Origin of the sequence: Ottowia sp., from assembly GCF_047601385.1 — a bacterium.
Taxonomy (GTDB): domain Bacteria; phylum Pseudomonadota; class Gammaproteobacteria; order Burkholderiales; family Burkholderiaceae_C; genus Ottowia.
The window spans coordinates 113822-335799 of sequence record NZ_JASGJP010000001.1; the positions used below are offsets into that span (position 1 = coordinate 113822).

Consider the following 221978-nt stretch of genomic DNA (forward strand, 5'->3'; position numbering starts at 1 on the left):
CAGGCCTCGCGCATGCCCGCGATGCCGGCTTCGTCCTTGATGGTGATGCTCATGGGGGCGGATTATCCCTCCCGCTCAGGCGGCTTGCAGGGCGCGGGCGGCGCTCGCCGGGATCGGCTATTTTTTCGGCGGGGCGGGCGCTGTCAGACGATGGGTCAACTGGCTCACGATGCCCAGCACCATGTCCCTGTCGGCGGGCGCCAGCCCGGCCAGCTGCTGCGTGATGACGGCGGCCTGATCCGTGCCCCGGTCGCTCGCGTCGAGCAGGAACTCATCCACGCGGCAGCCCAGCACTTCGCCCAGTTCATACAGCCGCGTGATGGGCGGCAGCACGGCGCCCCGCTCGATGCGGGAAATCGCCTGGTTGCCCATGTCGAGCTGTTCTGCGACCTGCTCCTGCGTCAGCCCCTGTGAAGTCCGTAGTTCCGCGATGCGTGCCCCCAAGGCTGCGGCGATGCGGCGTTGCCTGCTTTCGTCCATGCATTCTCCTGAACCTGCATGGTTGTGTTTGGACTTGTTGACGTAAAGTCCTTACAAGGTTTAACATGTACTTTCAAAGTGCAATATCTACCCTTCGCTGCATGTCGAAGGATTGCCAGCAGCGGAAGTCCACGGGGTGATGAAGTCTGGAGCACGGGATTGATGGCCGGGAGGCCGTCATTTGTGAGTAGTTCAGTCAAACAACGAGGGAAAACGTATGAAAAGCACAAAGAATCTGGCCGTCCTTGCTGCGCTATGCGCGTTGGTCGCTTGCGGTGGCGGGGGAGATGGCGACAACGAAGGGGCAAACCCTGCGCCTGCACCTTCCACCGGCCAGTGTCAGTCCTCGGAGGACGCCAACACCATCAACCAATGCGTCGGCCGGGACATGATCGCCCTCCAAGCCGGAGGCTTCATCAATTTCGCAGGCAGCGTGAGCAGCTACGCCAACGTCAGTACGGGAGAAACCGCTCTCCAGGGGCCGACCGCAAACCTCTGTGCGGTTTCAAAAGACCAGGGGCAATGGCATCTCAACACGCCCTTTGGCAATTTCAGCGTCCCCGCGCAGGAAGAAATGGTGACTACGTTCAAGCCCGCGTTTTTGCCAGACGACGTGGCGGCCATGCAATTGCTCCACCCCATGGGCGGATCGACCGACACGCAGTTCAACTACACGATCAGCACGGGCCGCGACGGCAGCGTGACGCGGATGGCCTGGGTGACCCGCGGTACCGAGTCCTTCTGGTGCGAATCGACGGAGGGCGCTGCTGCGCCTCCGCCGTCTCTGGCCCCGACTCCCCGCACATGCACGGAAAACAATGGGCCGGGTATGAATGGGCGAACAATGTCTGGCGCGTCGTCCTACACCATCAGGGACGGGGTTGCATCCATCACGCCAGGCACGATTGCCTTCAGCAACTCGTCGTATACGCCGGATTCCACCACTGGCTCCCTGCGCATGCGTCTGTTCGCCATCGAGGGGGATTACTTCGGCGGCCAGATCCAAGGCTACGTGATCGGCACGTTCCCGCTGAGATTCACCGATGGCTCCAACCAGTTGCGCAACGGGCAGTCTTCGCAACTCAATACCCAGACGGTCAGCATTTCCAGCTATCCGCCCAGTGGACGTTCCTACTGCATGGTGACTGTGTTCGAGGAGTACGACAGCAGGAATTGCAGCACCGCCGACAAGTACTGCGTCGTCGATTGGACGGAGTTCAAGAACCCGGCGTCCTTCTAAGCCCATATCCCCATGAATAGGAGAAACACTATGAACAATGCGATTTCCACTCTCGTCGGCCTTGCCTGCCTGATCGTTTTTACGCACTCGGCAATGGCGTCGGACTACGAAGGAGCCGAATCCAGAAAGGGAGCGACGCGCGGCGAGGCGTGCGAAAAGGCGAAGCGCAGCGCTTCTTCGGCTGCCAGAGCCGCCGGCATTTACGTCAACACCATCGACACCGGACCTTGCGAATGCGAGAAGGTCAGTGATTCCAACATGTATGGATGGGAATGCACGGTGTCCTGGGAGGCCACCGCAAAAAAGCGCGACCGATGAGCCAACCCGGGAGTGCGGCGTTCAACCCCGGGCATTGAGAAACGGGTTCTCCACCCGCAGCCCCTCGATCTGCTGCCCGTGCTGCATGTCCTCGCTGAGCAGACGCGAGCAGCCGCCCTCCAGCGCGGCGGCGACGATCAGGCTGTCGTAGAAGCTGAGGCTGTAGCGCTCCTGGATGCCGAGGCCGCGCGCGTAGAGCGCGGCGCTGGGGTGGATGCGCCAGAGCGGCACGAGGATGTGGTCGAGAATCTTGCGCGCGTCGGAGGCGTTCATCTTGGGCGTGAGCTTGCGCACCAGCACGTTCAGCGTCTCCTGCACGACCTGCGCGCTGATGACGGCGCTCTGCTCGCGCTGCGCGCGCGCCAGCAAGTCCTGAGCGACGGCGGCGCGGCGCGGGTCGCGGGTATCGAAGGCGCAGACCAGCACGTTGCTGTCGAAGAAATCAGCGGCGCTCATTCATCTCGTCCCGCGTCAGCTTGGGGCCGGTCATGTGGTACTGGCTGCGGATGCGCTGGAGGGTTTCCATCGCCTTGTCGGCCTGCCGCTTGCGCGCATAGCTCTCCAGCCACAGGCGGAACTGCTCGTTGAGCGTGGTGTTCTCGCTGCGGGCGGCTTCGCGGGCGGCTTCGATCAGGGCTTCGTCGGCGCTGAAGGTGATGTTGCGGGCCATGGTCATCTCCGTGTGTGCTATGTGCACTATTTTATCTGCACGAGGTATTTATCGTGTTGACGGAACACGAGGCGCTGCCGCGAATGGCACCAAGATGCCCTGGGTAAAATCGCTCCCATGTCCGCCAGCCCCAGTCAGCGGCCGGCGGACGGCATCCACGGCGCCGCGCGCCATTTCACCCTCAGGCCACCGCCGTGACCCAGCACCTCCAGTTCTTCGACGGCGGCAACGCCCTCAGCGATTTCCGCATCCGCCAGCTCCTGCCGCGCTTGCAGGCCACCTGCCCGGCGGTGGAGTCGATCGCCGCGCGCTTCGTGCACGTGGCTGGTTTCGACGCGCCGCCCGACGCTGCGGTGCTGGAGCGGCTGGCCGCGCTGCTGACGTACGGCGAGCCCTACGCCGGGCCGCAGGAGGGCGCGCCGATCATCGTCGCGCCGCGCCTGGGCACGGTGTCGCCCTGGGCCAGCAAGGCCACCGACATCGCCCGCAACTGCGGCATCGCGCTGCACCGGGTGGAGCGGCTGGTTGAATACAGAATCGGCCTCAAGCGCAAGCTGGTCGGGCGCCACCAGCTATCGAAAGATGAGCTTGCGCAGATCGCCGCGCTGCTGCACGACCGCATGACCGAGAGCGTGCTGGCGCACCGCGACGAGGCCGGCGCGCTGTTCACCGCGCTCACGCCCGAGCCGCTGGCGCACGTGGACGTGCTGGCCGGCGGCCAGGCCGCGCTGGAAAAGGCCAACGTCGAATGGGGCCTGGCGCTGGCGCCCGACGAGATCGACTACCTGCGGGACGCCTTCACCCGCCTGGGCCGCAACCCCACCGACGTCGAGCTGATGATGTTCGCGCAGGCCAACAGCGAGCACTGCCGGCACAAGATCTTCAACGCCGACTGGCGCATCGACGGCGCGCCGCAGGACCAGAGCCTGTTCGGCATGATCCGCCACACGCACCAGCGGAGCCCCGCGCACACCGTCGTCGCCTACAGTGACAACGCGGCGGTGATGGAAGGCCACACGGTCCAAGCGTTTCAAGCCAAATCGGCCTCCAGCGCAGGCGGGGTGGGCGCTGGCAGCTATCAACAGAATAGCGAGCTGCGCCATGTGCTGATGAAGGTGGAGACGCACAACCACCCCACCGCCATCAGCCCCTTCCCCGGCGCCAGCACCGGCGCGGGCGGCGAGATCCGCGACGAAGGCGCCACCGGCCGCGGCGCGCGGCCCAAGGCGGGGCTGACGGGCTTCACGGTGTCGAAGCTGTGGGACAGCCCGCACGGCAAGCCCGAGCACATGGCCAGCCCCTTGCAGATCATGACCGAGGGGCCGCTGGGCGGCGCCGCGTTCAACAACGAGTTCGGCCGGCCCAACCTGCTGGGCTACTTCCGCGAATACGAGTTGCTGGTCGGTGAAGAGGGTGGCGAGGGCGCCGATGCCGTCCTGCGCGGCTACCACAAGCCCATCATGATCGCGGGCGGCGTCGGCAGCATCGACGCGCGGCTCACGCACAAGATCGAGTTCCCGGCCGGCAGCCTGCTGGTGCAGCTGGGCGGGCCGGGCATGCGCATCGGCATGGGCGGCGGCGCGGCGAGTTCGCTCGCCAGCGGCGCCAACGCCGCGCACCTGGACTTCGACTCGGTGCAGCGCGGCAACCCCGAGATCCAGCGCCGCGCGCAGGAAGTCATCACCCAGTGCCAGGCGCTGGGCGAGGGCAACCCCATCCTGGCGGTGCACGACGTGGGCGCGGGCGGCCTGTCCAACGCCTTCCCGGAGCTGACCCACGACGCTGGCCGCGGCGCGCGCTTCGACCTGCGCGCCGTGCCGCTGGAGGAATCCGGCCTGGCGCCCAAGGAGATCTGGTGCAACGAGAGCCAGGAACGCTACGTGCTGGCCATCGCGCCCGAGTCGCTGCCGCTGTTCGAGGCGCTGTGCGCGCGAGAGCGCTGCCCGTTCGCCGTGGTGGGCCAGGCCACCGAGGCGCGGCAGCTGGTGGTGGCCGACGAAGGGCAGGAGAGCCCTGTGGACATGCCGATGGACGTGCTGCTCGGCAAGCCGCCCAGGATGCTGCGCGACGTGCGCACCGTGCAGCGCCGCTTCAAGCCGCTGGACCTGGACGGCGTCAGCCTGCAAGACGCCGCGATCAAGGTGCTGAGCCACCCCACCGTGGCCAGCAAGCGCTTCCTCGTCACCATCGGCGACCGCACCGTCGGCGGCCTCACGCACCGCGACCAGATGGTCGGCCCCTGGCAGGTGCCGGTGGCCGACTGCGCCGTCACCCTGGGTGACTTCAGCGGCTTCGCTGGCGAGGCCATGAGCATGGGCGAGCGCACGCCGCTGGCCGCGCTCGACGCGCCCGCGTCGGGCCGCATGGCCGTGGCCGAGGCCATCACCAACCTGCTGGCCGCGCCCATCGAGCTGCCGCGCGTCAAGCTCAGCGCCAACTGGATGGCCGCCTGCGGCGAGCCGGGCGAGGACGCCGCGCTGTACGCCACCGTCAAAGCCGTCGGCATGGAACTGTGCCCGGCGCTGGGCGTCGCCGTCCCGGTCGGCAAGGACAGCCTGTCGATGCGCACGCAGTGGCAGGCGGAAGGCGACCAGGCGCGCAAGGTGGTCTCGCCCGTCAGCCTGATCGTCAGCGCCTTCGCGTCCATCGACGACGTGCGGCCCACGCTCACGCCGCAGCTCGACGCCGCCCTCGAAGACACCACGCTGGTGCTGGTCGACCTGGGCAAGGGCCGCCACCGCCTGGCCGGCAGCGTGCTGGCGCAGGCGCTGGGCCAGAGCGGCTGCCCCGTGAAGGACGGCGTGCCCGACCTCGACGACCCGCAGGACTTGAAGGCCCTGGTCGCCGCCGTCAACCAGCTGCGCGCCGCAGGCCAGCTGCTCGCCTACCACGACCGCAGCGACGGCGGCCTGCTGGCCTGCGTGGCCGAGATGGCCTTCGCTGGCCACGTGGGCGTGGCGCTGAACATCGACCTGCTCGTTACCGAAGGCGACGGCATCAGCGACAGCCGCATGGAGACCGGCGACGCCAAGAACTGGGCGCAGCAGATCAGCGCCCGCCGCGAGGAGCTGACGCTGCGCGCCCTGTTCGCCGAGGAGCTGGGCGTGGTGCTGCAAGTGCGCACCGCCGAGCGCAACCAGGTGATGCAGACGCTGCGCGCGCACGGCTTGGCCAAACACAGCCACTTCATCGGCAAGACGCGGCCCGCGTCGTCGGCCATGGACGCGGGCAAGGGGCGCCTGGCCGTCTGGCGCGACACCAGAGAAGTGTTCGGCGCCAGCCTGCACGACTTGCAGCAGGTGTGGGACAGCATCAGCTGGAAGATCGCCCGCGAGCGCGACAACCCCGCCTGCGCCGACGCCGAGCACGCGGCGGCCGGCCTGCCCGACGACCCGGGCCTGAGCGTCACCCTGTCAGCGGATTTGCAGTCGAATATGGCCGCAGCGCTTGCTGGACAAGCGCCGGCAGCACCTAAAAACATAGCAATCGGCGGTGCACGCCCCAAGGTCGCCATCCTGCGCGAGCAGGGGGTGAACTCGCACGTCGAGATGGCCTGCGCCTTCACGGCGGCCGGCTTCGAGGCCTTCGACGTGCACATGACCGACTTGCAGACCGGCCGCGCGCAACTGGCCGACTTCGCCGGCCTGGTGGCCTGCGGCGGCTTCAGCTACGGCGACACGCTGGGCGCCGGCATCGGCTGGGCGCGCTCGATCACTTTCAACGCGCGGCTGGCCGAGCAGTTCAAGGCTTTCTTCGCGCGCGGCGACACTTTCGGCCTGGGCGTGTGCAACGGCTGCCAGATGTTCGCCGAGCTGGCCGAGATCATCCCCGGCGCCGAGGCGTGGCCGCGCTTCACCACCAACCAGAGCGAGCGCTTCGAGGCGCGCCTGTCGATGGTCGAGGTGCTCGATTCGCCCAGCCTGTTCTTCCAGGGCATGGCCGGCAGCCGCCTGCCCATCGCGGTGGCGCACGGCGAGGGCTTCGCCCACTTCGGCCAGCGCGGCGACGCGGCCCGCGCCATCGCGGCGATGCGCTTCGTCGACCACCACGGCCAGCCGACCGAGCAGTACCCCTTCAACCCCAACGGCAGCCCCGGCGGCCTCACCGGCGTGACCACCGCCGACGGCCGCTTCACCGCCCTCATGCCGCACCCCGAGCGCGTGTTCCGCAACGCGCAGTTCAGCTGGACGGACCAGGACAAGAGCGCGTTCAGCCCCTGGATGCAGATCTGGCGCAACGCGCGCCGGTGGGTGGGCTGATCAGGCTTCGTCCGCCGGCGGCTTGACCAGCAGCACCGGCACCGGCGCGTCGTCGATCAGCCGGCGCGACACCGAGGCGCCCTCGATCAGCCGGCGCCACGGCCCCAGCGCGCGCGAGCCCAGCAGCACCATGTCGCAGCGGTGGATCTCGATCAGCTCCAGCATGCCGTGCGCCGGGTCGCCCGCGACCACGGCGGTCTCGAACGGCACGCCGGCCTCGCGCAGCAGTTGGGCAGAGGGGGCGATCAAGTCCTCGGCGGCCTCCAGCGCGGCGTCCTCGATCAGCGCCGGGTCCTGCGCGGTGACGATCTCGTAGAAGCTGGCCGGCGCCTGCACGTTGGCCAGCACGAAGCTGGCCTTCAGGCCGCCCCGCACCAGCTGCAGGGCGAAGCGGGTTTCGTGCAGCGACAGCTCGCTGCCGTCGACGGGGAGGAGGATCTTCATGGCGTTACTCGGGTTTGCTTCTGTATCGATAGCTGCTGGCGCTTGTCTGGCGGGCGCTGACGGCTTATTCGATTCATGAAACGGGGAGGGCGATCAAGCCCATTATCCCAGCCGCTAACATCGCCTCCCATGCCGCCCGCCACCCGTCACGACCACGTCGATGCCCTGCGCGGGCTGGCCATGCTGTGGATGACGGCCTACCACTTCTGCTTCGACCTCAACCACTTCGGCTACCTCCGGCAGAACTTCTACGACGACCCGGTCTGGACCTGGCAGCGCACCGGCATCGTCGGCCTGTTCCTGCTGTGCGCGGGCGCCGGGCAAGCGCTTGCGGTGCGGCAGGGGCAGGGCTGGCCGCGCTTCTGGCGCCGCTGGGCGCAGGTGGCGGGCTGCGCGCTGCTGGTGTCGGCCGGCTCCTGGTGGATGTTCCCGCGCGGCTGGATCAGCTTCGGCGTGCTGCACGGCATGGCGGCGATGCTGATCGTGGTGCGCTGGGCGCTGGTGCGCGGCTGGCTGCGCGGCGCCGTGCCCTGGGTGGCCGGCGCGCTGCTGGTGCTGGCCGCGCCGTGGCTGGGCGAGCTGCTGCGCACGCAGGCGCCGCCCGCCATGCAGGCGGCGCTCGACAGCCGCTGGCTGAACTGGCTGGGCGTGGTCACGCGCAAGCCCCCCACCGAGGACTACGTGCCCCTGCTGCCCTGGCTGGGCGTGATGCTGTGGGGCGCGGCCCTGGCGCAGCGCCTGCCCGCATGGCCGCGCCTGCCGGGCGCCGCGGGGCTGGCGGTGCTGGCGGTGCTGGGGCGCTGGAGCCTCAGCTACTACATGCTGCACCAGCCCGTGCTGATCGGGCTGCTGCTGCTCTACAAGGGTTTTTGACCTCCAGCGCCCGCCAGGCAAGCGCTGGAAGCTACATTATCAATAGCTAACGGGCAAAAAAAAGCCGCCTCGGCGGGCGGCTGGGTGCGGCGCGGCGGGGGGCTTACTCGATCTTGGCCTTGGCGCGCAGCTCTTCCTGAAACTTGGACAGCTTCTGCTGCTGCATCTGCTGCATGATCTGCGGCTTGACGGCGTCGAAGCTGGGCAGCTCGGGCGCCTTGGCGTCGCGGATGTCGTCCACGCGGATCACGTGCCAGCCGAACTGCGACTTGACCGGCGCGTCGCTGGTCTGGCCCTTGTTCAGCTTGGTCAGCGCACCGGCGAACTCGGGCACGTAGCCGGACGGGTTGGCCCAGCCCAGGTCGCCGCCCTGCGCGCCGGAGCCCGGATCCTTGGACTGCTTCTTGGCGATGTCGTCGAACTTGGCGCCCTTCTTGAGCTGGGCGATGATGGCCTTGGCCTCGTCTTCCTTCTCGACCAGGATGTGGCGTGCCTTGTACTCCTTGGCGCCGGCGGCCGGCGCCTGGCTGCCGACCACGCGGTCGTACTCGGCCTTGGCCTCAGCGTCGGTGACTTTGTTTTTCTCCTGGTAGTCGGCGAACAGCTCGTTGATGAGCACGCTCTGGCGCGCCAGTTCCATCTTGGCGCGGAAGTCGGGCGAGGCTTCCAGGCCGCGGCGTTCGGCCTCCTGCATGAAGATCTCGCGGGCGATGATTTCCTCGCGCAGCTGGTTCTGCACCTCGGGCGGCACGGGCTGGCCGGTGCGGGCGGCCTGGGCCTTGACCTGCGCCTCCAGCGCCTCCATGCGCGCCTTGGGCACGGGCTTGCCGTTGACGATGGCGATGTTCTGGGCGGCGGCGGGCAGGGCCAGCGCGGCGGCGAGCAGGGCCGCGGCGGCCAGGGTGGGGTGTTTCATGGTGTTGCGGGGGAGAGGTGGACCGGAAGAAGCCGGCGGACTGCGCTTGGATGCCGGCGCGGCCGGCAGAGTTTCAGCGGGTTTCGATGGCGATGGCGTGCACGCCCTGGTCGATGAAATTTTGCAGCGCATCATACACAAGCCGGTGCTGCGCCACGCGGGGTTGGCCGGCGAACAGCGGCGAGGCGATGCGCACCCTGAAATGGGTGCCCGAGCCGGTGCCGTTGGCGCCTGTGTGGCCGGCGTGCTGCCAGCTTTCGTCCAGCACCTCCAGCGCAGTGGGCGCCAAGTGCTGGCGCAGGCGCGTGGCCATCTGGTCGGCGAGGCTCATGCTCATGCGGAACCTTCCGAGTCCTGCAAATGCCGCGCCACGTAGATGCCCTGGCCGATGATGAAGGCCACCGGGAACACGTAGCCCCACAGCTTGAAGTCGGCCCAGGCGTCGGTGGACCAGTAGGCCGCCACGTAGCCGTTGAGGGCGGCCATGAACAGGCAGTACAGCACCCAGGCCACGGTCAGCCGGTGCCACACGGCGTCGGGCAGGGCGAGCTGGCTGCCGAGCATGATGCGCAGGAAGTTCTTGCGCCAGCCCCACAGCGCCACCGCCAGCGCCAGCGCCATGGCGGCGTAGAGCACGGTGGGCTTCCACTTGATGAAGCGCTCATCCTGCAAGGTCAGCGTGAGCGTGCCGAAGATCAGGATCAAGGCCAGCGTGGCCTTGTGCATGGTCGTCAGTTTCTTGTCGATGGCGTAGACGATGGCCATCTGCACGCAGGTGGCCGCCATCAGCACCCCCGTGGCGGCGTAGATGCCCTGCAGCTTGTAGGCGACGAAGAACAGCAGGATGGGCAGGAAGTCGAGCAACAGTTTCATGGGGCTTGCAGGGGTTCGAAGTCGAGCGAGGCGGAGTTCATGCAGTAGCGCAGGCCGGTGGGCTCGGGGCCGTCGGGGAAGACGTGGCCCAGGTGCGCGCCGCAGCGGGCGCACAGGGTTTCGACGCGCACCATGCCGTGGCTCGTGTCGCGCCGCTCCTCGATGGCGCCGGGTTCGGCGCGGAAGAAGCTGGGCCAGCCGCAGCCGGCGTCGAACTTGGCGTCGGACTCGAACAGCTTGGCGCCGCAGCAGATGCAGCGGTACAGGCCGCCGGCCCAGTGCTGCTCGTACTTGCCGGTGAAGGGGCGCTCGGTGGCGGCGTGGCGGGTGACCTGCCAGGCCACGGGCTCGGCGCCCTTGTCGGCCAGCAGGGCGCGCCATTCGGCGTCGGTCTTGTGAACGGGGTGGGTCATGAGGAGCAGCTGATCTGGATGTGGGCCGCCCAGTCGGGCGGGAAGCCTGACCAGTCGGCGTGGGCGGGGTGGTCGTCGTACGGATTTTCCAGCACGCGGAGCAGCTCTTCGACCATTCCGAAGTCCTTGAGTTTCGCTTGCGCGATGGCCTGCTCGGCCAGGTGGTTGCGCAGCACGATGGTGGGATTGTTTTTAAGCATCAAATCGGGCTCCAGCGCCCGTCCATCAAGCGCCGGAAGCTCCTTGAAGGATAGCAAAAGCGCGTCGATGGCGGCCTGGTCCAGGAACAGCTCGCGCACCGTCTCGGCCGGCGCGCCGGCGGCGTGGCGGGCCAGGCGGCGCCAGAAGATGGTGTAGTCGGTGCGCTCGCGCGCCATCAGCGCCAGCGCCTCGCGCACCCAGCGGGCGGTGTGCTCGCTCGCCCGCGCGAAGCCCAGCTTGGCGGCCATGCGGCGGTCGTACTCGGCGGGGAAGATCGTTTTGTAGGGCTCCAGCGCGGCCATGGCCGCGTCGGGCTCGCCGATCAGCGGCAGCAGCGCCTGGCCCAGGGCGAACAGGTTCCAGTGCGCGACGGCCGGCTGGCGCTGGTAGGCGTAGCGCCCGCCGCTGTCGGAGTGGTTGCAGATGTGGTTGGGGTCGAAGCCGTCCATGAACTGGTAGGGGCCGTAGTCGATGGTCAGGCCCAGGATGCTCATGTTGTCGGTGTTCATCACGCCGTGCATGAAGCCCACCGCCTGCCACTGCGCCACCAGCGCGGCGGTGTGGCGGGTGACGGCGGCCAGCAGGGCGGCGTAGGGCTGCGCGTCGCCGCGGCAGTCGGGGTAGAAGTGCTCGATCACGAAGTCGGCCAGGCGGCGCAGCTCGTCCAGCTGGTTGCGGGCGCTGAAGTGCTCGAAGTGCCCGAAGCGGATGAAGCTGGGCGCCACGCGGGTGACGACGGCGGCGGTCTCGATCTCCTCGCGCCGCACCGGCTGGTCGGAGCCGGTCACGCACAGCGCGCGGGTGGTGGGGATGCCCAGCGCATGCATCGCCTCGCTGGCCAGGAACTCGCGGATCGACGAGCGCAGCACGGCGCGGCCGTCGCCCATGCGGGAGTAGGGCGTGAGGCCGCTGCCCTTGAGTTGCAGCTCCAGCGCCTGGCCGTCCGCCGCGCGCACCTCGCCCAGCAGGATGGCGCGGCCGTCGCCCAACTGGCCGGCCCAGTGGCCGAACTGGTGGCCGCTGTAGACGCTGGCCAGCGGCGCGCTGCCCGCCAGCGGCCGGTTGCCGGTGAACGCCTCCAGCGCCTCGGGGGTGCCCCACCAGTCCTCCGGCAGCCCCAGCTCGCGCGCCATCGACGCGCTGCGCGCCACCCAGTAGGGCGCGCGCAGCGGCACCGGCGCCAGGCGGGTGTAGAAGGCATCGCCCAGCGCGGCGAAGCGGTTGCGCCAGGCCCAGCCGGCGTCGTGGCGCTGCGCGGGCGCGGTTTCAGTGTCCTGCATGCCGCGATTGTCGCGCCGGCGCGCAGCCATGGCTTACCATTGCCGCCGATTCCAGTCTCAACCACTTAAAAATGAGGAGATTCCCATGCTGGGTTTGATGCAGAACCATCCACTGCTGATTTCGAGCCTGATCGAGCACGCCGCCCGCCACCATGGCGACGGCCAGATCGTTTCGCGCCGGGTGGAGGGCGACATCCACCGCTGTACCTGGGCCGATTCGGCCCGGCGCTCCAAGCAGGTGGCCAACGCGCTGGACGCGCTGGGCATCGCCGCCGGCAGCCGCGTGGGCACGCTGGCCTGGAACGGCTACCGCCACCAGGAGCTGTATTTCGGCGTCAGCGGCTCCGGCCGGGTGCTGCACACCATCAACCCGCGCCTGCTGCCCGAGCAGATCGCATGGATCGCCAACCACGCGGAAGACGAAGCCATCTGCTTCGACCTGACCTTCCTGCCCATCGTGAAGGGCATTCACGGCCACTGCAAGACCGTCAAGCACTGGATCGCCCTGTGCGACGCCGACAAGCTGCCGGCGGACAGCGGTGTTCCCGGCCTGCTGAGTTACGAGAGCTGGATCGGCGCCCAGCCCACCGAATACGCCTGGCCCCGGCTTGACGAGAATGCCGCCTCCAGCATGTGCTACACCAGCGGCACCACGGGCAACCCCAAGGCCGCGCTGTACAGCCACCGCTCGTCGGTGCTGCACGCCTTCGCCGGCTCGCTGCCCGACGCCATGAACCTGTCGGCCTCCTCGGTCATCCTGCCCGTGGTGCCCATGTTCCACGTCAACGCCTGGGGCATTCCCTACGCGGCGGCGCTCACCGGCTGCAAGCTGGTCTACCCCGGCGCCGCGATGGACGGCAAGTCCATCCACGAACTGATGGAGAGCGAGGGCGTGACCATGGCCGCCGGCGTGCCGACGGTGTGGCAGATGCTGCTCAACCACCTGTCGCAGAACAAGCTGAAGTTTTCCACGCTCAAGAGCACCATCATCGGCGGCGCCGCCTGCCCGCCGGCGATGCTGAACACCTTCGAGAACGACTACGGCGTGGAAGTGCGCCACGCCTGGGGCATGACCGAGATGAGCCCGCTGGGCACGGTGTGCACGCTGAAGGAAAAGCACCGCTCGATGCCCGAAGCCGACAAGAACAAGGTGCGCCTGAAGCAGGGCCGCGCGGTGTTCGGCGTGGACATGAAGATCGTCGACGACCAGGGCCAGGAACGCCCCTGGGACGGCAAGTCCTACGGCGACCTGCTGGTGCGCGGCCCCTGGATCATCGACCACTACTTCAAGATCGACGCCAGCCCGCTGCAGGACGGCTGGTTTCCCACGGGCGACGTGGCCACCATCGATCCCGACGGCTACATGCAGATCACCGACCGCAGCAAGGACGTGGTGAAGTCCGGCGGCGAGTGGATCAGCTCCATCGACATCGAGAACGTGGCCATGGCGCACCCCGCGGTGGCGATGGCCGCGTGCATCGGCATGCCGCACCCCAAGTGGGACGAGCGCCCCATCGTGGTGGTGGCGCTCAAGCCCGGCGCCCAGGTCGGCCGCGACGAGCTGCTGGCCTTCTACCAGGGCAAGGTGGCCAAGTGGCAGACGCCGGACGACGTGGTGTTCGTCGAGTCGATCCCTCTCGGCGCCACAGGCAAGATGCTCAAGACCAAGCTGCGAGAGCAGCTCAAGGACTACAAGCTGCCGACCTGACCTGAAAAGGCTGCGGGATGCGGGCAAACCCGCTGCCTTTTCGGCCTGCGAAGACTTACGCTCCGGGCTGCTTTAACCCGAGGAGAAAACCGTGAAATTTGCAGCGAAACTGGTGGTGGGCGGCATCATGGCCGTGATGGCGGGATGGGCATCCGCCCAGAAGGGCGAGGTGGTCAAGGTCGTCCGCATCGACCCGCTGACGGGCCTGCTCGGCCCGGTGGGCGTGAACCAGGACAAGAGCTACAAATACTTCGCCGAGAAGTTCAGCGGCGCCGGCAACCCGGCGGGCGTGAAGTTCGAGTTCGAGACCATCGACAACAAGCTCAGCCCGGCCGAAAGCCTGAACGCGCTGAAGGCGGCCATCGACAAGGGCGTGCGCTACGTCGCCCAGGGCAACGGCTCGTCGGTGGCGCTGGCGCTGGTCGACGCCATCAACAAGCACAACGAGCGCAACCCCGGCAAGGAGGTGCTGTACCTCAATGATTCGGCGGTGGATCCCGACCTCACCAACAGCAAGTGCAGCTTCTGGCACTTCCGCTTCGACGCCGACACCTCGATGAAGATCGAGGCCATGTCCAGCTACATCAAGGACAGCCTGCCGGACGTAAAGAAGGTGTTCCTGCTGAACCAGAACTACTCGCACGGTCACCAGGTCGCCAAGTACGCGAAGGAGGCCCTCAAGCGCAAGCGCCCGGACATCGAGATCGTGGGCGAGGATCTGCATCCGCTGGCCCAGGTGCGCGACTTCGCGCCCTACATCGCCAAGATCAAGGCCTCGGGCGCCGACATGGTGATCACGGGCAACTGGGGGTCCGATCTGGCGCTGCTCGTCAAGGCCGCCAACGAAGGGGGCTACAACGGCAAGTTCTTTACCTACTACACCGGCGTCACCGGCACGCCTACCGCGCTGGGCAAGAGCGGCGAGGGGCGCGTCTATCAGGTGGCCTACGGCCACTACAACATGGGCGGCCAGGCGCAGAAGTGGCTCGACGAATTCAAGGCCAAGTACAACGACGACATGTACACCCTGGCGATCCCGCGCATCTTCGAGATGCTGGGGGCGGCCATGGCCAAGGCCAAGTCCACCGATCCGGTGAAGGTGGCCAAGGCCATGGAGGGCCTGAAGGTGAACACCTTCAACGGCGAGATCGAGATGCGCAAGGCCGACCACCAGCTCCAGCAGCCGCTGTACATCACGGTCTGGCAGAAGGCGGACGCCAAGAACCCCTACAGCCCGGAGAACACCGGCATGACGCTGGTCGCGGTCAAGGAGTACCCGAACTACGTTTCGAGCACGCCCACCAGCTGCCAGATGAAGCGGCCGGGTTGACGCGTGCTGCCGAGTCCGAACGGGTCAACCGTTCCGGACTCTTTTTTTGGCCAACCATAGGCGGACCATGGAGTTTTTCATCATCTCGATGCTGAACGGCATGAGCTACGGGCTGCTGCTGTTCATGCTCAGTTCGGGGCTGACGCTGATCTTCAGCATGATGGGCGTGCTGAACTTCGCGCACGCCAGCTTCTACATGCTGGGGGCCTATTTCGGCTACACCGTGTCGAAGACCATCGGCTTCTGGCCGGCGCTCATCGTGGCGCCCGTGGCCGTCGGTCTGCTGGGCGCGCTGTTCGAGCGGCTGTGCCTGCGCAAGGTGCACAAGTATGGGCACGTGCCCGAGCTGCTGATCACCTTCGGCCTGTCCTACGTCATCCTCGAGTTGGTGCAGTTGGTCTGGGGTCGGCTGGCGGTCGATTTCCGTCCGCCGGAGGTGTTGCAGGGGCCGGCTTTCACGCTCATCAAGCATTCGGTGGACGGCCTCGGCTTCGTCTGGGGCAGCGCCCCCGAGCAGATGTGCCGCGCCGCCGACGAAGCGGTGCGGGTGGTCTGCACGCCGTTCCCGGCCACCCGGGCCTTCATGATGCTGGCGGCGGTCGTCATGCTGGTGAGCCTGTGGCTGCTGCTGACGCGCACCCGCGTCGGCCTGGTGATCCAGGCGGCGCTGACGCATCCCGACACCGTGGAGACGCTGGGCCACAACGTGCCGGCGGTCTTCATGCTGGTGTTCGGCGCCGGCTCGGCGCTGGCGGGGCTGGCCGGCGTGGTCGGCGGCAGCACCTACCTGACGGAGCCGGCCATGGCGGCCACGGTGGGCTCGATCATCTTCGTGGTGGTGGTGGTGGGCGGCATGGGTTCGCTGGCGGGGGCTTTCCTGGCCTCGCTGCTGATCGGCGTGGTGCAGACCTTCGCCGTGGCTTTCGACTGGTCGGTCGGCTCGCTGGCGGCGCAGCTGGGCATCGGGCTCAGTGCGGCCGCGCAGGACAACTCGCTGGTCAAGCTGACCGTGTCGCAGGTGGCGCCGATCCTGCCGTACCTGCTGCTGGTGCTGATGCTGATCTTCCGGCCCAAGGGCCTGCTGGGTTCCCGCGAGAGCTGATGCGATGACCGCTGCTTCCATCCATTCGTCCGATCCGCGCACACGCTGGATCATCTGGTCGGCCTTCGCCCTGTTGCTGCTGGTGGCGCCGCTGGTGTTCCCCGGCGATCTGGGGCTGTCCATGCTGTGCCAGATCGGCATCGCGATCATCGCCTGCCTGTCCTACAACGTCCTGCTGGGGCAGGGCGGCATGCTGAGCTTCGGCCACGCCGTCTACACCGGCCTGGGGGCGTTCGTCGCCATGCATGCCCTGAACGCCTTCTCCGACGGCAAACCCTCGGCCGTGGCGGTCATGCTGCTGCCGCTGGTCGGCGGCCTGGCGGGGCTGTTCTTCGCCGCCCTGCTGGGCTACGTGACGACCAAGAAGTCGGGCACCACCTTCGCCATGATCACGCTGGGCATCGGTGAACTCGTGTTCGCCATGTCGCTGATGATTCCCGAGTTCTTCGGCGGCGAGGGCGGCGTGTCCGGCAATCGCATGACCGAGCCGCTGCTGGGCATCACCTTCGGCCCGCAGCGGCAGGTGTACTACCTGATCGCGGTCTACACCTTCCTGTCGGTGGCGGCGATGTACGCCTTCACGCTCACGCCGCTGGGGCGCATGCTGAACGCGGTGCGCGACAACCCGGAGCGGGTGGAATTCGTCGGCTACAACGCGCAGCGCGTCAGGTACCGGGCGTTCCTGGTGGCGGGCTTCTTCGCCGGCATCTCGGGGGGCCTGGCGGCGCTCAACTTCGAGATCGTGACCGCCGAGGTGGTGGGCGCGGCGCGCTCGGGCGGCTACCTGCTGTTCACCTTCCTGGGCGGGGCGACCTTCTTCTTCGGCCCCATCATCGGCGCGGTGCTCATGGTGCTGGCGGCGGTGCTGTTCTCCGAGATCACCAAGGCCTGGCTGCTGTACCTGGGCCTGATCTTCATGTTCATGGTGATGTACGCGCCTGGCGGCATTGCCAGCCTGATCATGATGAACGTGCGCATCGCTGCCTTCGGGCGCCTGCGCGAGCTGCTGCCGCACTACCTGTCGATGACCCTGGCCGCCGTGGTCGCGCTGCTCGGGTTCTCGGCGCTGATCGAGATGATCTACCATCGCCAGCTCGAAGGCGCGTCCGGCGGGGCCCTGGGCTTCCTGGGCATGACGCTCGACACCGGCAACGCGCTGCACTGGCTGTCTGCGGCCGTCGTGGCTGCCATCGGGGTCGGCCTGTTCGAATGGGCGCGGCGGCGCTTCCAGGTGCGCTGGAACGCGGTGCACGAGGCGATCGAGCAGGCGACGAAGCAACGGCAGGAGGCCAGCGCATGAGCAGTTTTGCCCTCGAACTGAAGGACGTGCGCAAGAGCTTCGGCAAGACCGAGATCATCCGCGGCGTCAACCTGGCCGTACAGCCGGGCGAGCGGGTGGCGGTGATCGGGCCCAACGGTGCCGGGAAGTCCACGCTGTTCAACCTGATCAGCGGGCGCTTCGCGCCCTCCAGCGGTGAAATCTGGCTGGGCGCGCACCGCATCGACGGCAAGCAGCCATACGAGATCAACCGGCTCGGGCTGTCGCGCAGTTTCCAGATCACCAACATCTTTCCCAAGCTCAGCGTGTTCGAGAACCTGCGCTGCGGCGTGCTGTGGAGCCTGGGCTACCGCTACACCTTCTTCAAGTTCCTGGCCAACCTCCATGATGCCAACCAGCGCGCCGAGGAACTGCTGCGCATGATCCACCTGGAGCGCAAGCACGACGTGCTGGCCATGAACCTGACCTATGCCGAGCAGCGCGCGCTGGAGATCGGCGTGACCATCGCCGGCGGCGCCAGCGTGGTTCTGCTGGACGAGCCGACCGCCGGCATGAGCCGCAGCGAGACGCAGCACTTCATCGAACTGATCCGCGAGGTGACGGTGGGCAAGACGCTGCTGACGGTGGAGCACGACATGGGCGTGGTGTTCGGCCTGGCGGACAAGATCGCCGTCGTCGTCTACGGCGAAGTGCTGGCGTTCGATACGCCCGAGGCGGTGCGCGCCAACGCGCGCGTGCAGGAGGCTTACTTGGGTTCGCACGTGGCGGAAAGCCAGGCGGCCGGTCACTGAACGGGGCGAGCGATGCTGACTGTGGACAACCTGCACGCCTACTACGGCAAGAGCCACGTGCTGCACGGGGTGAGTTTCAAGGTGCAGCCGGGCGAAATCGTCGCGCTGCTGGGGCGCAACGGCTCCGGCCGCTCCACCACTGCCAAGGCCGTCATGGGCATGGTGCAGGCCGAGGGGCGGGTGGACTGGAAGGGCCAGCGCCTGCTTGGCCGCAAGCCGTTCGAGGTCGCGCACCTGGGCCTGGGCTACGTGCCCGAGAGCCGCGACATCTTTCCCAGGCTCACCGTGTACCAGAACCTGCTGCTGGGCCAGAAGGGCTCGGGCAAGGGCAGCCGCTGGAGCTTCGACGACATGTACGCCATGTTCCCGCGCCTGAAGGAGCGCGAGCACACCGAGGCCGGCGTGCTCTCCGGCGGCGAGCAGCAGATGCTGACGCTGTGCCGCACGCTGATGGGCGACCCGGAGCTGATCATCATCGACGAACCCACCGAGGGCCTGGCGCCCAAGATCGTGGAACTGGTGGGCGAGTACCTGCTCAAGCTGCGCGAGCGCGGCATCGCCGTGCTGCTGATCGAGCAGAAGCTCACCATCGCCATGCACATCTCCGACCGCGCGCTGGTGATGGGCCACGGCAGCATCGTGTTCGACGGCACGCCCGACGCACTGCGCGCCGACGCCGCGACCCGCAAGGAATGGCTGGAGGTGTAGCCGCCCCATCCTTGGGGCGCCGCCGGCCTTTGCGCAGGCGTTAAGCTACGGGGCTGGCCTGCGGTGGGCTGATCGCCGTGTTTGTCCCAGCCGTGACAAACCGGGTTTGCAGCCACCCCATGCATCTTTGACAATGCGGCGGCCGATCCCGGCCCGCTGCGCCTTTCCCCGCTAGACCCAAGGAACCAAGCTCCATGACCGCTGAATACAAAGTCCACGGAGACGTCGCCGTCATCACCCTGAACAACCCGCCCGTCAACGGCCTCGGCTACGAGACCCGGATCGGCATCACCAGCGCGCTGGAAAAAGCCAATGGCGACCCGGCCGTCAAGGCGGTGGTGCTGACGGGTGGCGGCAAAGCCTTCTCGGGCGGCGCCGACATTCGAGAGTTCGGCTCGCCCAAGGCATCGCAGGATCCCAACCTTCTGGGTGTCATCAGCGCCATCGAATATTCCACCAAGCCCGTGGTGGCGGCCGTGCACAGCGTGGCCATGGGCGGCGGCCTGGAACTGGCGCTGGGCTGCCACTACCGCATCGCCGCGCCTGGCGCCAAGATCGCGCTGCCCGAGGTCAAGCTGGGCCTGATCCCCGGCGCCGGCGGCACCGTGCGGCTGCCGCGCGTGCTCGGCGTGGAGGCGGCGCTGAACATGATCGTCAGCGGCGAGCCCGTCAACAGCGAGATGCTGGCCATGCTGCCCGGCCAGAAGCTGTTCGACCAGCTCAGCGCTTCGCCCGAATCGCTGGCCGAGGAGGCCATGGCCCTGGCCCGCAAGGTGGCCGCGCAGCACGCCGACGGCTCGCCGCTGCCGCTGGTGCGCGACCTGCCGTGCAAGCACAAGGACGGCGACGCCTACTTCCAGTTCGCGCGCAACATGGTCAAGGGCATGGCCAAGAACTTCCCGGCGCCCCCCAAGTGCGTGGACGCGGTGGAGAACGCCACCAAGTACAAGTTCGACGACGCGCTGGCCAAGGAGCGCGAGATCTTCACCAGCCTGATGCTCACGCCCGAATGCAAGGCGCTGCGCCACATCTTCATGGCCGACCGCGCGGCGTCCAAGATTCCCGACGTCGGTGACGACGTGAAGCCGCGCGCCGTGGCCAAGGTGGGCATCGTCGGCGCCGGCACCATGGGCGGCGGCATCGCCATGAACTTCCTCAACGCTGGCATCCCGGTCACCATCCTGGAGACCAAGCAGGACGCGCTGGACCGGGGCCTGGCCACCGTTCGCAAGAACTACGAGGGCCAGGTCAAGAAGGGCAAGCTGAAGGCGGACAAGTACGAGCAGCGCATGGCCCTGCTCACGCCCACCCTGAGCTACGACGACCTGAAGGACGCCGACCTGGTGATCGAGGCCGTGTTCGAGGATCTGGGCGTCAAGGAAGCCGTGTTCACCAAGCTCGACGAGGTGGCCAAGCCCGGCGCCATCCTGGCCTCCAATACCTCCACGCTCGACGTCAACAAGATCGCCGCCTTCACCAAGCGTCCGCAGGACGTGGTCGGCACGCACTTCTTCAGCCCGGCCAACGTGATGAAGCTGCTGGAGGTGGTGCGCGGCGCCAGGACCGCCAAGGACGTGCTGGCCACCGTGATGGCCGTGGCCAAGAAGATCAAGAAGACCGCCGTGGTGGTGGGTGTGTGCGACGGCTTCGTCGGCAACCGCATGATCGAGGAATACTCGCGCCAGGCTGGCTTCCTGCTGGACGAGGGCGCCTCGCCGCAGCAGATCGACAAGGCCATCGAGAAGTTCGGCTTCGCCATGGGCCCGTTCCGCATGGGCGACCTGGCGGGCAACGACATCGGCTGGGCGATCCGCAAGCGCCGCTACGTCGAGCGCCCGGACATGAAGTACAGCGCCAGCGCCGACCGGCTGTGCGAGCTGGGCCGCTTCGGCCAGAAGACCGGCGCCGGCTGGTACGACTACCAGCCCGGCCAGCGCGACGCGCTTCCCAGCCCCGTGGTGGACAAGCTGATCGACGAGCACCGCAAGGCGCTGGGCATCACCCCGCGCAAGATCGGCGACCAGGAGATCGTCGAGCGCCTGGTGTATGCGCTGGTCAACGAAGGCGCGCGCATCCTCGAGGAAGGCATCGCCAGCAAGGCCAGCGACATCGACATGGTGTACCTCACGGGCTACGGCTTCCCGCTCTGGCGCGGCGGTCCCATGCTGTACGCCGACCAGGTGGGCCTGTACAACGTGGCGGAAGCCATGAAGCGCTTCGCGCGCAACCCGCACGACGACGCCAAGTTCTGGGAGCCGGCCCCGCTGCTGAAGAAGCTCGTCGCCGAGGGCAAGAATTTCAATTGATTTCGGCCGCCAACGCCCGTCAGGCAAGCGCCAACAGCTATCGAATCAGGAGTATCCAATGACCAAGGCCGTCATCGTTTCCACCGCCCGCACGCCGCTCGCCAAGAGCTGGAAGGGGGGCTTCAACATGACCCATGGCGCCACGCTCGGCGGCCATGCGGTACAGCACGCCATCCAGCGCGCCGGCATCGACGCCGCCGAGGTGGACGACGTGATCCTGGGCTGCGCCAACCCCGAGGGCGCCACCGGCATGAACATCGCGCGCCAGGCCGCGCTGATGGCCGGCTGCCCCGTCACCACCTCGGGCATGACGGTGAACCGCTTCTGCTCCTCCGGCCTCCAGACCATCGCGCTGGCCGCGCAGCGCATCATCGCCGGCGAGGCCGACGTGTTCGTGGCCGGCGGCGTGGAGAGCATCTCCTGCGTGCAGCAGGAGATGAACATGCACATGCTCCAGGACCTGGCGCTGGCCAAGAAGAAGCCCGAGATCTACTGGAGCATGCTGCAAACCGCAGAGCAGGTCGCCAAGCGCTACGGCATCGGCCGCGAGGTCATGGACGAATACGGCGCCGCCAGCCAGCAGAAGGCCGCCGCCGCGCGCGCCGCTGGCAAGTTCGACGCCGAGATCGCGCCCATCACCGTCACCGCCGGCGTGGCCGACAAGACGCTGGGCCTGATCACCAGGCAGGTCACCGTCAGCCAGGACGAGGGCATCCGCGAAGGCACCACCGCCGAAGGCATCAGCGGCATCAAGCCCGCGCTGCCGGGTGGCCTGATCTCGGCCGGCAATGCCAGCCAGTTCTCCGACGGCGCCGGCGCCTGCGTGGTGGTGGGCGAGGACTACGCCAGCAAGAAGGGCCTCAAGCCCCTGGGCCGCTTCCTCGGCTTCGCCGTGGCCGGCTGCGAGCCGGACGAAATGGGCATCGGCCCCGTCTTCGCCGTGCCCAAGGTGCTGGCCAAGCTGGGCCTGAAGGTCAGCGACATCGACCTGTGGGAACTGAACGAAGCCTTCGCCGTGCAGGTGATCTACTGCCGCGACAAGCTGGGCATTCCCAACGACCGCCTGAACGTCAACGGCGGCGCCATCGCCCTCGGCCACCCCTACGGCGTGAGCGGCCAGCGCCTGACGGGCCACGCGCTCATCGAAGGCAAGCGCCGCGGCGCCAAGCGCGTGTGCGTGACCATGTGCATCGGTGGCGGCATGGGGGCCGCCGGCGTGTTCGAAGTGCTGTGACGCAGCTCCTGTAATAATAGCTGCCAGCGCTTGCTGGGTGGGCGCAGCAGCCATTTTTGATGTATAGAAAATGACGCTGCGTTCCACGCTCGACTTCCTCCTGTACGACTGGCTGAACGCGGAGGCGCTCACCGCGCGCCCGCGCTTTGCAGAACACTCGCGCGAAACCTTCGACGCGGTGATGGACACCTGCGAGCGCATCGCGCGCGAGAAGTACGCGCCCTTCAACCGTCTGGTCGATACGCAAGAGCCGCGCACTGAACAGAACCCCGACGGCAGCCTGCGCGTGGTGCTGCCCCAGGCCACGCACGACGCGCGCCAAGCCTACGCCGACTCCGGCATGCTGGCCGCCGCGCAGGACCATGAGCATGGCGGCATGCAGCTGCCCTACCTGGTCGAGGCGGCGGCGGGCGCCTTCTTCGGCAAGGCGTCGATCAGCATCGGCGCCAACCTGCTCACCGTGGGCAACGCCAACCTGCTGATGGCGCACGGCACCGAGGTGCAGAAGCAGGTCTTCGCCGCCAACGAGTTCAACGGCCGCTGGGCCGGCACCATGTGCCTGAGCGAGCCGCAGGCCGGCTCCTCCCTGAGCGACGTCGCCACCCGCGCCGTGCTGGAGGACGCCCACGACCCGCTGGGCCCGCGCTACCGCCTCAAGGGCAACAAGATGTGGATCTCGGCCGGCGAGCACGAGATGACGGAGAACATCGTCCACCTCGTGCTGGCCAAGATCCCCGGCCCCGACGGCAGGCTGCCGCCGGGCGTCAAGGGCATCTCGCTCTTCATCGTGCCCAAGAAGCTGGTCGATACCGAGGGCAACCTGACCGGCGTGCGCAACGACGTGGCGCTGGCCGGCCTCAACCACAAGCTGGGCTGGCGCGGCACCACCAACACGCTGCTCAATTTCGGCGAGGGGCAGTTCAAGGTCGGCGGCCAGCCCGGTGCCGTCGGCTACCTGGTCGGCCAGCCCGGCGAGGGCCTGCGCTGCATGTTCCACATGATGAACGAGGCGCGCATCGCCATCGGCTTGGCCGCCACCATGCTGGGGCTGGCGGGCTACGAGGCCTCGCTCGACTACGCGAAGACGCGCACGCAGGGACGCCCGCTGGGTGCGGGCGGCAAGGACGCCAGCCAGCCGCCGGTGCGCCTGATCGAGCACGCCGACATCCGCCGCATGCTGCTGATCCAGAAGTCGTATTGCGAAGGCGCCCTGGCCCTGCTGCTGTACTGCGCCCGCCTGGTGGACGAGCAGCACACCGGCACGCCCGAGTCCGCCGACGAGGCGCGCCTGCTGCTGGAGGTGCTCACCCCCATCGCCAAGAGCTGGCCGAGCGAGAACTGCCTGGAGGCCAACAGCCTGGCCATCCAGATCCACGGCGGCTACGGCTACACGCGCGACTTCCCGGTGGAGCAGTACTGGCGCGACAACCGCCTGAACATGATCCACGAGGGCACGCACGGCATCCAGGCGATGGACCTGCTGGGCCGCAAGGTGCTGATGGAAGGCGGCCGCGGCCTCGCGCTGCTGGCCGGGCGCATCAACGCCACCATCGAGCGCGCGTTGCCGCAGCCGCCGCTGGCCGAACAGGCCAACGCCCTGGCCGCCGCGCTGGCGCGCGTGGGCAAGGCCACCAAGGCCGCCTGGGCCAGCGGCAACCCCACCGAGGCGCTGGCCAACGCCGTGCCCTACATGCAGGCGTTCGGCCACGTCGTCATCGCCTGGATCTGGCTGGACCTGGCGGCTTCCGCCGATGCTTCAAAATCAGGAGCTGCCAGCGCAGGCGTGGCGGGCTCTGCGGCCTATTTCTATCGATACGAACTGCCCAAGATCGACGCCTGGCTGCGCGTGGTGGAAAGCCGCGACATGACCTGCGCCGAGCTGCCCGAAAACGCTTTCTGAAGGAGATCACCACATGCCCCGCACCGTCCAGCAGCTGTTCGACCTCAAGGGCAAGACCGCCCTCGTCACCGGCGGCTCGCGCGGCCTGGGCCTGCAGATGGCCCATGCGCTGGGCGAGGCCGGCGCGCGCATCATGCTCAGCGCGCGCAAGGCGGCCGACCTGGAGCAGGCCGCGGCCGAGCTGCAAGCGGCCGGCATCGACGCGCGCTGGATCGCCGCCGACTGCGCCAAGGAGGAAGACACCCGGCGCCTCGCCGACGAGACGCTGGAGCGCATGGGCGCCGTCGACATCCTCGTCAACAACGCCGGCGCGAGCTGGGGCGCCCCGGCCGAAGACCACCCGGTCGAGGCCTGGGACAAGGTGATGAACCTCAACGTGCGCGGCTACTTCATCCTCAGCCAGCAAGTCGCCCGGGGCTACATGATCCCGAAGAAGACGGGTGCGATCATCAACGTCGCCTCCATCGCCGGCCTCAACGGCAACCCGGTGGACATGAAGACCCTGGCCTACAACACCTCCAAGACGGCGGTGATCGGCTTCACCCGCACGCTGGCGGCCGAGTGGGGGCGCTTCGGCATCCGCGTCAACGCCATCTGCCCGGGCTTCTTCCGCACCAAGATGGCCTCCGGCCTGATCGACATGCTGGGCGAGGACAAGATGAAGGCCGGCGCGCCCCTAGGCCGCCTGGGCGACGAAGAAGACCTGAAGGGCCTGACCCTGCTGTACGCCAGCGATGCCGGCAAGCACATCACCGGCCAGTGGCTGGCGGTGGACGGCGGTACCAGCGTGGTGCTCGGCGCTGCCTGAACATGGCCCCCACGCTCCCCCGCTTCGCGTGGTGCGCTGCCCCCCGAGGGGGCTCCGGCCGCCTTGGGAGCGGCCCGGCGGCGGCCGGGGCGGGTCTCCTGCTCTCCCACTAAGCTTCGGCCATGAGCCTCGACTTCGGCATCCCCGTCCCGTTCGTCCAGCACCTGGGCTTCACGCTGGAGAAGTTCGCGGACGGCGAGTCGGAGCTGCGCTTCGCGCCGCGCCCCGAGCACTGCAATTCCTTCGGCGTGACGCACGGCGGCGCGGTGATGACCTTTCTCGACGTGGTCATGGCCGTCGCGGCGCGCAGCGTGCAGCCGGATTCGGGCGTGGTCACCATCGAGATGAAGACCAGCTTCATGCGCCCGGCGCCGGCCGCCGCCGGCACGGCGCTGGTGGGGCGCGGCCGGCTGCTGCACCGCACGCGCAGCATGGCCTTCGTCGAAGGCTCGGTATTCGATGGTGAAGACCGCTTGTGCGCGCAAGCCACCGGCACCTTCAAGTACGTGCCGCGCGCCGCCGGACAGGGGCCGCTGCCCACCGATTGAATTTTTTAATCAAAACAGCCTCCAGCGCCCGCCAGACAAGCGCTGGCAGCTATCAACCCAGGAGCAAACTTCCATGCCGACCAACCGCCAGATCCTTCTCGACAACCGCCCCGAGGGCGAAGCCACGGCCAGCAACTTCAAGCTGGTCAGCACCGAAACCCCTGCGCTGCAAGACGGCCAGGTGCTGGTGCGCCACCACTACCTCAGCCTCGACCCGTACATGCGCGGCCGCATGAACGACAGCAAGAGCTACGCCGCCAGCCAGCCCGTGGGCGAGGTGTTCCAGGGCGGCACCGTGGGCGAGGTGGTGGAAAGCCGCCACCCCAAATACGCCGTGGGCGACAAGGTGGTCGGCTTCGGCGGCTGGCAGGAGTGGAGCGTGGTCGATGCCGCCAAACCCGGCATGCTGAAGAAGGTGGACACCAGCCGCGTGCCGCTGTCGCACTACCTGGGCGCCGTCGGCATGCCCGGCGTGACGGCCTGGTACGGGCTGGTGAAGATCATCGCGCCCAAGGCGGGCGAGACGGTGGTCATCTCCGCCGCCTCGGGCGCCGTGGGCAGCGCCTTCGGCGCGCTGGCCAAGGCGCGCGGCTGCCGCGTGGTGGGCATCGCCGGCGGGCCGGACAAATGCAAGTACGTGACGGACGAACTGGGCTTCGACGCCTGCATCGACCACCGCGTGCACGGCGACCTGAAGGCCATGTCCAAGGCGCTGAAGGAAGCCTGCCCGAACGGCATCGACGGCTACTTCGAGAACGTCGGCGGCTACATCCTCGACGCCGTGCTGCTGCGCACCAACGCCTTCGCCCGCATCGCCCTGTGCGGCATGATCGCCGGCTACGACGGCCAGCCGCTGCCCTTGCAGAACCCGGCGCTGCTGCTGGTCAACCGAATCAAGCTGGAAGGCTTCATCGTCAGCGAGCACATGGAGGTCTGGCCCGAGGCCCTGGCCGAGCTGGGTGAGCTGGTGGGCAGCGGCAAGCTGCGCCCGCGCGAGAGCATCGCGCAGGGCATCGAGAACGCGCCCGAGGCTTTCCTCGGCCTGCTCAAGGGCAAGAACTTCGGCAAGCAATTGGTGAAACTCATCTGACCTGAGAGGAGGTGTGTCATGCCCGCGACCCACGAGGTGTTCAATCAGGTTCAGCCGCTCACCGGCGTCAACCTGTTCGAGGGCAACCGCGCGCTGCAAGACGCACTGAAGTTCAACGCGCCCGGGCTGGACGCCGCGCCGCTCGCTGAACTCGGCCGCCTGGCCTGCAGCGCCGAGATGCAGCAGCACGCGCGCCTGGCCAACGCGCACACGCCCGAGCTGCACACGCACGACCGCTTCGGCCACCGCATCGACGAGGTGGAGTTCCACCCCAGCTACCACGCGCTGATGGGCGCCGCCACCCAGGCCGGCCTGCACGGCACGCCCTACGCGGCGGCGGAGCAGGCCAGCGGCCACGCGCACGTCAAGCGCGGCGCGGCCTTCATGCTGTTCACCGAGCTGGAGCCGGCCATCCTGTGCCCCATCTCGATGACCTACGCCGTCACGCCCGCGCTGCGCGACAACCCGGCCATCCACCGCGACTGGGCGCCCAAACTGACGAGCCGCGCCTACGCGCCCGGCGTCCAATCGTGGCGCGACAAGCCCGGCGTGACGATGGGCATGGGCATGACCGAGAAGCAGGGCGGCTCCGACGTGCGCGCCAACACCACGCAAGCGGTGCTCGATGGCGAGGACGGCTGGGGCCGGCGCTACCGCCTGACGGGCCACAAGTGGTTCTTCTCCGCGCCCATGTGCGACGCCTTCCTGGTGCTGGCGCAGAGCGCGGGCGGGCTCTCATGCTTCTTCTTGCCGCGCGTCTTGCCCGACGGCACGCGCAACGTGCTGCGCATCCAGCGCCTGAAGGACAAGCTGGGCAACAAGGCCAACGCCAGCGCCGAGGTCGAGTTCGACGGCACCACCGCCTGGCTGGTGGGCGAGGAGGGCCGCGGCGTGCCGCAGATCCTGGCCATGGGCACCATGACGCGGCTGGACTGCGCCCTGGGCACCAGCGGCCTGATGCGCCAGGCCGTCAGCCAGGCGCTGCACCACACGGCACAGCGCAGCGCCTTCGGCAAGCTGCTGATCGAGCAGCCACTGATGAAGAACGTGCTGGCCGACCTGGCGCTGGAGAGCGAGGCCGCCACCGCCCTGGCCCTGCGCCTGGCGCGCGCCTTCGACCGCGCCGCCGACGAGCACGAGCGCCTGCTGGCCCGCGTGCTCACGCCCATCGCCAAGTTCTGGATCTGCAAGCGCGGCGCCGCGCTGGCGCAGGAGGCGATGGAATGTCTGGGCGGCAACGGCTACGTGGAGGAGGGCGGCGAAGGCGTGCTGGCCCGCATCTACCGCGAGATGCCCGTCAACAGCATCTGGGAAGGCGCCGGCAACATCATGGCGCTGGACCTGCTGCGCGCCCTGCGCAAGGGCGACGTGGCCGCCGCGCTGGCGCGGGAGCTGGCCCCCGCGCGCGGCCAGCACGCCGCGCTCGACCGCCTGGTCGATACGCTGCCCACCCGCGTGGACGGCGGCACCGGCGAGGCCGGCGCCCGCACCCTGGCGCGCGACGTGGCGCTGGCCGTGCAGGCCGCGCTGCTGGCGCAGACCGCGCCGGCCGCCGTGGTGGGGGCTTTCTGCGAGTCGCGCCTGAGGCAGCCGCACGACGTGTTCGGCACTTTGCCGAGCACCACTGATTTCGACACCATCATCCGCCGCGCCATGCCGTGACATGGACCACCCCCAGGCTCCACGCGCTGCGCGCTGTTGCGCCACCCCCCCTTCAAGGGGGCGCAGCCACTGGCCGGGGGAACCCCGGCCACAGCTGCCGCTGGCATGGCCTGCTCCGCGGCCTTTCGCCTCTTGGGTTGACCAAGGCCGCAGGGCATAACTGACTCTCTCTCAACATCAAAGGACTTTCACATGATCCAGGACTTCCAAGGCAAGACCGCCGTGCTCACCGGCGCCGGCTCCGGCTTCGGCCTCGAATGCGCGCGCATCGGCGCCGCGCGCGGCATGAACCTGGTGCTGGTCGATGTGCAGCAGGACGCGCTCGACAAGGTCGAAGCAGAAATGAAGGCCGCCGGCGCGCAGGTCATGTCGCGCAAGGTCGATGTATCCGACGCCGCGCAGATGGAGGCGCTGGCCGCCGCCGTCAAGGAGCGCTTCGGCGCGCCGCACTTCGTCTTCAACAACGCCGGCGTCGGCCACGGTGGCCTGGTGTGGGAGAACACCGTCGCCGACTGGGAATGGGTGCTGGGCGTGGACCTGTGGGGCGTGATCCACGGCGTGCGCCTGTTCGTGCCCATGATGCTGGAGGCCGCCGCCAAGGACCCGTCTTACCGCGGCCACGTCACCAACACCGCCAGCATGGCCGGCCTGCTGACGCCGCCCAACATGGGCATCTACAACGCCGCCAAGGCCGCCGTGGTGAGCCTGACCGAGACCATGTACCAGGACCTGCGCCTGGTCACCGACCAGGTCGGCGCCAGCCTGCTGTGCCCGTACTTCGTGCCCACCGGCATCACGCAGAGTGGCCGCAACCGCCCTCAAGGGGTGGCAGAAGGCAAGCCCACCAAGAGCCAACTCATCGGCCAGGCCATGATCGAGAAAGCCGTCACCAGCGGCAAGGTCACCGCCGCCGAGGTGGCGCACAAGGTGTTCGAGGCCATCAGCGCCGACCAATTCTACGTCTTCAGCCACGAAGGTCCCAAGGCACTGGCCAACGTGACCAGCCGCATGGAGAACATCGTCGCCATCAGGAACCCGGCCGACCCGTTCCTGGCCACGCCCGAGATCGGCGCCAAGCTGCGCGAGGCGCTGCGCGCGGCCTGATTTGCTATTTATATAGCAGCTGCCGGCGCTTTCTGGATAAGCCCTGGAGGCTGATTCCTTATGAATTCGGCGCCAAGACCGTATCGGGGTCATGGCGCAGTTTGCTCTGGTGCCGGTTGGACGTCAGCAGATGGAGCTATCAACCACATGGCAGTCCCGCATGCAACCCTGCTCATGCGGGCTGGCTAGCGACTGACCATGGTCAGCTGGCGGCGCCAGAAGGGCGGCATGAGGTCGTACAGCGGCGTAGGTTCACGATGCATCATGTGCACGGTGCTGACGGCGATGCCGACGGTGGGGATGCTGGTCCGGGCGTCCACATAGGCGAGCTGCTGCATCCAGCCCGGATTGATGCCGCCCCCGGTGGCCGGGCGCGAGTTGATCAGCGCCAGCATGCGCTTTGCCTCGACGCTGCCCTTGGCATCGGCAAGCCGATAGAACCTGATGGCCTCGGCGAAATTGGCCGGCACCCCTTCGCCGCGGTGGTATTTGCGCGCACGCGTCAGCGCTTCGGCCGCATCCTGCGGCGCTGGCGACGAACCGGCCTCGGCGCCAGGGCGCGCGTTGCGGCTGGCCAACTCATGAAGATTGGCGTGGGCGGCCAGCGAATTGGGCCCGGCGCGGCGGAAGTACACCTCGGCTTCTTCCACGCGGTCGTGGGCGGCGGCATCGATGCCCAGCTCGATGTTGGCGTGCATGTCGCCCATGGCTGAGGCTTTTTCCAACAGCCGGCGATTCGCGAGTTGCAGCGTCTGGCTTTCGACCAGGCCGGGCGAAGCCACCTGCAAGGGCGTCTGGCGCGTGGCCAGCACCCATTCCAGATACTGCGCCCGGGCTGGCTGGCGTGCTCGAAGCTGAGCAATCGCGCGCGCCGCCGCACCCGCATCCGGTGGGCCGACGCAACCGTCGATGTGGCACCACGCCAGCCCCGCGAAGGCCCAGGGCTCGCGATTGAAGCGCGCCGCCTGCTCGAACCAGCGCTGCGCCAGCGCGGCGTCCCGGCGCATGCCGGCGCCGTGCAGATAGATCAGGCCAAGCTGCCACGCGGCCTGCGCGGACGCCGCCGTGCCGCCGATGTTGCGCGGTGCTCCGGCGGTCTGCATCAGCTGCTTCAATGCCTTGTCCACCGTCGAAGCCGTGGCATCCGGCTCCACCAGCGACTGGACGGAGACGGGCGGCGGCAGGATGCGGGGCTGGTCGTCGCGCGGTCTGGGCTGGATGACGGCCTGGGCGGCCGGCGCCGATTCGATGGTCACGGTGCCGGAGGGGGCGCTCTCTATGCGCGGCTGCGCCTGTGGCACGACCACCAACTGGGCAACCAGCGCAGGGCGTGCACGCGCGTCGGCCGCCTGGGGCAAGGCCATCGCCAGCGCCACCCCTGCTGCCACGGCCCAATACCCTGCCGGGCCCATCGGCCTGCCGCGCAGGCCGCAGCGCGCTGGCGCCGTGGCTGCCTTCAAGTCTGGATATCGGCAATTCATGTGGCGATCCTGTCTCGATCGTCGGTTCGCGCCTCGACCGGTCGGCCGTACGCGAAAGGCTACTACTTCTTGTCAGCCGCCCCGTTGGCCGCCGGTTGAGGCCGGCGCGGCTGCACGCTCCACTGAATGGTGCGGCTGACCTGGCCGTCGGCGCCCAGCGCTGCCGCGAATCGCTCCTGGATACCCTGCACGCCGCGCACGCCTTTGAGCGCCGTCAATGCCGGGGCCTGGGTTTCCTCTTGCAGTCTGGGTGACGCATCCTCGGTGGTTGCGACGCAGATCACACTTTCCGTGCCAGGCTTGCCCGCATCAAGTATGAATCCAGGATTGGGAGCCATCCAGTCGGGAATCCGGATGGCCTGATCGGCCGACACGAGCGAGCTCGGTTGCAGGGCGTTGGGCAGCAGCCGCATGACGGACCCTGTGGCATCCGAGAAATAGCAATACAGGTGCGATGCGCGGGAAACCCGTGCCGACAGGAAGATCTGCTCGCCCTCCGTGAACGCCGGACGCTCGCCTACCGGTTGCGGGTTCTCGATCTGCAGATCGACCATCCACGGCGCTGGCGACGTGAGGCCGATCACCGGCGCGCTCGGGCCATCCGAGACGGCGACGTGCTGCACGCCGCTGCCGGTCCAGCCGATCCTGGTCAGATTGCCGTCCGCGTTCAGCGCCACGAAATTGCGCAGCGCCGCATCGTAGGTGGCGAAATCGATTTCGCCGGAGACCACCAGGTTGCGATCGGCCTGGAAGCGGGACAGCGCGCCGCGCAGCGCGGGGCTGTCGAGCATCAGCTTGTCAGACCCAGCCGGCAGATAGCCACGCGCGATCAGCGAGGAGCGCACCAGCTGAAGTCTGCCCCCCGGCTCGCTGGCATTGAACCAGTCGTGCATCTGGCGCTGGAAATTGGGGTTGGTCTGCTCCAGCATCAGGCACTGCCAGTAAGGCACGCGCGCCCACTTGCCCACCAACTCGATCATGGCCAGGTCCACCAGCGTGCGCAAGGCGCCGCCAGTGCCCGCCGCGTAGTCGCGGCCGACGTTGAAGCGCACGCCGTACGAGCCGATTCTGCCCGCCAGGTCGAGCCCTTCCCCGGCGCCGCCGATCACCACCTCGTTGGCCGAATCCAGTCCCGGGATGATGGTGCGGGTACGAAAGTCTCCCATGTGCGCCTCTAGCGCCACCACGGTGGCTGACTTGCTGCGGCTGTAGCCGGTATCCAGGCGGCTGGCCGAGGTGCCGGCCGACAGCCGGTCGGTCAGCACGTTCTGGTCCACGAAGGCGATCGCGCCCGATACGTAGAGCGCCGGACGCTGCAACTGCATCTGGTTGTTGTTGAGCAGGATCGTGGTCAGGTTCTGCACGGTGTCCTGGCGGGCGATGTCCACCTCGAAGTCCACGAACCGGAACGCATTGCTGACGTGCGACATCTGAGACAGCGCGGTCACGACCATTTCCTTGGTGGCAACCGGCACGCGGCCCGAGAAGTCGGGGAACTGCTTGCTCGTGATGAGCGTGGTCGGTATCTCCGCCGCGCGCAGCATGTGGTCCATGCAGGTCAGCGACTCGGAGAAATTGGAGATCGATCGCACGGGCCGCACCACCGGCCGGTCGGCGACGGCAGCCTCGGCGTGGTATTCCACGTCGCGCCGCGGGTCGAAGCTGCCGCACCCCGCCAGAGAGGCCAGCGTCAGCGCCGCCAAGCTCCAGGCCCGGGTCCTGGAGAAGGAACCAGTGGCGGATATGCCATTGAGTTTTTTAGCGTGGTTCATGACATTCCCCAAGTCCAATCGTCGTTCCGCCATGCCGTGTCCGGTTCGAGCCACCGCGGAAAAAGGCGTGCCAATGCGCGAAGCGACGGCACGCCTAATGTTCAATTGCAGATGTTGATGAGGTCGCCCCGCAGCACGACGATCTGCTCGTTGCTGGCCAGCGAAGCGCCGCCGCCGTTGGCGCTGCTGGGCGCGCCGATGCTGCCGACCGACTGGTAGCAGGTGGTTTGCAGACCATTGGTCTTGACGGACTGAACCACGTCGCGCTCGGTCTTGATGTTGCCCACGTCGCCGCTGAACGCCTTCGCGGTGTAGCGGGAAACCTTCGCGGCCGTATCGTCCGGCATGTCGCGGCGGTACTGAATGGAACTCGACCGGGCCGCCACCGAGGTGGGCATCTGGAGGTAGTTCACCTTGTTGGTGATGGTCACGGTGTCCTCGCCAGGTGCCGCATATGCCCCCGTCGCCAGCAGCATCAGAGCTGCCGCTCCACAGATGCGCAGATGCAGAAGTCTTGACATGACGTTTTCTCCCATGGCTGGTTTTTCGGATAGTCAAGCCGCGCGACGCGGCTTGACTTCTTGCGGGCTGGACTCGCGTCCATCCCACGCGCGCGGAGGCCGCGTTACCTGGAGGCGTAGGGCCCGCAAGCCGGGCCGACGCAGACGGGCGGCGGCGGATCGCAGGAGTCGTTCGACGCCAGATTCTGGTAAGCGTGCGCGGAGCGGCCCAGGGCGAAGTTGCCCACGAATGCATTGGCGGCCACCCATGTGGTCTGGGTCGAGCTGCCGCTGATGGTCACGTCGCCATAGTTCGACGACAGGTTCTGCACCGCCACGGTCTGCGGGCCGTCCGCGAGATTCTTGACGGTCGAGTTGCCGCTGACGCCGGTGGTTTGCTTGCTCGTTCCCGTGATGGAGATGGTGCCCATGTTGCTGGACAGGTTCTGATAGGCCAGCGCCGCGTCCTTGCAATCGAAGCCGCGGCAGCCCGAATCGCCGTCGGCGATGTTGATCACGTTGCTCCCCACTACGTTGGCCGTCTGTTCGGAAGTGCCCTTGACCTTCGGACCATGGCCACCGCCAGACCGGCTCGACGAGCCGTCCTCGCCCACGCTGACGTTACCGACGTTCGATGCCAGGTTCTGCACCGCGACGTCGCCTTCGTGCTTGGCGTCGTTGGTCACGTGGGAGTTGGTGAGGCTGGACGATTGCGTGGACGTGCCCGCGATGTCGACACCACCCTTGTTGGAAGCAATGTTCTGGTTCGCGTAGGCGTACGACTTGGCCGTGTTGCTGGTGTAGCCCCCCGAGACCGAGGCGGTCTGCGTGGACGTGCCGCTGATCACGAGCTGGTTGGGCGCGGTGGGCGAGGCGGCCATCGCGGCGGTGGCGATGGCGCTGAGCGCGAGAAATGCAAGCGATTTCATGATGAAAGTCCTCCAAAGGTTGTCTGGCACTTGCCGGCGCCTCGGGCGGATTCCCGCGGCACCGGAGACTTGACTCGACCGCCGCCGGCCTCCCGGTTGTTTGTTCAGTGCTCGGCTTGCGGTGTCGTCGGAATGCAGTGTCAACCGCGTCCATGCCGACACCAATCGCTACAAATGGATACGTCGGATGGCGGACGCGCACCTCGATATTCGGTCTCATGGAGCTCTGTCATGGCAATAACTGTGGGCTTGTGATGCTCCCTTTTACGTAGCGCTGGCCTGGTTGAAACGGGTTAGTAACTAAATGTGTATGTTGCAAAAATACTAAAATAACTCCAAAATATTGCTCTCGACTGTTGTCAGAAAGCCGAAGTTTTTGTGCAAAGTTCACAATTTCTGAGAGAGAACTGGCCGCAGAATGGGGGCTCTCCAAGGCTTCGAGGCGCGCAAGGCCCAGGAGTACTTACAGGTGTTTCGATTCGCTAGCGCCAGGGAGATGGGCATGAACACAACAACAATGGGTTGGACGGGCTTGGCGGCGGCAAGCGGCGCGGATGCGGCGCCAGCGCCTTTCACATCGACGTGGCCTCAGTTCCTCGTAGGCCAGCCCGAGCAGCCGGTGCGCGTGCTGCTGGTGGACGACGATCCGCACATGCGCCGCGTGATGGCGCAGGAACTGCTGGGCGATGCGCGCATCCACCTGGTGGGGCAGGCCGTTTCGGTGCGCGAGGGGCGGCGCCTGATCGCGCTGCACGAGTTCGACGTGATGCTGGTGGACCTGAATCTTGGCGACGGCACCGGCTTTCAGCTGATCGAGTACATGAAATCCATTCGCCCGGTGGCCGAGGCCGTGGTGGTGTCGGCCATGGAGGACGAGGACCACGCCATCCACGCCTTCGAGCTGGGCGCCACCGGCTACCTGATCAAGAACTCGTGGTTCGGCAATTTTCCGCAGGCGGTGCTGCAGGTGGTCAACGGTGGCGCGTCGATCACGCCCAACCTGGCTCGGCGCCTGCTGCGCCGCCTGGATGGGCAGGCCCCGGGGCCGCGCGGGGGCGTGCAGCATGCCCGTGCCGGCGCGGGCGCGGGCGCGGGCGCGGGCGGTGAGAAGCTGTCGGAGCGCGAGCGCGAAATCCTGCGCCTGGTGGCCTCGGGCTACACCAGCGGCGAGATCGGCAAGCGCCTGACGATCAGCGCGCAAACCGTCAACACCCACATCAAGAACACCTACCGCAAGCTGCAGGTGCGCACGCGCGCGCAAGCGGTCAACCTCGCCATGATGCGAGGGCTGCTGTATTGATCCGCCATCGCCGCAAACGGCCCGACGCATGGACTCGCTGGCGCACACCTGGATCGTCGGCGCGATTGCCCTGGCACTGATCGTCTACGCGCTGGCGGGCTGGCTGCGCCGGGGCTACGCAACGGATCTGCGATATGCCCTGACCATCATTCCCTGGCTGGCCCTGGTGTGCGTGGACCACGCGGCGGCGCATGGCTGGCTGGCGGGGCACGAGCGGCCGGCCACGCGCGTGGCTTACCAGGGACTGATCCTGGGCGTGAGCGTGTTCCTGCTGTGCGCGCTGGAGGACTGGGCCCTGCGGCACCACGCTCTGCGGCTGGCCCTGGCGCAGCTCGTGCTGGGCCTGGGGCTGGCGCTGGCGCCACTGCCGGGCGGCTGGCACGCGGCCTGGTTCGGGCTGAACGCGCTGGGCTCCACGCTGCTGGTGCTGATGGTGGCGCAGGCCACGTGGGCACGCAGCGGCGCCCGGGGCTGGATGGTGCTGCTGATGGCCATCTTCGGCCTCGGCGTGATGCTGGCCGACATGCGCGCGGCAGGCGATGGGCCGCTGCGCATCTCGGTGTCGCACTACTTCTACGTCGTCGGCATGTTCGTGCTGTGGCTGGCGCTGACGCGGCGGGTCGGCGCGCAGCTGGACACGCAGATGCCGGCCGGGCTGGAGCGCGAGCGCCTGGCGCAGGATCTGCACGACGGCGTCGGCTCACAGTTGGCCAGCATCATCTCGGCGCTGGACATGGGTACGCCGCAGCAGCGCGCCACCGCCGCGTCTTTGCAGCACTGCCTGGTGGAGCTGAAGCTGCTGGTCGATGGCGCCGACAGCGACGCCTCCGCCCTCAGCCACCTGGCCAGCCTGCGCTACCGCATGCAGCCGCTGCTGGAGGCGGCGGGCATCACGTTGCATTGGAAGGTGGCCGACGAGGAAGTGATCGACAGCGTGCGCGGCGACGCGGCGCGGCAGATCCTTCGCATCGCGCAGGAGACGCTGGCCAACGCCGTGCGCCACTCCGGCGCCAGCGAGGTGGCCGTGACCTGCTGCCACGTCAGGGCGCGGCGCAGCCTGCTGCTGGAGATCGTGGACAACGGCGTGGGCATGTCGCCCGACCTGCTGACGATCGGCGTCGAGACTTCGCCCACCGGCTACCCCCGGCTTGGCAAGGGGCTGCCGGGCATGGAGCGGCGCGCGCGCCAGCTGGGAGGCCGGCTGGTCATCGACGCCGTGCACGGGCGCGGCACGCGCGTGCGCCTGCTGGTGCCGATGGCGCGGCTGACGGCGGGGCACGATTCGGAGCGCGCGGCTTAGCTGCCTGCGCCCCCTATGGCAAACTCGCCCGCTTTTTGAAACGGCGCGCGCCCGTGGCGGCGTGGCGCCCCATGAGCCCATGCCTTCCATTTCTTCGCAGATCGCCGCCGAGCTGAAAGTGCGCGAGCCCCAGGTGCAGGCCGCCATCGACCTGCTCGACGGCGGCGCCACCGTGCCCTTCATCGCCCGCTACCGCAAGGAGGCCACCGACGGCCTGGACGACGTGCAGATGCGCGAGCTGGAGGCGCGCCTGGCCTACCTGCGCGAGCTGCGCGAGCGCCGCGCCGCGGTGCTGAAAAGCATCGACGAGCAGGGCAAGCTCACGCCCGCGCTGCGCGCCGCCATCGAGGCCGCGCCGACCAAGCAGGATCTGGAAGATCTGTACCTGCCCTACAAGCCCAAGCGCCGCACCAAGGGCCAGATCGCGCGCGAGTTCGGCATCGAGCCGCTGGCCGACCAGTTGTGGGCCGACCCCGCGCTCGACCCGAGCGAAGCCGCCAGGCCCTTCGTGAAGGCCGAGAAAGGCGAGGGCGGAGAAGACTTCACCACCGTGCCCGCCGTGCTCGACGGCGTGCGCGACATCCTGAGCGAGCGCTGGGCCGAAGACGCCGCGCTGGTGCAATCGCTGCGCGAATGGCTGTGGGCCGAGGGCCTGCTGAAAGCCAGGCTGGCCGCCGGCAAGAACGAGAACGACCCCGAGGTCGCCAAGTTCCGCGACTACTTCGACTACGACGAGCCCATCGGCCGCGTGCCCAGCCACCGCGCGCTGGCGGTGTTCCGGGGCCGGCAGCTGGAAATCCTGGATGCCAAGCTGGAGCTGCCCGAGGCACCGGAGCCGGGCAGGCCCAGCATCGCGGAGGGCCGCATCGCACTGCATCTGGGCTGGTCGCACCAGGGCCGCGCGGCCGACGACCTGCTGCGCAAGTGCGTGGCCTGGACCTGGCGCGTGAAGCTCTCCCTGAGCACCGAGCGCGACCTGTTCGCCCGCCTGCGCGAGGCTGCCGAGCAGGTCGCCATCAAGGTCTTCGGCGACAACCTGCGCGACCTGCTGCTGGCCGCACCCGCCGGCCAGAAGGTGGTGATGGGGCTGGACCCGGGCATCCGCACCGGCGTGAAGGTGGCCGTGTGCGACGCCACGGGCAAGCTGGTGGAGACAGCCACCGTCTATCCGCACGAACCGCGCAAGGACTGGGACGGCGCGCTGCACACGCTGGCGAAGCTGGTCGGCAAACACGGCGTGCAGCTCATCGCCATCGGCAACGGCACCGCCAGCCGCGAGACCGACCGGCTGGCCGGCGACCTCATGAAATTTATGCAAAAACAGGCTCCAGCGCTTGCTGGACAAGCGCCAGCAGCTATCGAAAAGGTAGTCATCAGCGAAGCCGGCGCCTCCGTCTATTCGGCCAGCGAATACGCCAGCCAGGAGCTGCCCGACGTGGACGTGAGCCTGCGCGGCGCCGCCAGCATCGCGCGCCGCCTGCAAGACCCGCTGGCCGAGCTGGTGAAGATCGACCCCAAGAGCATCGGCGTCGGCCAGTACCAGCACGACGTGAACCAGAGCGAGCTGGCGCGCCAGCTCGACGCCGTGGTGGAGGACTGCGTGAACGGTGTCGGCGTGGACCTGAACACCGCCAGCGCGCCGCTGCTGGCGCGCGTGTCGGGCCTGTCGGGCACGGTCGCCAAGGCCGTGGTGCGCTGGCGCGAGCAGCACGGCGCGTTCAGAAGCCGCCAGCAGTTGCTCGACGTGAGCGGCCTGGGCCCCAAGACCTTCGAGCAGAGCGCGGGCTTCCTGCGCATCCGCGGCGGCGACAACCCGCTGGACATGACCGGCGTGCACCCCGAGACCTACCCGGTGGTGGAGCAGATCATCGTCAGCACCGGCAAGCCCATCGACCAGCTCATGGGCCGCGCCGAGCTGCTCAAGGGTTTGAAGCCCGGGCAGTTCGCCACGCCCGCCTTCGGCGCCGTCACCGTCAAGGACATCCTGGCCGAGCTGGAGAAGCCCGGCCGCGACCCGCGCCCCGACTTCAAGGTGGCGCGCTTCAACGACGGCGTGGAAGACATCGCCGACCTGCGCGAGGGCATGGTGCTGGAGGGCACCGTCAGCAACGTGGCGCAGTTCGGCGCCTTCGTGGACCTGGGCGTGCACCAGGACGGCCTGGTGCACGTCAGCCAGCTCGCCAACCGCTTCGTGAGCGATGCGCGCGAGGTGGTGAAGGCCGGCCAGATCGTCAGGGTGAAGGTGCTGGAGGTGGACGTGCCCCGTAAGCGCATCAGCCTGACGATGAAGCTCGACGCCCAGGCGCCACGCCGCGATGGCCCGCGCGAGAACCGCTTCGAGCACGCGCCGCGCGGCGCGCGCCACGCCGCCGCGCAGCCGGCCTCCACGGCCATGGCCTCGGCCTTCGAGAAGCTCAAAGGTCTCGGCGGCGGCTGAACCCGTCATCGGCGCCTGCCGTCGTGCCCGAGCACGCTCCGCGCCTGTGCGCCGGCTCCGCCGCGCGCGGCCACGTCGAGCGGCTGGGCTGCTGCCGCGTCATCTGGCGACGGTTCCCGCCGACGGCGGCGGGTTGCCCGATCCCGGACACCCGGTGACAATGACCTCGCGCCGCGCCCGTTGCACTCTGGCCCGGCGCGATCTTCTCCCCCCAACGACATGGGGAACCAGCGCACGGTTACCCGCTGGTCTCCAGATCATCCGCCCATGGAACTGCGCCGTCTCGAAGTGTTCATCGTCGTCGCGGAAGAGCTCAATCTCCGGCAGTCCGCGCGCCGGCTGGGCGTGAGCCAGCCGGCCATCACGCTTCAGTTGCAGGCGCTCGAAAACGAATTGGGGTTTCCTCTGCTGTACAGGCATCAGCATCGGATCGCGGGCTTGACGCCCGCGGGCGAGCGCTACCTGCAGGCCGCCAGGCAAACGGTGATGCAGCTCCAACTGGCAGGCAGCGCCGCGGCGGACATCGGCCGTGGCCACGGGACCGTCCTGAAGGTGGGCATCTGCGAAGGCATGGCCACCGGCAACCTCCTCAGGCGCGTGATCAACATCCGGCTCGACATCTCCCCCCGCAGGCGCTACGCGGAGTTGCCGCTGCGCGAGCTGATCGCGCTGATCGGCGACGGCGGGCTTGACGTCGGTTTCCTGCCCCTGCTGCCGGGCATCGAGAGCCCGGAGATGATCGAACTGGGCGCCGAGGGGTGGCTGGCCGTGCTGCCCGGCAGCCATCGGCTTTGCGCATGCGATTCGCTGGCGCCCGCCGACCTGCGGGGCGAGACCCTGATCCTCGCGAGTCCCGAGCAGGTGCCCGCCGGACACCAGCTCGTCGAGGATGCTTTCGCCGCCAGCGGCGTGCAGCCGCACCGCGTGATACGCGTCGCCCGCCGCTCGACCATGCTCACGCTCATGGGCGCGGGCCAGGGCATCACCTTTCTGCCGGAGTCCTTGTCGACCCTGCGCCTGCCGGAGGGCCGGATGATTCCGTTCGCGGCGCCTGCGTTGAGGCTCGGCGTGACCACGGGGCGCAATCCCAGCCAGGCGGCGACGCAGTACGTGCGCGCCTTCGCCGAACGGATCACGGCCCTGAAAACCTCCAGCCCTCCGCTCCCATGAACCTGCATCGCCTCAAGTACCTCGTGCAGTTGTCCGAGCTGTTCGCCCAGGGCCGGGCCAATGAGCATTGGCCCCAGCTGGCCAGCCACATCGGAGCGATAGAGCGCGAACTGGGCGTGAAGCTGGTGGAGCACAAAGGCGCCACGCTGCTCGGGCTCACCGCTGCCGCGCGGGAGTATGTCCCCACGGTGGACCGCATCCTGAAGGCGCACGACGCGGCCATGGAAGAGGCCGCGGCCATGGCCAGCGGCCTGTCCGGCGTGCTGCGCCTGGGGATCACGGAGGATGCCACGACGATGCGCCTGTCGGCCCTGCTGCGAGCCTTTGCGCAAGCCTGGCCCACCATCGAGGTGCAGCTGCTCGAAGGGCGTACTCCCACGCTGGTGGAGGCGCTCAGGCAGCATCACATCGACCTCGTCCTGGCGCCGATCGCCCCGGACGAGCCCCAGGTATCGTCCACGGCCGTCTGGGAGGCTCCGTGGCAGGTGGCCATGCCGCCGGGCCATCGCCTGGCTCGGCACGAGGCTCTGCGCTGCGCAGACCTCGCGGACGAAGACCTGGTCATGGCTGACCCGATAGCCTCGCCCCAGGGGCACGACCTGATCGACGAAGCATTTCGCAAAGCCAGCGTCGAGCCCCGGATCGTGGCCCTGATGCTCACCCGCTCGTCGATGCTCACGCTGGTCGCCTGCGGCATGGGCTGCACCTTCGTCCCACGGCACATGCCGATCTCCAAGCTGCTGCATCTGTGCCCGCTGCAGGTGCCCCCCATGGTCATCCATGCCATTTATCCCAGCGAGGGGCCCGGCCGCATCGCGTCGCGCTTTCTGGACATCGCACGCCACCCGCCCGGCCTTATGGATTGACAAGCACGCGCGGATTGGCGCGTTGATCGGTGGAGACGGTGCAGCTCTCCACCCACAACGGCGCGCACCTGGACGCGCGCGGCAGCCTGATTGATTTATAAGAAAAAAGTGCCTCCAGCGCTTGTCCAGCAAGCGCCGGCAGCTATCAAATCAGGAGAATTCCCTTGGCGCTCGACCGCACCCGCGACCCCAGGCGCCGGCCGACGTGGAATACACGCCGCACGCGCGCGCCGGCGGCTGAAAGTCTCGGGCCGCCCGTGGTTATCAGCTGATAGGCAAATCGCGCCCGGGCAACGGGCGCGGCACCCTACAGTTGTTGTCACAGACACCAAGGAAGCGCATGAGCCACGTTCACCCACAGTCGGCGCCACGCGAGCCAGTGCCTTCAGCGCGTGCGGGGGCGGTGGAGTTTCGCGGCATCACGAAGAAGTACGGCAGCAACACCGTCGTGACCGACATCAACCTCCAGATCCAGGCGGGTGAGTTCATCTCTCTGCTGGGGGCCAGCGGCTCGGGCAAGACCACGCTGCTGATGATGCTGGCGGGCTTCACCAGCCCCACGTCGGGCGAGATCCTGGTTGATGGCAAGCGCACCGACCAGATCCCCGCCAACCGGCGCAACCAGGGCGTGGTGTTCCAGAGTTACGCCCTGTTTCCCCACATGACGGTGCGCGACAACGTGGCCTTTCCTCTGAAAGCGCGCGGCGTGCCCGACGCGCAGGCCCGGGAGCTGATCACCAAGGCGCTGGCGCGCGTGCGCATGGGGGGCTTCGAGGACCGCTTCCCGTCGCAGCTCAGCGGCGGCCAGCAGCAGCGCGTGGCGCTGGCCCGCGCCACCGTGTTCGATCCGCCCGTGATCCTCATGGACGAGTCGCTCAGCGCGCTGGACCGCAAGCTGCGCCAGGAGATGCAGGTCGAGATCAAGGACCTGCACCAGGAGCTGGGCAAGACCATCATCTACGTCACGCACGACCAGGAAGAGGCGCTCACCATGTCCGACCGCATCGTCGTGTTGCGCCACGGCCGCATCGCGCAGGTCGGCGCGCCGATGGACATCTACGAGCGCCCGGCCAACGTGCACGTGGCCAATTTCATCGGCGAGGCGAACTTCATCGAGGGCCGCGTCGGGCAGCAGAACGGCGACCGGCTGCGCATCGCCGCCGCGGGCGGCACTGTCTTCGAAGCCTGCAGCGAGCAGACCTGGCGCGGGGGCGAAACCGTGCAGGTCATGGTCCGGCCGGAGGCGCTGCAGGTGCATGCCGGCGGCGCTGGCGTCGGCGTGCCGGGCCGCGTGACGCAGGTCTCCTTCGTTGGCGACGCTCTCATCTACCGCATCGCCGTGGGCGATCACAGCTTCGTGGCCAAGTCGGTGCGCACGCGCAACAGCGCCGTGCTGCGCACGGGCGACGCGGCCGAGATTTCCTTCCATGCCGAGGACGCCTGTGTCTTCGGCGCCGATACCCCTACCTCTGTCCACTAGGAGATGACGATGATCAGGATGTTTGCGAATCGCGGTGCGCTCGCGCTGGCAGTGAGTCTGGGCCTGGCGGCCGGTGCGGCGGCGCAGACACGCCAACTGACCATCATCGCCGGCGGCGGCGTGCTGGGCGAGGGCGTGGCCAAGGCCTTCGTCGAGCCCTTCGAGAAGGAAAGCGGCATCAAGGTCCGTGTGATCCGCGACCAGGTCAGCGCGGCCAAGTACATGCTGCAAAAGCAGAGCGGCAACATCGACTTCGACCTGGCCGGCAACACCGGGGCGGGTGCCATTCCGCTGTTCCGCGAGGACGTGCTGGAAAAGATCGACTACGGCAAGCTGGACAAGGCCCTGATGGCCAAGCTGCCCGCGGAAGCCAAGAGGCCCTGGGGCGTGCAGTACTTCAACTACGCCTTCGTGCTGGGCCTGGACGAGGCCAAGTTCCCGGCCGGCAAGCCCGCGCCCAGCAACTGGGCCGAGTTCTGGGACGTGAAGAAATTCCCCGGCTCGCGCACCCTGCAGAACGCCGAACTGGGCGTGCAGGGTCCGCTGGAGGAAGCCTTGCTGGCCGACGGCGTGCCGATGGACAAGCTCTACCCGCTCGACGTGGACCGCGCCTTCCGCAGCCTGGACAAGATCAAGCCTTCGATCCGCAAGTGGTGGAAGGTGGGCAGCGAGCAGATGCAGCTGTTCCAGAGCGGCGGCGTCGCCATGGGCATGGGCTTCGACGGCCGCTTCATCGCACTGACCCAGGCCAACAAGCCGATGCGCATCGTCTGGAACCAGGCCAAGCAGATCAGCATCTACTGGACCATCCCGAAGGGCTCGAAGAACGTCAAGGAAGCGCACGAGTTCATCAGCTTCGCCATGCGCCCCGACCGCCAGGCCGAGTTCGCCAAGCTCACCGGCTACGCCCCGTCGAACCCGGACGCCTTCAAGCTGATTCCGAAGGAACTGGCCGAGAAGCTGGTGACCTACCCCGATAACAGCAAGAACGCCTACGTGATGAACCAGGAGTGGTACGCCGAGGTGGGCGCGGACGGCAAGACCAATGCCGACCGCATCTCGCAGCGCTGGAACGAGTGGATCACGAAGTAACGCGGTTCGCGCTCCCCTTCCACGACTCTCCCTGCGACAGCCATGAGCAACCCGTCTAGACAGACCGTGGCCTGGGTTCTGGGCCTGCCTGCCCTGCTGCTGCTGCTGGTGTTCTTCTTCTATCCGCTGCTGCGGATCGCCGGCCTGAGCGTGAGCTTCCCGGAGATGTCGTGGGCGGACTACGCCACCGTGTTCAGCCCGGTCAACCGGGCGATCACGGTGCGCACGTTCTCCATCGCGGGGAGCATCACGCTGATCACGCTGCTGCTGGCCTACCCGATGGCGGCATTCCTCAACCACGCGCAGGGCATGGCGAAGAAAGTGGCCGTGCTCTGCGTGGTCATTCCCTTCCTGACCAGCTTTCTGGTGCGCAGCTACGCCTGGGTGGTGCTGCTGGGCGACGAAGGCGCGATCAACTCGGCGCTGCTCTGGCTGGGCCTGATCGAGGATCCGCTGGAACTGCTCTACAACCGCGCGGGCATGACGGTGGGCATGGTCCACATCATGCTGCCGCTGATGGCGCTGCCGATCTTCGCCTCCATGCGCGGCATCGACCCGATGCAGTGGAGAGCCACGCAGGCGCTGGGCGGCGGCGTGCTGCGCAGCTTCTTCACCGTCTACCTGCCGCAGACCTTCCCGGGCATCCGCAGCGGGTGCACGCTGGTGTTCATCCTGTCGCTGGGCTTCTACATCACGCCCGCGATGCTGGGCAGTTCGCGCGACCTGATGCTGGGCAACCTGATCGCCAACAATGTCGAGACGTCCACCACCTATGGGCTGTCGGCCGCCATCGCCTTCGTGCTGCTGGCCGGCACCGTGCTGGTGTTCGCGCTGCTGCGCCGGCGCGAGCCAAGTCCGGAGCCTCGGCCGCTGGTGCGCTTTTTCACGCGCATGCTGGGCCTGGGGCGGCTGGCCGTCGCGCTCAGCGGCCGCGGCTGGGCGCGCGGCAGCGGGCGCGCGGGCGGCGGCGGGCGCTTCAAGCCGGCCTGGCTGCTGAACGCCTATGGCGTGCTGATCTGCCTGTACCTGGTGCTGCCCAGCGTGATCGTGGTCATCGCCTCCTTCAACGGGCAGGAAAGCCTGGCCTTCCCGCCGCAGGAGTGGTCGCTGCGCTGGTACGAGTTCCTGCTTTCCGACGAGCTGTGGGCCGAGGCCGGCTGGCTCAGCCTGAAGGTGGCCGTGGCCAGCACGGTGCTGACCATGGTGCTGGGCACCGCGGTGGCCTACGCCATCGCCCGGCTGCCCGGTACGCGCTCGGGCCGCGTGATGTACGGCATGGCGCTGGCGCCGATGGTGGTGCCCAGCGTGGTCACCGCGCTCGGCGCCTTCGCCGTGCTGTCCGACATGGGCCTGTTCGGCACCATGGCCGGGGTGGTGATCATGCACACCTGCGTGAGCATCCCGCTCGTGGTCGTGCTGATGGTGGCGGCCTTCTCCAGCTTCGACGAGCGGCTGGAGATGGCGGCCCAGAGCCTGGGCGCCAGCCGCTGGCGCACCTTCGGCCGCGTGGTCATGCCGCTGGTGGCGGCCTCGCTGCTGTCGGCGCTGCTGATGTCCTTCCTGCATTCCTTCGACGAGGTGGTGCTGACCAGCTTCATCGCCGGCACCCGCATGATGACCGTGCCGCTGAAGATGTACGAGAACATCCGCAACCAGGTGGACCCGGCCATCGCCGCGCTGTCCTCCCTGCTGATCCTGATTCCCTTCATCGTGCTGGCTCTCCAGGCGCTGCAGCGCCGCCGCGGGCCGGGCGACCAGGCTGGCGCCCTGCCGGGCGTCTGAACCCAACGCCAGGGGCGCCCGCCGTGGCGCGCTCCTGCCGGACCACCAATGTCTTCAACCCAAGGATAGAAACATGGACAACTCCGCTCTCCGCGCCAAGAACCGCAAGACGGTCGAGGCTTTTCTGGAACTGCGCGGCCCCGACCGCGGCCCCAAGCGCGCCGTCATGTTCGCGCCGGACTCGAAGGTCGAGCTGTGGGTGCGCGACGGCGCCTACCTGGACGTGAACGGGCGCGAGTGGTGCATGGGCACGCCCGACACCTTCCCGATCTGGGGCTTCTACGAAGCCACCATCTACGAGACGGCCGACGACCCCAACTCCTTCCTCGTGCCCGCCGTGGGCCGCGGCCAGGTCTTCGCGCCCGGCGGCAAGGGCCCGGGCCATGACGTGGAGATCTGGTACGTGCTGCTGTTCGAACTGCACGACGGGATGATCACGCGTTTCCGCGAGACGGTGGACTACTGCCGCGGCGGCGACATCATCACCGAGCAGTACACGCCCGAGCGGCCCGACCTCTTCGTGCACCACGACAACCCCTTCAACAAGAAGAAGGGCTGATGCCGTCGCCCGCCGGGGCCGCGCCCGCGTGGCTCCCGGCTTCCGAAGACTCCTCAAGAAACTGAACTGCCATGAGCCAAGACGTCATTTCCCAGGCGCACGACGACCAGCGCGCCCAGAACATCGCCTGCATCCGTCAGTACGTGGATGCGCGCACGCCCGAGCAGCGCGGCCGCCGCTGGGAGCTGTACGTGGACGACTGCACCAGCGGCGCCGTCGCGGGCGTGCCCCTGAAGGGCAAGGAGATCGCCCGCAAGTGCACCGAGTGGAACCTCGTGTATTTCCCCAACTACGTCTTCAACGACAACATCATCTTCCAGTCGACCGACCCGGACTACTACTGCGTCATGTCCAAGGGCACGGGCGGCATCAACTTCCCGGCCTATGGCGGCGAGCGGCAGTACGACAACGTGTACTTCCACCTCATCCGCATGCAGGGCGGCCGGATGAAGGAGTACTTCGAGTACTCCAACCTGCTGGGCATGTACGTGGCCCTGGGGCTGGAGATCCCCCATCTGGACGGCCCCCCGGGCTGGCCCGAGCACACGCCCGAGGAAGTCGCCTACGACCCCTATCCGAAGCCGCAGTACAGCGACCCGGCGCACCCGGACGTGATCCCCGCCGGCGACGAGGCCCTGCGCGCAAAGAACATCGCCTGCATCCGCCAGTACGTGGATGCGCGCACCTACGACGAGCGCAACCGTCGCTGGGACCTGTACGTCGACGGCGGCGAGTGCACCAGCGGCGCCGCCGGCCTGCCGGTGTGCATGGGCAAGGACAAGGCGCGCCAGTGCACCGAGTGGAACATGGTCTATTTCCCGGACTACGTGTTCAACAACAACGTCATCTTCCAGACCCAGGATCCCAACCTGTTCATGGTGATGTCCGATGGCACGGGCGGCATCTACTACCCCGCCTACGGCGAGCGCAAGACTTACGAGAACCGCTACTTCCACACCTTCCGCATGCGGGACGGGAAGATCGTCCACTACTACGAGTACTCGAACGCCAAGCTGCTGTTCGACGTGCTGGGCGTCAAGATGAATGCCATCCAGGTTCCGGCCGGTTGGCCGGGCGAGGTGTAACCGGCACCGTGGTCCCTGGGATGCCCTGATCCGCCCGCGCTGGGTGCGTGCTGGCCTGGATGAAGGCCGAGGCCGCCGGCAGCCTGGCTCGGCTGCGGCGGCCGCAGCCGCTGTGGGACAGTGTCCCGGCGTACGCCCTGTCACGCCTTTCCGGCATGGTGCGCGGTAACATGGCTGCGGAAAAGTTCTGCAACACCTATTCAAGCGACGAGGAGGTTTTCGCCATGCGCCATCTTTCCACCGCGCTGCTGCTGTCCGCGGCCGCGCTGCCTTCGCACTGGGCCCAGGCCCAGCCCATGGGCTACCCGCAGCAGGGGCGCAGCATCGTGTGCGAAAGCCAGGACGGCGGCTACCGCGAGTGCGCCACGGGCTTTCGCGGCGGCGCGGTGTTGGTGGAGAACCTCTCCAGCACCCGCTGCGTCGAAGGCGGCAACTGGGGTAACAGTGGGCGCGGCGGCGTCTGGGTGCGCGAGGGTTGCCGCGCGCGCTTCGCCGAGGCCGGCGGCCCGGGCGGCTATCCGCCGGGGCAAGGCGGCTCCGGCCAGCCCGTGGGAGCCAGCCGGCCACCCGTGGTGGGCTGGGATCAGGGCGGCCAGGAGCGCCAGGAGCAACTGGTGCGCTGCGAGAGCGACAACGGCAGCTACCGCGAATGCCGCGTGCCCGGCCGCGCGCGCATCGAGCTGGTGCGCCAGTTGTCGGACTCGGCCTGCGTGGAAGGCCGCACCTGGGGCACGCGCGGCGACCGCGTGTGGGTCAATCGGGGCTGCCGCGCCGAGTTCGCGGCCCACGGGGGCGCCTGGAGCGGCGGCTGGGACCGCAGCGTGATCTGCGCCAGCGAGGACCAGCAGACCATCACCTGCCCATGGAATTCACGCGCGGACCGCCCGCGCCTGCTGGAGCAGTTGTCCAGCGCCGCCTGCCGCGAGGGCCAGAGCTGGGGCACCACGCGCAGCGGCGACATCTGGGTCAGCCGTGGCTGCCGCGGGCGCTTCGGCGCCCGGTGAACGTTGCCGCCGCCGGTGCGAGGCCGGCTACATCGACTCGGCCAGCATGCGCCGGTAGTCCTGCGGCGAGGCGATGCGCGGGTTGGTCTTGTGGCAGTGGTCGAGCAGGGCGTGGTGGATGATCTTGTCGAACATGCCCTCGGTCACGCCCAGCTCGCGCAGGCCGGTGGGCAGGCCGAGGCGGCCCGTCATGGCCTTGACGGCCTCGGCCACGTCGGTGTTTGAATCGAGCCCCATCGCCTGCGCCATGCGCGCCAGGCGCTCCTCTTTCTGAATCGATTCGGCGCCGGCGTTGAAGCGGATCACCGCCGGCAGGAAGACCGCGTTCAGTGTGCCGTGGTGCGTGCGCGGGTCGATGCCGCCCAGGCTGTGGCTGAGCGAGTGCACGCAGCCCAGCCCCTTCTGGAACGCCATGGCGCCGTGCACGCTGGCGGCCATCATGTTCAGGCGCGCGTCGCGGTCGCCGCCGTTTTGCGTGGCGCGCTCGATGTGCGCCCAGCCGCGCCGCAGCCCCTCCAGCGCGATGCCGTCGGCCGGCGGGTTGAAGGCCGGTGCCATGAAGGTCTCCATGCAGTGCGCGATGGCATCCATGCCCGTGGCGGCCGTGAGCTTGGGCGGCAGGCCCAGCGTCAGCGCCGGGTCGCAGATGGCGGCCTTGGGCATCAGGCTCCAGCTGTGGAAGCCCAGCTTGCGGCCGTCGTCCACGATGACGATGGCGCCGCGCGCCACCTCGCTGCCGGTGCCGGCGGTCGTGGGGATGGCGATCAGCGGCGCCACGGCCTCGGTGATCCTGGGCGAGCCGCCCTCGATGGTGGCGTAGGTCGCCAGCGGCCCGGGGTGCGTGGCGGCGATGGCCACGCCCTTGGCGCAGTCGATGGCGCTGCCGCCGCCCAGGGCGATCAGGCCGTCGCAGCCCTCGGCACGGTACACCTCGGCGGCGGCGCGCACGGCGGCCTCGGTGGGGTTGGAGGGCGTGCCGTCGAACACCGCGTGCGGCCGCCCGCCCAGCGCCTGCTCCACGGGGGCCAGCAGCCCGGCGGCGCGTACGCCGGCGTCGGTGACGACCAGCGGCCGGGCGATGCCCACGCGCTCGCAGTGTGCGCCCAGTTGGGCGAGGGCGCCGAAGTCGAACTCGATCTGGGTCAGGTACAGGATCAGGGCCATGGCGAACGGGCTTTGCGGTAGTGTGAGCGGGGTCTCCGATCCTAACCACAAAGCCCGCGTGTGCTGGCCTGCCTAGAACATCGCCTTCACGGTGAAGGCGAACGTTCTCGGGTTGCCTTGCGCCCTGGTATTCGACCAGTACACCTTGTCCGCGATGTTCTGCACGGTGAAGTTGAACGTCGTCGGGTAGCCGCCCAGCCTGGTGGCGTACCGCACGCCCGCATCGAACAGGGTGTAGGCGGGCACGACGAGGGTGTTCGCGTCGTCGTCGTACTTTTTGCCCGTGTAGAAGGCGCCGCCGGACAGGGTCAGCCCGGGGACGCCCGGAACCCTGTACTCGGCATAGATCTTGGCCATGCGGCTGGCGGCTCCGCTGGGTTTCTTGCCGTCCAGCGCCGGGTTGGTGTTCTTGGCGAGGCTCAGGTCCATCACCGTGGCGCCGGCCACCAGCGTGAGGTTGTCCGTCACCCTGCCCGTGATGCCGACTTCCAGGCCCTGGTGGATCTGTTTGCCGTCCTGTGTCCGCCTGATGTTCGGCGAGGCGCCGCCGAGATCCACGTCGTAGATATTGGCCTTCTCGATCCGGAACAGGGCCGCGTTGATCATCACCCGGTCGTTCAGGCTGTACTTTCCGCCGATTTCATATTGCTTGCTGGTGTAGGGCGGCAGCACCTCGTCCTTGTTGACGTAGTCGTCGCCCGAGACGACGGAGCCTGCCTCCAGGCTCTCGATGTACGTGACGTAGGTGCTCAGGCTGGGCATGGGCTTGTACATCAGCGACAGCGTGGGCGTGAAGGCCGACTGGTCGTAGCCCGTGCTGCCCCGGTAGCTCTTGGTCTTGATGCGGGCGTAGTTGCCGCCCACCAGCGCGGACCACTGGTCGTTGAACTTGATGTCGTCGCCGATCAGGACGTTCGAGTACTCCGTCTTGTTGTTGAGGTAGGGCGCCGACGCCGCGCTGCCCCAGCCGGCGGGCATCGGGAAGTTCCTGAACCCTTCGGGCGTGGTGGCATCGGGGATGAGGAACTGCGAACCGCCGCTGCTGTTCTTGGTCTTCTCGCTGCTGGCGGAGTAGCCCACCGTCAGCGTGTGTTGTATTCCGCCGGTGTTGAACTTCGAGTCCAGGTAGGCGGCGGCGCCGAGCTTGTCGTTCTCCGCCTTGCCTGGGTAGCCGTACCATGACCTGGCCTGCACGACGCCGTTCACGTAGCGCATGCGCGCGTCGTTGCCGGAGCGATCGATCGTCTCGTAGAACAGGCCGGTTCTCAGCGTGAAGACGTCGCTGATGTTCCATTTGACGCTGTTCTCGATCTTTTTCGAGGTGAGAAGCTGCTTCTGCCATTCCGGCGTGTAGCTCTGGTTGCTGCGGAAGCCGTCTCCGGAATAGTCGATGGGCTCGCCGTTGTTGCCGCCCCAGAAGATCGTCGGGCCGGGGTTTTGTGTGTCCTTGTAGCTCAGGCGCAGGTCGGTATAGAAGTCCTTGTTCGGCTTCAGGTCGAACACCAGGCTGGCCCCGTCGATTTTTCTTTTCTCCTTCCGGGCAGTCTCGCCGCCCTGGTGGAGCACGTTGAGCCGGTAGCCGAACACATGGTTCTTGTCGATTTGCCCGCTCAGGTCGAGGTGCCCGAAGTACGAGCTGCCGCCATAGGTGCCGAACGACACGTTCCGCAGCGGATCGAGCGTGGGCTTCTTGGTGATGTAGTTCACCGCGCCGCCCACGCGCCCGCCGCCATACAGGAAGCCGGTGGCGCCGTTGATGATCTCGACGCGCTCGATGTCCTGCATCATCGGCGTGCCGCCGACCCGGCTGACGTAGGGCATGCCGTTGACGATGGGGAAGTTGACCTGGAACCCGCGGATGGTCACCCAGGCGCCGTCGGTCGCGTCGCTGGCGATGCGCGCGGTCTCCTGCGTGGTGGGGTTGACCTTGAAGACCTGGTCCATGTCCTGGGCGTTGAGGTTTTCGATCAGCTCCTCCGGCACCACGGTGATGGCGTAGGGGGTGTCCTGCAGGTCCCGCGCGCCCCAGGCGCCCGCGCCCGTGATCTTCTTGCTGACGTAGCCGTCCGCGGCGGTGCCGGTGGCCTCCGGCCGGGCCGCCTTGACCGTGACGTCGGCCAGTTGCGGCACCTCGCCGCTGGCGGGCTCCGCGGCCGTCTGGGCGCGTGCCGCGGCGCTGGCCAGGACGGCCAGGGCGATGAGACTCAACCGGAAGCGGGGTGCTGGGATCACGTGATTTCCTCGTTGCAAATGAAACTGATCGGCTGCCGCGCGCGCAGGCGGCCTTTGGCGCCGTGTCGAAAAAACTCGCTAATAGGAATCATTGTCATTAAGATGCAAAACCTTTCACGTTGTCTTTACAAATCTTTAGATACCCATGGGCGCATCCGAGGAGCAGCAGGGGCCGGCGGCCCGGCCACAGCCAGCGTCGGCGCGGCGCCTGCCGCGCGTGCTGGTGGTGGACGACGACCTGCGGCTGGCGCGCATGCTGGGGGAGTACCTGGCCGATGAGACCTGGCTGCTGGAATTCGCCCACGACGGCGGTCTGGCCCGCGACCTGCTGCTGCGGCGGCGCTTCGACCTGCTGGTGCTCGACGTCATGCTGCCCACGCTGGACGGCTTCGCGCTGCTGCGCTGCGCGCGCCAGCGGCACGCGGGCCTGCCGGTGCTGATGCTCAGCGCGCGCGCCGAGGCGCGCGACCGTATCCTGGGCCTGGAAAGCGGCGCCGACGACTACCTGGCCAAGCCTTTCGATCCGCGCGAGCTGCGCGCGCGCATGCGGGCCCTGCTGCGCCGCGGCGTGCGCGCGGCGCCGGATGCGGGGCAGGGCGCGGGCGACGTGGTGCTGACGCTCGGGGCGCTCGAACTGGCGCCCGCCACCGGCCTGGCCCGGCTCGGCGCGCGGACGGCGCGCCTCACCCGGGCCGAGTCGCGCATGCTGGCGATGCTGATGCGCGCCGAGGGCCGGCCGGTGGGCCGGGCGCAGCTGACGCAGTGGGTGCTGGGGCGCGCGCTGCTGGTCACCGACCGCAGCCTGGACACCCACGGCAGCAACCTGCGGCGCAAGCTGGGCCTGGTCGGCGCGCAGGCCGCCGAGCCGATGCTGCGCAGCATCCGGGGCGTGGGCTACGTACTGGCGCTGCCGCCGGCCCCGCGCTGAACACCCGGCGCCCGCCTTCTTCGCCGCCGTTCCGGGATACGATGCCGGGCGCACCCGCATCCATTCACACCACGCTACCGAGGAGACCGCCTTGCCCCGTTCGCACGCTTTCCATCTCGCCGCCGTCGCCGCAACCGCCGCCCTGCTGGCCGGCTGCGCCAGCACCTCCGCGCCCGTGGTGGCCGACACGCCCGGCTGCCTGGGCGGGGTCGAGGTCAACCGCCTGCTGGCCGACATCAACGCCCGCCGCCCCGCCGCCAACCTGCCCGAGGGGCTGACCATGGCCGACGCCGCCTGCACCCGCTCCAAGCTGCAACAGCGGCTGGCCGGGCAGGCCGGCCGGCTGGCGGGCTACAAGGCCGGGCTCACAAACCCGGCGGTGCAGAAGCGCTTCAACACCGACCAGCCGGTGTGGGGCGCGCTCTACACCGACATGCTGCTGAACGACGGCGCCATCGTGGACGCCGCCTTCGGCGCCCGCCCGCTGTACGAGGCCGACCTGCTGGTGCGCGTGAAGGACGCGGCCATCAACCAGGCCGCCACGCCGGCCGAGGTGCTGGCCCACGTGGACCAGATCATCCCCTTCATCGAGCTGCCCGACCTGATGGTGGAGTCGCCGCCCAAGCTGAACGGCGCCGGCATCAGCGCCATCAACGTCGGCGCGCGCCTGGGCGTGCGCGGCGCGCCGCTGCCGGTGCCGCAGGACGCCGCCGGCCGCGCCGCGCTGCTCGACCAGCTGCGCGACATGAACGTGCGCCTGGTCGATGCGCAGGGCGCGGCGCTCGGCGGCGGCAAGGGATCCGACGTGCTGGGCCACCCGCTGAACGCGGTGGTGTGGCTGGCGCAGGCGCTCAAGCCCGTCGGCGCCTCGCTGCGGCCGGGGCAGGTGGTCAGCCTGGGCTCGTTCTCGGCCCTGCTGCCGCCCAAGCCGGGCCTGAAGGCCACGGTGCACTACGACGGCGTGCCGGGTTTGCAGCCGGTGACCGTCACTTTCCGCTGATTGCTATCGTGAAGATAGCTGCCGGCGCTTGCCAGACAAGCGCTGTCGGCCGATTTGACTCATGAAACACGGCCCCGAGATCCACGCCCGCCTGACCTCGCAGACCCGCCTGATGGTGGAGCTGATGGCGCGCGCCCCGTACCCGCCCATGCACACGCTGACGGCGGCCGAGGCCCGGGCCGCGCACGCCCGGGCGGCCGGCGTGCTGGACGTGCCCAAGCCCGACATCGCCCGCGTGCAGGACCTGCGCGTGCCGGCGCGCGACGGCGCCGGGCTGCCCGCGCGCCTGTATGCCGATTCCACCGCCGCCGGCCTGCCGGCGCTGCTGTACATGCACGGCGGCGGCTTCACCATCGGCGGCATCGACTCGCACGACACGGTGTGCCGCGTGCTGGCGCAGTTGAGCGGCGCGGCCGTGCTGTCGCTGGACTACCGGCTGGCGCCCGAGCACCGCTTTCCGACCGCCGTGCACGACAGCTTCGATGCCCTGCACTGGCTGGCGGGCGAGGGCGGCGCCGCGCTGGGCCTGGACACCACCCGCCTGGCCGTGGGTGGCGACTCGGCCGGCGGCACGCTGGCGGCCGTCAGCGCCATCCACGCGCGTGATTCGGGCATTCCGCTGGCGCTGCAACTGCTGATCTACCCCGGCACCACCGACCACCAGGACACCGATTCGCACGCCCTGTTCGCGCACGGCCCGGTGCTGGACAAGGCGCTGATCGACTGGTTCTTCCACCACTACATCGACAGCGTGGACCGCGGCGACTGGCGCTTCGCCCCGCTGAAGTCCGCCGAGGTCGATGGCGTGGCCCCCGCCTGGGTGGGCCTGGCCGAATGCGACCCGCTGGTGGACGAGGGCGTGCTGTACGCCGACAAGCTGCGCGCCGCCGCCGTGCCGGTCGATCTGGAGATCTACCGCGGCGTGGTGCACGGCTTCCTCACCCTGGGCCGCGCTATCCCCGAGGCCAGGCAACTGCATGCCGATGCCGCCGCCGCGCTGCGCCGGGCCTTTTCAGGATAACTACGTTTTTAATAGCTGCCAGCGCTTGCCGGTCGGGCGCTGGAGCCCGATTTGATTCATAAGCCATGAAGCCCGCCGACTTCCGCCTCCACCACCGCCTGCGCGTGCGCTGGGCCGAGGTGGACGTGCAGCACATCGTCTTCAACGCCCACTACCTGGCCTATTTCGACTGCGCCATGACCGACTACTGGCGCGCGCTGGCGCTGCCCTACGACGAGGCCATGCGGCAGTTGGGCGGCGACACCTTCCTGCGCAAGACCACGGTGGAATTCAACGCCCCCGCGCGCATGCGCGACGCGCTCGACGTGGCCCTGCGCTGCGACCGCATCGGCACGTCGTCGATGACCTACGTCGGCGCCATCTTCCGCGACCACCAGCTGCTCGCCACCGCCGAGCTGGTCTACGTCTTCGCCGACCCGGCCGCGCAGACCTCGCGCCCGGTGCCCGAGCCGCTGCGCGCGGCGATCGAGAGCTTCGAGGCCGGCCAGCCCGTCACCCGCGTGCGGACCGGCACCTGGGCCGAACTGATGGCGCCCGCGCGCGCCGTGCGCACCGCCGTGTTCGTAGAGGAGCAGGGCATCGCGCAGGAGGACGAGTGGGACGAACTGGACGACACCGCCGTGCACGCCGTCGTCACCAACCTGCTCGGCATGCCCGTGGGCACCGGCCGGCTGCTGCGCGAGGGCGAGGGCGCCGCCCACACCGCGCGCATCGGCCGCATGGCGGTGGACCGCGCGCTGCGCGGCGGCGGCGTCGGCCGCCAGGTGGTGCAGGCGCTGGAGCAGGCCGCCCGCGCGCGCGGCGACACCGCCGTGGTGCTCGGCGCGCAGCGCTCGGCCGAGCCCTTCTACGCCCGCCTGGGCTATGCGCCCTATGGCGAGCCGTACGAGGAAGTGGGCATCCCGCACGTCGGGATGCGGCGGGTGCTGGGCTGAAGCGAGGCCGCCGGAGGGGCCGCTGATCAAGGCCCGCTGGTAGCTACGAACGCAGAAGGCCGGACGATGGCGATGCCTCGCCACGGATGCAGGCACAGCAGGTCGCTGTCACCACTCACGATGGTGGTGGCCCGCGCGTCCAGCGCGAGCGCGAGGAACTTGTTGTCTCTGGGGTCGCGGTAGTCGGTGACCGTGGAGACGACGTGGTGCCAGCGTGCGGCGCGGGCCAGCGCATGCAGGTAGCCGCTGCGTTGACCGGCATGAGGGAAATAGCGGTCGAACCGAGGGCGGTGCAGCACTTCGTGCAGTTCGTCCCAGGTGTCGTCGGAGAAGGCCAGTTCATGGGTCAGCACGGCCTGCGTCAGCGCCTGCGCGCTCGGGCTGCCGGGCAGCAGCGCGGCGCTGACCAGCAGGTTGGTGTCGAGCACGATAGGAGGCGACTGCACCAATGGCGCGGCGGCGGGCGGCATCCGCGGCGTCAGCCTTCGTCGATGAGGCGCTGCACGTCCTGCTCGGTCAGGCCCTCCTGCCGGGCCTGCTCGCCCAGCCCGGCCATGCTGCGCTGGATTTCGGCCTCCGCCTCGGCGCCGCGCAACGGCGCGAGTTCACTCAGCGCGCGCGCGAACTGGCGCTGCAACGCGGCAATGTCGTTGACGGGCGAGAGCACCAGCGAAACCGGACGTCCGCGCCGGGTGATGAGCACCGGCTCGCGCTGCACGGTGTCCAGCAACTCGCCAAAGCGGTTCTGGGCTTCGAGCGAGGGGATGGTTTGCATGGCGGGCTCCTGAAGATCAAGCAGGCGTAACAGTCATTCTAGCTGTTACAGCGAGAGCAGATGCTGACGAGACTGGCGTAAAGGCACAGCAGGTGCATGCCCGCAGGCCACCTGGGCGTCAGGTCAGATGTCTTCCAGCAGCGGGTAGGGCAGGTGCAGGCCGGTCAGCGCCGGCCCGTCCGCCGCGCCCACGCGCAGGTCGGCGGCCTGGGCGGCGGCGAGGTGGATGGACACGATCACCGCCGTGCCGCCCTGCGGTGCCTCGGCCGCCTGCGCGACCAGGCCCACGGGCTGGTCCGGTTCGGCCGCCGAGAACACCTCCTGCCCGGCCCGCGCCACGCCATCGACCTGGCCGGCGAAGGCGCGCCGCTTGATGGCGCCGCGGAACTGGCTGCGCGCCACCACCTCCTGCCCGGGGTAGCAGCCCTTCTTGAAGCTGACGCCGCCCACCGATTCGTAGTTGAGCATCTGCGGCACGAAGGCCTCGATGACCGGCGCGCTCACCGTCGCCACGCCGCTCTGCACGGCGGCCCAGTCCCACAGCGCGGGCGACAGCGCGTGGCCGGGGGGCGGCGCGCTGCCGGCCGGACCGATCCACAGCGCGCGTGACGCGCCGCCGGCGGGTGGCAGCGGGGCCAGGAATTCGGAGTCTTTTTGGCTGCCAGCGCTTTCCTGGTCTGCGCCAGCAGCTATAGAAGATGCAGCATCGCCGATCAGGCCATGGAGCGCCAGCTCGTCCGTGGCGTCGCTCAACTTGACCTTGGCGCGCAGCACGAACATCGACAGTTTCTTCAGCGTCGGCGCCAGCAGGTCGCGGCTGCACACCAGCCAGAACTCCTGCGGCGAGCGCTTGCAGGCCACGAAGCTGGCCAGCAGCCGCCCCTTGGCGTTGCAGTAGCCGGCCAGGCGCGCTTCGCCGGGCTTCATCAGCACCACGTCCTGCGTCAGCTGGCCTTGCAGGAACTCGGCCGCCTGTTCGCCGGCGGCGCGGATCACGCCCAGGTGGGGCAGGGGGGCGATGCCGTGAAGGTCGATGGACATGGCTGAATTATCATGGCCGGTTCCTCTCCATGACGACCCTGGGGCTGTGCGCCGACTCCTTTCGATCCTGCTGATCCTGCTGCTGGCGGCCCTGGCCGCCGGCGCGGCCGGCTGGTGGTGGACCACCCAGCCGCTGGCGCTGGCGGCCGACAAGGTGGAAGTCAGCGTGCCCGTCGGCGCCTCGCTGCGCACGGCGGCGGCCAAGGCGGTGGAGGGCGGCGTGCGCACCCGGCCCGAGCTGCTGGCCTGGTACTTCCGCCTGGCGGCGCGCGAGCAGACCATCAAGCCCGGCGAATACGAGGTCACGCGCGGCATGACGCCGGGCGAGCTGCTGGACAAGCTGGTGCGCGGCGACCGCATCGTGCTGGCGGTGACGCTGGTGGAAGGCTGGACGTTCAGGCAGTTCCGCGAGGCGCTGGCCAAGGCCGAGCACCTGACGCACGACACCGCCGGCCTGTCGGACGAGCAGGTCATGCAGTTGCTGGACCGCCCTGGCGTGCACCCCGAGGGGCGCTTCTTCCCCGACACCTACCACTACGCCAGGAGCTCCGGCGAGCTGGCCGTGCTGCGCCAGTCGCTGCAACTGATGGACAAGCGCCTGGCGGCGGCCTGGGAGGCGCGCGCGCCCGGCCTGCCGCTGAAGTCGCCCGAGCAGGCGCTGATCCTGGCCAGCATCGTCGAGAAGGAGACCGGGCGGCCGGAAGACCGCGCCGACGTGGCGGCGGTGTTCGTCAACCGCCTGCGCATCGGCATGCGCTTGCAGACCGACCCGACGGTGATCTACGGCGTGGGCCCCCGGTTCGACGGCGACCTGAAGCGCAGCCACCTGACCGCCGACACGCCCTACAACACCTACACCCGCGCCGGCCTGCCGCCGACGCCCATCGCCATGCCGGGCAAGGCGTCGCTGATGGCGGCGGTGCAGCCGTCGGGGAGCAAGGCGCTTTACTTCGTGGCGCGCGGCGATGGGAGCAGCCATTTCAGCCAGAGCCTGGATGAGCACAATCGGGCGGTGAATCGGTATCAGCGGGGGATTCGATAGTGTTTATTGCCCGCTGCTGCTTGAGGATGCGTCGGAGGCCGGGAGTTCGCCCCGGCGGGCGACCTACTTTTCTTGCTCGCACAAGAAAAGTAGGCAAAAGAAGTGCGCCCCAAGTCTGCGACCCCTTCGCTGCGCTACGGGGCAAACCTGCGTCGCGGGGCTTGCGGGGTGCGCCGCAGAACTCACTGCGCGCTGCGCGCTCCGTTCAGACAACCGCGGCGAGTCAGTTCACGAAGCGCGTGCATGCTGCGCTGCACGCGCCACCCCGCAAGCCCCGCGCCGCAGGCGCAGCCACAGGGGGTTTGAAGTCCATTCGGGCCATCGCTGCGCTCGGCCCCGCACACGCGGCGCAAAGCGCCTGCGCCTTGGGGGCCGAGCGCAGCGATGGCCCGTGTGGTTTCCCACTCCCCTCTGCGCGTGCCGAGGAGCGCAGGGCGTGGGGCGGGCATGGGCAGCGCAGCATGCCCATGCTTCGTGCTCTGACTCACTGCGGTTGTTTGAGCGTAGTGCGCAGCACGCAGCGAGTTCCGCAGTGCCGCCCCACGACCGAGCACCGCAGGTTGCCCCGCAGCGCAGCGAAGGGGACACGCGAAGTGGGGTCGCCTTTTCTTTGCCTACTTTCTTTTGGCGACGCAAAAGAAAGTAGGTGCGCCGCCGGGCGCACATCCCGGCCAGCAGCGCCTCCGGCAAACACCAGGAAATTAAGAGCCAAAGAAGCCCCCAGCGCCCGCCCACCAAGCGCCACCAGCTACAAAAAAAGAAGCAACCAGAGAAGTTGAAATGCCCAAAGGACTTTTCATCAGCTTCGAAGGCATCGACGGCGCCGGCAAATCCACCCACATCGACGCCCTGGCCGACGCCTTCCGCGCCGCCGGCCGCGCCGTCACCCTCACGCGCGAACCCGGCGGCACGCCGCTGGCCGAGCAGATCCGCGCGCTGGCGCTGCACCAGCCGATGGACGCGCTGACCGAGGCGCTGCTGATGTTCGCCGCCCGGCGCGACCACATCGCCCAGGTCATCGCCCCCGCGCTCGCGCGCGGCGAGGTGCTGATCTGCGACCGCTTCACCGACGCCACTTTCGCCTACCAGGGCGGCGGGCGCGGCTTCGACTGGGGCGCGCTATTACAGCTAGAGCGCCTGGTGCAGGCCCAGCAAGCGCCGCAGGGCCAAGACCTGCTGCAACCCGACCTGACCCTGTGGTTCGACCTGCCCCCCGCCGTGGCCGCCACCCGCCTGTCCGGCGCCCGCGTGCCGGACAAGTTCGAGGCCCAGCCCGCCGCCTTCTTCGAGGCCGTGCGCGCCGGCTACGCGCGCCGCCAGGCGGCCGAGCCGGCGCGCTTCGCCCGCATCGATGCCGACCAGCCGCGCGAAGCCGTCTGGGCCGCCGCGCATGCCGCCGTGCAGGGCAGGGGGTGGCTGTGAGCGCCGCCCGGCTGCTCCGAAGGCGCGCACACCCGCAGTCCGTAGGACGGAGGGTGATTCGATGAGCACCACGCTCCAAGCCCCCTGGATCGCCGATCAGCTGCAAGCCCTGCTGGCCCAGCGCGGCCACGCCTGGCTGCTGCAAGGCCCTTCGGGCCTGGGCCAGTTCGACCTCGCTTTGGCCCTGGTGCGAGCCTGGCTGTGCGACGCACCCACGCCGCAAGGCGCCTGCGGCCAGTGCGCCAGTTGCCACGCCATCGACGTGCACACCCACACCGACCTGGCCGTGCTGATGCCCGAAACGGAGATGATCGCGCGCGGCTGGCCGCTGCCCGAGAAGGCGCAGGCCGACATCGACGACAAGAAGCGCAAGCCCAGCAAGGAGATCCGCGTCGATGCGCTGCGCGATGCCATCGAGTTCGCCCAGCGCACCAGCGGCCGAGGGCGCGGCAAGGCGGTGCTGGTGTACCCGGCCGAGCGCATGAACCACGTGGCCGCCAACGCGCTGCTCAAGACGCTGGAGGAGCCGCCCGGCGACGTGCGCTTCGTGCTGGCCACCGACGCCGCGCACCTGCTGCTGCCCACCATCCGCAGCCGCTGCCTCGGCCACACCCTGACCTGGCCCGCCGAGCCCGACGCGCTGCGCTGGCTCGCCGCCGCCGGCCTGGCCGAGGGCGACGCCGCCGCGCTGCTGCGCGCCGCCGGCGGCCGCCCGGCCGAAGCGCTGGCCCTGGCCGAGGCCAAGGACGGCGCCCGGCAGTGGGCGCTGCTGCCGCGCGCGCTGGGCGCGGGCGACGTATCGGCGCTGGCCGGCCTGCCGCTGCCTGAAGCGGTGGCGCGGCTGCAGAAGCTCTGCCACGACCTGATGGCGGTGCAGGCGGGCGCCGCGCCGCGCTTCTTCGCCGCCGCAGACCTGCCGCAGCGCCCGCTGGCCGCGGCCGCGCTGGCGCGCTGGTGGGCGCAGCTCGGGCAGGCCGCGCGCACGGCCGAGCATCCATTAAATGCCGGTTTGGCGACGGAATTCCTGGTCAGCGCCGCGCGGCAGGCCCTAAACTCGAAAGCCTGACCACTCAGCGCCGAACGGTCTTCACGATGTCCACCAGCCAGCTCTCGGGCCTCAGCGGCCCACGTCCGAGCGTCATCCAGCTCGCCATCCGCGAGAAAGCCGCGCTCTACGCCGCCTACATCCCGATGTTCGCCGAGGGTGGCATCTTCATCCCGTCCGACCGCGACTACCGGCTGGGCGACGACGTCTACGTGCTGATCACCCTGCCCGACGACCACCAGCGCTACCCCGTGGCCGGCAAGGTGGCCTGGATCACGCCGGCGCGCGCCTCGGGCAACCGCACGCAGGGCGTGGGCGTGCGCTTCCCGAACGACGAGAAATCGACCCAGCTCAAGGTCAAGATCGAGCAGATCCTGGGCTCCGCGCTGGGCTCCGACCGCCCGACGCAAACGATCTGACGCTCTCCCGGGCCGCGCGGCGGCCCCCATGCATGTTCACCGACTCGCACTGCCATCTGACCTTTCCCGAACTGGCGGCCGACCTGCCCGCGATCCGCGCGGCCATGCAGGCGGCGCGGGTCACGCGCGCGCTGTGCATCAGCACCACCATGGAGGAATTCCCCGGCGTGCAGGCGCTGGCGGCGGCGCATGACAACTTCTGGGCCACCGCCGGCGTGCACCCCGACAGCGAGGACGTGCACGAGCCCAGCGTCGATGAGCTGGTGCGGGCCGCCGCGCTGCCCAAGGTGGTGGCCATCGGCGAGACGGGCCTGGACTACTACCAGATGGCCGAGCGCAAGGGCGGCCGCGGCATCGCCGACATGGGCTGGCAGCGCGAGCGCTTCCGCACCCACATCCGTGCCGCGCGTCAGGCCGGCGTGCCGCTGGTGATCCACACGCGCGCGGCGTCCGACGACACCCTGGCCATCCTGCGCGAGGAGGGCGAGGACGGTTCGGCCGGCAGCGCCGGCGGCGTGTTCCACTGCTTCACCGAGACGGTGGCGGTGGCGCGCGCGGCGCTGGACCTGGGCTTCCACGTGTCGCTGTCGGGCATCGTCACCTTCAAGAACGCGGCCGACGTGCACGAGGTGGCCCGCATGGTGCCGGAGGACCGCCTGCTGATCGAGACCGACAGCCCCTACCTGGCGCCGGTGCCGTACCGCGGCAAGACCAATTCGCCCGCCTACGTGCCCCACGTGGCCGCGCGCATCGCCGAGCTGCGCGGCGTGCCCGTGGAGCGGGTGGCGGAATTCACCAGCGCCAACTTCACGCGGTTGTTTTCGCGCGTGGGCGGCGCATGAAGGCGCTCAAGGCCGCGCTCCTGGCCTGCGTGCTGGCCTTCGCCGGCGTGGCCGCCTGGGCCGACCCGGCCGACGATCTCCTGCGCGCCATCAAGCAGGACAACGCCTCGCGCGTGGCCAGCCTGCTGCGCGCCGGCGCCGACCCGAACGCGCGCGACCCGCGCGGCGTGCCGGCCCTGTACGTGGCGTTGCAGGAGGGCTCGCTGGAGGCCGCGCGCGCCCTCGTCGCCGCGCCCCGGCTGGACCCCGACGCGCGCACGCCCACCGACGAGACCGCGCTGATGATGGCCGCGCTCAAGGGCCAGGTGGAGATCGCCCAGGCGCTCATCATCAAGGGTGCTCAGGTCAACCGGCCCGGCTGGTCGCCGCTGCACTATGCCGCCAGCGGCGGCGGCCCGGAGATGATCCGTCTGCTGCTGCGGCAGCGCGCCGAGGTCGATGCGCGCTCTCCGAACGAGAGCACGCCGCTCATGCTGGCCGCGCGCTACGGCACGGTGGAGGCGGTGCAGATGCTGCTGCGCGCGGGCGCCGACCCGCGCGCGCGCAACCAGCTCGGCATGGACGCGCTGGACTTCGCCGTCAGCGGCGACCGCCCCGACGCCATCGAGCTGCTGACCCAGGCCAAGCGCCGCGCGCCCGTGCGCACCGCGCAGCCGCCCGCGCCGGTGGCTGCCCCGCCGGCCGCGCGTGCCGCGCTGCCCACGCCCACGCCGGCTCCGGTGGCCGTGCCGGCGCCCGTCTTCAGCCCCGCGCCCGGCCCGCTGCCGGCGCCGGGCCAGGCGGTGCAGGTCACCCCCGATCCGCCGCCCGGCCAGGCGGTCCAGGTCACGCCGGCCGAGGCCGCTTCGGCGCCCACGCCAGCCCCGCCGCTCAAGCTCAGCCTGCCGCCAGCGGTCCGCGGCGGCTGGTAGCGCGCGATCGCGCGACAATACGGGGGTTTCCCCCAAAATGGTGATCGACATGCAAGGCGACCCCGAAGTCCTCCAGACCCTCAACACGCTGCTGGCCGGCGAACTGATGGCGCGCGACCAGTATTTCATCCATGCCGCCATGTACCAGGACTGGGGCCTGGGCAAGCTGCATACGCGCTTCCAGCACGAGATGGAAGAGGAGACCGGCCACGCCCGCGCCATCATCGACCGCATCCTGCTGCTGGGCGGCACGCCCAGGATGACGCCCGACGCGCTGACCGTGGGCGAGGACGTGGCCGACATGCTGCGCAAGGACCTGGCCGTCGAGCTGCACGTGCGCGAGGCGCTGAAGGCCGCCATTGCCCTGTGCGAGCGCAAGAGCGACTTCGTCACCCGCGACATGCTGCTGGTGCAACTGGCCGACACCGAGGAAGACCACGCGCACTGGATCGAGCAGCAGCTGAAGCTGATCGAGCGCGTGGGCCTGCCGAACTACATCCAAAGTCAGATGGCATGAGCGCGCCTGAAAGAAAGCCCCTGCCGCTGCCCGGCGGCCACCGCAAGGTGCTGCTGCACTCCTGCTGCGCGCCGTGCTCGGGCGAGGTGATGGAGGCCATGCTGGCCTCGGGGATCGACTACACGATCTTCTTCTACAACCCCAACATCCATCCGCAGAAGGAATACGAGCTGCGCAAGGACGAGAACATCCGCTTTGCCGAGCAGTTCGGGGTTCCGTTCATCGATGCCGACTACGACCGCGACAACTGGTTCGCCCGCGCCAAGGGCATGGAGCACGAGCCCGAGCGCGGCATCCGCTGCACCATGTGCTTCGACATGCGCTTCGAACGCACGGCGCTGTACGCGCACGAGCACGGCTTTCCGGTGATGACCAGCTCGCTGGGCATCTCGCGCTGGAAGAACATGCAGCAGATCAACGACTGCGGCATCCGCGCCGCGGCGCGCTACCCGGGCCTGAGGTACTGGGACTACAACTGGCGCAAAGGCGGCGGCTCGGCCCGCATGATCGAGATCAGCAAGCGCGAGAGCTTCTACCAGCAGGAATACTGCGGCTGCGTCTACTCGCTGCGCGACACCAACGCGCACCGCGTGGCCCAGGGCCGCGAGCGCATCGAGCTGGGCGTGAAGTTCTACGGCGACGGGTCGGACGAGGTTTAAAGCCTTTTCGGCCTCCAGCGCCCGCCAGGCAAGCGCGGACGGCTATATTTTATGAAGCAATCGGGTTTCTTCCCGTCATTCCCGCGAAGGCGGGAATCCAGTGCCTCCACGCAGCGCCGCCGCTGGATCCCCGCCTGCGCGGGGATGACGAGGGCAGGGGCTTTCACTCCGGCAACAACCGTACCTTCATCCCCGCCACCGCCTCGCGCAACAAATTCCACACCGCCTGCATCGCCGGCTCGTGCCGCAGCTCGGCGGGCATGCTCATCCAGAAGGTGCGGATGAAGCGGCCTTCCTGCGGCAACACGCGCGCCAGCGTCGGGTCGTGGTCGGCCAGGAAGGCGGGCAGCACGGCCAGGCCGGCGCCGGCGCGCACGGCCTCTACCTGCGCCACGATGCGCAGCGCGAAGCGCGCCGGCTGGTGCAGCGCGCCCAGGAATTGCAGCTCGCGGGTGAACAGCAGGTCGTCCACGTAGCTGACAAAGGCGTGGTGGCTCAGGTCCTCGCGCCGCTGCACCAGCGGGCGGCGCGCCAGGTACTGGCGCTCGCCGTACAGGTGCAGGGCGTAGTCGGCCAGGCGCGTGACCACCACCGTCTCGCGCTGCGGGCGCTCCAGCGAGATCACGATGTCGGCCTCGCGGCGCGACAGGTGCAGGAGGCGGGGCAGGGCGAGCAGGTCCAGCGTCAGGCCGGGGTGCCGCACGGTCAGGCGCGCCAGCTCGGGCGCCAGCATGGCGGTGCCGAAACCCTCGGTGGCGCCCAGGCGCACCACGCCGCTGGGGCCGTCGCCGGCGGCGGGCGCGGCCGGGGCGATCTGGCGGGCGGCCTGTTCCATGGCCTGCGCGCCGGGCAGCAGGGCCTGGCCGGCCTCGGTCAGGCGGTGGCCGCCGGCCTCGCGCGTGAACAGGGTGGCGCCGGTCTGCTTCTCCAGCGCGCGCAGGCGCCGGGCCACGGTGGTGTGGTCCACGCCCAGCCGGCGCGCGGCGGCCACCAGCGTGCCGGTGCGCGCCACCTCCAGGAAGAAGCGCAGGTTGTCCCAGTCCATGCCGTTCACTGATGTGCAGATCTGCAAAGCCAGAATGCGATCCTGCGCATTGTCATGGCAATTTCGCACAAGTACGATGGCGCGATTCGTCAAGGAGACAACGCATGGACGCATCCACCACCCCTAAGGCCGCCACCGTCAAGCTGCTGATCGGCGGCCGGTTCGTCGAATCCCAGTCCACCCAGTGGCGCGATGTGGTCAACCCCGCCACCCAGCAGGTGCTGGCGCGCGCGCCTTTCGCCACGCTGGCCGAGGTGGATGCGGCCGTGGCCGCCGGCAAGGAAGCCTTCAAGACCTGGCGCAAGACGGCCATCGGCACGCGCGCGCGCATCTTCCTGAGGTACCAGCAGCTGATCCGCGAGCACATGGGCGAGCTGGCCGCGCTGCTGACGGCCGAGCAGGGCAAGACCCTGCCCGACGCCGAGGGCGACGTGTTCCGCGGCCTGGAGGTGGTGGAGCACGCCGCCGCCATAGGCAACCTGCAACTGGGCGAGCTGGCGAACAACGTGGCGGCGGGGGTGGACACCTACACCGTGATGCAGCCGCTGGGCGTGTGCGCGGGCATCACGCCGTTCAACTTCCCGGCCATGATCCCGCTGTGGATGTTCCCGATGGCGATCGCCACCGGCAACACCTTCGTGCTGAAGCCCTCCGAGCAGGATCCGATGGTGACCATGCGCCTGTGCGAGCTGGCGCTGGAGGCCGGCATTCCGCCCGGCGTGCTGAACGTGGTGCACGGCGGCGAGGACGTGGTCAACGCCATTTGCGACCACAAGGACATCAAGGCGATCAGCTTCGTCGGCTCCACCAAGGTCGGCACGCACGTCTACAACCGCGCCAGCCTGGCGGGCAAGCGCGTGCAGTGCATGATGGGCGCCAAGAACCACGCCATCGTCATGCCCGACGCCCACAAGGAGCAGACGCTCAACGCCGTGGCCGGCGCGGCCTTCGGCGCCGCCGGGCAGCGCTGCATGGCGCTGTCGGTGGTGGTGCTGGTGGGCGAGGCGCAGCAGTGGATTCCCGAGCTGGTGGCCAAGGCCAGGACGCTGAAGGTCAGCGCCGGCACCGAGCAGGGCACCGACGTCGGTCCGCTGGTGTCCTGCGCCGCGCGCAGCCGCGTGGAGGGCCTGATCGAGCGCGGCATCGCCGATGGCGCCACGCTGGCGCTGGACGGCCGCAACCCCACCGTGCCGGGCTACGAGAAAGGCAACTTCGTCGGCCCCACCATCTTCAGCGGCGTGAAGGCGGGCATGAGCATCTACGAGCAGGAGATTTTCGGCCCCGTGCTGTGCCTGGCCGGCGCGGCCGACCTCGACGAGGCCATCGCCTTCATCAACGCCAACCCCAACGGCAACGGCACCGCCATCTTCACGCAGTCGGGCGCGGCGGCGCGCCGGTTCCAGGAGGACATCGACGTCGGCCAGGTGGGCATCAACGTGCCGATCCCGGTGCCGGTGCCGCTGTTCTCGTTCAGCGGCTCGCGCGCTTCCAAGCTGGGCGACCTGGGGCCTTACGGCAAGCAGGTGGTGCTGTTCTACACACAGACCAAGACGGTGACGGCGCGCTGGTTCGACGACGACACCACGGCGCACGGCGTCAACACCACCATCAGTTTGCGATAAAAATTGGGCGCTAGCGCTTGCTGGACAAGCGCTGGCAGCTATCAAAACAAGAGTATGGACTTTGAACTGACCGAGGAGCAGCGCGCCTTCGCGCAGACGGCGCGCGACTTCGCTGAAGGCCAATTGGCGCCGCACGCCGCGCGTTGGGACGCCGAGGGCATCTTCCCGCGCGAGGCCATCGCCAAGGCCGGCGAGCTGGGTTTCTGCGGCTTGTACGCGCCCGAGGCTGCCGGCGGCCTGGCGCTGCCCCGGCTGGACGCCACGCTGGTGTTCGAGCAGATGGCCGCGGTCGACCCCAGCACCACCGCCTTCATCACCATCCACAACATGGCGACCTGGATGCTCGGCACCTGGGCCACGCCGGAAGTGCGCGCGCAGTGGGGACCGGCGCTGTGCGCGGGCGAGAAGCTGGCCAGCTACTGCCTGACCGAGCCCGGCGCCGGCTCCGACGCCGCGTCGCTGAAAACGCGCGCGCGGCTGGAGGGCGGCGAGTACGTCATCAACGGCGGCAAGGCGTTCATCAGCGGCGCCGGCAGCACCGACGTGCTGGTGCTGATGGCGCGCACGGGCGACGCCGAATCGGGGGCAGCGGGCATCTCCGCCTTCGTGGTGCCGGCGCAGGCCGAGGGCATCCACTACGGCAAGAAGGAAGAAAAGATGGGCTGGAACAGCCAGCCCACGCGCCAGATCAGCTTCGACAACGTGCGCATCCCGACCGACCACCTGCTGGGCCGCGAGGGCGAGGGCTTCAAGATCGCCATGAAGGGGCTGGACGGCGGGCGCATCAACATCGCCACCTGCTCGGTCGGCGCCGCGCAGGGCGCGCTCGACCACGCGCGCGCCTACATGCACGAGCGCAAGCAGTTCGGCCAGCCGCTGGCCAGCTTCCAGGCGCTGCAATTCAAGCTGGCCGACATGGCGACCGAGCTGGTCGCCGCGCGCCAGATGGTGCGCCTGGCCGCCACCAGGCTGGACGCTGGCGCCCCGGATGCCTCGACGGTCTGCGCCATGGCCAAGCGCTTCGCCACCGACGCGGGCTTCAACATCGTCAACGACGCGCTGCAACTGCACGGCGGCTACGGCTACATCCGCGAATACCCGCTGGAGCGCCTGCTGCGCGACGCCCGCGTGCACCAGATCCTGGAAGGCACGAACGAGGTGATGCGCGTCATCATCGCGCGCCGCCTGCTGCAAGGCGAAGCGCTGGACTTCCTGCAATGACTTCACAGGCCTCCGTTCTCTTCACCACCCTGCCCACCGGCAGCGGCCACGTCTTCGGCCGCGCCACGCTCAATGTGCCGGCCAGCCTGAACGCGCTGTCGCTGGCGATGGTCGATCTGCTCGATCCGCAACTGGCCGCCTGGGCCGCCGACCCGCAGGTGGCGGGCGTGGTGCTGGATGCCGCGGGTGACAAGGCTTTCTGCGCGGGCGGCGACGTGGTGTCGCTGGCGCGCGCGATCCGCAGTCTGCATGAGACGCAGCCCGGCACCGCGCCGGCCGCCGCCAGCGACTTCTTCGAGCGCGAGTACCGGCTGGACCACCGCATCCACACCTTCCCCAAGCCACTGCTGGCGTGGGGGCACGGCATCGTCATGGGCGGCGGCATCGGGCTGATGGCCGGCGCCTCGCACCGCGTGGTGACGCCCAAAACGCGCCTGGCCATGCCCGAGATCGGCATCGGCCTGTACCCCGACGTGGGTGGCAGTTGGTTCCTGCCACGCCTGCCGGGCCGCGCGGGCGCCTTTCTGGCGCTGACAGGCGCCGCGCTGAACGGCGCCGACGCGCTGTTCGCCGGCATGGCCGACTTCGCCCTGCGCGCCGAGGACCACGACGCGCTGCTGGCCGCCATCCAGGGCGCGCGCTGGCAGGGCGAGGCGGCGGCCGACGGGGCAGGGCTGTCGCACCTGATCGAAGCGCTGGCGGCCGGCGGCGTGGATCTGCCCGCTTCGCCGCTGCGCGCCCACCTGGACCGCATCAACGCCGTGATCGGCCACGACCGGCTGGCCGACATCGCCCCTCGGCTGGCGGCGCTGGCCCATGAGGCCGACCCCTGGCTGGCGCAGGCCGGCGCCACGTTCGCCAAGGGATCGCCCACCTCCGCCGCGCTGGCGCTGGAGATGCAGCGGCGCTGCCGCCACGCCTCGCTGGCCGAGGCGCTGCGGCTGGAATACCAGGCTTCCGTTGGCTGCTGCGCGCGCGGTGACTTCGCCGAAGGCGTGCGCGCCCTGCTGATCGACAAGGACAAGGCCCCGCGCTGGACGCCCGCCACCCTGGCCGAGGTGACGCCGGCGTGGATCGACGCGCATCTGCAACCCCGCTTCGCCGGCCCGCATCCGCTGGCCGACCTGGCCTGACCACCCGAGGAGACAGAACACCATGAGCACGCTTCCCCGCATCGCCTTCATCGGCCTGGGCCACATGGGCGGCCCGATGGCCGCCAACCTGGTGCGCGCCGGCTACGCCGTGCAGGCGTTCGACCTCAGCGAAGCCGCCTGCGCCGCCGCGCGCGAGGCCGGTGCCGGCGTGGCCGCGTCGGCGCGGGACGCCGCCAAGGGCGCGCAGGTCGTCATCTCCATGCTGCCGGCCAGCCGCCACGTCGAATCGCTGTACCTGGGGCAGGGCGGGGATGGCCTGCTGGCGGCCGTGGAGCCCGGCGCCCTGGTGATCGATTGCAGCACCATCGCCCCGGCGTCGGCGCAGAAGGTGGCGCAGGCGGCCGCGGCCCGTGGCCTGGCGATGATCGACGCGCCCGTCTCGGGCGGCGTGGCGGGCGCGGCGGCCGGCACGCTGACCTTCATCGTCGGCGGCGACTCGGCGGCGCTGGAGCGCGCGCGGCCGGTGCTGCAAGCGATGGGCAAGAACATCTTCCACATGGGCGCCGCCGGCGCCGGCCAGGTCGCCAAGCTGTGCAACAACATGGCGCTGGGCGTCATCATGGCCGTCACCGGCGAGGCCATCGCCCTGGGCGTGGCGCATGGTCTGGACCCGAAAACGCTGTCGCAGATGATGGCCGTCAGCACCAGCCGCAGCTGGGCCACCGAGGTCTGCAACCCCTGGCCCGGCGTGCTGGAGAACGCGCCGTCCTCGCGCGGCTACAGCGGTGGCTTCGGCAACGACCTGATGCTGAAAGACCTGGGCCTGGCCGTGGAAGCCGCCATGGGCGTCGGCAGCGCCATCCCGCTGGGCGAACTGGCGCGCAACCTGTACGCGCTGAACAGGCAGGCCGGACGCGGCGGGCTGGACTTCTCCAGCGTGGTGAAGCTGGTGGCGAAGGAATGAAAGGCCGAAGCTGGGGGCCGCGCGATCATCGACGCCATGCCAGTGGCTGAGCTCGGCAATCGTACGCTGGGCCGGTGAGGCTGTTCAGGACGGATGCGCATTGAGACTCCGGTGTCCGGATTTGCAGTGAGGTGGGCCGGGCTATCGTTCACCGAGATCCCTGAACCGAAGGGCGAGCCGCCGAGAATACGACGACCTTCCACATCAATCTGCCGAGTGTTCATTTGGTGCGCCGGAGCCGGATTCGGCGTAATGGAAACAAATACTTCAGTTATCACGTGGGCTATCCATCGTCACATCGCGCATGGCAACCGAGTCTCCAAATGTCAGCGCAAAACTGTCGAACGACTGGATGATCAGGTCAGCAATGCGCTCCAGCAGCAGGCCGTCTTCCCCGGTGCGGTAGGTCAGCGACAGTTGCAGCGGCGGAAAGGGGCTTTTGACACTCAGCAGTTCGACCTCGCCTGTCGCGACTTGCTGCTGCAGGACGGCAGGCGGGAGCACGGCAATGCCGTAGCCATCGCGTACCAGCTGAATGATGGCGGCCACCGAGTTCACGCAGTTGATGCGAGTGCGGTCCACACCGTTGTCGGAGAACAGCTGCATGAGCGCACGGTGCGGCCCCGAGTTCTTCGAGAAACTGATGATGGGATGGGTGGCCAGGTCGTCCACGTCCAGGCTGCGATGGCCGAGATTCAGGCTGGGGCTGGCGACCCAGCGCATGGGATATTTGCCGAGCGGCATGCTGAGAAGGCCGGGGCTCGATATCAGATCGGTCTGGATCATGATGTCCAGATCGCCGCGCTGCAGCTGTGCGACCAGATGGATCGTGGTGTCGCTGGTCAGTTCCACGCCCAGGTCGGGAAAGGCCGCGCTGATGCGCTGCGTCACCTCGGGCAGGAGGCTGTGCACGATCGATTCGATGACGCCCAGGCGCACCAGGCCACCCACCCGGTCACGATCGCTGATCTCGCGCTTGAGTTCCTGCGACAAGCGCACGATGCGCTCGGCGTAGGGCAGCACCTTGCTGCCCTGTTGGGTGATCGAGACTTCCTTGGTGCCGCGATCGAACAGGCGCGTACCGAGCTCCTGCTCGAGCGTGGCAATGCGCCCCGAGATCGCCGCCTGCGTGATGTGGAGCTTTTCCGCCGTGAGGCGAAAGCTCTTGAGGCGTACCAGCCACAGGAAGGTTTCCAGGAAGCGAATGTTCATCGCGGAGGAGCGTGTGGCTAACGCCAGACCTGGTAGCCGAGGTCCGAGACAAGCATGCGCCGGGCCGGCTGCCGGCTGGCATGGATCATGTCGCCGAGTGCCGCGCCGCCCACGCCCCGGATGAAGAAGTTCGGGTGCAGCTCGAAGACGCCTTCCGCCGTCACGGCCAGCGATCGCGGCGGCGGGGCCACGCCCGGGTCGGCGTGCTGCGGGAAGGCTGACACGGACAGCGGCTCCTCATAAGCCAGTCCCAGGCCGTGCCCGTTGCGAAAGCGCGAAAGGCCGGCGCGTGGCACGGCGCCCAGGTGCTGGTCGAGTACGGCGTTGATGTCGGCCTCGGCCTGGCGCAGATCGCCGCCGACGCGGCAATGCGGCAGGGCGGCCTCGAACATGCGCAGCACCACATCGTGCAACCGGCGGTGTTCAGGCTGCGCTTCGCGCCACGAGCCCATGCGGATCGCATGGCCCCAGTAGCCATCGAGCTTGAGCATGAGCCCGAGCAGCACCTGGTCGCCCGCTCGCGGCGCCCGCAGGTTCTCGCGCTTGAGGTAGCGCGGGCCGTCGGCCCAGGGGGCGATGGTGAGCCAGGTCTTGCAGTACTCGGCGCCGGCCATGAAGGCTGCGTGCTCGATGTCACGCTGTACCTGCCACGCGGCCCGGTCTTCGTGCAGCAGGCCGCCGAGCCTCTCGAAGAGGTGGTCGCAAATGCCCGCAGCGCGGTCGAGCCCGTCGATCTCGGCCTGCTGCTTGTGCACGCGCCACGCATCGAGTTCCGCCGAGCAGTCTGCATGGTGCAGGCCGGGCAGGGCTGCGTTGATCGACTGCCAGGTCTGTACGGGCATCTCGGGCAGCCCGCACAGGCCCAGCGACGGGGCCGCCGGCAGGCCGAGTGCGGCGAACAGCTTCGCGAGCCGGGATCCCACCTCGGCGGGTCGGGCAAAGACCACTTCGTCCACCCCGGGCACTGCCGCCGCGGGTGCGATCTGGAACGGGTTGGTGACGAAGAGCACGCTGCGCCCGGCGGCCAATACCAGCATCGATGGCTGGTCGACTCCGTCCCAGTCGATGAACAGGCGAAGGTAGGCGTGCGATCGCGCGGCTGCGCCCAGCGCGCCGCCTTGCGAGAACACGACGATCGCATCGAAGCTTCGTTCGGTCTTCAGCTGCCCGAGCGCCTGTCGGCGCACGGCCTGCAGACGGGCCAAGTCGGGCGTGACGCTGGTTGCGGCCTGGGCAGGGTCGGCCCGAGTCGTTGTGTGGGACATGGGAGGGAAGTTCAATCGGGCTGGATGTTGGCATTCTTGATCAACGGTCCCCAACGGCTGCGCTCGGACTGGAGGAAGCGCGCGAAGTCTTCCTGCGAGCCGGTGCTGACCTCGGTGCCGATGCCGGCGAGTTTCTCTTTCACCTCGGGATTTGCCAATACCTTGGCGAGTTCGGCATGCAGGCGGGCCACGATCGCCGGCGGCGTTGCCCTGGGCACGACGATGCCATGCCATTGCGCGCCGCTGAGGTAGCCCAGGCCCAGCTCGCGGCTGCTCGGCACGTCGGGCACGAGGGTGCTGCGCGTGTCGCCCACGACCATGAGCATGCGCAGGCGGCCCGCCTTGGCAAAGGATGCCAGCGTGGACACGCCGTTGAAGATCATCTCGACCTGGCCGCCGAGGACCTCGTTGGTGGCCTGCGCGCCGCCTTTGTACGGGATGAGCTTGAAGTCCAGCTTGCCCTGTTCCTTGAAGGTCTCGGCCACCAGGTGCATCACCGAACCCACGGTAGGGTTGGCGGCATTGATCTGGCCGGCGTTCCTGCGGATGAGTGCTATCAGCTCATCGACCGTGCGCGCCGGCACCGTCGGGCCGACCGCCAGGCCGATACGCGCCTCGTTGATCTTGATGACCGGCGTGAAATCGGCCTCAGGGTCATAAGGCATGTTCGGGAACAGGAACTGCGCTATCGCGATCGGGCCGGGCGCGGCGATGCCGAGCGTGTAGCCGTCGGGTGCGGCCCTGGCCATGGCCCGCGTGCCGATCAGGCCGTTGGCGCCGCTGATGTTCTCGACCACGACCGGCTGGCCCAACTGCTCTGACAGCTTCTGACCCACTATGCGCGCGGTGGCATCCGTGCCGGCGCCGGGCGGGAAGGGGACCAGCAGCTTCAGCGGCTTGCTGGGATAGTCCTGCGCGAAAGCGGGCAGCAGCAAAGAAGCAGCCATCATGGCGGCGGCAAACAGGTGACGTCGTTTCAAGGTTGAACTCCAGAGCTTGAAGATAAGCAATTAGCGAGCCAGCATTCAGTCCACCCTCGCGCCGCTGCTCCTGACGGCGGCGCCCCATTTGGCGGTTTCGGCGCTCACGAAGCGCCCGAACTCGGCCGGCGTCTGCGGCTTGAATTCCGCGCCCATGCCGCGGAGGCGTTCCTGCATCGCGGGCTCCTGCATCAGGGCAGACAATTCACGCGAGATGCGGTCCACGATGGGCTGCGGCGTGCCCTTGGGCATGAAGATGCCACCCCAAACGGCGATCCGCACTGTGGGATAGCCGAGTTCGGGCATCGTGGGCACATCGGGCAGCACGGCGGAGCGTTCAGCGGAGGTGACGGCCAGTGCCTTGAGTTTGCCGGCGCGGATGTATGGCAGCGCGCCCAGGATATTGTCGAAGACGAAGTCGAGCCGGCCAGCCAGCAGTTCCTGCGTGGGGCTGCCTTTGAAGGGAATGTGCACGGTGTCCACGCCCGCCGCCTTGTTGAAGAGCTCGGTCGTCAGGTGCATGGTGGTGCCGCTACCGCTGCTGCCGAAGTTGAGTTTGCCGGGGTTGGCCTTCGCATTCGCGACCAGGTCGCGCAGGCTGCCCACGGGTGAATCAGCTGATACGACAAGCACGTTGGTTTGCTCATACAACGGACTGACAGCCACCAGATCCTTGGTGAAGTCGTAGCTGAGCTTCGTGTAAAGCGTCTGATTGATCGTGTTGGCAATGGAGCCCAGCATCAGCGTGTAGCCATCGGGCGCCGCGCGTACGACCGCTTCGGTGCCGATGTTGCTGGCGGCACCGGGCCGGTTGTCGATCACGACCGGCACGCCGAGCCGGCGGCCGAGCGGCTCCGCAGCCATGCGTGACATCGTGTCGGTCGCGCCGCCGGGTGGGAAGGGTACGACCCACTTGATCGGCCGATCGGGCCATTCGGCGGCGCCGGCGAGGTGTGCAGCGAGCAGGAGCAGGGCAGGAAGCCAGTGGCGTAAGCGTTGCATGGACGGATCCTTTCCAAGTGAGGGATTGACGATGCACGCATTACATGTGTCGGATATCGGGCCGTCCAACAGGAAATTCCTTTCCCGGCTGATAGCAAAAACTTGTTCGGTTTTGCTGCCCTCCGATAAGAAAAGCCTGCGTCCGCCAACAAGAAATTCCCATTGGACGCGGTGCCGGCACGCCACAAGAATCGCCAGCTTGAAGGACTCCAGAGAGATCGACGATGGCACCGCCTGTTGCACCAAACACCTACCGGATGACCGATGGTGAATCGACTTACCAGATGATGCGGCCATGGCAGAAGCCATCTGCGCACGGCAACGTGGGCGTCATCAGCCAGCTTGCCGTGGACAGCCGCGGCTATGTGTTCGTACTGCAGCGCACGGCGCCGCATGTTCTGGTTTATGACCGCGACGGAAACCTGGAGCGTGCCTTCGACCATCCGCAGTTGCCCACGGGCCACGGCATCTTCATCGACAGCAAGGACCGGCTCTACGTGGTGTCATATGACGCACACCAGGTACTCGTCTTCGATCGCGAATTCCAACTGCTCATGGAGCTGGGGAGGTTCAATATGCCCAGCTGGGGTGCGCCCTTCAGCCACCCCACCGACGTGGCGGTAGCCGCCGATGGCGACATCTACGTCTCCGACGGCTATGGCAACGCCCACGTGCACCGGTTCGACAAGACCGGTCGGCATCTGTCGACCTGGGGAGGCGTGGGCTGCGGGCCCGGCCAGTTCTCCACACCGCACGGCGTGTGGGTGCTGGCCGATGAGCGAGTAGCCGTGTGCGACCGTGACAACGAGCGCATCCAGGTCTTCGACCGTGAAGGCCGATTCCTCGAGGAGTGGGGCGACGTACTGCGGCCCATGGACATCTGGTCCGACGGGCGCAGCATCTTCGTGACCGAGCAGTCACCGCGCCTGGCGCGGCTGGACATGAACGGCCGGGTACAGGCGCGGCTGCGGACCTTCGGTGTGTATCCCCACGGCGTGAGCGGCGATGTCGAGGGCAACCTGTTCATTGCCGAGCAGGGCCCGACGCATTGCGTCACCAAGTACCAGCGGATCGGGTCTGCATGAAGACCACCTCATCGAACGAAAGAAATTGCATGCAGCAAGCCCTGGCGCCGCGCGCGCAACTGTGCGTCTGGACGGGTGTGGACCCGGACCACGAGGCGGATTTCAACCGCTGGTACGACCGCGAGCATATGCAGGAGCGTGTGGCCATCCGCGGCTTCCAGTCGGCGCGACGCCTGCGCGCTCTCGACGACGCGGGTCCCCGTCCCTACCTCGCGCTGTACGACACCGAAGACATCGGTGTCTTCACCAGCGCCGCGTACCGGCAGGCATTCACGAAGCAGACCGAATGGTCGCTGCGCAATTTCGCGCGCATGCGCAACACGCAGCGCCGTGTCGGCCAGCTCGTGGTCGAGGCGGGTGAAGGGGAGGGCGCATTCGCCACCGTCGCCGTGCTGCCGGCGATGCCCGCTGAAATCGAACCCCTGCGGGTACTGCTCGAGGGCCTGTGCGCGGAAGGCGATGCCATCCATGCCTCGGTGCTCGCCACGGACGTGCCGCTGTCGACGCCGCTGACAGCGGGCGCCGAGGCGCCGCCGGCCGACGCCGTGGTCATGGTCGAGTACTCGACGGCCGATGCCGCGTGCGCCCATGCGCCGGCGCTTGCCGCAGCGCTGGGCGTGACCGCCGCGTCGATCCATTTCTTTCAGACCCTGTGGCGCCTGGGCGCACGCTGACAGTTGAAGAGACAGGACCCCATGCAACTGAACTTCAAGGTCTTCGCAAAGGATGGCCCCCCGCGGGACATCGCGATCGACATCGAGGAGCTGGTCGTGGCCGGCTGGGCCGGACGTGATCGCGACGCGATCGAGCACCACATCGAGGAATTGGCGGCGCTGGGTGTGCCGCGCCCGAGCAAAGTGCCGCTGTACTACCGCGTTGCAGCCAATCAGCTCGTGCAATCGGAACGGGTGCAAGTGATCGGCAAGGACTCCTCCGGCGAGGCCGAAGTGCTGGTCTTCACGCACGCCGGTGAGTTGATGGTCAGCCTGGCCTCGGACCACACGGACCGCAGGCTCGAGGCGCACAGCGTCGCGTTTTCCAAGCAGCTGTGCGTGAAGCCTGTCGCCCGGACGGCGTGGCGCTTTGTCGATGTGGCGGAGCATTGGGACCAGCTCGTGCTGCGCTCCGACATCGTCGAGGGCGACGCGGCCGTTGCCTACCAGGATGGCCCGCTCGCGATGCTTCGCCGGCCGCTCGACCTGATTGCCGGCTATACCGGCGGACAGACGCTCCTGCCCGCCGGCTGTGCGATGACCTGCGGCACGGTGGCCGCCATCGGCGGCATCCGGCCTTCGGCCAGTTTCGCCATGGAGCTGGCGGACCCGGTTTTGCAGCGCAGCCTGCGGCACACCTATGCGGTCGACATGCTGGCGGAGGTCGCCTGATGCAGTCCGTCGCCATGCTGGGCGCCCGATTACGGCGCGGCGCGCTGACGGCGACCGCCCTGGCGCAGGAGGCGATCGCGCGGGCATTGGACACGGACGGCGAAGGCCCGCGCGCCTTCATGCACGTGGATGCCGAGGCGGCATTGGCCATGGCGGCGGCGGCCGACACCCGGCTGTCCGCAGGCACGCCGCGTTCGGCCCTAGATGGTTTGCCGGTGTCGGTGAAGGACCTGTTCGACGTGGCGGGCCAGGTTACGCGGGCCGGCTCGGTCGTGCTGGCCGGTGCGCCCCCTGCCACGGCGCACGCAACCGTGGTGCAGCGTCTGGTGGATGCCGGCGCGGTGATCATCGGGCGGACCGGCATGACCGAGTTCGCCTATTCCGGCCTGGGCATCAACCCGCACTACGGCACGCCGCTGAATCCCTGGGATCGCGCCCAGGGGCGCATCCCCGGAGGCTCCTCATCGGGCGCGGCGGTGTCGGTGAGCGACGGCATGGCCGTTGCCGGCATCGGTTCCGACACCGGCGGCTCGGTGCGCATTCCGGCCGCGCTCTGTGGCCTGACAGGGTGGAAGCCCACGGCGCGACGCGTGCCGATGAGGGGCATGTTCCCGCTGTCGGTGCACCTGGACTCCATCGGTCCGATCGCGCGCACCGTCCAGTGCTGCGCGGCATTGGACGCCGTGCTGTCGGGACAGCCGCCGGCCGATGTTTCCGCCACGTCGCTCAGGGGCTTGCGCCTGGCAGCGCCGCAGACGCTCGTCCACGAAGGAATCGACGCGCAGGTCGGTCAGGCGCTGGAGCGCGCGCTGGGCCTGCTTTCGGCTGCCGGCGCCAGGATCGTGCCGCTGGCGGTGCCGGAGTTCCTGGAGCTCTCGTCGATCAACGCGCGCGGCGGCTTCACGGCGCTGGAGGCCTGGGCCGCCCACGGCAGCCGCCTCCAGGCCGCGCGCGACCGCTACGACCCGCGCGTGGCTGTGCGCATCGAGAAAGGGCGCGATGCGACGCTGGCTGACCTGCTGGCCCTCATTGCCGCGCGGCAGGACTGGATCGAGCGCACCGGCGCGCGCCTGAGCAGCTTCGATGCCTTCCTGATGCCGACCGTGCCGCGCGTGGCGCCGCTGCTCGCGCCACTGGTTGAATCCGACACGCTCTTCAGCGAGACCAATCTGCTGATGTTGCGCAACCCTACACTCATTAATTTCCTCGATGGATGCGCCATTTCGCTGCCTTGCCATATACAGGGCGAAGCGCCAGTCGGCCTGATGCTCGCTGCTCCAAACGGCAGTGATGCGCGGCTGCTGACCATCGCGCAAGCAGTTGAATCTACGCTGATTGGGTGGACAGGTATCGGAGTGCAGGCGTAACGCAGAAAGCGCGGTCGCAGCGCCTCGTTGCCTGTGTATTGTTCCTGTTGGCCCCGGACTGTGAGCGACTAACCACATCGTGGTATGCAAGGCGCCCGGCGGGTTGATCTGTATTCGCTGTCGGTTGCTGGGCGGCGGCGGGCGCCGTGCTGGCGTGGATTGCGCTGCACCAGCTCTGGCAGAGGCGTGGAGCTGTTGCATGACTGGTATGCCTCGATCTTGCGCACCAGCTCGGGCGGCTCGCGAGCGTCCAGGCGGGTGTAGTTGGTCTTCTTGTGCGAAGGCAAGATGTGCGGGTTGCGGCTGGCAAGGCTGTGGGCGATGGCGTAGCGGAACACTTGCTCACCGGTTTGCAGGTTGCGTGGCAACCTCCAGGGCGCTGCACTTGGTGGCGTCCTTGGTGATGGCCACCAGCTCGGGCGATTCAATCTTCGACACAGGGCGGATGCTGATGGCCGGGAGCACGTTGGTCTTTGGCCGGCGCAGTACATAGCCCGCGTGGTTTTGGCACCGCGGGAGATAGAGGCGCCGGCCGTAGGCCAGCTTGAGGGGCGCGGCGGCGGGTCTGGACTTTAGAACTTCGGTGTTGGTCAAGAGCAAGAAGGGAGCCTCGTTTGGTTTAATACCCCACCCAGGTAGGCATCGCAGCACCCCAAACATACCTCCAAGAAAGCCCGGCTGCTCGGCGACAATCCCAAACATCGGAAAACAAAAAGCCCCGCAAATCCATGATCTACGGGGCTTTTTGGGGCATGTTTTGAACAGTGGTGAGCAGTCAAAACATGATTTCTGGCGGAGCAGGCGGGATTCGAACCCGCGGTGGGCTATTAACCCACACACGCTTTCCAGGCGTGCGACTTAAACCACTCATCCACCGCTCCAGAACCGCGCATTGTAACCGGCCTCAGCTCGCCGCCTTGTTCGCCTGCACCATCTTCATGGCCGAGCCGATGAGGGCCGAGACCTCGGTCATGTTGCTGGGCACCACGAGGGTGGTGGTGGCGTCCTCGGCGACCCGGCTGTAGGCCTCGACGGCTTTTTCGGCCACCTTGAGCTGCACCGCCTGCTCGCCGCCGGGCTGGTGGATGGCCTGGCCGACGCGGGCGATGGCCAGCGCGGTGGCGTTGGCCACCTCGGTGATGGCGGCGGCCTCGCCCTGGGCGTTGTTGATGGCGGCCTGCTTCTCGCCCTCGGACTTGGCGATGGCGGCCTGCTTCTGGCCTTCGGCCAGGTTGATCTGCTCCTGCCGCTTGCCCTCGGAGGTGGCGATGACGGCGCGCTTCTCGCGCTCGGCGGTGATCTGCGCCTGCATGGCGCGCAGGATCTCGTTGGGCGGCGTCAGGTCCTTGATCTCGTAGCGCAGCACCTTCACGCCCCAGTTCAGCGCCGCCTCGTCGATGGCCTCGACCACCTGGGCGTTGATCATGTCGCGCTCCTCGAAGGTCTTGTCCAGCTCCAGCCTGCCGATCACGCTGCGCAGCGTGGTCTGCGCCAGCTGCGTGATGGCGCTGATGTAGTTGCTGCTGCCGTAGCTGGCGCGCATCGGGTCGGTGACCTGGAAGTACAGCACGCCGTCCACCTGCAACTGCGTGTTGTCGCGCGTGATGCAGACCTGGCTGGGCACGTCGAGCGGAATCTCCTTCAGGTTGTGCCGGTAGGCCACGCGGTCGACGAAGGGCACCAGGAAGTTCAGGCCCGGCGCCAGCGTGGCGTGGTATTTGCCCAGGCGTTCCACCACCCAGGCGTTCTGCTGCGGCACCACCTTGACGGAGCGGCTGATGAACAGGACGGCGACGACGAGTAGGACGAGTGCGATTTCCACGGGCTGTGTTTCCTTTCGGGAAGGGTTTGCAAAGGGACTCAGAGGGGTTCGACCAGCAGGCGGCTGCCCACCAGCTCGACCACGCGGTGCGGGCCGGGGCGCGGCGCCACGCCGGGGCGGTGCAGGGCGGTCCACTGGGCGCCGCGGTAGCGGATATGGGCGGTGCCGTCGGGGCCCCAGCCGTCGATCTGCACGGTTTCGCCCACGTCCAGGTTCACGCTGCGCTCGGCGCGCGCGGATGGGTCGCCGGGGCGGCGGCGGCGCGCCAGGTACGCGGCCACCACGGCCACGCCGCCGACGATGGCGCCGGCGACGACCTGGCCGCTGAGCGCCAGCCCGGCGTGCGCGGCCAGCGCGCCCGCCGCCGCGCCGATGGCCAGCATCAGCAGATAGAAGGTGCCGGTGGCCAGTTCGGCCGCCACCAGCAGGCCGGTGACGATCCACCAGACGGTTGATTCAGCCATGTGCGGACCCTCCTTGAAGACGATGGACACGCATTGTCGGCCATGCGGGCGGCTGCACACGGATGTGTCGCCCTAATTCCGTACACTTGCGCGCTGCCTCGAAGTCCCGGGGCCGGAGCTTGCCCATGAAATTCCGCTTTCCCATCGTCATCATCGACGAAGACTACCGCGCCGAGAACACGTCCGGCCTGGGTATCCGCGCGCTGGCCAAGGCGATCGAGGACGAGGGCTTCGAGGTGGTGGGCGCCACCAGCTACGGCGACCTGGCGCAGTTCGCGCAGCAGCAGAGCCGCGCCAGCGCCTTCATCCTGTCGATCGACGACGAGGAGCTGGGCGGCGACCCCGAGGCCGACACCGCCGTGCAGGCGCTGCGCGCCTTCATCCAGGAGGTGCGGCGCAAGAACAGCGACGTGCCCATCTACCTGCACGGCGAGACCAAGACCAGCCAGCACCTGCCCAACGACGTGCTGCGCGAGCTGCACGGCTTCATCCACATGTTCGAGGACACGCCGGAGTTCGTGGCCAAGCACATCGTGCGGGAGGCCAGGAGCTACCTGGAGGGCATCCAGCCGCCGTTCTTCAAGGCGCTGCTGGACTATGCGGAAGACGGTTCGTATTCGTGGCACTGCCCGGGGCATTCGGGCGGCGTGGCGTTCCTGAAGTCGCCCATCGGCCAGATGTACCACCAGTTCTACGGCGAGAACATGCTGCGCGCCGACGTCTGCAACGCGGTGGAGGAGCTGGGCCAGCTGCTCGACCACGACGGCGCCATCGGCGAGAGCGAGCGCAACGCGGCGCGCATCTTCAACGCCGACCACTGCTTCTTCGTCACCAACGGCACCAGCACCAGCAACAAGATGGTGTGGCACCACACGGTGGCGCCGGGCGACGTGGTGGTGGTGGACCGCAACTGCCACAAGAGCAACCTGCACGCCATCATCATGACCGGGGCGATCCCCGTCTTCCTCAAGCCCACGCGCAACCACTACGGCATCATCGGGCCGATCCACAAGAGCGAGTTCGAGCCGGCCGCGATAAAAGCCAAGATCCGTGCCAACCCGCTGCTGAAGGACGTGGACGCCGACAAGGTGAAGCCGCGCATCCTGACGCTCACCCAGTCCACCTACGACGGCGTGCTCTACGACACCGAGGCCATCAAGGGCATGCTCGACGGCTACGTCGAGAACCTGCACTTCGACGAGGCCTGGCTGCCGCACGCCGCCTTCCACCCGTTCTACGGCACCTACCACGCCATGGGCAAGAAGCGCCCGCGGCCGAAGCAGTCGGTGGTGTATTCCACGCAGTCCATCCACAAGCTGCTGGCCGGCATCAGCCAGGCCAGCCACGTGCTGGTGCAGGACTCGCAGAACGTCAAGCTGGACCGCTACCTGTTCAACGAGGCGTACCTGATGCACACCTCGACCAGCCCGCAGTACAGCATCATCGCCAGCTGCGACGTGGCCGCCGCCATGATGGAGCCGCCCGGCGGCACCGCGATGGTGGCCGAGAGCATCGTCGAGGCGATGGACTTCCGCCGCGCCATGCGCAAGGTGGAGCAGGACTTCGGCAAGGACGACTGGTGGTTCCAGGTCTGGGGGCCGGAAACGCTGGCGCCCGAGGGCATGGGCACGGCCGAGGGCTGGATCATCAAGAACGGCAGCGCCAAGAAAAGCTGGCACGGCTTCGGCAAGCTGGCCTCGGGCTTCAACATGCTGGACCCGATCAAGGCCACCCTCGTCACGCCCGGCCTCAACCTGGACGGCAAGTTCGACAAGACGGGCATCCCCGCCAGCATCGTCACCAAGTTTTTGGCCGAGCACGGCGTGGTGGTGGAGAAGACGGGCCTCTACAGCTTCTTCATCATGTTCACCATCGGCATCACCAAGGGCCGCTGGAACACGCTGCTGACGGCCTTGCAGCAGTTCAAGGACGACTACGACCGCAACCAGCCGATGTGGCGCATCATGCCGGAGTTCTGCGCCCAGCACCGCCGCTACGAGCGCATGGGCCTGCGCGATCTGTGCCAGCACGTGCACCAGCTCTACGCCAAGTACGACATCGCGCGGCTGACCACCGACATGTACCTGTCGGAGCTGACGCCGGCCATGAAGCCCGCCGATGCCTACGCCTGCATCGCCCGCCGCCAGGTGGAGCGGGTGGAGATCGACCAGCTGGAGGGCCGCATCACCACCAGCCTGATCACGCCGTACCCGCCCGGCATTCCGCTGCTGATCCCGGGCGAGGTGTTCAACAGGAAGATCGTGGACTACCTGAAGTTCGCGCGCGAGTTCGCGTTGATGTGCCCCGGCTTCGAGACCGACATCCACGGCCTGGTCGAGGTGCACGACGACCACGGCGGCGTGCGCTTCTACGCCGACTGCGTGGCCGGGTCCTGAAGCGCGGCCACGCCCGAGGCCGCGGGCCAGCCTGGTGCGGGCGGGCAGCGACAGCTCGTTCGAGGATGCTATCCTAATAATAGCTGCCAGCGCTTGTCTGGCAAGCGCTGGAGGCCGAAAAGGCTTGAAACCCCGGGGGCGTCAGCCTGCCCGTGCGGCCGCTGCCTCCATGTCTTGCACGATGGTCTTCAGCAGCGTGGCCGGCGCCAGCGGCAGCGGACGCCCCTCGCGCGCGATCGCCACCACGCTGCCCTGCGACAGCAGCGGGTTGCGCATCGGCAGCGCCACCACCGGCTCGGCCTCGGGGGGGATGGGCGACAGCGCATAGCCGAGTTCTGCCGCCACGAAGTGGTTCAGCGCCTTGAAGGACGAGGTGGTGAACACGATGTTCAGCCGCACCCCTTCGCTCACCTCGGCGGCTTCCACGTGCTGGCGCACCCCGTAGTCGTGGTGCAGGGCCGCGCCGGGGTAAGGCAGCAGATCGGCCAGGTCCAGCGGGCGCTTAAGCCGCGCCAGCGGGTGCGCGGCCGGCACCAGGGCCTGGATGGGGTGCGGGTGCGCATGGTGCACGCACAGCCGCTCGTCCTTCGGCGGCTGGAACGCCAGGCCAATCTGCGCGCGCTCTTCCGCCACGGCGCGCACGATGTCGTCGGTGCTGCCCACCGTCAGATCCACCGTGATGCCGGGGTGCGCCGCCATGAAGCGGCGCAGGCCCAGGTGCATCAGCCAGTCCACGAAGCCTTCGCCGGCGATGAGGTCCACGTGCCCGCGCTCGACCTTCTGGATGCTGGCGAACTGCGCCAGCAGCCGTTGCTGCTGCGCGCCCTGCTGCTGGGCGTAGTCGGCCAGCAGCCGGCCGGCGTCGCTGGGCACCACGCCGCGGCCGCGCCGCTCCAGCAGCGCCAGGCCGCAGCCGGCTTCCAACGCGCTGATGGCGCGGCTCACCGCCGACGGGTCCATGCCCAGCGCCTCGGCGGCGCCGCGCACGGAGCCGCTTTCCATCACCTGCATGAAATAGCGCAGCCGGCGCAGGTCCAGGCCATCGTTCGGGGTGCTCATGGCGGTGGGCTCTCCAAGTGTTGCGTTTTATGCAGCAAATATCCATCTTTGGTGTCATTGATGCAAGTACTTTGCGGCCCGACACTTCACAATTGCCTGCCGGGGCGCGTCGTTCGGTGAAGCGGGGCCGGGCGGCTGGCGCGGCCCCCGAGGCACATTCCCACTACACAGGAGAAATTCATGGATGCCGTGACAACCCCCTCCGCCGCTGCGTCTGTCGTGCCGGCGCCTGCCGCCGTCACCGGCGGCGGCAAACTGCGCCTGCTGATCGTGACCCTGGTGGTCGTGGCCCTGGCCGAGTTCATCGGCCCGGCCCAGTTCCAGGCCGGCCCCGGCAAGGTCGTGCTGCTGCCCATGCTGTGGGCGCTGCTGATGGCCGCCGCCTGGGGCGCGGCGCACAACCAGTTGCCCGCCGTGGTGCGTATCGACAGGGGGCTGCAGGGCCTGGCCGGCGGGCTGCTGAACGCAGCGCTGCTGCTGTTCGTCGTCAAGCTCAGCCTGACGGTGGGCGGCGCGCTGCCGCTGGTCATGAAGGCCGGCTGGGCGCTGTTCTTCCAGGAGTTCGGCCACGCCTTCGGCACCCTGGCGCTGGGCCTGCCGCTGGCGCTGATCCTGGGCATCAAGCGCGAGGCGGTGGGCTCCACCTTCTCTGTGGGCCGCGAGGGCAACATCGCCATCATCGGCGAGAAGTACGGCATGGCCTCGGCTGAGGGCCGCGGCGTGCTGGCCGAGTACATCACCGGCACGGTGCTGGGCGCGCTGTTCATCGCCGTGCTGGCCGGCTTCATCGCCAGCCTGAACATCTTCGACCCGCGCTCGCTGGCCATGGGCGCCGGCGTGGGCTCGGGCAGCCTGATGGCGGCCGCGCTGGGCACCATCACGGCGCAACTGCCGCCTCACATGGTGGAGGAGGTCACCGCCATCGCCGCGGCGTCGAACCTGCTGACCATGGTGGTGGGCTTCTATTTCACGCTCTTTCTGTCGCTGCCGGCCTGCTCCTGGCTGTACTACAAGCTGGAACCCGTGCTGGGCCGCCTGACCGCCCGTGGCCGCCAGGCCCAGGAAGAGGCCGCGCCCGATGCCGGGAGCGCGCTCAGCCACGCCCACGGCTTCACGCTGGGCGATTCGCTGCTGGCCTGGGTGCTGATGACGGGTGGCGTGATCATCGCCAACGCCGTGTCGTACAAGGTGTCGCCGCTGGCGTCACTGGAAGGCATGCTCGTCATCGTGGCCATCGTGGCCGCGATCACGGCGCTCAAGCGCCTGATCCCGAGGCTGCCGCTGGTCATCACGCTGGCCATGGCGGCCACGGCGATCGGCATTCCGGGCCTGTTTCCGTTCACCGCCACCGTGCTGGAGCTGACGGGCAAACTGAACTTCCTGGCCTTCACCACGCCGGTGCTGGCGCTGGCGGGCTTTTCGGTCGCCAAGGATCTGCCGCTGTTCCGCCGGCTGGGCTGGCGCATCGTGGTGGTGTCGCTGGCCGCGACGGCGGGCACCTTCCTGGGTGCGACACTGATCGCCGAATTCTTTCATTGATTCCCACGCCACGGAGACGACAGCCATGTACCGCGACCCCGAGATCGCCGACGACATCCGCCAGAGCATGCTCGCCTGGCGGCGCGACATCCACGCCAACCCCGAGACCGCCTTCGAGGAGCACCGCACCGCCAACGTGGTGGCCCAGGCGCTCACGCTGATGGGCCTGCCCATCCACCGGGGCCTGGCCACCACCGGCGTGGTGGCCACGCTGAAGAACGGCGAGGGCCCCACCATCGCCCTGCGCGCCGACCTGGACGCGCTGAACATGCAGGAGCTGGGCGGCAACAAGCCGCACATTTCCACCTGCCGGGGCAAGATGCACGGCTGCGGCCACGACGGCCACACCGCCATGCTGCTGGGCGCGGCGGCGCACCTGGCGCGGCACAAGCCCTTCAAGGGCACGGTGCATTTCATCTTCCAGCCCGGCGAGGAGAACGAGGGCGGCGGCCGCGTGATGGTGGAGGAGGGGCTGTTCGACAAATTCCCGGCCGACGCCGTGTACGGCATGCACAACTACCCGGGCCTGCCGCGCGGGCGCTTCGCCATCCGCACCGGCACCATGACGGCCTACCTGGACACCTTCGAGATCACCGTCACCGGCAAGGGCAGCCACGGCGCCATGCCCGAGACCGGCATCGACTCGGTGGTGGTGGCCGCGCAACTGGTGAACGCCTTGCAGACCATCGTGAGCCGCCGCATCGGCGCCACCGATTCGGCCGTGGTCAGCGTCACGCAGATCCACGGCGGCGACACCTGGAACGTGATCCCCGAGGAGGTGGTGCTGCGCGGCACGGTGCGCACGCTGGACGCCGGCATCCAGGACAAGGTGCAGGCCGCGATGCTGCACATCTGCGACGGCGTGGCGGCCACGCACGGCGCCAGGGTGGCGCTGAACTACATGCGCGGCTACCCGGGCGTGGTCAACACGCCCAAGGAGACGGCCGCCGCCGCCACCGCCGCCGCCAGCCTGGTGGGCGAGGACAAGGTGGACACCAACATCCCGCCGGCCATGGGCTCGGAGGACTTCGCCTTCATGCTGCAGAAGCGCCCCGGCGCCTACATCATCATCGGCGGCGGCGAGGGCGCCAACGACCCGCCGGTGCACAACCCCTACTACGACTTCAACGACGCCATCCTGCCGCTGGGCGCGGCGTACTGGGTGGCCCTGGTCAAGCAGCAGCTGCCTGCCGCATGACGCGCTGATGCTCTCCGCCTTCGACATCTTCAAGATCGGCATCGGCCCCTCCAGCTCGCACACCGTGGGGCCGATGCGGGCGGCGCTGATGTTCGCGCGCTCGCTGGAGAAGCAGGGCCTGCTGGCGGGCACCGCGCGGGTGCGGGTGGAGCTGTTCGGCTCGCTCGGCGCCACCGGCCGCGGCCACGCCACCGACCAGGGCGTGCTGCTGGGCCTGATGGGCGAGGCGCCCGACACCGTGGACCCGGCCCGCGCCGCCGCATCCATTGCCGCTCTGCGGCGCGACAAACGCCTGTCGCTGCTGGGCACGCACGCCATCGACTTCGACGCGCGGCGCGACATCGCCTTCCTCGGCGAGCGCTCGATGCCCGAGCACCCCAACGCGATGCGCGTGGCCGCCTTCGACGCCGCCGGCGCGCTGCTGCGCGAGGCGCACTACTTCTCGGTCGGCGGCGGCTTCGTGGTCGAGGGCGGCGCCGAGGCGCCCGCCACGGCGGCGCACGCCGTGGCGCTGCCGTTCCCGTTCCGCACCGGCGACGAGCTGATGGCCCACGCCGCGGCGCAGCAGTGCTCCATCGCCGCGCTGGTGCTGGCCAACGAATGCGCCTGGCGCCCCGAGGCCGAGGTGCGCGCCGGCCTGCTGCGCATCTGGCAGGTGATGCAGGACTGCGTGCAGCGCGGCTTCGGCATCGGCAACGCACAGGCGGCCGAGCCGCTGCCCGGCGTGCTGCACATGCGCCGTCGCGCGCCGGAGCTGTACCGCAGCCTCTCGGCGGCCGGCGGCCTGGGCGCCGACCCGCTGGCGGCGATGGACTGGGTGAACGCCTTCGCCATGGCCGTGAACGAGGAGAACGCCGCCGGCGGGCGCGTGGTGACGGCCCCCACCAACGGCGCGGCCGGCGTCGTGCCGGCGGTGCTGCACTACTACATGAAGTTCGTGCCGGACGCGAGCGAGGCGGGCGTCATCGACTTCTTGCTCACCGCCGCGGCCATCGGCATGCTCTACAAGACCAACGCCTCCATCTCGGGCGCCGAGGTCGGCTGCCAGGGCGAGGTCGGCGTGGCCTGCTCGATGGCCGCCGGCGCGCTGGCCGCCGCGCAGGGCGGCACGCCCCGGCAGGTGGAGAACGCCGCCGAGATCGGCATGGAGCACAACCTGGGCCTGACCTGCGACCCGGTGGGCGGGCTGGTGCAGATCCCCTGCGTGGAGCGCAACGCCATGGGCGCCGTCAAGGCCATCAACGCCGCGCGCATGGCGCTGCGCGGCGACGGCAGCCACTACGTGTCGTTGGACACCGTGATCCGCACCATGAAGCAGACCGGCGAGGACATGAAGTCCAAGTACAAGGAAACCTCGCTCGGCGGGCTGGCCGTGAACGTGGTGGAGTGCTGAAGGGTGTCTAGAATGGCTGCGTCACTGTTTCACCTGCCAGAGGAGAGCCGATGTTTCCTGAGTACCGCGACCTGATCACCCGCCTGAAGACCGAAGGTACCCACCAGCGCTTCCTGCATCTCTTCGAGAAGCACAACGACCTGGACCACCAGATCGCCGCGCTGGAAAAGCACGATGCCGGCGGCATCCACGCCGAGATCGAGACGTTGAAGAAGGAAAAGCTGCTCGTCAAGGACGAGCTCTACACCCTGCTGCGACAGGAGTCCGCCGCCGGGGCCAAGTGAGCCTGTGTTGTGCCGCCCGCGCGCGGCACCGGAATCAAGCCCGCCGTCCGGCGGGCTTTTTCATGGTCTTTTGGGTCTCCAGCGCTCGTCTGGCAAGCGCGGGCAGCTATCGAATACGTAGCTACCCGCTTACCCGCGCGCGCATGAAGCTGGCGAAGCGCGGCAGCCCGCTGCCTTCGTGCAGGCCGCGGTAGCGGTACGTCACCCAGCTGCCGACCGGGGGCGGGTCGGCGCGCTGCGCGTCGGTGAAGCCGGTTCCCAGGGCGAAGCGCTTGCCCTCGGGCGTTTCGACCAGCAGCGCGCCCAGCCGGCCTGCGTGCCTGCCCTTGCCGGGCAGGTGGGCGACGACGCGCGCCTCGGCGTCGTCGTGGGTCTTCAGCTTGAGCAGGTCGTCGCCGCGCCCGGCGCGGTAGAGCGAGGCGCCCCGGTGCAGCATCAGCCCCTCGCCGCCGCCGCGCACCACCTGGCGCATCAGGGCCTGCAACTCGGCGTTGCTGGCGACTTTGCGCTGCGGCACGGCCTGCACCCAGGCGCGGTCGATGCGGGCGACGAGGCCGTTCAGCGCCGACAGCCGCTCGTCGAAGCTGCCCGCGTGCGCCGGCAGGTCGAACACCATGTAGCGCAGGCCGCGCCATGCGGCATCGTCCGGCTGCTGGCGCGCCACGGCGGACTGGGCCTGCGCGAAGCGTCCGCGGCCGGCCCACAGCTCGCCGTCCATCGGTTCGGCCGGCCAGCCGGCGGTGAACCAGGCCGGCGCGGCGATGGTCTCGCCGCCGCGCGTGCGCAGCCGCTGGCCGTCCCAGTAGCCGCGCACACCGTCGTACTTCTCGCTCACCCACCAGTCGCGCAGGTCGATGCCGGAGCGGTGGCGGCCGGCCAGCAGCAGAGGCGGCGCGGTCTGCGCCAGCGCGGGCGCGGCCACGAGCAGCGAAAGCGCGGCGCGCAGCCACGCGCGACGCGGCTGGTTTGCTACAGAAAACATAGCTGCTGGCGCTTGCTGGACAAGCGCTGGAGGCCGATTTGACTTGTAAGAGCCGTCAACCCACCATGTCGGCCGATAGGCCCGCCGTCTGGCTGAAGCCGCCGTCCACGTAGGTGATCTCGGCCGTCACGCCGGCGGCCAGGTCGCTCATCAGGAAGGCCGCGACGTTGCCCACGTCCTCGATCGTGACGTTGCGGCGCAGCGGCGAGGCGCTGGCCACGGTGCCCAGCAGCTTGCCGAAGTCCTTGATGCCGCTGGCCGCCAGCGTCTTGATGGGGCCGGCGCTGATGCCGTTGACGCGCACGCCCTTGCCGCCCAGCGCCTCGGCCATGTAGCGCACGCTGGCCTCCAGGCTGGCCTTGGCCAGGCCCATGGTGTTGTAGTTGGGGATGCTGCGCAGCGCGCCCAGGTAGCTGAGCGTGAGCAGCGCCGACTTGTCGCTGAGGTAGGGCAGGGCGGCCTTGGCCATGCCGGGGAAGCTGTAGGCGCTGATGTCGTGCGCGATACGGTAGTTCTCGCGGGAGAGGCCGTCGAAGAAGTTGCCCGCGATGGCTTCGCGCGGCGCGAAGCCGATGGCGTGCACGAAGCCATCGAACTTGGGCCAGACCTTGGACAGGTCGGCGAACATGCGCTCGATCTGCTCGTCACTGGCCACGTCGCAGTCGAACACCAGCCTGGAGTCGAACTCGGCGGCGAAGTCGGTGATGCGGTCCTTGAAGCGCTCGCCCACGTAGCTGAAGGCCAGCTCGGCCCCCTGCTGGCGGCAGGCGCGGGCGATGCCGTAGGCGATGGACCGGTTGGACAGCACGCCGGTGATCAGCAGTTTCTTGCCCGTCAGAAAGCCGGTGGGGGTCGTCATGCGCTAGCTCCTCGAAAAATAGCGGCAGAATTGTCGCATGCGGTTCATCGTGCTCCTGGCCTTCCTGCTGCTGGCGCGCCCCTCGTGGGCGGTGCCGGCCATGGGCATGGGCTACGTGCCCAAGTACCCGCCCGGCTTCACGCATTTCGACTACGTCAACCCCGATGCGCCCAAGGGCGGCGAGATCACGCTGTCGGCCAGCGGCAGCTTCGACAAGCTCAACCCGTTCACGCTGCGCGGCGTGCCGCCGGCGGGCATGGGCTATTCGAGCAACGGGTTCGTGTTCGCGGAATACGGGCTGCTGTTCGACTCGCTGATGACGCACAGCGAGGACGAGCCGTTCTCGGCCTACGGCCTGCTGGCCGAGGACATCGAGCTGGCGCCCGACGGCTTGAGCGTGCGCTTCCGGCTCAACCCGAAGGCGCGCTTCTCGGACGGCACGCCGGTGCTGGCCGAGGACGTGAAGCATTCGTTCGACACGCTGACGAGCAAGCTCGCCATGCCCACCTGGCGCGCCTACTGGGCCGACGTGAAGGCCGCCGTGGTGACGGGCGAGCGCAGCATCCGCTTCGACTTCAAGCGGCGCAACTCCGAGCTGCACATGATCCTGGGCCAGTTGCCCGTGTTCTCGCGCGCCTGGGGGCGCGGCAAGCCCTTCGACCAGCTGGTGAGCGAGGCGCCCATCGCCAGCGGCCCCTACGTGATCGACCGGGCGGACTACGGGCGCCGCATCGCCTACAAGCGCCGCGACGACTACTGGGCCGCCGACCTGCCGTCGCGCAAGGGCATGTTCAACTACGGGCGGGTGACCTACGAGTACTTCAAGGACCGCGTGAGCGAGGAGGAGTCGCTCAAGGCCGGCGCGCTGGACGCGCTGGAGGAGGGCTCCATCAGCGCCTGGGTGCGCCGGTACAAGGGGCGCCGCTTCGATTCGGGCGAGCTGGTCAAGGAGGAGATCTCGCACCGCCGCTTCACCGGCATGCAGGGCCTGGTGCTCAATCTGCGGCAGCCGCGCTTCCAGGACGCGCGCGTGCGCCAGGCGCTGGCGCTGGCCTTCGACTTCGACTGGATGAACGCGCACCTGTTCTACGGCCGCCGGGCGCGCACCCAAAGCTACTTCCAGAACAGCGAAGACCTGATGGCCCAGCCCGTGATGAGCGAAGCCGAGCGGGCGCTGCTGGCGCGGCTGAAGACCCGCGCGCGCTACGAGCAGCTGACGCAGGGCGAGCTGCCCCGGCCCGCCTCCACCGGCGACACCGCCGCCGGCCTGCGCGCCAACCTGGTGCAGGCCCAGCGGCTGCTGAACGAGGCCGGCTGGACCTACCGCGACGGCGCGCTGCGCGACGCCCAGGGCCGGCCCTTCGTGATCGAGATGGACATCGCCGACCGCGGCTCGGAGGCGGTGCTGGCCGGCTACGCGCGCAACCTGGGCAAGCTGGGCGTGCGGCTGGCGCTGCGCCTGCGCGACCCCAGCCTCATCAAGAAGCGGCAGGACGAGTTCGCCTTCGACATGACGGTGAACATCCTGGGCGGCTCTTCCAGCCCCGGCAATGAGCTGTACGACGATTTCGGCAGCAAGTCGGCGTCCGAGCCGGGCAGCCAGAACCTGAGCGGCATCAGCGACCCGGTGCTCGACGAGCTGATCGAGGTGATCGTGGACAGCCCCGACCGCGCCTCGCTGGCCGCCGCCACGCGGCTGCTCGACCGCTTCCTGCTGCACCAGCACTACGTCGTGCCGATGTACTACGGGCGCCAATACTTCATGGCCCACAAGCCGCGCCTGCGGCACCCGCAGGCGGCGCTGCCCCAGCGGCTGCTGGCCGGCTCGTGGATGCTGACCATGTGGTGGGTCGAATGACACCCACCCCCGTTGTTCCACTCGCTGCGCGATGTTGCGGCATCCCCCCTCAAGGGGGCGCACCCACTGGCCGGGGGAACCCCGGCCACGGGTGCACTGGCATGGCCTGCTCCGCGGCCATTGGGCTCTTTCGGTTTCATGCGTCGCGGTTCGCGCAATGCATGGCGAGAACTGAACTGAGGAGATGCTGACTATGGGCTCCTACGTCGCGCGCCGCCTGCTGCTGATGCTGCCCACGCTGCTGGGCGTGCTGCTGCTGAACTTCGTGGTGATCCAGTTCGTGCCGGGCGGGCCGGCCGAGCAGCTGCTGGCCCAGCTCACCAGCCAGGAGGCGCGCGCCGCCGGCGGGCCCGGCGTGCGCGCGCTGGACCCGCAGCAGATCGCCGAGGTGAAGGCGCTGTACGGCTTCGACAAGCCCGCGCCAGAGCGCTTCGTGCAGATGCTGCGCCAGTACGCCACGTTCGACCTGGGCAAGAGCTTCATGCAGCACAAGACGGTGGGCGAGCTGATCGTCGAGAAGCTGCCGGTCTCGATCAGCCTGGGGCTATGGACTTTCTTCATCAGCTACCTGATCGCCGTGCCGCTGGGCGTGGCCAAGGCGGTGCGGGCGGGCTCGCGCTTCGACTTCGTCACCACGCTGATCGTGCTGGTGGGCTACGCCATTCCGGGCTTCGTGCTGGGAGTGGCGCTGCTGGTGGTCTTCGGGGGGCAGCTGCAATGGTTCCCGTTGCGCGGGCTCACGTCACCCAACTGGAGCGACCTGAGCCTGGGCGGCAAGATCGTGGACTACCTGTGGCACATCACGCTGCCCGTCACCGCCATGGTGCTGGGCAGCTTCGCGGTGACGGCGATGCTGACCAAGAACAGTTTCCTGGAGGAAATCCGCAAGCAGTACGTGCTGACGGCGCGCGCCAAAGGGCTGTCGGAGCGGCAGGTGCTGTGGAAGCACGTGTTCCGCAACGCGCTGATCCCCATCGTCACCGGCTTTCCGGCGGCCTTCATCGGGGCCTTCTTCACCGGCTCGCTGCTGATCGAGACGCTGTTCTCGCTCGACGGCCTGGGGCTGCTCAGCTATGAAAGCGTGATCCGGCGCGACTATCCCGTCGTGCTGGGCACGCTGTTCCTGTTCACCCTGATCGGCCTCGTGACCAAGCTCATCAGCGACCTGTGCTACGTGTGGGTGGATCCGCGGGTGAAGTTCGATTGATGCCATGCATCAGCTTGAGCCATTTAACGAGGCGCACACGGTTAGCTTCGAGCTTCCCGTCACTATTGAAGCAGCGTCGGTCAGCCCAGGAGTGCACGAGCAGAAGCAGCGTGAAGCGACTGCTGCATGCTGTGAGTGGAATGCGGTGCTTGATGCACATGACGGCTCGTTTGCCGACCAATACTCACCGCTCTGACCCGAGTCTGACTGATTTACTCGATTGTCATACAATGCATGACATTGCTTTTCCGAGGAATCTAACCATGCGCGTCAACGCACGTTTCGAAGGCGAAGCCGAACAGCAGCTCAACTATCTGGCCGAGGTCACCGGCCTGGGCGTGAGCGAGGTGCTGCGCACCAGCGTGCAGCACTACTACGACCAGATGCGGGCGCAGCGCGGGGGCCTCATGCACTTCGCGGCGTTCGTCGGCCAGGGCCGCAGCGGCCGCGGCGACGTGGCGGGCAGCTACAAGGCGCGCCTGGCCGAAGGGTGGGGCGACAAGCACCACGGGCGCGTGCTGGCGGTGCACGAGCCGGTCACGCCCTACAAGGTGCGGCCGGCCGCCCCCAAATCCACCAAAGGCCGCGCGTGATCATCGCCGACGCCGGCTTCTTCTACGCCCTGGCCGACGCCGACGACGCCTGGCACGGCCGCGCCGCGCGGGCGCTGGACACGCAGGACGAGGGCTGGGTCACCACCTGGCCGGTGCTGACCGAGGCCACGCACCTGCTCACCCGCTGGATCGGCACCGATGCCGCCCAGGCCCTGCTGCGCGACGTGGCGGCCGGCGGCATCGCCGTCTGGCAGTGGGACGCGCCCCAGACCGAGCGGCTGGCGCACCTGATGGAGCGCTACGCCAGCCTGTCGATGGACCTGGCCGACGGCTCGCTGGTGCTGCTGGCCGAGCACCTGGGCCACGGCCGCATCCTGACCACGGACGAGCGCGACTTCGGCGCCTACCGCTTCAAGAGCCGCGAGCCGTTCCAGAACCTGCTCGCCGAAGGCGCGCATGGCTGACGCGCCCAGCCTCTCGCCCGCGCGCCGCGCCTGGCTGCGCTTCAAGCGCAACCGGCTGGGCTTCTGGAGCCTGGTCGTCTTCTGCGCGCTGGTGCTGCTGAGCCTGGCGGCGGAGGTCGTCTCCAACGACAAACCGCTGCTGGCGCGCTACGACGGGCGGTTCTATGTCCCCATCATCAAGACCTACCCCGAGAAGACCTTCGGCGGCGACTTCGACACCGAGACGGACTACCTCGACCCCTTCATCCGCCAGCAGTTCGCCAAGCCCGGCAACTGGGCCGTCTACCCGCTCAACCCTTACGGCCCCGGCACCCTCAACTACTTCGCCAAGTCGCCCAACCCGGCGGCGCCCTCGGCCGACAACTGGTTCGGCACCGACGACCGCGGGCGCGACCTGCTGGCGCAGCTCATCTACGGCTTTCGCGTCAGCGTGCTGTTCGCACTGGCGCTCACCGCCATCGGCGTGCTGCTGGGCATAGCGGCCGGCGCCGTGCAGGGCTTCTTCGGCGGCAAGACGGACCTGGCCTTCCAGCGCTTCATCGAGATATGGGGCGCCATGCCCGAGCTGTACCTGCTGATCATCTTCAGCGCCATCCTCTCGCCCAGCGTCGGGCTGCTGCTGGTGCTGCTCAGCCTGTTCGGGTGGATGGGCCTGTCGGACTACGTGCGCGCCGAGTTCCTGCGCAACCGCCAGCTCGACTACGTCAAGGGCGCGCGCGCCCTGGGCGTGCCCAGCCGGCAGATCATCTGGCGCCACATCCTGCCCAACAGCATGACGCCGGTGGTCACCTTCCTGCCGTTCCGCATGAGCGCGGCCATCCTGGCGCTGACCTCGCTCGACTTCCTGGGCCTGGGCGTGCCGCCCGGCACCCCCAGCCTGGGCGAGCTGCTCAGCCAGGGCAAGAACAACATCGACGCGTGGTGGATCTCCCTCAGCACCTTCGGCGTGCTGGTGCTCACGCTGCTGCTGCTCACCTTCATGGGCGACGCGCTGCGCGACGCGCTCGATCCGCGAAAGGCCGACCGGTGATGCATTTTTACAAGCCAAATCGGCCTCCAGCGCCCGTCCAGAAAGCGCTGGCAGCTATCGATTCGAGAGTATGCCGATGAGCGCGCCCCTGCTCGACGTGCGCGGCCTCAGCGTCGCCTTCGGCGCCAAGACGGTGGTGGACGAGGTGTCCTTCGCCATCGCGCCGGGCGAGAAGCTCGCTCTGGTGGGCGAATCCGGCTCCGGCAAGACGGTGACCGCGCTGGCGCTGCTGCGCCTGCTGCACGACGCGCGCACCACCGGCAGCGCCGTCTTCGACGACGGCCAGGCCGCGCGCGACCTGCTGGCGCTGCCCGAGCGGGCGATGCGCGGCCTGCGCGGCGACGACATCGCCATGATCTTCCAGGAGCCGATGACGGCGCTCAACCCGCTGATGACGGTGGGCGAGCAGATCGCCGAGGTTTTGAGGCTGAAACGGGCTCTATCGCCCGCCCAATCAGCGCAGGCAGCTATCGATTTGTTAGCAAAGACCGGCATCCCCGAGCCCGCGCGGCGCGCCGGCGCCTACCCGCACCAGCTCTCCGGCGGCCAGCGCCAGCGCGCCATGATCGCCATGGCCCTGGCCTGCGAGCCCAAGCTGCTGCTGGCCGACGAGCCGACCACCGCGCTCGACGTCAGCCTGCGCGGCCAGATCCTCGACCTGCTGGACGAATTGCAGCGCGCCAACGGCATGGCCGTGCTGATGATCACGCACGACCTGCAACTGGTGCGCCGCTTCGCCGACCGCGTGGCCGTGATGCAGCACGGCCGGCTGGTGGAGCAGGGCGCCACCGCGCAGCTCTTCGCCGCGCCGCAGCACCCGTACACGCGGAAGCTGATGGCCAGCAAGCCCGAGCGCGACGTGGTCGAGGCGCCGCCGGAAGCCGCCGAGCCGCTGCTGTCGGCGCGCGACCTGCGCGTCACCTACCCGGTGCCGCTGCCCGGCGTGCGCGGCTGGTTCAAGAAAGGCGCCTTCGTGGCGGTGCAGGGCGCCAGCTTCGCCATCCCGCCTGGCCGCACGCTGGGCGTGATCGGCGAGTCCGGCTCCGGCAAATCGACACTGGCGCAGGCCGCGCTGGGGCTGCTGCCGGCTGCCACCGTGGGCGGGCAGCTCGCCATCGGCGGCCGCGCCTGGCAGCACCGGCCCGCCGCCGACAAGCCGCTGCGCCGCACGGTCCAGGTGGTGTTCCAGGACCCGTTCTCGTCCCTCTCGCCGCGCATGGCGGTGGAGGAGATCGTCGGCGAGGGCCTGCGCGTGCACGCGCCCGAGCTGCCCGCGCCCGAGCGCGCCCGGCGCGTGCAGGCCGCGCTGGCCGAGGTCGGCCTGACGGAGGCGCAGTTCCCCGGCCTGCTGGCGCGCTACCCACACGAGTTCTCCGGCGGCCAGCGCCAGCGCATCGCCCTGGCGCGCGCGCTCATCGTCGAGCCCGCGCTGCTGGTGCTGGACGAACCCACCAGCGCGCTCGACGTCACCATCCAGAAGCAGGTGCTCGCGCTGTTGCAGCGCTTGCAGCGCGAGAAGCACCTGAGCTACCTGCTGATCACGCACGACGTGGCCGTGGTGCAGGCCATGGCGCACGAGGTCGTGGTGCTGAAGGACGGCGAAGTGGTTGAATCCGGCCCCGCCGCCCAGGTGCTGGGCCACCCGCGCCACCCGTATACGCAGCGGCTGCTGGCGGCGGCTTGAGTCGGCCCGCCGTGCATCCCGGATCCAGAGGAAAAGCCCCCCGGCGGGCTGGCTGATAATCGGCCGCGTGCCTGATGCCCGATCCCTGTTCACCGCCTGGCGGCCCAGCCCCTTCCTGCGCTTCAGCGCCGGGCTGCATGTCTTGGCCGCGGCCGGCGCGCTGCTGGCGCCGGCGCACTGGGCCTGGTGGCTGGGCCTGATCGTGGCCGACCACCTGGTGCTGGCCACGGCCGGCCTGTGGCCGCGCAGCCGCCTGCTCGGCCCCAACCTGACGCGCCTGCCGCCGGCCGCCGCCGCGCGCGGCGAAGTCGCGCTGACCTTCGACGACGGCCCCGACCCCGCCGTCACCCCCCAGGTGCTGGCGCTGCTGGAGGCCGCCGGCGCGCGCGCCACCTTCTTCTGCGTCGGCGAGCAGGTGCGGCGCCACGCCGCGCTGGCACGCGAGATCGTGCGGCGCGGCCACCGCATCGAGAACCACACCGCCTCGCACCCCCTGCTCTTCGCCGCCTACGGCCGGCGCCGGATGGCCGAGCAGGTGGAGGGCGGCCAGCGCGCCATCGCGGAGGTGACCGGCCGGGCGCCCCGCTTCTTCCGCGCCGTGGCGGGCCTGCGCAACCCGTGGCTGGACCCGGTCCTGGCCCGGCAGGGCCTGCGCCTGGCCGCCTGGACGCGTCGCGGCTACGACACGCGCAGCAGCGACGCCGACGCCGTGCTGGCGCGCCTGACGCGCCGCCTGGCGGCCGGCGACGTGCTGCTGCTGCACGACGGCCACGCCGCCCGCACCCCGGCCGGCCAGCCCGTGGTGCTGGCGGTTCTGCCGCGCCTGCTGGCGCTGCTGCGGGCCCGGGGCCTGCGCAGCGTGGCGCTGGCCGACGCGGTGGACGAGGGCGCCGCGCCCCGGTGGCGGGAGCAGGCCGCATGACGGTCCAGCAGCGCGGCGCCCTCACGAGGTCGCAGTTGCCCCAGGGCGTGCCTGCGCTGCCGCCAGCGCGCTCGGCCGCGGTGCGGACGCTGCAACGCGCGCTGGTGGATGCCGCCAGCCTGCGCTACCGCGAGGGCGGCCGGGGCCGCTTCGCCTACCACTTCGCGCGCGGCAAGCTGGGCGGCGACCCGATGTTCATCGAACTGCTGCGCCAGGGCGCCTTCCCGCCGCTGGCCGAGCCGGGCGGGCGCTTCCTGGACCTGGGCAGCGGCCAGGCCGTGCTGGCCTCGTGGCTGCTGGCGGCGCGCGCGCGCTTCGACGCCGGCCGCTGGCCCGCCGGCTGGCCCGAGCCGCCCCGCGTGGCCCGGTTGCGCGCGCTGGAGCTGATGCCCGCCGACGCGGCGCGCGGCCAGGCCGCGTTCGCTGGCGAGCCGCGCGTGCGTGTGGAGCGCGCCGACATCCGCCAGGCCGGTTTCGGCCTGGCCGACGTGGTGACCATCCTTGACGTGCTGCACTACCTCGCCCCGGACGCGCAGGACGACGTGCTGCGCCGCGCGCGCGCCGCGCTGGCCCCGGGCGGCGTGCTGGTGATGCGCGTGGGCGATGCCGCCGCCGGCCTGCCGTACCGCCTGAGCCACTGGGCCGACCAGGCCATCACCCTGGTGCGCGGCCACGGCTGGTCGCATCTGCACGGCCGCACGCTTGACCAGTGGCAGGCCGCCTTGCACGCGCTGGGGTTCGAGGTGCGGTCCGTGCCCACGCCGGGCGGCCTGCCGTTCGCCAACACCATGCTGATCGCGCACACATGAGCATGCCGCTGGCGCTCAGCGCCTACACCGCCACCACCGCGCTGGGCGTGGGCTGCGCGCCCCTGCTGGAGGCGCTGCGAACCGGGCGCAGCGGCCTCAAGCCGTGCGACTTCGAGTCCGCCGCCCTGGCGACCTGGATCGGCGAGGTGCCCGGCGTGGACGACGTGCGCCTGCCCGAGCCCCTGGCGGCCTACGACTGCCGCAACCACCGGCTGGCGCTGCTCGGCCTGCGCGCCGACGGCTTCGAGGCGGCGGCGCGCGCGGCCATCGCGCGCCACGGGGCCGAGCGCGTGGCGCTGGTGCTGGGCTCCAGCACCTCCGGCATCCTGTCGGCCGAAGCCGCCTACCGCGAGCGCGACCCCGAGGGCGCGCTGCCCGCCTGGTTCGACTACCGCGCCACGCACAACACCGGCGCGCTCACCAGCTTCGCGCGCGATCTGCTCGGCCTGCGGGGGCCGGCCTTCACGATATCGACCGCCTGCTCGTCGTCGGCCAAGGCCTTCGCCGCCGCCGACCGGCTGATCCGTGCCGGCCTGGCGGACGCCGCCGTCGTCGGCGGCGTGGACAGCCTGTGCCTGACCACGCTGTACGGCTTCTCATCGTTGGAATTGACCTCGCCCGAGCCCTGCCGGCCCTGTGATGTGAATCGCCAGGGCCTGTCGATCGGCGAAGCGGCGGCCTTCGCGCTGCTGGAGCGCACCGATGTCGCGGGCCGCATCGTGCTGGCCGGCTGGGGCGAGTCCAGCGACGCGCACCACATGTCGGCGCCGCACCCCGAGGGCCGCGGCGCCCGCGCGGCGATGCGGCAGGCGCTGGCGCAGGCCGGGCTGGCGCCCGCCGACATCGGCTACCTCAACCTGCACGGCACGGCGACGCCGGCCAACGACCTGTCGGAGGGCCTGGCCGTGGCGGCCGAATTCGCCGCGCACCCCGGGCTGCCGTGCAGCTCCACCAAGGGGATGATGGGCCACACCCTGGGCGCGGCCGGCGCGGTGGAGGCGGTGGTCGGCGCGCTGGCGCTGGCGCATGGCCTGCTGCCCGCCAGCGTGGGCACGCGGACGGCGGACCCGGCCATTCCGGTTCAAGTCATTTCAGCCCCGCAGCGCGCGCCAGACCTGCGGCACGTGCTATCGAATTCATTCGGCTTCGGCGGCAGCAACGCCAGCCTGATCCTCTCACGCGGGGAAAACGCATGAGTGCACTGCGCGTCTGGATCGAAGGCGTCGGCATCGTCGCGCCGGGCCTGAACGACTGGCCTTCGGCCGCCGCGGTGCTGCGCGGCGAGCAGCCCTATGCCGCCGCGCCCACCGCCTTGCCGGCGCCCGAACTGCTGCCGGCCGCCGAGCGCCGGCGCGCCAGCCGCATCGTCAAGGCCACGCTCGCGGCGGGCCTGCAAGCCTGCCGGCAGGCTGGGCGCGAGCCGGCCAGCCTGGCCAACGTGTTCGCCAGCTCCGGCGGCGACGGCCACAACTGCCACGCCCTGTGCGAGCTGCTGGCGACGGGCGACCGGCAGATTTCGCCCACGCGCTTTCACAACTCGGTGCACAACGCCGCCTCGGGCTACTGGTCCATCGCCACCGGCGCCACGCCGGCGGCCCAGGTGCTGTGCGCCTACGACGCCAGCTTCGGCGCCGGCCTGCTGGAGGCCATGGTGCAGGTCGAAGCCGGGGGCCAGCCGGTGCTGCTGGTGGCGGGCGACAGCGAATACCCGCCGCCGCTGCACGCCAAGCGGCCGATCCAGGACACCGCCGCGCTGGCCCTGGTGCTGGCGCCCGCGCCCGGCGCCCGGCCGCTGGCCGAGCTGCGCCTGCTGCGGCGCGGCGCCTTCGCCGATGGCGTGCCCACCTCCTTGCGGGACGTGGCGCCTGGGGTGGACGCGGCGCTGGCTGCCGGCGTGGCCGCCATGCCCTCGCTGAGCGGGCTGCCGCTGCTGGCGGCGCTGCTGGGCACGCCCGGCCAGGGCCGGACGGTGGCGGTCGAATACCTGCCGCCGCAGGTGCTGCGGGTGGACGTCGAACCCCTCGCATGACCGCAGCAGCCACGGCCCCGCGCGACGACGCGGTATTCCAGCAGGCCGCCGGCCAGGGCCGCGACTGGATCGCCGCGCGCGTGCCGCACCAGGGGCGCATGTGCCTGCTGGACGGCGTGCTGCGCGCCGACGCCGGCGGCCTGAGCTGCCGCACCCTCAGCCACCGCGATGCCGACCACCCCATGCGCCAGGGCGGCCGGCTGGGCGCGGCCTGCGGCATCGAATACGCGGCGCAGGCCATGGCGCTGCACGGCGCGCTGGCGGCCGAGGCGCGCGGCGCGGTGCGGCCGAAGCGCGGGTTCCTGATCAGCGTGCGCTCGGTGGCGCTGCACGTGTCGCGCCTGGACGACGTGCCGGGCGAGATCACCGTGCAGGTGCGCGCCGACGCCGACAACGGCGACCACAGCGTCTACACCTTTTCCCTCAGCGCCGGCGCGCGATGCCTGGTGGAAGGCCGGGCGGTCGTGATGCTGGACGCGCCTTCATCCTCTTCATCATGAGCCTCGACGATTCCAAGCCGCCCCGGCGCGCTTTGGTGACCGGCGCCAGCGGCGCCATCGGCGGCGCCATCGCGCACGCGCTGGCGGCGCAGGGCCTGCACGTGCTGGCGCACGCCAACGCCAACCCGGCTGGCGCCGAGGCCGTCGTGGCCGGCATCCGCGCGGCGGGCGGCAGCGCCGAGGCGCTGGTGTTCGACCTGACTGACGCCGACGCCTGCGCCCAGGCGCTGGAGGCGGCGCTGCAGGCCGGCCCGATCCAGGTGCTGGTGAGCAATGCCGGCGCGCACGCGGACGCCGTGTTCGCCGGCATGACGCCGGCGCAGTGGCAGCGCGTGATCGACGTCAACCTGAACGGCTTCTACAACGTGGCGCAGCCGCTGATGCTGCCCATGCTGCGCACGCGCTGGGGCCGCATCGTGGCCATCAGCTCGGTGGCCGGCCAGGCGGGCAACCGCGGCCAGGCGAACTACGCGGCGGCCAAGGCGGGGCTGCACGGCGCGGTGAAGTCGCTGGCGCTGGAATGCGCCAGCCGGGGCGTCACCGTGAACGCCGTGGCGCCGGGCATCATCGCCAGCGAGATGAGCGCCGGCGCCTTCGACGAGGCGGCCATCAAGCGCCTCGTGCCCATGCAGCGCGCCGGCCAGCCGCGCGAGGTGGCCGACCTGGTGGCCTTCCTGTGCGGCGACCAGGCGGCCTACGTCAGCGGCCAGGTGATCGCCATCAACGGCGCGCTGTATTCAGGCTGAAGGATCTCGAAAAATGCAGGAAGTGGAGGTCCACAGGGCCGAGGCGGTGCTGTTCTTCACACTGCTGCAGTTGTGCGTGATCGTGCTGGCGGCGCGGGCGGGCGGCGCGCTGGCGCGCCGCCGGGGGCAGGCCGCCGTGGTCGGGGAGATCGCGGTCGGCATTCTGCTGGGGCCCTCGCTGCTGGGCTGGATCGCCCCCGGCGCCTTCCGCTACGTGTTCGGATCGGCGCCGGGCGAGCCGATGCAGGTGCTCTCGCAGCTGGGGCTGATCCTGCTGATGTTCCAGATCGGGCTGGAATTCGACTTCGGCCACCTGACCGAGCGGCGCAACCGCCGCGCGGTGCTGTGGGTGGCCGTCGCCAGCCTGTTGGTGCCGTTCGGGCTGGGGCTGGCGTTCGGCTGGGTCAGCGCGCCGGTGCTCTCGCCCAAGGCGGACCCGATGGCCTCGGCGCTGTTCGTGGCCACGGCGTTCTCGATCACGGCGCTGCCGGTGATGGGCCGGATCCTGATCGAGCTCGGCCTGACGCGCCGCCCCCTTGGCGTGATCGCCGTCAGCGCGGCCGGCATCAACGACGTGGTGGGCTGGCTGCTGCTGATGCTGGTCAGCACGCTGGCGGTGGCGCGGTTCCAGGGCGGCGCGTTCGCGCTCAACGTGGCCCTGGTGCTGGGCTTCGCCGCGCTCTGCTGGTGGGTGGCGCGGCCCCTGCTCAAGCGTGTGGTGCGCTGGGCGCAGCGCGGCGCGGGCGACGACCCCCTGCCCGACCACCTGCTGGGCCTGCTGATCGCGGCCATCTTCGTTGCCGGGATGACGACCTACCAGCTGGGTATCTTCGCCATCTTCGGCGGCTTCGCCCTGGGTGTGCTGCTGCACGACGAACGGAGCCTGGCGGCGGCCTGGAAGCAGCGCATGGGCCAGTTCGTCACCGTGTTCTTCGTGCCCATTTTCTTCACCTACACCGGGCTGCGCACCGACGTCGGCGGGCTGGACACGCCCGCCCTGTGGGGCTGGTGCGCGCTGCTGGTGCTGCTGGCCACGGCGGCCAAGTTCGGCGCCGCCTACCTGGCGGCGCGCGGCGCCGGCCAGCCGCGCGCCGAATCGCTGGCGCTGGGCATCCTGATGAACACGCGGGGATTGATGGAGCTGGTCGTCGTCAACGTCGGCTACGACCTGGGCGTGATCTCGCGGAACATGTTCACCATGCTGGTCGTCATGGCCCTCTTCAGCACCGTGATCACCTCGCCGCTGCTCCGGCGCTGTCTGCCGCGTTTTGCGCCGAGCAGTTGAATGCTTCTAAAAATATAGCTGCCAGCGTTTGATGGACGGGCGCTGGAGGCTGATTTCATTCATATTGCCGGCGGGCCGCGATGCGCCGCCACAGCAGCAGCGGCAGGCGCAGCAGAAAGCCCAGGAACAGCCGCGTGTGCATCCAGGTCAGCAGGGCGTTGTCGCGCAGATACTTGAAGTGCGAGACCCCGCCTTCCTCGGCCGAGAAGTAGCGCACCGGTGCCGGCAGGTTGACAGCGGGCACGCCGGCCCAGGCCAGGCGCACGGCGGCCTCGGGGTCGAAGTCGAAGCGGCGCATGAAGCGCTGCCCGCGCATCACCCGCATCAGCGGCGCGATCGGGTAGACGCGAAAGCCGTACAGCGAATCGCCGATGCCCGCGCCCAGCGTCTCCAGGCTGGCCCAGCCGTTGGACACCTTGCGCCCCAGCACGCGGATGCGCGGCGCCTCGGCGCCGAATTGCGGCACGCCCAGCACCATGGCCCGCGGCGCCGCCTGCGAGGCGGCCATGAAGCGCGGGACCAGCCCGGCCGGGTGCTGCCCATCGGAGTCCATGGTCAGCACGTGGGTGAAGCCCTCGCGCGCCGCCTGCTCGATGCCGTGCAGCACGGCCGCGCCCTTGCCGCCGTTGCGCGCCAGTTCCAGCACGCGCAGGCCGGGGTCGCGGACGGCCTGCGCGCGCAGCCACTCGGCGCTGCCGTCGGTGCTGCCGTCCACCACCACCCACACCGGCGACCAGTGCGCGCGCGCCTGGCGCACCGTGTCGTGCAGCTTCGCGCCCGGGTTGTAGCTGGGGATGAGCACCAGGTGGGTGGGCGAGTGAACTGGCGCGGCAGCGTTGGTCATGAGGGGCGGGCACGGGTGCCGGGCGCCTGTGCCGGCTGGGGCGCGACGGAGAGTTCGCGGCCGAGCAGGGCGCGGATGTCGGCGCCGAACTGGTGGGCGTTGGCGGGGCTGACTTCCAGCCGCGCCACGTGACGGACCCTGACCGACAGCGGCAGGCGCGGCGGGTGCCACAGCGGCCAGCGCTTGCCCAGGTAGGGCGTGCTCATCTCGATCGCCAGCACCTGCACCGGCGCGCCGGCGCGCGCGGCGATCAGGCCGGCGGTGGCGCCGCAGGGGCCGACCGGCGGCTCGGCGGTGCGCGTGCCCTCGGGGAAGATGATCAGCCGCGCGCCATGCTGCAACTCGGCGATGGCGCGCCGGATCATCGGCAGCGGCGCATCGTTCACGATGTAGCGCGCCATGCGCGCGCCGGCGCCGAGCAGCAGGTTGTTCATCAGGCCGGCCTTCATGATGCAGACCGCATCGGGCAGGTGCGACACCAGCAGCACGGCGTCCAGCAGCGACGGGTGGTTGGCCACCACGACCATCGGGCCCGGCTGGCGCGCCAGCCCGTCGAGCGCCTTCAGGTCGAACCGGCACCCGCACAGCAGGCCCAGCAAGGCGACGTACAGCCGGAACCCGGTCTGGATCGCCCGGCGCCCGACGCGCCTGCCCGCGGCGGGCGGCAGCAGCGGGCCCAGCACCAGCGCGAACGGCGTCCAGGCCAGGCAGATCAGCGCCAGCAGCCCAAGCCCCAGCGGCATGGCCAGCAGTTCGGCCGCGCGGCGCAATGCTCCGGCAATGGCCCTCATGCGCGCGGTGCCGCCCCGGCGTCGTCCAGCGGGCGGGTGTCGCGTGCGCGCCGCAGCCCGGCCTGCGGCGGGTGCCGGCCTGGGCCGATACGGGCGGCGTCAGCGCCGTGTGTTCTGCATGTGGCGGATCGTTCTTTCATGAATTCCTCGGCGGCTCAATCCTTGCGCGCGTCGATTCTTGCACTGCGCCCTGTATCAAGGCGTGTCGCGCTGGTGCGCAGCGACCACCAGCCTGCCACGGCGCCCAGGGCGCCGCCCGCGAGCACGTCGATCAGCAGGTGCTGCTTGATCGCCATCGTGGAAAACACGATGCCGGCGCACCACCCCTGGTTCGCCAGCATCGCCCAGCGCGGCGCGCCGAGTCGGCGCAGCATGCGGTGCAGCCACAGGCCGGACAGGACCGCCGCGGCCACGTGCAGCGAAGGGCAGGCGTTGCCGTTGTCGTCCACCGCGTACAGCGTGGCGAACAGCGCGCCGCCCTCCGGCCGCTGGCCCGCCGCCACGGAAACCGACGTCGGCGCCAGGTAGAAAATGATCAGGCCCACGGCGCACAGCAGGCCGATCGTCCAGCCGTAGAACGCCAGACTGCGCAGATCCGGCTGCAAGGCGACGGGCAGCGCCGTGTATACCCAGAGCGAAAGATACAGGCCGACGGCCCAGGGCTGGAAGCCGACCCAGTGGTCGATCGAAGTCGCCGGAATCTGGATGACCGTTTGGGCCGGATGCTGCTGGATCGCCAGGTAGAGTTGAAAGAACACGATCAGGAAAACGACGTTGCCCAGGGCCTTGAGCCAGGCGAGCTTGCGGATTCGCCGCCACGCCTCGGACAACCAGGACGTTGGCCTTGCCTGGTTCATGCGGGCTTGCCCTCGCGGGTCGACCACGCCATGGCCAGCAGCAGCGCCAGCAGGGCGCCAGGCCCGACGGTGGCCCCGATGGCATGCAGCACCGGCACCTGGGACCAGGCAAGAATGCCGAAGCCGATCATCGTCGAGACGTTCGCCAGTGCCAATGACGACAGCGCCGTCGCCCGGGCTTCGGCGCCCGCGGAGTTGGCCGTGGCCTGGGTGGCCGAGAATCCGCGGTCGAAGAACAGCGCGTAGTTCGAGCCCACCGCCACTGTCAGCAGCAGCCCCACCAGATGGAGCAGCGTGAGCCGCGTGCCCGAAAGCACGTGCCCCGCCATCACCAGCACGACCGCGGCGGCCAGCGGAAGCAGCACGCGCAACACGCGCCGGGGATCGCGCAGGGCGAGGGCCAGCAGCAGCACGACGCCGGCAATGCCCGCGCTGGTGAACACCAGCGCTTCGTCCAGGTACTGTCCGAACATCTGCGTGGCCTGCGCATCGAGATCCAGGAAGAACGCATCCGGCAAGCCCTCGGCCCCGGCCAGGGCCTGATCGACCTGGCGCCGAATTTCGGCGGCGCGGCCTGCGTCGGCGGATTCGGGCAATGCCAGCGGCATGAGCGCCGACCAGCCGTCGCTCCGGCGCAGCAGCAGGGTCTGCACGGCAAAGGCGAAGCTCGAGCCGCGCAGGGTGTCGGCGGTGATGGGCGGTTCCTCGCGCGCCTGAAGGACATCGCGCACGAAGGGCTCCAGCCGCTGCGGCTGCACCGGGAGGGCCTGGGTCGCCTCCCGCAGCCTGCCGCGCAGCGCCGGCTCGTCCGGCAGCGCGGCGCGGCGTGCCGCCTGTGTGGCAGCGCTGGGCAGGAACTGGGCCGGGCTGTTGACGCGCTGGATGTCGCCGCGCGCGATCAGCGGCGACAGCAGGGATTCGGCACGCTCGGCGGCGTGCAGGGCGCCATCGGCGGTGGGCGCGGACACCACGACCATGTAGCGCAGGTCGGGCGCTCCGGCGTCGCGCCGCAGGCGCTCGTCGAGCTTTTGCAGATCCATCGGCGCCGGATTGAGCCCGGCCAGCCCCTCCGACCACAACCGGTCGCGGTGGAGCAGCACCACGGCGAGCGCCAGCGCGGTCAGCGCGAAAGCCAGCCAGCGCAGCCGCTGCGCCCAGCGCAGCACGCCGGCCATGCGTGCGCCCAGCCAGCGGATGCTGGAGACCGGCGCGGGGTTGGTGGACAGGGCGGGCAGCACGAATCGGGTGACGGTCGCCGCCGTCAGCAGCCCAGCCATCGAATACAGGCCCAGCTGCGCCAGGCCAGGAAAGCTGGAGAACATCAAGGCGGCAAAGCCGCAGACGGAGGTGGCCACACCCAGACGGATGGTGGGCCAGTAGTTTCGCCGCCACTGCTCGCCGCTGCCCGACTGGACCAGGTAATAGATGCTGTAGTCGAGCGTTTCTCCCAGCAGCGTGGTGCCGAAGCCCACCGTGACGGCGTGGACGGCGTCGAAGCCCAGCGCCACGGCCGCCACCGCCACCAGAATGCCCGACGCGACCGGCAGCAGGCCGATGACGACGTTGCGCAGCGAGCGGTAAAACAGCGCCATCAGCGCCAGAATGCTCAGTCCGCCGTAGAGCGAAAGGCGCTCGATCTCGCCGCGGATGGTCTGTCGGGCTTCCACCGAGAACACCGGTGTCCCCGACATCGACAACCGCAGGTCGGCGCTGCCCGGGGCTTGCCCGAACGCTGCCCGGATCCGCCCCAGCACCTGCTCCTGCGCGTCGGTGTCCGCGCCCGCCGCACGGGTCATGGCGATCAGCAAGGCGGTTTGGCCGTCGGGCGAGGTCCACACGCCATCCTGGCTGCCGGGTACGTGGCCGCCCGACATCCGTTCGATCAGCGCCGGCAGCTCGCCGGTGGGATCGCGCGGAAAAATGGCTTTCAGCAACAGGCCGGCGGAGCCGCCCAGGTTGTCGATCGAGCCCTGGATGGCCTGCCGCAGCCCCTGGGCGGTGAAGCGGTCAGGGGTGACGTGGGGGCTGAGGGCGTAGCGGTACCGCAGCAGGAGGGCGTGGTCCTCGCCGGATTGCGCGGCATCGCCATTGATGACGCTGGCGATGGTGTCGTCGCGGCGCAGACTGTCCGCCAGCGCGCGGGACGCCTGGGCACGGGCCTCGGACGAGCCGCCTTCGATGCCCATCAGCACCATGCGCGACAGCGCGCCGTCCTTGATCTGGTCCACCAGCAGGCGCTGGCGCGCGTCGGGGTTGGCGGGCAGGAAGGCCGACATGTCGGTGCTGAAGCGGCTGCCGACCACCACGGCCGCGGATGCCAGCAGCAGCAGGAACCACAACGCCAGCGCCCATCGCGCGCGTGGGGCCGCCGGCGACCGATGAACGCGGGGCACCGGCACGTCAGCGCGCCGCGGGCGCGACCGTGATCAGCGACTTGTCGCCGTCGGCCTGGAGGGTTTCGACAGCCTTCACGGCGTTGCCGCTGCCGCTGACAATGATCTGCCTGACCCAGCGGAACATGCGCTCGTCCAGCGGCGTCATGATCAACTGCCAGCTTTGCTCGGACCCCCTCAGCGCCAGCGCGTAATGCTGTTGCAGCAGTTTCTGGTTGCCGACCAGCGTGCCGCGCAGGGCTTCGATGAACGCCAGCACCTCGGGGTACTGCGACAGGCGAAGCTCGCGCTTGACTTCATCCCGCGTGACCGTCAAGCGGTTGCCCTCGATCACCAGCGATTCGGGCCTGGGCTTCAGCGTGTGCTTTTCCAGTCGGTCCGGCGGCTGGTAGACCAGCTCGCCCGTGCTGACGACCGGCTTGTCCAGCACGGACAGGGTCTTCGTTTCCGTGAACTGCACGCGCCCCGACGGGTGATTGGCCAGCAGTTGCATCAGGGCGGGCACGTCCCACGGCGCGGCGCTTGCCGGGCCAGTCAGCCCCCCCAGGCAAGCACCGAGAAGGATGGCTCGTCTAATCATGCGAGGCATTCCAGAAGTCATAGAAATTGAACCAGTTCCATGGCGCCGCCTGGCACCGCTCCTGCAGCAGGGCTGCGAAACGCTGCACGGCATGTTCAATGGCGGCTTCGCGTTCGTCCGGGGCGACGCCACGGAAGTCAGCGATGGACTCGAAACAAAGATGGTATCGGTTTCCCCCGAGGTACGAGCCGGCCATGAACACCACCGGTGCCCGCAGCAGGGCGGCCAGCCGAAAGGGCCCGACGGGAAACGGCGCCGGGTCGCCGAGGAACTCGACGCGCCGCTCCTTGCCCTGGTCGTCCTTCAGGCTGCGGTCGGCGAGGATGCCGACGCATCCGCCGGCGTCCAGATGGTCGCGCACGCGCAGCAGGGCATCGCCGCGTCCCAGGGCGATGACGTGGTCCTTGACCGACGGGTTGATGGCCGCCAGCGTCTGCGTCACCATCCTCGCGTTCTCGGTGTACATCAGCATGCGCACGTCCAGCCCGTGACGGTCGCCCAGCATGCGCAGGGCTTCGAAACTGCCGAAGTGCGCGCCCATGAAGACGATGCCCCGTCCGGCGCGGCGGTATTCGGCCAGGAGCTCGCTCCCCTGGATGGGCGCGTCGAACAGGTCGGACCGGCCGCACAGCCAGTAGACCCGGTCATGAATCACCGTCGCGAAGGCCAGCACGTGCCGGAAACCGTCACGGATGGTGGCGCGCCGGCCGAGGACGCGGCGCAGGTAGTCCTTGCTGGCGCGCCTGGCCGCCGGCGCGAACAGGACGAAGTAGGCGGCGATGGGGTAGAGCACCAGCCTGCTGGCGCGCCGGCCCAGCCGCAGGGACAGCCAGGTCATTAGCCGGAGCACGGCCATGGAGCTGCGTTCCGGACGCCGGGTCCAGGTGCTCGCCTTGGGGGGATCGGGGGAATCGGTCAAGCGCATGTCCTGGCGGCCAGCCTCAGCACACCCGAGACCGCCGCTTGCTCGCCGTGCAGAGCGGCAAAGCGAATCTGCCCGGGCTCGACGAGGGCGCGGATTTCCAAAACGGCGTCCGGCGTCAGCGCCGCCGTGAACTTGGCGCTGCGCACCGCGAGCACACGCACCGCGCAGACCGATTCCAGCCGCTCGATCACTCCATCGAGCACGTAGGCGCCAGGCAGCACGACGTGGCCGGGGAAATGGCCGTCGAAACGCCCCGGCGCGGCATCGGCGCGCCATTCGGCCAGCATCGGCCAGGCCATTGGCGAGGCCGCCGTCACAGGTGTGAATCCGGGGATCGGAGCGCGCGGTACAGCGCCGCGACTTCCGTGGCCAAGACCTTGCCCGTCGCGTTGCGGGGCAGGGCGTCGATTTTCAGCAGCGGCCGGGGCAGGAAAGCCGGGTCGATGCGCTGCCGCAGCGCCTTCACGATCTGCACCGCCTCCACGCCGGGTGCGACCACCAGCGCGGCGAGGCGGCACACGCCGCCCGCGTCGGCCGCACCGTCTTCCGGCGGCAGCAGAAAACACCCGTCTGCAACGCCCTCGATCGACCGTAAGTGGACATTGAGCGCGGCCAGCGAGGTGCGCTTGCCCGCGATGTTGACCATGTCCGCGTGCCGCTCGCCCAGTGTGAAGCAATCGCCGTTGAGGTCATCGATGTGGTCCGACAAGGGCACGCGGCCTTCGACGTGGTCCCCGAACACCCAGGCGCTTCCGTCCTGCAGCGCCATGCCCAGCCCGGGCAGCAGTTGCCATGCCGCGCTGGCCGTGGTCCGGCGGCTGGCCACCTGGCCACTTTCCGTGCAGCCGTAGATTTCCACCAGCGGGCAGTCGAACACGGCTTCGGCCCTGTGCGCCAGCGCCGTGGACAGCGGCGCGGTGGCGCAGAGCACCAGGTCGCAGGGCGGCATCTGCATGCCGGCATCGACCACGGCGGCCAGATGGAACGGCGTGGTCACGAGCATCCGGCGCCTGGGCATCGCCTGGATCGCCGCCGCCACGTCGGCGGGGTAGAAGGGCCTTTGGCGCCACACACTCGCGCCACCGTGCAGCGCCAGCAGGACGCTCGATTCGAACCCGTACATGTGCTGGGCCGGCACGGTCGCCGCGATGGTCAGCCCGCCCGCATTCAGGCGCTCGGCTTCCGACGCCGCGTTGGCGCACAGACGCCCCCAGTGCTTGGCGTGTGCGGTGGGCTCGCCCGTGCTGCCGGAGGTGAACACGACCGCCGCGACCTGATCCCCCGCGATGGCGGGCACGGACACGTCGCGCGCGGGCTGCCGCGGGCCGATGGGGGCCATTCGCCATTCAGGCAGGCCATCGGCGCGCTGGCCACCGTCGTGCAGGCAGATGACGTCGGGGTAGCGCTCGCGGATCTGGCGCAGGGTGGCCGGCGTGAAGCTCGACGGCATCAGCGTGATCCGCCCCGTGGCCAGGCAGGCGCCGAACCCCACCATGAACAGATAGCGGTCATGGCAAGTATTGACGACATGCCGGCCCGGTGGCAACGCCGCTGCCAGGCGCTGAACATCTTCATGGAACTGCCCCGCCGTGATGACGCCACCGGGGCCGCAGGCGAGGGGCTCGGCGGCAGCATGCCGGCTCAGGGGATACGCTGCGGTCATCGTGGGCGCCCCGATGCGCGCGCCCCGGACTGCGCATCGAGTCGGGCGCGCACGGCCTGCCAGGTGCCGGCCAGTCCAACGCGGTCCTTGGGCGGCAGGAACAGGCTGCGGGCCGCGTTCTCGATCAGGAACACAGCGCCCGTCAGCATTGGACAGAGCAAGGCCGAGAACAAAGTCCATGTGGCCGGGGCGCAAACCACATAAACCATGATGGAAGCGAATGCAAGGCTCCCGAAGAAGACGGCCCAGACCAGCGTGACCTGGCGCGTGTACCGCAGCAGGCGTGGGCAGTTCATGTCTTCGTGGACCCAGCCGGCCATTTCCGTGCACAGCGGCGTGCGCGCCGGCAGCAGGCTGCGGCTGAACAGCCAGCACAGGCCCGCGTGGACACCCACGTGATCCACCAGGTACAGCAGGCGAAAATTGGCCAGCAGGTGATTCCACGACAGCGCGAGCGCCGCCAGCACCAGCGCCAGGGGCAGCAGCGCCACCGTCCGGCGCGCGAGCCCTTGGCGCGCATCCAGCACCTGCCCTGCGCCGACGCCGGCGAACCAGACGAATGGGAACGCCGCGAGCAGCACCGTCAGTCCCGAGGGACGGCGGCTGGTCCAATAGACGGCGGCGGCGTAGGCAGCGACCCCCGCCACCAGCAGAACCAGGCGCCAGGGCGGTGGCGACTGGCGGATTCCCGGCGGCATGACCGCTCTCACACCGTGCGGTGCTCAGCGATGTGCCGCGCCAGGGCGCGCAGCGACGCGTAGATGGCCTGGTTGTTCTCGTCGTCCGCGCGCAACTGAAAGCCGTATTTCTTGGATACGGCCAGCGCGAGTTCCAGGATGTCGATGGAATCGAGGCCGAGCTCATCCCCGTACAGCGGCGCGTCGCGATCGATCTCCTCAGGCGCGAGTTCCAGGTTCAGCGCGGTCACCAGGAGTTGGGCCACTTCGAGAATCAGGGCATCGTCGGCGGAGGAACTGGGCATGCTCATGGGGACATTCAGAATCATCGAAGGCAAAAATTATCGCCGAAGAGCCCGGTTTTCCTGAACCATGTTCTGGTCGGCGAAACCCGGCGCCCCGAGGGCTGGCCGGCCATCAGGGAAATGCCTGCTCATGGTAGAATAGGCGCAATTCACGACCAGACGGGCGGGTTCTCACCGCCCATTTTTTTTGGTCGATCGAGATTGTGGCGGGCAGCGCAACGGACAACGTGACACTTCAGCAAACGATCAGCGGCACCGTGCAGGGGCTGGGCTTCGACCTGGTGGAAACCGAGCGTTCCGCCGGTGGCTTGCTGCGCGTCACCATCGATCATCCTTGGTCGCCCGGCATGGCACGCAGCTTGCCGGTGACGGTGGAGGACTGCGAGCGCGCCACGCGCCAGTTGCAGTACGCGCTGGAGGTCGAGGGCGTGGACTACCGGCGGCTGGAAGTGTCCTCGCCCGGCATCGACCGGCCGCTGCGCCACGTGCAGGATTTCGAACGCTTCGAGGGCGAGGTGGTCGATCTCGTGCTGAAGGCGCCGATCGGCGCCGCGGCGGCCGGCCAGGTCGCCGCCAATCGGAAGAAGTTCCGCGGCGTGCTGCAACAGACCGGGATTGGCTGGCGGATCGTCTGGCGCGACGAGCCGGCGGCCAAGCCAGGCCAGCGCGTCAGCGCCAAGCGGACGCCGGCGCCCGAGCAGGCGCTGGACTTCGCGCTGGACGAGCTGCAGTCGGCACGGCTGGCGCCGATGGTGGATTTCAAGGGCCGCGTCCCGCGAGGCGGCGAGGCAGGGTAAGTATTGGAGTTGATGCAATCATGAACCGCGAACTGTTGATGCTGGTGGAGGCGATCTCGCGCGAGAAGAACGTCGAGCACGACGTGGTGTTCGGCGCCGTCGAGGCGGCGCTGGCGCAGGCCGCCAAGAAGCTGTACGAGGGCGAGGTGGATCTGCGCGTGGCGATTGACCGCGACACCGGCGACTACGAGACCTTCCGCCGCTGGCACGTGGTGCCCGACGAGGCCGGCCTGCAGCTGCCCGACCAGGAAATCCTGCTGTTCGAGGCCAGGGAGCAGATCCCCGACATCGAGGTCGACGAGTACATCGAGGAGGGCGTCGAGTCCGTGCCTATCGGCCGCATCGGCGCGATGGCGGCCAAGCAGGTCATTTTGCAGAAGATCCGCGACGCTGAACGCGAGATGCTGCTCAACGACTTCATGAGCCGCGGCGAGAAGATATTCACCGGCACCGTCAAGCGCATGGACAAGGGCGACATCATCGTCGAGTCCGGCCGCGTCGAGGGGCGCCTGAAGCGCGGCGAGATGATCCCCAAGGAAAACCTGCGCACCGGCGACCGCGTGCGCGCCATGATCATGGAGGTGGACCTGACGCTGCGCGGCGCGCCCATCCTGCTGTCGCGCTCGGCGCCCGAGTTCATGATCGAGCTGTTCCGCAACGAGGTGCCCGAGATCGAGCAGGGACTGCTGGAGATCAAGAGCTGCGCGCGCGACCCTGGCAGCCGCGCCAAGATCGCCGTGCTCAGCCACGACAAGCGCGTGGACCCGATCGGCACCTGCGTGGGCGTGCGCGGCACGCGCGTGAACGCCGTCACCAACGAGCTGGCGGGCGAGCGCGTGGACATCGTGCTGTGGTCCGACGACCCGGCGCAGTTCGTCATCGGCGCGCTGGCGCCGGCCAACGTCTCGTCCATCGTGGTGGACGAGGAAAAGCACGCCATGGACGTGGTGGTGGACGAGGAGAACCTCGCCATCGCCATCGGCCGCGGCGGCCAGAACGTGCGCCTGGCTTCCGACCTGACGGGCTGGAAGATCAACATCATGGACGCCGACGAATCGGCCCAGAAGCAGGCGCAGGAAACCGGCAGCGTCCGCCAGCTCTTCATGGAGAAGCTGGACGTGGACGAAGAGATCGCCGACATCCTGATCGAGGAGGGTTTCACCAGCCTGGAGCAGGTAGCCTACGTGCCGATCGAGGAGATGCGCGAGATCGAGTCCTTCGACGAAGACACCGTGGAAGAACTGCGCGCCCGCGCCAAGGACGCGCTGCTGACCATGGAGATCGCGCGGGAGGAAAGCGTGGAGGCGGTATCGCAGGATCTGCGCGACCTGGAGGGCCTGACGCCCGAACTGATCGGCAAACTGGCCGGTGCCGGCGTGCAGACGCGCGACGACCTGGCCGACCTGGCCGTGGACGAATTGACCGAGATCACGGGGCAGTCCGACGACGACGCCCGAGCCTTGATCCTTAAGGCGCGCGAACACTGGTTCGCGGATCAGGCGTAAGGATCATGGAAACAAGCACCGCATATGACGAACACCACCGTTGCCGAATTCGCGAACGAACTCAAACGCCCCACGGACGCATTGCTTGAGCAATTGCACGCCGCCGGCGTGGCCAAGCACTCGGCGTCCGACGCGCTGACCGACAGCGACAAGCAGAAGCTGCTGAGCTACCTGCAGGCCAGCCACGGCACTTCCGGCGCCGCGCGCAAGAAGATCACGCTGACCAAGAAGACCACCAGCGAGATCAAGCAGGCCGATGCCACCGGCAAGGCACGCACCATCCAGGTCGAGGTGCGCAAGAAGCGCACCTTCGTCAAGCGTGACGACGAACTGGCCGCGCCGGACGTGGCGTCCGAGCCGCCCGCGCCGGTGGCCGAGCCCGCGCCCGCGCCCGCCACGCCGGTGGCACCCGTGGTCGACGCCGCCGAGCAGGCGCGGCGTGAGGACGAAGCGCGCCGCCAGGCCGAGCTGCTGCGCCGCCAGGAAGAAGACGCGGCCGAGAAGCGCCGCCTGCGCGAGGAACAGGAGCGCGCTGCCGCCCTGGCCGCCGCGCCCGAGCCCGAGCCCGAGCCGACCCCGGCGGCCGAAGCGCCGCCGCCCGTGCCGCCCCAGCCCGTGCCACCGGCTCCAGCAGAAGCCGCACCGGCGGCGCCCGCACCCGCGCGCGGCCCCGAGGACGAGGCCGCGCGCGCGCGCGAGCAGGAGGCCAACCGCCGCAAGGCGCTGGCCGAGGCCGAGGCGATCCGCGCCATGATGAGCGCGCCGCGCAAGGTGCTGGTGGCCAAGAAGCCCGAGGAAAAGAAGGCCGACGGCCTCAAAGGCACGCTGCACAAGCCGGCCGCCGGCGCCGCGGGTGCGGCCAAGGCCGGTGCCGCCGCGCCGTCGGCCAACAAGGAAGTCAAGTCCGCCAAGCTGTCGTCGAGCTGGGCCGGCGATCCGGCCAAGAAGAAGGGCATCCCGACCCGGGGCGATTCCAGCGGCGGCCGCGGCGGCTGGCGCGGCGGCCCGCGCGGGCGCCGCGGCGAGCGCGACCGCGACGACCACCACGCCGCCGCCGTGCCGGCCGAGCAGCGCGTGATCGAGGTGCACGTGCCCGAGACCATCACCGTGGCCGAGCTGGCGCACAAGATGGCCATCAAGGCCAGCGAGGTCATCAAGGCGCTGATGAAGATGGGCCAGATGGTCACCATCAACCAGCCGCTGGACCAGGACACGGCGATGATCGTGGTCGAGGAAATGGGCCACACCGCCGTGGTCGCCGCGCTGGACGACCCGGAGGCGTTCACCGAGGAAGAGGTGCAGGCGCAGGCCGCCGACGCGCTGCCGCGCCCGCCGGTGGTCACCGTCATGGGCCACGTGGACCACGGCAAGACCTCGCTGCTGGACTACATCCGCCGCGCCAAGGTGGCGGCGGGCGAAGCCGGCGGCATCACCCAGCACATCGGCGCCTATCACGTGGAAACGCCGCGCGGCGTGGTGTCGTTCCTCGACACGCCGGGCCACGAGGCGTTCACCGCCATGCGGGCGCGCGGCGCGCAGGCCACCGACATCGTCATCCTGGTGGTGGCGGCCGACGACGGCGTGATGCCCCAGACCAAGGAAGCCATCAAGCACGCCAAGGCGGCCGGCGTGCCGATCGTGGTCGCCATCAACAAGATCGACAAGCCCGACGCCAACCTCGAGCGCGTGCGCAGCGAGCTGGTCGCCGAAGAAGTGGTGCCCGAGGAGTTCGGCGGCGAATCGCCCTTCGTCCCCGTGTCGGCCAAGACCGGCCAGGGCGTGGACGACCTGCTGGAGCAGGTGCTGCTGCAGGCCGAGGTGCTGGAGCTGAAGGCCCCGATCGAGGCCGCCGCCAAGGGCCTGGTGATCGAGGCCAGCCTGGACAAGGGGCGCGGCCCCGTTGCCACCGTGCTGGTGCAGTCCGGCACGCTCAAGGTGGGCGACGTGGTGCTGGCCGGCCAGACCTCCGGCCGCGTGCGCGCCATGCTTGACGAGAACGGCAAGCCGGCCAAGGAAGCCGGCCCGTCGATTCCGGTCGAGATCCAGGGCCTGACCGACGTGCCCCAGGCCGGCGACGATTTCATGGTGATGGCCGACGAGCGCCGCGCGCGCGAGATCGCCACCTACCGCGCCGGCAAGTTCCGCAACACCAAGCTGGCCAAGCAGCAGGCCGCCAAGCTGGAGAACATGTTCGCCGACATGACGGCGGGCGAGGTCAAGACGCTGCCCATCGTGCTCAAGGCCGACGTGCAGGGCTCGCAGGAGGCGCTGGCCGCCTCGCTGCTCAAGCTCAGCACCGACGAGGTCAAGGTGCAGATGGTCTACACCGGCGTCGGCGGCATCAGCGAGAGCGACATCAACCTGGCGATCGCCTCCAAGGCCATCGTGATCGGCTTCAACGTGCGCGCCGACGCCGGCGCCCGCAAGCTGGCCGAGGGCAACGACGTCGATATCAAGTACTACAGCATCATCTACGACGCCGTGGACGAGCTGAAGACCGCCATGTCCGGCATGCTGGCGCCCGAACGCCGCGAAGAGGTCATCGGCCATGCCGAGATCCGCACCGTGTTCGTGGCTTCCAAGATCGGTACCGTGGCGGGCTCCTACGTCACCAGCGGCGTGGTGCGGCGCGACGCGCACTTCCGCCTGCTGCGCGACAACGTGGTGATCTACACGGGCGAGATCGAGTCGGTCAAGCGCATGAAGGACGATGTGAAGGAAGTCAAGGAAGGCTTCGAGTGCGGTATCAAGCTGAAGAACTACAACGACATCAAGGAAGGTGATCAGCTGGAGGTCTTCGAGATCAAGGAGATCGCCCGGACGCTCTGAGGGGCTGAACCGAGAGGTTGACCACCATGAACCATCTGAAGGCCCTGTGGCGCACGCAACGCAGTTTCATGCTCTTCGTGGGCCTGATGCTGGTGTTCCGCTCGGCCGTGGCGGATTGGAACTACGTGCCCTCGTCTTCGATGAACCCCACGCTGTGGGCCGGCGACCGCGTGGCGGTCAACAAGCTGGCCTACAGCCTGCGGGTGCCGTTCACACTGCATCAGATCGCTCGCTGGGCCGAACCGCGGCGCGGCGATGTCGTCACCTTCGATTCGCCGACCGATGGTACCAACCTCATCAAGCGCGTGGTGGCCGTCGGGGGCGACACCGTGTCGATGCAGGGCAACGTGCTGCAGGTCAACGGCCAGGCCGTGGTGCGCACGCTGATCGAGCCCGCGCGCCCGGTGCCGACCGAGATCGGCGTGCTGAAGGAGCAGATTCTGGCGCGAGCACCGCAGCGGTGGCGATATCGAGGTGGCGCAGCTGCCCGGCTATAACCGCTACCCCGGCTTCGCGCCGGTGCATGTGCCGAAAGGCTACGTGATGGTGATGGGCGACAGCCGCGACAACAGCAACGATTCGCGCTTCATCGGCTTCATCGATGAGAACCGCATCACGGGGCAGGCCGTGCGCGTGATCCTGTCGCACGATCCGCAGGGGCTGTACCTGCCGCGGCGCAGCCGCTGGTGGCTGCCGCTGCACCTGTGAGCCGAAGCACCGCATGCCGGCCAAGAAGTCTTCCACCCCCAACCGGGGCTTCCGCGTCGCCGACCAGATCCAGCGCGATCTGGCCGAGCTGATCGCGCGCGAGCTGAAGGATCCGCGCGTCGGCATGGTCACACTGAACGCCGTCGAGGTCACGCCCGACTACGCGCACGCCAAGGTGTTCTTCAGCGTGCTCACCGGCGATCCGCAGGAGACGCAGGACGCGCTGAACCACGCCGCCGGCCACCTGCGCAACGGCCTGTTCAAGCGCCTGCACATCCACACCGTGCCCACGCTGCACTTCGTCTTCGACCGCACCACCGAGCGCGCGGCCGACATGAACGCGCTGATCGCCAGGGCGGTGTCTTCCCGCTCCAAGGACGCGGACGAATAAACCATGAACGCGCCGCGCACGAGGGTCGTCCGGCGCCCCGTGCACGGGGTGCTGCTGCTCGACAAGCCGCTGGGCCTGTCCAGCAACCAGGCATTGCAGAAGGCCAAATGGCTGCTGCGCGCCGAGAAAGCCGGCCATACCGGCACGCTGGACCCGCTGGCCAGCGGCGTGCTGCCGCTGTGCTTCGGCGCCGCCACCAAGTTCAGCCAGGGCCACCTCGACGCCGACAAGACCTACCAGGCCACCCTTCGCCTGGGTGTGACCACCACCACCGGCGACGCCGAAGGACAGGTGGTGGCCGAACGCCCCGTGCCGCCCCTCGCACCCGAGCAGCTCGAAGCCGTGCGCCAGCGCTTCATCGGCCGCATCACCCAGGTGCCGCCCATGCACAGCGCGCTGAAGAAGGACGGCAAGGCGCTGTACGAATACGCGCGCCAGGGCGTGGAGGTCGAGCGGGCACCGCGCGAGGTCGAGATTTATGAGCTAAATATGGCCCCAACGCTTGCTGGACAAGCGCTGGAAGCTATCGATATCGTAGTGAAGTGCAGCAAAGGAACCTACATCCGAACGCTGGGCGAAGACATTGGCGGGGCCCTGGGCTGCGGCGGCCATTTGACGGCGCTGCGTCGCACCGCCACCGGGCCGTTCGACATCGCGCAATGCACGACGCTCGATGCGCTCGAGGCGATGGACGATGATGGCCGTCTGCGTTGCCTGCTGCCGCCCGAATCCCTGGTGCCCGCCCACGAGCACGTGGTGCTGGCGGGCGAGGAGGCCGGGCGCTTCCTCGCCGGCATGCGGCGCCGCGGCCCGTGGCCCGACAGGGGCGACGTGGCCGTTTTCGGCGAACAGCCGCACCTGTTTCTGGGTACGGCGCACATCAAGGCCGGCGAACTGATTCCCCAGCGCTTGCTGAGCCCCATCGAGCTGCGGCAGATGGCCGGCGTCGATCAGCACGAGAAGAAGGTCGCGCCGTGAACCAGCCCCTGTCATCCACGCTTGCTGCCGCGCGCCAGGCCTGGGCCAGCGGCGCGCCCGCGCACGCCGCGGCCCTGCTGGCCGATCAGCCGCGCGAGCCCGCCGTGCTGGAACTGCTGGGCGTGGCCTGGGCGGCCCAGGGCCGCTGGGACGAGGCGCTGGCCTGCCAGCAGGCCCTGGTGGACTTGTTGCCCGAACAGCCGGCGGGCTGGATCAATCTGGCCAACACGCAGGCCGCGCTGGGCCAGTTCGACGGCGCGCTGGCCAGCCTGGCGCGAGCCGAGGACATCGACGCCGCGCAGCCGGCGGTGCATTTCAACCGGGGCAATGTGCGCATGCAGCAAGGCGACCATTCCGCCGCCAGCGAGAGCTTCCGTCGCGCCGGCGAACTGGCGCCGCAGCGCCCCGATCCGTTCTGCAACCAGGCCATGGCGCTCAATGCCCTGGGCCGCCATCAGGAAGCCCTGCAGATCCTGCAGCGCGTGGTAGCACGCCATCCCGGGCTGGCACAGGGCTGGAATCTGTTGGGCATCACCTGGCACAAGCTGGAGGCCGACCGGCAGGCGCTCGAGAGCTACCAGCGCGCCGCGCAATGTGCCCCGCAGTGGGCTGATGCGTACAGCAACGCCGCACAGGTGCTGGCGCGCATGGAGCGGTTGCCCGAGGCCGAGGCCAGTGCACGCCGCGCCGTGCAACTGGATCCCACCCATGCCGACGCTCTGCGCACGCTGGGCGTGGTGTTGGTCTCGGCCCGGCAGCCGAATCAGGCTCGGGAATGGCTGGAGCGGGCGCACCAGCAGTGCCCGCAGGATGTCCTCACCCTCAGCAACTTGCTGGCGCTGGAGAGCGCCGCATGCAACTGGGCTGCCGCCGAACAGCATCTGGCGGCGCTCCGAGGGCTGTGGCGCCAGGGCAGGGGCGGCGTGGAGCCGTGGCGCCTGCTGAGTTTCGACATCCAGATGGCCGAATTGCGCACCCTCACGGAGCGGGAAGGCGCGAGATACGCCGCGCGCGCGGCGGCCAGCACGTTCTCCGGCGAGCATTTGCGTCGCGGCCCCGCACGTCCCGAAAGGCTGCGCATCGGCTACTTCTCCAGCGACTTCCACCAACACGCCACAGCCTACCTTGCGGCTGGCATGTTCGAGCAGCATGACCGCATGCGCTTCGAGACGATGGCGTTCTGCTTCGGCCGTTATCCGCACGGGCTGCAGGATCCGATGCGTGAGCGCCTGCATGCCGCGTTCGACCGCTTCGAGACCGTGCGTGAACTGAATGACATCGAATTGGTACGGCTGGCACGCTCGTTCGATCTGCACGTCGCCGTGGACCTGAAGGGCCACACCAAGGACAGCCGCCAGGGAATTTTCGCGCAGCGCGTGGCGCCCGTGCAGATGCACTACCTGGGCTACCCCGGTACCCTGGGCATGCCCGGCGCCATTGACTACCTGGTGGCAGATCGCCTCGTGGTACCTCCCTGCTCGCGCGACTCCTACAGCGAGAAAATTATCGAGCTGCCGGACAGCTATCAGGTCAATGACCGCGGGCGCGCCATCGATCACCACACGCCCTCGCGCGCCGAGCTCGGGCTGCCGGCGCGGGGCTTTGTGTTCTGCTGCTTCAACAACAATTACAAGATCACGCGCGATGTGTTCCCGCTATGGATGGCACTGCTGCGCCAACGACCGGGCAGCGTGCTGTGGCTGCTGGAGGACAACCCCATCGCCGCTGCCAATCTGCGCGCGGCTGCGACCGCGGCCAACGTCGATGCGGCTCGCCTTGTCTTTGCTCCCCGCGTTCCCCTGCCGCGTCACCTGGCTCGCCATGCTCAGGCAGATCTGTTCCTGGACACGCTCCACTACAACGCGCACACCACGGCCAGTGACGCCTTGTGGGCCGGCCTGCCGGTGCTGACCTGCATGGGCCAAACCTTCGCCGCGCGCGTGGGCGCCAGCCTGCTCACGGCCTGCGGCCTGCCCGAGCTCATCGCCTCCAGCCCGGAGGACTACCTGAATCTGGCCTTGGCCCTGTCGTCTGATCCAGCCCGCCTGTCGGCGCTGCGCCAGCGCCTGGAGAGCAGCCGCATGCAGGTGCCCTTGTTCGACACCGCCCGCTTCACCCGCCACATCGAGCGCGCCTACGACATGGCGTGGGACCGCTTCGAGCGCGGCCTGCCGCCCGATCACCTCGTCGTGCCGCCCATCGACTGAACCATTCAACCCTCACCATCATCATGAGCAAGCAAATACGCAACATCGCCATCATCGCCCACGTCGACCACGGCAAGACCACCATGGTCGACCAGCTCCTGCGCCAGTCCGGCACCTTCGCGGCCCACGAGAAGGTGGAGGACACGGTGATGGACAACAACGCCATCGAGCGCGAGCGCGGCATCACCATCCTGGCCAAGAACTGCGCCGTGAGCTGGAAGGGCACCCACATCAACATCGTCGATACCCCGGGCCACGCCGACTTCGGCGGCGAGGTGGAGCGGGCGCTGTCGATGGTCGATGGCGTGCTGCTGCTGATCGACGCGCAGGAAGGCCCCATGCCGCAGACCCGCTTCGTCACCAAGAAGGCGCTGGCGCTGGGCCTCAAGCCCATCGTCGTCGTCAACAAGGTGGACAAGCCGGGCGCCAACCCGGACAAGGTGATCAACGCCGCGTTCGACCTGTTCGACAAGCTCGGCGCCAACGACGAGCAGCTCGACTTCCCGGTGGTCTACGCCTCGGGCATCAACGGCTGGTCGTCGCTGACCGAGGGCGAGCCGGGCGAGCAATGGGGCGACGACATGACGGCGCTGTTCGACACCATCCTCCAGCACGTGCCCGCGCACCAGGGCGACGCGGCGGCGCCGCTGCAATTGCAGATCTCGGCGCTCGACTTCTCCACCTTCGTCGGGCGCATCGGCGTGGGCCGCATCAACGCCGGCACGCTGCGCCCGGCGATGGACGTGCTGGTGATGGAGGGGCCGGACGGCGCCAGCTTCAAGGGGCGCATCAACCAGGTGCACACGTTCCAGGGCCTGGACCGCGTGCAGGCCAGCACGGCCGGCCCGGGCGACATCGTGCTGATCAACGGCATCCCTGACATCGGCATCGGCGTGACGGTGACCGACCCGCTGCAACCCGCGCCGCTGCCCATGCTCAGGGTGGACGAGCCGACGCTGATCATGAACTTCTGCGTCAACACCTCGCCGCTGGCCGGGCGCGAAGGCAAGTTCGTCACCAGCCGCCAGATCTGGGACCGGCTGCAGAAGGAGCTGCAAAGCAACGTGGCCCTGCGCGTGAAGGAGACCGACGAGGACGGCGTGTTCGAGGTCGCCGGCCGGGGCGAGCTGCACCTGACCATCCTGCTGGAGAACATGCGCCGCGAAGGCTACGAGCTGGCTGTTTCCAAGCCGCGCGTGGTGTTCAAGGAGGAGGGCGGCGAGCGCTGCGAGCCGATCGAGCTGGTCACCGCCGACATCGAGGAAAGCCACCAGGGTGGCGTGATGCAGGCCCTGGGCGAGCGCAAGGGCGAGCTGGTCAACATGGAACCCGACGGGCGCGGCCGCGTGCGGCTGGAGTACCGCATCCCGGCGCGCGGGCTGATCGGCTTCTCCAACGAGTTCCTCAACCTGACGCGCGGCACCGGCCTGATCAGCAACATCTTCGACCGCTACGAGCCGCACAAGGGCGAGATCGGCGGGCGCAAGAACGGCGTGCTGATCAGCATGGACGACGGCGAGATCTTCACCTACGCGCTGGGCAAGCTGGATGACCGCGGCCGCATGTTCTCGCGCGCGGGCGACCCGGTGTACGAGGGCATGATCGTCGGCATCCACAACCGCGAGAACGACCTGGTGGTCAACGCCACGCGCACCAAGCAGCTCACCAACTTCCGCGTCAGCGGCAAGGAGGACGCGATCAAGATCACGCCGCCGATCGAGCTGACGCTGGAATACGGCGTGGAGTTCATCGAGGACGACGAGCTGGTCGAGATCACGCCCAAGAGCATCCGCCTGCGCAAGCGCCACCTGAAGGAGCACGAGCGCAAGCGCGCCGGCCGCGAGGCCGCCTGACGCAGATCGCGCTGGCCGACCGCCTGACCATGAAGTGGCTCGACACGACCGCCTGGACCCACGCCCGCGCCGCGTGGGCGATGGTGCTGGTCGCGCTGCTGTGGTCCACGGCGGGCGTGGTCACGCGCCAGCTCTCGCACGCGCAGGGCTTCGAGGTGACGTTCTGGCGCAGCTTCTTCACCGTGCTGTCGCTGCTGGCCATCCTGCCGGCGTGGCAGGGGCCGGGGGTGTTCGCGCGCATGCCGTGGCGGCGGCGCGCGTTCTGGCTGTCGGGCCTGTGCTGGTCGGTGATGTTCACCGCCTTCATGGTGGCGCTGACGATGACCGGCGTGGCGCGCGTGCTGGTCACCATGTCGGTGGCGCCGCTGCTGACGGCGCTGATCTCGCGCGTGGTCACCGGCCGCCGCCTGCCGGCGCGCACCTGGGCGGCCATCGTGGCGGCGGGCGCCGGCATGGCGTGGATGTTCGCCGGCCAGCTGAATGGATCGGGCGGCACCGTCGGCGCGCGCGAATGGCTGGGCTCGCTGGTCGCGCTGGGCGTGCCGCTGGCGGCCGCCGTGCAGTGGACGGTGGCGCAGCGCAGCCAGGCGCAGGGCGAGCCGCTGGACCTGGTGCCGGCGGTGCTGGTCGGCGCGCTGATCTCCAGCGCCGTCACGCTGCCGCTGGCCTGGCCGTTCCAGGCCGCGGGACGCGATTTGGCCTGGCTGGGCTTCCTGGGGCTGGCGCAGCTCGCCATTCCGTGCGTGCTGGCGATGCTGTGCGCCCAGGCGCTGCCGGCCCCCGAGGTGGCGCTGCTGGCGCTGCTGGAGGTGGTGTTCGGCATCGCCCTGGTGTGGCTGATCGCCGGCGAAACGCCGCGGCCCGAGGTGCTGGCCGGCGGCTCGCTGGTCATCGGCGCGCTGCTGGGCAACGAGCTGCTGGGCTGGCGCACGCGGCAGCGCGCGGCGGGCGGCATCACGCCCGCATGAGCCATTTGAAGGAAATCGGCCTCTAACGCCCGCCCAGTAAGCGCTGACAGCTATTAATAGCGTAGCAATCAGCGGTGGTGCTGCTTCATCGCGCGCTCGACCTCGCGCTTGCCTTCGCGTTCCTTGATGGTGTCGCGCTTGTCGTGCGTGGCCTTGCCCTTGGCCAGCGCGATCTCGCACTTCACGCGGCCGTTCTTCCAGTGCAGGTTGATCGGCACCAGGGTGTAGCCCTTCTGCTCGACTTTGCCGATCAGGCGGCGGATCTCGTCGGCCTTCATCAGCAGCTTCTTGGTGCGCACGGCGTCGGGCCGCACGTGGGTGCTGGCGGTGCCCAGCGGGTTGATCTGGCAGCCGATGACGAACAGCTCGCCCTCGCGGATGACGACGTAGCCGTCGGTCAGCTGCGCCTTGCCCGCGCGCAGCGCCTTCACCTCCCAGCCTTCCAGCACCATGCCGGCCTCGAAGCGTTCCTCGAAGAAGTAGTTGAACGCGGCCTTCTTGTTCTGGGCGATGACCGGGTTGGTCGACGGGGGTTTGGAGCTGGCCATCTGGGCAATATGGGCGCCGGCGCGGGCTTTTGCAAGCCGCGCGGGCTGGGGGCAGGGAGGGTACGGGCCCTAGAATCGGGCGAACCGCGAATTCTATGAAATCCGTTCACAAGTCCGTCCTCATCTGGTACGCCGCGCGGGAGATGTACGACCTGGTGGTGGACATCGAGCGCTACCCGGACTTCCTGCCCTGGTGCGACCACGGCAGGGTGCTGGAGCGCACCGAGAACGGCATGACGGCCGAGGTCGGCCTCAGCTTCAAGGGCGTGCGGCAGAGCTTCGTCACCCGCAACGAGCACGTTCCCGGCAGCGAAGTGCGGTTGCACCTGGTCAAGGGGCCGTTCTCCAGGCTGGAAGGCGTGTGGACCTTCACGCCCGTGGGCGGCGACGGCGAGCGCGCCTGCCGCGTGGATCTGAGGCTGGCCTACGGCTTCTCCAACCGGCTGCTGGCCGGGTTGGTGGGGCCGGTGTTCGACAAGATCGCGCTCAGCCTGGTGGACGCCTTCGTCGCCCGCGCCCAGCAGGTGTACGGCGCGCAGGCGGTGTGAGCATCGCCGTCACCGTGGCCTACGCGCCCGCGCCGCGGCAGGTGCGCGAAGTCAGCCTGACGCTGCCCGCCGGCAGCACCGTGCAGGACGCCATCGCGGCCAGCGGCCTGCGCGCGCAGTTCCCCGAGATCGACCTGGCGCCCGGCAGCGTGGGCGTGTGGGGCCGCAAGGCGCCGCTGGATCAGCCGCTGCGCGCGCGCGACCGGGTGGAGATCTGGCGCCCGCTCGGCGTGGACCCCAAACTGGCGCGGCGCGAACGCTTCGGCCGGCAGGGCGCCCGCACGGCGGGGCTGTTCGCCAAGCGGCGGCCGGGCGGCAAGCCGGGCTACTGAAAGACGCTACAAAGAAGAGAGCTGCCAGCGCGTGTCCAGCAAGCGCTGGGAGCTTATTTGCAGTCGGACGCGATGATCTTCTGCACGCGCTGCTGCTCGGCCGCGCGGGCGGTGTCGTCGAGCACCTCGCGCTCGCCCTTGTCGTTCAGGCGGGCCACGCGCATGCCGGAGTCGAGCGTGGCCTTGGCGTTCATGGCGCGCTTGCAGTTGTCGGCGCGGGCGGCGGCCAGGCGCTGCTCGTCGGCTTTCTTCTGGGCGGCTTCGGCGGCCTCGGCCTGTTTCTTCTTCTCTTCCAGCGCCTTGTCGACGCCGGCCGGGGCGCTGGCGGCGGCCACGGGGGGCGATGCCGGCGCCTCGGGGGCCACCGCCGGGGCGGCGCGCACCACGCTGGCGCCGCCGCGCGGCTGCGACAGCACGTTCTTCTGCGGCACCTCGGCGGGCGGCGGCCGGTCGCTGAAGACCTTGCGGCCGTCCTTGTCGATCCACGAATACTGGGCGAAGGCGGCCGAACTGGCGGCCAGGGCAAGACCCAGGAGCAGGGCGCGGGGCATCTTCATGGGGCCGCAGTGTAACCAGCGCCGCCGCCCGGGCGGCCTTGCCACGCCGCGCGGCGGCCACGAGCCGACCGCCGGTGTGCGATTTGCACGCTGCGCGCGGCGTTCGCCCGGCGCGGCGCCGGCCTGGCGGCCCCGGGTAGAATCCTTTTTTTGGAGCCTTCACCCATGCGCCTTCTCGGCAAAGCGCTGACCTTCGACGACGTGTTGCTGGTCCCGGCGTACTCCCAGGTCCTGCCCAAGGACGTCTCCCTCTCCACCCAGTTCAGTCGCCACATCCGCCTCAACCTGCCCCTGGTGTCGGCGGCGATGGACACCGTCACCGAGGCGCGCCTGGCGATCGCCATCGCCCAGGAGGGCGGCATCGGCATCGTGCACAAGAACCTCACGCCGCAGGAGCAGGCGGCGCAGGTGGCCAAGGTCAAGCGCTACGAAAGCGGCGTGCTGCGCGACCCGGTGGTCATCACGCCCGAGCACACCGTGCTGCAGGTGATGCAGCTGTCGGACGAGCTGGACATCAGCGGCTTCCCTGTCATCGACCAGGGCCGGGTGGTGGGCATCGTCACCGGGCGCGATCTGCGCTTCGAGACGCGCTACGACGTGCCGGTGCGCGACATCATGACCCCGCGTGACCGCCTGATCACGGTGCGCGAAGGCGCCAGCCACGAGGACGCCAAGCGCCTGCTCAACAAGCACAAGCTGGAGCGGCTGCTCATCATCGACGATGCTGATCGCCTGAAGGGCCTGATCACCGTCAAGGACATCACCAAGCAGACCAGCTTCCCCAACGCCGCGCGCGACGAGAACGGCCGCCTGCGCGTGGGCGCCGCCGTCGGCGTGGGCGCGGGCACCGAGGAGCGGGTGGAGGCGCTGGTCAAGGCCGGCGTCGATGCGCTCATCGTGGACACCGCGCATGGCCACAGCCAGGGCGTGATCGAGCGCGTGCGCTGGGTCAAGCAGAACTACCCGCAGGTGGATGTGATCGGCGGCAACATCGCCACCGGCGCCGCCGCGCGCGCGCTGGCGGAGGCGGGGGCGGACGGCGTCAAGGTCGGTATCGGCCCCGGCAGCATCTGCACCACGCGCATCGTGGCCGGCGTGGGCGTGCCGCAGATCACCGCCATCGACAACGTGGCCACGGCGCTGGCCGGCACCGGCGTGCCGCTGATCGCCGACGGCGGCATCCGCTATTCGGGCGACATCGCCAAGGCCATCGCCGCCGGCGCGCACAGCGTGATGATGGGTGGCATGTTCGCGGGTACCGAAGAGGCGCCGGGCGAGATCGTGCTGTACCAGGGCCGCAGCTACAAGAGCTACCGCGGCATGGGCAGCATCGGCGCCATGCAGCAGGGCAGCGCGGACCGCTACTTCCAGGAGAGCAGCACCGGCAACCCCAACGCCGACAAGCTGGTGCCCGAGGGCATCGAGGGCCGCGTGCCCTACAAGGGCAGCGTGGTGGCCATCCTGTTCCAGCAGGCCGGCGGCCTGCGCGCCAGCATGGGCTACTGCGGCTGCGCCACCGTGGACGACATGCGCGCCCGGGCCGAGTTCGTCGAGATCACCGCCGCCGGCATCCGCGAATCGCACGTGCACGACGTGCAGATCACCAAGGAAGCGCCGAACTACCGGGCGGACTGAGCGCGCCGATACTATGTTTCTGATAGCTGCCAGCGCTTGCCAGTCAAGCGCTGGAGGCCGATTTCATAAAAAATCGCCATGGCACACGACAAGATCCTCATCCTCGACTTCGGCTCCCAGGTCACGCAGCTGATCGCGCGCCGCGTGCGCGAGGCGCACGTCTACAGCGAGGTGCACCCCTGCGACGTGACCGACGCGTGGGTGCGCGACTACGCCAGGGACGGCCACCTGAAGGGCGTGATCCTCTCCGGCAGCCATGCCAGCGTGTACGAGGTGGATGACCGCGCGCCGCAGGCGGTGTTCGAACTGGGCGTGCCCGTGCTCGGCATCTGCTACGGCATGCAGACGATGGCGACGCAGCTCGGCGGCAAGGTCGAAGGCTCCAACACCCGCGAATTCGGCTACGCCGAAGTGCGCGCGCACGGGCATACCGCGCTGCTCAAGGGCATCGAGGACTTCGCCACGGCCGAGGGCCACGGCATGCTCAAGGTCTGGATGAGCCACGGCGACAAGGTCACGGCGCTGCCGCCGGGCTTCAAGGTCATGGCCTCCACGCCGTCGTGCCCCATCGCCGGCATGGCCGACGAGGCGCGCCGCTTCTACGCCGTGCAGTTCCACCCCGAGGTCACGCACACCGTGCAGGGCGCGGCGCTGCTCACGCGCTTCGTGCGCGAGATCTGCGGCGCCAGCCCCGACTGGATCATGGGCGACTACATCGAGGAAGCCGTCCAGAAGATCCGCGAGCAGGTGGGCGACGAGGAAGTCATCCTCGGCCTCTCGGGCGGTGTCGATTCCAGCGTGGCCGCCGCGCTGATCCACCGGGCCATCGGCGACCAGCTCACCTGCGTCTTCGTCGACCACGGCCTGCTGCGCCTGCATGAGGGCGACATGGTGATGGAGATGTTCGCCGGCAAGCTCCACGCCAAGGTCATCCGCGTGGACGCGAGCGAGTTGTTCCTGGGCAAGCTGGCTGGCGTCAGCGAGCCCGAGGCCAAGCGCAAGATCATCGGCGGCCTGTTCGTCGATGTCTTCAAGGCCGAGGCCGCCAAACTCAAGGCCGGCGATGCGGGCCACAAGGGCGCGACCTTCCTGGCGCAGGGCACCATCTACCCCGACGTGATCGAGAGCGGCGGCGCCAAGAGCAAGAAGGCCGTCACCATCAAGAGTCACCACAACGTCGGCGGCCTGCCCGAGCAACTGGGCCTGAAGCTGCTGGAACCGCTGCGCGACCTGTTCAAGGATGAAGTGCGCGAACTCGGCGTGGCCCTGGGCCTGCCGCGCGAGATGGTCTACCGCCACCCGTTCCCTGGCCCCGGCCTGGGCGTGCGCATCCTCGGCGAGGTGAAGAAGGAATACGCCGACCTGCTGCGCCGCGCCGACGCCATCTTCATCGAGGAGCTGCGCAACTTCCGCGACGAAGCCACCGACAAGACCTGGTACGACCTGACCAGCCAGGCCTTCACCGTCTTCCTGCCCGTCAAGAGCGTGGGCGTGATGGGCGACGGCCGCACCTACGACTACGTCGTTGCCCTGCGCGCCGTGCAGACCAGCGACTTCATGACGGCCGACTGGGCGGAGCTGCCGTATGCGCTGCTCAAGAAGGTGTCCGGCCGGATCATCAACGAGGTGCGCGGTATCAACCGCGTGACCTACGATGTGAGCTCCAAGCCGCCGGCGACGATTGAGTGGGAGTGAATTTACGTCCTTCGAGGACTATCGCCAGCTATCGAAAAACAGCCGTAACGTGTTGATTTAGAAAGAAATACGTCACGGAGGCTATCGGTAGCTATCGCCGGCCAGCAGAAAAAGTTGGCGGTAGAGCTGACGGTAAAAATCGAGGCCGGATTAAGACACTCTCGTTCACTATTCAGACTTTTACCGTCTTTGACGGTAAAAGCCTTCTCGGGAATGCTTGTTTTATGCGGCTTTCCGGGCATCAGCAGGTCTCCAGGTCCTTGACGGTAAAACCTGACGGTAAAGCCGTCACAAGCCGGAGGAAACCTCGATGCTTACTGACGCTGCACTACGAAATCTGAAGCCTAAGTCCAAGATTTATAAGGCTTCTGACCGAGACGGAATGTACGTGACGGTATCGCCCAGCGGCACCGTCACCTTCCGCTACGACTACCGCCTCAACGGCCGCCGCGAGACGCTGACGCTCGGGCGCTACGGCCCCGACGGCATCTCGCTGGCGATGGCGCGCGAACTGCTCCTGGACGCGCGCAAAGCCGTGCTCAAGGGCGTATCGCCTGCGCTGGAAAAGCAGCGCGAAAAGCGCCGTGTGGACGCCATCGACACCTTCGGCTCGGCGGTGGAGACGTACCTTGCCCATACGAGATGGGCCGACAGCACCCGATCGGGGATTCAGGCGGGGCAGGGGAGGCGACACCCGACCGACTTCCCGCGCGGCTGTTCCCAAGGGGTGAGCATTTGGATATGTTGTCATTGTCGTATCCAGACTACGACTGGAAACACCGTATCAAATTGACTTCGGCTTGGAAAAGTTGTATAAATCGTAGCATGGCTACGACTACTTTCAGCAAGTTAAATGCCCTCTACACCCGGCTGGCACCGGGAACGCCACTGACCTCGGAGGACTTGGCAGCGCTGGGCATCTCTGCTGACTTGACTGTCCATTACGTCCGGGCAGGCTGGCTCACGCGCCTGGCCCGCGGGGTGTACGGCCGCCCGAACGACACCCTGGCGCTCCATCCCAGCTTGCTGCTGTTGCAGCGTCGGTTCGAGGGGCTGCATGTCGGCGGTAAGTCGGCGCTGGATTGGTACGGCGTGCGCCAGTACGTGTCGCAACAGCCCGTGCTGCATCTGTATGGCTGGACGGCGGCCCGTCTGCCGGAATGGTTCACCGAACGCTTCCCCGCCGAGTACCACCGCAAGCGTCTGTTCGACGAGAAGCCGGATGCTCTGCTGCATGTCGGCCCCTTCGAGCAGCGCAGCGGGGCGCCGCAGGTGTCGGCGCCGGAGCGGGCATTGCTGGAGCTGTTGAGCGAGGTCGGCGTGCGTCAGCCCTTGCAGGAAGCCCGAGAACTCGTTGAGAGCGCCTACAGCTTGCGCGCCGACGTGCTGCGCGAGCTGTTGCAGCATTGCACGAGCGTCAAGACCGTGCGGCTGTGCCTGCAACTCGGCCGCGAGGCGTCATTGCCTTGGGCAGCGAAGCTCGATCCGGCCACGCTGCCGACGGGCAGCGATCGACCCTGGGTGTCCCGATCGGCCGATGGCCTACTGGTGCTCAAGCCATGAACCAGACCTATCTCGATACCGCGCGCCTGCTGACGCAGGTGGCGCCGCTGGTGTTCATGGACGACACGTTTGCCTTGAAGGGTGGCACCGCGATCAACCTCTTCGTGCGCGACATGCCGCGCTTGTCGGTCGATCTTGATCTGGTCTTCCCCGATCACACGCTGCCGCGCGACGAGGCGCTGGTGCGCATCAATGAGGCTGTCCGACAAGCCGCCGAGCGATTGAAGAAGCGGGGGTTTCAGACGCACGCGCCGGCGGCCGCGGCAGGGGAGACGAAGCTGTTGGTGCGCAGCGGTTCGATCCAGGTCAAGGTCGAAGTCAACTTCGTGATGCGCGGCACGGTGCAGCCGGTGCGGCGCGCTTCGCTCACACCGACCGCACGCGACACTTTGCTGGCCGATCTGGAGATCCCGGTGGTATCGCTGGAGGACGTGTATGGCGGCAAGCTGGTAGCAGCGTTGGATCGTCAGCACCCGCGCGACCTGTTCGACGTGATGCAGCTCTTTGCGCATGAGGGCATCACGCCCGGCATCCGGCGCGCGTTCGTGGTCTATCTGTCCAGCAGCAACCGGCCAATCCATGAAATGCTGTTTACGCCGCTGCGGGACATCCGCCATGACTACGAGCACAACTTCCAGGGCATGACGGCCGAGCCGGTGCCGCTCGATGCGCTGCTCGCCACGCGAGAACGCATGCTGCAAGAACTCCAGCAGGGCTTGGACGCTGACGAAAGACGCTTCCTATTGTCGCTGGCTGCTGGCACGCCGGAGTGGTCGCTGCTGGGCATCAAGCACCTCGAACAACTGCCGGGCATCCGCTGGAAGCTGCACAACCTGGCGCAGTTGCAAAAGACCGATGCGAGGAAGTTCGCCGAGCAGGCTGACTTGCTCGCTGCGCGGCTGGCTGCGCTATCCTAGTGTCCCGTCCCATTAATTCGTAGGCACAAAAGCTGCGTGGCATGGGGCATCCTTGGAGATGCCCATGCCCAACGCATACACCCGCACAACGACCATCAGTCTGACCGAAGGCGAGCGAGAGGAGCTCGCTTCAATGGCCAGGTCGCGATCGCTGCCGGCTGCATTGGCGTTGCGTGCACGAATCGTGCTGGCCTGTGAGGGCCAGGACAAGGCCAGCACCGACGTTGCGCAAGCGTTGGGGATCAATCGCGCAACCGTCACCAAGTGGCGCAGCCGCTACGCACGGGATCGGCTGCCTGGGCTGTATGACGAACTGCGCCCCGGTCGACCACGCACCGTGGGGGATGAGCAGATTGCCGAGTTGATCAACAAGACCTTGCACACCAAGCCGGCCAACGGCTCAACGCACTGGAGCACGCGCACACTGGCGGGCGAGACGGGTATCAGCAAGAGCACGGTTGCGCGCTACCTCCAAGCCTTTCAGCTCAAGCCGCATCGGGTGGAAAGCTTCAAGCTGTCCACCGATCCGTTGTTCATCGAGAAGCTGCGTGATGTGGTTGGCCTGTACCTCAATCCACCCGAGAACGCCCTGGTGCTGTGCGTGGATGAGAAGAGCCAGTGCCAGGCACTGGAGCGCACGCAACCGATGCTGCCGATGGGGCTGGGCTATGTCGAGGGCGTCACCCATGACTACGTGCGTCATGGAACAACCACACTGTTTGCGGCGCTGAACGTGATCAATGGGGCGGTGCTGGCCAGTTGCAAGCCTCGCCACCGCCATCAGGAATTTCTATCGTTCCTGCGTGAAATCGACAAGGCCGTGCCGAAAGATCTGGACGTGCATTGCGTGGTGGACAACTACGCCAGTCACAAGCACCCGAAGGTGCGTGCATGGCTGGCGCAGCGCCCACGCTGGCACATGCACTTTGTCCCGACCTACTCCAGCTGGCTCAACCAAGTCGAGCGCTTCTTCGCGATCATCACCGACAAGGCCATCCAACGCGGATCGTTCAAAAGCGTCAAAGAGCTGACCAAGAAGATTGACGGCTTCGTTGGCAAGTACAACGAAAGCTGCAAGCCGTTCACATGGACCGCCACCGCCGATTCAATCCTTGAGAAGCTCGCCCGACTCTGCGGACGAATTACTGGGACGGGACACTAGCGTCTGGTCACCACGCGACTCTTTCCGCGTATGTAGCGAAGGAGCGCGCCCTGCGGTTCCCGGCAGTCGTCTCGCTTGACCCCCACTCAAACCAACGACGGCTCGTCTGCCAATTGAGTCGGAGAATCAGAAGCCAAGAACGAAGCAAAATCCTGCGGTCTAGGGCGCGTCATCAAATGAGCCAAGTGATGGCGGCGGCCAAATGGATGGCCCCAAGGAAGGCTGTGGCCGTCTTGTCATAGCGCGTTGCGATGGCCCGGTACTGCTTCAAGCGTGCGAAGAAGTTCTCGATCAGATGACGCGCCTTGTACAGATGCCGGTCGTATTCGCGCTGCACGGTGCGTGTGCGAATGCTGGGGATGACCACGGCCTTGCCCGCTTGCAACAGGGGGGCAACCACTCTTTGGTGTGCGTCATAGGCTTTGTCGGCGATGACCGTCTGCGCATCGATATCCTTGAGCAGGACATCGGCACCTTCCAAGTCCGAAGCTTGGCCTGCCGTCAGTACGAAGCCCGTGGGATTGCCCAGCGCATCGACCGTGGCGTGGATCTTGGTGCTCAGGCCTCCCCGGCTGCGTCCGATGGCTTGCGCCGCAGCCCCCCTTTACCCCCTGCGCTGTGTTGGTGAGCGCGCACGATGGTGGCATCGATCATGGCGTACTCGTTGTCCGCGTTCTGGGCCGGGGCTTCAAACAGGCGCTGCCACACGCCGCGCCGGCTCCAGCGCATATGGCGCAGATGCACCACGCGAAAGTCCCCAAATCGCTCGGGCAGATCGCGCCAGGCGATACCCGCGCGATAGCGGTAGAGCACGGCATCGACGAACAAGCGATTGTCCTTGGCTGGCGCTCCAACGTGCCCGGCCCTGCCGGGCAACAGGTCTTGGATTTGAGCCCACTGCCTATCTGTCAAAGCGTATCTGCGGTTCATGTTCCTGATAACGGAGCATCTTCAGGATTTGATGACACGCCCTAGGCGCCCATGCCTGGGAATGCACCCGACCACGGTGACAACTCGACACGCAGTAACTTTGCCGGCTCCGGCCCGCTGGGCAGGGGAGACGCGGTGCCTCCGTCCGTGATGAAGTAGGCCAGCCGGCCGGCGGCGCCCGGTCTGCGGCTCCATGCGCCGCTGGACGGACCCACGACATCGAGGTTGAGCGGGTCACCTGCGACGATCTGCGTGAAGCCGCTGTTCTCGCCTGGGTCCATCGAGACCAGGTCGATGCTGTTCTGCCGGTGCGTGGTCAGGTAGATCGCCCGGACTTCCTCGTCGAGGATGAAGTCGTCGCCCATTCTGCCGGCCACGACGATTTCTGGCTCGCCCGCGGGCAAGAGTGTCGCGGGGTCGACCGGCACCCGCATGAGCAGCTTTTTGGCGGTCGCTGTGTAGTACAGGTAGTTGGATTTGGCTGCGTAACGCACGCCATTCACGCCCGGCTGCTCGGGCTTCATCTTGCCGGGGAAGTGCTTCATGCTGTTGTGTTCTAGCCAGACGCTCGCCTGGGGCGCTCGCCGCGGCGAAGGGCCCTGCAGGTCGACGCGCCAGATCAGGCCTGAGAAACTGTCGGCCACGAGAAGCACGCCAGGCGCGACGAGGCACATGCCATTCGGTGCACGCGTCGCGACCGGGAACTCGAAGGCCAGCGAGGGCTCGACCTGGGCGCCCGGCCGCCAGCCGCGTAAGTCGAGCCGGTGCAGCCTGGCGTCCGACCGTGCCGCATAGGCGTTCGCGGCGATGACGTAGAAGACATCGGGCTCGACTTCCGCGATGCCGAGAAGCGGTTGCCCAAAGATATGAAGGCGAACTGGCGCGACCGTGGTGTTATCGCTCTCCGGTGGTGGCACATACCAGAGCTCGCGCGTGTTGAGCACGGTGACGAGAAAGGACTCGTCGGAGCGCACCACTATGCTTTCCAAGAAGTACTTGGGCGGAAAGTTGGCGACGGTTGTCACGCGTGCTTGTGGCGCCCGGTTGTGAGGCTGCGGTCCTGGTCGGCGTGGCGCAACTGCCTCGGAGCCCTGAGATGCGGCAAGCGAGAGGCCCGCAGCCCAGGCGGGCGTAGCGACAAGCAGCGCGCGGCGACGCAGGGGCGGGGCTGTGGGATCGGTCTGCGATGGGTTGGGTCGAGTGGTCATGAGGGTTGCCTCCGTTCTTTTGGTGGATCAGGCGGCATGTCTTGCCGCAGCGGGTGAAGCCGCATCGAGCCGCTCGAGCAGTCCCTGCTGCTCGACACGAGTCGCGGCAAGATTGCGCAACTTGACGTGTCCGAAGCCGCGTACTTTCTGCGGCAGCCGCGCGAGCGCCAGAACCTCTGGGCGAATGTCGGCATCGAGCCGGAGGACGATGCTCTCCATGAGCGCCATGTACTCGTCGGCCAGTGCGCGCTCGGTATGGCGTTCGGCCGTCCAGCAGAAGATGTCCAGCGGCGTTCCGCGCAAGAGCTTCATGCGCGCCAGGATGCGCAGTGCGGACTTCATCCATGGGCCGAAGGATCGCTTGAGGGACAAGGCCCTTGTGGTCCCGCTTGGTCAGCAATGGCGGCGCGAGGTGGAAGCGCAGTGGATAGTCCCCTTCGAACTCGCGCTCGATCCGCTCGAAGAAGCCCGAGTCGACATACATGCGTGCAACCTCATATTCGTCCTTGTAGGCCATCAGCTTGTACAGCCTGATAGCGGCATCGAGCGCGGCGAAATGCTCGAAAAAGTTGCAGTAGCGCTGGGCATACGCCGAGTTCCGGTAAGCGATGAGCCGCTCGCAACGATCGGCGAGGATCGAAACGAGCAACGGCGTGCGCTTCGGAAGTGCGATCACGGATGCTGAGGCGCCGAGCGTGTCCAGCCAACTCTTGCCCGTTGAAACGATACCTAAGTTCGCCTGCGGAACCTCCCAGGGCTCGGTGTTCAGCTGGTTCTCGCGCACGTAGGCCAACACGGCCTGCATCCGGTGTTCCACCAGGCGCTTCTCCCGATCCAGCGGCCCATCGGGCCAGCGAAGCAAGAAATCAGACGCCGGCCCGTGGACGCCCTGCGGAATGCAGGTTTCGACGGCCAGCGGGTTGATGTCGAAGGAGGTCGTGGTCTCGACGGTCTCGCTAATCGACTTCATCGCCACCCAGCAGCCCGACCATCGCGACATGGCCCAGCCATGCAAGCCGAGTTCCACGAATTCAGCCACGCCCGAGGGGTTGAGTATCGGGATCATCGCTGCGATCAGCGCATGCTCGCTCTGGTGCGCCAGCGTGGGCGACTTGCAGGTGTGATCGTCGCCGACGATGGCGAACACGCCGTCGTGCTTCGCACTCCCGGCGAGGTTGGCATGCTTGAAGACGTCCCCACTGCGATCCACGCTGGGCCCTTTGCCATACCACATGCCGAAGACGCCGTCTGCCGTGGCATTGGCATCGAGTTCGACCATCTGCGTGCTCCACAGGGCCGTAGCTGCAAGCTCCTCGTTGAGACCTGGCTGGAAGAAGACGCCTGCGGCGTCGAGGTGCTTGCGAGCGCTCCATCGTTCCTGCTCCACCGAGCCAAGTGGCGAGCCTCGGTACCCCGAGACAACGCCGCGTGCGCGCAGGCCGGCAGCCGCATCGCGCGTCTTGTGCGCGAGCAGGAGGCGCACCAGTGCCTGAGTCCCAGTCATGAACACGCGTCCGCGTGGCTTGCTGTACTTGTCGTCTATTGTGGGCTCGGATTCGAGTCCTGATAGGGTGGTGCTCATGGGCGACCTGCTGTTGTCCCGTGAAGAATCTGCAAGCCGGGCGGAGCCAGGCGAACGATGAGCGCGGCCAGGACGCCCGACTGCTTCTCGCGCTGCAGGAATGCGTCGAGGTACGGCAACGCCGCCGCGCGGTCCTTGGGTAATGCAACCGCTTGGTGCACCGCTGTGAACGCGCTCTCGAGTACCCGCTCCCGCGGCTCCCGGGCGGCCTGCGAATCCAGTTGCACACGCAGGCCGGCAAGCGCGTCGAGTCGATCACGGCGGAACCACTCGACGGCCTGTTCCGGCGTGTCGGCATGGACCAGTTGCGCATGCCGCAGGTGCTGCTGCAGCCACAGGTCGTAGGCGCTGCCTTTGAACAGTGCGATGCGTATGCCCGGAGCATCCACCTGTGCTGCGTCAGTGAAGAGCGAGTCGGCCGGCACGATGTAAGTCGCCTCGATACCGGCGTACGGATGCGAAAACACCGCGTTGCCGGCACGGAGAGGATCCACCGCCAAGAAAGCAATGGACCAGACCCCGTTCGCGGCGTCGGCCATGACTTGCACTGGTGTGTCGTAGCGCACGAATTCCAGCTGAACATCGAGGGCGGAAGCAAGGCGGCCGGCGAGCGCCGGCGCGACCCCTTGCACGTGGTCTGCCGGGTCGGCCTGACGCACCAGCAAGGTGTTGCTGAGATTGAGCCCCACGCGCAGCTTTCCGTTCACCAACAGCGCCGCGCGTGCCGCAGCAAGGGCTGCTGGTTTGGAAAGCGACGTCATGTTGCGTATTCCTTGGCATCAACGAAGGCATAGTGGACGGTGAAATCGGCCAGTCGCTGCGCGACGTCCGCACGGACGGCCTGCGCGTCTTTTCCGAACACGCGCACACGCAGTTCGACAGCGCCGCCCTTGTTGGTGAACACGTGGGCGCGACAGTGCTCGGCCAGCGGTGCCAGCAGTGCCTCGAACACCCGGCGCGCGGCGTCTTCACGCAACTCGGCCTTGATGGGCTTGCCGACTGCCGTAAGGGGAATGTGGTCGACAACCATGATCTCCTTGGGTACGGCTGGCGGTTCATGGATGCGTTCGGCCGCCAGGCGCAGCAACTCCTCGGGCGAAGCCACTTCCCCGGGACGCAGTTCGACGTAGACCACCGGCACCTCGCCGGCATGGGCATCCGGGCGACCGACGGCGGCAGCGGAGGCAACGGCCGGAATGGTGAGCAAGGCCTCCTCGATGTGCGCTGGCTCGATGTTGTGACCACCACGGATGATCAGGTCGCGCCGTCGACCGGAGACGCGCAGGTAGCCATCGACATCCAGGCTGCCGATGTCGCCGGTGACAAACGAGCCATCCGGCAGGAACGCCTTGGCGTTCTGGGTCGCATCGAGATAGCCCGGCGACACCCCCGGACCGTGTACGACGATCGTCCCCGGCTCGTTGGTGGCGCATTCGCCGCAGATGTCGCCGTTGTCGTCCAGGCGCACGATGCGCAGCGTCGTGTACGGAACACGCAGGCCCGAGAAGCCCGGCTTCATCCGGCCATCGCGCGGGTCGGCCGTGGCATTGCTGGTGTTCTCGGTCAGCCCGTAGGTCATGAGCGCCTGGGCGCCGGTGATCTGCTCGATGCGCTGCTGAACCCCGGTGGCGACGCCGGTTGAGCCGGTAAAGAAGCGCGGGCGGAGGGTCGACAGGTTTTCACCTTGCGGCGGGTTCTTGGCAAGCACGCCGAGGGTCGTGGGCACGCCGGAAATCAGCGTGATGCCGAAGCGCTCGACGTAGCGCCAGTAGTTGGCCATGTAGCGCTTGTCACGCGCCCCATGAATGCTCGGAATGACGACGCTCATGCCGGAAGCAATGGGCGTCAGACCGCGTGGTGATAGCCCGCCGATATGGAACAGAGGCGTATCCGACAGGACCACGTTGTCGGCATCGCCTCCCCGGCCGATGCTGACGCGGGTAGTCCATTGGCGATACAACAAGCCTCCGTGCGTGATCTTCACAATCTTCGGGCGCCCCGTCGTTCCACCCGAATGCATGTAGGCAGCCAACGACGAGGCCGTGGTCGGCGCTCGCGAGAATTCGAGCTTGTCGTCAGGGTGGGTCTGTGCCGTTGCAAGCAGATCGCGCGGGCCCGTAAGCGCGAAGGGGTCGTTCAACGAGAAGAGCGTTGGCGCGGCTGGCAGGCGCGCCGCGGCTGCAACAACGTTGTCCCAGATTCGGAATCCCTCGGTCGGACCCAGGGCTATCACGACCTTGGGCTTCACGGCGGCGAGCAGGTCGGCGAGAGCGTCCGGCTCCAGCAGCCAGTTGATCGGGAAGGGCCTCCCGGCGAGAAAACCGCCGATGAGCGCGGCATAGAGACCAGGTACGGTCGGCGACACGATGGCGATGGCATCGTCCTGACTGACACCGCTGCCTCGCAACAGATTGGCCACGGCCACCGAGCGGCGGGCCAGATCGGCATACGTCCAGGCGTGCACTTCACCGTCGGCGTTGCCGCAGTGGGTGGCGATGAGCGCCTGCTTGGCTGGGTTCAGGGCGCAGCCTTCGAGAAGGTTGATGCCGAAGTCCCAGTGCGGCACGCGTTGTTCGAATGGCGTGGACTCGATGGCTTCGATGTCCGCCAGGTTGCGGATGGGCGGATGGCGTCTGCCCATATCGACACTCTTGTTCATTCCGACGCCCCAGGCTTGAGCCGCCCTGCGCGAAAGTCGAGAACGGCCGCGTCGCGCGATTCGCCGTTGACTTGCCTCGCGAGCAGTTCGTAGCTCTTGGCCGCAGTAAAGGCCAGCGAGGCATCCCAGCCCATCTCGGCTGCGTACCGATACGACTCCTTGGTCAGGCGGAGCGCGGCCGCGTCCTTCCCAGCGATCTCATGCGCGAGCGCGAGCGTGTGCGCAAGAAGCTGCTCCGCCGGCACCGCCTCGTTCACCAGCCCGATGCGTTCCGCATGGGCGCCGTCAAACGGCCGCCCGGTCAGCGCGAGCAGTAACGCGTCGCGCGGACGCAGGATCGAAGCCATCGACTTGCTGACCGGCCCGGCAGGAATGTGCCGGAAGTTGATCTCCGACAGTCCGAAACGCGCCTCGCGGTTCGCAATGGCCAGGTCACAGCATTCCACCAGCGAGAAGCCGCCGCCGAAGCAACCTCCGTTCACCATCGCAATGGTGGGCTTTGGGAAATGGCGCAGCAGCCTGTAGCGCCATTCCGAGGCGTTCTGAATCACCCGCTCGCGCGATGCAGCAGTGCGGTCTTCCTGCCCGAAGAACTCGTTGAGATCCATGCCCGCGCAGAAGGCCGGACCGGCACCGGTAATGACGACGACACGGCAACGCTCATCGGCGCGCAGAGATTCAAGCGTCTCGATCATGGCCGTGATGAGCGCCGCGTTCATGGCGTTGCGCTTATCTGGACGATTCAGGGTGACGATCGTCACGGGGCCGTCGGATTCGATCAGCACGGGGGAGGGGGTGTCTGTCATTGCGTTGTCTTGCTGCCTGAGCACGGTTGAGTTCGAACCGCAGTCTAGGAAGTGCAGTCTTTGGACTCCATCGTTCAGAATCGATGACAGACATCAATTGTCGCGATGAAAACTACATTGACTTCGTCGCGGCATGCGTTTCTCATCGTCAGCTTCGCCTTTTCCATTCAAGGAGTTTTCACATGCGTCATGTTCCCCAGCTCGAAGCTGCCGATGCCCGTCGCGTTCTTGATGCCGCGCTCGCCTACGCACAGTCAAAGGGTTGGCTGGTCGGCATCGCCGTCGCCGATGCCGGCGGCCACGCATTTGCTGTCCAGCGTGTAGACGGCGCACCGGCACCCACCGCGCAGATCGCCATGTCCAAGGCCAGAACTGCTGCGCTGTCGCGCCGCGACAGCAAGCACTACGAGGACGTCATCAACAACGGCCGCCCGGCATTTCTCAGCGCTCCTGGACTGGACGGCATGCTCGAAGGGGGCGTGCCGATTGCTGTGGAGGGCGTGATCGTTGGCGCCATCGGTGTGAGTGGTGTGCTGCCTTCGCAGGATGTCGAGATAGCGCGCGCCGGCCTTGCCGCGCTGACCTTGTAGGCCGTAAGTGCGCAGTTAGGGCGAAAAAGACTTGAACGCTTCGAAGAGCACGCTGCGCAGCCACTTGTGCGGAACGCTGTGATTCGTGCGGTCGTGCCAGTAGAGCGTGCACTGCACGTCCGGCAGTGCGAAGGGCGGTTCGCGCACGTCGACGTCCTGCGGAAGCGTCAGGCGTCTGAGGAATCCGCGGGGAACGACAGCGACCAGCGCCGCGCTGCGAACGATGTCCACCACTCCGGAAAAGTCCGGCACGGTGAGTGCGACCTGCCGCGTGCGCCCCAGGATGTCCAGGCGCGCGTCGATAAGTGACTCCATCTCGCTGGCTCGACCGAAGCGCACCTGCACGTGGGGTAGTGCGCAATACGCATCGACCGTGAGCGGCTGCGGCATCACGCCACGCGCCGCAACGCAGACGGCGGCGTCTCGATAGAGTCGACGGCTGTGCAGGCGGCCGGTCGGCACGGCCGCGGCACCGATGCCGATGTCCACGCTGCCTTCCTCCATCCACTCGCGCACACGATCCCGGTCAGAGCGGTGGAAGCGCAGATGTAGGCCCGGCGCCTCCTGGCGGATGCGCGGCAACGCCCGCTCCAGGAGCAATTGGCGGGCGTAGTCCGTGGCGGCGATGGTGATCGAAAGGTTCCAATTCGACGGGGCCGAAGGGGTGTGGCGCGCGGCCGCCAGCAGGTCAACCCGGGCCAGGATTTCGTCCACGGAAGTCATCAGTTCCAACGCGCGCAATGTGGGTTTGGAGCCGCCGCCGCTGCGCGTCAGGATGGGATCGCCAAAGATCTTCCGCAAGCGGGCGAGCTGGCCGCTCATGGCGGGCTGGCCAATGCCCAGCACGTGCGCCGCCTGGGTAACGCTGCTCTCGTTCACCATCGCCCGCAGCGCCCTAAGCAGGGCGATATCGAGGCTTTTTGTATCACGCATCATGATGTTCGACATTGACCATCGGATGATGGCACGGACTTCGGTCGATTCCTAGACTTCCGACTGTTGACCAAACGAACAAGCAGGAGACATCGATATGCCTATCCAGAGCGCCCTCAAGCGTAAACTTATGTTGCTGACCGCCTTGGTCATTGTGCTTGCCGCGCCGCATGCGATCGCGCAGCCCACGTCGCAGATCGTCAGGCTGGTGGTGCCTTACGCCGCAGGTGGCCCGGCAGACCTGCTGGCACGTCTTTTCGCCCCGGGCTTGCAGGCAGCGCTGGGACAGACCGTCATCGTCGAGAACCGCCCTGGGGCCGGCAGCCAGATCGGCGCGCGCTACGTCGCGGCGGCCCACAAGGACGGCAAGACGATCCTGATCGGGAACGCGTCCACCTTCGCGATCGTGCCCTCGACGCAGAAGAACCCCGGCTTCGATCCCCTTCGCTCGTTCACGCATCTCGGCCTCATCGCCGAGACAGATACGGCGCTGGTCGTGAGCCCGTCGTTCGCGGGGGGCGCTGTGAAAGATCTCGTTGCCTACGCCAAGGACAACCCCGGCAAGGTGTCGTACGCGTCGGCCGGTGTGGGCAACGGCGCACATCTGATCGGCGAACTGCTGCAGTCGACGGCCCACGTCGAGATGACTCACGTGCCCTACAAGAGCGGCGGCGAGATGATGACCGCGGTCGTCGGCGAGCAAGTCAGCTTCGCCGTGGTGGACCTCACGTCGGCATTGCCCATGGTGCGCGAAGGAAAGCTCAAGGCGCTGGCGGTGACCGGTCCCGCGCGCTCGACGGAGCTTCCGCAGGTGCCGACGATGGCTGAAGCCGGCTATCCGGCCGTCAGCATGCCGTATTGGACGGGCACCTCTGTGCCCGCCAGCACGCCGGACGAGGTGGTTCGAACCCTCGAAGCCGCGGTGCGACGCGTGACAACGAGCCCGGACTACTTGGCAGCCCTGAAGAAGTTCGGTGCCCACGTGAAGCCTACCGACGGCAAAGGCATGTCGACGCTGATCGCGGTTGACCTGAAGCGCTGGGGCGACGTGGCTCGCCAAGCCAACATCCAACTGGACTGAACTGACCATGACGACCCATTTCACAGTTGTCGACATGAGCGGTCGGATCGCACGGCGTCGAGACCTCGAGCCCACCAAACGCTCGTACGAGGGCGGTGGCAACGTCGTGCCGTCTGCTGCCTACCAGATGCTTGCGGCGCGCAACATCTACATGCTGATGGCGCCGAAGAACCGTTCTCGCGGAATGAATAGGCCGGCGGTCGAAGGGCTTCCGGGGCTCGAGGTGGCCATCGTCGAGTGTCCGCCGGGCAACGGCGCCGAACTGCATGCCCACGAGCGCACGACCGAGAGGGCGGATCAAATCCGAAGTGCAACACCCGTCGGACTCATGGACGGACTGATTCAACGCTAATCTGAAGCAATTGCTATCGCCAGCGCCGCCACCGACAGCGGCGCCGAGCCCTCTGCCTTGTTGTTGATGGTGACGTAGGCCGGCTGCCCGCCGCCGGTGGTGCCGGCGATCACGCGGGCCAGCGCGGCGCGGGTCTGCGGGTCGGGGTCGACGAGCTTGTCGAACGGCTGGTACAGGTCCTTGGCGGCCTCGTAGCCGTAGGCGCCGTGGCGGCGGTGCAGGTTCCAGCGGCAGACCAGCGGGCCGGGCCACAGGGCGCGCAGCAGGGGCAGTTGGTCTTCGATGGGCGGCATCTTGGCGTGCAGGCCCAGGGCATAGGTCACGGCGTTGCCGCTGGCCGCGCGCGCTTCGCGCAGGGTGCGCGCCAGCAGCGGCGCGTGCGCGGGCGCCAGGAAGGCGGCGTCGCGCACCTCCAGCGCCACCACGCCATCGGGCGCGGCGGGCGCCAGTGGGGGCAGGGCGGTCAGCAGCGCGCCGATGCGCTCGATCACCTCCGGCAGGCGCGCCAGCAAGTGGCGCGGCAGCGGGCTGATCTGGAACACCAGCGCGCCGACGTGGCGGCCCAGCCCCTCCAGCGCGGGCGCCATGAATTCCTGCACCGCCAGGCGCGGGTCGAGGAAGGCCGGGTTGGGCGCCATGCCGCGCCCGCCCTCGGCGCGCACCTGTGCGTCGGCCACCAGCGCCGGGGCCTTGACGACGAAGCGAAAGCGCGCCGGCACCTGCGCCGCGTAGGCCGCGTACTGGGTGGTGGTGAGCGGGCGGTAGAACGCGCGATCCAGGCTGACGGTGGCCAGCAGCGGGTGCTGCGCATAGGCGGCGAGTCCCTGCCTGGACAGCGCGGCCTCGGCGTGCTCGCCGGCCCAGACCAGCCCCTTCCAGCCCGGGAAGTTCCACGACGAGGTGCCCAGCCACACGCGCGGCGGCAGCGCGCCGGCCAGTTCCGCCAGTTCGGACGCGGGCGGCGCGGGCTGCACGCCGCGCCGACGGCGGGGTGCAGAGTCGAACAGCGCGGACTGACCGGTAGACATGAGCAAATCACAAAGAAAAAGTGCCGTTGGAGCAGGCGGGACAAGCGCCGGCAGCTACGGTTTCAGGAGCTTTCCGCCCGCGCGCATACGCTACCATCGACCCACCCACGCGTGCCATCCTAGCCCCATGTACCTTCCGCCCCACTTCGCCAGCCAGGATCCGCGGACCGCCGCCCGTCTGATGCGCGAACACCCCTTTGCCAGCCTGATCACGGTAGACGACGAGGGACTGCCCTTCGCCACCCACCTGCCGCTGCACCTGGTGGAGGAGGGCGGCGCCTTCACCCTGCTGGGCCACGTGGCGCGGCCCAACCCGCAGTGGCGGCACCTGGCGGCACGGCCGCGCGCCACCGTCACCTTTCTTGGCCCGCACGCCTACACGTCGCCGCGCGTGTACCCCGACCTGGCGCGGGTGCCCACCTGGAACTACCTGGCCGTGCACGGCACCGTCACCGCGCGCCTGCTCGATCACGAAGACGCCGCAGCCAAGGACCGCCTGCTCAAGGCCCTGATCGGCGACCACGAGCCCGCCTACGCGCAGCAGTGGCGCGATTTGGGCGCCGACTTTCAGCACAAGCTGCTGCGAGGCATCGTTGCCTTCGAGCTGGCGGTGGACAGCTGGCAATGCAAGCTCAAGCTCAACCAGCACCGCGAAGAATCGCACGCCGCGATGTTTGCCGTCTACGCCGCCGGCACCCCCGACGAACGCGCGCTGGCCGGCTGGATGCAGACGCTGGGCATGGTGCCCGCGTGCACAGAGGAGTAGAACGATGCGCAGCTTCGGATTGATCGCCCTGCTGGTGGTTCTGGTGATCGTCGGCTGGCTCGGCACGCGCCAGGTCGCCAGGGTGCCGGCCCCGGCGCTGCCGGCCAGCGGCGCGGCCTCGGCGCAGGGCAACGTGGCGGAACAGAGCCGGCAGATCCAGCAACAGATCAGGCAACAGGTGGAAAGCACCCTGCAGGCGCCGCGCGATCTGCCGGACGATGCCAAGTGACTCGGATTCTATGAGTCAAATGGGCATCCAGCGCCCGGCGGCCTCAAATCTGAAGTGCACCCCCCCCCTTCAGAATTGAGGCATCCATGACCGAAAGAACCTACGAGCAGCTCAGTGAGATGGAGCGCTACGCGATAGCGCTGGGCCTGCAGCAAGGGCAGAGCCAGAGCGCCATAGCCAGAGCGCTGGGCCGCTCCAAGAGCACCATCAGCCGTGAGTGCAAGCGCAATGGAGGTGCCCAGGGCTACACCTCCAAGTACGCCCAGCAGCGCAGCGACAGACGCAGGCGCTTTGCCCGGCCGTTACCGAAGCTGCACCGCGATGGCTCCTTGTTCTCACTGGTGTGCGAGCATCTGCGCCAGCACTGGTCGCCCCAGCAGATTGCCCAGCACCTGAAGAAGCAACACCCTGATGACAGGAGCCGCAGCGTGTCGCACGAGAGCATCTACACCTGCATCTATGCCCAGCCCAGGGGCGAGCTGAAGAAAGAGCTGGTGTCGTGCTTGCGCATGGCCCATGCCAAACGCTGGCCCCGCTCCAAGGGCAAGGATCGGCGCGGGGAGATCCAGGATCTGATGAGCATCCACGTGCGCCCGCCCGAGGTCGAGGATCGCCAGCTTCCCGGCCACTGGGAAGGCGATCTGATCAAGGGGGCGGCCAACGCCAGCGCCATCGGCACGCTGGTGGAGCGCACCACGCGCCTGGTGCTGCTGGTCAAGCTGCCACATCCCAACCCGGCCACGGCCGCGCACGTGCTGCAGGCGTTCAGCGACAAGCTCAATGGCATTGCCAGCCCTATGCGCAAAACCCTGACCTATGACCGAGGCTCGGAGATGGCCGAGCACGCCAAGCTGAGCCAGAACACGGGCATGAAGGTGTACTTCTGCGATCCCCACAGCCCCTGGCAGAGGGGCAGCAACGAGAACACCAATGGGCTGCTGCGCCAGTACTTCCCCAAAGGCACCGATCTGAGCGGCTATACGCAGGAGCAGCTTGATGCCGTCGCCGATGAGCTCAATGGCCGTCCCAGGATGACCTTGGGCTACCGCACTCCGCTTGAGGTCTATGCTCAGCACCTACAACTATTGACCCAGCGCGGGGACTCCGTGCATTGAATCAATGTTGCACTTGGACTTGAATCCGCCCCCGTCCATCAAGCGCCGGCAGCTATGAATACAGAAGCACCCAGCCTCATCGACCAGCCCGTCGAAAGCGACGAAGCGGCCATGCGTTTGGCCCTGGCCGAGGCGCGCGCCGCCGCCGCCGCGGGCGAGGTGCCGGTGGGCGCCGTGGTGGTGCAGGGCGGGCGCGTCGTCGCCACCGGGCGCAACGCCCCCATCGCCGGGCGCGACCCCACCGCGCACGCCGAGATCGCCGCGCTGCGCGCCGCCGCCGCGCGCCTGGGCAACTACCGGCTGGAGGGCTGCACGCTCTATGTCACGCTGGAGCCCTGCGCCATGTGCGCCGGCGCGCTGCTGCACGCGCGGCTGGACCGCGTGGTTTTCGGTGCGGCCGACCCCAAGACCGGCGCCGCCGGCGGCGTGGTCAACCTGTTCGCCGAGCCGCGCCTGAATCACCGCACGCGGGTAGTCGGCGGCGTGCTGGCCGATGAATGCGGCGAACTGCTGCGCGCCTTCTTCAAGCCGCGCCGCGCCAACCCCATGCCCCTGCGCGAAGACGCCCTGCGCACGCCCGACAGCGCCTTCGCCGACCTGCCCGGCTACCCCTGGCCGCCACACTACGTCGCCGACCTGCCGGCGCTCGCCGGCCTGCGCCTGCACTACCTGGACGAAGGCCCGGCCGACGCGCCCTTGACTTGGCTCTGCCTGCACGGCAACCCGGTCTGGAGCTACCTGTGGCGCCGCATGATCCCCGTGTGGACGGCCGCCGGCCACCGCGTGGTGGCGCCGGACCTGATCGGCTTCGGCCGCAGCGACAAGCCCAAGAAGACCGTTGCGCACAGCTTCACCTGGCACCGCCAGGTGCTGCTGGAACTGGTCGAGCGGCTCGACCTGCGCCGCGTGGTGCTGGTGGTGCAGGACTGGGGCGGCCTGCTGGGCCTCACGCTGCCCCTGGCCGCGCCCGCGCGCTACCACGGCCTGCTGGCGATGAACACCACGCTGGCTGCCGGCGACGCGCCGCTGCCCGCCGGCTTCGAGGCATGGCGCGAGATGTGCGCGAAGAAGCCCGCGTTCGACATCGCCCGGCTGCTGGTGCGCGGCAACCCGCAGATGTCGCCCGCCGAATGCGCGGCGTACATGGCGCCGTTCCCCGACGCCGGCCACCGCGCCGCCACGCGCGCCTTCCCCGCCCTGGTGCCCGAGCATCCGGGCGACGACGGCGCGGCCGTCTCGCGTGCCGCGCGCGATTTCTGGCGCGACGAGTGGAGCGGCCGCAGCCTGCTGGTGATCGGCGCGCAGGATCCGGTGCTGGGCGAGCCCGTGATGCGCGCGCTGCACGCCGGCATCCGCCACTGCCCCGAACCCTGGGTGCTGCCGCAGGCCGGGCACTTCGTGCCCGAGCACGGGCGCGCCATCGCCGAACGCGCGCTGACGCACTTCGGCCCTTGAGGTTGTTCTATAATTTTCATAGCTGCCGGCGCTTGATGAGCGGGCGCTGGAGCCCAATTTTATTCATAAGATCGGTATCGGCATGGCGCACATCTACGTCTACTCCCCCTCCGGCGCCGTGCGCGACAAGGCGGCTTTCCGCCGTGGCGTGAAGCGCCTGCAGGCCCTGGGCCACGAGGTCGAGGTCGATCCCGACGCGCTGGCGAGCTGGCAGCGCTTTGCCGGCGACGACGCCACGCGCCTGGCCGCCATCGGCCGCGCGGCCGCCAGCGGCGCCGATGCGGCGCTGACCACGCGCGGCGGCTACGGCCTGACGCGCCTGCTGCCCGCGCTGCCGTACAAGGCCATCGCGCGCGCGTCCGGCAAGGGCACCAAATTCATCGGCTTCTCGGACTTCACCGTGCTGCAACTGGCGCTGCTGGCCCAGGGTGGCGGCGTCACCTGGGCCGGCCCAGCCCTGTGCGAAGGCTTCGGCGCCCGCAGCGCCGACGACGCGGCCGAAGGCCATGGCGGCGCGGCCGGCGCCACAAGCCCCGACGAGATCATGCTGGCGTGCTTCCAGGATCTGCTCGATGGCAGCTCGGAAGGCACCGGCTGGCGCTTGCCCGCCGCCGACGCGGCCGCGCTGGCCGGCCGGCGCGACCTGCACCTGGCGCACCACGCGCCGCTGTGGGGTGGCAACCTGGCGATGCTCGCCTCGATGCTCGGCACGCTGTGGTGGCCGGCGGTGGAGGGCGGCGTGCTGTTCCTGGAAGACGTGGGCGAGCACCCCTACCGCATCGAGCGCATGCTGGCGCAGCTGCTGCACGCCGGCGTGCTGGCCAGGCAGAAGGCCATCCTGCTCGGGCAGTTCACCGAATACCGGTTGACGCCGCACGACCGCGGCTATTCGATGGCAAAGGTGGTGGACTGGCTGCGCAGCCAGCTCAAGGTGCCGGTGCTCACCGGCCTGCCGTTCGGCCACGTGCCGACCAAGGTGCTGCTGCCCGTGGGGGCCAGGATCGATCTGCTGGTGGAAGGACGCGAGGCGCTGGTGCTGTGGGGCCACCTGCACTGAGCAGGTGCCGGAAAGGCGTGGCGAAGGCTCAGGCGCGCAGCGTGGTCGGGCGCGACATCAACCCCTTGGGCAGCATGCCGTCGAACAGCACCGAGAGGCTGACCATGCGCGTGCGCGCCACCTGCTCGCCGTGCAAACCGGCCAGGGCGGCCATCAGGTCCGCGCGCGCATACCACAGGCCCTGGGCGTCGGCGCCGTGGCGGATGCGGCGCGCCACCTGAGGGTAGCGCTCCGCCCCTTCCTCGCCCAGCATGTCGAGCATGGCCAAGCGGATGTCCTCCAGACGATGGGCCGTCCGCTCCGGGTCGGCCCTGCGGCTGTGCCAGCGGCCAGTCAACCCGGCCAGAACGTCAGCGTTGATCCATTTCATGGTACGTAACCTCAGATGCAGAATTCACCATCTGTTACGCTCTATATTAGTCCAGAACGCGGCACAGGGGGAGGGCACGGGGCTTTCGCGTCCTCCCGCGTTGCTATAAGACGACGCGAACCGTGACTTTCGTCGCGGACAGCATCCTGGAGTCGGTGCCATTGAAGCCAGCCCGGCACCCCGGTATCATTTTTTTTGAGATATCTCCGTGTAACCGGAGAGAGGACTGGAAAATGACGAGTGCCGCGCACCGGCCTGACGACCATGCCGGTCGGTTCGAATCGACGTGGAAGCCAGGACAATGACGACGACACCCTCCATCACCCTGGCTTTCATCGACCTCACGGGGAGCACCGCCGCCTACGAGACCCTCGGCAACGCACAGGCCGCCGGGGTCATCTCCAAGCTGACGCAATGGATAGGGCGTGTGTGCGAGGCGCACGGCGGGCGCGTCGTCAAGTTTCTGGGCGATGGCGTGTTGGCCACCTTCCCATCCGCCGAACTGGCGGTGGAGGCCACCGTCTTCATGCAGCAGAGCCACACCGAGCGGCTGTTGAAGTGGCCCGCGCCGCTGCGCATCCTGCGCCTGAAAATCGGCCTGGCCAGCGGCCAGGTCGTCCACATGGCCGACGATACGTATGGCGACCCGGTCAACCTGGCGTCGCGCCTGTCCGACATGGCGGGCCCCGACGCGATCTGGGCCGATGAATCCCTGATGATGGAAGTGCGCGCCCGCCGCTCGGCCGGCCAATTCGCCACCGGCGGCACGCCCGCGATGCTGGACGGCGTGCGCTACCGCTCGCTGGGCATGATCCGCGTGCGCGGCATGGCGCAGGCGCACTCGGTGTTCCAGATCGAATGGAACGAGGAATTGTCGAGCGACCTCATGACCGTGCAAGGCGTGCTGCACGACACGGCCACTGCCTCCGACAGCCAAGCCAGCATTGCGCTGGCGTGGCTGGGTACCACCAGGGTGCTGGCGGCGAAAGACCTGCCGGTGGTCATTGGCCGTATTCCAGACAACGGTTTCGTGGTGAGCGACCAGCGGGTATCGCGCCAGCACGCGCGCATCGAATGGCAGGACGGCGCTTTCGTCCTGACCGACCTGAGCAGCTTCGGCAGCTGGGTGCGCTTCACCGAAAAGCCGAGTTCCGAAGTGCATCTGCGCCGCAGCCAATGCATTCTGCACTCGACCGGCGAAGTCGCCCTGGGCGCATCGTTCAGCGACTTCAGCGCGCCGGTAGTCGCCTTCGACGTACGCGTCGACAACGCGGGACTTGATTCGCCGACGAGAACACGGTCACTGTTCGATGAAGCTGCGGGGCATTGAGGGCTCGGCTCGGGCCGGAATAGTTGTCCCCACCTGCATTCTTTAATTTACATAATACACATCGTATGAAGTATATCATTGGCGTTTCCTGGGTAAACCGAAAGACCACTTCGACCAACGGCTCGAACGTATCGAGAGACGTTTAGAGATCAACGGATGATCAAGAAACCGCCCTCCAGGGCGGTTTTTTTGGAGATCGCCTTCACGCACAATGCGCCGCATGAGCGAAACCGACCTGAATCACCGTGCCGCCACCGTTGTCGCCCCAGAACTGAAAGAAGCCTTCGCCCGCGACGGCGCCGTGTGCCTGCGCGGCCTGCTGGATGCCGACGAGGTGGCCCTGTTGCGCAGCGGCATCGACGCCAACATCGCCCAGCCCAGCCCGCGCGCCAAGGTGGCCAGCCGGCCGGACGACCCGGGCTTCTTCATCGAGGACTTCTGCTGCTGGCCCGAGAACGACGCCTACCGGCTCTTCATCTTCGGCTCGCCCCTGGCCGCCGCCGCGGGCCTGCTGATGGGCAGCCGCCAGGTGCGCCTGTACCACGACCACATGCTCACCAAGGAGCCCGGCACGCGCCAGCGCACGCCCTGGCACCAGGACCAGCCCTACTACAACATCGAGGGCCGGCAGAACGTCAGCTTCTGGATCCCGGTCGATCCCGTGCGGCGCCACTCCACGCTGGAGTTCGTCGCCGGCTCGCACCTCGGCCCGTGGCTGATGCCGCGCACCTTCATGGACCACCAGGCCAAGTGGTTCCCAGAAGGCAGCCTGCAGGACCTGCCCGACATCGAGGCCGCGCGCGACCGGTTCCCCATCATCGGCTGGGCGGTGGAGCCGGGCGACGTGATCGCCTTCCACATGCTGAGCCTGCACGCCAGCGGCGGCGTGGACGGCGACACGCGGCGGCGCGTGTTCTCGGTGCGCATGCTGGGCGACGACGTCACGCACGCGCCGCGCCGCTGGGTCACCTCGCCGCCCTTCCCCGGCCTGGCCGAGAGGCTACCTGCCGGCGCGCCGATGGACGACCCGCTGTTCCCCGTTCTCTGGCAGGCCGGCTGACATGAGCTACATCCTCGCCCTCGACCAGGGCACCTCCAGCTCGCGCAGCATCGTGTTCGACGAGCAGGGCCGCGTGGTGGCGCTGGCGCAGCAGGAGTTCCGCCAGATCTACCCGCAGCCCGGCTGGGTGGAGCACGACCCGCAGCAGATCTGGGCCAGCCAGCTCGCCACCGCGCGGCAGGCGCTGGCGCAGGCCGGGCTGACGGCGGCCGACGTGCGCGCCATCGGCATCACCAACCAGCGCGAGACCACGCTGCTGTGGAACCGCCGCACCGGCCAGCCGCTGCACAACGCCATCGTCTGGCAGGACCGGCGCGGCGAGCCGCTGTGCGCCGAGCTGCGCGCCCAGGGCCATGCCGACCGGATACGCGCCACCACGGGCCTGGTCGTGGATTCGTACTTCTCGGCCACCAAGCTGCGCTGGCTGCTCGACCACGTACCCGGCGCGCGCGCCGCCGCCGAGCGCGGCGAGCTGGCCTTCGGCACCGTCGATACCTGGCTGCTGTGGCAATTGACGGGCGGGCGCGTGCACGCCACCGACGTCAGCAACGCCTCGCGCACCATGCTGTTCGACACCCGCGCGGGCCGCTGGTCACCCGAGCTGCTGGCCCTGCTGCAAGTGCCCGAGAGCGTGCTGCCCCAGGTGCTGCCGTCTTCGCACCTCTACGCCGAAACCGACGCGGCGGTGCTGGGCGTGCCCATCGCCATCGCCGGCATCGCGGGCGACCAGCAGGCCGCCCTGTTCGGCCAGGCCTGCTTCACGCCCGGCATGGCCAAGAACACCTACGGCACCGGCTGCTTCATGCTGATGCACACCGGCGCACGCTTCCAGCGCTCGTCGCATGGGCTGGTGAGCACCGCCGCCGCGCAGACGGGCGCCGCGCCCGGGTTCGCGCTGGAAGGCAGCGTGTTCATCGGCGGCGCCGTGGTGCAGTGGCTGCGCGACGGCCTGCACGCCATCCGCGCCAGCAGCGAGGTGCAGGCGCTGGCCGAATCGGTGCCCGACTCAGGCGGCGTGGTGCTGGTGCCCGCCTTCACCGGCCTGGGCGCGCCCTACTGGGACGCCGACGCGCGCGGCGCCATCGTCGGGCTGACGCGCGGCAGCACCATCGCCCACGTGGCGCGCGCGGCGCTGGAGAGCATCGCCTTCCAGAGCGCCGCGCTGCTGCGCGCCATGACGCAGGACGGCGGCAACGTGACCGAGCTGCGCGTGGACGGCGGCGCCAGCGTGAACGACCTGCTGATGCAGTTCCAGGCCGACCTGCTCGGCATCCCCGTGGTGCGCCCGCGCATCACCGAGACCACGGCGCTGGGCGCCGCCTACCTGGCCGGGCTGGCCACGGGCGTGTGGAAGGATTTGCCCACGCTGGCCGACCAGTGGCAGGCGGAGCGGCGCTTTCTGCCCACCCTGCCGCGCGAGCGCGCGCTGGCGCGCATGGAAGAGTGGGAGCACGCGGTGCGGCAGGCCACCGCGCGCTGAACCCCTGATTGCTTCAAATTGAATAGCTGCTCGCGCCCGCCCAGCAAGTGCTGGAGGCCGATTTGGCTATGAATCCGGCGCCAGCAGCCAGTCGCCCTGCACCTCGCGCCCGTGCGCCGGCAGCAGGTCGGGCAGATGCCCCGCCAGCGCGCGCCCGTCCAGCGCCCAGCGCGGACGCAGCGCGAACTCGAAGCCCGGCCGAGCCTGCCGGCAGCCGATATCGCCAGCGCTGAAATCGGGCGCGAAGTCCTCGCACGGCACGCCGCTCAGCAGCGCGCCCGACACCGGCACCGCCGCCCTGCCCCCGTCGACGGGCAGGTAGAAGCCGCGCACCAGGCCGCCCGGCTCGCGCAGCACCAGCAGCAAGAGCGGCTCGCGCGCGCCGGCGGGCCGCAGCGGCGCGTCCACCAGCATGAAGCTGCCCGGTGCCAGCCGGGCCACGCGCACGCTGGGCGCGGCGGGCGCCTCGCGCGGGCCGCGCATCACCTGCCAGCCGACCCACAGCAGGGCCAGCAGGCCGGCCGCCATCAGGCCGCGCAGCGCGGCGGCCAGCACCGCGCGTTCGTTCACTCGAAGGTCAATGTGCGCACGCCCGACGACGTGCCCAGCAGGCAGACCTGCGCCTTCTGGTGCGCGAACACGCCCACCGTCACCACGCCCGGCCACTGGTTCACGCCCGACTCGAACACCAGCGGGTCGTCGATGGACAGCCCGCGCACGTCCAGGATGTGCTGGCCGTTGTCGGTGACCAGCGGCGCGCCGTCCTTCAGCCGCAGCGTGGCCTCGCCGCCCAGCGCGGCGAACTGCCGCGCGATGCGCTGCGCCGCCATCGGGATCACCTCCACCGGCAGCGGGAAGGCGCCCAGCTTCTCCACCAGCTTGGATTCGTCGGCGATGCAGACGAAGCGGCGCGACTGCGCGGCCACGATCTTCTCGCGCGTCAGCGCCGCGCCGCCGCCCTTGACCATGTGGCCCCGGCCGTCGATCTCGTCCGCGCCGTCGATGTAGACCGCGATCTCCCCCACCGCGTTGCAGTCGAACACCGCGATGCCCAACGCCTTGAGCCGCGCCGTCGACGCCTCCGACGACGACACCGCGCCGGCGATGCGGTCCTTGACGAGCCCCAGCGCGTCGATGAACTTGTTCACCGTCGAGCCCGTGCCCACGCCCACGATCTCGCCCGGCACCACGTAGCTCAGCGCCGCCTGGCCGACCATCGCCTTCAGTTCGTCTTGCGTCATTTGCGACAATTTCCCGTTGATTCCTTGACCAGCGACGATTATCCGATGGCCCTGCTCCCCTACGCCTACCCCCTGGCCCGCCCTTTCCTGTTCAGCCTCGACCCCGAGGAGGCGCACGAGCGCACCATTGACGCGCTGGCCCGCTTCGGCGGCACGCCGCTGCAATGGGCCTGGTGCAGCGCCCGCGTGGACGACCCCATCGAGCTGGCCGGCCTGCGCTTGCCCAACCGCGTGGGCCTGGCCGCCGGGCTGGACAAGAACGCGCGCGCCATCGATGGCCTGGGCGCGATGGGTTTCGGCTTCGTCGAGGTGGGCACCGTCACCCCGCTGGCGCAGCCCGGCAACCCCAGGCCGCGCATGTTCCGGCTGCCGCAGGCCGAGGCGCTGATCAACCGCATGGGCTTCAACAACGACGGGCTGGCGGCCTTCGTCGCCAACGTCAAGAGCTCACGTTTTCATAGCGGCTTGCGCACGTCCGGCGGGCGCCAGCGCATGATTCTGGGCCTGAACATCGGCAAGAACGCCGCCACGCCCATCGAGCGCGCCACCGACGACTACCTGGCCTGCCTGGCCGGCGTGTACCCGCATGCCGACTACGTCACCGTCAACATCTCCAGCCCCAACACCAAGAACCTGCGCGATCTGCAAAGCGACGCCGCGCTGGCCGCGCTGCTGGCCGCCCTCAAGTCGCGCCAGGCCGAGCTGGCCGACGAGCACGCCAAGCCCGTGCCGCTGTTCCTGAAGATCGCGCCCGACCTGGACGAATCACAGGTGCAGGCCATCGCTGACGCGCTGCGCAAGCACGCCATCGAGGGCGTGATCGCCACCAACACCACCCTCTCGCGCGAGGCGGTCAAGGGCCTGCCGCATGCCGACGAGGCCGGCGGCCTGTCGGGCGCGCCGGTGCGGGGCGCCAGCAACCGCGTGGTCCGCCAGTTGCGCGCCGCGCTGGGCGAGGGCTTCCCCATCATCGGCGTCGGCGGCATCCTGAGCGGCGCCGACGCCGTCGCCAAGATCGAGGCCGGCGCCGACGCGGTGCAGATCTACACCGGCCTCATCTACAAGGGCCCGGCGCTGGTGCAGGAAGCGGCGCGCGCGCTGCGCCAGCGGCGGGGCGGCCGATGACCCCTGCGCCGCCGCACACGGCCCCCGCAGCCGCGGCGCCCGACGGCCTGCCGCAGCCGCAGCGCCGCTGGGCGATGGTCACCATCCTGCTGGGCATCGGCGTGGCGGTGCTGGATGGCACCGTCGTCACCCTCGCGCTGCCCGCCATCGGCCATCAGTTCCAGGCCACCGCCGCCAGCTCGATCTGGGTCGTCAACGCCTACCAGCTCGCCGTGCTGGTGATGATGCTGCCGGCCGCCGCGTTGGGTGACCGCTACGGCTACCGCCGCGTGTACCTGTGGGGCGTGGCGGTGATGCTGGTGGCCAGCCTGGGCTGCCTGCTGTCGCGCTCGATGCCGGCGCTGATCGCCTGGCGCGCGATGCAGGGCGCGGGCGCGGCCGGCATCATGGGCATCAACCCCGCATTGGTGCGCCTGACCTACCCGCGCGCGCTGCTCGGGCGCGGCATGGCGCTGAACTCCATCACCGTCGCGGTGACCTCGGTGGCCGGCCCCAGCATCGCCGCCGCCGTGCTGTCGCACGCCAGCTGGCCCTGGCTGTTCGCCGTCAACCTGCCGCTGGCCGCCATGCTGTTCGGCCTGGGCCGGCGCGCCCTGCCCGGGCAGCGCGGCGCCACGCCCGTCAGCCTGCGCCCGGGCGACGTGCTGCTGAATGCCGCCATGTTCTCGCTGGTCTTCCTCGGCGTGGACCGGCTCGGCACCAGGGCCGCCGCCGGCGCCATCGGCGCACAGGACGCGGCGCAGGCGTTCGGGCTGCTGCTGGCCGGCGTGGCAGTGGGCGTGGTGTTCGTGCGCGGCCAGCTGCGGCGCCCGGTGCCGCTGCTGCCGGTGGATCTGCTGCGCATCCCGGTGTTCGCGCTGTCCATGTGCACCTCGGTCGCCGCGTTCGCGGCACATACGCTGGGACAGGTCTCGCTGCCGTTCCTGCTGCTGGTCGGCCTGGGCCGCAGCGCCGCCGAGACCGGGCTGCTGATGGCCGCCTGGCCGCTGGGCTCGATCGCCGCGGCGCCGCTGGCCGGGCGCCTGATCGGGCGCTGCAACACGGGCGTGCTGAGCGCCATCGGCCTGGCCCTGCTGAGCAGCGGGCTGGCGCTGCTGGCCCTGCTGCCGGCGGCGCCCGCCAACGCCGACATCGCCTGGCGCATGGCGCTGGCGGGGGCGGGCTTCGCGCTCTTCCAGTCGCCCAACAACTACACCATCGTCACCTCGGCGCCGGCCACGCGCGCCGGTGGCGCGGGCGGCATGCTCGGCACCGCCCGCCTGACCGGCCAGAGCACCGGCGCGGTGCTGCTGGCGATCGTGTTCAGCGCCACCTCGGCCCCTGCCGGCCCGCCCATCGCGCTGGCGCTGGGCGCCGGCTGCGCGGCGGTGGCCGGCCTGTTCAGCCTGTCGCGCCGGCGCGGCATCGACGTCGCGTCAGGTGGCTGACCATACTGCGTGACCCCCGCCGACGCTGGGCACGCAACACACATGCCGCGACCGCGCCCCATCTCGCGGCGCCGCCGCTGCGCCATGCCGACCAGCGCCACTGGATCGAGCTGCGCGCCGACGGCGTGCTGATGTCGCGCAGCGCCCTGCTTTCTCTGAACCACATGGGCGGCCCCGGCGAAGTGGCTGCCCGCCTGACCACGGCCGAGCCCGCCGGCCAGTACTTCGTGCCCTGGCCGGCCATCGACACATGGGAAGTCGCCACCGACAGCGACGGCCCCGACTTCCATCGCCTGCGGCTGCGCCCCAGGGGCCGGGTGCACGTCCGCCGCTTTCGCGCCCTCGGCGGCCACGAGGCCGATCTGCTGGACGGCGTGCGAGCTATCGGGCGCGCGCCGGTGCGGCTGCTGGACGACCTGACGGCGCCTTGATCAGAGCGCGGCCAGCGCCGCCTCCGCCACCGCCAGGCAACTCGTCAACCCCGGCGACTCGATGCCGAACAGGTTGACCAGGCCCGCCACGCCATGCTCGCGCGGCCCCTGGATCACGAAGTCAGCCGCCGGCTCGCCGGGCCCGCTGATCTTGGGGCGGATGCCGGCGTAGCCTGCTTGCAGGGCGCCATCGGGCAGGCCGGGCCAGTACTTGCGCACCTCGGCGTAGAAGGCCTCGCCGCGCGCGGGGTCCACCAGGTAGTCGTCGGCCGCATCGACCCATTGCACGTCGGGGCCGAACTTGGCCTGGCCGCCCAGGTCCAGCGTCAGGTGCACGCCCAGGCCGCCGGGCTCGGGCACGGGGTAGATCAGGCGGCCGAAGGGCGCGCGGCCGGCCAGGGTGAAGTAATTGCCCTTGGCGAAGTAGGCCTTGGGCACGTGGCGCGCGTACAGCCCCTGCGTGCGGGCGGCAAGCAGCGGCGCGTGCAGGCCGGCGGCGTTGACGACGGTACGGGCGAGCAGCTCGGTACCTTCCTCGCCAACTACCACTTTGATAGCTGCCGGCGCTTGTCCCGCCTGCGCTGCAAGGCTTTTTACCTCTGAAAACACGGCCAGCATGGCACCGGCGTTCTCGGCGTCGCCCAGCAGGCTGAGCATCAGGCCGTGGCTGTCCACGATGCCGGTGGAGGGCGACAGCAGCGCGGCGTGGCAGGCCAGCTGCGGCTCCAGCGCCTGCGCCTCGGCGCGCGTGAGCAGGCGCAGGTCATCGACGCCGTTGGCGGCGGCACGCTGCTGGATGGCGCGCAGCTCATCGACCTGCGCGGCGCTGGTGGCCACGATCAGCTTGCCGCAGCGCTGGTGGCTGATGCCGCGCTCGGCGCAGTAGGCGTACAGCAGCTCCTTGCCCCGCACACACAGGCGCGCTTTCAGCGAGCCCTGCCGGTAGTAGATGCCGGCGTGAATGACCTCGCTGTTGCGCGCGCTGGTCTGGGTGCCGAAGGCTTCGGCGGCCTCCAGCACCATCACCTCGCGCCCGGCCTGCGCCAGGGCGCGCGCCACGGCCAGGCCCACCACGCCGGCGCCGATGACTACGGCATCCACTTGCTCCATGTTCACTCCTCGTCGTTGAATCCTTGGATCACGCGCACGGCGTTCTCGCCCAGTTCCGCCGCGGCGTAGCCACCCTCCAGGATGAAGGCGGTGGGCAGGCCCAGCCGCGCCAGCCGCCCGCCGAGGCGGGTGAAGTCGTCCTGCTGCAACTGGAACCGGCTGATGGGGTCGCCCGCGTAGGTGTCCAGCCCGAGCGAGACGACCAGCGCGTCGGGCCGGTGCTGCGCCACGCGGGCGCAGGCCGCCTCCAGTGCGTCGAACCACTGCGCCGCGCTGCTGCCGGCGGGCAGCGGCAGGTTCAGGTTGAAGCCGGCGCCCTCGCCCGCCCCGGTCTCGCCGGCGTGGCCCAGGTAGAAGGGGTATTCGGTGCGCGGGTCGCCGTGCAGGCTGACGAACAGCACGTCGGCCCGCTCGTAGAAGATGGCCTGGGTGCCGTTGCCGTGGTGGTAGTCCACGTCCAGCACCGCCACGCGCGCCGCGCCGCCGGCGCGCAGGGCCTGCGCCGCGACGGCCGCGTTGTTAACGAAGCAGTAGCCGCCCATGAAGTCCGGCCCCGCGTGGTGGCCGGGCGGGCGCGTGGCGCAGAAGGCGGCGCGCTCGCCATCGAGCAGCACCTGCGCGGCGCTGGCGGCGGCATCGGCCCCGGCCTTGGCGGCGGCCCAGGTGCCGGCGGCCAGGGGCGAACCGTTGTCCATCGAGTACAGGCCCAGCCGCGCGATGAAGTCGGCCGGCTCCACGTCGCTGCGCAGCGTGCGCACCGGCCACACGCTGGGGAAAGGTTGCACATCGACGTTGGCCGGGGAGCGTGCCAGCCACTGGTCCCACGCGGTGCGCAAAAAGTCGAGGTAGCGCGGCGCATGCACCTGCGCCAGCAGCGGCGTGCTGTCGGCCTCGGGCGCATGCAGGGCAAAGCCATGCGCGTGCAGCGCGGCGCGCACGTATTCGGCGCGCGAGGGGTTCTCGAAGCACGGCACGCGCTGGCCGCGGAAGAACTCGTCGCGCGGCGCGTGCAGGGCCTGCTGTTCGGCGTAGTAGATGCGCATGGGCGGGCTCGGTGGTGAGCGGCGCAGTATGGCACCGCGCATCGTCCCGGCCGACGCGCGGCGTAGGTGCGCGCTGACGCCGCATGGCCGCCGCGGCCTACCGCGCCAGCCCGGCCGCCTGCCTACAGTCTGGCTCACGGCACGGCAGCCGCCGTATCGCCGTCATCCACACGACCACCAGGAGCTACTTGATGAAGCTTTCCATCTCCCTCGTCACCCTCGCCGCCGCCAGCGCATTTGCCGGCAGCAGCTTCGCCCTCACCTCCCAGGAGGCGCGCGCTGAAAAGGACCGCATCGCCGCCGAATACAAGGCCGCCAAGAACCAGTGCAAGTCGCTGAGCGGCAACGCCAAGGACGTGTGCCAGGAAGAAGCCAAGGGCAACGAGAAGGTCGCCAAGGCCGAACTGCACGCGCGCGAGAAGCCCTCTGCCGAGCACCAGTACAAGGCCCGTGCCACGCGCGCCGATGCCGACTACGAAGTGGCGAAGGAAAAGTGCGACGACCAGTCGGGCAACGCCAAGGATGTGTGCAAGAAAGACGCCAAGGCCGCCCATGTCACGGCGCTGGAGAACGCCAAGGTGGCGAAGGCCGCTGCGCAGCCGGGCCAGCCCGCGACCGAGAAGGCCGCCCACGTGGCCGAGGCGCGCAAGGACGCCGCCGCCGAGAAGAACGAAGCCAACTACAAGGCCGCCGCCGAGCGCTGCGACGCGCTGGCGGGCGACGCCAAGGACAAATGCGTGGCCGACGCCAAGCGCGACTTCCACCAGAAGTGATGCCGCAGGCGTGCCGCGCGCCGCGGCACGGCCCAGTTACCCAGCCCGCCCGTGTGCGGGCCTTTCTTTTGGCCGCGCTCAGCGCAGCAGCGTGGCGCGCGGCGAGAAGCCGTGGTTCAGCGGCCCCACGCCGTGCCCGGTGGCGACCAGCGCACCCTCCTGGATGGCGTCCAGCACGTAGCTGTGCGCGGCCTCCACCGCCAGCGGCAGCGGCAGCTCCTGCGCCAGGAAGGCGGCGATGGCCGACGACAGCGTGCAGCCCGCGCCGTGCAGGTTGCGGGTGTCAGCGCGCGGCGCCTGGATGGCGTGCGGCTCGCCGCCGCGCGCCAGCAGCAGGTCCAGCACCTGCTCGCCCGGCAGGTGGCCGCCCTTCAGCAGCACGGCGCGCGCGCCCAGCTGCAGCAGCGCCTGCGCGGCGGCGGGCATCTCGTCGGCGGATGCCACGGGGCGGCCCAGCAGCAGCTCGGCCTCGTGCAGGTTGGGCGTGACGAGGGCGGCGCGCGGGAACAGCTCGGCCACCAGGGCCTGCGCGGCGGCGGGCTCGATCAGCCGCGCGCCGGTGGCCGAGACCATCACCGGGTCGAGCACCACACAAGGCAGCGCGTGGCGGTCGATGGCCTGCGCCACCGCGTGCACCACGGCCTCGGAGTGCAGCATGCCGATCTTGACCGCGTGCACGCCGATGTCGCCCACCACCGCGTCGATCTGGGCGGCGATGAACTCCGCCGGCACGCCGTGGATGCCGGCGACGCCCCGGGTGTTCTGCGCCGTCAGCGCGGTGATGGCGCTCATGCCGTAGCAGCCCAAGGCGGCGAAGGTCTTGAGGTCGGCCTGGATGCCCGCGCCGCCGCCGGAGTCGGAGCCGGCGATGGTCAGCACGCGGACGTATTGCTGCGGTCGTTCGGCGTCTTTCATGGGGTTACTGCCTGTGGAAAAACGATGATGCGGTCACTGTACGCCAAGCGAGGGGTGCGGCAGCGCCGGCACGGGCAGCGGCGGCGCGGCGCGGCCGGCTTGCAGCGCGGCCTGCCACGCCGGCACCGTCCGTGCCGGGTCGTCACCCAGGCCGCGCACCACGCACACGCCGCTGGCGCCGCTGCGCGCGGCCTCGGTCAACTGCTCGGGCGCCAGGATGCCGCCGATGGCGACCACCGGCACGCCGGCCATGTGCACCCACCAGGCCAGGTTGTCCATGCCCTGCGGCACCCAGGGCATGGCCTTGGTGAGCGTGGGCCAGACGGGGCCGCAGGCGGCGTACCAGGGGCGCAGGCCGCGCGCGCGGGCCAGCTCCCACAGGCTGTGGCTGCTGACGCCCAGCTTCAGGCCGCTGGCGGCCAGCTCGGCGCGGCCTTCAGAGCCCAGCGCTTGCAAATCTTCCTGACCCAGATGAACGGCGGGCGCGCGCAGCTCGGCGGCCAGGCGCCAGTGGTCGTTGACGACCAGCGTGGCGCCGGCGGCGTTGCAGGCGGCCAGGGCCTGCGCGACGGCCGCGCGCAGCGTGGCGTCGGGCGTCTTGATGCGCAGTTGCACCACGCGCACGCCAGCGGCAACCACTTGGCGCACGCGCTCGGCCGAGTCCACGATGGCGTACAGGCCGAGTTCGTTTTCAAGCGAAATCGGGCTCTGACGCGCGCCAGGCAAGCGCTGGCAGCTATCGAAATCAGAGTTTTCATCCCATGACAGGACAGGCATCAGATCGGCCTGCGTGCCGAAGCCGGCGCGTGCATGCACCGGCCCCGCGCCCTGCCCGGCCGCGTAGCCGTCGCGCAGCGCCTGCGTGGTCGCCATCTTGGCCAGCACCAGCGCGTCGGCCGGCACGAAGCCCAGCGCCAGCGCGCTGGCCGCGCTGGTGGCAAAAGTGCAGCCGGTGCCGTGCGTGTGCGGCGTGGCGTGGCGTGGCAGGGCGAGCCAGCCGCTGGCGTGCGCGGTGTCGATCCAGTCGAGCGCCCAGTCACCCTGGCCGGCGCCGTCGTCACCGCCGGTGATGCACACGGAAGTCGCGCCCAGCGCTTGCAGCCGCCGCGCCAGCTCGGGCGCATCAGCGCTGCCTTCATCAACACCTGCCAAACGCTCGGCCTCACGCCGATTCGGCGTGACGAGGGTGGCGCGCGGCAGCAGCAGTTCGCGGTACGCGGCCACGGTGTCGGCCGCCGCGAAATCGGCGCCGCTGCTGGCGCGCAGCACCGGGTCCACCACCAGGGCGACGGGGGAGCGCTCGCGCAGCCGATCGACCCAGCGTGCGACCACCTCGATCTGCGCCCGGCCCCCCAGCAGCCCGGTCTTGAGCGCGGCCGGCGGCAGGTCGGCCGCCAGCGCGGCCAGTTGCGCGTCGAGCACATCCGGCGCCACGGCGTCGATGTGCGTGACAGCCTGCGAGTTCTGCGCCGTGACGGCCGCCACCACCGGGCACAGGTGCACGCCGAAGGCCTCGGCCGCGCGCAGGTCGGCCGCCAGACCCGCGCCGCCGCCCGAGTCGTTGCCGGCGATGCTCCAGACGATCGGTTTTGCTCTGCTTTCGGTAGCTGCCGGCGCTGTCCCCGCCTGCGTCATGGCGCGTTTCCAATCAGGAAGGGATTGCCCGTGACCGGCGTGGTGGCGACGGCGAAGTCCTGACGCGCCATCACGCCCGCCCGGTACGCCGCGCGCCCGGCCTCGATGGCCTGGCGGAACGCGCCGGCCATGCGCACCGGGTCGGGCGACTGGCTGACGGCGCTGTTCAGCAGCACCGCGTCGTAGCCCATCTCCAGCGCCTGCGCGGCGTGGCTGGGCGCGCCGATGCCGGCGTCGACGATCAGCACCACGTCCGGCAGCCGCTCGCGCAGCGTGCGCAGCGCGAACGGGTTGATGAGCCCCTGCCCCGAGCCGATGGGCGCGCCCCAGGGCATGAGCAGCGGGCAGCCGGCGTCGAGCAGGCGCTTGCAGGTGACGAGGTCATCGGTGCAGTAGGGGAACACGGTGAAACCGTCCCTCGCCAACTGGCGCGCGGCCTCGACCAGTTCCAGCGGATCGGGTTGCAGCGTGTATTCGTCGCCCACCACCTCCAGCTTGACCCAGGGCGTGCCGTACAGCTCGCGCGCCATCTGCGCCAGCTGCACCGCTTCGCGCGCGGTGGTGCAGCCGGCGGTGTTGGGCAGCAGGCGCGCGCCCTGCGTGCGCAGGGCGGCGCGGATGATCTCGATGAAGCCGTTGTCGCCGGCCGCGCTGAGCTGGCGCTTGAGGCCCACGGTGACGATCTGCGTGCCCGAGGCGGCGATGGCGTCGGCCAGCACCTGGGGCGAAGGGTAGCCGGCGGTGCCGAGGAGGAAGCGGCTGGTCAGCTCGGCATCGCCGACGCGCCAGGAATCGTTGGAAGGTGTCATGGGGAATTCAGCCGCCCACGATGGGCTGGAACAGCAGCACCGCATCGCCCTCGCCCAGCACGCGCGCCGCGCGCTGGCCGCGCGCCACGAAGTCGCCGTTGACGGCGGTGCCGACGGCCTCGGGCGCGTGGCCGAGCTGTTCGACCAGTTGCGCCAGCGTGGTGCCGGCGGGCACGCGGTGCGGCTGGCCGTCGAGCTGGAGGGTGATATCTGCGGTATCGATCTTCATGAATGAAATAGGGCTCCAGCGCCCGTCCATCAAGCGCTGGCAGCTATGGGTTCAGGAGCAAACCCTTCGCTCGCCCAGCCATTGTCGCGCAGCGCCTGGTCCACCAGCGCGGGCGCCAGCAGCCAGCCGTGGCGGAACAGGCCGTTGATGCGCAGCAGGCACGGGCCGTGCTCGACGCGCGGGGCGTTGTCGGGCAGCGCGGGGCGCAGGTTCACGTCCAGCGCCAGGATGCGCGCCTCGGCCAGCGCGGGCACCACGCTGTGCGCGGCGGCCAGCAGCTCCACTACGCTGCGCAGGCTGGCGGGGCTGCGGTCTTCGGACTCGATCTCGCTGGCGCCCACCAGCACCACGTCGCCCGGGCGCGGCACCAGGTACACGCGGTGGCGCGGGTGCAGCAGGCGCACGGGGCGTTGCAGGCCGTGGCCGGGGGCGTGCAGCCAGGCGACTTCGCCACGCACGCCGCGCACGTCGAAGATGGGCGAGGCGTGCTTCGTCGCGTTCTCGCCGCGCACGTCGAGCTGCGGTCGCGCGCCGGTGCCGCGCACGTCGATCACCGCGTCGAAGGCCAGCACGCGGCCGTCGGCCAGCGCCAGCGTGCCGCCGCCCTCGCCTGCTTCCACGGCGCGCACCGGCTGGCGCCAGTGCCATTGCACGCCCTCTGCGGCGGCGTGCAGCGCAGCCAGCGTGGCGACGGTGTCGATCTGCCCCTCGCCCGGCAGCAGCCAGGCCTGCGCGGGGCCCTGCACGGCGGGCTCCAGCGCGCGCAGCGCGGCGGAATCGAGTGGCTGCACGCCCTCGGCGGGGCTCAGGACGCGCCACTCGGGCGTGGCGGTGGCGGCGCGCAGACGATCGAGCACGCGCTGGGCGGCGCCCGCGTCGGCGCGGTGCGCCACCATCAGGCTGCCCTGCGCGGCGAAGAACGGGTTGCCCGGCAGCGCGGCCGCGATGCAGCGCCACAGCGGCAGCGAGCGCCAGCCCAGCGCGGCCACGGCAGGCTCAGCGTTATCCAACTCGGCCAGCGGGCTCAGCATGCCGGCGGCGGTGAAGCCGGCGGCGGTGGGCAGGTAGGGCTCGGGCGCGCGGCTGCGCAGCACGCCCTCGGGCCCGGCGGCCGGGTCGAACACCGCCACGCGGTGCCCCGCGCGCGCCAGGCGCCAGGCCAGCAGGCGGCCGAGCAGGCCGGCGCCGGCGATGCCGATGTGCAGCGGCTCAGGCATGGTTTACTTCCAAAAACATAGCTGCTAGCGACCGTCCAGCAAGTGCTGGAGCACTGAATGGTTCATATCTTTTGAATCGGCACGTACATCTCACCGCCGCCGGCCTTGAACTCGCGCGACTTCTCAGCCATGCCCTGCGCGGCGAACTCACGCACCTCCTGCGTGATTTTCATCGAGCAGAACTTGGGGCCGCACATGCTGCAAAAGTGCGCCGTCTTGCTGCTGTCCTTGGGCAGGGTCTCGTCGTGGAAGTCGCGCGCGGTCTCCGGGTCCAGGCCCAGGTTGAACTGGTCTTCCCAGCGGAACTCGAAGCGCGCGTGGCTGATGGCGTCGTCGCGCGCGCGGGCCGCCGGGTGGCCCTTGGCCACGTCGGCGGCGTGGGCGGCGATCTTGTAGGCGATGATGCCCTGCTTCACGTCGTCGCGGTCGGGCAGGCCCAGGTGCTCCTTGGGCGTGACGTAGCACAGCATGGCGGTGCCCATCCAGCCGATCATGGCCGCGCCGATGGCGCTGGCGACGTGGTCGTAGCCGGGCGCGATGTCGATGGTGAGCGGGCCCAGGGTGTAGAACGGCGCCTCGTGGCAGTGCTTCAACTGCTCGTCCATGTTGGCCTGGATCATGTGCATGGGCACGTGGCCGGGGCCTTCGATCATGGTCTGCACGTCGTGCTTCCAGGCGGTCTGCGTCAGCTCGCCCAGGGTGCGCAGCTCGGCGAACTGGGCCTCGTCGTTGGCGTCGGCCGCGCAGCCGGGGCGCAGGCCGTCGCCCAGGCTGAAGCTCACGTCGTACGCCTTCATGATCTCGCAGATCTCCTCGAAGTGCGTGTAGAGGAAGCTCTCGCGGTGGTGCGCGATGCACCACTTGGCCATGATGGAGCCGCCGCGGCTGACGATGCCCGTCACGCGGTCGGCCGTCAGGTGGATGAAGGGCAGCCGCACGCCGGCGTGGATGGTGAAGTAGTCCACGCCCTGCTCGGCCTGCTCGATCAGCGTGTCGCGGAAGATGGCCCAGCTCAGGTCCTCGGCGATGCCGCCCACCTTCTCCAGCGCCTGGTAGATCGGCACGGTGCCGATGGGCACCGGGCTGTTGCGCACGATCCAGTCGCGCGTGGTGTGGATGTTGCGGCCGGTGCTGAGGTCCATCACCGTATCGGCGCCCCAGCGGATGGACCACACCAGCTTCTCCACCTCCTCTTCGATGCTGGAGGTGACGGCGGAGTTGCCGATGTTGGCGTTGATCTTCACGCGGAAGTTGCGGCCGATGACCATCGGCTCGATCTCCGGGTGGTTGATGTTGGCCGGGATGATGGCGCGGCCGCGCGCCACCTCGTCGCGCACGAACTCGGGCGTGATGCGCTCGGGGATGGTGGCGCCCATCGGGTTGCCACGCCGGCGCGCCTCTCGTTTGGCGTTGCCCAGCAGCTCCTTCGTCCACTCCAGGCGGCCGTTCTCGCGCAGGGCGATGTATTCCATCTCGGGCGTGACGATGCCCTGGCGCGCGTAATGCATCTGCGTGACGTTGGCGCCCGCCTTGGCTCGGCGCGGCTGGCGTTGAAGGCCGGCGGCCTCGCGGCGCAGCTGCTCGATGCGCTCGGCGTCGCGGCCTTCGTGCCTGCCGCCGTCATCGAGGATGTGGGCCAGGCGGCCCTCGTAGGCCTCGGTGTCGCCGCGTTCGGCGATCCAGCCGGCGCGCACCGGCGCCAGTCCTTCGCGCACGTTGATCACCGCCGCCGGATCGGTATACGGCCCAGAGGTGTCGTAGAAGGACACCCCGCGCCCGTTGGTCAGGCGCACGTCGCGCACCGGCACGCGGATGTCGGGGCGGCTACCCGCGATCACGCCCTTGGCGGACGCGGGCAGGGGTTCGCGCGTGAGCGCGAGCAACTGGGCGATCTTGTCGGGGGCATTCATCGGCGGCTCTCCTGCGGTGGTCCTTGAAGGGACTCCGGGGCCGCCTGCGCGGGCCGGCGCCGGGGCACCGCTCGCCTGTGGGCCTGCTCTTCCTTACGCCGGTACTAACCGGATCAAGTTGACGGGTTCGGCCTTCTCGACCATCTCAGCTCGCCTAGCGCGGGCACCCCGGAGTAGCGTGGATGATAAAGCCTCCCGCCGGCACGGCGCCCTACTCGTGGGAGCCCCGGAAAGCACGCTATAATGCAAGGCTTGTTCCCCGATAGCTCAGTCGGTAGAGCGCCGGACTGTTAATCCGTAGGTCCCTGGTTCGAGCCCAGGTCGGGGAGCCAAAAAACTCGAAGAAAAAGCACCTGAATCTCTCGATCCAGGTGCTTTTTTCTTGCCACCCGTCCTCGACATTCATGCCGCTACGCGCGGGCACGTGGACGACGGATTCGTGAAGCGAACCTCAGGACTCGGCCGTGAAGCCGATCCGCTTGACCAGCGGGCCCCAGCGCTTGCTCTGGGCGCGCTGCGACTCGGCCATTTCCTGCGGTGAAGACGGCGTGGCCACCAGCCCCAGCATGGCGAGCGAGTCGATCACCGACTTGTCCTGCAGCGCGGTGCGCAGCGCCTGGTTGGCGGCGTCGACGACCTGTGGCGGCGTGCGCGCCGGCGCGTAGAAGCCGAACCATTCCTCGCTGGTGAGCATCGGAAAGCCCTGCTCGCCAAAGGTCGGCACCTCGGGCGTGAACACCGTGCGCTGCGCGCCGGAAGTGCCCAGCAGGCGCAGCTTGCCGGCCTTGTAGTGCGGCAGCAGATCGCCCGTGGTGGTGAACATCACGGGAATCTGGCCGGCGACCACGTCGGCGATGCCAGGCACGGCACCACGGTAGGGCACCTGCACCAGCGGCAGTTGCGTCTCCAGGCCCAGCAGGGCGCCCAGGAAGTGCGAGGTCGAACCGGCCGCTGGCGAGCCGTAGCCCGTGTGCTGCGGGTTGGCCTTCACCCAGGCCACGTAGTCGGGCAGGCTCTTGACCGATGCCGGCACCATCGGCCCGACGGCCATGGCCTGCGTGGTGGTGGCGGCGATGCCCACCGGCGCGAAGTCGGCCACGGGGTCGTAGGGCAGCTTCTTGTAGACATACGGGAAGATGACCATGCACGAATAGGGTGTGCACAGCAGCGTCTGGCCGTCGGGCGGCGCGCCCTTCACGGCCGCGCAGGCGATCTGCCCGCCCGCGCCGGAGCGGTTGTCCACGATCGCGTTCTCGGCGAAATTGCCGCTGAACTTCTCGGCCACCCGCCGGGCCACCATGTCGGTGGTGCCGCCTGGCGCGAAGCCCACGATGATCTTGGTGGAGCGCAGCTTCTGCGCCCATGCATGCAAGGGCGCGAGCGAGGAGGCCGCTGCGGTGGCAGCGCCCACGGAGACGAAGTGGCGGCGAGTGAACATGGAAACTCCTAGCTTCTGGGTTGAGGGAAAGGGGTGCCAGCCTGGCCTCAGGCCGCGCAATAACCGCCATCCACCGGCAAGGTCACGCCCGTGATGCACGCGGCCTCGGACGAGGCCAGGAAGTGCACGGCATGCGCCACGTCGTCGGGATGGACAGTGCGGTTAAGCGGGACTCGTGCCAGGAATGCCGCCAGGGCCTGCGGATCGCTGCGCGTGCCTGCGGTCATCTCGGTGTCGGTGATGCCGGGCGCCACCGCGTTGACGCGCACGCCTGCGCTGCCCAGTTCGAGGGCCAGCGCCTGCGTCAGTTGCTTGACGCCGCCCTTGGACGCCGTGTAGGCCGCCGAGTTGCGGACCGCGACGAAGGCATGGATGGAGGCCACGTTGACAATGCAGCCGCGCGTGCGCCGCAACTGGGGCGCGAAGGCGTGGGCGGCATGGAAGCAGCCGTCCAGGTTCACGCTCAGCGTGCGGCGCCAGTGCCGCAGCGCGTCGGCATCGTCCAGCGCGCCGCGCAGCAGCACGCCGGCATTGCTCACCAGCACGTCGCAGGGGCCGATCTGGTCGTGTACGCGCGCCGCCAGCGCCTGCATGGCCTCGGCGTCGGCCACGTCCGCCACCATGCCGGCCACCTGCGCACCTTCCTGGCGCAGGGATTGGCTGGCATGGTGCAGCCGGGCCTCGTCGACGTCCACCAGCGCGACGTGCGCGCCGCCCCGCGCGAAGCGCCGGGCCACGGCCAGGCCGATGCCCTGGGCCGCGCCGGTGACCACCACCGTCCTGCGGGCGGGTGCTGCCGTCACGTCGTCACCCCGCCGCTCAGCCACGCAGGAAGGCCAGGGTGCGCACGCGCGCCTGCTCGGCCGCCGCGGCGTCGAAGTGCTCGCCGCCCGGGCGCGCGAAGGCGTGGTCGCAGCCGGCGTAGACGTGCGCCGGCATGCGCGCCTGCAAGGCCGCGCGCGCCAGGATGGTCTGCCGCGCCTCGGCCGGCACGAAGGCATCGAGCTCAGCGATGTGCAGCAGGCAGGGCGCCATCGTCACGCGCTCGGCGGGCAGCAGCTCCTCCAGGCCCACGCCGTAGTAGCTCACGGCGGCGCTGACCGGCGTGCGCAGGGCCATCATCACGGCCAGGCGGCCGCCGAGGCAGTAGCCCAGCGTGCTCACCTTCTCGCCGCGGCCCTGGGCCACGAACCAGGCGCGCGCCGCGTCCAGGTCGCGCACGGCGCGGTCCGGATCCATGCCCTGCATCAGGGCGACGCCCTGCTGGAACTGCGCGGGCTGCGCCGGGTCCAGGTCCACGCCGGCCTGCTGGCGCGCAAACAGGTCGGGGCACAGCACCTCGAAGCCTTCGCGCGCCCAGGCCTGGGCGGCTTCCTTCATGGCGGCGTTGATGCCGAAGATTTCCTGGATCAGCACCAGCGGCTGGCCCGTGCCCGTGGCGCTGGGCACATGCAGCGCCGGCAGCGCGAAGCCGTCGTCGGTCGTGAGCGTGATGATGTTCATGTCTGTTGTCCTCTGGATGTTGAAAAAACGGGCGCCTGGACGACGCCCCGGGTGCTTTGGATTTCGATGGAGATCAACCCCGGGTTGTGGATGGAGCGCACGTACTCGATGAGCGAGCCGTCGGCCGCATACAGCCAGGCCTGCACCTGCAAGCCCGGCGATCCCGCCGGCAGCCCGAGCGTGCGCGCCATCGGATCGCTCAGCGCGCAGGCGCTGATGCGGTGCCGGATGCTGTGCACGCCCAGCCCGTAGACCTGCTCGACCAGCGCGTACACCGAGTCCACCTCCTGGTCGAGGAAGGGGGCGATGCCGGCGTACTTGTTGTCGACAAAGACGGTGGTGCAGGTCGAGAGCGTGCTCACGCCCCGCAGGTGCCGCACGCCCTCGATGGCCAGCCAGTAGCCCGTGGCGCTGGCCACGCCGGCCAGCCCCTCGTCCGGCTCGCCCTTGACGGTGCGCATCCGGTCCACGCGCATCGCCGTCTGGCCGGCCAGGCGCAGGATCTGCTCCAGTCCGTCCATCTGCTGCACATAGGTCGTGCCCATGGCCTCGGCGATCACTTTGGTTCCTACCTTTCTGACGCGCTCGACCACACCCCCCTTCTCCAGGATGCCCAGGGCCTGGCGCAGCGTCACGCGGCTCACGCCGAGCTGCTTCGCCAGGTCCAGCTCCCTGGGGAGAATGGTGCCGACAGGCCACTCCCCGGACTGAATGCGGTCCAGCAGAGCGGCGCTCACCTGGCGGTAGAGCGGCGCCTGGCCCACTTTGGCGGAGGAGGTTTTGACCATGCCTGTCAATTTAGGTAGGAACCTAAATAATAAGTTGGAATCTAAAAAAGTGCAAGCGCCTCTCCGACCCCATGGGAATTCGACCTGCGCATGACCGCCCTCACTTAGTCGCCGTCCTCTCCGACGGCGACGGCGTGCTCGTGCGGATGCTCGGCGAAACGGGCGGCCCGAAACCGATCCCGCGAGGAAACTCCGGCGCGGCACGCCCGCCTGGCCCGATCCTTCGGCCAGAGCGAACCGGGATGCCTGGCGCCGTCAGCGGCCGTGCACCGACTGCAGATGCCCCTGCCGCGTCGCGGCGCCGGCGGCCGGCTCGCGGGCCGCTTCGGCGATGCCGGACAGGATGCCGCAGCGCTCGGCCGGCTGGGCGCTGGCACAGCGGCGGCGCAGGTCCTTCAGCTCGCGCTCCAGGCTGCGCAGCTCGGCGATGCGGCGCGACACGTGGCCGATGTGCGCGTCCAGCAGCGCGTTGACGTCGCCGCACTCGCTCTGCGGCTCGTCGCGGAAGCGCAGCAGCACGCGCACCTCGTCCAGCGACATGTCCAGGCCGCGGCAGTAGCGGATGAACTTCAGGCGCTCCATCTGGCCGGCGTCGTAGTCGCGGAAGTTGCCCCCGGTGCGCGCGGGGGCGGCCAGCAGGCCCTCGCGCTCGTAGTAGCGGATGGTCTCGACGGGCGTCGATGAGGCTTTGGCGAGTTCTCCGATCTTCATGGTCTTCAGTCTAGCCGCTTGACTCTGTAGCTGCTTCAGGTTTTCCAATAGGCTTCATGAACCAGCATGTGCATCACGACCACGCCGCCCACTGCCATTGCGCGCACCAGGCGCCGGGCAGCCCCGATACGGGTTACGGGCTGCGCCTGCGCATCCCGGCCATGGACTGCGCGGCGGAAGAAGGCGATATCCGCGCCGCCCTGCACGCCTTGCCCGGCGTGGCGCGGCTGCGCTTCGACCTGGGCGCGCGCACGCTGGGCGTGGACGCGCCGGCGGCGCGCTGGCCGGCGGTGATCGCGGCCGTCAAGGCAGCCGGCTTCGATGCCGAGCCGATCGGCGAGAGCGCCGCCGCCGGCCCCGACCGCGCCGCTCAGCGCAACGAGCTGATCCGCCTGGCCGCCGCCCTCGTGCTGGCCTGCGCGGCCGAGCTGCTGCACTTCTTCGCGCCCGACACCGCCGCCTGGCACGCGGCCGGCATGGCCGTGGCGGCGGTGGCGATCGCGCTGGCCGGCACGGCGGTCTTCCGCAAGGGGCTGCGCGCGCTGCTCGGCGGGCGGCTGAACATCAACGCGCTGATGACGGTGGCCGTCACGGGCGCGTTCCTGATCGGCCAGTGGCCCGAGGCGGCGATGGTGATGGCGCTCTACAGCCTGGCGGAACTGATCGAGGCGCGCGCCGTGCAGCGCGCGCGCAATGCCATCGCCAGCCTGCTGGCGCTCGCGCCCGCGCAGGCCGAGGTGGCGCAGCCCGGCGGCGGCTGGGCGCTGGTGGACGCACGCGCCGTGCCGGTGGGCGCGCGGGTGCGCGTGAAGCCCGGCGAGCGGCTGGCGCTGGACGGGCGCGTGCTGCGCGGCCAGAGCGCCGTCAACCAGGCGCCGGTGACAGGCGAGAGCCTGCCGGTGGACAAGGGGCCGGGCGACGAGGTGTTCGCCGGCACCATCAACGACAGCGGCGCGCTGGAGTTCGAGGTGACGCGCCCGGCCAGCGACACCGTGCTGGCGCGCATCATCAGCGCGGTGGAAGACGCGCAGGCCCAGCGCGCGCCCACGCAGCGCTTCGTGGACCGCTTCGCCGCCGTCTACACGCCAGCGGTGTTCGTGCTGGCGCTGGCGGTGGCGCTGGGCGGGCCGTGGCTGCTGGGCTGGAGCTGGCTGGCGGCGGCGTACAAGGCGCTGGTGCTGCTGGTCATCGCCTGCCCGTGCGCGCTGGTCATCTCCACGCCCGTCACCGTGGTCAGCGGGCTGGCGGCGGCGGCGCGGCGCGGCATCCTGATCAAGGGCGGCGCCTGCCTGGAGCAGGCGCGGCTGCTCAAGACCATCGCGCTGGACAAGACCGGCACCCTCACCCGCGGCCAGCCGGTGCTGGTGGCCGGCGTGGCGCCGGACGGTGCGGCGCCGTCGGCACACGTGGCCGGCATCGCGCGCGGGCTGGCGGCGCGCTCGGACCACCCGGTGTCCAAGGCCATCGCCGCCGGCCTGGCGCACGAGCCGCTGCCGGTCGATGACTTCGGCGCCCAGCCGGGGCGCGGCGTGCACGGCGTGGTCGGCGGCCAGCGCCACGTGCTGGGCAACCACCGCTGGATCGAGGAGCGCGGCCAGTGCAGCCCGGCCATCGAGGCGCACCTGGGCGAGCACCAGGCCCAGGGCCGCACCATGACGCTGCTGGCCGGCGACGACGGCGTGCTGGCGCTGTACGCCGTGGCCGACACGGTGAAGGACTCCAGCCGCCAGGCCGTGGCCGAGCTGAAGGCGCTGGGCGTGCTGCCGGTGATGCTGACGGGCGACAACCCCGCCACCGCGCGCAGCATCGCCGCGCAGGTGGGCATCGACCGCGTCGAGGCCGAGCTGCTGCCCGAGGACAAGCTGCGCGCCGTCGAGCAGCTGGCCAAAGACGGCCCGGTGGGCATGGTGGGCGACGGCGTGAACGATTCGCCCAGCCTGGCGGCGGCGGCCATCGGCTTCTCGATGGGCGGCGCCGGCACCGACGCCGCCAGGGAAGCGGCCGACGTGCTGATCATGGACGACGACCTGCGCAAGGTGCCGGAGACCATCCGCCTGTCGCGCCGCACGCACGCGGTGCTGGTGCAGAACATCGCGCTGGCGCTGGGCATCAAGGCGGTGTTCCTGCTGCTGGCGCTGCTGGGCAATGCCAGCATGTGGATGGCGGTGTTCGCCGACATGGGCGCCAGCCTGCTGGTGGTGTTCAATGGGCTGCGGCTGTTGCGCACCCGCGCCTGAGTCAAGCCAGATCGAACACCGCCATGCTCTCCACATGCGCCGTGTGCGGGAACATGTTGACCACGCCGGCGGCCGTGCAGCGGTAGCCGGCCTGGTGCACCAGCAGGCCGGCGTCGCGCGCCAGGGTGGCGGGGTTGCAGCTGACGTAGACGATGCGGCGCGGCGGTTGCCAGGCGTCAGCGCCGGGGGGCAGCGGCTCGGCATCGTCAGCGCCGATGCGCGCCTGGTGGATGGCGGCCAGCGCCTTGACCAGGGCGAAGGCGCCCTCGCGAGGCGGATCGACCAGCCAGCGGTCGGCCGTGCCGTCTGCCACCAGTTGCGCGGCAGTCATGTCGAACAGGTTGCGTGCTGCGAATTCGGTAGCTGCCAGCGCACGCCAGGCGGGCGCTGGAGCCTGATTTCTTTCAAAATTCTGGCGCGCGCGGGCGACCAGCGCGGCGCTGCCCTCCACGCCCAGCACGCGGCCGGCGCGGGTGGCGATGGGCAGGGTGAAGTTGCCCAGGCCGCAGAACCAGTCGATCACGCGCTCGCTTTTCTGCGCATCCAGCAGGCGCAGCGCGCGGCCGACCAGCACGCGGTTGATGTGCGGGTTGACCTGGGTGAAGTCGGTCGGCCTGAAGGGCATGGTGATGCCGAACTCGGGCAGCGCGTAGGCCAGCTCCGGGCCGCCTTCGTCGAGCAGGTGCACGGTGTCGGGGCCCTTGGGTTGCAGCCACCACTGCACGCCGTGCGCGGCAGCGAAGCCGCGCAGGGCCTGCACGTCGCGCGGCGACAGCGGCTCCAGGTGGCGCAGCACCAGCGCGGTCACCGCGTCGCCGCAGGCCAGCTCGATCTGCGGGCAGGTCTCGCGCGCGTCCATGCCGTGGACCAGCGCGCGCAGCGCCGGCAGCAGCGCGCTGACGTGCGCGGGCAGCACGGGGCATTCGCGCATGTCGGCGACGTAGCGGCTCTTGCGCTCGTGGAAGCCCACCAGCACCTCGTCCTTCTTGACCACGTAGCGCACCGACAGGCGCGCGCGGTAGCGGTAGTGCCAGGCCGGGCCTTCGATGGGGCGCAGGATCAGCCCGGGCTGCACCTTGCCCAGGTGCCACAGGTTGTCTTCCAGCACACGCTGCTTGACGGCGACCTGGGCCGACGGATCGAGGTGCTGCATCTTGCAGCCGCCGCAGGCGCCCTGGTGCAGGCCGAAGTGCGGGCAGCGCGGGCGCACGCGCTGGCTGCTGGGGCGGTGCACCGCCGTCAGCGTGGCGGCCTCCCAGTTGTTCTTGCGCCGGTGCACCTGGGCCGACACCAACTCGCCGGTGAGCGCGCCGTCGATGAACACCACCTTGCCGTCGGGCCGGCGCGCGATGCCCTGGGCCTCGATGTCGAGCGAATCGACGTGCAGCCAGCCTTCGGGCAGGTCGGGGGCGCCGGACTCTGGGTTCATGGTCAAACCTAGAAACGGCAGTTGAACGCGCTCGCCAGTGCCGTGATCGGCGTGCCAGGCAAGGCGTGAGGACGCGGCAGGCTCGCGCCTGCAAGGACGAGCAACGCCGCATGGCGCGGCGAGCGCGGTGCTGGCGAGTGCGTAGCGCTCTCACCCCACAGGTGAGGGTGAACGAAGCAGCGAAAGTCAATGTCCATGCGGCTCTCGTGAGGATGACAAGCGGTCAACTGCCGTTTCTAGGTTGCTCGGCCTCCAGCGCCCGTGGGACAAGCACCGGCAGCTATCAAAACAGTAGTTATTCAACACAACGGGCGCCGCCAGGGCGCCCGTCGCTGCGTTGCACGGAGGCTTTCAGCGCGAAGGCAGGTAGCGCGACGGATCGACCGGCTTGCCCGAGCGGCGGATCTCGAAGTGCAGCTTCACGCGGTCGGCGTCGGTGGAGCCCATCTCGGCGATCTTCTGGCCTTTCTTCACCGTCTGGTCTTCCTTGACCAGCAGCGTCTGGTTGTGCGCGTAGGCGGTAAGGAAGGTGTTGTTGTGCTTGAGGATGATCAGGTTGCCGTAGCCGCGCAGGCCGGCGCCGGCATAGACCACGCGCCCGTCGGCCGCGGCCACCACCGGGTCGCCCGCCTTGCCGGCGATGGACAGGCCCTTGTTCTTGGCCTCGTCGAAGCGGGCCACCACGGCGCCGCTGGCGGGCCAGATGAACTCCACGTCGTCGGCGCCGGCCGAGGGCGGCGCGGGCGACGGCGCGGGTGCAGGTGCCGGCGCGGGCGCGGCGGCCACCACGCCCGGCGTGGTCTGCGTGGCCACCGGCACCGGGGCCGATGCGGCCGCCCGGGGCGGCACCGGCGCAGGCGTGCCGGCGGTGCGCGGCAGTTCGGCCGGCGCCGCCGTGCCGCCGGCGGGCGGCACCACGCGCAGCACCTGGCCGACCTCGATGGCGTTCGGGTTCTCCAGGCTGTTCCAGCGCACGATCTCGCGCCAGGGCTGGTTCACCTCGGTGGCGATGCGCATGATGGTGTCGCCCTGGCGCACCGTGTAGTAGCCGGGCTTGCCGGCGTTCTCGGCGCCGGGCAGCGTGGCCGGGTCGATGGCGGGGCGGTCGCCCAGGCCGGCGGTGGTGCCGGCGGCCATGCCGCGGTCTTCCACGGGCGCCCGGTTGACCGAGGTGGACGAGCACGCGGACAGAACCGCGGCCGCCACCAGCGGCATCCAAATCCAAGCCTTGCGGCCGGTCAATTGCATAAATACTTCCCTAAACGACGGCACTACGCGACCCCTGATTTTAAGGGCACGAAGTTGACGGCTTCCAGAACGGTCTGCCGCACGCCCTGGCGCGATTTGTCGATGACGATCAGCGCCTGCTGTCCGCTGCTCGTGGCCACCGGCGCGACGATGCGCCCGCCGTGGGCGAGCTGGTCGATCCAGGCCTCGGGCACCGCCTCGCCGCCGGCGGCGGCGATGATGCCGGCGTAGGGCGCGCCCTTGGCGAAACCCGCCATGCCGTCGCCCAGGATCAGGTGCACATTGGCGATGCGCAGCGGGCGCAGGTTGGCGCGCGCCTTCTCGTGCAGGTCGCGCAGGCGCTCGATGCTGTAGACCTCGCTGGCCAGCTGGCCCAGCACCACGGCCTGGTAGCCGCAGCCGGTGCCGACGTCCAGCACGCGGCCCAGACGGCCGTCCTCGCCACGCAGGCCGCCCTGCATCAGCAGCTCGACCATGCGCGCGACCACGCTGGGCTTGGAGATGGTCTGCCCCAGGCCGATGGGCAGCGCCGTGTCTTCATAGGCCTGCGGCACCAGGGCCGGATCGACGAAGCGGTGGCGGTCCACCGCGCCCAGGGCGCGCAGCACCTGGGCGTCCTGGATGCCCTCGGCCGCCAGCAGTTGCACCATGCGCGCGCGCGCCGGCACGGCGTCGCGCACGGGCGCGGCGGGGACGGGCCCGGGCGGGCTCGCGGGCGCCGGGGCGCGCGGCGCCGGCCTGGGGCTTTGCCCTAAGTCGATGCGGGCCGGGAAGCCCGGGCGCTGCGGCGGCGCGGCCATCAGCCCCCTCCTCCGCCCGCCAGCATGGCCTGCAAGCCCTGCGACCAGTAGGCCAGCGCGTCGCGGTCGGTCAGGTCCACCTTCAGCGGGGTGATGGCGACGTGGCCGGCGGCGGTGGCGTGGAAGTCCGTGCCCTCGGTGGCGTCGGCGGCGGCGCCGGCGCTGCCGATCCAGTACATGGTGTCGCCGCGCGGGCTCTGCATGGTGATGACCTTCTCGGCCGCGTGGCGGCGGCCCAGGCGGCAGATGCGCGGGGCCTTGAGCTGATCCGCCGGCAGGTTGGGAATGTTGACGTTCAGCAGCCAGGGCCGCCCGCCGTCGAGCTGGTGCCGGCCGATGCGCCCCACCAGCCGCGCCGCCACCTCGGCGGCGGCGTCGATGTGGTGCCAGCCCTTCTCGATCTGCGAGAACGCGATGGCCGGAATACCGAACAGGTAGCCCTCCATCGCCGCGCCGACGGTGCCGGAGTAGATGGTGTCGTCGCCCATGTTGGCGCCGTTGTTGATGCCCGAGACCACCAGGTCCGGCCGGTAGTCCAGCAGCCCGGTGAGCGCGATGTGCACGCAGTCGGCCGGCGTGCCGTTGACATAGCGGAAGCCGTTGGCGCCCTGGTGCACGTACAGCGGCGCGTTCAGCGTCAGCGCGTTGGACTTGGCGCTGTTGTTGTGCTCCGGCGCCACCACCTCCACCTGCGCGCCGGGCAGCGCCCGCAGCGCCCGGTGCAGGGCCGCGAGGCCGGGGGCCTGGTAGCCGTCGTCGTTGCAGAGCAGGATGTTCATGGGCGGAGGCAGTTGCAACCGATTGTAGGGGCCCCCCTCGTCACGCCTGGGACAAGCCCGGCCGCGCGCGGCCGCCTATGATCGCCGCCATCTTTTCCCGACCCTCACCAGGAGAATCACCGCATGCACGCATGGCTCTGCGAAAACCCCGTCGGCGTCGACGCCCTGACCTGGAAGGAGCTGCCCACGCCGCAGCCCGGCAAGGGGCAGGTGCTGATCCGCATCCAGGCCGCCAGCCTGAACTTCCCCGACCTGCTGATCGTGCAGAACAAGTACCAGATGAAGCCCGAGCTGCCCTTCGTGCCCGGCTCCGAGTACGCCGGCGTCGTCGAGGCCGTGGGCGAAGGCGTGACCACGCTGAAGGTCGGCCAGCCCGTGGCCTGCCTCTCGGGCACCGGCGGCTTCGCCACCCACACGCTGGCGCCGGCCGCGCTGTGCATGCCGCTGCCGCCGGGCTTTCCGCCGGCCGACGCGGCGGCCTTCATCATGATCTACGCCACCAGCCACCACGCGCTGATGGACCGCGGGCAGCTCAAGGCCGGCGAGACCGTGCTGGTGCTGGGCGCGGCCGGCGGCGTGGGCATGTCGGCGATCCAGATCGCCAAGATCGCCGGCGCGCGCGTGATCGCCGCCGCCTCGTCGGCGGAGAAGCTGGCCTTCTGCAAGCAGCTCGGCGCCGACGAGACCATCAACTACGCCACCGAGGACCTGCGCGAGCGCCTGAAGCAGCTCACCGGCGGCAAGGGCCCCGACGTCATCTATGACCCCGTGGGCGGCGACTACACCGAGGCCGCGTTCCGCTCCATCGCCTGGCGCGGGCGGCTCCTGGTGGTGGGCTTCGCGGCGGGCGACATCCCGGCGCTCAAGATCAACCTGGCGCTGGTCAAGGGCGCCAGCATCGTGGGCGTGTTCTGGGGCGACTTCGCGCGCCGCGAGCCGCAGGCCAACGCCGCCATGATGCAGGAGCTGGCCACCTGGTACATGCAGGGCAGGATCAAGCCGCAGATCGACGCCCAGATGCCCATGAGCGAGCTGAAGGCCGCCTACGCCCGCATGGGCTCGCGCGCCGTCAAGGGCAAGCTGGTGCTCGTCAATTGATAGCTGCCGGCGCCCGTCAGTCGGGCGCTGGCGCCATTTTTCATTCATGAACTTGACGCGGCGACCGGGTGCGCCACAATCCCGCGCATGAAGCTCCTCGCCTCCCCCTGGGCATGGCCGGCGGTTCTCCTGGCCGGCATCGCGCTGGCGCTGCCCGCCGGCGCGCAGCAGATCCGCCGCTGGGTGGACGAGCGCGGCGTCGTGCACTACAGCGACGCGCCGCCACCGCCCGGCGCCCGCGCCGCCGCCGAGATCGCGCCCGTGCCGCCGCCCACCGCCGCCGAAAAAGCCGCGGCCGACCAACGGATGCGCCAATACCGCGAGCTCCTGGCGCAGCAGCCGGCTTCAGCCGCCTCGGCCGCTTCAGCCGCTTCAGCCGCCTCGGCCCCGCGCGCCGCCGCCGCGCCGCGGGACAACAGTTGCGCCGGCCAATGGGCGCGCTACAACGCCGCCTACGCCTGCATGAACCCCTACCGCATGGTCGACGGCCGCCTGCGGCCCGAGGCGTTCGACAAATGCCCGGTGGTCACGCAGCCGCAGTGCCCGGCGCCATGAAGCCCGTGAAGCGTTTCCGCTGAAGCCCCGTCATCACCGCGCAGGCGGAGATCCAGCCACGCCCCGTCCAAGCCCCTGGATCCCCGCCTGCGCGGGATGATGGGTGAAGGCGCTGTGATATCGATTTGATAGCTGCCAGCGCACGGCTGGCGGGCGCTGGAGCCATTTTTCACCTGAATCTACTGCCCCGCGAGCCGGGCCGACGCCAGCGCCGCCGCGTCCACCACCAGCCGCGCCAGATCGCGCACGCCCTTCTTGCGGATGCGCTCGGCCGGCCCGGAAATGCCCAGCGCCGCGATGACGCGCCCGCCCGCGCCCCGCAGCGGACTGGCGATGCCCCACACGCTGGCCCGCCACTCCCCGCGGTTGACGGCGAAGCCCTGGCGGCGCACGCGCTCCAGCGCCAGCGCCAGCGCCGCCGTGTCGGGCGCGGTACTCGGCGTGTAGGCGTGCAGCGGCCGCACCGACAGCAGCGACGAGGCGGCGGGCTCGTCGCGCCAGGCCAGCAGCACCTTGCCGGTGGCCACGCAGTACGCCGGCGCCCGCCCGCCGACGGTGGAGTAGGCCCGCACCGGCTCGGGGCTGTCGAGCTTGTCGATGTAGATCACCTCGTCGCCGCTCAGCACCGACAGGTGCACCGTCTCGTTGCTCTGCGCCAGCAGCTGGCGCATCGCCGGCGCCGCCGCCTCGCGGAAGTCCAGCCGGTGCAGCGCGCGGGCGCCCAGCTCCCAGATCTTCAGCGACGCGCGGTAGCTGCCGCGCTCGCCGTCCCTCACCACGTAGCCCAGCTCCACCAGCGCCTGCAGCAGCCGGTGCACGTTGCTGCGGCCGAGCTGCAGTTCGGCGGCCAGCTCGCTGATGCCGGCGGCGCCGTCGCGCGCCGACAGCACTTCGAGCAGCTGAAGGCCCTTGACCAGGGTGTTGTTCATGTTTTCGTCTCCTCGCTCCGGCGCGTGGGCGCCACGCCGGCCGTTCTGAATTATGGAAAGATAGCGCTCGAATACGGAACGCTCTACCATCCGCCGCCGGCCGGATTCCGATTCCCGGGAAAGACACCATGAACACATCCAACGGCCCTTTGTCGGGCGTCAAGGTCGTGGAATTCTGCCAAGTCGCGGCAGGACCATTCTGCGGCATGCTGCTGGCCGACTACGGCGCGCAGGTCGTCAAGATCGAGCCGCCCGAGGGCGACACGCTGCGCCAGTGGCCGCCGATCCACGACGGGGATTCGGAGAATTTCGCCTCGCTCAACCGCGCCAAGCAGTCCATCGCCCTGGACCTGAAGAACCCCGCCGACCTCGAAGTGGCCCGGCGCCTGGTGCTGGAAGCCGACGTGCTGGTCGAGAACAACCGCGCCGGCGCCATGGAACGCCTGGGCCTGGGCTGGTCGTGGTGCCGCGCGCACAAGCCGGCGCTGATCTACTGCGCCATCTCGGCCTACGGGCAGGACGGCCCGCGCGCGGGCGAGGGCGGCTTCGACCTCACCATGCAGGCGGCCGCCGGCGTGATGAGCGTCACCGGCGAGCCCGAAGGCGCGCCGGTGAAGTGCGGCGTGCCGATCTCGGACTTCACCGCCGGGCTGTACGCGGCGTTCTCCATCGCCGCCGCGCTGGCCCGGCTGCGCGCCGACCCGGCCGGCGGCGGCTGCCACATCGACGTGCCCATGTTCGCCACCACGCTGGCGGTGGGCGCATTGCAGACCAGCGAGTACTTCGGCACCGGCCGCAACCCGCGCCGGCTGGGCTCCGCGCACCCGCGCAACGCGCCTTACCAGGCGTTCCGCTGCGCCGATGGCTGGTTCGCCATCGCCGCCGGCAACCAGAAGCTGTGGCGTGCGGTCTGCGCGGTGACCGGCCTGCCGCAGCTGCTGGACGACCCGCGTTTCGCCACCACGGCGCTGCGGGCGGAGCACCAGGCGGCGCTGAAGGATGTGCTCGAAATCCGCTTCGCCGACAGCGGCGCGGACGACTGGGTCGGCCGCTTCGCCGCCGCGGGCGTGCCCTCGGCGCCGATCAACGGCTTCGCCGAGGCCCTGGCCGACCCGCAGGCCGAGCACCTGCAACTGGTCCGGCCCATGAAGCTGCCCCACGGCCGCGACACCCGCACCGTGGCCTGCCCGGTGCGCTTCGACGGCGCGGTGCTGCCCGTGGACACGCGCCCGCCGGCACTGAACGAGCACGGCGCCGCGCTGCGCGGCACGGCGCCGACGGAGGCCGCCCGATGACCGCCTTGGCGCCGCTGCGCGACTTCGTGGTCGAGGCCACGCGGCTGGCCGATCGGCGCCTGCCCGAGACCGGGCAGGTGGAGGCCATGCGCGCCCTGCTCGCCCGTCTGGTCGCCGCCGACGGCTGGCTGCCCGAAGCCTGCGCCCAGCCGCACCCCGAGCACTACCAGCAGCACCTGCTGCACTGCGACCCGCTGGAGCGCTTCAGCGTGGTCAGCTTCGTCTGGGGCCCCGGCCAGCGCACGCCCATCCACGACCACCAGGTGTGGGGCCTGATCGGCATGCTGCGCGGCGCGGAGACCGGCCAGCGCTTCCGCCGCGACGCCGGCGGCGCCCTGCACCCCGAGGGGCCGCCGGCGCGCCTGGCGCCGGGCGACATCGAGATGGTGTCGCCAGCCACCGGCGACATCCACCAGGTGGCCAACGCCTTCGACGACCGCGTCTCCATCAGCATCCACGTCTACGGCGCCAACATCGGCGCCGTGGCGCGGCACGTCTTCGATCCCGCGACGGGTGCGCCCCGGGCCTTCGTCTCGGGCTACTCGTCCACGCCGGTGCCCAACCTGTGGGACCGCTCCAGCCAGGTGCGGGCAGGTCTATGAACGACACCCCCCTGCTGCGCCGGTCCACCGCCGAGGGCGTGACCACCGCGACGCTGGCCCGGCCCCAGCGCGGCAACGCCCTGTCCGAGGCGCTGGTCGAGCAGTTGATGGACGCGGTGGCCGATGCGGCAGCCGATGCGTCCGTCCATACCCTGGTGCTGCGCGGCGAGGGCCCGCATTTCTGCACCGGCTTCGACCTGGGCGCCGACGCGGACGCCGCGCCGGACGGCGCCGCCGCGCGCGACGGCCCGCTGCTGTGGCGCTTCGCGCGCGTCGAGCAACTGCTCGGCGAGCTGTGGCACGCGCCGCTGCGCACCGTCGCCGTCGCGCAGGGCCGCGCCTGGGGCGCGGGCGCCGACCTGTTCGCCGCCTGCGACCTGCGCTACGCCGTGCAGGGCGCCGAATGGCGCTTTCCGGGCGCCGGCTTCGGGCTGGTGCTGGGCACGCGGCGGCTGGCGCGGGTGGTGGGCGAAGCGGTGGCACTGGACTGGGTGGCGCACGGCCGCCGGATCGAGTGCGGCGAAGCGCTGGGCCGCGGGTTCGCCACCGCCGTCGTCCCGGCCGCCGGCGATGCCCAGGCCCCGATCCCGCCGCTGGCCGTGGACCGCGCCACCTACGCGCGCCTGAAGGCCGCGACGCGCCCCGACCGCCGCGACGCCGACCTGGCGGCCCTGGTCCGCTCGGCCTGCCGGCCCGGCCTGGCCGAGCGCGTGCGGGCCTACCGGCGCCGGCGGCAGGACACGCTCAGATAGACCGGATCGCCCCCCCAAGAACGAATCGCAGGAGACACCCATGGACGACGACACCTGACCAGCGCCCTTCACGGACCGGCGCGTCGGCGAAGGTTTCCGTGCATAAGCAAACAACTAAGGGATCGTTCCCTTCGGCGGCGGCGATGGCCATCATCGCGCCCCTCGATGTTCCCCAACGAAAGGTTCGACTGACATGGAAAAACCCCAACGCCTGCGACTGGCCCTGCCCCTGGTGCTGGCAGCCCCGCAGCTCCTGCTGGCACCCGGCGCGCGGGCGCAGGGCAGCTGGCCCTCGGCCCCCATCCGCCTGGTGGTGCCCTTCCCGCCCGGCGGCTCGTCGGACATCCTGGGCCGGCTGGTCGCCGAGCACCTGGCCAGGCGGCTGAACGCCAACATCTTCGTCGACAACAAACCCGGGGGCACGACCCAGATCGGCACCGAGCTGGTGGCCAATGCGCACCCCGACGGCTACACGCTGCTGCTGGCCTCCGCCTCCAGCTTCACCGCGCTGCCCAACCTGCGCAAGCTGAACTACGGCATCGGCAGCTTCGAGATCGCCGGCGGCGTGGCCGACTACATCGCCGTGATGGCGGTGCGCAAGACGCTGCCCATCGAGAACGTGAAGCAGTTCGTCGAGTACGCCAGGCAGAACCCCGGCAAGCTCTCCTTCGGCTCGGCCGGCGAGGCGTCGGCGGGCCACGTCTACGGCCTGACGCTGGCGCGCGACACCGGCATTCAGGTGCTGCACGTGCCCTTCAAGGGCTCGGTGGCCGCCGTCAACGCGCTGGTGGCCGGCGAGATCGACTTCATCATCGACGGCGCGGTGACCCCCATGGTCAAGGCCGACCGCGTGCGCCCGCTGGCTACGCTCTACAGCCGGCGCCACCCCGACCTGCCCCAGGTGCCGACGCTCGGCGAGGCCGGCTTCGAGATCACCGGCACGAGCGCCTCGGGCTGGGGCCTGCTGGCGCCCAAGGGCACGCCCCAGGCCATCCTGTCGCGGCTGTCCGACGCGCTGCGCCAGGTGCTGGAGCAGAAGGACGTGCAGGACGCATTCGTGCGCGCCAACTCCATCGCGTCCTGGCAGGCGCCGGACGCCTTCCGCAAGGCCCTGGAGGCCGACCGCAAGACCTACGCCGAGCTGCTGCCCGCCATCGGCATCCGGGGCAACTGAAGGAGCACCGATGACCGATTCCGCGACCCGTGGCGTGAAGCCCCTGCAGACCGTGCGCGAGATCCTGCACCCCACCGCCGTCGCCATCGTCGGCGCGTCCGGCGACGAGCAGAAGTGGGGCGGCCGCCTGCTGCGCTACATGCTGCGGCACCGGCACGACGGCCCGCTCTACCCCATCAACGCCCGCGCCAAGGAGCTGATGGGCCTGCCCGCCTACGCCTCGCTGCGCGACTGCCCCGGCCCGGTTCATCTCGCCATCCTGCTGGTGCCGCGCGAGCACGTGCGCGCGGCCGTCGAGGACTGCGTGGCCAAGGGCGTCGGCTGCGCGCTGTGCATCACCGCCGGCTTCGCCGAGACGGGGCCCCAGGGCCGCGCCGACGAGGAGGAGCTGGTGGCCGTCGCGCGCGCCGGCGGCGTGCGCCTGATCGGCCCCAACTGCATGGGCCTGATGAACGCCCACCACGGCCTGTGCGCCACCACCGGCGTGGTCATGGGCACCATCGGGAAGCTGCCCGCCGGCGGCATCGGCATGGCCAGCCAGAGCGGCGCGCTGATGGGCGCGATGATCTCGCGCGGCATCGACATCGGGGCCGGCTTCTCCTCCACCGTCTCGGTCGGCAACCAGGCCGATCTGGACCTGAACGACTTCTTCGAATACCTGATCGACGACCCGAAGACGGACGTCATCACCCTGTACATGGAGGGCGTGAAGGACGCGCCGCGCTTCACCGCGCTGCTGGCCCGCGCCGCCGCCGCGGGCAAGCCCGTGTGCATCGCCAAGTCCGGCCGCAGCGAGGCGGGCGCCAAGGCCGCCGCCTCGCACACCGCCAGCCTGGCCGGCGCCTGGCCCGCGTTCGAGGCCACCTGCCGCCGCTGGGGCGTGTACCTGTTCGAGACCATCTACGACCTGCTCCAGGGCGCGCTGCTGCTGCAACGCGGCAAGCGCGCCACCTCGAACGCGGTGGCGGTCTTCTCCGGCTCGGGCGGCGGCGGCGCGCTGCTGACCGACGGGCTGGAGGCGCACGGGCTCGTGCTGCCCGAGCTGTCCGAGGCGACGCGGCAGGCCGTGGCCGCCGTGCTGCCGGCCACGCACCGGCAGCTGCCGTTCGACTTCGGCATGCTCAACCATGCGGCGCCGCCCGATCCCGAGGTGGCTGGCGGCGCCATCGGCATCGCGCTCGACCGGGCCCTGCGCGACCCCGCCGTCGGCGCCGGCATCCTGCTGCTGACCACGCAGCCCGGCCAGGAGCGGGTGGTGGAGGCTGCCGTGGCCGCCGCCGACCGCTCGGGCAAGCCGCTGCTGTTCGTGCAGGGCGCCGGCAACCACGGCGAGGTGGCGCGCCGCATGCTGCGCGAGGCCGGGCACGGCTACTTCGACAGCCCGCACGACGCGCTGGCGGTGGCGGCCGTGCTGGCCCACCGGGCCGAGCCGGAGCCCGTGGCGGCGCCCGGCGCGCCCGTCGCCCTCCCCGCCGGCCTGCCGGACGGCTTTCTCACCGAGCCCGAGGCGCGCCGGCTCATCGAGGCGGCCGGCATCCCCACCACGCCCTGGCGCTTCGCCCCCGACGCCGACGCGGCCGTGCGCGCCAGCCACGAGCTGAAGGGGCCGGTCGCCGTCAAAGCGGTCAGCGCGCGCATCGTGCACAAGAGCGACGTCGGCGGCGTCAAGCTCAACCTGCAGGGGGACGACGCCGTGCGCGCAGCGTGCGGCGACATCGGCGAGGCCGCCCGCGCCGCCGGCGTGGACCGGCTGGACGGCTACCTCGTCACCGAGATGTGGCGCGCCGACGCCGAGCTGATCCTCGGCGTGCAGCACGACCCCGACTTCGGCCCCTTCGTGATGGTGGGCGCCGGCGGCGTGCTGGTGGAGCTGATGAAGGACGTGCAGCTCGCCCCCGCGCCCGTGTCCCATGCCGCCGCGCTGGCCATGCTGCACCGCCTGCGCAGCCTGCCCCTGCTGACCGGCTACCGGGGCCGCCCCGCCGCCGACCTGAACGCCATCGCCGACGTGGTGGTGCGGCTCGGCGAACTGGCGCTGGCCTCGCGCGGGCGCCTGCGCGAGCTGGACATCAACCCGCTCTTCGTCGCCGGCGGCCGCGTGGCCGCCGCCGACGCCCGCGCCACCCTGGCCCCTTGACTCAAGACCAACAGAGGAACCCCTTCATGAGTGCCACCACCTACGAATCCAAAGACGGCGTCGCGCTGATCACCATCAACCGCGCCGAGGCCCGCAACGCCATCAACAACGAGGTCGTGCAGGGCCTGGCCGCCGCCTGGCAGCGCTTCGCCGCCGGCGACGACCGCGTGGCCGTGCTGGCCGGCGCCGGCGACCAGGCCTTCTCGGCCGGCGCCGACCTGCGCGACATGCCCAAGGACATCTGGCGCGCCATGCCCAACTTCGCGGTGCGCTGCGACAAGCCCATCATCTGCGCCGTCACCGGCTTCGCCGTCGGCGCGGGCTCCACCTTCGTCATGCTGGCCGACCTGGCGGTGGCCGAGGAGCAGGCCAAGTTCATCTACCCCGAGGCCAAGATCGGCGCCTTCGCCGGCGTGATGGCGGGCTTTCCGCCGCGCATGCAGTACAAGGCCGGCCTCGAATGGCTGATGACCGGCGACCCCATGGGCGCGCAGCGCGCCTACGAGATCGGCCTGGTCAACCGCGTCGTGCCCCAGGGCCAGGGCCTGGCCGCCGCGCTGGAGATGGCCGGCAAGATCGCCGCCAACGCGCCCCTGGTGGTGCAGGCCATGAAGGCCATCGCGCGCGACACGCTGCCGCTCTCGCCCACCGAGCGCTACTACCCCCAGCGCAGCATGCTCGAAGGCATCGCCCACAGCCACGACATCCAGGAGGGCGTGGCCTCGTTCAAGGAAAAGCGCCCGCCCCAATTCACCGGCCGCTGAAACCGACCTGCTCCAAGGAGTCCGCACCATGACCTTCTCACGCCGCACCGCCGCGCTGGCCCTGCTGGGCAGCCTGGCCGCCCTCTCGCTGCCCGCCCTGGCGCAGGAGTGGCCCGCCAAGCCGGTCCACTTCATCACGCCGTACCCGCCCGGCGGCTCGTCCGACATCATCACCCGCTTCGTCGCCGACCGCGTCGCCAAGCTGCTGGGCCAGCCCGTCATCGTCGAGAACAAGCCCGGCGCCGGCGCCACCCTGGGCACCGAATACGCCGCGCGCGCCGTGCCCGACGGCTACGCGTTCTTCGTCACGCCCATGGCCACGGTCACCATCGCGCCCTGGCTGCGCAAGGTGAACTATTCGCTCGACAGCTTCGTGCCGGTGGCCAAGCTCAGCTCGTCCTACGGGTTGATCACGGCCCGCAAGGACGCGCCGTTCAGCGACTACAAGGAGTTCGTCGCCGCCGCCAAGGCCAGCCCCGGCAAGTACACCTTCGCCTCCAACGGCGTCGGCACCGTGGTGCACCTGACGGGCGTGCTGCTGCACAAGCAGACCGGCGTCAACGCCGTGCACGTGCCCTACAAGGGCGCGGTGGAATCGATGACCGACCTGATGGGCGGCCGCATCGACCTCATGTACGACCCGGTGACCGCGCCGCGCGTGAAGGCCGGCGAACTCAAGGGCCTGGCCACCACCAGCGACCAGCGCAACCCCGAGCTGCCGAACATCCCGACGCTGAAGGAGCAGGGCTTCACCATCGACTCGGGCAGCTGGTTCGGCATCTTCGCGCCCAAGGGCACGCCGCAGGCCATCGTGGACAAAATGGCCGAGCACATGCGCCAGGTGCTGGCCGCGCCCGGCGTGCGCGAGCAGTTGCAGCTGTCGGCGATGTACCCCGACTACGAGGGCCCGGCCGACTTCGCCAAGCGCGTGCAGGCCGACTCGGCCCGCATGCGCGACGTGATCCAGAAGGAAGGCTTGAAGGCGGAGTGAGCAAGCGCCAGGCGCTCTTCAATCGATAGCTGCCGGCGCTTGCCGGACGGGCGCTGGAGGCATTTTTCCCTTGAATCCCTGACCGATGGTCAGGGATGCGCCGCGATCCAGTCGCTGAACCGCGGGTGCTCGCGCAGCGTGCGAAAGCAGAAGCCCTGCGCCTTCAGGCTGGTGATCAGCGGCTCCAGCCCCACCGGCACCTGCGGCACCTCGCGCGACCACACGCCCAGGTGCGCCAGCAGCACGTCGCCGGGCCGCACGCGCGCCACGGCCTGCGCGAGCTGCTTGTCGTCAGGGCCCTTGGCGGCGGCGGCGCGGTCGCTCAGGAACGCCACGGGCGCGGCATCGACATGCAGCCAGCCGCAGGCCTGGGCCGCCGCCAGCAGCTTGGGCGAGGTCCGGCCGTCCGGCGCGCGGAACAGCGGCAGCGGCCTGGCGCCGGTGACGTAGCCCACCCGGTCGGCCGCCTGCGCGATGTTCTCGCAGTACTTGGCGGCACCCCAGGTGAAGGTGCGGCCGGCGAAGGCGCCCAGCGCGGGCCGCACGCGGAACTGCGGCTGCACACCGCGCTCGTCGCCCAGCCAGGCGACCTCGTCGCGCGTGCGCGAGGCGAAGGCATGGCCCTCGGCGCCGCGCGCCTTCCACCAGGGCGCCCAGTTGGTGTCCAGCGCGTCGCCGCTGGCCGTGGCCGCGGCGGAGGCGAAGAAGGTGGCGCGCACCTGCTGGCGCTGCAACACCACGGCGACCAGCGGCGCCACGGCCATCGAGCCGGTGTCGAAGGCGAGGTACACCGGCTTGTCGCACGCCGGCGGTTGAGTCTGCGCGCCGGCGCTGCCGGCCAGCGCGCAGAGGGCCAGCAGCCCGGTCAGGTGGCGGCGTCGGCTGTGCATGGCTGGGTTCCTTTCAGCGCTTTTCGCGCCGCTCGCGGGCGCGGCGCTGCTGGCGGGTTTCGCTGGCGCGCCGGGCGGCCTGCTCCTTCTCGCGCCGGCGGGCACGCCAGCCGCGCGAAAAATAGCGGCCGAGGGCGAAGCTGCCGGCGGCGCAGACCAGCAGGATAAGGACGGCAATGGGCGACAGGTTCATCACTCCACCCGCACGATGCCGGTCGGCTTGAAGCCCAGGTCCGCCGCCTTGCCCTTGCGCGCACGGGCGGCGCGGGCGTTGTTCAGGCTGCGGATCTCCAACTGGTCCTCGCGCGGCTTGCCGCCGCGGCCGATGCCGAAGATGCGCACGCTGCGCACGTAGGCCGCGGCGCCGGCCAGGCTGTCCTTGGGCTCCAGGTCGATCAGGGTCAGACCGCGGCCGCCCTTCTCCATCAGCTTCAGCTCGCCGATCTCGAAGGTCAGGATGCGGCCCAGCGCCGAGGCGCAGGCCACGTGCGTGGCCGCTACGCTTCCGATAGCTGCAGGCGCTTGCCCCGCCTGCGCTGGAGGCTGTTTTGACTCAGATTCCAGGGCCACGATGGAAGGCCGGCACACCTGCTCGCCCGCGCCCAGCGTGACGAAGGTCTTGCCGCCGCGCTGGCGCGAGAGCATGTGCTCCACCCGCGCCAGAAAGCCGTAGCCGCCCGAGCCGGCAAGCAGCAGCGTGGCCTGGGCCGGCCCGGCGAAGTAGTGCAGCGGCTGCGTGCCCGATTCCAGGTCGATCAGCGTGGTGATGGGCTGGCCGTCGCCGCGCGCGCCGGGCAGGCTGGCCACGGGCACGGTGTACACGCGGCCGTTGCTGCCGAACACCAGCAGCTGATCGACCGTGCGGCACTCGAAGGTGCCGTACAGCCCGTCGCCGGCCTTGAAGGCGAAGGCCGCGGCGTCGTGGCCGTGGCCCTGGCGCGCGCGCACCCAGCCCTTCTCGCTGACGACCACCGTGACCGGCTCGTCCAGCACCTTGACCTCGGCCACGGCCTTCTTCTCGGCCTGGATCAGGGTGCGGCGGGCGTCGGCGAACTGCCTGGCGTCGGCCTCGATCTCCTTGACCATCAGGCGCCTGAGGCTGGCGGGGCTGCCCAGGATGTCCTCCAGGCCGGCCTGCCGCTCGCGCAACTCCTTCAGCTCCTGCTCGATCCGGATGGCCTCCAGCCGCGCGAGCTGGCGCAGGCGGATGTCGAGGATGTCGTCGGCCTGCCGCTCGCTCAAGGAGAAGCGCGCGATCAGCGCCGCCTTCGGGTCCTCGGCCTCGCGGATGATGGCGATCACCTCGTCGATGTTCAGCAGCACCAGCTGCCGGCCTTCGAGGATGTGGATGCGGTCCAGCACCTTCTGCAGCCGGTGCTGGCTGCGGCGCGTGATGGTCTGCTGGCGGAACTCGACCCACTCGGTCAGCATCTGGCGCAGGCTCTTCTGCACCGGCTTGCCGTCCAGGCCCACGCTGGTCAGGTTGATGGGCGCGCTGCTTTCCAGGCTGGTGTGCGCCAGCAGGGTGTTGATCAGCTCGTCCTGGCCGATGGTGCGGCTCTTGGGCTCGAACACGAGGCGCACCGGCGCGTCCTTGCTGGATTCGTCGCGCACCCCGTCCAGCACGGCCAGCACGGTGGCCTTGAGCTGGTTCTGCTCCTGCGTCAGCGCCTTCTTGCCGGCCTTGACCTTGGGGTTGGTCAGCTCCTCGATCTCCTCCAGCACCTTCTGCGTGGAGGCGCCGGGCGGCAGCTCGGTCGCCACCAGCTGCCACTGGCCGCGCGCCAGGTCCTCGATCTTCCAGCGCGCGCGCACCTTCAGGCTGCCGCGGCCGCCGCGGTAGGCGTCGTGGATGTCGCCGGCGGGGCTGATGATCTGGCCGCCGCCCGGGTAGTCGGGGCCGGGAATCAGGGCGAACAGCTCGTCGTCGGGCAGCTGGGGGTTCTTGACCAGGGCGACGCAGGCGTCGGCCACCTCGCGCAGGTTGTGGCTGGGGATCTCGGTGGCCAGGCCGACGGCGATGCCGCTGGCGCCGTTCAGCAGCGCGAAGGGCAGGCGCGCGGGCAGCTGGCGCGGCTCCTGCTCGCGGCCGTCGTAGTTGGGCACGAAATCGACCGTGCCTTCGTCGATCTCCTCCAGCAGCAGGCGGGTGATCCTGGCCAGGCGCGCCTCGGTGTAGCGCATGGCGGCGGCGCCGTCGCCGTCGCGGCTGCCGAAGTTGCCCTGGCCGTCGATCAGCGGGTAGCGCTGGCTGAAGTCCTGCGCCATGCGCACCAGCGCGTCGTAGGCGGCGGTGTCGCCGTGCGGGTGGTACTTGCCCAGCACCTCGCCCACCACGCGCGCGCTCTTGACGGGCGAGGCCGCCGTGTTGCCGCCCGTGCCGCCGTACCCCAGGCCCATGCGGTCCATGACGTAGAGGATGCGGCGCTGCACCGGCTTCTGGCCGTCGCACACGTCGGGCAGCGCGCGGCCCTTGACCACGCTGAGCGCGTATTCGAGGTAGGCCCGCTGGGCGAAGGTGGCCAGGGGCAGGTCGTCGTCCGACCCGCCGCCGGCCCCGGTCAGGTCGAGGACCGTCTGATCGTTCATTCGGGGATGTGCTGAAAAGGCTGAAAGGAAAAGGTCATTCGCCGCCGAGCGATGCCAGCGGGTGGCCTGGGGCCAGCTCCACGCGCACGCGGCCGTTCGTTCGCGCACCGAAGGTGGCCGCCGCCGCCTCCGGCCGCGCCGGCGCGGGCTTGAAGGCGCCGTACAGGCCCATCACGGTCTTGACGTAGCCCTGCGTCTCGCGGAAGTTGGGAATGCGGTTGCCGGCGCGCTGCACGGCGCCCTCGCCGGCGTTGTAGGCGGCCAGTGCCAGCTCCAGCTCGCCCTTGAAGAGGCGGATCAGGTCGGCCAGGTAGCGCGCGCCGGCGTCGATGTTGGTGCGCGGGTCGGTCAGCTTCTGCTCGATGCTGCGCGCGGGGATCGGCCGGCCCTGGCGGTCCGTGCGGCCCGCGGCGTCGGCCGCCACGCCGTAGCGCTGGGCCGTGTCGGGCATGAGCTGCATCAGCCCGACGGCGCCCTTGGGCGAGACGGCGCCGGCGTCGAAGCCCGACTCGGCCGCCACCACGGCCTTGAGCAGCTCGTAATCGACCCGGTGCCTGCTGGCGGCGGCGCGCAGGTGCTTCTGCGCCGCCAGGTAGCCCCTGGACGCGTCCAGGTCGGCAAAGCGCCGGGGCAGCGGGGCGGCCGGCTGCTCGGGCTCGGCGGGCCGCAGAGCACCCAGGTCGAGCCGGGCCACGTCGCCGCCCTTATAGAACAGCGTGTAGCGTCCATCGACCTGCGTGGCCGCGAGGTGCGCGACGCCCTGCCCGTCCACGTAAGCCCACAGGTCGGCGCGGGCGCTCAGGTGCAGGAACGATAGCGCAAGACCCAGCAGGGGCCAGCGCCAGCGGCCCAAAGCACTTGAAAGAACCCAGCGGGTTGGCATCATAAGGTCAGATGTCGATCTCCACGGCGTCGCCGTGCAGTTCCATCAGCTCGCGCCGCGCGGCGGCCTCGCCCTTGCCCATCAGCTTGGTCATCTCGGCGGCGGTCTGGCTGAAGTCGAACGCCCCCAGCCGCACTTGCAGCAGGCGCCGGGTGTCGGGGTTGAGGGTGGTTTCCCACAGCTGCTCGGCGTTCATCTCGCCCAGGCCCTTGAAGCGGCTGATGGTCCATTTTCCTTCAGGCACGCCGTCCTTGCGCAGTTTGTCGAGGATGGCGGTCAGCTCGCCTTCGTCCAGCGCGTACAGCTTGGCGGCGGGCTTCTTGCCGCGCGCCGGCGCATCCACGCGGAACAGCGGCGGGCGCGCCACATAGACGTGGCCGGCGTCGATCAGTTTCGGGAAGTGGCGGAAGAACAGCGTCAGCAGCAGCACCTGGATGTGCGAGCCGTCCACGTCGGCATCGCTCAGGATGCAGATCCTGCCGTAGCGCAGGCTGGACAGATCAGGGGTGTCGTTCGGGCCATGCGGGTCCACGCCAATGGCGACCGAGATGTCGTGGACTTCGGTGTTCTTGAACAGCAGGTCGCGATCGACTTCCCAGGTGTTCAGCACCTTGCCGCGCAGCGGCAGCACGGCCTGGGTCTCCTTGTCGCGGCCCATCTTGGCGCTGCCGCCGGCCGAGTCGCCCTCGACCAGGAACACCTCGTTCAGCGACAGGTCGCGGCTCTCGCAGTCGGTCAGCTTGCCGGGCAGCACGGCCACGCCGCTGCCCTTGCGCTTTTCCACCTTCTGGCCGGCCCTTTGCCGCGTCTGCGCCGCCTTGATGGCGAGTTCGGCCAGCTTGCGGCCGTAGTCCACGTGCTGGTTCAGCCAGAGTTCGAGCGCCGGACGCACGTAGCTGGAGACCAGCCGCAGCGCGTCGCGCGAATTCAGCCGCTCCTTGATCTGGCCCTGGAACTGCGGGTCGAGCACCTTGGCGCTCAGCACGTAGCTGGCGCGGGCGAACACGTCCTCGGGCATCAGCTTGACGCCCTTGGGGCAAAGCGCGTGCAGCTCGATGAAACCCTTGACGGCCTGGAACAGCCCGTCGCGCAGCCCGCTGTCGTGCGTGCCGCCGGCCGTGGTGGGGATCAGGTTGACGTAGCTCTCGCGCACCGGCGCGCCGTCTTCGGTGAAGGCCACGGCCCACTGCGCGCCCTCGCCTTCGGCAAACGCTTCGGCGTCCTTGCCGGCGTAGCCCTCGCCCTCGAAGATGGGGATCACGGCGTCGGCCGGCAGGGTCTGCTCCAGGTAGTCGCGCAGGCCGCCCTTGTACTGCCAGGTCTGGGTGTCCTTCTTCTTCTCGTCGATGAGCTGCACCGTCACGCCGGGCATCAGCACGGCCTTGCTGCGCAGCAGGTGCACCAGTTCGGTATGCGGCAGCGCGGCGGACTCGAAGTACCTGCCGTCGGGCCACACGCGCACGGTGGTGCCCTGCCTGCGGTCGCCCTCCTGCTGCTTGCGCAGGTGCAGCTTCTCGACCACGTCGCCGCCTTCGAAGGCGAGCGTGGCGACCATGCCCTCGCGGTGGCTGGACACCTGCATGCGCCTGGCCAGCGCGTTGGTCACGCTCACGCCCACGCCGTGCAGGCCGCCGGAGAAGCTGTAGGCGCCGCCCTGCCCCTTGTCGAACTTGCCGCCGGCGTGCAGGCGGGTGAAGACCAGCTCCAGCACGGGGGCCTTCTCCTCCGGGTGCGGGCCGTAGGGGATGCCTCGGCCGTCGTCCTCGACGCTTACCGAGCCGCCTTCGTGCAGCGTGACCTTGATCTTCTTGCCGAAGCCGGCCAGCGCCTCGTCGGCGGCGTTGTCGATCACCTCCTGGATGACGTGCAGCGGGTTGTCGGTGCGGGTGTACATGCCCGGCCGCTGCTTGACGGGCTCCAGCCCTTTCAGGACCTTGATCGAGCCTTCGGAATAGCCGGCGGAGGACGAGGCGGGTTGCGTAGCCATAGCCGGCCATTCTAACTTTTGGCGGCCGGATTACTGGATGCAATCACAGACCGCCGCCGTGAATCAAGAGCAAAATCGGCCTCCAGCGCCCGTCCAGCAATCGCCGGCAGCTATTTAATTCATAGCTATCGTATCATCGCCCGCATGCACATCCCACACCAAGGCCAGCCGCCCTCGCCCTGGGTCGTGCGCTGGGCGCGGCTGATCGCCCCCGGCGCGCCGGTGCTGGACGTGGCCTGCGGCAGCGGCCGCCACCTGCGCTGGCTGGCCGCCCGGGGCCACCCGGTGACGGGCGTGGACCGCGACGCGCAGGCGCTGGCCTCCCTCGCCGGCCTGGGCGAGCTGATCGAGGCCGACATCGAGAACGGTCCCTGGCCCCTGCCCGGCCGCCGCTTCGGCGCCGTGGTCGTCACCCATTACCTGTGGCGCCCGCTGCTGCCCACGCTGCTGGCAAGCGTGGCCGAAGGCGGCGCGCTGATCTACGAGACCTTCGCCGCCGGCAACGAGACGGTGGGCAAGCCCGCGCGCCCCGACTTCCTGCTGCGCCCCGGCGAGCTGCTGGCCGCCTGCGCCCCGCCCGGCTGGCGCGTGGTGGCCTACGAGGACGGATTCTTGGACGCCCCAGCGCGCTTCGTGCAGCGCATCGCCGCCGCGCGCGAGGCCGATCAACCGGGCGCGGCGCCGGCGCGTTATCCGCTGTAGGCACCACCCCGGCACACTAAAATGCGTGTTTCCGCCGAATAAGCCCGGACTTCATGACCCCCATCACAGGCAGCATCGTCGCCCTCGCCACCCCCATGCTGGAGGACGGCAGCGTCGACTACCCCACCCTGCGCAAGCTGATCGACTGGCACATCGCCGAAGGCACCGACTGCATCGGCGTGGTCGGCACCACGGGCGAGTCGCCCACCGTCGACGTCGAGGAGCACGAGGAGATCATCCGCGTGGCCGTCGAGCAGGCCAAGGGGCGCGTGCCCATCATGGCCGGCTGCGGCGCCAACTCCACCGCCGAGGCGATCGAGCTGGCGCGCTACGCCAAACAGGTCGGCGCCGACTGCCAGTTGCAGGTCGTGCCCTACTACAACAAGCCCACGCAAGAAGGCCAGTACCGCCACTTCAAGGCCATCGCCGAGGCCGTGGGCGACCTGCCGATGGTGCTGTACAACGTGCCCGGCCGCACCGTGGCCGATATGCAGCACGACACCGTGCTGCGCCTGGCGCAGGTGCCCGGCATCGTCGGCATCAAGGAGGCCACGGGCAACATCGAGCGCGCGCAGTGGCTCATCCGCGACGTGCCTCAGAGCTTCGCCGTCTACTCCGGCGACGACCCCACCGCCGTCGCGCTGATGCTGTGCGGCGGCCAGGGCAACATCAGCGTCACCGCCAACGTCGCCCCGCGCCTGATGCACGAGTTGTGCGTGGCGGCGGTCGCCGGCGACCGCCGCACCGCCATGGACATCCAGTTCAAGCTGATGCCCCTGCACAGGCACCTGTTCGTCGAGGCCAACCCCATCCCCGTCAAGTGGGCCATGGCCCGCCTGGGCCTGTGCGGCCCGGCCATGCGCCTGCCGATGACGCCGCTGGAACCTGCCAACCAGCCGGTGGTCGAACAGGCGCTGCGCGCCGCCGGCCTGCTGTGAACGCGGTCAAACTCCTCTTTTGATAGCTGCTGGCGCTTGCTGCATAAGCGCTGGAGCCCGTTTTTTATCCGAATCCGATCTGAAGGAATGCCGAACGTGACTTCCCAACCACGCACCCGCCTGACCACCGCGCTGGGCGCCGCGCTGCTGCTGGCGGCCGGCGGCTGCTCCGTGCTAGAGCCCGACAAGATCGACTACAAGAGCGCCGGCCGCGGCACCTCGCTCGAAGTGCCGCCCGACCTGACGCAGCTGCCCGGCCAGTCGCGCTACCAGATGCCCGGCGGCGCCGTCACCGCCAGCGGCTTCCAGGCCGGCCAGGCCGCCACCGTGGCCGCCGGCGCGCCCACCGCCAGCAGCACCATCGGCGACGTGCACTTCGAGCGCCAGGGCGGCGAGCGCTGGCTGCGCGTGGACCGCCCGGCCGACAAGCTGTGGAGCCCGGTGCGCGACTTCTGGCAGGAGAACGGCTTCCTGCTGGCCGTCGACCAGGCCAACATCGGCCTGATGGAAACCGACTGGGCCGAGAACCGCGCCAAGATCCCGCAGGACTTCATCCGCAACACCGTCGGCAAGGTGTTCGACTCGCTCTACTCCACCGGCGAGCGCGACCGCTTCCGCACCCGCATGGAGCGCAACGCCCAAGGCGGCACCGACATCTACATCACCCACCGCGGCATGGAGGAGGTGTATGCCTCCGCCCGCCGCGACTCCACCGTCTGGCAGCCGCGCGCGCGCGACCCCGAGCTGGAGGCCGAGTTCCTGCGCCGCCTGATGGTCAAGCTCGGTGTCTCGCAGGAGCAGTCCAAGGCCATGGTGGCCAGCGGCGGCACGGCGGCAGCGGCGACTGGCGCAGCGCAGGCGCCGGTCAACGCGCAGGTGGTGGCCCTGCCCGGCGGCGCCCCGGCGGTGCAGGTCGCCGACGAGTTCGAGCGCGCCTGGCGCCGCGTCGGCCTGGCGCTGGACCGCACCGGCTTCACCGTCGAGGACCGCGACCGCAGCAAGGGCCTGTACTTCGTGCGCTACGTCGATCCGTCGGTCGAGAAGAAGGAGCCCGGCTTCTTCGGCAAGCTGTTCGGCGCCGGCAGCCAGCAGCTGCCCACCACCAAGTACCAGATCGCCGTGCGCGGCGAAGGCAGCGGCAGCACCGTCAGCGTGCTCGACGACCAGGGCGTGCCCGCCCCCGCCGCCGATGCGCAGCGCATCGTCAAGGTCCTGGTGGATGAGCTGAAGTGAGCCACCCCCAGGCTCCACGCGCTGCGCGCTGTCGCGCCGCCCGTCGGAGCGCCGCCCGGCCGCCCGAAGGTGCGACAGCCCCCTTGGGGGGCAGCGCAGCGTGGGGGCGCTGTGACTGGGGCGCGCCCGCTGGCCGGGGAAACCCCGGCCACGGGTGCACTGGCATGGCCTGCTCCGCGGCCTTTCGCGCCGCGCTGCTTCATGCCATGCGGGCAGCGCACGGCACGGTGAACCCGTAGAAACAATGCTGCGGTTCCGCAGCCTGGCCAGCGGCAGCTCGGGCAACGCCACGCTGGTCGAGGCGTTCGACGGCCTGCGCCGCACGCGGCTGCTGATCGACTGCGGCCTGGGCCTGCGCCAGCTCGATGAGCGGCTGGCCCGCGCCGGGCTCTCGGCGGCCGGGCTGGACGCCATCTTCATCACCCACGAGCACGGCGACCACATCGGCTGCGCGCTGGCCGTGGCCGCCCGCAGCGGCACCCCGCTGTGGATGAGCGCCGGCACCCGCGCGGCGCTGCCGGACGCGACGGCGGCCCCGCGCGTCGCCGCCGACGGCCAGGCCATCGCCATCGGCGGCCTGCAGGTGCTGCCCTTCACCGTGCCGCACGATGCGCGCGAGCCGCTGCAGCTCACCTGCACCGACGGCGACCGTCGCCTGGGCGTGCTGACCGACCTGGGCCACGTCACCACGCACGCGCTGACGCATTTGGCCGGCTGCCACGCGCTGATGCTGGAGAGCAACCACTGCCCCGCGCTGCTGATGGCCTCGCGCTACCCGCCCTTCCTCAAGCGCCGCGTCGGCGGCCAGCACGGGCACCTCAGCAACGCCCAGGCCGCCGATGCACTGGCGCGGCTGCGCCACGACCGGCTGCGCACGGTGGTCGGCGCGCACCTGAGCGAGCGGAACAACCGGCCCGAGCTGGTGCGGGCCGGCTTCGGCCAGGCGCTCGGCTGCGGTGCCGACGACGTGCTCGTCAGCAGCCGCCACGGCCTGGACTGGCTGAACGTGTAGCGCCACGAAAAAGCCACCCGAAGGTGGCTTTCCTGCGCGAAGCGGGCAGTGCCCGCCTGGGCGACTTACTTACTTGCTGGCAGCGGCAGCGGCGGCACTCGCAGCCGCGGCGGCGGCCGTGGCAGCGGCATCGGCCGCGGTGGCGGCAGCCGTGCTGGCGGCGGCGCCGACGGCAGCGCCAGCGGCCGAGGCAGCCTCGCCAGCGGCGGAAGCGGCGCTGTCCATCGCGGCACCCGCGGCGGAAGCAGCGGCATCGGCGGCAGCACCGGCGGCGGACGCGGCCTCGGCGGCGCTGGTAGCGGCGGCTTCAGGCGCGGGGGCCGGCGCCGGAGCTTCTTCCTTCTTGCCGCAGGCAGTCAGGGCGGCGGCGGCGATCAGGGCGGCCAGTACAAGCGATTTATTCATTTCAGTGGTCCTCGTCTGAGAAATGGAAGATATTTTCCGGAAAGCATCAAAACGCCGAAGATGGGCCATGCGCCCAGCGTCCTGAGTGAGAGAAAGGAAAAACTACTCGAACTCTTTCCGCTCAACCAGCGATTGTAGCGATGGCTCAACGCAATTGTCGCTTACCCTGATGCGGCCAAGCCACGCCGCAACAATCTCTCACAAACCCAGTGTGGTAGCCGGGAACCCGGGCGTGCTGCGGCCCAGCCAGTGGTCGATCTGCTCACGCAGCAACTGGCGGCGCTCGGCCTCGCCCCCGCTGACGCCGCCGCTGCGCAGCGGGTCGAGGCGCTGCAAGACCCAGCCCGGCGACCACAGCGCGCTGGGCAGATCCTGCGGGTCGGCGCTGGGGCAGGCCCGGCATTCGATCCTGTGCGACCACTGGCGCCGCCATTCGACGAAGCGCGCATGCTGGCGCGGCACCTCGTCGTAGCGCCTGGCCAGCATGGTGAAGCGGCGGCCGGCGCCGCGCGCCCAGGCGTGCAGCGCTTCCACGCAGGCGCGCTCGCCCAGCGGCCAGTCGTGGAACGAGGCATCGCACAGGATCAGCTCGCGCCAGCCCTCCTCGGCCGCACGCGCCAGCGCGTCGCGCACGAGCTGGCGGAAAGTCTCGCGGCCGGCGAAGGCGCCTTCCGGCAGCCCGGCACCGGGTTCGGTCGTGGCCTCAGTCGTCATGCAGCCACCCCGCCTGCTTCCATTGCGCGAGCAGCTCGCGAGCGCCGGCGCTCAGGGCCGCGACCTCCGTGGCGCCGAGCACCCGTTGGTCGGCCAGCCGGCGCATCAGCCGCGCGTCGCGCCCGCCGGCGCGGTAGCTCTCGCCGTTGATGAAGACGTGGCGGGCGTCATAGAGCATGCGCGTGCGGCGGTCGAGCGCCACCGCCGCAGCCAACTGCACGTCTTCGCTCCCGGCGTCGAACCACACGCTGGGCTTGGGCTCGGTCATCACCTCGCCCAGCAGCATCGCCAACTGCTCGGGATCGCGCAGCGCGCGCGCCACGGCGTCGCGCGCGAAGTCCAGCATGGCCTCGGGCAACAGCGCCGGCGTGGCGGTGGCGGGCTGGCTGGGATCGCGGTAGGCCGCGTCGCCCAGCGCCTCGCCGGCCTCGTCGGCCAGGCGCTGCAACAGCTCGCGCGCCAGTTCGCCGCGCGCCGGTTGCCGGAAGCCGATGGAACAGGTCATGCATTCGCCCACGGCCACGCCGTCGTGCGCCCAGCGCGGGGGCAGATAGAGCATGTCGCCGGGGTCGAGCAGGACCTCCTCCTCGGGCTCGAAGCGGGCCAGGATCTTCAGCGGCAGGCCCTCCACCAGGCTCAGGTCCTTCTGCCGGCCGATGCGCCAGTGCCGCTGTCCGTGCGCCTGCAGCAGGAACACGTCGTAGCTGTCGAAATGCGGGCCGACGCCGCCACCGTCGGTGGCGTAGCTGATCATCACGTCGTCCAGCCGCGCGTCGGGCACGAAGCGGAACTGCCGCAGCAGCGCGTGCACGCTGGCGTGGTGCAGGTCCACGCCCTGCACCAGCAAGGTCCATTCCGGCTGCCCGAGCGGCGGCAGCGCACGGCGCCCGAAGGGGCCTTGGCGCATTTGCCAGCCACCGCCGGCCTGGGCGACCAGGCGCGATTCCACCGCCTCGTCGCCCGCCAGATCGAACAGCGCGGAACGCGACAGCGGGGGCTCGAAATCCGCGATGGCCTGGCGCACCAGCAGCGGCTTCTTCTGCCAGTGGCGCTTCATGAACTGCGCGGGCGTCAGGCCGCCGAGCAGGCGCAGGGGTTGGTCGATGTCCATGCCGCAAGCATACGCACGCGCGGCGGCGGGCCGTGGCCCGATGCGACAATCGGCGGATGGAAATCAATCCCCCCTGCGTCGTCGCCCTGACCTGGACGCTGAAGGACAGCCTGGGCGAGACCCTGGATGCGCTGGGCGAGCCCGTGGAGTTCCTCGTCGGCGGACACGACCTGCTGCCCGCCATCGAAGCCGCGCTGCGCGGCCACGAGGCCGGCGCCGCGCTCGACCTCAACCTGGAGCCGGAAGCGGCGTTCGGCGACTTCGACGACCAGCTCGTCTTCCTGGCGCCGCGCGGCCAGCTGCCCGAGGGCATCGAGGAAGGCATGCTGCTGGAAGCCTCCGCCCTGCCACCCGACGTGGTCGCGGGCGCGCCGAAGGACGCGATCCTGACCGTCACCGAGCTCTACCCCGAGCACGCCGTGCTCGACGGCAACCACCCGCTGGCCGGCATCTCGCTGCGGCTGCGCCTGAAAGTGGCCGCGGTGCGCGAGGCGACCGAGGAGGAGGTGGAAAGCGGCAGCGCCGGCACCGGCTTCTTCCGCCTGCAACCGATGGCGCCGGGCAGCGACCAACTGCACTAAAGAAAACGGCACCTCGCGGTGCCGTTCAATTGCATCTACCAGCCTTCAGCGATAAAGCTGATCGCCCTCGGCGCGCACGCGGTCGCCGATCTGCACGTTGGGCGGCTGCGCGTAGTCGAAGCTGCGCATGCCGCCGTTGTCGAACTGCACGGTGACGCGGTAGATGTCCATGCCGCCGCGGTTCGTGTTCTGCTCGATCGAGCGGCCGATCAGCGCGCCGCCCACCACGCCGGCGATCGTGGCCGCGGCGCGGCCGCCACCGCGGCCGATCTGGTTGCCCGCCAGGCCGCCCACCGCGCCGCCAACCACCGCGCCCGCCACGCCGCTGGCCTGGTTGCCGCGCAGGTATTCGACATTGGTCACACGCCCCATATTGGCGTAGCCCGGGCTGCTCGGATAGGCGCCGGGATTGGCGGGGTACTGATGCCCCCCTTGTTGGTAGTAGCCAGGCGCTGCGCACGCGGCCAGCATGGCGGCAGCACCGATGGCGGCGACGGACGAAAGCAGTCGTTGTGTGGTTTGCATGGAAATCCTCCAAAAACAGGCGAGGCGACACAGGATAAATAGTGCCTGTTGCGATTAACGCATCAGCACCTCATTGAATGCACGGCTGGGAGGTAAAAACATCCGGCATGTGCGCTTCAAAACGTAAGCCTGTCGGCCGGCCGGACGCAGGAACTCGCTGACAGGCGACGGTACCCAGCCTCAGCCCCGGCCAGTGGACCCGTAGCCGCCCGCGCCGCGCGGCGAGGTGGCCGCGAAATCGTCCACCAGGTTGAAACTGGCCTGCACCACCGGCACGATGACCAGTTGCGCGATGCGCTCCATCGGCTCGATGGTGAAGGGCGTGGCGCTGCGGTTCCAGGCGCTGACCATCAGCTCGCCCTGGTAGTCGCTGTCGATCAGCCCCACCAGGTTGCCCAGCACGATGCCGTGCTTGTGCCCCAGGCCCGAGCGCGGCAGGATCAGCGCCGCGTAGCCCGGGTCGGCCAGGTGGATCGCCATGCCCGTGGGCACCAGTTGCCAGGCGCCGGGCGCCAGCAGCAGGGGCGCCGGCAGGCAGGCGCGCAGGTCCAGCCCGGCGCTGCCGGGCGTGGCATAGGCGGGCAGCTGCGCGCGCAGCCGCTCGTCGAGGATCTTCACGTCGAGCTTCATGTCTCGGCCCCCGACACGCGGCGCGCGATCTCGGCCACCAGCTGCCGTGCCAGCGCGCGCTTGCTGGCGCGCGGCAGCTCCGTCACGCCTTCGTCATCGACCAGCAGCAGCGCGTTGTCGTCGCGCCCGAAGGTGGCCGGGCCGATGTTCGCCACCAGCAGCGGCACGCCCTTGCGGGCGCGCTTGGCCTGGGCGTTGGCCTCCAGGTTCTCGCTCTCGGCGGCGAAGCCCACGCAGTACAGCTCGCCGGACTGCGCGCGCGGCGAATGGGCGACCTCGGCCAGGATGTCGGGGTTCTCGACGAAGGCCAGCTGCGGCACCTCGCCCGAGCCGTCCTTCTTGATCTTGTGCTCGGCGGCCTGCGCCGGCCGCCAGTCGGCCACGGCGGCGGTTGCTATGAATATACTAGCTGCCAGCGCTTTATCCACGGCCACTGCGTGCATATTCCGTGCTGAATCCACGTCGATGCGGCGCACTCCGCGCGGCGTCGGCAGGTGCACCGGGCCAGCGACGAGCGTGACCTCGGCGCCCGCCTCGCGCGCCGCGCGGGCGATGGCGAAGCCCATCTTGCCGCTCGACAGGTTGGTGATGCCGCGCACCGGGTCGATGGCCTCGAAGGTCGGCCCGGCCGTCACCACCACCCGCTCGCCCAGCAGCGGCTTGGGCGCCAGGAAGGCGACCAGCTCCTCCAGCAGCTCCCCGGCCTCCAGCATGCGGCCGTCGCCGGTCTCGCCGCAGGCCTGGTCGCCGTAGGCCACGCCCAGCACCTGGGCGCCGTCCAGCATGGCCTGGCGCAGGTTGCGCTGCGTGGCCGGGTGCGCCCACATCTCGCGGTTCATGGCCGGCGCCAGCAGCAGCGGCACGCGCTCGACGGGCCGCGCCAGGCACAGCAGCGGCAGCAGCTCGCCCGCCCGCCCCTGCGCCAGCTGCGCGATGAAGTCGGCGCTGGCCGGCGCGACGACCACGGCGTCGGCCTCGCGGCTGAGGTTGATGTGGGCCATGTTGTTGCCGGGCCGCGCGTCCCACTGCGACACATAGACCGCCCGGCCCGAGAGCGACTGCATCGCCACCGGCGTGATGAACTGGCAGGCCGCCTCGGTCATCACCACCTGCACCGTGGCGCCGGCCTTGGCGAGCAGCCGGCAGAACTCCGCCGCCTTGAAGCAGGCGGCGCCGCCCGACAGCCCCAGCACGATATGGCGGCCTTGCAGCTCGCCGGCGACGTCGTTCGTATTCATCATGGCGCGCAATGTAGCAAAAGGAGCGGCTTCTATAATCGGCATTTCCCACCGAGCGGAGGCTTATGGCCTTCGTCCTGACATGACCAAATTCGTCTTCGTCACCGGCGGTGTGGTGTCTTCCCTGGGCAAGGGAATCGCCTCGGCCTCCCTGGCCGCGATCCTCGAATCGCGCGGCCTCAAAGTCACCCTCATCAAGCTCGATCCGTACCTGAACGTCGATCCGGGCACCATGAGCCCGTTCCAGCACGGCGAGGTCTTCGTCACCGACGACGGCGCCGAGACCGACCTGGACCTGGGCCACTACGAGCGCTTCATCACCAGCCGGATGAAGCGCAGCAACAACTTCACCACCGGCCAGATCTACAAGAGCGTGCTCGAAAAAGAGCGTCGCGGCGACTACCTGGGCAAGACGGTGCAGGTGATCCCGCACGTCACCAACGAGATCCAGGACTACATCAAGCGCGGCGCGGGCTACGGCACCTCCGGCGCGGTTCATGTCGCCATCGTCGAGATCGGCGGCACCGTGGGCGACATCGAGTCGCTGCCCTTCCTGGAGGCGGTGCGCCAGCTCAGCCTCAAGCTCGGCGCCAACCAGAGCGCCTTCGTGCACCTGACCTACCTGCCCTGGATCGCCGCCGCCGGCGAGCTGAAGACCAAGCCCACCCAGCACACGGTGCAGGAGCTGCGCAAGATCGGCATCCAGCCCGACGCCCTGCTCTGCCGCGCCGACCGCGCCATCCCGCAGGACGAGCGCGAGAAGATCAGCCTGTTCACCAACGTGGCGGCCTGGGGCGTGATCAGCATGCCCGACGTGGACACCATCTACAAGGTGCCGCGCCTGCTGCACGAGCAGGGCCTGGACGGCCTGATCTGCGACAAGCTGCGCCTGAACACGCCGCCGGCCAACCTCAAGCGCTGGGACGCGCTGGTGCACGAGGTGGCGCACCCGCAGCGCGAGGTCACGATCGCCATGGTGGGCAAGTACGTCGATTTGACGGACAGCTACAAGTCCGTCAACGAAGCGCTGCGCCACGCCGGCATGCGCAACCACGCGCGCGTGACCATCGACCACGTGGACTCCGAGACGATCACCCCCGCCAACGTGGCGCAGCTCGCCAAGTACGACGCCATCCTGGTGCCGGGCGGCTTCGGCTCGCGCGGGGTGGAAGGCAAGATCGCCACCGCCCGCTACGCGCGCGAGCACCAGGTGCCCTACCTCGGCATCTGCCTGGGCATGCAGGTGGCGACCATCGAATACGCGCGCCACGTCGCCGGCCTGGCGCAGGCCAACAGCACCGAGTTCGACCCCGCCACGCCGCACCCCGTGATCGCCCTCATCACCGAGTGGCAGGACAAGGACGGCAGCATCCAGCAGCGCAGCGAGCAGTCCGACCTGGGCGGCACCATGCGCCTGGGCGCGCAGAGCTCCGACGTGCTGCCCGGCACGCTGGCGCACAAGATCTACGGCGACGTGGTGACCGAGCGCCACCGCCACCGCTACGAGGCCAACGTGCACTACCTCGACAAGCTGCGCGAGGCCGGCCTGGTGATCTCCGCCCTGACCCAGCGCGAGCACCTGACCGAGATCGTCGAGCTGCCCGAGGCCGTGCACCCCTGGTTCATCGGCGTGCAGTTCCACCCCGAGTTCAAAAGCACGCCGTGGGACGGCCACCCGCTGTTCAACGACTTCATCCGCGCCGCGCTGGCGCACCAGAGCGCGCGCACGGGCCAGCCGGCGGCGCTGAAGGCGGTGAAATGAAGCTGTGCGGATTCGACATGGGGCTGGACAGGCCCTTCTTCCTCATCGCCGGCCCCTGCGTGGTCGAGAGCGAGCAGCTTCAGATGGACGTGGCTGGGCAGTTGAAGGAAATGACCGCCGCGCTCGGCATCCCCTTCATCTTCAAGAGCAGCTACGACAAAGCCAACCGCAGCTCCGGCGCCAGCTTCCGCGGCCCGGGCATGGACAAGGGGCTGGAAATTCTCGCCAAGGTGAAGCGTGAGCTGAATGTGCCGGTGCTGACCGACGTGCACACCGAGGCCGAGGTGCCCGAGGTCGCCGCCGTGGTGGACGTGTTGCAGACCCCCGCCTTCCTGTGCCGCCAGACCGACTTCATCCGCGCCGTGGCGCAGTCGGGCAGGCCCGTGAACATCAAGAAGGGCCAGTTCCTGGCACCGCACGACATGAAGAACGTCATCGACAAGGCCCGCGCCGCCGCGCGCGAGAAGGGCCTGCCCGACGACGTGTTCATGGCCTGCGAACGCGGCGCCAGCTTCGGCTACAACAACCTGGTGAGCGACATGCGCAGCCTGGCCATCATGCGCGAGACCGGCGCGCCGGTGGTGTTCGACGCCACGCATTCGGTGCAGCTGCCGGGCGGCCAGGGCACCAGCAGCGGCGGCATGCGCGAGATGGTGCCCGTGCTGGCGCGCGCGGCCGTGGCCGTGGGCGTGGCGGGCCTGTTCATGGAAACGCATCCCGACCCGGAGAACGCGCTGTCCGACGGCCCCAACGCGGTGCCGCTCAAGCACATGAAGGCGCTGCTCGAAACCCTGGTCGCGCTGGACGGCGTGACCAAGCAAAACGGTTTTCTCGAAAACAACTTTGGAGCCTGAAACCATGCCCGCCGGCTACATCATCGCCAACGTCAGCGTCACCAACCCGCAGCAGTACGAGGAGTACAAGAAGTGGTCCACCGAGGCCTTCCGCGTGCACAACGCCGAGATCTGCGTGCGCGGCGGCAAGTTCGAGGTGATGGAGGGCGACTGGCAACCCGAGCGCGTGGTGATCGCCAAGTTCCCCTCCTTCGAGGCCGCCAAGGCTTTCTACGACTCGGCGGAATATCTGCGCGCGCGGCAAGCGCGCGAGGGCGCGGCCATCATGCGGCTGGTGGTGATCGAAGGCATCTGAATACTACACTTCTGATAGCTGCCAGCGCTTGCTGGACGGGCGCTGGAGCCCTATTTCATATAAATTTCTAAACTTCCTGGAATTGAAGCCATGAGTGCCATCGTAGACATCGTCGGCCGCGAAGTGCTGGACAGCCGCGGCAACCCCACCGTCGAGTGCGACGTGCTGCTGGAATCCGGCGTGATGGGCCGCGCCGCCGTGCCCAGCGGCGCCTCCACCGGCTCGCGCGAGGCCATCGAGCTGCGCGACGGCGACAAGAAACGCTACGGCGGCAAGGGCGTGCTGAAAGCCGTCGAGCACATCAACACCGAGATCAGCGAGGCCGTGCTGGGCCTGGACGCCTCCGAGCAGGCCTTCCTCGACAAGACCCTGATCGACCTGGACGGCACCGACAACAAGAGCCGCCTGGGCGCCAACGCCATGCTCGCCGTCTCGATGGCGGTGGCGCGCGCCGCGGCCGAGGAATCGGGCCTGCCGCTGTACCGCTACTTCGGCGGCATGAACGGCTGCCAGCTGCCGGTGCCGATGATGAACGTCATCAACGGCGGCGCGCACGCCAACAACAGCCTCGACTTGCAGGAGTTCATGATCGTCCCCGTCGGCGCGCCCTCTTTCCGCGAGGCGCTGCGCTGGGGCGCCGAGGTGTTCCACGCGCTGAAGAAGATCATCGACGGCAAAGGCATGAGCACCGCCGTGGGCGACGAAGGCGGCTTCGCGCCCAGCGTGGAGAACCACGAGGCGGCGATCCAGCTCATCCTCGAAGCCATCACCGCCGCCGGCTACACACCGGGCCCGGACATCGTGCTGGCGCTGGACTGCGCCGCCAGCGAGTTCCACAAGGACGGCCACTACGTGCTGGAGGGCGAAGGCGGCCTGAATCTCTCCGCCCAGCAGTGGACCGACATGCTGGCCGCCTGGGCCGACAAATACCCCATCATCAGCATCGAGGACGGCATGGCCGAGGGCGACTGGGACGGCTGGAAGCTGCTGACCGACAAGCTCGGCGGCAAGGTGCAGCTGGTGGGCGACGACCTGTTCGTCACCAACACCAAGATTCTGAAAGAGGGTATCGACAAAGGCGTCGCCAACTCGATCCTCATCAAGATCAACCAGATCGGCACCCTGACCGAGACCTTCCAGGCCATCGAGATGGCCAAGCGCGCCGGCTACACCGCCGTCATCAGCCACCGCTCGGGCGAGACGGAAGACTCGACCATTGCCGACATCGCCGTCGGCACCAACGCCGGCCAGATCAAGACCGGCTCGCTCAGCCGCTCCGACCGCATGGCCAAGTACAACCAGTTGCTGCGCATCGAGGAAGACCTGGGCGACATGGCGCAGTACCCCGGCCGCGCGGCGTTTTACAACCTGCGCTGAGTTCTATTAAACTTATAGCATCCTCACACCGCGCCGCCAGCTTTTGGACATGACTTCCCGCGTCGTCCCAGCCGTCCTCATCGTGCTGCTGGTGGTGATCCACGCCCAGTTGTGGGTGGGACGCGGCAGCCTGCCCAACGTGACCGGGCTGCAGCGCAAGCTCGAAGCCCAGCAGGCCGCCAACGCCAAGGCCAAGCTGGCCAACGACCAACTGGCCTCCGAGGTCGAGGATCTGAGAGCCGGCCTCGGCACCGTGGAAGAAAAGGCCAGGCTGGAGCTGGGCATGGTGAAACCGAACGAAATCTTCGTGCAGGTTTCGCCGCAGTGACTCAGTAGTCGGGCTGCCAATCCACCGTGATGCGGCGCCCTGCCAGGTCCACCTGGTCCACGTAGGCATCGACGAAGGGAATCAGGCGCTCGCGCGGCTGGCCGGCCTCCTCGTAGCCCACCACCAGTACCTGCTGCGGGCCGGTGGCCATGAGGTCGGTCACCTGGCCCAGCGCCGCGCCATCGCGGTTGACCACGGCCAGGCCGATCAGGTCCACCCAGTAGAATTCGCCCTCGGCCGGCGTCGGGAAGGACGAGCGCGGCACGAAGATGCGCGCACCCTTCAGCGCCTCGGCCGCGTCGCGGCCGTCGATGTCGTGTACGCTGGCAACGAGGGCATCCGAGTGTTCGCGCGCCTCTTTGACGCGCAGCCGCACCGCGCCCTCGAAGGGCGACTTCGGCCCGCGCTCGGCCGGCAGCAGGAACCAGCGCCTGGATGAAAAAAGCGCCTCCGGGGAGGCGCTGTAGGGCAGGATGCGCAGCCAGCCCTTGATGCCCCAGGCGCCCTGCACGCGGCCGACCTCGACCGCGTCCGCCGGCAGCTCGGCCGGCTCCAGCCCGGGGGTCATGGCAGCGTCAGGCCGTGGCGGGCGCGGCCTTGGCGGCCTGGTTCACCAGGCGCTCGACCGTGGGCGAGGCTTGCGCGCCGACGCTCTTCCAGTAGGTCAGGCGGTCCTGGGCGATGCGCAGGCCCTCCTCGCCGCCCTTGGCGCCGGGGTTGTAGAAGCCGATGCGCTCGATGAAGCGGCCATCGCGGCGCACGCGCTTGTCGGCGACGACGATGTTGTAGAACGGGCGGGCCTTGGCGCCGCCGCGCGAGAGACGAATAACGACCATGTTGATGGATCCTGGGTGGTGGTTGGCGCCCAATCCAATAAAAAGGCGCCAGATTCTTCCGATGCTGAGACACGCGACATGGCCACCCGGCCAGCGACACATCGAAAAGCCTATGATTATAGCCCGATGAAAAACAAGACCGTGGCCACCTGGCTCACCTTCCTCGGCGGGCCGCTCGGCCTGCACCGCTTCTACCTGCGCGGCTTCGGCGACCTGCCGGGCTGGCTGCTGCCGATCCCGACCGCGCTGGGCCTGTACGGCGTGGAGCGCGTGCAGCAGTTCGGCCAGGACGACCTCTGGAGCTGGCTGCTGATCCCGCTGCTGGGCTTCACCATCGCCGCCTGCGCGCTGACGGCCATCGTCTACGGCCTGATGGCGCCCGAGAAGTGGAACGCCCGCTTCAACGCCCAGGCCGCCCCCGAGGCGCCGCCCGGCCAGACCAACTGGCTGACGGTGGTCGGCGTCGCCGTCTCGCTGCTGGTGGGCACGGCCGTGCTGATGGCCTCGCTGGCATTCAGCTTCCAGCGCTACTTCGAGTACCAGATCGAGGAGGCGCGCAAGATTTCGCAATGAAATCGGCCGCCAGCGCCCGCCAAATAAGCGCTGGCAGCTATCAAATCAGTAGAGAGACAGGCTGACCCAGTACGCCAGCGCCGCCACGAAGGCGCTGGCCGGGATGGTCAGCACCCACGCCCACACGATGTTGCCCGCCACGCCCCAGCGCACGGCCGCCGCGCGCTGCGTGGAGCCGACGCCGACGATGGCGCCGGTGATGGTGTGCGTGGTGGAGACGGGGATGCCCAGCGCGGTGGCGATGAACAGCGTCAGCGCCCCGCCCGTCTCGGCGCAGAAGCCGCCCACGGGCTTGAGCTTGGTGATCTTCTGCCCCATGGTCTTGACGATGCGCCAGCCGCCGAACATGGTGCCCGCCGCGATCGCCACGTAACAGCCGACGATGGACCACAGCGGAGGCGCGGCGTCGCCGGCGGCGCTGTGGCCGGTGGCGATCAGCAGCATCCAGATGATGCCGATAGTCTTCTGCGCGTCGTTGCCGCCGTGGCCCAGGCTGTAGGCGCCGGCCGAGACCAGTTGCAGCCGGCGGAACCATTTGTCCACCTGGCCGGGCCGCGTGCGGCGGAACAGCCAGGCCACCGCCACCATCATCAACGAGCCGAACAGGAAGCCCAGCAGCGGCGAGATGAAGATGAAGGCCACCGTCTTGAGCACGCCGCCGGCCACCAGCACGCCGGCGCCGGACTTGGCCATCACCGCGCCGACGATGCCGCCGATCAGCGCGTGCGACGAGCTGGACGGGATGCCGTAGTACCAGGTGATCAGGTTCCAGGTGATGGCGCCCACCAGGGCGCCGAACACCACGTGCGTGTCCACCACGCCCGGCTGCACGATGCCCTTGCCCACCGTGGCGGCCACGCTCAGATGAAAGATGAAGATGGCGATGAAGTTGAAGAAGGCCGCGAACACCACGGCATGCGTGGGCTTGAGCACGCCGGTGGAGACGACGGTGGCGATCGAGTTGGCGGCGTCGTGAAAGCCGTTCATGAAGTCGAACACCAGCGCCAGCGCGACCAGCACCACGACGACCCACAGGGCGGTTTGGGCAACTTCCATCTATGCCCCGCTCAGGAGTTTTCCAGAACGATGCCTTCGATCTGGTTGGCCACGTCCTCGCACTTGTCGGTGACGGTCTCCAGCAGTTCGTAGATGGCCTTGAGCTTGATCAGCTCGCGCACGTCGGGCTCCTCGCGGAACAGCTTGCTCATGGCGCTGCGCATCACGCGGTCGGCGTCGGATTCGAGGCGGTCGATTTCCTCGCAGGTCTTCAGCGTGGCCTCGGCCGTGGTCTGCTCGGCGATCTTGCCCAGCAGGCGCACGGCGGCCTGCACGCGCTGGCAGCACTTCACGCACAGGTCGGTCAGGCGCACGATCTCGTCGGTCATGTGGCGCACGTCGTACAGCGCCATGGTCTCGGCCGAGTCCTGCAGCAGGTCGGCCACGTCGTCCATCAGGTTGATCAGGCCGTGGATCTGCTCGCGGTCGATCGGGGTGATGAAGGTGGTGTGGATCAGGCGGTTGACCTCGTGCGTCACGCGGTCGGCGGCGCGCTCGGCGTTGTCCACCTCCTGGTTGTACTTGGCGCGCAGGTGTACGTCGCCGTAGTTGGCCACGAGCTGCTGGAACGCGTGCGCCGCCTCGACGATGCGGTCGGCGTGCTGGTTGAACAGCTCGAAAAAATTGCCCTCCTTGGGCAACAGCTTGCTGAAAAGCATCGGTGAGGGCTCCTGCGGCGGCCGCGCGGTTTCATGCACACAGCCGTTGAATGACAGTGCCCCGAGTTTAACCACCCGACTTCAGCCACCGCGGAAAATGAAGTACACCGCGCCCACCATGCACAGCGCGGCCCACAGGTAGTCCAGCTTGAAGGGCTCCTTGAGGTAGAGCATGGCGAACGGCACGAACACCGCCAGCGTGATGACCTCCTGGATGATCTTGAGCTGCCCGACGCTGAATTGCTGGTGGCCGATGCGGTTGGCCGGCACCTGCAAGAGGTACTCGAACAGCGCGATGCCCCAGCTGATGAGCGCCGCCACGTACCACGGCGCCGCCGCCAGGCTGCGCAGGTGCCCGTACCAGGCGAAGGTCATGAACACGTTGCTGGCGATGAGCAGCAGCACGGTCTGCATGGGGATGGGCAGCGAGGTCAGGGTGGACATGGGAGCCTTCCTACTATCTTAGTAATAGCTGCCGGCGCTTGACTGGCGGGCGCTGGAGCCACTTTTTTCTTATGAATCATCCAGCGGCAGGCGCCGGATGGCCTGCTCCGCCACGGCCAGCAAGGCATCGGCGCTCACCAGGTGCGGCGCGATCTCGGCCAGCGGGCGCAGCACGAAGGCGCGCGCCGCCATGCGCGGGTGCGGCAGCGTGAGGCGCGGGCTGTCGATGCGGCCGTCGCCGTAGCGCAGCAGGTCCAGGTCCAGCGTGCGCGGCGCGTGGGGGTACGGGCGCCGGCGGCCGGCGGCGTCTTCCAGCTGCCGCAGGGCGGCCAGCAGCGCGGGCGCGGTCAGGCGGGTGGAGAGCGCCGCCACGGCGTTGACGAAGTCCGGCCCGGCGGCATCGACCGGCGCGCTGCGCCACAGGCTGGACTGCGCCAGCAGGCGCGTGTCCGGCAGCCAGGCCAGATCACGCAGCGCCTGCCGCACGGTGGCCCGCGCGTCGCCCAGATTGGCGCCCAGCGCCACGTAGGCGGTGACGGGCTCGCGCGCCGCGGTCATGAAGGATGGCTACTCGCCCGCATCCGGCGCGCCGCCCCCGGCGCCGGAGGGCTTGCGGCGGCGCCGGCGGCGCTTCCTGGCGGGCGCGGCGGTGTCATCGCCGTCCGCCGTTGCCTCGGGGGCCGGCGCGCCGGCCTCGCCCTCCTTCGGCACGCGGTGCACGCGCGGCGCGGGCTTCTTGCCGCGCTGCGCCTCGGCGCGCAGCTGCTCGACCATGCTCTCGCGCGCGCCGCCGTCGGCCAGGCTGAACTGCTGCCACCAGTCGGCCAGCTCCTCGCCGACCTCGCCCACGTCGGCGCGCAGGCGCAGGAAGTCGAAGCCGGCGCGAAAGCGCGGCTGCTCGGCCAGGCTGAAGGGCGTGGTGCCCACGCGCTTGTCGAAGCGCGGCTGCATCATCCAGATCTCGCGCATGTCGGCGCCGAGTTTGCCGCGGCCGGAGACGTCGCCGATGCGGGCGTTGAACACTTCGTCGATGGCGTCCTGCAGCGCGGGGAACGGGTGCTCCTTGCGCGCCAGCCGCGCCTGCCAGCCATCGCGCACGTCCTGCCACAGCACGCAGGCCAGCAGGAACGAGGGCGCCACCGGCTTGCCCTCGCCCACGCGGCGGTCGGTGTCGGCCAGGGCGGCCTTGACGAAGGGCAGCTCGGCGCGCTCGACCACCAGGTCCAGCAGCGGGTAGATGCCGCGCGCCAGGCCGAGCTTCTTGAGCTGCTCGACGCTCGCCAGCGCGTGGCCGGTTTGCAGCAGCTTGAGCATCTCGTCGAACAGGCGGCTCTGCGGCACGTCGGCCAGCAGGGCCTTGGCCTCGACGAGGGGCTTGGCGGTCCTGGGCTCCAGCTTGAAGCCCAGGGCCGCCAGCTTGGCCGCGAAGCGCACGGCACGGATGATGCGCACCGGATCCTCGCGGTAGCGCGTGGCGGCGTCGCCGATCATGCGCAGCAGCTTCTTCTGCGCGTCGGGGATGCCGCCGTGGTAGTCCACCACCACGCGCGTCTCCGGGTCGTAGTACATGGCGTTGACGGTGAAGTCGCGCCGCGCGGCGTCTTCGTCCTGCGGGCCCCAGACGTTGTCGCGCAGCACGCGGCCGCTGGCGTCGACGGCGTGCTTCATGCCGGCCAGCTCGCTCCTGCTGGTGCGCTCGTTGCCGCTGACGGCCTCGGCGGCGGCGTTGTCCATGTGGGCGCGGAAGGTGGAGACCTCGATCACCTCGTGCTCGCGCCCGCGCCCGAACACCACGTGCACGATGCGGAAGCGCCGCCCGATGATGAAGGCGCGCCGGAACAGCGCCTTGACCTGCTCGGGCGTGGCGTTGGTCGCCACGTCGAAGTCCTTGGGCTTGAGGCCCAGCAGCAGGTCGCGCACGGCGCCGCCGACGATGTACGCCTCGTACCCCGCTTCTTTCAGCGTGCGCACCACGTTGGCGGCGCGCTCGTCCACCAGCGCGGGGTTGATGCCGTGGCCCTGGGGGCCGACTTCCACGCGCTTGCCGAAGCGGCCGCGCTTGCCGCCGGCCTTGCCGATGAGCTTGTCGATGAATTGCTTGATCATGGGGATGCCTTTGAAATATTGCCCCCACGCTCCCCCGCTTCGCGTGGTGCGCTGCCCCCCGAGGGGGCTTTTTCATCTTGGGGCGGCCCGGCGATGAAAAGATCCAGCACGGCCCAGCCGCGCTCCTGGGCGACGGCGCGCAGCCGGTCGTCGGGGTTGGTGGCCACCGGGTGCTGGACTTTTTCCAGCAGCGGCAGGTCGTTGGGCGAGTCGGAATAGAAGGTGATCTCCACGTCGCCCCATCCGCGCCCGCGCGCGGCCAGCCACTCGGCCACGCGCGCCACCTTGCCTTCGCGGTACGAGGGGGTGCCGGCGATCTCGCCGGTGATCCAGCCGCCGGGGCCGCGCGCCAGGTTCACCGCGATCAGCTCGCCGATGCCGAAGCTGGCGGCGATCGGGCGGGTGACGAACTCGTTGGTGGCGGTGACGACGATGAGCTGGTCGCCCGCCTGGCGGTGCCGCTCGACCAGCGCGCGCGCCTCGGGCCGGATGGCGGGCGCCACCACCTCGCGCATGAAGCGCGCGTGCGCCTCGGCCGCCGCGCCGGCGCCGCGCCGGCGGATCGCCTCGGTGGTGAAGCGGATGTAGTCGCGGATGTCCAGCGTGCCGGCCTGGTACTGGGCGTAGAAGGCATCGTTGCGGCGCTTGAACTCATCCGCGTCGGTCCAGCCGATGCGGGTGGTGAACTCGCCCCAGGCATGGTCCGAATCGATCGGGATCAGCGTGTGGTCGAGGTCGAACAGGGCGAGTTTCACAATAAAATTGGCCTCCAGCGCCCGCCAGTCAAGCGCGAACAGCTATTCATTTTCTAGCATCGATTTGATCAGCGGGATGGTGATGGCGCGCTGCGTCTGCAAGGCGTAGCGGTCCAGGTGGTCCAGCAGCTGCATCAGGCTGCCCAAATCGCGCGAGAAGCGTGCCAGCACGTAGCCCATCACCTCGTCGGACAGGAACACGCCGCGCGCGTCGGCCGCCTGGCGCAGCACGGCGCGCATCTCGGGCTCGGGCAGCGCGTGCAGCTCGAACACGTGGCCCCAGGCCAGGCGGGTGCGCAGATCCTCGCGCACCGGCAGGTCGGCCGGCGGCAGGCTGCCTGCGGCCAGCACCGCGCGTGGCCGGCCGCTGGCCGGCGCCACGGCGTTGACGAACCAGTTGAACGCGGTGTGCTGCTGCTCGGCGCCGTAGAGGTGCACGTCGTCCATCAGCACGGCGTCCCAGGCATCGCTCCAGGCGGCGCGCGGGGGCGTGGCGGCGTCCAGCCAGCCGACCGTGGCGCCCCGTGCCCGCAGCGCCTGGCGGGCGGCGCGCAGCAGGTGCGTCTTGCCCGTGCCCGGCGGCCCCCACAGGTAGGTGGGCACCGGCGCGCGGCCGGCGCTTTCGGCCCACAGGCGCACGTGCTGCGCCGCCTGCGCGTTGCGTCCGGCCAGGAAGCCGGCCAGCGTGGGCTCGGGCGCCAGGCCGATGTCGAGCGCGATCTGCTTCATCTGGCGGGCGGCGGACACGGGAAGTTGGGGGGCATGGGAGCCTGCAAAAGGCGTGGGCGCTATGAAAGTTGCACCAGCACAGCGCCTAGAATCAAGAGTCCGATTTTAAGCGCCGCCGCCCCAGCCCATGAGTTCCCCCTCTTCCCCGGCCCCCCTGAGCTACAAAGACGCCGGCGTCGACATCGACGCCGGCGACGCGCTGGTCGAGCGCATCAAGCCGCTCGCCAAGAAGACCATGCGCGAAGGCGTGCTGGCCGGCATCGGCGGCTTCGGCGCGCTGTTCGAGGTGCCCAGGCGCTACCAGGAGCCGGTGCTGGTGAGCGGCACCGACGGCGTGGGCACCAAGCTGAAGCTGGCCTTCGAGTGGGGCCTGCACGACACCGTGGGCATCGACCTGGTGGCCATGAGCGTGAACGACGTGCTGGTGCAGGGCGCCGAGCCGCTGTTCTTCCTGGACTACTTCGCCTGCGGCAGGCTGCACGTGGACACCGCCGCCGCCGTGGTGGGCGGCATCGCCAGGGGCTGCGAGCTGGCCGGCTGCGCGCTGATCGGCGGCGAGACGGCCGAGATGCCCGGCATGTACCCCGACGGCGAATACGACCTGGCGGGCTTTGCCGTCGGCGCGGTCGAGAAGTCGAAGATCCTCACCGGGCAGGGCGTGGCCGAGGGCGACGTGGTGCTGGGCCTGGCGTCGAGCGGCGTGCACAGCAACGGCTTCAGCCTGGTGCGCAAGTGCATCGAGCGCGCGGGCGCCGATCTGCCCCAGACACTGGACGGCCAGCCCTTCCGCCAGGCCGTGATGGCGCCCACGCGCATCTACGTGAAGAACGTGCTGGCAGCGCTGCAACAACATCCGATCAAGGCCCTGGCCCACATCACCGGCGGCGGCCTGCTGGAGAACATCCCGCGCGTGCTGCCCGAGGCGCTGGCCGCGCACCTGAACAAGGGCAGCTGGCCGCAGAGCGCGCTGTTCGCCTGGCTGCAAGCGACCGCCGGCATCGACGACCGCGAGATGAACCGCACCTTCAACAACGGCATCGGCATGGTGGTGGTGATCGCCGCCGGGCAGGCCGGCGCCTGCGCCGCCACGCTGCGCGCGGCCGGCGAGCAGGTGTTCGAGATCGGCCGCATCGCCCCGCGCGCCGGCGGCCCGGCCGTGACCGTGGCGTGATGAAAACCTCGTCATTCCCGCGCAGGCGGGAATGACGGATATGCAGCCGTCATCGTGAACACGCCCGAAGCTCCCCGCCCGAAGATCGCCGCGCTGGCCAGCTACGCGCTGATCGGCGCCGCGCTGCTGCTGATCATGTGGCAGGGCCTGTTGCCCGGCCTGCTGTGCGCGTGCCTGGGCTTTCTGGCCACGCGCTGGCTCAGTCCCCGGCTGGGGCCGCTGCTGCGCGCCCGGGACGGCCTGGCGCCCCGGCTGTCCGCCGCCGTGGTGGCGCTGCTGCCGCTGGTGCTGATCGCGCTGGCGCTGCCGCACACGCGCGGCCTGATCGTCGACGCGCCCGGCCAGTACCGCGAGCTGCTGGCCTTCATGGCCCGGACCATGCTGGAGCTGCGCGACCGGCTGCCGCCCGACATCGCCGCCCAGCTGCCCGACGGCGCGCAGGAGGTGCAGCGCGTCATCGCCGCCTACCTGGCCAGCAAGGCCGGCGCGCTGGCGCTCACGGGCCGCGCCTGGCTCACCGGCCTGCTGTTCGCCTACGTCGGCCTGCTGATCGGCGCGCTGGCGGCGGCGCGGCCCAGCGCGCGCCAGCTCAAGCCGCTGGCCGCCGCGCTGCACCTGCGGCTGCACCGCTTCGGCGAGACCTTCCGCCAGATCGTGGTGGCGCAGTTCTTCATCGCGCTGTTCAACACCTTCCTGACCGCCGTGTTCCTGCTGGTGGTGCTGCCGCTGTGGGACAGCCGCCTGCCCTACACCATGGCGCTGATCCTGCTGACCTTCGTCGCCGGGCTGATCCCCATCGTCGGCAACCTGATCTGCAACGGCGTGCTCACCCTGGTGGGCCTGTCGGTGTCGCCCCTGGTGGCGCTGGCCTGCCTGGCGTTCCTGATCGGCATCCACAAGGCCGAATACTTCATCAACGCCAAGGTGGTCGGCGCCCGCACCCACATGAGCGTGTGGGAGCTGCTGAGCGTGATGTTCGTGATGGAGGCCGTGTTCGGCCCCGCCGGGCTGGTGGCGGCGCCGCTGTTCTACGCCTACGCCAAGAAGGAATTGCAGGCGTCCGGCTGGGTGTGAGCGGCTGGCTCTTCCGGCAGGACAACCACCTGCGGCGCGCCTGGCGCGACGCCGGCGGGCGCGAGCCGCCCGGCCGGCTGTGTGCGCCGCAAGGCAGAATTCCAGATACTCACAGGGAGTAACAGGTATCCAGCGCTTGATTGGCGAGCGCTGGCGGCTTCATATATGGGGAGTATTACCTCACCCCAGCGCCGCCAGCTGCCGCGTGACCGCGTCGCGGTCGTTCGCCTCGCCCGCTTCGAGCAGGTACAGCGCCAGGTCCTGGCGCGCGCGGGCGGTGTCACCCAGCCGCGCCAGCGCCAGGCCGCGGTCGCGGTACTCGGCCCAGGCGCGCGGCAGCAGCACGATCAGGCGGTCCTGCACGGCGACGAAGCGCGGCCAGTCCTGCTGCGTGCGGTGGATGTCCTGCAGGTTGCGCAGCATGCGCGCCAGGATCTGGCGCGGGCCGGCGGGCCGCAGGTAGAGCGCCAGCGGCGCCGGGCTGTCCGGCGCGAACGCCAGGCCGGGATGCATCTCCTCGATGCGCCCCTGCAACTCGCCCCGGCTGAGCGACTGGCCGGTGAACGGGTCCAGCACCACCTGCCCCTCGCCGAGGTCGACCTGCACCAGGAAGTGGCCGGGGAAGCCCACGCCCGCGGCGCGCAGCCCTAAGCCCTGGGCCAGCTCCAGCCACAGCACCGCCAGCGAGATCGGGATGCCCCGGCGCGTGCGCAGCACCGCGTGCAGGTAGCTGTTGTCGGGGTTGTAGTAGTCGTTGACGTTGCCGCCGAAGCCCAGGTCGCCAAAGAAGAACTGGCCCAGCGCGCGCAGCCGCTCCAGCGGGCCGTCGGCGCCGGCCACGCGGCGCTTCAGGCGCGCGGCCAGGTGGTCCACGTCGCCCAGCACGTGCTGCACGTCCAGCTCGGGGTATTCGTCCTGCGCCAGGCTGGCGGCGGCCTCCAGCAGCGGCAGGTGCTCGTCGCTCTGCACCAGCGCGGCGAAGTAGCGCAGCGGCGTGGGGGCGGAAAGGTCGAGCTTCATGGGCCTGGGTTGTACGCTCGGCGCGCCGCCTTCGTCAACGGCGCAGCAGGCGCCGCAGCTTCAGGCCCGAGGCCGCCAGCGCGCCGAAGTAGATCGCCGCCGCGCCCGCCATGACGGCCGCCAGCAGCCCGGCGCGCGGCAGCGCGGGCGTGCCCAGCCAGTCGAAGCGCGCGGCCGCCCAGGCCAGGAACGCGCCCATCAGCAGCGTGGCGGCCAGCACCTGCGCGCCGAACACGCCCCAGCCGGCCTGCGGGCGGAAGCTGCCGCGCCGGATCAGCCCCGCCAGCAGCCACAGCGCGTTGATGAGCGCGCCCAGCGCGATCGACAGCGTCAGCGCCGCGTGCTGGAGCCAGGGCACGAAGACGGCGTTGAACACCTGGGTGATGACCAGCACCGCGATGGCGATCTTCACCGGCGTGCGGATGTCCAGGCTGGCGTAGTAGCCCGGCGCCAGCACCTTGACGGCCACCAGCCCGACCAGCCCCACCCCGTACAGCGCCAGCGCCAGCGCGGTGCGCTGCACGTCGCCCACGCCGAAGCGGCCGTGGTGGAACAGCGTGGAAATCAGCGGCACGGCGAACACCAGCAGCGCCGCCGCGCAGGGCAGCGCCAGCAGCACCACCAGCCGCAGGCCCCAGTCCAGCATCTGCGAATAGCGCGCCTCGTCGCCGCTGGCACGCGCGGCCGCGAGCTGCGGCGTCAGCACCACGCCCAGGGCGACGCCGAGCAGCGCGGTGGGGAACTCCATCAGCCGGTCGGCGTACCACACCCAGGTCACGCTGCCGGCCGCCAGGTGCGAGGCGATCTGCGTGTTGATCAGCAGCGACAGCTGCGCCACCCCCACGCCCAGCAGCGCCGGCAGCATCAGCCCCAGCACCTGCCGCACGCCGGCGTCGGCCCAGGCCGCGCGCAGGCGCCGCCAGGCAAGGCCGATGCGCGGCAGCAGCCCCATGCGGCGCAGCACGGGCACCTGCACGGCCAGTTGCAGCACGCCGCCCAGCATCACGCCGCCGGCCATGGCGTAGATCGGCTCCAGCCCCAAGCGCCCGAACCACGGCGCGCCCCACCAGGCGGCGGCGATCATCGCCAGGTTCAGCAGCACCGGCGTGGCCGCCGGCAGCGCGAAGTGCCGCCAGGTGTTCAGGATGCCGGCCGAGAACGCCACCAGCGACATGCAGGCGATGTAGGGGAACATCCAGCGCGTCATCAGCACCGCGGCGTCGAAGCTGCGCGCATCCAGCCCGCTGGCCAGCGCCCAGACCAGCACCGGCGCGCCCGCCACGCCGACGATGCAGGTCAGCACCAGCGCCCAGGCGAGCGCGGTGCCGACGGCGTCGATCAGGCGCTTGGTCGCCTCCTCGCCGTCGCGCGCCTTGGCCGTGGCCAGCACCGGCACGAAGGCCTGGCTGAACGCGCCCTCGCCGAACAGCCGCCGCAGCAGGTTGGGGATGCGGAACGCCACGTTGAAGGCGTCCGTCAGTCCGCTAACGCCGAAGGCCGAGGCCATGAGCAAATCGCGCACCAGGCCGGTCACGCGCGAGGCCAGGGTCAGCAGCGAGACGGTGGAGGCGGCTTTGAAGAGGCTCACGATTGGGGCGCAAGTGTAGTCGCCCTGCTCCTTCTGGCTGGGCAGCGTAGTAGAATCGCGGGTTCTGCCGACAACATCCTCAAACCCCAAAGGAACACATTCATGGCTGCTGGAAAGCCCAAAAAGAAGAACCCGCGCCTGGCGTCGGGCCGCAAGCGCGTCCGCCAGGACGTCAAGCTCAACGCCGCGAACACCTCGCTGCGCTCCAAGTACCGCACGGCGGTGAAGAACGTCGAGAAGGCGGTCCTCGCCGGCGACAAGGACAAGGCCAGGAGCGCCTTCGCCCTGATGCAGTCGGTGGTGGACACCGTCGCCGACAAGGGCATCTTCCACAAGAACAAGGCCGCGCGCGACAAGAGCCGCCTGTCGGCCAAGGTCAAGGGTCTGGCCCAGGCCGCGGCCTGATCCCCATCACCCACCCGCCCGGAAGGGTCTGCGCAAGACCCTCCGCCGTTTGATTCGGGTGCGCTGCCGGCAGAAACGAAAAAAACCGCCTTCGGGCGGTTTTTTTCATCTCCGAGCCGCCCCAGGATGAAAAGCCCCCTCAGGGGGCAGCGGACCGCGCGCAGCGGGGGAGCGTGAGGCCATGCCTCATGCGCGGATCGACGCAAGGGCGCCTATTTTTCCTATTTTTTCCTGCCGCGAGGCCGCGCTTCCGAAGCCAGGGCCGGAGGCCGGCTGCTGCCATGCTGCTGCGCGCGCGCCAGGCTGTCCTGGAAGCTGTCGCGCAGGCATTGCGCGAAGCGCTCGGGGTCGGGCACCAGTTCGCGGCAGGCGGTGGGGGAAATGTTCACGAGACCCTCGTACCGCGTGACCGCGAACGCCAGCCCCATGCCGTCGCGCACCGGCAGGATCGCCGAGGTGTAGCTCATGTGCGCGCCGCAGAGGTACTGCGTCCGTTCGGGCGCGGGAATGAAGCGGATGACGCAGTGCGTGGACACCTCTCCCGGCATCTGCCCGCCCATCAGCGCCGGACGGATGGCCTG

At 69.4% G+C, this 221978-nt stretch carries 218 protein-coding genes, 2 tRNA genes, 3 pseudogenes and 1 riboswitch (2 of these 224 running past the window's edge); of the genes and pseudogenes, 127 read left to right on the top strand and 96 right to left on the bottom strand.

The window, feature by feature from the left end:
- Positions 1-53, bottom strand: the start of a protein-coding gene (gene map, locus QM772_RS00485) for a type I methionyl aminopeptidase (RefSeq protein WP_415133094.1). Its footprint begins 769 nt before the window's first position; 53 of the gene's 822 nt are visible here — the first part of the coding sequence; the start codon lies at positions 51-53; the stop codon falls past the left edge of the window.
- Between the two features lie 64 nt (positions 54-117).
- Positions 118-480, bottom strand: a complete 363-nt coding sequence (locus QM772_RS00490; RefSeq protein ID WP_415133096.1) for a helix-turn-helix domain-containing protein — start codon at positions 478-480, stop codon at positions 118-120.
- A gap of 217 nt (positions 481-697) precedes the next feature.
- Between QM772_RS00490 and QM772_RS00495 the strand changes: the two genes are divergently transcribed.
- Together QM772_RS00495 and QM772_RS00500 are read left to right on the top strand one after the other, a co-directional pair.
- Positions 698-1720 (top strand): hypothetical protein, encoded by a 1023-nt coding sequence (locus QM772_RS00495; protein ID WP_415133098.1) that lies wholly within the window; start codon positions 698-700, stop codon positions 1718-1720.
- A 30-nt stretch (positions 1721-1750) separates the two neighbouring features.
- Positions 1751-2038, top strand: coding sequence for a hypothetical protein (locus QM772_RS00500; protein WP_415133100.1), 288 nt, complete (start codon positions 1751-1753; stop codon positions 2036-2038).
- 21 nt (positions 2039-2059) lie between these two features.
- On the opposite strand, the gene QM772_RS00505 is transcribed toward QM772_RS00500, so the two are convergent.
- Both QM772_RS00505 and QM772_RS00510 read right to left on the bottom strand, forming a co-directional pair.
- Complete coding sequence (locus QM772_RS00505; protein ID WP_415133102.1) at positions 2060-2494, bottom strand: PIN domain-containing protein; 435 nt, start codon at positions 2492-2494, stop codon at positions 2060-2062.
- On the bottom strand, positions 2481-2708 hold the full coding sequence (locus tag QM772_RS00510) for a hypothetical protein (RefSeq protein ID WP_415133104.1): 228 nt from the start codon (positions 2706-2708) through the stop codon (positions 2481-2483). Before QM772_RS00510 ends, QM772_RS00505 begins: the two co-directional genes overlap by 14 nt.
- A gap of 194 nt (positions 2709-2902) precedes the next feature.
- On the opposite strand from QM772_RS00510, the gene purL reads away from it, so the two are divergent.
- On the top strand, positions 2903-6967 hold the full coding sequence (purL, locus tag QM772_RS00515) for a phosphoribosylformylglycinamidine synthase (protein ID WP_415133106.1): 4065 nt from the start codon (positions 2903-2905) through the stop codon (positions 6965-6967).
- On the opposite strand, the gene QM772_RS00520 is transcribed toward purL, so the two are convergent.
- Positions 6968-7411, bottom strand: a complete 444-nt coding sequence (locus QM772_RS00520) for a universal stress protein (RefSeq protein ID WP_415133108.1) — start codon at positions 7409-7411, stop codon at positions 6968-6970.
- A gap of 129 nt (positions 7412-7540) precedes the next feature.
- On the opposite strand from QM772_RS00520, the gene QM772_RS00525 reads away from it, so the two are divergent.
- Complete coding sequence (locus QM772_RS00525; protein WP_415133110.1) at positions 7541-8284, top strand: DUF1624 domain-containing protein; 744 nt, start codon at positions 7541-7543, stop codon at positions 8282-8284.
- A gap of 103 nt (positions 8285-8387) precedes the next feature.
- Here QM772_RS00525 and QM772_RS00530 read toward each other — a convergent pair whose 3' ends face one another.
- The 5 genes from QM772_RS00530 to QM772_RS00550 all read right to left on the bottom strand — a co-directional run bounded on the left by QM772_RS00530 (position 8388) and on the right by QM772_RS00550 (position 11967).
- The gene (locus QM772_RS00530; protein ID WP_415133112.1) at positions 8388-9200 is read right to left on the bottom strand and encodes a peptidylprolyl isomerase; all 813 of its coding nucleotides are present in this window, start codon (positions 9198-9200) and stop codon (positions 8388-8390) included.
- A gap of 73 nt (positions 9201-9273) precedes the next feature.
- Positions 9274-9537: a BolA family protein gene (locus QM772_RS00535; RefSeq protein WP_415133114.1), complete on the bottom strand. Its 264-nt coding sequence runs from the start codon at positions 9535-9537 to the stop codon at positions 9274-9276.
- Positions 9534-10073, bottom strand: coding sequence for a septation protein A (locus tag QM772_RS00540; protein WP_415133116.1), 540 nt, complete (start codon positions 10071-10073; stop codon positions 9534-9536). Before QM772_RS00540 ends, QM772_RS00535 begins: the two co-directional genes overlap by 4 nt.
- Positions 10070-10486, bottom strand: a complete 417-nt coding sequence (gene msrB / locus QM772_RS00545; protein ID WP_415133118.1) for a peptide-methionine (R)-S-oxide reductase MsrB — start codon at positions 10484-10486, stop codon at positions 10070-10072. Before msrB ends, QM772_RS00540 begins: the two co-directional genes overlap by 4 nt.
- Positions 10483-11967 (bottom strand): protein adenylyltransferase SelO, encoded by a 1485-nt coding sequence (locus QM772_RS00550; RefSeq protein ID WP_415133120.1) that lies wholly within the window; start codon positions 11965-11967, stop codon positions 10483-10485. The genes msrB and QM772_RS00550 overlap by 4 nt, the downstream gene beginning before the upstream one ends.
- 85 nt (positions 11968-12052) lie before the next feature.
- On the opposite strand from QM772_RS00550, the gene QM772_RS00555 reads away from it, so the two are divergent.
- The 14 genes from QM772_RS00555 to QM772_RS00620 all read left to right on the top strand — a co-directional run bounded on the left by QM772_RS00555 (position 12053) and on the right by QM772_RS00620 (position 29537).
- Positions 12053-13675, top strand: a complete 1623-nt coding sequence (locus QM772_RS00555) for a 3-(methylthio)propionyl-CoA ligase (protein WP_415133122.1) — start codon at positions 12053-12055, stop codon at positions 13673-13675.
- 127 nt (positions 13676-13802) lie between these two features.
- Positions 13803-15005 (top strand): branched-chain amino acid ABC transporter substrate-binding protein, encoded by a 1203-nt coding sequence (locus QM772_RS00560; RefSeq protein ID WP_415139406.1) that lies wholly within the window; start codon positions 13803-13805, stop codon positions 15003-15005.
- Between the two features lie 67 nt (positions 15006-15072).
- A complete protein-coding gene (locus QM772_RS00565; protein ID WP_415133124.1) occupies positions 15073-16107 on the top strand; it encodes a branched-chain amino acid ABC transporter permease in 1035 nt (344 codons plus the stop codon).
- A 4-nt stretch (positions 16108-16111) separates the two neighbouring features.
- Positions 16112-17407, top strand: coding sequence for a branched-chain amino acid ABC transporter permease (locus QM772_RS00570; protein ID WP_415133127.1), 1296 nt, complete (start codon positions 16112-16114; stop codon positions 17405-17407).
- Complete coding sequence (locus QM772_RS00575; RefSeq protein WP_415133129.1) at positions 17404-18177, top strand: ABC transporter ATP-binding protein; 774 nt, start codon at positions 17404-17406, stop codon at positions 18175-18177. Before QM772_RS00570 ends, QM772_RS00575 begins: the two co-directional genes overlap by 4 nt.
- 12 nt (positions 18178-18189) lie before the next feature.
- On the top strand, positions 18190-18885 hold the full coding sequence (locus tag QM772_RS00580; RefSeq protein WP_415133131.1) for an ABC transporter ATP-binding protein: 696 nt from the start codon (positions 18190-18192) through the stop codon (positions 18883-18885).
- Positions 18886-19079: 194 nt separating this feature from the next.
- Positions 19080-21191, top strand: coding sequence for a 3-hydroxyacyl-CoA dehydrogenase NAD-binding domain-containing protein (locus QM772_RS00585; RefSeq protein WP_415133133.1), 2112 nt, complete (start codon positions 19080-19082; stop codon positions 21189-21191).
- 58 nt (positions 21192-21249) lie between these two features.
- Positions 21250-22425 (top strand): acetyl-CoA C-acyltransferase, encoded by a 1176-nt coding sequence (locus tag QM772_RS00590; RefSeq protein WP_415133135.1) that lies wholly within the window; start codon positions 21250-21252, stop codon positions 22423-22425.
- A 70-nt stretch (positions 22426-22495) separates the two neighbouring features.
- The gene (locus QM772_RS00595) at positions 22496-24325 is read left to right on the top strand and encodes an acyl-CoA dehydrogenase (protein ID WP_415133137.1); all 1830 of its coding nucleotides are present in this window, start codon (positions 22496-22498) and stop codon (positions 24323-24325) included.
- A gap of 13 nt (positions 24326-24338) precedes the next feature.
- Positions 24339-25133, top strand: a complete 795-nt coding sequence (locus tag QM772_RS00600; RefSeq protein WP_415133139.1) for an SDR family oxidoreductase — start codon at positions 24339-24341, stop codon at positions 25131-25133.
- Positions 25134-25255: 122 nt separating this feature from the next.
- Positions 25256-25681 carry a PaaI family thioesterase gene (locus QM772_RS00605; RefSeq protein WP_415133141.1) on the top strand — a complete coding sequence of 142 codons (426 nt, stop codon included), beginning with the start codon at positions 25256-25258 and terminating at the stop codon, positions 25679-25681.
- 73 nt (positions 25682-25754) lie between these two features.
- Complete coding sequence (locus tag QM772_RS00610; protein ID WP_415133143.1) at positions 25755-26771, top strand: NADP-dependent oxidoreductase; 1017 nt, start codon at positions 25755-25757, stop codon at positions 26769-26771.
- A gap of 18 nt (positions 26772-26789) precedes the next feature.
- Positions 26790-28433, top strand: coding sequence for an isovaleryl-CoA dehydrogenase (locus tag QM772_RS00615; protein WP_415133145.1), 1644 nt, complete (start codon positions 26790-26792; stop codon positions 28431-28433).
- 192 nt (positions 28434-28625) lie between these two features.
- Positions 28626-29537: an SDR family oxidoreductase gene (locus tag QM772_RS00620; protein WP_415133147.1), complete on the top strand. Its 912-nt coding sequence runs from the start codon at positions 28626-28628 to the stop codon at positions 29535-29537.
- Positions 29538-29722: 185 nt separating this feature from the next.
- On the opposite strand, the gene QM772_RS00625 is transcribed toward QM772_RS00620, so the two are convergent.
- From QM772_RS00625 to QM772_RS00640, 4 genes are all read right to left on the bottom strand, one after another.
- Positions 29723-30997, bottom strand: coding sequence for a tetratricopeptide repeat protein (locus QM772_RS00625; protein ID WP_415133149.1), 1275 nt, complete (start codon positions 30995-30997; stop codon positions 29723-29725).
- Positions 30998-31080: 83 nt separating this feature from the next.
- A complete protein-coding gene (locus tag QM772_RS00630; RefSeq protein ID WP_415133151.1) occupies positions 31081-32790 on the bottom strand; it encodes a DUF4384 domain-containing protein in 1710 nt (569 codons plus the stop codon).
- A 101-nt stretch (positions 32791-32891) separates the two neighbouring features.
- Positions 32892-33221 carry a hypothetical protein gene (locus tag QM772_RS00635; RefSeq protein WP_415133153.1) on the bottom strand — a complete coding sequence of 110 codons (330 nt, stop codon included), beginning with the start codon at positions 33219-33221 and terminating at the stop codon, positions 32892-32894.
- A 194-nt stretch (positions 33222-33415) separates the two neighbouring features.
- The gene (locus tag QM772_RS00640; RefSeq protein ID WP_415133154.1) at positions 33416-34219 is read right to left on the bottom strand and encodes a hypothetical protein; all 804 of its coding nucleotides are present in this window, start codon (positions 34217-34219) and stop codon (positions 33416-33418) included.
- A gap of 517 nt (positions 34220-34736) precedes the next feature.
- On the opposite strand from QM772_RS00640, the gene QM772_RS00645 reads away from it, so the two are divergent.
- From QM772_RS00645 to QM772_RS00695, 11 genes are all read left to right on the top strand, one after another.
- Positions 34737-35519, top strand: coding sequence for a LuxR C-terminal-related transcriptional regulator (locus tag QM772_RS00645; protein ID WP_415139408.1), 783 nt, complete (start codon positions 34737-34739; stop codon positions 35517-35519).
- A 28-nt stretch (positions 35520-35547) separates the two neighbouring features.
- Positions 35548-36819, top strand: a complete 1272-nt coding sequence (locus QM772_RS00650; RefSeq protein ID WP_415133156.1) for a sensor histidine kinase — start codon at positions 35548-35550, stop codon at positions 36817-36819.
- Between the two features lie 79 nt (positions 36820-36898).
- Positions 36899-39256, top strand: coding sequence for a Tex family protein (locus tag QM772_RS00655; RefSeq protein ID WP_415133158.1), 2358 nt, complete (start codon positions 36899-36901; stop codon positions 39254-39256).
- Between the two features lie 267 nt (positions 39257-39523).
- Positions 39524-40426, top strand: coding sequence for a LysR substrate-binding domain-containing protein (locus QM772_RS00660; RefSeq protein WP_415133160.1), 903 nt, complete (start codon positions 39524-39526; stop codon positions 40424-40426).
- Positions 40423-41292, top strand: a complete 870-nt coding sequence (locus tag QM772_RS00665; protein WP_415133162.1) for a LysR family substrate-binding domain-containing protein — start codon at positions 40423-40425, stop codon at positions 41290-41292. Before QM772_RS00660 ends, QM772_RS00665 begins: the two co-directional genes overlap by 4 nt.
- Positions 41293-41632: 340 nt before the next feature.
- Positions 41633-42772 (top strand): ABC transporter ATP-binding protein, encoded by a 1140-nt coding sequence (locus QM772_RS00670; protein ID WP_415133164.1) that lies wholly within the window; start codon positions 41633-41635, stop codon positions 42770-42772.
- 9 nt (positions 42773-42781) lie between these two features.
- Positions 42782-43864: an ABC transporter substrate-binding protein gene (locus QM772_RS00675; RefSeq protein WP_415133166.1), complete on the top strand. Its 1083-nt coding sequence runs from the start codon at positions 42782-42784 to the stop codon at positions 43862-43864.
- 42 nt (positions 43865-43906) lie between these two features.
- The gene (locus QM772_RS00680; protein WP_415133168.1) at positions 43907-45646 is read left to right on the top strand and encodes an ABC transporter permease subunit; all 1740 of its coding nucleotides are present in this window, start codon (positions 43907-43909) and stop codon (positions 45644-45646) included.
- A gap of 73 nt (positions 45647-45719) precedes the next feature.
- On the top strand, positions 45720-46205 hold the full coding sequence (locus tag QM772_RS00685) for a PhzA/PhzB family protein (RefSeq protein WP_415133170.1): 486 nt from the start codon (positions 45720-45722) through the stop codon (positions 46203-46205).
- A gap of 71 nt (positions 46206-46276) precedes the next feature.
- Positions 46277-47290: a PhzA/PhzB family protein gene (locus QM772_RS00690; protein ID WP_415133172.1), complete on the top strand. Its 1014-nt coding sequence runs from the start codon at positions 46277-46279 to the stop codon at positions 47288-47290.
- Positions 47291-47514: 224 nt separating this feature from the next.
- The gene (locus QM772_RS00695; RefSeq protein ID WP_415133174.1) at positions 47515-48294 is read left to right on the top strand and encodes a DUF3011 domain-containing protein; all 780 of its coding nucleotides are present in this window, start codon (positions 47515-47517) and stop codon (positions 48292-48294) included.
- Positions 48295-48321: 27 nt separating this feature from the next.
- Here the strand turns inward: QM772_RS00695 and QM772_RS00700 are convergent, their stop codons facing one another.
- Positions 48322-49458, bottom strand: coding sequence for an iron-containing alcohol dehydrogenase (locus tag QM772_RS00700; protein ID WP_415133176.1), 1137 nt, complete (start codon positions 49456-49458; stop codon positions 48322-48324).
- A 72-nt stretch (positions 49459-49530) separates the two neighbouring features.
- Positions 49531-51690 carry a TonB-dependent siderophore receptor gene (locus QM772_RS00705; protein ID WP_415133178.1) on the bottom strand — a complete coding sequence of 720 codons (2160 nt, stop codon included), beginning with the start codon at positions 51688-51690 and terminating at the stop codon, positions 49531-49533.
- A gap of 145 nt (positions 51691-51835) precedes the next feature.
- Between QM772_RS00705 and QM772_RS00710 the strand changes: the two genes are divergently transcribed.
- From QM772_RS00710 to QM772_RS00725, 4 genes are all read left to right on the top strand, one after another.
- Entirely contained in the window at positions 51836-52618 is a 783-nt protein-coding gene (locus tag QM772_RS00710) for a response regulator transcription factor (RefSeq protein ID WP_415133180.1), read from the top strand.
- A gap of 91 nt (positions 52619-52709) precedes the next feature.
- Positions 52710-53618: a 2-keto-4-pentenoate hydratase gene (locus QM772_RS00715; protein WP_415133182.1), complete on the top strand. Its 909-nt coding sequence runs from the start codon at positions 52710-52712 to the stop codon at positions 53616-53618.
- A 61-nt stretch (positions 53619-53679) separates the two neighbouring features.
- On the top strand, positions 53680-54639 hold the full coding sequence (locus tag QM772_RS00720; RefSeq protein WP_415133184.1) for an alpha/beta hydrolase: 960 nt from the start codon (positions 53680-53682) through the stop codon (positions 54637-54639).
- Between the two features lie 65 nt (positions 54640-54704).
- Positions 54705-55574: a YbgC/FadM family acyl-CoA thioesterase gene (locus QM772_RS00725; protein WP_415133186.1), complete on the top strand. Its 870-nt coding sequence runs from the start codon at positions 54705-54707 to the stop codon at positions 55572-55574.
- A 26-nt stretch (positions 55575-55600) separates the two neighbouring features.
- Here QM772_RS00725 and QM772_RS00730 read toward each other — a convergent pair whose 3' ends face one another.
- The 3 genes from QM772_RS00730 to QM772_RS00740 all read right to left on the bottom strand — a co-directional run bounded on the left by QM772_RS00730 (position 55601) and on the right by QM772_RS00740 (position 57390).
- A complete protein-coding gene (locus QM772_RS00730; protein WP_415133188.1) occupies positions 55601-56020 on the bottom strand; it encodes a putative toxin-antitoxin system toxin component, PIN family in 420 nt (139 codons plus the stop codon).
- A 32-nt stretch (positions 56021-56052) separates the two neighbouring features.
- Positions 56053-56349, bottom strand: a complete 297-nt coding sequence (locus QM772_RS00735; RefSeq protein ID WP_415133190.1) for a type II toxin-antitoxin system Phd/YefM family antitoxin — start codon at positions 56347-56349, stop codon at positions 56053-56055.
- Positions 56350-56472: 123 nt separating this feature from the next.
- A complete protein-coding gene (locus tag QM772_RS00740) occupies positions 56473-57390 on the bottom strand; it encodes a YgfZ/GcvT domain-containing protein (RefSeq protein ID WP_415133192.1) in 918 nt (305 codons plus the stop codon).
- A gap of 46 nt (positions 57391-57436) precedes the next feature.
- Between QM772_RS00740 and mltG the strand changes: the two genes are divergently transcribed.
- The 8 genes from mltG to QM772_RS00780 all read left to right on the top strand — a co-directional run bounded on the left by mltG (position 57437) and on the right by QM772_RS00780 (position 64247).
- Positions 57437-58432 (top strand): endolytic transglycosylase MltG, encoded by a 996-nt coding sequence (gene mltG, locus QM772_RS00745; protein ID WP_415133194.1) that lies wholly within the window; start codon positions 57437-57439, stop codon positions 58430-58432.
- A gap of 780 nt (positions 58433-59212) precedes the next feature.
- Positions 59213-59854 carry a dTMP kinase gene (tmk, locus tag QM772_RS00750; RefSeq protein WP_415133196.1) on the top strand — a complete coding sequence of 214 codons (642 nt, stop codon included), beginning with the start codon at positions 59213-59215 and terminating at the stop codon, positions 59852-59854.
- A 61-nt stretch (positions 59855-59915) separates the two neighbouring features.
- Positions 59916-60920, top strand: coding sequence for a DNA polymerase III subunit delta' (locus QM772_RS00755; protein WP_415133197.1), 1005 nt, complete (start codon positions 59916-59918; stop codon positions 60918-60920).
- Between the two features lie 26 nt (positions 60921-60946).
- On the top strand, positions 60947-61318 hold the full coding sequence (locus tag QM772_RS00760) for a PilZ domain-containing protein (protein ID WP_415133199.1): 372 nt from the start codon (positions 60947-60949) through the stop codon (positions 61316-61318).
- Positions 61319-61350: 32 nt separating this feature from the next.
- Positions 61351-62160 (top strand): TatD family hydrolase, encoded by an 810-nt coding sequence (locus QM772_RS00765; protein ID WP_415133201.1) that lies wholly within the window; start codon positions 61351-61353, stop codon positions 62158-62160.
- Positions 62157-63071, top strand: a complete 915-nt coding sequence (locus tag QM772_RS00770; protein WP_415133203.1) for an ankyrin repeat domain-containing protein — start codon at positions 62157-62159, stop codon at positions 63069-63071. Before QM772_RS00765 ends, QM772_RS00770 begins: the two co-directional genes overlap by 4 nt.
- 49 nt (positions 63072-63120) lie before the next feature.
- A complete protein-coding gene (gene bfr / locus QM772_RS00775; protein WP_415133205.1) occupies positions 63121-63588 on the top strand; it encodes a bacterioferritin in 468 nt (155 codons plus the stop codon).
- On the top strand, positions 63585-64247 hold the full coding sequence (locus tag QM772_RS00780) for an epoxyqueuosine reductase QueH (RefSeq protein ID WP_415133207.1): 663 nt from the start codon (positions 63585-63587) through the stop codon (positions 64245-64247). The genes bfr and QM772_RS00780 overlap by 4 nt, the downstream gene beginning before the upstream one ends.
- A 163-nt stretch (positions 64248-64410) precedes the next feature.
- Here QM772_RS00780 and QM772_RS00785 read toward each other — a convergent pair whose 3' ends face one another.
- On the bottom strand, positions 64411-65292 hold the full coding sequence (locus tag QM772_RS00785; protein ID WP_415133209.1) for a LysR family transcriptional regulator: 882 nt from the start codon (positions 65290-65292) through the stop codon (positions 64411-64413).
- 104 nt (positions 65293-65396) lie between these two features.
- Here QM772_RS00785 and QM772_RS00790 point away from each other — a divergent pair, with 104 nt between their 5' ends.
- Genes QM772_RS00790 through mmsB form a run of 4 tightly spaced genes read left to right on the top strand, consistent with a single transcriptional unit; the run spans position 65397 to position 70193 of the window.
- Positions 65397-66914 carry a CoA-acylating methylmalonate-semialdehyde dehydrogenase gene (locus QM772_RS00790; protein ID WP_415133211.1) on the top strand — a complete coding sequence of 506 codons (1518 nt, stop codon included), beginning with the start codon at positions 65397-65399 and terminating at the stop codon, positions 66912-66914.
- A 54-nt stretch (positions 66915-66968) separates the two neighbouring features.
- Positions 66969-68135, top strand: a complete 1167-nt coding sequence (locus tag QM772_RS00795) for an acyl-CoA dehydrogenase family protein (RefSeq protein ID WP_415133213.1) — start codon at positions 66969-66971, stop codon at positions 68133-68135.
- Complete coding sequence (locus QM772_RS00800; RefSeq protein ID WP_415133215.1) at positions 68132-69268, top strand: enoyl-CoA hydratase/isomerase family protein; 1137 nt, start codon at positions 68132-68134, stop codon at positions 69266-69268. The genes QM772_RS00795 and QM772_RS00800 overlap by 4 nt, the downstream gene beginning before the upstream one ends.
- Before the next feature lie 22 nt (positions 69269-69290).
- Positions 69291-70193 carry a 3-hydroxyisobutyrate dehydrogenase gene (gene mmsB / locus QM772_RS00805; RefSeq protein WP_415133217.1) on the top strand — a complete coding sequence of 301 codons (903 nt, stop codon included), beginning with the start codon at positions 69291-69293 and terminating at the stop codon, positions 70191-70193.
- A 267-nt stretch (positions 70194-70460) separates the two neighbouring features.
- Here mmsB and QM772_RS00810 read toward each other — a convergent pair whose 3' ends face one another.
- The 4 genes from QM772_RS00810 to QM772_RS00825 are packed head-to-tail and all read right to left on the bottom strand — an operon-like array spanning position 70461 to position 74652.
- Positions 70461-71405, bottom strand: a complete 945-nt coding sequence (locus tag QM772_RS00810; RefSeq protein WP_415133218.1) for a LysR family transcriptional regulator — start codon at positions 71403-71405, stop codon at positions 70461-70463.
- Positions 71406-71422: 17 nt separating this feature from the next.
- Positions 71423-72670 (bottom strand): M24 family metallopeptidase, encoded by a 1248-nt coding sequence (locus tag QM772_RS00815; protein WP_415133220.1) that lies wholly within the window; start codon positions 72668-72670, stop codon positions 71423-71425.
- An 11-nt stretch (positions 72671-72681) separates the two neighbouring features.
- Complete coding sequence (locus QM772_RS00820) at positions 72682-73650, bottom strand: Bug family tripartite tricarboxylate transporter substrate binding protein (RefSeq protein ID WP_415133222.1); 969 nt, start codon at positions 73648-73650, stop codon at positions 72682-72684.
- Positions 73651-73695: 45 nt separating this feature from the next.
- Positions 73696-74652 carry a Bug family tripartite tricarboxylate transporter substrate binding protein gene (locus tag QM772_RS00825; protein WP_415133224.1) on the bottom strand — a complete coding sequence of 319 codons (957 nt, stop codon included), beginning with the start codon at positions 74650-74652 and terminating at the stop codon, positions 73696-73698.
- A gap of 224 nt (positions 74653-74876) precedes the next feature.
- Between QM772_RS00825 and QM772_RS00830 the strand changes: the two genes are divergently transcribed.
- From QM772_RS00830 to QM772_RS00845, 4 genes are read left to right on the top strand one after another with little or no spacing between them, the layout of a single operon-like run.
- Entirely contained in the window at positions 74877-75737 is an 861-nt protein-coding gene (locus tag QM772_RS00830) for a 6-bladed beta-propeller (RefSeq protein ID WP_415133226.1), read from the top strand.
- Complete coding sequence (locus tag QM772_RS00835) at positions 75734-76411, top strand: hypothetical protein (RefSeq protein WP_415133228.1); 678 nt, start codon at positions 75734-75736, stop codon at positions 76409-76411. The genes QM772_RS00830 and QM772_RS00835 overlap by 4 nt, the downstream gene beginning before the upstream one ends.
- Positions 76412-76432: 21 nt before the next feature.
- On the top strand, positions 76433-77122 hold the full coding sequence (locus QM772_RS00840; RefSeq protein WP_415133230.1) for a DUF2848 domain-containing protein: 690 nt from the start codon (positions 76433-76435) through the stop codon (positions 77120-77122).
- The gene (locus tag QM772_RS00845) at positions 77119-78489 is read left to right on the top strand and encodes an amidase (protein WP_415139410.1); all 1371 of its coding nucleotides are present in this window, start codon (positions 77119-77121) and stop codon (positions 78487-78489) included. Before QM772_RS00840 ends, QM772_RS00845 begins: the two co-directional genes overlap by 4 nt.
- Before the next feature lie 342 nt (positions 78490-78831).
- Here the strand turns inward: QM772_RS00845 and QM772_RS00850 are convergent, their stop codons facing one another.
- The 4 genes from QM772_RS00850 to QM772_RS00865 all read right to left on the bottom strand — a co-directional run bounded on the left by QM772_RS00850 (position 78832) and on the right by QM772_RS00865 (position 80775).
- Positions 78832-79083: a hypothetical protein gene (locus QM772_RS00850; RefSeq protein ID WP_415133232.1), complete on the bottom strand. Its 252-nt coding sequence runs from the start codon at positions 79081-79083 to the stop codon at positions 78832-78834.
- 196 nt (positions 79084-79279) lie between these two features.
- Positions 79280-79370: transfer RNA gene (locus QM772_RS00855), tRNA-Ser, on the bottom strand.
- A 23-nt stretch (positions 79371-79393) separates the two neighbouring features.
- A complete protein-coding gene (locus tag QM772_RS00860; protein ID WP_415133234.1) occupies positions 79394-80311 on the bottom strand; it encodes an SPFH domain-containing protein in 918 nt (305 codons plus the stop codon).
- Between the two features lie 38 nt (positions 80312-80349).
- The gene (locus QM772_RS00865) at positions 80350-80775 is read right to left on the bottom strand and encodes an NfeD family protein (protein ID WP_415133236.1); all 426 of its coding nucleotides are present in this window, start codon (positions 80773-80775) and stop codon (positions 80350-80352) included.
- A 125-nt stretch (positions 80776-80900) separates the two neighbouring features.
- On the opposite strand from QM772_RS00865, the pseudogene QM772_RS00870 reads away from it, so the two are divergent.
- A pseudogene (locus QM772_RS00870) lies at positions 80901-83232 on the top strand (Orn/Lys/Arg decarboxylase N-terminal domain-containing protein); the annotation flags it as partial.
- 80 nt (positions 83233-83312) lie between these two features.
- On the opposite strand, the gene QM772_RS00875 reads toward QM772_RS00870, so the two are convergent.
- The gene (locus QM772_RS00875; RefSeq protein ID WP_415133238.1) at positions 83313-84230 is read right to left on the bottom strand and encodes a LysR family transcriptional regulator; all 918 of its coding nucleotides are present in this window, start codon (positions 84228-84230) and stop codon (positions 83313-83315) included.
- Positions 84231-84410: 180 nt separating this feature from the next.
- Between QM772_RS00875 and QM772_RS00880 the strand changes: the two genes are divergently transcribed.
- From QM772_RS00880 to QM772_RS00895, 4 genes are read left to right on the top strand one after another with little or no spacing between them, the layout of a single operon-like run.
- Positions 84411-85769: a DUF3100 domain-containing protein gene (locus tag QM772_RS00880; protein WP_415133239.1), complete on the top strand. Its 1359-nt coding sequence runs from the start codon at positions 84411-84413 to the stop codon at positions 85767-85769.
- Between the two features lie 25 nt (positions 85770-85794).
- Positions 85795-86967 carry a M20 aminoacylase family protein gene (locus QM772_RS00885; protein WP_415133241.1) on the top strand — a complete coding sequence of 391 codons (1173 nt, stop codon included), beginning with the start codon at positions 85795-85797 and terminating at the stop codon, positions 86965-86967.
- A gap of 4 nt (positions 86968-86971) precedes the next feature.
- On the top strand, positions 86972-88360 hold the full coding sequence (locus QM772_RS00890; protein WP_415139412.1) for an L-serine ammonia-lyase: 1389 nt from the start codon (positions 86972-86974) through the stop codon (positions 88358-88360).
- Positions 88361-88410: 50 nt separating this feature from the next.
- Positions 88411-88644 (top strand): DUF465 domain-containing protein, encoded by a 234-nt coding sequence (locus QM772_RS00895; protein WP_415133243.1) that lies wholly within the window; start codon positions 88411-88413, stop codon positions 88642-88644.
- A 121-nt stretch (positions 88645-88765) separates the two neighbouring features.
- Here the strand turns inward: QM772_RS00895 and QM772_RS00900 are convergent, their stop codons facing one another.
- Together QM772_RS00900 and fabI are read right to left on the bottom strand one after the other, a co-directional pair.
- A complete protein-coding gene (locus QM772_RS00900; RefSeq protein ID WP_415133245.1) occupies positions 88766-89626 on the bottom strand; it encodes a DNA ligase in 861 nt (286 codons plus the stop codon).
- 55 nt (positions 89627-89681) lie between these two features.
- The gene (gene fabI, locus QM772_RS00905) at positions 89682-90485 is read right to left on the bottom strand and encodes an enoyl-ACP reductase FabI (RefSeq protein WP_415133247.1); all 804 of its coding nucleotides are present in this window, start codon (positions 90483-90485) and stop codon (positions 89682-89684) included.
- A gap of 37 nt (positions 90486-90522) precedes the next feature.
- Here fabI and QM772_RS00910 point away from each other — a divergent pair, with 37 nt between their 5' ends.
- The 14 genes from QM772_RS00910 to QM772_RS00975 all read left to right on the top strand — a co-directional run bounded on the left by QM772_RS00910 (position 90523) and on the right by QM772_RS00975 (position 103573).
- Entirely contained in the window at positions 90523-92343 is a 1821-nt protein-coding gene (locus QM772_RS00910) for an extracellular solute-binding protein (RefSeq protein ID WP_415133248.1), read from the top strand.
- Positions 92344-92536: 193 nt separating this feature from the next.
- Positions 92537-93550 (top strand): microcin C ABC transporter permease YejB, encoded by a 1014-nt coding sequence (locus QM772_RS00915; RefSeq protein WP_415133250.1) that lies wholly within the window; start codon positions 92537-92539, stop codon positions 93548-93550.
- A gap of 4 nt (positions 93551-93554) precedes the next feature.
- Positions 93555-93746, top strand: coding sequence for a hypothetical protein (locus tag QM772_RS00920; RefSeq protein ID WP_415133251.1), 192 nt, complete (start codon positions 93555-93557; stop codon positions 93744-93746).
- Positions 93747-93813: 67 nt separating this feature from the next.
- Entirely contained in the window at positions 93814-94143 is a 330-nt protein-coding gene (locus QM772_RS00925; RefSeq protein WP_415133252.1) for a hypothetical protein, read from the top strand.
- On the top strand, positions 94140-94568 hold the full coding sequence (locus QM772_RS00930; RefSeq protein ID WP_415133253.1) for a type II toxin-antitoxin system VapC family toxin: 429 nt from the start codon (positions 94140-94142) through the stop codon (positions 94566-94568). The genes QM772_RS00925 and QM772_RS00930 overlap by 4 nt, the downstream gene beginning before the upstream one ends.
- Positions 94561-95598, top strand: coding sequence for an ABC transporter permease (locus QM772_RS00935; RefSeq protein ID WP_415133254.1), 1038 nt, complete (start codon positions 94561-94563; stop codon positions 95596-95598). Before QM772_RS00930 ends, QM772_RS00935 begins: the two co-directional genes overlap by 8 nt.
- 70 nt (positions 95599-95668) lie before the next feature.
- Positions 95669-97282, top strand: coding sequence for an ABC transporter ATP-binding protein (locus QM772_RS00940; protein WP_415133255.1), 1614 nt, complete (start codon positions 95669-95671; stop codon positions 97280-97282).
- A 67-nt stretch (positions 97283-97349) separates the two neighbouring features.
- A complete protein-coding gene (locus tag QM772_RS00945; protein ID WP_415133256.1) occupies positions 97350-98204 on the top strand; it encodes a polysaccharide deacetylase family protein in 855 nt (284 codons plus the stop codon).
- The gene (locus QM772_RS00950; RefSeq protein ID WP_415133257.1) at positions 98201-99013 is read left to right on the top strand and encodes a methyltransferase domain-containing protein; all 813 of its coding nucleotides are present in this window, start codon (positions 98201-98203) and stop codon (positions 99011-99013) included. Before QM772_RS00945 ends, QM772_RS00950 begins: the two co-directional genes overlap by 4 nt.
- Positions 99010-100209, top strand: a complete 1200-nt coding sequence (locus QM772_RS00955) for a beta-ketoacyl-[acyl-carrier-protein] synthase family protein (protein ID WP_415133258.1) — start codon at positions 99010-99012, stop codon at positions 100207-100209. Before QM772_RS00950 ends, QM772_RS00955 begins: the two co-directional genes overlap by 4 nt.
- Positions 100206-101042: a beta-ketoacyl synthase chain length factor gene (locus tag QM772_RS00960; protein ID WP_415133259.1), complete on the top strand. Its 837-nt coding sequence runs from the start codon at positions 100206-100208 to the stop codon at positions 101040-101042. The genes QM772_RS00955 and QM772_RS00960 overlap by 4 nt, the downstream gene beginning before the upstream one ends.
- On the top strand, positions 101039-101542 hold the full coding sequence (locus tag QM772_RS00965; RefSeq protein WP_415133260.1) for a 3-hydroxylacyl-ACP dehydratase: 504 nt from the start codon (positions 101039-101041) through the stop codon (positions 101540-101542). Before QM772_RS00960 ends, QM772_RS00965 begins: the two co-directional genes overlap by 4 nt.
- The gene (gene fabG, locus QM772_RS00970) at positions 101539-102288 is read left to right on the top strand and encodes a 3-oxoacyl-ACP reductase FabG (RefSeq protein ID WP_415133261.1); all 750 of its coding nucleotides are present in this window, start codon (positions 101539-101541) and stop codon (positions 102286-102288) included. Before QM772_RS00965 ends, fabG begins: the two co-directional genes overlap by 4 nt.
- Positions 102289-102301: 13 nt before the next feature.
- Complete coding sequence (locus tag QM772_RS00975; RefSeq protein WP_415133263.1) at positions 102302-103573, top strand: cation:proton antiporter; 1272 nt, start codon at positions 102302-102304, stop codon at positions 103571-103573.
- A gap of 55 nt (positions 103574-103628) precedes the next feature.
- Here the strand turns inward: QM772_RS00975 and QM772_RS00980 are convergent, their stop codons facing one another.
- The 10 genes from QM772_RS00980 to QM772_RS01025 form a co-directional block, all read right to left on the bottom strand.
- A complete protein-coding gene (locus QM772_RS00980; protein ID WP_415133265.1) occupies positions 103629-104417 on the bottom strand; it encodes a glycosyltransferase family 2 protein in 789 nt (262 codons plus the stop codon).
- Positions 104414-105208: a lysophospholipid acyltransferase family protein gene (locus tag QM772_RS00985; protein WP_415133267.1), complete on the bottom strand. Its 795-nt coding sequence runs from the start codon at positions 105206-105208 to the stop codon at positions 104414-104416. The genes QM772_RS00980 and QM772_RS00985 overlap by 4 nt, the downstream gene beginning before the upstream one ends.
- Before the next feature lie 155 nt (positions 105209-105363).
- Entirely contained in the window at positions 105364-106065 is a 702-nt protein-coding gene (locus tag QM772_RS00990; protein ID WP_415133269.1) for a phosphatase PAP2 family protein, read from the bottom strand.
- Positions 106062-108458 (bottom strand): MMPL family transporter, encoded by a 2397-nt coding sequence (locus QM772_RS00995; RefSeq protein ID WP_415133271.1) that lies wholly within the window; start codon positions 108456-108458, stop codon positions 106062-106064. Before QM772_RS00995 ends, QM772_RS00990 begins: the two co-directional genes overlap by 4 nt.
- Positions 108459-108465: 7 nt before the next feature.
- Complete coding sequence (locus QM772_RS01000; protein WP_415133273.1) at positions 108466-109038, bottom strand: LolA-related protein; 573 nt, start codon at positions 109036-109038, stop codon at positions 108466-108468.
- Complete coding sequence (locus QM772_RS01005; protein WP_415133274.1) at positions 109031-109963, bottom strand: acyl-CoA synthetase; 933 nt, start codon at positions 109961-109963, stop codon at positions 109031-109033. Before QM772_RS01005 ends, QM772_RS01000 begins: the two co-directional genes overlap by 8 nt.
- On the bottom strand, positions 109954-110262 hold the full coding sequence (locus QM772_RS01010) for a hypothetical protein (RefSeq protein WP_415133276.1): 309 nt from the start codon (positions 110260-110262) through the stop codon (positions 109954-109956). The genes QM772_RS01005 and QM772_RS01010 overlap by 10 nt, the downstream gene beginning before the upstream one ends.
- Before the next feature lie 14 nt (positions 110263-110276).
- A complete protein-coding gene (locus QM772_RS01015; RefSeq protein WP_415133278.1) occupies positions 110277-111626 on the bottom strand; it encodes an AMP-binding protein in 1350 nt (449 codons plus the stop codon).
- The gene (locus tag QM772_RS01020) at positions 111623-112324 is read right to left on the bottom strand and encodes a hypothetical protein (RefSeq protein WP_415133280.1); all 702 of its coding nucleotides are present in this window, start codon (positions 112322-112324) and stop codon (positions 111623-111625) included. Before QM772_RS01020 ends, QM772_RS01015 begins: the two co-directional genes overlap by 4 nt.
- An 8-nt stretch (positions 112325-112332) precedes the next feature.
- Complete coding sequence (locus QM772_RS01025; RefSeq protein WP_415133282.1) at positions 112333-112614, bottom strand: phosphopantetheine-binding protein; 282 nt, start codon at positions 112612-112614, stop codon at positions 112333-112335.
- A gap of 221 nt (positions 112615-112835) precedes the next feature.
- Between QM772_RS01025 and QM772_RS01030 the strand changes: the two genes are divergently transcribed.
- The 10 genes from QM772_RS01030 to QM772_RS01075 are packed head-to-tail and all read left to right on the top strand — an operon-like array spanning position 112836 to position 124844.
- The gene (locus tag QM772_RS01030) at positions 112836-113405 is read left to right on the top strand and encodes a ribosome maturation factor RimP (RefSeq protein ID WP_415133284.1); all 570 of its coding nucleotides are present in this window, start codon (positions 112836-112838) and stop codon (positions 113403-113405) included.
- Positions 113406-113425: 20 nt separating this feature from the next.
- Positions 113426-114910, top strand: coding sequence for a transcription termination factor NusA (gene nusA, locus QM772_RS01035; RefSeq protein ID WP_415133286.1), 1485 nt, complete (start codon positions 113426-113428; stop codon positions 114908-114910).
- Between the two features lie 24 nt (positions 114911-114934).
- Positions 114935-117739: a translation initiation factor IF-2 gene (gene infB / locus QM772_RS01040; RefSeq protein ID WP_415133288.1), complete on the top strand. Its 2805-nt coding sequence runs from the start codon at positions 114935-114937 to the stop codon at positions 117737-117739.
- A 26-nt stretch (positions 117740-117765) separates the two neighbouring features.
- Positions 117766-118236, top strand: coding sequence for a signal peptidase I (lepB, locus tag QM772_RS01045; protein ID WP_415133290.1), 471 nt, complete (start codon positions 117766-117768; stop codon positions 118234-118236).
- Positions 118214-118447, top strand: a complete 234-nt coding sequence (lepB, locus tag QM772_RS01050; protein WP_415133292.1) for a signal peptidase I — start codon at positions 118214-118216, stop codon at positions 118445-118447. Before lepB (QM772_RS01045) ends, lepB (QM772_RS01050) begins: the two co-directional genes overlap by 23 nt.
- 13 nt (positions 118448-118460) lie before the next feature.
- Positions 118461-118838, top strand: coding sequence for a 30S ribosome-binding factor RbfA (gene rbfA, locus QM772_RS01055; RefSeq protein WP_415133294.1), 378 nt, complete (start codon positions 118461-118463; stop codon positions 118836-118838).
- Positions 118839-118841: 3 nt separating this feature from the next.
- Complete coding sequence (gene truB, locus QM772_RS01060; protein WP_415133296.1) at positions 118842-119816, top strand: tRNA pseudouridine(55) synthase TruB; 975 nt, start codon at positions 118842-118844, stop codon at positions 119814-119816.
- Positions 119813-122023 (top strand): tetratricopeptide repeat protein, encoded by a 2211-nt coding sequence (locus QM772_RS01065; protein ID WP_415133298.1) that lies wholly within the window; start codon positions 119813-119815, stop codon positions 122021-122023. The genes truB and QM772_RS01065 overlap by 4 nt, the downstream gene beginning before the upstream one ends.
- A 23-nt stretch (positions 122024-122046) precedes the next feature.
- Positions 122047-123876, top strand: a complete 1830-nt coding sequence (gene typA, locus QM772_RS01070) for a translational GTPase TypA (RefSeq protein WP_415133300.1) — start codon at positions 122047-122049, stop codon at positions 123874-123876.
- Positions 123877-123905: 29 nt separating this feature from the next.
- The gene (locus QM772_RS01075) at positions 123906-124844 is read left to right on the top strand and encodes a DMT family transporter (protein WP_415133302.1); all 939 of its coding nucleotides are present in this window, start codon (positions 123906-123908) and stop codon (positions 124842-124844) included.
- Between the two features lie 68 nt (positions 124845-124912).
- On the opposite strand, the gene smpB is transcribed toward QM772_RS01075, so the two are convergent.
- Positions 124913-125392: an SsrA-binding protein SmpB gene (gene smpB / locus QM772_RS01080; protein ID WP_415133304.1), complete on the bottom strand. Its 480-nt coding sequence runs from the start codon at positions 125390-125392 to the stop codon at positions 124913-124915.
- A 95-nt stretch (positions 125393-125487) separates the two neighbouring features.
- On the opposite strand from smpB, the gene QM772_RS01085 reads away from it, so the two are divergent.
- Both QM772_RS01085 and QM772_RS01090 read left to right on the top strand, forming a co-directional pair.
- On the top strand, positions 125488-125940 hold the full coding sequence (locus tag QM772_RS01085; RefSeq protein ID WP_415133306.1) for a type II toxin-antitoxin system RatA family toxin: 453 nt from the start codon (positions 125488-125490) through the stop codon (positions 125938-125940).
- Positions 125937-126272: an RnfH family protein gene (locus tag QM772_RS01090; RefSeq protein ID WP_415133308.1), complete on the top strand. Its 336-nt coding sequence runs from the start codon at positions 125937-125939 to the stop codon at positions 126270-126272. Before QM772_RS01085 ends, QM772_RS01090 begins: the two co-directional genes overlap by 4 nt.
- Before the next feature lie 53 nt (positions 126273-126325).
- Here the strand turns inward: QM772_RS01090 and QM772_RS01095 are convergent, their stop codons facing one another.
- Positions 126326-126829, bottom strand: coding sequence for a DUF4124 domain-containing protein (locus tag QM772_RS01095; RefSeq protein ID WP_415133310.1), 504 nt, complete (start codon positions 126827-126829; stop codon positions 126326-126328).
- A gap of 165 nt (positions 126830-126994) precedes the next feature.
- On the opposite strand from QM772_RS01095, the gene guaB reads away from it, so the two are divergent.
- From guaB to QM772_RS01125, 6 genes and pseudogenes are all read left to right on the top strand, one after another.
- Entirely contained in the window at positions 126995-128464 is a 1470-nt protein-coding gene (gene guaB, locus QM772_RS01100; RefSeq protein WP_415133312.1) for an IMP dehydrogenase, read from the top strand.
- Positions 128465-128542: 78 nt separating this feature from the next.
- Complete coding sequence (gene guaA, locus QM772_RS01105; protein WP_415133314.1) at positions 128543-130159, top strand: glutamine-hydrolyzing GMP synthase; 1617 nt, start codon at positions 128543-128545, stop codon at positions 130157-130159.
- Between the two features lie 310 nt (positions 130160-130469).
- A pseudogene (locus tag QM772_RS01110) lies at positions 130470-130823 on the top strand (Arm DNA-binding domain-containing protein); the annotation flags it as partial.
- Positions 130824-130984: 161 nt separating this feature from the next.
- On the top strand, positions 130985-131722 hold the full coding sequence (locus QM772_RS01115; protein ID WP_415133316.1) for a type IV toxin-antitoxin system AbiEi family antitoxin domain-containing protein: 738 nt from the start codon (positions 130985-130987) through the stop codon (positions 131720-131722).
- Positions 131719-132639, top strand: coding sequence for a nucleotidyl transferase AbiEii/AbiGii toxin family protein (locus QM772_RS01120; RefSeq protein WP_415133318.1), 921 nt, complete (start codon positions 131719-131721; stop codon positions 132637-132639). The genes QM772_RS01115 and QM772_RS01120 overlap by 4 nt, the downstream gene beginning before the upstream one ends.
- Positions 132640-132697: 58 nt before the next feature.
- The gene (locus QM772_RS01125; protein ID WP_415133320.1) at positions 132698-133801 is read left to right on the top strand and encodes an IS630 family transposase; all 1104 of its coding nucleotides are present in this window, start codon (positions 132698-132700) and stop codon (positions 133799-133801) included.
- A gap of 172 nt (positions 133802-133973) precedes the next feature.
- On the opposite strand, the gene QM772_RS01130 is transcribed toward QM772_RS01125, so the two are convergent.
- The 4 genes and pseudogenes from QM772_RS01130 to QM772_RS01145 all read right to left on the bottom strand — a co-directional run.
- Positions 133974-134731, bottom strand: a protein-coding gene (locus QM772_RS01130) for an IS5 family transposase (protein ID WP_415133322.1) whose coding sequence is annotated in 2 segments (ribosomal slippage) — positions 133974-134392 and positions 134392-134731 — 759 coding nt in all. Because the reading frame shifts where the segments join, the coding sequence is not laid out codon by codon here.
- Positions 134732-134772: 41 nt separating this feature from the next.
- Positions 134773-135756 carry a hypothetical protein gene (locus QM772_RS01135; RefSeq protein ID WP_415133324.1) on the bottom strand — a complete coding sequence of 328 codons (984 nt, stop codon included), beginning with the start codon at positions 135754-135756 and terminating at the stop codon, positions 134773-134775.
- 210 nt (positions 135757-135966) lie between these two features.
- On the bottom strand, positions 135967-136251 hold the full coding sequence (locus QM772_RS01140; RefSeq protein ID WP_415133326.1) for a DUF6537 domain-containing protein: 285 nt from the start codon (positions 136249-136251) through the stop codon (positions 135967-135969).
- 127 nt (positions 136252-136378) lie between these two features.
- Positions 136379-137005 (bottom strand): annotated as a pseudogene (locus QM772_RS01145) (DUF6537 domain-containing protein); the annotation flags it as partial.
- Between QM772_RS01145 and QM772_RS01150 the strand changes: the two are divergent.
- A complete protein-coding gene (locus QM772_RS01150; RefSeq protein WP_415133328.1) occupies positions 136949-137506 on the top strand; it encodes a hypothetical protein in 558 nt (185 codons plus the stop codon). The pseudogene QM772_RS01145 and the gene QM772_RS01150 sit on opposite strands and share 57 nt — an antisense overlap.
- A gap of 11 nt (positions 137507-137517) precedes the next feature.
- Here the strand turns inward: QM772_RS01150 and QM772_RS01155 are convergent, their stop codons facing one another.
- From QM772_RS01155 to QM772_RS01165, 3 genes are read right to left on the bottom strand one after another with little or no spacing between them, the layout of a single operon-like run.
- Positions 137518-138282 carry a transporter substrate-binding domain-containing protein gene (locus QM772_RS01155; protein WP_415133330.1) on the bottom strand — a complete coding sequence of 255 codons (765 nt, stop codon included), beginning with the start codon at positions 138280-138282 and terminating at the stop codon, positions 137518-137520.
- Positions 138279-140180 (bottom strand): AMP-binding protein, encoded by a 1902-nt coding sequence (locus QM772_RS01160; protein ID WP_415133332.1) that lies wholly within the window; start codon positions 140178-140180, stop codon positions 138279-138281. Before QM772_RS01160 ends, QM772_RS01155 begins: the two co-directional genes overlap by 4 nt.
- On the bottom strand, positions 140177-140986 hold the full coding sequence (locus tag QM772_RS01165; RefSeq protein ID WP_415133334.1) for an enoyl-CoA hydratase-related protein: 810 nt from the start codon (positions 140984-140986) through the stop codon (positions 140177-140179). The genes QM772_RS01160 and QM772_RS01165 overlap by 4 nt, the downstream gene beginning before the upstream one ends.
- Before the next feature lie 182 nt (positions 140987-141168).
- Here QM772_RS01165 and QM772_RS01170 point away from each other — a divergent pair, with 182 nt between their 5' ends.
- The gene (locus QM772_RS01170) at positions 141169-141576 is read left to right on the top strand and encodes a GlcG/HbpS family heme-binding protein (RefSeq protein WP_415139414.1); all 408 of its coding nucleotides are present in this window, start codon (positions 141169-141171) and stop codon (positions 141574-141576) included.
- A gap of 15 nt (positions 141577-141591) precedes the next feature.
- Here the strand turns inward: QM772_RS01170 and QM772_RS01175 are convergent, their stop codons facing one another.
- Positions 141592-142524 (bottom strand): LysR family transcriptional regulator, encoded by a 933-nt coding sequence (locus tag QM772_RS01175; RefSeq protein WP_415133336.1) that lies wholly within the window; start codon positions 142522-142524, stop codon positions 141592-141594.
- 82 nt (positions 142525-142606) lie between these two features.
- Between QM772_RS01175 and QM772_RS01180 the strand changes: the two genes are divergently transcribed.
- On the top strand, positions 142607-143590 hold the full coding sequence (locus tag QM772_RS01180) for a Bug family tripartite tricarboxylate transporter substrate binding protein (RefSeq protein WP_415133338.1): 984 nt from the start codon (positions 142607-142609) through the stop codon (positions 143588-143590).
- A 7-nt stretch (positions 143591-143597) separates the two neighbouring features.
- Entirely contained in the window at positions 143598-143942 is a 345-nt protein-coding gene (locus QM772_RS01185) for a hypothetical protein (RefSeq protein WP_415133340.1), read from the top strand.
- Here the strand turns inward: QM772_RS01185 and QM772_RS01190 are convergent.
- Entirely contained in the window at positions 143939-144970 is a 1032-nt protein-coding gene (locus QM772_RS01190) for a DUF72 domain-containing protein (RefSeq protein ID WP_415133342.1), read from the bottom strand. The two genes, QM772_RS01185 and QM772_RS01190, sit on opposite strands and share 4 nt — an antisense overlap.
- Before the next feature lie 127 nt (positions 144971-145097).
- On the opposite strand from QM772_RS01190, the gene QM772_RS01195 reads away from it, so the two are divergent.
- From QM772_RS01195 to QM772_RS01215, 5 genes are all read left to right on the top strand, one after another.
- Complete coding sequence (locus QM772_RS01195; protein ID WP_415133344.1) at positions 145098-145736, top strand: FMN-binding negative transcriptional regulator; 639 nt, start codon at positions 145098-145100, stop codon at positions 145734-145736.
- Positions 145737-145740: 4 nt separating this feature from the next.
- Positions 145741-145965, top strand: coding sequence for a hypothetical protein (locus QM772_RS01200; RefSeq protein ID WP_415133345.1), 225 nt, complete (start codon positions 145741-145743; stop codon positions 145963-145965).
- A gap of 86 nt (positions 145966-146051) precedes the next feature.
- On the top strand, positions 146052-147080 hold the full coding sequence (locus QM772_RS01205; protein ID WP_415133347.1) for an IS30 family transposase: 1029 nt from the start codon (positions 146052-146054) through the stop codon (positions 147078-147080).
- Between the two features lie 54 nt (positions 147081-147134).
- Positions 147135-148535, top strand: coding sequence for a tRNA adenosine(34) deaminase TadA (tadA, locus tag QM772_RS01210; RefSeq protein WP_415133349.1), 1401 nt, complete (start codon positions 147135-147137; stop codon positions 148533-148535).
- Between the two features lie 82 nt (positions 148536-148617).
- Positions 148618-149592 carry an LD-carboxypeptidase gene (locus QM772_RS01215; RefSeq protein WP_415133351.1) on the top strand — a complete coding sequence of 325 codons (975 nt, stop codon included), beginning with the start codon at positions 148618-148620 and terminating at the stop codon, positions 149590-149592.
- A gap of 28 nt (positions 149593-149620) precedes the next feature.
- On the opposite strand, the gene QM772_RS01220 is transcribed toward QM772_RS01215, so the two are convergent.
- Positions 149621-149962 carry a hypothetical protein gene (locus tag QM772_RS01220; protein ID WP_415133353.1) on the bottom strand — a complete coding sequence of 114 codons (342 nt, stop codon included), beginning with the start codon at positions 149960-149962 and terminating at the stop codon, positions 149621-149623.
- 301 nt (positions 149963-150263) lie between these two features.
- On the opposite strand from QM772_RS01220, the gene QM772_RS01225 reads away from it, so the two are divergent.
- The 3 genes from QM772_RS01225 (at position 150264) to glpK (ending at position 153832) form a co-directional block, all read left to right on the top strand.
- Positions 150264-151292 (top strand): FHA domain-containing protein, encoded by a 1029-nt coding sequence (locus tag QM772_RS01225; RefSeq protein ID WP_415133355.1) that lies wholly within the window; start codon positions 150264-150266, stop codon positions 151290-151292.
- 220 nt (positions 151293-151512) lie between these two features.
- Positions 151513-152352, top strand: a complete 840-nt coding sequence (locus QM772_RS01230; RefSeq protein WP_415133357.1) for a phytanoyl-CoA dioxygenase family protein — start codon at positions 151513-151515, stop codon at positions 152350-152352.
- A gap of 1 nt (position 152353) precedes the next feature.
- The gene (gene glpK / locus QM772_RS01235; RefSeq protein WP_415133358.1) at positions 152354-153832 is read left to right on the top strand and encodes a glycerol kinase GlpK; all 1479 of its coding nucleotides are present in this window, start codon (positions 152354-152356) and stop codon (positions 153830-153832) included.
- 66 nt (positions 153833-153898) lie between these two features.
- Here glpK and QM772_RS01240 read toward each other — a convergent pair whose 3' ends face one another.
- The gene (locus QM772_RS01240) at positions 153899-154402 is read right to left on the bottom strand and encodes a hypothetical protein (RefSeq protein ID WP_415133360.1); all 504 of its coding nucleotides are present in this window, start codon (positions 154400-154402) and stop codon (positions 153899-153901) included.
- A complete protein-coding gene (gene rpiA / locus QM772_RS01245) occupies positions 154399-155073 on the bottom strand; it encodes a ribose-5-phosphate isomerase RpiA (RefSeq protein WP_415133362.1) in 675 nt (224 codons plus the stop codon). The genes QM772_RS01240 and rpiA overlap by 4 nt, the downstream gene beginning before the upstream one ends.
- Positions 155074-155118: 45 nt before the next feature.
- Between rpiA and QM772_RS01250 the strand changes: the two genes are divergently transcribed.
- The 3 genes from QM772_RS01250 to QM772_RS01260 all read left to right on the top strand — a co-directional run bounded on the left by QM772_RS01250 (position 155119) and on the right by QM772_RS01260 (position 158056).
- Positions 155119-156198, top strand: a complete 1080-nt coding sequence (locus QM772_RS01250) for a quinone-dependent dihydroorotate dehydrogenase (RefSeq protein ID WP_415133364.1) — start codon at positions 155119-155121, stop codon at positions 156196-156198.
- Complete coding sequence (locus QM772_RS01255; protein WP_415133366.1) at positions 156195-157625, top strand: MFS transporter; 1431 nt, start codon at positions 156195-156197, stop codon at positions 157623-157625. The genes QM772_RS01250 and QM772_RS01255 overlap by 4 nt, the downstream gene beginning before the upstream one ends.
- A 131-nt stretch (positions 157626-157756) precedes the next feature.
- Entirely contained in the window at positions 157757-158056 is a 300-nt protein-coding gene (locus QM772_RS01260) for a hypothetical protein (protein WP_415133368.1), read from the top strand.
- On the opposite strand, the gene QM772_RS01265 is transcribed toward QM772_RS01260, so the two are convergent.
- On the bottom strand, positions 158057-159166 hold the full coding sequence (locus QM772_RS01265; protein WP_415133370.1) for an NAD(P)/FAD-dependent oxidoreductase: 1110 nt from the start codon (positions 159164-159166) through the stop codon (positions 158057-158059). It abuts the gene before it with no gap.
- 2 nt (positions 159167-159168) lie between these two features.
- Entirely contained in the window at positions 159169-160209 is a 1041-nt protein-coding gene (locus QM772_RS01270) for a histone deacetylase family protein (protein ID WP_415133372.1), read from the bottom strand.
- Positions 160210-160400: 191 nt separating this feature from the next.
- Between QM772_RS01270 and QM772_RS01275 the strand changes: the two genes are divergently transcribed.
- Positions 160401-160982, top strand: a complete 582-nt coding sequence (locus QM772_RS01275; protein ID WP_415133374.1) for a hypothetical protein — start codon at positions 160401-160403, stop codon at positions 160980-160982.
- A gap of 78 nt (positions 160983-161060) precedes the next feature.
- On the opposite strand, the gene thiD (QM772_RS01280) is transcribed toward QM772_RS01275, so the two are convergent.
- The 6 genes from thiD (QM772_RS01280) to thiC all read right to left on the bottom strand — a co-directional run bounded on the left by thiD (QM772_RS01280) (position 161061) and on the right by thiC (position 167697).
- Positions 161061-161897 (bottom strand): bifunctional hydroxymethylpyrimidine kinase/phosphomethylpyrimidine kinase, encoded by an 837-nt coding sequence (gene thiD, locus QM772_RS01280; protein ID WP_415133376.1) that lies wholly within the window; start codon positions 161895-161897, stop codon positions 161061-161063.
- A gap of 33 nt (positions 161898-161930) precedes the next feature.
- Positions 161931-163532 (bottom strand): bifunctional hydroxymethylpyrimidine kinase/phosphomethylpyrimidine kinase, encoded by a 1602-nt coding sequence (gene thiD, locus QM772_RS01285; RefSeq protein WP_415133378.1) that lies wholly within the window; start codon positions 163530-163532, stop codon positions 161931-161933.
- Positions 163529-164341: a thiazole synthase gene (locus QM772_RS01290; protein ID WP_415133380.1), complete on the bottom strand. Its 813-nt coding sequence runs from the start codon at positions 164339-164341 to the stop codon at positions 163529-163531. Before QM772_RS01290 ends, thiD (QM772_RS01285) begins: the two co-directional genes overlap by 4 nt.
- Before the next feature lie 7 nt (positions 164342-164348).
- Complete coding sequence (gene thiS, locus QM772_RS01295) at positions 164349-164570, bottom strand: sulfur carrier protein ThiS (RefSeq protein ID WP_415133382.1); 222 nt, start codon at positions 164568-164570, stop codon at positions 164349-164351.
- 29 nt (positions 164571-164599) lie between these two features.
- A complete protein-coding gene (locus tag QM772_RS01300; RefSeq protein ID WP_415133384.1) occupies positions 164600-165787 on the bottom strand; it encodes an FAD-dependent oxidoreductase in 1188 nt (395 codons plus the stop codon).
- A 62-nt stretch (positions 165788-165849) separates the two neighbouring features.
- Positions 165850-167697 (bottom strand): phosphomethylpyrimidine synthase ThiC, encoded by a 1848-nt coding sequence (thiC, locus tag QM772_RS01305; RefSeq protein ID WP_415133386.1) that lies wholly within the window; start codon positions 167695-167697, stop codon positions 165850-165852.
- A 72-nt stretch (positions 167698-167769) separates the two neighbouring features.
- Positions 167770-167878, bottom strand: a riboswitch (TPP riboswitch).
- Between the two features lie 75 nt (positions 167879-167953).
- On the opposite strand from thiC, the gene QM772_RS01310 reads away from it, so the two are divergent.
- Positions 167954-168029: transfer RNA gene (locus tag QM772_RS01310), tRNA-Asn, on the top strand.
- A 119-nt stretch (positions 168030-168148) separates the two neighbouring features.
- Here QM772_RS01310 and QM772_RS01315 read toward each other — a convergent pair.
- The 5 genes from QM772_RS01315 to cadR form a co-directional block, all read right to left on the bottom strand.
- On the bottom strand, positions 168149-169135 hold the full coding sequence (locus tag QM772_RS01315) for a Bug family tripartite tricarboxylate transporter substrate binding protein (protein WP_415133388.1): 987 nt from the start codon (positions 169133-169135) through the stop codon (positions 168149-168151).
- A gap of 47 nt (positions 169136-169182) precedes the next feature.
- Positions 169183-169938, bottom strand: coding sequence for an SDR family NAD(P)-dependent oxidoreductase (locus QM772_RS01320; protein ID WP_415133390.1), 756 nt, complete (start codon positions 169936-169938; stop codon positions 169183-169185).
- Positions 169939-169954: 16 nt separating this feature from the next.
- A complete protein-coding gene (locus QM772_RS01325) occupies positions 169955-170638 on the bottom strand; it encodes a dienelactone hydrolase family protein (RefSeq protein ID WP_415133392.1) in 684 nt (227 codons plus the stop codon).
- Positions 170635-171426: a GntR family transcriptional regulator gene (locus QM772_RS01330; protein ID WP_415133394.1), complete on the bottom strand. Its 792-nt coding sequence runs from the start codon at positions 171424-171426 to the stop codon at positions 170635-170637. Before QM772_RS01330 ends, QM772_RS01325 begins: the two co-directional genes overlap by 4 nt.
- Positions 171427-171681: 255 nt before the next feature.
- Positions 171682-172137, bottom strand: coding sequence for a Cd(II)/Pb(II)-responsive transcriptional regulator (cadR, locus tag QM772_RS01335; protein WP_415133396.1), 456 nt, complete (start codon positions 172135-172137; stop codon positions 171682-171684).
- A 56-nt stretch (positions 172138-172193) separates the two neighbouring features.
- Here cadR and QM772_RS01340 point away from each other — a divergent pair, with 56 nt between their 5' ends.
- Positions 172194-174374, top strand: a complete 2181-nt coding sequence (locus tag QM772_RS01340; protein WP_415133398.1) for a heavy metal translocating P-type ATPase — start codon at positions 172194-172196, stop codon at positions 174372-174374.
- A 1-nt stretch (position 174375) separates the two neighbouring features.
- Here the strand turns inward: QM772_RS01340 and rlmD are convergent, their stop codons facing one another.
- The 4 genes from rlmD to surE form a co-directional block, all read right to left on the bottom strand.
- Positions 174376-175803 carry a 23S rRNA (uracil(1939)-C(5))-methyltransferase RlmD gene (rlmD, locus tag QM772_RS01345; protein ID WP_415133400.1) on the bottom strand — a complete coding sequence of 476 codons (1428 nt, stop codon included), beginning with the start codon at positions 175801-175803 and terminating at the stop codon, positions 174376-174378.
- Between the two features lie 351 nt (positions 175804-176154).
- Positions 176155-177018 (bottom strand): peptidoglycan DD-metalloendopeptidase family protein, encoded by an 864-nt coding sequence (locus QM772_RS01350; protein ID WP_415133402.1) that lies wholly within the window; start codon positions 177016-177018, stop codon positions 176155-176157.
- A 56-nt stretch (positions 177019-177074) separates the two neighbouring features.
- Positions 177075-177851 (bottom strand): protein-L-isoaspartate(D-aspartate) O-methyltransferase, encoded by a 777-nt coding sequence (locus tag QM772_RS01355; RefSeq protein ID WP_415133404.1) that lies wholly within the window; start codon positions 177849-177851, stop codon positions 177075-177077.
- Positions 177851-178630 carry a 5'/3'-nucleotidase SurE gene (gene surE / locus QM772_RS01360; protein ID WP_415133406.1) on the bottom strand — a complete coding sequence of 260 codons (780 nt, stop codon included), beginning with the start codon at positions 178628-178630 and terminating at the stop codon, positions 177851-177853. Before surE ends, QM772_RS01355 begins: the two co-directional genes overlap by 1 nt.
- Before the next feature lie 123 nt (positions 178631-178753).
- On the opposite strand from surE, the gene QM772_RS01365 reads away from it, so the two are divergent.
- Positions 178754-179728 carry an NADPH:quinone oxidoreductase family protein gene (locus QM772_RS01365; RefSeq protein WP_415133408.1) on the top strand — a complete coding sequence of 325 codons (975 nt, stop codon included), beginning with the start codon at positions 178754-178756 and terminating at the stop codon, positions 179726-179728.
- Positions 179729-179815: 87 nt separating this feature from the next.
- On the top strand, positions 179816-180283 hold the full coding sequence (locus tag QM772_RS01370) for a DUF4124 domain-containing protein (protein WP_415133410.1): 468 nt from the start codon (positions 179816-179818) through the stop codon (positions 180281-180283).
- A 179-nt stretch (positions 180284-180462) separates the two neighbouring features.
- On the opposite strand, the gene QM772_RS01375 is transcribed toward QM772_RS01370, so the two are convergent.
- Positions 180463-181212: an IclR family transcriptional regulator gene (locus QM772_RS01375; protein ID WP_415133412.1), complete on the bottom strand. Its 750-nt coding sequence runs from the start codon at positions 181210-181212 to the stop codon at positions 180463-180465.
- Positions 181213-181340: 128 nt separating this feature from the next.
- Here QM772_RS01375 and QM772_RS01380 point away from each other — a divergent pair, with 128 nt between their 5' ends.
- The 7 genes from QM772_RS01380 to QM772_RS01410 all read left to right on the top strand — a co-directional run bounded on the left by QM772_RS01380 (position 181341) and on the right by QM772_RS01410 (position 188927).
- Positions 181341-182507 carry a CaiB/BaiF CoA transferase family protein gene (locus QM772_RS01380; protein WP_415133414.1) on the top strand — a complete coding sequence of 389 codons (1167 nt, stop codon included), beginning with the start codon at positions 181341-181343 and terminating at the stop codon, positions 182505-182507.
- The gene (locus tag QM772_RS01385; protein ID WP_415133416.1) at positions 182504-183109 is read left to right on the top strand and encodes a cysteine dioxygenase; all 606 of its coding nucleotides are present in this window, start codon (positions 182504-182506) and stop codon (positions 183107-183109) included. The genes QM772_RS01380 and QM772_RS01385 overlap by 4 nt, the downstream gene beginning before the upstream one ends.
- Entirely contained in the window at positions 183106-183861 is a 756-nt protein-coding gene (locus tag QM772_RS01390) for an enoyl-CoA hydratase/isomerase family protein (protein ID WP_415133418.1), read from the top strand. Before QM772_RS01385 ends, QM772_RS01390 begins: the two co-directional genes overlap by 4 nt.
- Before the next feature lie 193 nt (positions 183862-184054).
- Positions 184055-185035 (top strand): Bug family tripartite tricarboxylate transporter substrate binding protein, encoded by a 981-nt coding sequence (locus QM772_RS01395; protein WP_415133420.1) that lies wholly within the window; start codon positions 184055-184057, stop codon positions 185033-185035.
- Positions 185036-185045: 10 nt separating this feature from the next.
- Complete coding sequence (locus QM772_RS01400) at positions 185046-187172, top strand: acetate--CoA ligase family protein (protein WP_415133422.1); 2127 nt, start codon at positions 185046-185048, stop codon at positions 187170-187172.
- A 26-nt stretch (positions 187173-187198) separates the two neighbouring features.
- The gene (locus QM772_RS01405) at positions 187199-187936 is read left to right on the top strand and encodes an enoyl-CoA hydratase/isomerase family protein (protein ID WP_415133424.1); all 738 of its coding nucleotides are present in this window, start codon (positions 187199-187201) and stop codon (positions 187934-187936) included.
- Between the two features lie 28 nt (positions 187937-187964).
- Positions 187965-188927, top strand: a complete 963-nt coding sequence (locus QM772_RS01410) for a tripartite tricarboxylate transporter substrate binding protein (protein ID WP_415133426.1) — start codon at positions 187965-187967, stop codon at positions 188925-188927.
- Between the two features lie 89 nt (positions 188928-189016).
- On the opposite strand, the gene QM772_RS01415 is transcribed toward QM772_RS01410, so the two are convergent.
- The 5 genes from QM772_RS01415 to QM772_RS01435 are packed head-to-tail and all read right to left on the bottom strand — an operon-like array spanning position 189017 to position 195276.
- Positions 189017-189817 (bottom strand): polysaccharide deacetylase family protein, encoded by an 801-nt coding sequence (locus QM772_RS01415; RefSeq protein ID WP_415133428.1) that lies wholly within the window; start codon positions 189815-189817, stop codon positions 189017-189019.
- Positions 189818-189830: 13 nt separating this feature from the next.
- Positions 189831-190010: a hypothetical protein gene (locus QM772_RS01420; RefSeq protein ID WP_415133430.1), complete on the bottom strand. Its 180-nt coding sequence runs from the start codon at positions 190008-190010 to the stop codon at positions 189831-189833.
- The gene (gene parC / locus QM772_RS01425) at positions 190010-192406 is read right to left on the bottom strand and encodes a DNA topoisomerase IV subunit A (protein WP_415133432.1); all 2397 of its coding nucleotides are present in this window, start codon (positions 192404-192406) and stop codon (positions 190010-190012) included. The genes QM772_RS01420 and parC overlap by 1 nt, the downstream gene beginning before the upstream one ends.
- Positions 192407-192440: 34 nt before the next feature.
- On the bottom strand, positions 192441-193292 hold the full coding sequence (locus QM772_RS01430; protein WP_415133434.1) for a lytic transglycosylase domain-containing protein: 852 nt from the start codon (positions 193290-193292) through the stop codon (positions 192441-192443).
- A 4-nt stretch (positions 193293-193296) separates the two neighbouring features.
- Positions 193297-195276, bottom strand: coding sequence for a DNA topoisomerase IV subunit B (locus tag QM772_RS01435; RefSeq protein ID WP_415133436.1), 1980 nt, complete (start codon positions 195274-195276; stop codon positions 193297-193299).
- Between the two features lie 144 nt (positions 195277-195420).
- Between QM772_RS01435 and QM772_RS01440 the strand changes: the two genes are divergently transcribed.
- From QM772_RS01440 to QM772_RS01455, 4 genes are all read left to right on the top strand, one after another.
- Entirely contained in the window at positions 195421-195978 is a 558-nt protein-coding gene (locus QM772_RS01440) for a class I SAM-dependent methyltransferase (protein WP_415133438.1), read from the top strand.
- Between the two features lie 53 nt (positions 195979-196031).
- Entirely contained in the window at positions 196032-196916 is an 885-nt protein-coding gene (gene dapA, locus QM772_RS01445; RefSeq protein WP_415133440.1) for a 4-hydroxy-tetrahydrodipicolinate synthase, read from the top strand.
- Between the two features lie 96 nt (positions 196917-197012).
- A complete protein-coding gene (bamC, locus tag QM772_RS01450) occupies positions 197013-198149 on the top strand; it encodes an outer membrane protein assembly factor BamC (RefSeq protein ID WP_415133442.1) in 1137 nt (378 codons plus the stop codon).
- 244 nt (positions 198150-198393) lie between these two features.
- A complete protein-coding gene (locus QM772_RS01455) occupies positions 198394-199161 on the top strand; it encodes an MBL fold metallo-hydrolase (protein ID WP_415133444.1) in 768 nt (255 codons plus the stop codon).
- 69 nt (positions 199162-199230) lie between these two features.
- Here QM772_RS01455 and QM772_RS01460 read toward each other — a convergent pair whose 3' ends face one another.
- The 3 genes from QM772_RS01460 to QM772_RS01470 all read right to left on the bottom strand — a co-directional run bounded on the left by QM772_RS01460 (position 199231) and on the right by QM772_RS01470 (position 201391).
- Positions 199231-199566 (bottom strand): hypothetical protein, encoded by a 336-nt coding sequence (locus QM772_RS01460; RefSeq protein ID WP_415133446.1) that lies wholly within the window; start codon positions 199564-199566, stop codon positions 199231-199233.
- Between the two features lie 198 nt (positions 199567-199764).
- Positions 199765-200280 (bottom strand): hypothetical protein, encoded by a 516-nt coding sequence (locus QM772_RS01465; RefSeq protein WP_415133448.1) that lies wholly within the window; start codon positions 200278-200280, stop codon positions 199765-199767.
- Positions 200270-201391, bottom strand: a complete 1122-nt coding sequence (locus QM772_RS01470) for a JmjC domain-containing protein (RefSeq protein ID WP_415133450.1) — start codon at positions 201389-201391, stop codon at positions 200270-200272. Before QM772_RS01470 ends, QM772_RS01465 begins: the two co-directional genes overlap by 11 nt.
- Before the next feature lie 56 nt (positions 201392-201447).
- Between QM772_RS01470 and QM772_RS01475 the strand changes: the two genes are divergently transcribed.
- The gene (locus tag QM772_RS01475; RefSeq protein WP_415133452.1) at positions 201448-201972 is read left to right on the top strand and encodes an FKBP-type peptidyl-prolyl cis-trans isomerase; all 525 of its coding nucleotides are present in this window, start codon (positions 201448-201450) and stop codon (positions 201970-201972) included.
- 45 nt (positions 201973-202017) lie between these two features.
- Here QM772_RS01475 and QM772_RS01480 read toward each other — a convergent pair whose 3' ends face one another.
- The 3 genes from QM772_RS01480 to coaBC form a co-directional block, all read right to left on the bottom strand.
- On the bottom strand, positions 202018-202497 hold the full coding sequence (locus QM772_RS01480; RefSeq protein ID WP_415133454.1) for a glycine zipper 2TM domain-containing protein: 480 nt from the start codon (positions 202495-202497) through the stop codon (positions 202018-202020).
- Positions 202498-202677: 180 nt separating this feature from the next.
- Complete coding sequence (gene dut, locus QM772_RS01485) at positions 202678-203127, bottom strand: dUTP diphosphatase (RefSeq protein WP_415133456.1); 450 nt, start codon at positions 203125-203127, stop codon at positions 202678-202680.
- Positions 203124-204368 (bottom strand): bifunctional phosphopantothenoylcysteine decarboxylase/phosphopantothenate--cysteine ligase CoaBC, encoded by a 1245-nt coding sequence (gene coaBC / locus QM772_RS01490; protein WP_415133458.1) that lies wholly within the window; start codon positions 204366-204368, stop codon positions 203124-203126. The genes dut and coaBC overlap by 4 nt, the downstream gene beginning before the upstream one ends.
- A gap of 79 nt (positions 204369-204447) precedes the next feature.
- On the opposite strand from coaBC, the gene QM772_RS01495 reads away from it, so the two are divergent.
- From QM772_RS01495 to QM772_RS01515, 5 genes are all read left to right on the top strand, one after another.
- Complete coding sequence (locus tag QM772_RS01495; protein WP_415133460.1) at positions 204448-206127, top strand: CTP synthase; 1680 nt, start codon at positions 204448-204450, stop codon at positions 206125-206127.
- Positions 206124-206981 (top strand): 3-deoxy-8-phosphooctulonate synthase, encoded by an 858-nt coding sequence (gene kdsA, locus QM772_RS01500; RefSeq protein ID WP_415133462.1) that lies wholly within the window; start codon positions 206124-206126, stop codon positions 206979-206981. The genes QM772_RS01495 and kdsA overlap by 4 nt, the downstream gene beginning before the upstream one ends.
- A gap of 4 nt (positions 206982-206985) precedes the next feature.
- Positions 206986-207276, top strand: coding sequence for a DUF1330 domain-containing protein (locus QM772_RS01505; RefSeq protein WP_415133464.1), 291 nt, complete (start codon positions 206986-206988; stop codon positions 207274-207276).
- A gap of 90 nt (positions 207277-207366) precedes the next feature.
- Positions 207367-208653, top strand: coding sequence for a phosphopyruvate hydratase (gene eno / locus QM772_RS01510; RefSeq protein WP_415133466.1), 1287 nt, complete (start codon positions 207367-207369; stop codon positions 208651-208653).
- A 49-nt stretch (positions 208654-208702) separates the two neighbouring features.
- Positions 208703-208981 (top strand): septum formation initiator family protein, encoded by a 279-nt coding sequence (locus QM772_RS01515; RefSeq protein ID WP_415133468.1) that lies wholly within the window; start codon positions 208703-208705, stop codon positions 208979-208981.
- Between the two features lies 1 nt (position 208982).
- On the opposite strand, the gene rimM is transcribed toward QM772_RS01515, so the two are convergent.
- Together rimM and rpsP are read right to left on the bottom strand one after the other, a co-directional pair.
- Positions 208983-209549: a ribosome maturation factor RimM gene (gene rimM / locus QM772_RS01520; RefSeq protein ID WP_415133470.1), complete on the bottom strand. Its 567-nt coding sequence runs from the start codon at positions 209547-209549 to the stop codon at positions 208983-208985.
- A 7-nt stretch (positions 209550-209556) separates the two neighbouring features.
- Positions 209557-209817 carry a 30S ribosomal protein S16 gene (gene rpsP / locus QM772_RS01525; RefSeq protein ID WP_415133472.1) on the bottom strand — a complete coding sequence of 87 codons (261 nt, stop codon included), beginning with the start codon at positions 209815-209817 and terminating at the stop codon, positions 209557-209559.
- Positions 209818-209943: 126 nt separating this feature from the next.
- Between rpsP and QM772_RS01530 the strand changes: the two genes are divergently transcribed.
- The gene (locus tag QM772_RS01530) at positions 209944-210390 is read left to right on the top strand and encodes a hypothetical protein (protein ID WP_415133474.1); all 447 of its coding nucleotides are present in this window, start codon (positions 209944-209946) and stop codon (positions 210388-210390) included.
- Between the two features lie 45 nt (positions 210391-210435).
- Here the strand turns inward: QM772_RS01530 and QM772_RS01535 are convergent, their stop codons facing one another.
- The 7 genes from QM772_RS01535 to hda all read right to left on the bottom strand — a co-directional run bounded on the left by QM772_RS01535 (position 210436) and on the right by hda (position 216139).
- Complete coding sequence (locus tag QM772_RS01535) at positions 210436-211446, bottom strand: inorganic phosphate transporter (RefSeq protein ID WP_415133476.1); 1011 nt, start codon at positions 211444-211446, stop codon at positions 210436-210438.
- An 11-nt stretch (positions 211447-211457) separates the two neighbouring features.
- Complete coding sequence (locus tag QM772_RS01540; protein ID WP_415133478.1) at positions 211458-212105, bottom strand: DUF47 domain-containing protein; 648 nt, start codon at positions 212103-212105, stop codon at positions 211458-211460.
- 81 nt (positions 212106-212186) lie between these two features.
- A complete protein-coding gene (locus QM772_RS01545; RefSeq protein ID WP_415133480.1) occupies positions 212187-212549 on the bottom strand; it encodes a DMT family protein in 363 nt (120 codons plus the stop codon).
- Between the two features lie 69 nt (positions 212550-212618).
- Complete coding sequence (folK, locus tag QM772_RS01550; protein ID WP_415133482.1) at positions 212619-213107, bottom strand: 2-amino-4-hydroxy-6-hydroxymethyldihydropteridine diphosphokinase; 489 nt, start codon at positions 213105-213107, stop codon at positions 212619-212621.
- Positions 213108-213116: 9 nt separating this feature from the next.
- Positions 213117-214655, bottom strand: coding sequence for a polynucleotide adenylyltransferase PcnB (gene pcnB / locus QM772_RS01555; protein ID WP_415133484.1), 1539 nt, complete (start codon positions 214653-214655; stop codon positions 213117-213119).
- Complete coding sequence (locus QM772_RS01560; RefSeq protein ID WP_415133486.1) at positions 214652-215410, bottom strand: HAD family hydrolase; 759 nt, start codon at positions 215408-215410, stop codon at positions 214652-214654. Before QM772_RS01560 ends, pcnB begins: the two co-directional genes overlap by 4 nt.
- A 42-nt stretch (positions 215411-215452) precedes the next feature.
- Positions 215453-216139 (bottom strand): DnaA regulatory inactivator Hda, encoded by a 687-nt coding sequence (hda, locus tag QM772_RS01565; RefSeq protein WP_415139416.1) that lies wholly within the window; start codon positions 216137-216139, stop codon positions 215453-215455.
- 127 nt (positions 216140-216266) lie between these two features.
- On the opposite strand from hda, the gene purM reads away from it, so the two are divergent.
- Both purM and QM772_RS01575 read left to right on the top strand, forming a co-directional pair.
- The gene (gene purM, locus QM772_RS01570; protein WP_415133488.1) at positions 216267-217310 is read left to right on the top strand and encodes a phosphoribosylformylglycinamidine cyclo-ligase; all 1044 of its coding nucleotides are present in this window, start codon (positions 216267-216269) and stop codon (positions 217308-217310) included.
- A 54-nt stretch (positions 217311-217364) separates the two neighbouring features.
- Complete coding sequence (locus QM772_RS01575) at positions 217365-218384, top strand: AI-2E family transporter (RefSeq protein ID WP_415133490.1); 1020 nt, start codon at positions 217365-217367, stop codon at positions 218382-218384.
- 180 nt (positions 218385-218564) lie between these two features.
- Here the strand turns inward: QM772_RS01575 and QM772_RS01580 are convergent, their stop codons facing one another.
- Together QM772_RS01580 and murJ are read right to left on the bottom strand one after the other, a co-directional pair.
- Positions 218565-219404, bottom strand: coding sequence for a SirB1 family protein (locus tag QM772_RS01580; protein ID WP_415133492.1), 840 nt, complete (start codon positions 219402-219404; stop codon positions 218565-218567).
- Positions 219405-219438: 34 nt separating this feature from the next.
- Positions 219439-220992 (bottom strand): murein biosynthesis integral membrane protein MurJ, encoded by a 1554-nt coding sequence (murJ, locus tag QM772_RS01585; RefSeq protein ID WP_415133494.1) that lies wholly within the window; start codon positions 220990-220992, stop codon positions 219439-219441.
- Positions 220993-221094: 102 nt separating this feature from the next.
- Between murJ and rpsT the strand changes: the two genes are divergently transcribed.
- Complete coding sequence (gene rpsT / locus QM772_RS01590) at positions 221095-221397, top strand: 30S ribosomal protein S20 (protein ID WP_415133496.1); 303 nt, start codon at positions 221095-221097, stop codon at positions 221395-221397.
- 221 nt (positions 221398-221618) lie between these two features.
- On the opposite strand, the gene QM772_RS01595 is transcribed toward rpsT, so the two are convergent.
- On the bottom strand, positions 221619-221978 hold the 3' portion of the coding sequence (locus QM772_RS01595; RefSeq protein ID WP_415133498.1) for a wax ester/triacylglycerol synthase domain-containing protein. The gene runs 1056 nt beyond the window's last position; 360 of the gene's 1416 nt are visible here — the last part of the coding sequence; the start codon falls outside the window, past its right edge — the gene reads right to left on this strand; the stop codon is at positions 221619-221621.

Bases quoted from the DNA above. Each gene is read 5' to 3' on its own strand.
- QM772_RS00490 (WP_415133096.1), bottom strand. From the start codon at position 480: ATGGACGAAAGCAGGCAACGCCGCATCGCCGCAGCCTTGGGGGCACGC.
- QM772_RS00495 (WP_415133098.1), top strand. From the start codon at position 698: ATGAAAAGCACAAAGAATCTGGCCGTCCTTGCTGCGCTATGCGCGTTG.
- QM772_RS00500 (WP_415133100.1), top strand. From the start codon at position 1,751: ATGAACAATGCGATTTCCACTCTCGTCGGCCTTGCCTGCCTGATCGTT.
- QM772_RS00505 (WP_415133102.1), bottom strand. From the start codon at position 2,494: ATGAGCGCCGCTGATTTCTTCGACAGCAACGTGCTGGTCTGCGCCTTC.
- QM772_RS00510 (WP_415133104.1), bottom strand. From the start codon at position 2,708: ATGGCCCGCAACATCACCTTCAGCGCCGACGAAGCCCTGATCGAAGCC.
- QM772_RS00520 (WP_415133108.1), bottom strand. From the start codon at position 7,411: ATGAAGATCCTCCTCCCCGTCGACGGCAGCGAGCTGTCGCTGCACGAA.
- QM772_RS00525 (WP_415133110.1), top strand. From the start codon at position 7,541: ATGCCGCCCGCCACCCGTCACGACCACGTCGATGCCCTGCGCGGGCTG.
- QM772_RS00530 (WP_415133112.1), bottom strand. From the start codon at position 9,200: ATGAAACACCCCACCCTGGCCGCCGCGGCCCTGCTCGCCGCCGCGCTG.
- QM772_RS00535 (WP_415133114.1), bottom strand. From the start codon at position 9,537: ATGAGCATGAGCCTCGCCGACCAGATGGCCACGCGCCTGCGCCAGCAC.
- QM772_RS00540 (WP_415133116.1), bottom strand. From the start codon at position 10,073: ATGAAACTGTTGCTCGACTTCCTGCCCATCCTGCTGTTCTTCGTCGCC.
- msrB (WP_415133118.1), bottom strand. From the start codon at position 10,486: ATGACCCACCCCGTTCACAAGACCGACGCCGAATGGCGCGCCCTGCTG.
- QM772_RS00550 (WP_415133120.1), bottom strand. From the start codon at position 11,967: ATGCAGGACACTGAAACCGCGCCCGCGCAGCGCCACGACGCCGGCTGG.
- QM772_RS00555 (WP_415133122.1), top strand. From the start codon at position 12,053: ATGCTGGGTTTGATGCAGAACCATCCACTGCTGATTTCGAGCCTGATC.
- QM772_RS00560 (WP_415139406.1), top strand. From the start codon at position 13,803: ATGGCCGTGATGGCGGGATGGGCATCCGCCCAGAAGGGCGAGGTGGTC.
- QM772_RS00565 (WP_415133124.1), top strand. From the start codon at position 15,073: ATGGAGTTTTTCATCATCTCGATGCTGAACGGCATGAGCTACGGGCTG.
- QM772_RS00570 (WP_415133127.1), top strand. From the start codon at position 16,112: ATGACCGCTGCTTCCATCCATTCGTCCGATCCGCGCACACGCTGGATC.
- QM772_RS00575 (WP_415133129.1), top strand. From the start codon at position 17,404: ATGAGCAGTTTTGCCCTCGAACTGAAGGACGTGCGCAAGAGCTTCGGC.
- QM772_RS00580 (WP_415133131.1), top strand. From the start codon at position 18,190: ATGCTGACTGTGGACAACCTGCACGCCTACTACGGCAAGAGCCACGTG.
- QM772_RS00585 (WP_415133133.1), top strand. From the start codon at position 19,080: ATGACCGCTGAATACAAAGTCCACGGAGACGTCGCCGTCATCACCCTG.
- QM772_RS00590 (WP_415133135.1), top strand. From the start codon at position 21,250: ATGACCAAGGCCGTCATCGTTTCCACCGCCCGCACGCCGCTCGCCAAG.
- QM772_RS00595 (WP_415133137.1), top strand. From the start codon at position 22,496: ATGACGCTGCGTTCCACGCTCGACTTCCTCCTGTACGACTGGCTGAAC.
- QM772_RS00600 (WP_415133139.1), top strand. From the start codon at position 24,339: ATGCCCCGCACCGTCCAGCAGCTGTTCGACCTCAAGGGCAAGACCGCC.
- QM772_RS00605 (WP_415133141.1), top strand. From the start codon at position 25,256: ATGAGCCTCGACTTCGGCATCCCCGTCCCGTTCGTCCAGCACCTGGGC.
- QM772_RS00610 (WP_415133143.1), top strand. From the start codon at position 25,755: ATGCCGACCAACCGCCAGATCCTTCTCGACAACCGCCCCGAGGGCGAA.
- QM772_RS00615 (WP_415133145.1), top strand. From the start codon at position 26,790: ATGCCCGCGACCCACGAGGTGTTCAATCAGGTTCAGCCGCTCACCGGC.
- QM772_RS00620 (WP_415133147.1), top strand. From the start codon at position 28,626: ATGATCCAGGACTTCCAAGGCAAGACCGCCGTGCTCACCGGCGCCGGC.
- QM772_RS00630 (WP_415133151.1), bottom strand. From the start codon at position 32,790: ATGAACCACGCTAAAAAACTCAATGGCATATCCGCCACTGGTTCCTTC.
- QM772_RS00640 (WP_415133154.1), bottom strand. From the start codon at position 34,219: ATGAAATCGCTTGCATTTCTCGCGCTCAGCGCCATCGCCACCGCCGCG.
- QM772_RS00645 (WP_415139408.1), top strand. From the start codon at position 34,737: ATGGGTTGGACGGGCTTGGCGGCGGCAAGCGGCGCGGATGCGGCGCCA.
- QM772_RS00650 (WP_415133156.1), top strand. From the start codon at position 35,548: ATGGACTCGCTGGCGCACACCTGGATCGTCGGCGCGATTGCCCTGGCA.
- QM772_RS00655 (WP_415133158.1), top strand. From the start codon at position 36,899: ATGCCTTCCATTTCTTCGCAGATCGCCGCCGAGCTGAAAGTGCGCGAG.
- QM772_RS00660 (WP_415133160.1), top strand. From the start codon at position 39,524: ATGGAACTGCGCCGTCTCGAAGTGTTCATCGTCGTCGCGGAAGAGCTC.
- QM772_RS00665 (WP_415133162.1), top strand. From the start codon at position 40,423: ATGAACCTGCATCGCCTCAAGTACCTCGTGCAGTTGTCCGAGCTGTTC.
- QM772_RS00670 (WP_415133164.1), top strand. From the start codon at position 41,633: ATGAGCCACGTTCACCCACAGTCGGCGCCACGCGAGCCAGTGCCTTCA.
- QM772_RS00675 (WP_415133166.1), top strand. From the start codon at position 42,782: ATGATCAGGATGTTTGCGAATCGCGGTGCGCTCGCGCTGGCAGTGAGT.
- QM772_RS00680 (WP_415133168.1), top strand. From the start codon at position 43,907: ATGAGCAACCCGTCTAGACAGACCGTGGCCTGGGTTCTGGGCCTGCCT.
- QM772_RS00685 (WP_415133170.1), top strand. From the start codon at position 45,720: ATGGACAACTCCGCTCTCCGCGCCAAGAACCGCAAGACGGTCGAGGCT.
- QM772_RS00690 (WP_415133172.1), top strand. From the start codon at position 46,277: ATGAGCCAAGACGTCATTTCCCAGGCGCACGACGACCAGCGCGCCCAG.
- QM772_RS00695 (WP_415133174.1), top strand. From the start codon at position 47,515: ATGCGCCATCTTTCCACCGCGCTGCTGCTGTCCGCGGCCGCGCTGCCT.
- QM772_RS00700 (WP_415133176.1), bottom strand. From the start codon at position 49,458: ATGGCCCTGATCCTGTACCTGACCCAGATCGAGTTCGACTTCGGCGCC.
- QM772_RS00710 (WP_415133180.1), top strand. From the start codon at position 51,836: ATGGGCGCATCCGAGGAGCAGCAGGGGCCGGCGGCCCGGCCACAGCCA.
- QM772_RS00720 (WP_415133184.1), top strand. From the start codon at position 53,680: ATGAAACACGGCCCCGAGATCCACGCCCGCCTGACCTCGCAGACCCGC.
- QM772_RS00725 (WP_415133186.1), top strand. From the start codon at position 54,705: ATGAAGCCCGCCGACTTCCGCCTCCACCACCGCCTGCGCGTGCGCTGG.
- QM772_RS00735 (WP_415133190.1), bottom strand. From the start codon at position 56,349: ATGCAAACCATCCCCTCGCTCGAAGCCCAGAACCGCTTTGGCGAGTTG.
- QM772_RS00740 (WP_415133192.1), bottom strand. From the start codon at position 57,390: ATGTCCATCGACCTTCACGGCATCGCCCCCCTGCCCCACCTGGGCGTG.
- tmk (WP_415133196.1), top strand. From the start codon at position 59,213: ATGCCCAAAGGACTTTTCATCAGCTTCGAAGGCATCGACGGCGCCGGC.
- QM772_RS00755 (WP_415133197.1), top strand. From the start codon at position 59,916: ATGAGCACCACGCTCCAAGCCCCCTGGATCGCCGATCAGCTGCAAGCC.
- QM772_RS00760 (WP_415133199.1), top strand. From the start codon at position 60,947: ATGTCCACCAGCCAGCTCTCGGGCCTCAGCGGCCCACGTCCGAGCGTC.
- QM772_RS00765 (WP_415133201.1), top strand. From the start codon at position 61,351: ATGTTCACCGACTCGCACTGCCATCTGACCTTTCCCGAACTGGCGGCC.
- QM772_RS00770 (WP_415133203.1), top strand. From the start codon at position 62,157: ATGAAGGCGCTCAAGGCCGCGCTCCTGGCCTGCGTGCTGGCCTTCGCC.
- bfr (WP_415133205.1), top strand. From the start codon at position 63,121: ATGCAAGGCGACCCCGAAGTCCTCCAGACCCTCAACACGCTGCTGGCC.
- QM772_RS00780 (WP_415133207.1), top strand. From the start codon at position 63,585: ATGAGCGCGCCTGAAAGAAAGCCCCTGCCGCTGCCCGGCGGCCACCGC.
- QM772_RS00785 (WP_415133209.1), bottom strand. From the start codon at position 65,292: ATGGACTGGGACAACCTGCGCTTCTTCCTGGAGGTGGCGCGCACCGGC.
- QM772_RS00790 (WP_415133211.1), top strand. From the start codon at position 65,397: ATGGACGCATCCACCACCCCTAAGGCCGCCACCGTCAAGCTGCTGATC.
- QM772_RS00795 (WP_415133213.1), top strand. From the start codon at position 66,969: ATGGACTTTGAACTGACCGAGGAGCAGCGCGCCTTCGCGCAGACGGCG.
- QM772_RS00800 (WP_415133215.1), top strand. From the start codon at position 68,132: ATGACTTCACAGGCCTCCGTTCTCTTCACCACCCTGCCCACCGGCAGC.
- mmsB (WP_415133217.1), top strand. From the start codon at position 69,291: ATGAGCACGCTTCCCCGCATCGCCTTCATCGGCCTGGGCCACATGGGC.
- QM772_RS00810 (WP_415133218.1), bottom strand. From the start codon at position 71,405: ATGAACATTCGCTTCCTGGAAACCTTCCTGTGGCTGGTACGCCTCAAG.
- QM772_RS00815 (WP_415133220.1), bottom strand. From the start codon at position 72,670: ATGTCCCACACAACGACTCGGGCCGACCCTGCCCAGGCCGCAACCAGC.
- QM772_RS00825 (WP_415133224.1), bottom strand. From the start codon at position 74,652: ATGCAACGCTTACGCCACTGGCTTCCTGCCCTGCTCCTGCTCGCTGCA.
- QM772_RS00830 (WP_415133226.1), top strand. From the start codon at position 74,877: ATGGCACCGCCTGTTGCACCAAACACCTACCGGATGACCGATGGTGAA.
- QM772_RS00835 (WP_415133228.1), top strand. From the start codon at position 75,734: ATGAAGACCACCTCATCGAACGAAAGAAATTGCATGCAGCAAGCCCTG.
- QM772_RS00840 (WP_415133230.1), top strand. From the start codon at position 76,433: ATGCAACTGAACTTCAAGGTCTTCGCAAAGGATGGCCCCCCGCGGGAC.
- QM772_RS00865 (WP_415133236.1), bottom strand. From the start codon at position 80,775: ATGGCTGAATCAACCGTCTGGTGGATCGTCACCGGCCTGCTGGTGGCG.
- QM772_RS00875 (WP_415133238.1), bottom strand. From the start codon at position 84,230: ATGAGCACCCCGAACGATGGCCTGGACCTGCGCCGGCTGCGCTATTTC.
- QM772_RS00880 (WP_415133239.1), top strand. From the start codon at position 84,411: ATGGATGCCGTGACAACCCCCTCCGCCGCTGCGTCTGTCGTGCCGGCG.
- QM772_RS00885 (WP_415133241.1), top strand. From the start codon at position 85,795: ATGTACCGCGACCCCGAGATCGCCGACGACATCCGCCAGAGCATGCTC.
- QM772_RS00895 (WP_415133243.1), top strand. From the start codon at position 88,411: ATGTTTCCTGAGTACCGCGACCTGATCACCCGCCTGAAGACCGAAGGT.
- QM772_RS00900 (WP_415133245.1), bottom strand. From the start codon at position 89,626: ATGTTTTCTGTAGCAAACCAGCCGCGTCGCGCGTGGCTGCGCGCCGCG.
- fabI (WP_415133247.1), bottom strand. From the start codon at position 90,485: ATGACGACCCCCACCGGCTTTCTGACGGGCAAGAAACTGCTGATCACC.
- QM772_RS00910 (WP_415133248.1), top strand. From the start codon at position 90,523: ATGCGGTTCATCGTGCTCCTGGCCTTCCTGCTGCTGGCGCGCCCCTCG.
- QM772_RS00915 (WP_415133250.1), top strand. From the start codon at position 92,537: ATGGGCTCCTACGTCGCGCGCCGCCTGCTGCTGATGCTGCCCACGCTG.
- QM772_RS00920 (WP_415133251.1), top strand. From the start codon at position 93,555: ATGCATCAGCTTGAGCCATTTAACGAGGCGCACACGGTTAGCTTCGAG.
- QM772_RS00925 (WP_415133252.1), top strand. From the start codon at position 93,814: ATGCGCGTCAACGCACGTTTCGAAGGCGAAGCCGAACAGCAGCTCAAC.
- QM772_RS00935 (WP_415133254.1), top strand. From the start codon at position 94,561: ATGGCTGACGCGCCCAGCCTCTCGCCCGCGCGCCGCGCCTGGCTGCGC.
- QM772_RS00940 (WP_415133255.1), top strand. From the start codon at position 95,669: ATGCCGATGAGCGCGCCCCTGCTCGACGTGCGCGGCCTCAGCGTCGCC.
- QM772_RS00950 (WP_415133257.1), top strand. From the start codon at position 98,201: ATGACGGTCCAGCAGCGCGGCGCCCTCACGAGGTCGCAGTTGCCCCAG.
- QM772_RS00955 (WP_415133258.1), top strand. From the start codon at position 99,010: ATGAGCATGCCGCTGGCGCTCAGCGCCTACACCGCCACCACCGCGCTG.
- QM772_RS00960 (WP_415133259.1), top strand. From the start codon at position 100,206: ATGAGTGCACTGCGCGTCTGGATCGAAGGCGTCGGCATCGTCGCGCCG.
- QM772_RS00965 (WP_415133260.1), top strand. From the start codon at position 101,039: ATGACCGCAGCAGCCACGGCCCCGCGCGACGACGCGGTATTCCAGCAG.
- fabG (WP_415133261.1), top strand. From the start codon at position 101,539: ATGAGCCTCGACGATTCCAAGCCGCCCCGGCGCGCTTTGGTGACCGGC.
- QM772_RS00975 (WP_415133263.1), top strand. From the start codon at position 102,302: ATGCAGGAAGTGGAGGTCCACAGGGCCGAGGCGGTGCTGTTCTTCACA.
- QM772_RS00980 (WP_415133265.1), bottom strand. From the start codon at position 104,417: ATGACCAACGCTGCCGCGCCAGTTCACTCGCCCACCCACCTGGTGCTC.
- QM772_RS00985 (WP_415133267.1), bottom strand. From the start codon at position 105,208: ATGAGGGCCATTGCCGGAGCATTGCGCCGCGCGGCCGAACTGCTGGCC.
- QM772_RS00990 (WP_415133269.1), bottom strand. From the start codon at position 106,065: ATGAACCAGGCAAGGCCAACGTCCTGGTTGTCCGAGGCGTGGCGGCGA.
- QM772_RS01000 (WP_415133273.1), bottom strand. From the start codon at position 109,038: ATGATTAGACGAGCCATCCTTCTCGGTGCTTGCCTGGGGGGGCTGACT.
- QM772_RS01005 (WP_415133274.1), bottom strand. From the start codon at position 109,963: ATGCGCTTGACCGATTCCCCCGATCCCCCCAAGGCGAGCACCTGGACC.
- QM772_RS01010 (WP_415133276.1), bottom strand. From the start codon at position 110,262: ATGGCCTGGCCGATGCTGGCCGAATGGCGCGCCGATGCCGCGCCGGGG.
- QM772_RS01015 (WP_415133278.1), bottom strand. From the start codon at position 111,626: ATGACCGCAGCGTATCCCCTGAGCCGGCATGCTGCCGCCGAGCCCCTC.
- QM772_RS01020 (WP_415133280.1), bottom strand. From the start codon at position 112,324: ATGCCGCCGGGAATCCGCCAGTCGCCACCGCCCTGGCGCCTGGTTCTG.
- QM772_RS01025 (WP_415133282.1), bottom strand. From the start codon at position 112,614: ATGAGCATGCCCAGTTCCTCCGCCGACGATGCCCTGATTCTCGAAGTG.
- nusA (WP_415133286.1), top strand. From the start codon at position 113,426: ATGAACCGCGAACTGTTGATGCTGGTGGAGGCGATCTCGCGCGAGAAG.
- infB (WP_415133288.1), top strand. From the start codon at position 114,935: ATGACGAACACCACCGTTGCCGAATTCGCGAACGAACTCAAACGCCCC.
- lepB (WP_415133290.1), top strand. From the start codon at position 117,766: ATGAACCATCTGAAGGCCCTGTGGCGCACGCAACGCAGTTTCATGCTC.
- rbfA (WP_415133294.1), top strand. From the start codon at position 118,461: ATGCCGGCCAAGAAGTCTTCCACCCCCAACCGGGGCTTCCGCGTCGCC.
- truB (WP_415133296.1), top strand. From the start codon at position 118,842: ATGAACGCGCCGCGCACGAGGGTCGTCCGGCGCCCCGTGCACGGGGTG.
- typA (WP_415133300.1), top strand. From the start codon at position 122,047: ATGAGCAAGCAAATACGCAACATCGCCATCATCGCCCACGTCGACCAC.
- QM772_RS01075 (WP_415133302.1), top strand. From the start codon at position 123,906: ATGAAGTGGCTCGACACGACCGCCTGGACCCACGCCCGCGCCGCGTGG.
- smpB (WP_415133304.1), bottom strand. From the start codon at position 125,392: ATGGCCAGCTCCAAACCCCCGTCGACCAACCCGGTCATCGCCCAGAAC.
- QM772_RS01085 (WP_415133306.1), top strand. From the start codon at position 125,488: ATGAAATCCGTTCACAAGTCCGTCCTCATCTGGTACGCCGCGCGGGAG.
- QM772_RS01095 (WP_415133310.1), bottom strand. From the start codon at position 126,829: ATGAAGATGCCCCGCGCCCTGCTCCTGGGTCTTGCCCTGGCCGCCAGT.
- guaB (WP_415133312.1), top strand. From the start codon at position 126,995: ATGCGCCTTCTCGGCAAAGCGCTGACCTTCGACGACGTGTTGCTGGTC.
- guaA (WP_415133314.1), top strand. From the start codon at position 128,543: ATGGCACACGACAAGATCCTCATCCTCGACTTCGGCTCCCAGGTCACG.
- QM772_RS01115 (WP_415133316.1), top strand. From the start codon at position 130,985: ATGGCTACGACTACTTTCAGCAAGTTAAATGCCCTCTACACCCGGCTG.
- QM772_RS01120 (WP_415133318.1), top strand. From the start codon at position 131,719: ATGAACCAGACCTATCTCGATACCGCGCGCCTGCTGACGCAGGTGGCG.
- QM772_RS01125 (WP_415133320.1), top strand. From the start codon at position 132,698: ATGCCCATGCCCAACGCATACACCCGCACAACGACCATCAGTCTGACC.
- QM772_RS01140 (WP_415133326.1), bottom strand. From the start codon at position 136,251: ATGAAGCTCTTGCGCGGAACGCCGCTGGACATCTTCTGCTGGACGGCC.
- QM772_RS01150 (WP_415133328.1), top strand. From the start codon at position 136,949: ATGCAAGCCGAGTTCCACGAATTCAGCCACGCCCGAGGGGTTGAGTAT.
- QM772_RS01155 (WP_415133330.1), bottom strand. From the start codon at position 138,282: ATGACGTCGCTTTCCAAACCAGCAGCCCTTGCTGCGGCACGCGCGGCG.
- QM772_RS01160 (WP_415133332.1), bottom strand. From the start codon at position 140,180: ATGAACAAGAGTGTCGATATGGGCAGACGCCATCCGCCCATCCGCAAC.
- QM772_RS01165 (WP_415133334.1), bottom strand. From the start codon at position 140,986: ATGACAGACACCCCCTCCCCCGTGCTGATCGAATCCGACGGCCCCGTG.
- QM772_RS01170 (WP_415139414.1), top strand. From the start codon at position 141,169: ATGCGTCATGTTCCCCAGCTCGAAGCTGCCGATGCCCGTCGCGTTCTT.
- QM772_RS01175 (WP_415133336.1), bottom strand. From the start codon at position 142,524: ATGTCGAACATCATGATGCGTGATACAAAAAGCCTCGATATCGCCCTG.
- QM772_RS01180 (WP_415133338.1), top strand. From the start codon at position 142,607: ATGCCTATCCAGAGCGCCCTCAAGCGTAAACTTATGTTGCTGACCGCC.
- QM772_RS01185 (WP_415133340.1), top strand. From the start codon at position 143,598: ATGACGACCCATTTCACAGTTGTCGACATGAGCGGTCGGATCGCACGG.
- QM772_RS01190 (WP_415133342.1), bottom strand. From the start codon at position 144,970: ATGTCTACCGGTCAGTCCGCGCTGTTCGACTCTGCACCCCGCCGTCGG.
- QM772_RS01195 (WP_415133344.1), top strand. From the start codon at position 145,098: ATGTACCTTCCGCCCCACTTCGCCAGCCAGGATCCGCGGACCGCCGCC.
- QM772_RS01200 (WP_415133345.1), top strand. From the start codon at position 145,741: ATGCGCAGCTTCGGATTGATCGCCCTGCTGGTGGTTCTGGTGATCGTC.
- QM772_RS01205 (WP_415133347.1), top strand. From the start codon at position 146,052: ATGACCGAAAGAACCTACGAGCAGCTCAGTGAGATGGAGCGCTACGCG.
- tadA (WP_415133349.1), top strand. From the start codon at position 147,135: ATGAATACAGAAGCACCCAGCCTCATCGACCAGCCCGTCGAAAGCGAC.
- QM772_RS01215 (WP_415133351.1), top strand. From the start codon at position 148,618: ATGGCGCACATCTACGTCTACTCCCCCTCCGGCGCCGTGCGCGACAAG.
- QM772_RS01220 (WP_415133353.1), bottom strand. From the start codon at position 149,962: ATGAAATGGATCAACGCTGACGTTCTGGCCGGGTTGACTGGCCGCTGG.
- QM772_RS01225 (WP_415133355.1), top strand. From the start codon at position 150,264: ATGACGACGACACCCTCCATCACCCTGGCTTTCATCGACCTCACGGGG.
- QM772_RS01230 (WP_415133357.1), top strand. From the start codon at position 151,513: ATGAGCGAAACCGACCTGAATCACCGTGCCGCCACCGTTGTCGCCCCA.
- glpK (WP_415133358.1), top strand. From the start codon at position 152,354: ATGAGCTACATCCTCGCCCTCGACCAGGGCACCTCCAGCTCGCGCAGC.
- rpiA (WP_415133362.1), bottom strand. From the start codon at position 155,073: ATGACGCAAGACGAACTGAAGGCGATGGTCGGCCAGGCGGCGCTGAGC.
- QM772_RS01250 (WP_415133364.1), top strand. From the start codon at position 155,119: ATGGCCCTGCTCCCCTACGCCTACCCCCTGGCCCGCCCTTTCCTGTTC.
- QM772_RS01255 (WP_415133366.1), top strand. From the start codon at position 156,195: ATGACCCCTGCGCCGCCGCACACGGCCCCCGCAGCCGCGGCGCCCGAC.
- QM772_RS01260 (WP_415133368.1), top strand. From the start codon at position 157,757: ATGTCGCGCAGCGCCCTGCTTTCTCTGAACCACATGGGCGGCCCCGGC.
- QM772_RS01265 (WP_415133370.1), bottom strand. From the start codon at position 159,166: ATGGAGCAAGTGGATGCCGTAGTCATCGGCGCCGGCGTGGTGGGCCTG.
- QM772_RS01270 (WP_415133372.1), bottom strand. From the start codon at position 160,209: ATGCGCATCTACTACGCCGAACAGCAGGCCCTGCACGCGCCGCGCGAC.
- QM772_RS01275 (WP_415133374.1), top strand. From the start codon at position 160,401: ATGAAGCTTTCCATCTCCCTCGTCACCCTCGCCGCCGCCAGCGCATTT.
- thiD (WP_415133376.1), bottom strand. From the start codon at position 161,897: ATGAAAGACGCCGAACGACCGCAGCAATACGTCCGCGTGCTGACCATC.
- thiD (WP_415133378.1), bottom strand. From the start codon at position 163,532: ATGACGCAGGCGGGGACAGCGCCGGCAGCTACCGAAAGCAGAGCAAAA.
- QM772_RS01290 (WP_415133380.1), bottom strand. From the start codon at position 164,341: ATGACACCTTCCAACGATTCCTGGCGCGTCGGCGATGCCGAGCTGACC.
- thiS (WP_415133382.1), bottom strand. From the start codon at position 164,570: ATGAAGATCGATACCGCAGATATCACCCTCCAGCTCGACGGCCAGCCG.
- QM772_RS01300 (WP_415133384.1), bottom strand. From the start codon at position 165,787: ATGCCTGAGCCGCTGCACATCGGCATCGCCGGCGCCGGCCTGCTCGGC.
- thiC (WP_415133386.1), bottom strand. From the start codon at position 167,697: ATGAATGCCCCCGACAAGATCGCCCAGTTGCTCGCGCTCACGCGCGAA.
- QM772_RS01315 (WP_415133388.1), bottom strand. From the start codon at position 169,135: ATGTTCACTCGCCGCCACTTCGTCTCCGTGGGCGCTGCCACCGCAGCG.
- QM772_RS01325 (WP_415133392.1), bottom strand. From the start codon at position 170,638: ATGAACATCATCACGCTCACGACCGACGACGGCTTCGCGCTGCCGGCG.
- QM772_RS01330 (WP_415133394.1), bottom strand. From the start codon at position 171,426: ATGGTCAAAACCTCCTCCGCCAAAGTGGGCCAGGCGCCGCTCTACCGC.
- cadR (WP_415133396.1), bottom strand. From the start codon at position 172,137: ATGAAGATCGGAGAACTCGCCAAAGCCTCATCGACGCCCGTCGAGACC.
- QM772_RS01340 (WP_415133398.1), top strand. From the start codon at position 172,194: ATGAACCAGCATGTGCATCACGACCACGCCGCCCACTGCCATTGCGCG.
- rlmD (WP_415133400.1), bottom strand. From the start codon at position 175,803: ATGAACCCAGAGTCCGGCGCCCCCGACCTGCCCGAAGGCTGGCTGCAC.
- QM772_RS01350 (WP_415133402.1), bottom strand. From the start codon at position 177,018: ATGCCGCTGGTGGCGGCCGCGGTTCTGTCCGCGTGCTCGTCCACCTCG.
- QM772_RS01355 (WP_415133404.1), bottom strand. From the start codon at position 177,851: ATGGCCGCGCCGCCGCAGCGCCCGGGCTTCCCGGCCCGCATCGACTTA.
- surE (WP_415133406.1), bottom strand. From the start codon at position 178,630: ATGAACATCCTGCTCTGCAACGACGACGGCTACCAGGCCCCCGGCCTC.
- QM772_RS01365 (WP_415133408.1), top strand. From the start codon at position 178,754: ATGCACGCATGGCTCTGCGAAAACCCCGTCGGCGTCGACGCCCTGACC.
- QM772_RS01370 (WP_415133410.1), top strand. From the start codon at position 179,816: ATGAAGCTCCTCGCCTCCCCCTGGGCATGGCCGGCGGTTCTCCTGGCC.
- QM772_RS01375 (WP_415133412.1), bottom strand. From the start codon at position 181,212: ATGAACAACACCCTGGTCAAGGGCCTTCAGCTGCTCGAAGTGCTGTCG.
- QM772_RS01380 (WP_415133414.1), top strand. From the start codon at position 181,341: ATGAACACATCCAACGGCCCTTTGTCGGGCGTCAAGGTCGTGGAATTC.
- QM772_RS01385 (WP_415133416.1), top strand. From the start codon at position 182,504: ATGACCGCCTTGGCGCCGCTGCGCGACTTCGTGGTCGAGGCCACGCGG.
- QM772_RS01390 (WP_415133418.1), top strand. From the start codon at position 183,106: ATGAACGACACCCCCCTGCTGCGCCGGTCCACCGCCGAGGGCGTGACC.
- QM772_RS01395 (WP_415133420.1), top strand. From the start codon at position 184,055: ATGGAAAAACCCCAACGCCTGCGACTGGCCCTGCCCCTGGTGCTGGCA.
- QM772_RS01400 (WP_415133422.1), top strand. From the start codon at position 185,046: ATGACCGATTCCGCGACCCGTGGCGTGAAGCCCCTGCAGACCGTGCGC.
- QM772_RS01405 (WP_415133424.1), top strand. From the start codon at position 187,199: ATGAGTGCCACCACCTACGAATCCAAAGACGGCGTCGCGCTGATCACC.
- QM772_RS01410 (WP_415133426.1), top strand. From the start codon at position 187,965: ATGACCTTCTCACGCCGCACCGCCGCGCTGGCCCTGCTGGGCAGCCTG.
- QM772_RS01415 (WP_415133428.1), bottom strand. From the start codon at position 189,817: ATGCACAGCCGACGCCGCCACCTGACCGGGCTGCTGGCCCTCTGCGCG.
- QM772_RS01420 (WP_415133430.1), bottom strand. From the start codon at position 190,010: ATGAACCTGTCGCCCATTGCCGTCCTTATCCTGCTGGTCTGCGCCGCC.
- parC (WP_415133432.1), bottom strand. From the start codon at position 192,406: ATGAACGATCAGACGGTCCTCGACCTGACCGGGGCCGGCGGCGGGTCG.
- QM772_RS01430 (WP_415133434.1), bottom strand. From the start codon at position 193,292: ATGATGCCAACCCGCTGGGTTCTTTCAAGTGCTTTGGGCCGCTGGCGC.
- QM772_RS01435 (WP_415133436.1), bottom strand. From the start codon at position 195,276: ATGGCTACGCAACCCGCCTCGTCCTCCGCCGGCTATTCCGAAGGCTCG.
- QM772_RS01440 (WP_415133438.1), top strand. From the start codon at position 195,421: ATGCACATCCCACACCAAGGCCAGCCGCCCTCGCCCTGGGTCGTGCGC.
- dapA (WP_415133440.1), top strand. From the start codon at position 196,032: ATGACCCCCATCACAGGCAGCATCGTCGCCCTCGCCACCCCCATGCTG.
- QM772_RS01455 (WP_415133444.1), top strand. From the start codon at position 198,394: ATGCTGCGGTTCCGCAGCCTGGCCAGCGGCAGCTCGGGCAACGCCACG.
- QM772_RS01460 (WP_415133446.1), bottom strand. From the start codon at position 199,566: ATGAATAAATCGCTTGTACTGGCCGCCCTGATCGCCGCCGCCGCCCTG.
- QM772_RS01465 (WP_415133448.1), bottom strand. From the start codon at position 200,280: ATGACGACTGAGGCCACGACCGAACCCGGTGCCGGGCTGCCGGAAGGC.
- QM772_RS01470 (WP_415133450.1), bottom strand. From the start codon at position 201,391: ATGGACATCGACCAACCCCTGCGCCTGCTCGGCGGCCTGACGCCCGCG.
- QM772_RS01475 (WP_415133452.1), top strand. From the start codon at position 201,448: ATGGAAATCAATCCCCCCTGCGTCGTCGCCCTGACCTGGACGCTGAAG.
- QM772_RS01480 (WP_415133454.1), bottom strand. From the start codon at position 202,497: ATGCAAACCACACAACGACTGCTTTCGTCCGTCGCCGCCATCGGTGCT.
- dut (WP_415133456.1), bottom strand. From the start codon at position 203,127: ATGAAGCTCGACGTGAAGATCCTCGACGAGCGGCTGCGCGCGCAGCTG.
- coaBC (WP_415133458.1), bottom strand. From the start codon at position 204,368: ATGATGAATACGAACGACGTCGCCGGCGAGCTGCAAGGCCGCCATATC.
- QM772_RS01495 (WP_415133460.1), top strand. From the start codon at position 204,448: ATGACCAAATTCGTCTTCGTCACCGGCGGTGTGGTGTCTTCCCTGGGC.
- kdsA (WP_415133462.1), top strand. From the start codon at position 206,124: ATGAAGCTGTGCGGATTCGACATGGGGCTGGACAGGCCCTTCTTCCTC.
- QM772_RS01505 (WP_415133464.1), top strand. From the start codon at position 206,986: ATGCCCGCCGGCTACATCATCGCCAACGTCAGCGTCACCAACCCGCAG.
- eno (WP_415133466.1), top strand. From the start codon at position 207,367: ATGAGTGCCATCGTAGACATCGTCGGCCGCGAAGTGCTGGACAGCCGC.
- QM772_RS01515 (WP_415133468.1), top strand. From the start codon at position 208,703: ATGACTTCCCGCGTCGTCCCAGCCGTCCTCATCGTGCTGCTGGTGGTG.
- rimM (WP_415133470.1), bottom strand. From the start codon at position 209,549: ATGACCCCCGGGCTGGAGCCGGCCGAGCTGCCGGCGGACGCGGTCGAG.
- rpsP (WP_415133472.1), bottom strand. From the start codon at position 209,817: ATGGTCGTTATTCGTCTCTCGCGCGGCGGCGCCAAGGCCCGCCCGTTC.
- QM772_RS01530 (WP_415133474.1), top strand. From the start codon at position 209,944: ATGAAAAACAAGACCGTGGCCACCTGGCTCACCTTCCTCGGCGGGCCG.
- QM772_RS01535 (WP_415133476.1), bottom strand. From the start codon at position 211,446: ATGGAAGTTGCCCAAACCGCCCTGTGGGTCGTCGTGGTGCTGGTCGCG.
- QM772_RS01540 (WP_415133478.1), bottom strand. From the start codon at position 212,105: ATGCTTTTCAGCAAGCTGTTGCCCAAGGAGGGCAATTTTTTCGAGCTG.
- QM772_RS01545 (WP_415133480.1), bottom strand. From the start codon at position 212,549: ATGTCCACCCTGACCTCGCTGCCCATCCCCATGCAGACCGTGCTGCTG.
- folK (WP_415133482.1), bottom strand. From the start codon at position 213,107: ATGACCGCGGCGCGCGAGCCCGTCACCGCCTACGTGGCGCTGGGCGCC.
- pcnB (WP_415133484.1), bottom strand. From the start codon at position 214,655: ATGATCAAGCAATTCATCGACAAGCTCATCGGCAAGGCCGGCGGCAAG.
- hda (WP_415139416.1), bottom strand. From the start codon at position 216,139: ATGAAGCAGATCGCGCTCGACATCGGCCTGGCGCCCGAGCCCACGCTG.
- purM (WP_415133488.1), top strand. From the start codon at position 216,267: ATGAGTTCCCCCTCTTCCCCGGCCCCCCTGAGCTACAAAGACGCCGGC.
- QM772_RS01580 (WP_415133492.1), bottom strand. From the start codon at position 219,404: ATGAAGCTCGACCTTTCCGCCCCCACGCCGCTGCGCTACTTCGCCGCG.
- rpsT (WP_415133496.1), top strand. From the start codon at position 221,095: ATGGCTGCTGGAAAGCCCAAAAAGAAGAACCCGCGCCTGGCGTCGGGC.